This window comes from Xanthobacter autotrophicus ATCC 700552 (assembly GCF_043194565.1).
Taxonomy (GTDB): Bacteria; Pseudomonadota; Alphaproteobacteria; order Rhizobiales; family Xanthobacteraceae; genus Xanthobacter; species Xanthobacter autotrophicus_F.
In genome coordinates, this window is the sequence record NZ_JBAFVS010000001.1 from 110,712 (window position 1) to 335,038 (window position 224,327).

Below are 224,327 nucleotides of genomic sequence, written 5' to 3' on the forward strand. Positions count from 1 at the left end.
GGCATGGCGAATACCGGGCAGTGCCGCAAGCGAGGCGGCCTCGATCTTCATGACGCGCACCTCATCACACCCGTTCCTCGGTCGAATCGAACGCGGGCGGCAGCCCGATTTCAGGATGGGCGAGGACGAGCACCTTGAACAGACGCCCCATCTCCCCTGCCCCGCCCCCCGCCAGCCGGCGCGCCGCCGCCTCCACGCCGGCGCGGATCTCCTGCGGCGCATCGCGCTTCAGCCGCTCGGCGCGCGGGCCGAGGCCCAGGCGGGCGAGGAACGCCCCCTGCTCCAGCGGCCCGAAGGCGCGCAGCCCCGCCGCGCGGCCGATGCGGGCGAGGGCGGAAAAATCCACATGGGCGGTGAGGTCCGCCGCCCCCGGCGCGGCCAAAGGATCGGCGAAGCGATGCTGCTCCAGCGCCTGGAAGGTGTCGCCATAGCCGCCGGCATGGCCATAGTCGATGATGAGGGCCGCCCCGCCCTGCGCCTTCAGCAGCGCCGAAAGCGCCCGCGCCGGGCCGCTCTCCATATGCTCCAGCACCGCCCCTTCGGCGGGCGGCAGCAGATGGGCGGCGAAGGCGGGAGCCGCCCGCGACGGGGCGGGATCAAGGCCGAGCACGAGATGGCCTTCGTCATCAAGGCCGACGCGCCGCTCGTGCCAGTGCCCGGAACGCCAGACATATTGGTCGATGGGCAGGGCGTCGAAGAACTCGTTGGCGAGGACGAGCGCCGGGCCGTCCGGCACGTCCTCGATGCGGTCATGCCAGGCCACATCGGCGGCACCGGCGAGCGTGCGCGCCTGCGCCGCGCGCAGCACCGGGCTCGTCTCCACCAGATGGATGCGCGCCGCCGCGCCGAAATCCGGCATCAGGCGGGCTGCGCGCAGGGCGTCCGCCATCAGCGTGCCCCGGCCGGGACCAAGCTCCACGAGACGGAAGGCGGCGGGCGATCCCATCTGCTGCCATTGGGCCACCGCCCACAGGCCCAGCAATTCCCCGAACATCTGGCTGATCTCGGGGGCGGTGGTGAAATCGCCCCGCGCGCCGAGGGGATCGCGCGTCATGTAATAGCCGTGGCGCGGATGGCCGAGGCACAGCGCCATGTAGCGGCTCAGCGGCATGGGGCCATCGGCGGCGATGAGGGCGCGGATCTCCTCGGAAAGGGGCGTGGTCACGCGGCCGGCTTGCGCTTCAGGGCGTAGAGGAGAAGGCCGGCGCCGGCGAGAACCAGCGGCACCGACAGCCACATGCCCATGGTGGTGCCGAAGGCGAGGTAGCCGAGCTGCACGTCCGGCTCGCGGAAGAATTCGCCGATGATGCGGGAGATGCCGTAGCCCATGCCGAAGATGCCGGCCGCCACCCCCGGCCGCTTCAGCCCGCCGAGGCGCACCACCACAAGCATCACCGCGAACAGCACGATGCCTTCCAGCGCCGCCTCGTAGAGCTGGCTCGGATGGCGCGGCACCGGGCCGCCATGGGGGAAGACGATGGCCCACGGCACGTCGGCCGGCCGGCCCCACAGCTCGCCGTTGATGAAATTGGCGAGGCGGCCGAAAAACAACCCGATGGGCGCCACCACGCCCGCCACGTCCAGCAGCGACATGACCCTGATGCCGCGCGCGCGGGCGAACAGGACGAGGGCGACCAGCGTGCCGGCAAGCCCGCCGTGGAAGGACATGCCGCCCTTCCACACCGCCACGATGTCCTGCGGGTTGGCGGCGAAATAGGCCGGATTGTAGAACAGCACGTAGCCGAGGCGCCCGCCGAGGATGACGCCGAGGGTCGCCCAGAACAGGGCGTCGTCGAGGTCCTGCGGCGTCATGGGCGAGGTGCCGCCCCAAAGGGCGGGGCGGGCCACCATGGCCCGCGCCAGCAGCCAGCCGATGACGAGGCCGGCGATATAGGCAAGGGCATACCAGCGGATGGCCAGCGGGCCGAGCTGGACCAGGACCGGGTCTATGGCCGGGAAAGGCAAGGCGAAGGTCGGCATCTGATCCCCGGAATGCGGTCCGCGGCGGGCGCCGTCATGTGCCGCGCCGGCGCGTGCCCCGTCAAGCCGGCCCGAGGGTCGGGCCGGCCTGGCCGAACCCAAGGGCCGCAAGCGGCGAAAAGACGGCGGTTGCCGCGCTCCGGGGTGCGACGCCACGGCGCACCCCTGCTGCGAACTTGCTCCGCACTTGCACGCGCGCGCTCACCTCGCCATGTTCAGCGCCGGGCGCGACGCGCGCGAGGAGGCATTCATGACCCAGACCACCGGCCGCATTTTCGACGAGATGGCGCGTCTCGTGAACGACGCCGCAGGGGTCGCCCAGGGCGTGCGCCGCGAGGCCGAGACCGCCATGAAGGCCCAGATGGAGCGCTTCCTGCGCGACATGGACCTCGTGAAGCGCGAGGAGTTCGACGCGGTGAAGGACCTCGCCGCCGCCGCCCGCGCCGAGAGCGAAGCCCTCGCTGCCCGCGTGCTGCGGCTGGAGGCCGCCCTTCTGGCCCACACCCACCCCACGCCCGCCGGCCACAGCGGCCCCCCCGCCCCGGCCGATTCCACGGTATCGGGAAACCCGGCCTGACCGGCGGCGATACGTCTCGGCCTACCGCACCGCAAAAAAGCCGTGGTGTCGGGCCAGACGGGATACAATCTGTCGTAGCGGGGCAATCTTGACCCGCGATATACTGATTTTCGTGGCGATTCGGAGCCGGTTCGTCGTATGTGGCATACGACGGGGCGCAGCCTCGCCAGGAAGCCCATCTTGGGTTATGACCGGTCTCGGGGTATCACCCGTCTCGGGGTATCACCCAAAGTGGGCCTCCGCCCGGCACGCCGCGACGCGCATGCCACGTGGCCTCGTTCGCCAAATGGCCTGACACGCGCCAAGTGCCGCGTTCGACCCTCTCCGCGTTCCTCACACCGCGAGGTCGAGGCCATGTCTCTCATCGACATCGAAGCCGATGCACCGGCGAACCCCGTAGATCTTGTGGAGCAGCTCGCTGCCCTCAACGACTGGTCGTTCGAGCGTTCCGACGAGGACGAGATCACCCTCTCGCTCACCAGCCGCTGGACGGACTGCCACGTCTCGTTCCAATGGATGGACGAGCTGGAGTCCCTGCATATCGCCTGCGCCTTCGACTTCAAGGTGCCCGACGGACGCCGCGCCGAGGTTCTGAAGCTTCTGTCCCTGGTCAACGAGCAGATGTGGCTCGGCCATTTCGACATATGGTCGCAGGAAAACGTCATCATGTTCCGCTACGCGCTGGTGCTGGCGGGCGGTGCCACCGCCTCGGACCGGCAGTGCGCGGCCATCCTGGATGGCGCCCTCGACGCCGTGGAGCGCTATTATCCCGCGTTCCAGTTCGTGGTCTGGGCCGGCAAGACCGCCAAGGAAGCCATGGAAACCGCCCTGTTCGACACGGTGGGCGAAGCCTGATCCGGGGCGAAGCCTGATCCGGGGCGAAGCCTGATCCCGATAGCCGGCGCGGATCACCCGCCGGCTATCGCCTGATCTTACGATACGGAACAAGAAAACCGCTCAGGCACGGAGCATTCCACCCCGCGCATCCCACCCCGCGCGCAAGCCGCGACGGGGGTTTCTGCGTGGGATCACGCACTTTCGGGGTCAATCCGCGTAGGGATTGCCCTTCTCGCGCAGCGTCAGGCGGATCGGCACGCCGGGCAGGTCGAAGGTCTCGCGCAGGCCGTTGACCAGGTAGCGGATATAGCTCTCCGGCACCGCATCGGTGCGCGAGCAGAACAGCACGAAGGACGGCGGCCGCGCCTTGGGCTGGGTCATGTAGCGCAGCTTGATGCGCCGGCCCGACACCGCCGGCGGCGGATGATTGTCGGTCACCTGCTGCAGGAAGCGGTTCAGCGGATTGGTGGCAACGCGCTTGTTCCACACCTTGTGCGTCGCGGAAATGGCGCCCACCAGCTTGTCCAGGCCATGGCCCATGAGCCCCGACACCGGCACGATGGGCACGCCCTTCACCTGCGGCAGCAGCCGGTCCACATCCTCGCGCAGGCGGGTGATGAGCCCGCCGCGGGCCACCAGATCCGCCTTGTTGTAGCCGATGACGAGGGCGCGGCCCTCCCGCGCCACCAGGTCGGCGATGCGCAGGTCCTGTTCCTCGAAGGGGTGGGTGGCATCCACCAGCAGCACCACCACCTCGGCGAATTTCATGGCGCGCAGGGCATCGGCGGCAGACAGCTTCTCCAGCTTGTCCTCAATGCGGGCGCGCTTGCGCAGGCCGGCGGTGTCGAACACTTCCAGCTTGGTGCCGGCATAGCTCACTTCCACCGAGATGGAATCGCGGGTGATGCCGGCTTCCGGGCCGGTCAGAAGCCGGTCCTCGCCCAAAAGGCGGTTGATGAGGGTGGACTTGCCCGCATTGGGTCGGCCCAGCACCGCCACCTTGATGGGACGGCGCGGCGCATCGTCCGCCTCGTCCACGGCCGCGATATCCTCGTCGTCGTCCTCCTCCGGCTCGGGCTTGGTCTGCTCGGGCAGGGCGTCGCAGATGGCGTCGTAGAGGTCGGACAGGCCCTCGCCATGCTCGGCGGAAAACGGCAAAGGCGTGCCGAGGCCGAGGGCGAACGCTTCCAGCCTCCCCGCTTCGCCGCCGCGCCCCTCGCTCTTGTTGGCGAGCAGGATCACCGGCTTGCCGCACTTGCGCACGAGATCGGCGAAGGCCCGATCGGTGGGGGTGAGGCCGATGCGCGCGTCGATCATGAACAGGATGGCGTCGGCATGGCCGATGGCGGCCTCGGTCTGGGCGCGCATGCGGCCTTCGAGGCTGGCGGCATCCGCCTCCTCCAGGCCCGCCGTGTCGACGATGCGGAAGGAGAGGTCGCCGAGGCGCGCGTCCCCTTCCCGCCGGTCGCGGGTGACGCCGGGGCGATCATCCACCAGCGCGAGCTTCTTGCCCACGAGGCGGTTGAAGAGGGTGGACTTGCCGACGTTCGGACGCCCGACGATGGCCAGGGAAAAGGTCATGAAATGGGCTCTTTGGCCAGGCTTGCGAAGGTCCGGCCGGTCAGGTCGAAAGGGGTCAGCGTTGCTGCTGGCCGCCCTGGGGCGGCGGCGGAAGTTGGTCGACGGAAACGTTGGCGTTGCTCGGCTGGCCGAGCGGCGTCCCATAATCCACGCCGGGCACGCCGGTGGGGAACACCGGCTGGCGGGTGCCCGAGAGCGGCTTCTTGGGCTGGTCGAAGGGGTTGAACTTGTCGAGGGCCTCGCACCCGGTGGCGGCGAGCGCCAGGGCGAGGCCCAGCGCCAGCTTGACCGACCTGAAAACGCGACTGTCTTTCGTCATCAGTTGGTCCTCATTGAGTGGCGGCGCCACCGGGAGCGGCAGGCGCGGGCGATCCGGAGTCGGGCGCAGCCGCATCGGCTGCCGGGGCGGCACCGGCGGTGAGCCGGCGGATCAATTCCGCGCGGGACCGCACGCCCGGCGGGGTCTCGCTGTCGGTGGTGATGTCGGTGGCCGTCTTGTTGGCAGCGGCGATATCGCCGGCCTTCAGCTCCGCCAGCGCCAGCGCCTCGCGGGCGGAATGGCGCAGCGGCCCGGTGCCGGCGGCGATGGCGCCCACCCGCTGCTTCACGTCGGCGAGGCTGGCCGAATCCACCAGAATCAGCGCCGCGCGCAACTGCGCCAGCTCGCGCACCAGGGACGGCAGGCCGGCATCGGCGGCGATGGCATCGAAGGCGGCGACGCCCGCCGCCTTGTCCCGCGCGGCGGCGGCGGCCGCGCCCCGGAACAGGGCCAGCGTGCGGTAGCCGGCCGGGCCGTCCTTGGCGATGGCGCCAAAGGCTGCTTCCGCCTCCGGCAGCTTGCCTTCGTCAAACAGGCCCACGGCGGACTGGAAGGCGGTGCTCGCCGTCACCGCCTGCTGGTGCCGCCAATATTGGTATCCGCTCCACCCGCCCGCGCCCACGATCACCAGCACGATGGCGGCAATGAAGAGCCCGCCGAAGCGGTCCCACAGCTTGCGCAGGCGCTCGCGCCGGAGGTCTTCCTCGATCTCGTGAAAAATATCGGTCATGGGGGTCCGCGACTTGCGATGGGCCGGCGCACCGGCAAAAGGGCGCGTAAAGTACCCATGCGGCTTCATCGTGGCAAACGCGGCGATTTAAGGGCCTTCATGCCGGCCAATGCGGCGGGCGACACCTGAAGCGGTATAAGATGCCGGTGCCCCGGTCGGGAATCGGGGAGCGAAGATCGGAACCATGGCCGAGACACCAGCCGCGCGCGCTCAGGCGCCGGCCGCCCAGTCGTTCGAATATCGCCTGCAGCGCACCCCCGTGGGCGTGGTCCTGCTCGATGCCGACCTCACCATCCGCTCGGTGAACCCGGTGGCCATGCGCCTGTTGGCCCCGCCGGGGCAGAAACTGGCGGGCGTGGATATCCTCTCCCTCCACCCGGACGAGGCGCGGGAGAAGGTCGCCTTTCTCATCGACCGGGCGCGCACCTCGGCCGATGGCACGTCATCGCTCGTGGTGACCACGGCCATGGGTAGCCTCATTGCCAAGGTCAGCCGGCTGGAGACCATGCCCGGCGGTCCCGTCGAGGGCTTCTGCATGATGATCCACGCCCTGGCCGAAGCCCCGGTGATGGGCCGGGCGAAGGCGGACGATGCCGACGTTGAGGTGGAGGGCCTCGCCGTGGCCGGCGAAGCGGCCATGAAGGCCCTGTGCCCGCTCATGAAGCTGCCGCTGGTGCAGGGCAAGGGTGACCTCATCAGCCTCATCGATGTCAACGAGGTGGTGTGCCTGGTGGCCCAGGGCCATTATGCCGAGGCCCGCACCCTCGCGTTCTCGGCCTTCTGCCCGCGCCCGCTGGCGGATCTTGAGCGCCGGCTCGATCCGGCGCTGTTCGTGCGCGTGCACCGCCGCTACCTGGTCAACATCCGCCATGTGCGCGCCGCCACCCGCGAGGATGGCGCCTGGCATCTGGTGATGGCCGACACCGCCCAGACCCGCGTGCCGGTGAGCCGCGGCAAGGTAGAGGCGATCCGCCGCCTCCTCGCCGTCTGAAAGCACGCCCGATCCGGCGGCGCACGCTGTTCGTGCAGCCGGGATGCCGTTCGTGCAGGACCCTCCCCCCTCGCGCCTTGTCGATTGAAGCGCGCCCGGCCGGCCGCGCACCGTCCCCTCAAGACGCCGTCCGGCGTGTTGAACAAGGGGACACAGATGGACCAGCCCACCGCCGGCTTTCCGGCCCTGCATTTCGAACTCGACCAGCCCGACCGTTACCTGACGTTCCAGGGCATCGATTTCGAGGGCAACATGCGCCGCGTGCTGGCGCACCTTTACCGCTATATCGACGATCCGGCCCACGGCAACGCCTTCTGGGACCGCTTCAAGGCGCGCCTTCAGGCGGCGGAAGCGGGGGCTGCCACCATCTGCGACAAGCTGCTGCTGCTCCATTCCCACGTCTACTACATGGTCGACCTGTTCGAGGAGCAGGAGGACGAAATCGCCCTCGCCGACCTCAAGACGCTGGAAGAGGAGTGCTTCTGAAGGGGGCCGAGCCTCAGCCGTCCTGCTGCGGCGTCCCGGCCGAAAAGCCCGCCCGCTTGAGCCGCACGATGGCAAGGTCCAGGGCCGAGAGGAAGGCCGAGCGGTCGCGCGCGGCGAACGGCTTCGGCCCGCCGGTGACGGCACCGGCCGAGCGCAGATCCTCCATGAGGTTGCGGGTGGCGAGCGCCATGCCGATGGAATCGCGGGTGAAGGGCCGCCCGTTGGGCGCGATCACGTCGGCCCCGGCGGCGACGCAGCGGGCGGCCAGCGGCACGTCCGTGGTCACCACCACGTCGCCGCGGACGGCGCGGTCGGCGATGAAGTCGTCGGCGGCGTCCGGCCCCGCCGGCACGGTCACCCGCTCCACCAGCGGATGGCGCGGCACCGCGATGGGGGTGTTGGCGACCACGAAGACCTTGAGGGCGTGGCGGAAGGCGACCTTGTAGGCCTCCTCCTTCACCGGGCAGGCGTCGGCGTCGATATAGAGGGCGATGGGCGCGTCACGCATGCGTCAAGCCGCCGGCTCGCCTGCGGCGGAGCCGTCCCGGCGACCCTCAGCCGAGGCCCGCCGCTTGCGCCACGGAATGGCGAGATAGGCCATATCGTCCAGCATGCCGAGCAGCTTGGCGCCGGTCGCAAGCTCCCGGTCGAGGGCGGCCATGGTGCGCGCAAGGCCCGGGTCCTCGTCGTCCAGCCACACGTCGAGCACGCGGACGAACAGCACCGCAAGCCCCTTCGCCCGCAGGCTGCCGGCAAGGCCGGTGCAGTCGATGCCCGCCTGCGCCAGCATCCAGCGCTGGGAGCCTTCCGACAGGCGCAGCAGTTGCAGCGCCAGCAGCGGATCGCGCCGGGCGGACCGGCGCAGCGAGCGCACCGCTTCCTTGTGCGGGTCCAGCGCGTCGAGCCGGCGCATCAGCACCTCGAACAGGCGCTCCTTGGGCCCCTCCCCCGCGAAATCCTCCGCATCCGGGCCGCCTTCCGCCAACACATGCCGGTCGGTGGAGCGGAAGAAGGCGGCGAGCAGATCCTGGGTCGAGGCGAAGGAGGCCCGCATCTCGGCGAGCGAGACGCCGCAACGCTCCGCCACGTCGCCGAGGGCGATGCGCGCGAACGGCCGCTCGGCCAGAAGGGCGAGGAAGCTGCGCAGGCAGGCGTCGCGGGTGGTCTCGGAGGTCATGTCTTCTCCTCGCGCAATCGGGATCGGCGCGCCTCAGCCCGCCAATTCTTTGCCCCTTCTGGTGGCGGCGGCAACCGCTTCCACCATCAACGGGCCGAAACCGGCGGTCTCGTTCATCAGAACCGCAAGGGCCGCCGCGGTGGTCCCGCCGGGGGAGGTGACGTTCTGGCGCAGGGTGGCGGCGGGAAGCTCCGACTGGTCCATGAGCGCGCCGGCCCCCGCCACGGTGGCGCGGGCGATGCGGGCGGCCAGCTCCGGCGGCAGGCCGGCGGCGGCACCCGCCTGCGCCATCACTTCCGCCAGCAGGAAGGCATAGGCGGGACCGGAGCCGGAGACCGCGGTGGCGGCATCCATGAGCGCCTCGTCCTCGATCCATTCCACCATGCCGATGGCGCCGAGCAAGGCGGCGGCGAGATCGCGCTGGGCGGCGGACACGTTGGGCCCGGGCACGCAGACGCTCACCCCCCGCCCGATGGCGGCCGGGGTGTTGGGGATGGAGCGGACGATGGCGGCGCCCTCACCGAAGATGGCGGCCATGAAGGCCAGCGTCCGCCCGGCCATGATGGAGACCACCAGCGTCCCCTCCCCCACCAGCGGCGCCAGGGGCGGCAGCGCATCGGGCGCCACCTGCGGCTTCACCGCCAGCAACAGCACGGACGGCGTGGGGATGTCCGCCGGGGCGGGATTGACGGCGACACCCCGCGCGGCCAGCGCCGCAGCGGCATCCACCGGCAGGTTCGGATCGAGGACCACGGCCTTGCCGGCGGGCAGGCCCAGCTTCAGCCAGCCTTCCAGCATGGCCCCGCCCATCTTGCCGGCGCCCAGCAGAACCACGGGACCGGACAGGGAATTCAGCACGCTCTCGCTCATGTCCGCCTCGTTGGACAGGCGCGCCGCATCCCGGACGCGCCCTGATATGTGCCAGCCTTATAGCCCCGGAACGCCGATGGCGTGAACCGCGCCGGCGGCCTCACCCCGCAAGCTGCGCGATCACCGCATTGAGCACCGGGAAGCCGGCCGGCGTCACCCTCAGCCGGTCGCCGCTCCGGGCCACGAACCCCGCCGCGACCAGGGCCGCGATATGCGCCTCATCCACCCGGCCGCCGAGGCGGGCGTGGCGGGCAAGGTCCACCCCCTCCTTCAGGCGCAGACCCATGAGCAGCATCTCGTCCGCCTGCTCCGGCGCCGACAGGGCCTCGTCGGAGACGATGGCGTGCCCCGCCGCCTCGACCCGCGCCAGCCATTCTTCCGGCGCGCGCTCGGTGAAGAGGGCGCGGCGGGTGCCGTCCACCACCAGCCGGCCGTGGGCGCCGGCACCGATGCCGGCATAGGTGCCATAGCGCCAATAGATCAGATTGTGCCGCGCCTCCGCGCCCGGACGGGCGTGGTTGGAGACCTCGTAGGCGGGAAGGCCGGCCTCCGCGGTCACCTCCTGCGTCACGTCCCACAGGGCGCGGGAGAGGTCGTCGTCGGGCAGGATCAGCTTGCCGGCGCCATACAGCCGCTCGAACGGCGTGCCGGGCTCGATGGTGAGCTGGTAGAGCGAGAGATGCTCGCAGCCCTCGGCCAGGGCACGCTTCAGCTCCGCCGCCCAGTCCTCGGGGGTCTGGCGCGGGCGGGCATAGATGAGATCGAAGGAGACGCGCTTGAAGGCCCGGCGCGCGATGGCCACCGCCGCCAGCGCCTCGGCCACGGAATGCATGCGGCCGAGGCCTTGCAGGTCCTTGTCGTCCAGCGCCTGCACGCCGAGGGACACCCGGTTCACCCCCGCCGCGCCGTAACCGGCGAAGCGCTCCGCCTCCACCGAGGTGGGGTTGGCCTCCAGCGTCACCTCGGCATCAGAGGTCAGCGGCCAGGCGGTGTTGATGGCCTCCAGGATGGCTGCCACCGTGGCCGGCGCCATGAGGGAGGGCGTGCCGCCGCCGAAGAACACGGTCTGCGCCTGCTTCGGACCGGACAGGTCCCGCATGTGCGCGATCTCGCGGCGGAAGGCGGCGATGAAGCGCGCTTCGTCCGGCGGGGCGTGCCGCACATGGCTGTTGAAGTCGCAATAGGGACACTTGGCCTTGCAGAACGGCCAATGGACATAGACGCCGAAGCCGGCGGAGTCGGGCGCGGCATGGGGCGAGATTTGGGGCGCCGCGTCCGGGAGCACGGGCGGAGTGGGGGCGGCGGCGATCATGCTCATGTCTGTGCTCCGCGCCTTCAACGCGTCCTCTCGTGCCCCGGCCGACTGCAGCGCAGCGGAAGGAGAGCCGGGGTCCAGCGCAAAAATCCGCCGAAGGCGCTTCCGAATCCCGGCCGCCGGGACACCCGATTGCCTGCTGCGCAGGACTCTTGCGCTGGATCCCGGCTCGGCGCTCCGGCTGCGCCGTCGCTGGGCCGGGAAACGAATGGCGTTCGCGTGCGCCAAGCGTCCCGCTCACCCCTCCAGGCACGCCTGAGAAAGCTTCAGGAAGGCCCGCGCCCGGTGGGACAGGCCGAAGCCCTTGGGCGGCATGGCGTGCTTCTCGTCCGCCGTCATCTCCGCGAAGGTCTTGGGATAGTCCTCGGGGACGAACATGGGATCGTAGCCGAAGCCCTTGGCGCCGCGCGGCGGCCACACCAAGGTGCCCTCCACCACCCCCTCGAACTCCTCCACATGGCCATCGGGCCACGCCAGGCACAAGGCGGAGACGAAGCGGGCGCGGCGCTGATCGGGGGCGGTGGCGCCCACCTTCTGAAGCTCGGCCTCGACCGTCTCCATGGCCATCTCGAAATCCCGGTCCGGCCCCGCCCAGCGGGCGGTGTGGATGCCCGGCGCGCCGCCCAGCGCATCGATGACGAGGCCCGAATCGTCGGCGAAGGCCGGCAATTGGGCCGCCTGCGCCGCCGCCTGCGCCTTCAGCCGGGCGTTGCCGGAGAAGGTCTGTTCGGTCTCCTCCGGCTCGCTGAGGCCCAGCTCCCCGGCCGAGACCGCCTCCACCCCGTGCGGCGCGAGCAGCATGCGCATCTCGATCAGCTTGCCGGGATTGTGGGTGGCCACCACCAGCCGGCCCTTGAGAATCCGATGGTCCATCAGCCCACCGCCAGCTTCTGCAGCCCCACCAGCTTCTCCACGCCGGAGCGGGCGAGCGACAAAAGGCCCAGCAGCTCGTCCTGCGAGAACGGGGTCTTTTCCGCCGTGCCCTGGATCTCGACGATGCCGCCGGTGCCGGTCATGACGAAATTGGCGTCGGTCTCGGCCACCGAATCCTCGGCATAGTCGAGGTCGAGCACCGGCGTGCCGTTGTAGATGCCGCAGGACACCGCCGCCACATGGTCCTTCAGCGGGATTTCCTTGACCATGGAGCGCTGGCGCATCCAGCTCAGGCAGTCGTAAAGCGCGATCCAGGCGCCGGTGATGGCGGCGGTGCGGGTGCCGCCGTCGGCCTGCAGCACGTCGCAGTCGAGGGTGATCTGCTTCTCGCCCAGGGCGACCAGGTCGGTGACCGAGCGCATGGAGCGGCCGATGAGGCGCTGGATTTCCTGGGTGCGGCCGGACTGCTTGCCGGTGGTGGATTCCCGCCGCGTGCGATCGTGGGTGGCGCGGGGCAGCATGGAATATTCCGCCGTCACCCAGCCGCGGCCCTGGCCCTTCAGCCATGGCGGCAGGCGCTCCTCCAGCGTGGCGGAGACGAGCACATGGGTTTCGCCGAACTTCACGAGGCAGGAGCCTTCCGCGTGGCGCATCACGCCCCGTTCAAAGGAGACCGCGCGCATCTCGTCGGCGGCGCGCTTGCTGGGGCGCATGGGACTTACCTCTTGTCTGGTCATCGGGCGCCCCTTTTAGAGCATTTTCGAGCGAAGTGGAGACCGGTTCGCGTGAAGGACATGCGGCGGACGCCAGAGAGCGAACGGCGGCCGTGACCGGGGGCCGTTCTTGCGCGGGACGGCGCGAGGGACGCAAAGCCGCGCCCGATGCGTGACGGCGCTTGTGCGGGGGGGCTTTCATGGACACATAATGAAAGCCCACGGCCGCCCGGCCCAGTGGAAGGCATGACCCAAGGAAGGCGTGACACAAGTGGCGCTCGATCCGTTCCAGCCCCTGTCAACCGGCGGCCTCGCGCAGATCGACCAGCGCGCGCGGGAGATCTTCCGCCAGATTGTGGAAAGTTACCTCGCCACCGGCGAGCCGGTGGGCTCGCGCAATCTCTCGCGCCTCATCCCCATGACCCTGTCGCCGGCCTCGGTGCGCAACGTGATGGCGGACCTGGAGACGGCGGGCCTCATCTATGCCCCCCACACCAGCGCCGGACGCCTGCCCACCGAGCGCGGCCTGCGCTTCTTCGTGGACGCGCTGATGGAAATCGGCGACGTGAGCGAGCGCGACCGCACCAATATCGAGACCCAGGTGATGACCGCCGCCAAGACCACCACGGTGGAAGGCGTGCTGCAGGAAGCCTCCGCCATGCTCTCGGGCCTCGCCCGCGGCGCCGGCGTGGTGACCGCCACCAAGACCGATCCGCGCCTCAAGCATGTGGAATTCGTGCCGCTGGAGCCGGGCCGCGCCCTCGTCATCCTCGTCTCCGAGGACGGGCAGGTGGAAAACCGCGTCCTGCCCCTGCCGCCGGGCCTGCCCACCTCCGCCCTCACCGAGGCCACCAATTTCCTCAACGCCCGCATCCGCGGCCGCACCCTGGGCGACGCCCGGGCCGAGATGGAAAATCTGCTCGCCGAGCTGCGGCTCGACCTCGACGCCCTCACGGCGCGGGTGGTGGAAGACGGCCTCGCCTCCTGGTCCGGCGAGGAGCCGGGCGACCGCAAGCTCATCGTGCGCGGGCAGGCCAAGCTGCTGGAGGACCTTCACGCGCTGGAGGACCTGGAGCGCATCCGCCTGCTGTTCGACGACCTGGAGACCAAGCGCGAGGTGGTGGACCTCTTGGGCCGCGCCGAGGAGGCGCAGGCACTGCGCATCTTCATCGGCTCGGAGAACCGCCTGTTCTCGCTGTCCGGCTCCTCCACCATCGTGGCGCCCTATCGCGACGGTCAGGGGCGGGTGGTGGGCGTGCTCGGCGTCATCGGCCCGACCCGGCTCAATTACGGGCGCATCGTGCCCATGGTGGATTTCACCGCCCGGCTGGTCAGCCGCGTGCTCGGCGCTCCGGGGGTGGACGCCGCCTGAGCGGATCGCCCCGCACCGACGAAACTTCGGGGCAGATCCGCGCCGGCGCGCGCGCCGTCTTGATTTTTGGCGCCAAGGCCCCGATATCCGCGTTGACATTTGGCCTTTGCCCCTGCGGGGGCGAACATTCATGGCAGGGGAAGAAACCGGATGAGCGAGCAGAAGCGCGCGCCCGAGACCGGCGGCGACGCAAGCGAAAACGGTGTGAACACGGGCGTCAACGAGGCCACCGCCGAAGCGGAAGCCCTCGCCACCGCCGACCAGGAGATCGCCGGCGACCTCGCCGGGGAAAAGCTGCTCCTGGAAGCCGAGATCGCGAGCCTGAAGGACAAGTTCCTGCGCGCCTTCGCGGAGGCCGAGAACATCCGCCGCCGCGCCGAGAAGGAAGTGGCGGACGCCAAGACCTACGGCATCGCCTCCTTCGCCCGCGACGTGCTGAACGTGGCCGACGACCTCGCCCGCGCCCTCGGCACGGTGGACGAGGAGGCCAAGGCCACGGCGGACGGTGCGGTGAAGGGCCTGCTGGAGGGTCTGGAACTGACCGAGCGCGGCCTCGTCAAGGCGCTGGAAAAGCACGGCATCCGCAAGATCGAGCCCAAGGGCCAGAAGTTCGACCCCAATTTGCACCAGGCCATGTTCGAGGTTCCCGACCCGAGCGTGCCGTCGGGCACGGTGGTGCAGGTGGTGCAGTCCGGCTACGTCATCGGTGAGCGGGTGTTGCGCCCGGCCATGGTGGGTGTGGCCCGCGGTGGGCCGAAGGCCGAGGCGGCCGCGTCCCAGGCTTCGGACAAGGACAAGGAGGCCGGGGCGGCCTGACGCCCCTGGCATTCGGAGACTTTCCCGGTCACATCAAGTCCCGGGAAATGCTCTATCCATCGGGTGGATCGCACGTTCCTCCCGCAAGGCCGCTCCCGCTTCGCGCGAGAGTGCGTCACGCGCTGGAGGCGATCGCCGGGCCACGCAGGGTCGTTTCCCCGGACGGCCCGCCGGACAGCAGGTCCGACAAGGCTTCGGCGATGGCACGGCTGGTATAGGGCTTGGCGACACGCGGCGCGTCGGCGAACTCTGCCGGCATGCGCACGCTGCCGGTGTAGCCGGAGCAGAAGATGAAGGGGATGCCCCGGTCTGCCAGGATCGATGCGGCCGGATAGACCGCCTCCCCCGCCAGATTGACGTCGAGGATGGCGGCATCAACCTTTTCATGGGCGGCGGCGGCCTTGGCACCGGACAGGCTCGAGATCGGACCCACCACGGTGCAGCCCAGCGACCTCAGATTGTCTTCCAGCCCTAAGGCCACAAGGAACTCGTCTTCCACGACGAGAACCCGCTTTCCCGTAAAGATCATAGCGATACGCCCTGACTGACAGCTATTTCCGCGTCAACGGATGGACTTCGCAAAAAGTTCCATCCGTTCCGCAAGATGCCGCGGCCGCGAAGCGGCCCCGCAGGGATGGCGGGACGGGCAACAGGACGGACAACAGGACGGACTTGCGCCCGTCCCGGGTCCTCCTCCCGTCAGTCCTTGGCCCGCTCCACATAGGAGGCGTCGGCGGTCATGATCACCACGCGGGTCCCCGCGGAGACGTGCGGCGGCACCATGGTGCGCACGCCGTTGGAGAGCTTGGCCGGCTTGTAGGAGGACGAGGCGGTCTGGCCCTTCACGGTGGGCTCGGTGTCCACGATCTCCAGCGTCACGCGCGCCGGCAGCTCGATGGCGATGGGAACGCCGTTATGGGTGGAGAGCATGCATTCCATGCCTTCCTGCAGATACACCGCCGAGTCGCCCATAACGTCCTTGGTCACGATCACCTGGTCGAAATTCTCAGGGTTCATGAAGGTATAGCCGTCCGAATCCTCGTAGAGGAAGGTATGCGGGCGGTCCTCCACGAAGGCGCGCTCCACCTGCTCGGTGGTGCGGTAGCGCTCGGAGATCTTCACCCCGTCGGAGATGCGGCGCATGTCGAGCTGGGTGACCGGCGTGCCCTTGCCGGGATGAATATTTTCAGCGGTGAGCACCACATAGAGCTTGTCGTCGATATCGACCACATTGCCTTTGCGCAGAGAGCTGGCGATGACCTTGACCACGTCGCGTGTTCCTTGAACTTTGTGCGGCGGCGTGCCGCTCCTGATCTATCGGCGCGCAACATAGCGATCTTGGCGCACAAAACCAGTCTCGTGCCCGCCTTTCTGCCTCCGGCACCCTGCCGCAACAAGGATTTCGCGCCCCATGGCGGTATCATCGCCCGCCCAGAGCCCCAGCCCGAGCCCATGGTGGAGCCCGTCGGTCCATGCCGACCGGCGCCCGTTCCTTCTGGCCCGCGGGCGCATGATGGCGGCGATCCGCGCCCGCCTTGCCACCGAAGGCTTCGTCGAGGTGGAGACGCCGGCGCTCCAGCTCTCCCCCGGCAACGAGGCGCACCTGCACGCCTTCGCAACCGATCTCATCGGCCCGGATGGCACGCGGCGGCCGCTCTATCTGCGCACCTCGCCGGAATTTGCCGCCAAGAAGCTGCTGGCCGCCGGGGAAGAGAAGATTTTCGAGTTCGCCCGCGTGTTCCGCAACCGGGAGCGGGGCATGGCCCACCACCCCGAGTTCACGCTGCTGGAATGGTACCGCGCCGGCGCGCCCTATACCCGGCTCATGGACGATTGCGCGGTCCTGCTCGCCTGTGCCGCGCAGGCCGGCGGGGTGTCGACCTTCGCCTGGCGGGGGCACGCGTGCGATCCCTTCGCCGCGCCGGAGCGCCTGACGCTGGAAGCCGCCTTCGAGCGTCATGCCGGCATGGCGCTTGCCGCCGTGCTCCCCACTCCCGGCGCGCCGCCAGATCCGAGGCCCTTCGCCGAGATGGTGGCGGCGCACGGCATCCGCACCGCGCCGGATGACACCTGGGCGGACATCTTCTCGCGGGTGCTGGTGGAAAAGATCGAGCCGCAGCTCGGCATGGGCCGACCCACCGTGCTGTGCGACTATCCGGTGAGCGAGGCGGCGCTGGCCCGGCCCAAGCCGGAGGACCCGCGCTTCGCCGAGCGGTTCGAGCTTTATGCCTGCGGGCTGGAGCTCGCCAATGCCTTCGGCGAGCTCACCGACGCCGACGAGCAGCGCCGGCGCTTCGAGGAGGAGATGGACGAGAAGCAGCGGCTCTATGGCGAGCGCTATCCCATCGATGCCGATTTCCTGGCGGCTTTGGCCGTGATGCCGGCCGCGAGCGGCTGCGCCCTGGGCTTCGACCGCCTCGCGGTGCTGGCCAGCGGCGCCCGCCGCATCGAGGACGTACTGTGGGCGCCGGTCGGCTGATCGGAAACCTGAAGCCGCTCGGGTTCAGGTGATCTCGAACAGGGTCGAGAAGCCGGAAATGTCGAACACTTCCCGGATCTGCGGCTGCAGCGAGGACAAGGTGAGCTTGCGCTTGGCGGTGCGCATGGCCTTGCCCGCCACCAGCAGCGCCCTCAGGCCGGAGGACGAGACATAGTCCACGCCGGCGAGGTTGACGAGGAGGCCGCCATCCGTGGTGGTCACCACTTCCATGAGGCTTGCCTCGAACGGCTTGGCGTTGGGCGTATCCAGCCGTCCCGCCACCTTCAGCACCACGTCGGACCCGAGCTGCTCACGTTCGATGTGCATCGGCCACTTCTCGCTTGGGCGCCTCGCCGGAGGCCGCGTTGACCTCGGGATTAGCCTCATTCGCAGGAGCACGCAACGCCACTGCGCTGCGGCGCACCAGCCAGACGCCGCGTTCGAACAGGCTGGTGGCGAGCAGCAGCTGGCGTGCGTCCTCCCCCGTGCCCAGCGCGGAGGCGGCAAGCTGGCGCCGGATGCGGCTCAGCAGGTCGCTGCGATCCCCCGCGAGGGTGATGATGAAGTCGAGATCTTCCGTATCGCCATCGGTGGCATCGGCCAGGGACAGGATGATGGTGCGCAGGGATTCGGAGAGGTTGAAGCCGAGGGGCGGCAGGTCGGGAAAGCCCTCCACCACCTCGGTGAAGGCGTGCAGCGTGTCCTGCAGGGTGCGCACGGTCTCCACCAGCGCCTGCAGGTGCAAGGCGGTCTGCAGGCTGCCTCTCGGCACGCCGCGGGCGATGAGGTCGGACAGGAACTGGTCGATGGCGACGCCGATGGCGTTGGCGCCCCGCCACAGGGCCAGGCGCTCCGCCGGCCCGCTCTGGTCCTGCTGGTCAAGGTCCGGCAGCAGCGTGGGCAAAAGCTTGACCAGCCGCATGATTTCCTGCTCGGCCAGATCCAGGGCGGTGGCGAAGTCGCCGAGCGCCCGCTCGTGGATGAAACGCGGCTTCGACGCGCCGTCCTCCGTGGTCGGCGGGCTCAGCCGCGCGGCGATGGCCTCGGTCACCCCCCGGGCGAGGGAGACCGGCACCGCACCCGCCACCTGCAAGGCCAGGAACAGCAGGGACAGGGAGGCCGACGCCTTGCCGCCGCCCATCTGCGAAAGCATCGCCACCGGATCCACCCCCAGCCATGCGGCCACCGGAAACACCGCGCCGACGAGGAGGCAGCCCACCGCCTTCACCAGCACGTGCACGTAGCACAGCTGCCGTCCGGTGCCCTCCAGCTCGCCGGCTGTCAGCACGGCGGAGATCCCCGAGCCGAGATTGGCACCCATCACGATGACGATGGAATCGTCGAGGCCGAGCACCTGCGACTGCATCAGCGCCACCACCAGGATGGTGGGCGTGGAGGAGGACTGGCTGACGGCGGCGGCGATGAGCCCCAGAAGGAAGCCGACCCAGGGCGAGATGCCGTGGTCGAGCAACGTGGCGAGGGCGCTCACATCGAGTGCGCGCGGCCCCTGCTTGATGTAGTCGAGCCCCAGCAGAACCAGGGCCAGGCCGAGGGCGACGCCCATCCATTCCTTGAAGGCCGGTCGGCGGTCGAGCTTGAACTGGAAGCCGAACCCCACCATCGCCACCAGGTAGAGCACCAGCAGGCGGAAATCGATGGCGGCCACGAAGACGAGGGCGGCGGTGCCCACATTGCCGCCGGCCACGATGGGAATGGCATCACGGGTGGCGAGCACCCCGCCGCGCACCAGATTGCCGCTGATGACCGCCACCGCGTTGGACGACTGGGTCGCCGCCCCGGCCAAAGTGCCGCACAGCAGCCCCGCAAACGGCGAGCGCGTGGCGGTGCGCAGCAGGTTCCGCACCCGCCGGCCCGTGGCCTGCTGCAGGTGCGTCGACATGATCTTCAATCCGACGAAGAGCAGCCCAAGCCCGGCGAGAATTTGCGCAATGATCGCCATGGCTGCTCCGCAGCGCCCTCCGTCAATATGGATGGATAGCCGGCAAGTTTAGCGCGGATCTGTATCATTATGACGACAGGAGAACGACGCCAGTCCGGTGCCACGTTGCCGCGGGCGGCCCGTCGCGGGGCCTGCGGCAAGGCCGCCCGGCCTTGCCCCCCGTTCGGGAACGGGACTCATACCGTCGGCCTCGGTCTTCGAGCGATGCCGGGCGGGTGTCGCTCAAGCGCCCCGCGGGCTTGACCCACGGCCCATGACGGGCTCACGGCTCATGAGTAAAGCTCACCGGCCGTTGGTATCACTCCGGCTTGCGGGCGATCAGGGTCAGGTGGTTTTCCTCACCCTCGCGGGCATAGGCGAGGGTTTCGAGGAAGTTGCGCATGAGCTGGACGCCGTGCCCGCCGATCTTGGCATCCTCGATGGAGGCCGGCACCTCCGGCTCGGCGATGGTGGTGGGATCGAACGGCATGCCGTTGTCGATCAGGCACACCGCCACCCGCCCTTCCGGCAGGCGATAGCACTCGATGCGGATGAGGGGGACGGCGGCACTGCCCTGGAAGCCGTAGGAAACCACATTGGTCAGCGCCTCTTCCAGCGACAGCTCAAGGGCGAATCGGGTGGCCGGCGACCAGCCCTCGTCTTCGGCCAGGGCGCCGAGCCATCCGGTCGCCTTGGTGATGTCGTCGATGCGCGCGTCCACATGGAGGGAGGAGATCAGGCTCTCGGCGGCCGGCAGGGACGTCGGCGGGAACGGGCGCGGGGAGGTGGGCGCGGGCATGGGCGTCCCGTCAGGTGCCACTGGAGGAGCCCGCCGCGGCGAGCGCTTCGTCCCGCGTGGCGTGGATAGCCACCAGCTGGTGCACGCCGGTTGCAATCAGCACCTTCTCCACCTGCGGGTCGCAGGCGCACAGGTGCATGCTGCCGCCTTTCCGCCGCAGCCCCTTGGCACCCGTGAGCAGCAGGCGGATACCGATGGAGGCCATGAACGGCGTGCGGGACAGATCCACCAGCACCACATTGGCCGCGTCGCAGGCGGCCTTGAACTGCGGCTCCACCTGGGCGGCACCGGAAATGTCGAGACGCCCGTCAAGGCTGACGAGGACGAGGCCAGGTGCGAGCGGCTGACTCTCCATCTTCATGCGCGCGTGTCTCTCACGGTCGAGGGCCAGCCGATCCGACCACAAGGTGGCCCGCCGGCTGCGACAGTTTAGTGAAAACGGTGGGAAGCGGAAACACCGGCGTCGGCCTCGAACGTCACCCCCACGGACACCTGCCCTCGGACACCTGCCCTCGGACGTCACGCCTTCCTTGGCGGTGCGAACAGAACGCCGGCGGCGCCGCAGTCCAGCCGGCTGCGCTCGTAGCCGTGCCAGCCTTCGGCGAACAGCGTCTTCTGCCGGGCCATGTCGAGGGGATCCACCAGCACCGCTTCCGCCGGGTCATAGGTGCTGCCGTCGCGCACCAGCACATAGCGGGCATAGCCGCCGAAGAAGAGCTGGATGTCGTGGATGGGAAAGCCCTCCGCGAGCAGGCTCGACCAGCTTGGCGTATTCACCGGCGCCGCGGTGGAGAACAGCACCATGTCGGGCGGGGCGGCCTTGACCCGCGCCGCGATCAGCACCCGCTGGAGCCCCCGCCCGCGATAGGCCGGGTGCACGGAGGCGCCGGCGAGCCGGCCCACCTTGGTCTCCGCCGGCAGGCCGAGCAGGCGGTGCGGCCCGTCCTTGGGGGTATGGTCGTGCTGGAGAATGCCGTAGGCGACCAGCAGGGCGCCATCATGGAGCCCGACGATCCAGCCGCGCCCGTCGAGGATGCCCTCGAAATACGAGCGGTTCTCCGGCTTCACCACCTCCGGCCGCACCAGCGGGCCGATGGCCAGGTGGTGGAGCGCATCGACCGCGTCGATGTCGTCCGGGCCAAGCGCGCGTGAGGTGAGCGGTTCGGTCAGTGCGAACTCGCGCAGGGCGTTCATCAGGTGATCACTTCCGCATAGTTGAGCATCGCGATGGGCGGATACACCCCGAGCTGCTTGGCAATGTTCATGTTGATGATGAGCGCGAAGCGCCGCAGCGTCTCTATGGGAATATCCCGAGGGGGTACCCGCTGCACCAGGATCTCCACCGCCTTCGAGGCGGCCAGCTGGCCCACCGAATAGTACCGGCTCACCAGGCCCACGAGGCCCAGCCCCTCGCGCAGGAAGAATTCGGTGGCGCCGAAGGTGGGAAGACCTGCGGCGAGCGCCGCCGGCCCCACCCGGTCGAAGATGGTGGCAAGAAAGGTATCCGCGGGCAGATAGAGCCAATCGGCACCCTGCGCCTTCAGGTTGCGGACAAAGTCCTCCACCCCGTCGCCGGTGGGGCGGTTGCCCACCATGGTGAGGGGCTGGGCGATGATGGTGGCGTCGATGCCGGCGACGAAGGCCTTCATCTCATCGATGATGGCCACCGAGTTGCGCTCGTTCGGCGAGTAGATGACGCCCACCTTGCGGAACGGCTTGTAGCTCTGCATGGCGCGCATCTGCACGTCGGTGGGCACCACATGCACCGCGCCGGTGACGTTGCGTCCGGACGAGGTCAGCGACGGCGCGATCTTCACCTGCACCGGCGCCGCCACCAGCGCGAACACCACGGGGATGTCGTGCACATAGGGCGAATCCGGCGGAGCGTCGTAGGGGCCGGCGACCGCCAGGGTGTTGGGCGTGCCGTAGGTATAGATGAGGTCCGGCTTGAAGGTGGGCAGTACCTCCGCGAGGATCGGCTTCACCCGGCCCGCATCGCGCTCCACGTCGCGGGTGAGGAATTCCACCTTGATCTCGTTGGCGGCGAAATAGTCCCGGAAGCCGCGCTCCACGTCGGTATCGCCGCGGAAGGTGAGCATCAGGATGCGGAGGGGCCGAGCCGGCGCCGCGGCGGGCGCGGGAGACGTCTGCCCGTTGGCGGCCGGCGGCTGGCCATGGGCGCCCGGCAGGCGGCCGGCGAGCCCCACGGCGCCGGCGCCGAGGCCCAGGGCAAGGAGGGAGCGGCGATCCATCAGGCGGAGCTTCCTTCCGATGCGGCCGCGGACGAGGCGCGGCGGGGATGATGCGCGGTTCTCAGCCCCGATAGCGCAAACAGGGCCGCTCCGGCTACTACCACGGTGCCAATAAGCGTGGTCGCGGCCGCAAATCCGATGGTGGCCATGAGAAAACCGGCGCTGGCGGGGCCGGCGGCGTTGCCGCTGCGCTCCACCAGCCGGAACAGGCCAAGAACGCCGGCCGCCCGGCCGCCGCCGAGGGACGAGGCCGTGTCGGCCACCAGCGCCGACTGGGAGGCGATGGACAGGGCCTGCCCGTAACCCAGCGCTACCAGCGCCACCACGATGAAAGCGATGGATGGATGGAGCACCATGGCCATGGCGCCGAGCCCCGATACCAGCCCGCCGGCCACCACGAAGCCGCCGCGGGCGTCGAACCGGTCGGCCATGGCGGCGAAGAACGGCACGGCGAGCACCATGATGATGGGATAGATCATCTGGAACCGGCCGATGGCGGCGGAGGTGTAGCCGAGGCGCTGCAACTCCAGCGGCACCAGCAGGAAGCACAAGGCGGCAAACAGGAACTTGGCGGGGAAGGCGCAACCGAACAGCAGCGCCATCAGCCCCGGCGCCCGTGCGGCGCCCTTCAGGTCGGCAAGGCCCACGCCCGCCGCCGCGCCCACGCGCCGAACCGTCTTCGGCAGGGTCAGCAGCGCCACCACGAGGGCGACGAGGGCGAGGCCGGCGGAGGCCATGAAGGCTGAGGGCGCGCCCAGCCGGTCGGCGATGACGCCGCCGATGGGCGGCCCGCACAGGCTGGCGACCATGATGGCCCGCACGAACACGGCAAGCGCCGCGCCGCGCGCCGCCCCCGCGGAAAAGTCCACCACATGCCCCTGCGACGAGACGAAGACGAGGGCATAGCCCACCGCGGTGGCGACGCGGGCGGCCACGAACAGGCCATAGGAGGGGCTGACCGCCGAAAGCGCGTAGCCCGTGGCCGCCAGCAGGGCGCCGATGACGAATCCCGGGCGCCGGCCGAGCCGTTCGGAGATCCCCGCGAACGGCACCTGGCACAGGGCCACCACGGCCATGAAGGCGACGATGGGCAGGCTCGCCGCGAAATCCGGCGAGAACGCTCCGCTGCCGGCGATGGTCTGGGCGAATCGCGGCAGGAACGGCCGTGTCAGCTCCTCCGCCAGCATGAACAGGAACAGGGCGGGACGTACCGCGATGGCGTCCTCGCTCTCCGCCGCCTGGACCCGGCCGAGGCCGGTCCGGGTTTCGAGATCCTCAAGGCGCGCGATTGCCGCAGCGTCGCCCCGCGCTTCCGCCGCCCCCCGGATTTCCGCATGGCGCTCGGCAAGGGCGCTCATCTGGCGGTCGATGGGCCCCACCAGGGTGCCCGCGGCCCCGGGGTTGCCCTCGTGCCGCGCCAGCACGCCCCGCCCCAGAGCCTTCAGCCGCCGCTCCACCGCCATCAGCGCGCCGATGCCGCGCGAGCCCACCACCAGGGCCACCAGTTCCAGAGCCACCAGCAGGGAGACGATGCCGATGAAGGCCACGTCCACCAGCACCGCGCCCACCTGGGCGGTGACCGCCGTCGGGTCCACCAGGATCAGCACGTCGCCGAGTTGCCGCCCGGAGGCGTCCACCACCGCAATGCGGGCCTGCGGTGCGCCGGCGAAGCCCGACGCGTCGCCCGCGCGGGCGAGGTCCGCGCCCGACGCCGAGACGAGGCTGATCTGGGCGAACTCCGGATTGGCGGCCCGCAGGTTCTCGAAATAGTCGCTCACCCCCACCAGTCGGTCGAAGGGGACGCCGACGGTGCCGGCGCGCCCCAGGAGGTCGGCCGCAGACCGGGCGACGGTGTTGGCCTTGGCCAGGATTTCGGGAGCGATGGTGCGCTGCGCCGCCCGCTCGGCCCCCCAGCCGATGAAGGCGAGGGCCGAGCACAGAATCAGCACGATGGCGACCGTGATGCCGCCGCGCAGCCCGATCATGCCCGCCTCCGCGACCGGGCTGGCCCCGGCGGGGATTTGCCGGCCGCCTCCCGGTGGACGCTCTCGGCCGCGGCGAGGGCGGCCCGCGCGGCCGGTGGCCATGCGAGCGGATCGGCGGCACGCCGCACCGCCCGGCGCAGCAGGGCGGCCAGAAGCAGCCCGATAACGATGGTGGCGACGCCCGCCCCGGTCAGCGCCGGCAGGGCGATCAGCTTGAGGTCGTTGCCGAGCGCGGCCGCGCCCGCTGCGAGGATGTGGGGATCATATCGCACCACCACGCGCCCGATGACCTCATTGAGATCGTTGCGCACCGGCCGGGTCAGGCCGCGCCCGCCGTCCTGCGCCTCCGCGATGCCGACGCGCGCCGGATCGCTGGAGAACAGCACGATGCCGCGCTCGTCGGCCAGATCCATGGAGCGGATCGCAGGCTCGACCCGCGCTTCCCGATCGAGCAGGCTGGTCAGGGTGCTCTGCGCCGGCAAGGCGATGCCCAGGGATGCCGCCTGCTCGGCCACGTCGGCGACCCGCACGGCGGCGATGCCGAATCGCGCCTCGATGACCGAGCGGTGGGCGTTGAGCAGGGTGACATAGGAGAAGTAGGCGCCGAACGCCACGCATGCCGCCGCGATCAGTGCGAACACCGCGATCAGCCCGAGCGTGGTCCGCGCCATGTGTTGGATCCGCGTGTCTCTGGTCCGCGTCGTGTGGCCCGCGTGGCATGGCCAACGAACCGCAACTTACGGCAAAGGCGACCTTCTCGCCTGCCGGCAAGCCCTTTCATGCCACGAAAAGGGACCTGAGATTGAAGGTTTTTTTGGTCGCAGATGAGTTTTTTGTCTGGTTTGGCTTGAAGCTGGCGGTTAACGTCCGGCCAACCCTTCCACCGAAGCTCACTGCATGACTTTCGTAAGCCGGCTCATCCTGGTCGCTGTCCTTTCCGTGAGCGCCGCGGTGATCGCAGTGGCGGCCATCGCCTTCACGGCGAGCGACAAGGTGGGCGAGGAGATCGAGCGCGCCCGCGTCGCCAACCTGCTCGGCACCCTGCGCGCCTCCACCGAGGCGAACCTCTCTATCGGCCTGCTGCTGGACCAGATTTCCCTGCTGCAGCCGCGCATCGAGCGCGAGAAGGCAAGCGATCCCTCCATCCTCGCCATCGACATCTTCAACGCCGCCGGCCGGGCCATCTATTCCACGGATCGCAGCGTCATCGGCGAGGAGGTGGCCCCGGACTGGGTCCGCCGCCTGTCCATCGACGAGGTGTGGACCGCGGCGGAGCGCGGCGACACGGTGTTCGGCAGCCGATTCGAGAACGACCTCGGTGTCGCCGGCGGCATATCGGTGACCGTCTCGAACGAGGCGCGCACCTCCCGCGCCGACCGGCTCGGCCTCGATCTGATCTCCCGCACCGCGGTCCTGATCCTTGCCGCGGCCGTGGCCGCGATCCTGGCCGCCGTGGTTTTCGCCTATGTCATGACCCGGCCTTTCGACCGGGTCGCCCGCATCCTCGGCGGGGACGGCGCCACGTCGAACGACGACGGCGTCCTCTCCCAGCTTGCCGATGAAACGGTGAAGAGCTGGCGCGACGCGGAAGCCCGTGTCGATCGCGGCCTCGGGCAGCTGGGAGCGCTCGATGATGCGGCATGAGCTTCCGGAGGGGGGACGCGCCCGCCTGCTGACCGGCCTGTTCGCCCTGCTCGTCACCTTCATCCTGGGTTCCGCCGCCGCGGCCCTGCTCATCAACGGCTACCGCGCCCGGGTCGAGGAGAGCGCCCGGCGCGACGCCCTCGTCATCGGCACCTCGGTGGCACGCACCCTGGCGCAGCAGTTCGAGAAGGCCGCGCGCTTCGGCATCCCGCTGAAGCTGCTGCCAGGGGTTGAGATTCATCTCTCCGAAACCCTGGCGCGCACGCCCGGCCTGACCCAGATCGTGCTGCGCGGCGCCGACGGACGCGAGATCCGCAGCGCCATCGGCGAGCATCCCGGTGCCGATTCGGTGTCCGCGCCGGTGATGGTGGACGGCAATACGGTGGCCTCGGTGGAGGTGACCACCAATCCGGCGGCCCTCGCCACCTCGTTCGCCGACATCGGCGTCAAGGCGGCGGTGGTGGTGGCGGTGTGCGCAGCCCTCGCGGCCCTTGCCGCCGGCCTGCTGGTGGGCGGCGCCCTGGAGCGCAACCGCTCCCGGCTCACCGTGGGCCTGCTCGGGGCGGTGGAGGGCGCATACGGCACCTCCGACGACCCGCTGCGCTACAGCCGCCGGTCCGGGCCCCATGGCGCGGTGGGCCGTGCGCTGCGGGCGCTGGAGCGGGGCAACCGGCGGGTCGCCGACCGCCGCGCCGTGTTCGAGGCCTATGCGGAGGAATTGCTGGCCGTGGATTTCGACGGGGGGCTGCGGCCGGACGTGGAACGGGTGCGCCGCGAGGTGCTGGCCGCGCCCGGCGCGGCTGAGAAGGAACGAGGCGCCTGATGCTGCTGCGCACCCGCATCACGCTCATCGTCGCCACCGGCTTCGCCGTCCTCATGCTGGGGATCTGGGGCGCCACCCTGCTGCGCGACCGCGTGGCCGAGGCCCAGGAGGCCGAACTCGCCATCGAGGGCCAGACCGTGCTCTGGCGCGAGATCGTCGCCTTCCAGACCGCGAACCTCGCCCGCATCATCGAGCGCGTGGACAGTTCCGCCGCCTTCCGCATCGCCCTCGGCTTCTCCGACCGGCCCGGCGTTTCCGCCGCGCTCCAGGAGCTGGGCATCAACATTGCCGACGATGCCACCTATTTCGAAGTGGTGAGCGCCGACCGGGAAGTGGTGTTCAGCGACGGCGGCTCCGCCAACCGCTACATCCTCGACGCCGGCAGCCTCGACCGGGCGCTCAAGGGCGAGGTTCTCTCCGGCCTCAGGCAGGTGAGCGCCAACCAGGTCATCGTGCTGACCACCCGCACGGTGGAATTGCCCGGCAAGGGCACCGCCGTCCTGGTGCTCGGGCGCGACGCCGCCCTCGGCATGGAGCGCTTCGCCCGCGGCCTCAGCGCCACCACCACCCTCGTCACCCTGCGGGGCCGCGTGGTGGCCAGCACCGATTTCCGCCTGTGGGAACGGGCCAAGCTCGCCATCACACCCCGCCGCCCCACCTCCGAGCGCGTGATGCTGGACGGGCGCAACTACAACGTCACCAGCATCCCGATTTCCGACATCAGCGCCAGCACCGTGGGCGCGCTGGTCAGCTTCGAGGACACCACCGAGACCGTCCAGGCGACCGCCTTCATCCGCCAGTCGGCGGTGGCCGGCGCCATCGGCCTCGTTCTGATCGGCGTCATCGGGCTCAATGTCTTCCTCTGGTACAGTTTCCGCCCGCTGGAATCGGCCATCGACGTGCTGCAGGCGCTGGCGCGGGGCGATACCTCCGTCACCGTCGGCCACGTGGGCAATGACGAGATCGGCCGCATCGCCTCCGCGGTGCTCGCCCTGCGCGGCAATGTGCAGGCCCTGGCCGAGACCCGGCGCCAGCGCGAGCGCGTGCGCCGCCGGCAGGAGGTGGTCATCTCCGCCGAGCTGCAGGCCCTGGCCGACGCCATCGATCCTACCGACCGCGAGGAGGTTCTCGCATTGCTCGCCAGGGGCTCCGAAGGCGAGCAGGACGACGAACTGCGGCGCGTCGCCCGCGTGCTCCACGATTTGTCGCGGCGCATCGTGGAGCAGCACACCCGGCTGTCCTCCATGGTGGTGGAGCTGCGCGAAGCCCTCATCACCAAGACCAAGCTTGCCGGCCTGCAGCAGGAGCTGGAGATCGCCCGGCAGGTGCAGCTCGCCATCCTGCCCAAGGAATTCCCGCCGGACGCCCGCGTCGCCATCCACGGCCAGATGACCCCGGCCCGCGAGGTGGGCGGCGACTTCTACGACTACTTCATGATCGACGACACCACGCTGGGCTTCGTGGTGGCGGACGTCTCCGGCAAGGGCGTGCCGGCGGCGCTGTTCATGGCCATCGCCCGCACCCTGCTGCGCTCCACCGCCTTGTTCGAGCGCTCGCCGGCCAGCTCCATCCGCCGCCTCAACGACCTGCTCGCGGTGGAGAACGAGCAGATGCTGTTCGTCACCGTGCTCTATGGCGTGATCGACCTGTCGTCCGGGCGCGTCACCTATGTGAATGCCGGCCACAACCTGCCCTACCGCATCACCCGCGCGGGCGAGGTCTCCACCATGCCCTCCACCGGCGGCATGGCGGTGGCGGTGCTGGAGGGCTTCGTCTACGTGGAGCACGAACTCCATCTGCAGCCCGGCGACACGCTTTTCTTCTACACCGATGGCGTCACCGAGGCATTCGACGTGGACGAGCGGCCCTATGGCGAGGAGCGGCTGGAAGACCTGCTCAAGAGCGGCGCGGCGGACTGGTCGGTGCCCGAATTGTCGGAGCGTGTGCTCGCCTCGGTCCATGTCTTCGAGCGCGGCGCGCCGCAGGCCGACGACATCACCTGCCTGACGCTGCGGTATTTCGGCGGGCATGGACCGCGCCGCACCAGATGAAATGGCAACTGACGCAGCTTCCGCTGCGTCGCGCCGGATTTAGCGGTCAGATTGCTTCAACCCGACCGACGCTTACTCTATCTCTGATTTCGAGGGCGATTCACCGCGCAAATTGGTTCAATTTGCCCGGATCGCGCTCCAGGACCCATCCCAATGGCAGGGGAAAACCCCGCCGCAGAACCAGACGAGGGGAGACGCAGCAACCGGTGCAAGCGCCGGGTGGGACGGCATCATGCCGGCCCCGGGAGGAGTGTCGACCGTGACCATGAACGCGCGAACGGCCGAATGGCCGGCCGGGGAAGTCTCCACCATCGGCGCGGTGGGCGTCGCCCATTTCTGCAGCCACCTGCTCCAGCTCGCCCTTGCCCCGCTCTTCCTGATGATGCGCGCCGACCTCGGCGTCTCCTTCTTCGCCCTGGGCGCGGTGCTCTCCGTCTTCTATCTGTTCTCCGGGGTCGGCCAGGTGACGGCCGGCATCCTCGTGGACCGCTTCGGCGCCCATCGCCTGCTGCTCGGCGGCGTGCTGCTGCAGGGTACGGCCACGGCGGCCATGGGCCTTGCGCCTCATTACGTGGTCCTGCTGCCGCTGGCGGCCCTCGCGGGTCTCGGCAATTCGGTCTACCACCCGGCCGACCTCTCCATTCTCAGCCACAAGGTGGCGCCGGCCCGGCTGGGGCGCGCCTTCGCCGCCCATGTGATCGCCGGCAGCATCGGCTTCGCCCTCTCCCCCCTGGTCTCCGCCGCCATCGCCGAGGCCCATGGCTGGCGGACGGCGCTGGGCGCCATGGGGCTGGGCGTGGTGGTGCTCGGCCTGGTGCTGTTCGCCTGTCGCAAGGCCCTCAAGGTCGAACCCGCGCACGCAGCCGCCCATGACGCGCCCCACGACACGCCCCATGACAGGCCCGATGGCACGCCCCCCGGAGCCAAGGCCGCGCACGGCCCCGCCCCCACCTTCTTCCAGGTGCTGGCCACGCCGGTGGTGCTGATGGCCTTCCTCTATTTCGTGCTCACCTCCATCTCGCTCACGGGCATCCAGAGCTTCTCCATCGTCGCCCTGAAGGAGGGCTTCGGCGCCAGCGTGGCGCTGGCGACGCTGGCGGTCACGCTCTACCAGTGCGGCAATGCGGCCGGCGTCGCCCTTGGCGGGGCGGTGGCGGACCGCACCGCCAAACATCACATCATCGCCATGGGCGGGCTCGCCGTCGCCTGCGCGCTGGCGCTACTGGCGGCGGTGCTGGTGGTGCCGCCGGAGGCGACGGTGGGCCTGGTGGCGCTGGTGGGCTTCGCCATGGGCATGACGACGCCCTCGCGCGACGTGCTGGTGCGCAGCGCCGCGCCGGCGGGGGCGACCGGCAAGGTGTTCGGGGTGGTCTATTCGGGCTACGACATCGGCGCGCTTCTGGGGCCGCTGATGTTCGGCCTCATGCTCGACCACCATTTGCCGCGCCTGGTGTTCGTGGGCGCGGCGATCCCCCTCGGCCTTGCGGTGATGACCGCCTTCGCGGTGCGCCGCCGGCCCGCGTGAGGGGCAATGCGGGGTCTTGGACCAAAGGCCGGTGAGGGTGACTCACTCGCCTTTGGTCAAGCCCGCGCGGCGCTTGAGCGAAACCCACTTGGCATCGGTCGAAGACCGAGGCCGATGGTCTATTGCCCCAGCAGCACCTTGCCGGGATTGGCGAGGCCCTTGGGATCGATGGCGGCCTTGATGGCCGCCATCAGCTCCAGCGCCACCGGGTCCTTGTAGAGGGTCAGTTCCTCGCGCTTGAGCAAGCCGATGCCGTGCTCCGCCGAGATCGAGCCGCCAAGCCCCGCCACGATATCGTGGACGATGCGGTTGAACGCCTCCCAGCAGGCAAGATAGGCCGCCTTGTCCATGCCCACCGGCTGGCTCAGGTTGAAGTGGATGTTGCCGTCGCCCATGTGGCCGAAGGCGCACACCCGCAGCCCCGGCATGTGGGCCGCGCAGGCGCGGGAGGCCTCGGCGATGAAGCGCGGCACCAGCGACACCGGCACCGACACGTCGTGCTTGATGGAGCCGCCCTCGAACTTCTGCGCGTCGGAGAGGGATTCCCGCAGCTTCCACAGGGCCTCGGCCTGGGCCTCGCTGGCGGCGATCACCGCGTCCTCGATCTCCCCCGCCTCAAAGGCCTCGCCGAACACCTCCAGCGCCAAGGCGGAGAGGTCGTCGTCGCGGCGGGTGGAGGTCAGTTCGGCCAACACATACCAGCCATGGTCGCCGGCGAGCGCCCTTGTGGTGCCGGGCATATGCTTCAGCACCGTCTCCATGCCGAAGCGCGGCAGGATCTCGAAGCCGGTGAGCGCGTCGCCGGCCACGTTGCGCAGGCGCTGGAACAGCCTGAGGGCGGCCTCGGGGCTTGCAACGCCGGTCAGGGTGGTGGTGCGGGCGCGCGGCGCCGGATAAAGCCGCAGCACGGCGGCGGTGATGATGCCCAGCGTGCCTTCCGCGCCGATGAACAGGTCTTTCAGGTCGTAGCCGGTATTGTCCTTGCGCAGGCGGCTGAGGCCGTTCCAGACCCGCCCGTCCGGCAGCACCACTTCCAGCCCGAAGGTCAGCTCCCGCATGTTGCCGTAGCGCAGCACGGCGGTGCCGCCGGCATTGGTGGAGAGGGTACCGCCGATGCGGCAGCTGCCCTCCGAGGCGATGGAGAGCGGGAACAGGCAGCCCGCCGCCGCCGCCGCCTGCTGCACCTGGTGCAGCGTGCAGCCGGCCTCGGCCACCACGGTGAGGTCGCTGGGATCAAGATCGCGGATGCGGCTCATGCGCCGGAGCGAGAGCAGCAATCCGCCGAACGGCACCTGCCCGCCCACGAGCCCCGTATTGCCGCCTTGCGGCACCACGGGAACCCCGGCCTCGGCGCACGCAGCGACGATGAAGGACACCTCGTCCGTGCTCGCCGGCTCCACCATGGCGGGGGTGGTGCCGCGAAACAGGCCGCGGCCCTCCACCAGCCAGGGGGCAAGCTCCGCCGCATCGGTGACCACGCGGGCGGAACCGATGCGCGCGGCGATGCGCTCCAGCAGCCCGGCAAGGCGGGCGGCATCGAGAAGGACGGGGTCCGGGGCTTGGCTCGACATGGCCGGGAGGGTGCCGCACCGCTCCCGGCTCCGCAAGGGTGGGCTTGAAGGGCGGGGTTAGGGTCCTTGAGCGGCCGTCCTCCCCTCTCCCCTTGCGGGAGAGGGGTTGGGGGTGAGGGGTCGGCGGCGAGAGAAGGCGGCTATTGGCTCAAAGGGCCACGCCACACCCCTCACCCCGGCCCTCTCCCGCAAGGGGAGAGGGAGAGGTCCCCCCTCGACCTCCTCAGGCGGCGGCCTTCAGCCCCACGTCGGGCAGTTCGGGGCGGCTGGACAGAGCGATCGCCATCAGCTCTTCCACCTCGGCCCGCTCCCGGTCCAGCAGCGGCAGGCGCGGCGGGCGGGTGAGGAAGGTGCCACGGCCCATGATGTGCTCGCACAGCTTGATGCACTGGACGAGATCGGGGCGCGCATCAAGGTGCAGCAGCGGCATGAACCACTCGTAGAGCGTCATGGCTTCCGCATAGCGGCCGGCGCGGGCGAGGCGGAACAGGGTCTCGCCCTCGCGCGGGAAGGCGTTGGACATGCCCGACACCCAGCCCTGGGCGCCCATGGCGATGCTCTCCACCACCACGTCGTCGAGGCCGGCGAACATGATGAAGCGGTCGCCCACCTTGTTGCGCAGGTCGATGAAGCGCCGGGTGTCGCCCGAGCTTTCCTTGAAGCAGACGATGGTCTCGCAATCCACCAGGGTCGCGACCACGTCCGGGGTCACGTCGTTCTTGTAGACCGGCGGGTTGTTGTAGATCATCACCGGCAGGTCGGTGGCCTTGGAGACGGTGCGGAAATGGGCCGCCGTCTCGAATGGCTTGGAGGAATAGACCAGCGCCGGCATGAGCATGATGCCGTCCACGCCCACCCTGGCGGCTTCCTTCGCCGTGGCGATGGCGAAATCGCTGGTGAATTCGGCGATGCCGCAGATCACCGGCACCCGGCCGGCGGCCACCGACTTGCCGGCCTCCATCACCTGGATCTTCTCCGCGGTGGTGAGCGAGCAATTCTCGCCCACGGTGCCGCACACGATCATGCCGGACACGCCGTCGCGGATCAGGCCTTCCATCACCTTGGCGGTGGCATCGATATCGAGCGAATAGTCGTCGCGGAACTGGGTGGTCACGGCCGGGAAGACGCCTTCCCAGCTGATTGCCGGCTTCATCTCATGTCATCCTTGTGTCGATACGGGGAGCGGACAGGGCAAAGCCCCGCCCGCGTGCGGGTTTCCGGGATCAGAGGGCGGCGCCGGCCTTGCGCAGGTCGGCGAGGATCGGGGCCTTGGGCAGCCAGATCTTGTCGTATTCGGTGATGATCTTTTCGCGGTCGGTCACTTCCGCCACCTTGATCGGGATCGCCGCCTTGAACTTCTCCAGCAGCACCGGCTCGTTCACCACGGTCTCGTCCACCTGGAGATCGAGCGCGCTCTTGGTGAGCTTGGTGATGAGCGCCTTGTCGGCGGGCGAGAGGGTCTGCCACACCCGGCCCGAGACCAGCGCGATGACCGGCATGAAGATGGCGTCCATCTTCAGCATGGTCTTCGACACCTTGTCGAAGCGCTGGTTCCAGGAGAAATCGAGGTCGGCCTCCAGGCCATCCACCTGGCCGTTGGACATGGCGTCGAACACCGCCGGGGTGGGGATCGGTGTCGGGGCGGCGCCGAGCAGCTGGTAGAAATCGCGATAGGCCGGCGTCGTATTGATGCGCAGCTTCATGCCGTTGAGATCCTTGATGCCGGTGATGGGCTTCGCGGAGAACACGACGCGCATGGTGGTGATGCCCCAGGCGAGGCCCACCGTTCCGGTTTCCTTGGGCAGCACGTCGAGCAGGCTCATGGCCACGGGGGTGCGCACCAGCTTGCCGGCCTTGGCGGTGGAATCCACCACCCACGGAGCGTTGATGGCGGCGATGGCCGGCACCCGCGAGCCGAGTTCCGCGGTCATGATCCAGCCCATGTCGAGGGCGCCGGTCTGCATCTGCTGCAGCATGGCCGCCTCGTTGCCGAGCTGGCCCGAGGGGAAGACGGTGATGGAGAGCCGGCCCTTGGTCTCCTCCTTCAGCATGGCGCCCACCTTGTCGGCGGCCACGTTCCAGGGATGGCCCACCGGGGTGATGATGCCGAGGCGGAATTCCTTCGCCTCCTGGGCCCGCACCACGCTCGGCGCGGCGAGGGGAAGAACGGCACCGGCGGCTGCGGCGCTCATGAGGAAGTGACGACGGGACAGGGGCATGACGGGACGTGACATGGCAAGGCTCCGGGCAGGTTGCGTTTGTTATTTGACGAGGGCGGTCGACAGCCACGGCACCAGCGACAGCAGCACCAGCAGCGCGCAGGCGGCGAAGAAGAACGGCAGGGTGACGTAGAACATCCGCCCCACCTTCGCCCCGGTTACTGCCGAGGCCACGAAGAAGCACAGGCCGACCGGTGGCGAGAGGAAGCCGAGGACCAGGTTGATCACCACCACCACGCCGAAATGCACGGGGTCGATGCCGTAGACGAGGGTCGCCACCGGCAGCAGGATCGGCACCGTCATGATGAGGCCCGGCGCGCCGTCGATGACCGTGCCGATGACCAGCAGGATGACGTTGACCAGCAGCATGAAGGTGATGGGATCGTGGGCCACGGTCTGCACCCAGACGGCCACCGCCTGCGGGACCTTGCCGTAGACCAGCACCCAGGAGAACACCGCCGCCACCGCCACCAGGAACAGGATGACGGAAGAATAGAGCCCGGCCTTCAGCAGCATCTGCGGCAGCTGGGAGAAGGACAGCTCGCGGGTCCAGTAGCGGCCGATGAGCAGCGCCGCCAGCGCCCCCACCGCCGCCGCCTCGGTGGCATTGGCAAGGCCGGTCAGGATCGAGCCGACGATGACGATGGGGATGAGCAGGGTGGGAATGGCGTTCAGCACGATGTCCACCCGCTGGCGCCAGGTCATGGCCTCGCCGCGCGGGTAATCGTAGAAGAAGCCCATGATGTAGACGCAGACGCAGAACAGCCCCGTCAGCAGCACGCCGGGGATGATGCCGGCGATGAGCATGTCGCTGACCGACACCTGCGCCAGCACCGAATAGACCACGAACATGATGGACGGCGGGATGATGGGCCCCAGCATGCCCGCATAGGCGGTGAGGCCGGCGGCGAAGGTCTTGTCGTAGCCCTTCTTCTCCATCTCCGGCACCAGGATCTGCGCCATGATGGCGACCTGCGCCGTGGCCGAGCCGAGGATGGACGACACCAGCATGTTGGCGATGAGGTTCACATAAGCGAGCCCGCCCTTCAGCCGGCCCACCACCGCCATGGCCATGTCGATGAGCCGGCGGGTGATGCCGCCGCCGTTCATGATCTCGCCGATCAGCACGAACAGGGGGATGGCGATGAGGCCGTAGCTGTCCACGCCGCCGAACAGCTGGGTGGGAAAGGTCTGCAGCAGCAGCGGATTGCCGGTGGCGAGGATGAACGCCACGCCGGACAGGGCAAGGCACAGGCTGATGGGCACGCCCACCATCATGGTGATGAGGAATGCGGCGGTGGTCAGCATCAGCTTGCCGCCTCCGCATGGGCCATGGGGAAGCCGCGATAGACGCGGCGCGGCGTGAGCTCGAGGTCTTCCAGCAGGTTGGCGAGGCCGTGGATGGTGAGCGACACCGCAAACAGGGGAATGATGAGGCTCACCATCCAGGTCGGCCAGTTGAGTGTCTGGGTGTGCTCTGTATAAAGGAAGTTGAAAGTCTCACCCGCGAAAGCCTTGGCGTTGAAGCCTGCGGCGGCGATGCCGATGGGGTCCATCCAGATCCAGCACATGTAGGACAGGATCAGGCCGAACAGCATGGTGAATGCCGTGGCAATGACCCGCGCCACCTTCACCCCCGTGGGCGGCAGGCGCTCGGTCAGGAGCCCCACCGTAAAGTCGAGGCGCAGGCGCGTCATGGCCGAGGCACCGATGAAGCTCAGCCAGACCACGGCATAGATGGCGGATTCGTCGATCCAGTAGATCGGCGTGCCCATGTAGCGGGTCACCACATTCAGCAGGATGAGGACGCTGACCAGCCCCATCAGGCCGATCACCGCCGCCCGCTCGAAGGCGAGGAGGCCGGACGAGAGGGCGAGCACAAGGCCGCACGGCCCCGCTCCCGCAGCGCCTGTCTTGTTCGCGTGGGTCATGTTTATCGCTCTGGAAGGCGGACCCTTGTGGGTCTCGATTTGGTGCTTTCAATCTCAATGTAGATTTTATACATTCGACGCGTCAATACCCCGCCAACGCTTTTTGCTGTAGCTCAGACCCCATGAATTCCGGTAGCCCGACCGTCGCCCAGAAGGGCCTCAAGCACCGCACGCTCTCGGCGGCGATCCTTGACCAGTTGCGCCAGTCGATCCTCGACGGCACCCATCCCGCCGGCACCCAGCTGCGGCAGGATGCGCTGGCGGATGCCTATGGCGTCAGCCGCATTCCGGTGCGCGAGGCGCTGTTCCAGCTGGAGGCCGAGGGGCTGGTGCGCATGGTGCCGCAGAAGGGCGCCATCGTCTCCGACCTGTCGGTGGAGGAGATCAACGACGTGTTCGAGCTCAGGCGGATCATGGAGCCGCGCCTGCTGGAACGCGCCATCCCGCTGTTCACCGAGGCGGATTTCACCAAGCTCGACGCCATCCACGCCCGCTTCACCGCCGCCACCAAGGCCCACGACGTGAGCCAGTGGGGCATTCTCAACGCCGATTTCCACATGGCGCTCTACGATCGTGCAGCCCTGCCCCGCACCCGGCAGATCGTCGCCGCCTTGCTCCAGACCTCGGACCGCTACACCCGTCTCCAGCTCTCCACCACGGAAGCCATGGACCGGGCCAAGAGCGAGCACGCCCAGCTCATTGCCTTGTGCCGGTCCGGCGCCGTGGCCGACGCCAGCTCTTTCCTGGACGGCCATATCGGCAAGGTGCACGCCGACCTGCTGCGGGTGATCGAGCAGCGGGCGGCCCGCGCCAGGGCGGGCGATGGCACGCATCAAGGACCGAGCGACGGCACGGCAGACGGGGCCGGCGCGGACGACGCCCCGCGCGGGCCGCGATCCCGGTCCTTGGCAAAGGGCGAGGTCCTGCGCTAGAGCACGCGCCGGTCAGATTGCATCGCAATCCGATCGGATAACGCGTTCTCGTTTCTTAGAGGTAGAGCACGCGCCGGTCAGCCTGCATCGCAGCCTGACCGGATAACGCGTTCTCTTGTCTGGTATCGAGAGCCGAGACCTGTCCGTTCCGGAGACTTCATGGCCGACCGCATCCTCGTCGCCCGCATCGGCGCCCCCCATGGCGTGAAGGGCGAGGTGCGCCTCTTCGTCTTCACCGAAGATCCCGGCGCCGTGCTGGACTATGATCCGCTCACCGACGCCACCGGCAAGACGCGCTTCCGCATCGCCGCCTTGCGCGCCGCCAAGGACCATTTCGTCGCCCGCATCGAGGGCGTCGCCGACCGCACCGCGGCCGAGGCGCTGACCAATGTGGACCTCTTCGTCTCCCGCGCGGCCCTGCCGCCGCCGGACGACGCGGACACCTTCTACCACGCCGACCTCATCGGCCTGGACGTGATGGACGAGACCGGCGCGCTGATCGGAAAGGTGGTGGCGCTGCAGGATTTCGGCGCCGGCGACATTCTGGAATATGCCCCGCTGCTGCCCGCCACCAAGGCCAAGACGCTGATGGTGCCGTTCTCCACCGACGCGGTGCCGGTGGTGGACCTGCCCGGCCGGCGCGTGGTCATCGCCGAAGCCTTCGTGGAACGCCGCCCGGCCGAGCCGGAAGCCGGCGAGGACACCGGGGGCGAGTGAGCGGGGCTTGAGGGGCCGGGCGCCGTCGCTCCCTCTCCCGCTTGCGAGACCTCTGCGCAAGTCACCCATGGTCGGTGGCGGAAGCCGGTTCCCCCTCTCCCCTTGCGGGAGAGGGCCGGGGTGAGGGGTGTGGTGCGTCTCTGAGCAGACAGGCGTTTTCTGGTGGCGCCGCCCCCTCACCCCCAACCCCTCTCCCGCAAGGGGAGAGGGGAGAACAGCCGCTCAAGGACCTTTCACAGAGCTCTCGCTTGCGGGCGAGGGGTCTCTACCGTACCCAGCCGCAAGAGCCGGATTCCGCCTCACCCGGTTTGACTTGAGCGCGCCCCTCCCCCATCACGGCGCCATGACGTCCCCGACCTTCCGCGCCAGCATCCTCACCCTTTATCCGGAGATGTTTCCCGGCCCCCTCGGCCATGCCCTGGCCGGCCGGGCGCTGGAGAAGGGGCTGTGGGCGCTGGAGGCGGTGCAGATCCGCGACCATGCCCTCGACAAGCACCGCTCCGTGGACGACACCCCCGCCGGTGGCGGCCCCGGCATGGTCATGCGCGCCGACGTGCTGGCCCGCGCCATCGATGCCGTCGCCCCGCCCGAGGATCCCCGGCCGCGCCTGCTCATGACCCCGCGCGGCACCCCCCTCACCCAAGCGCGGGTGCGCGCCCTGGCGGAAGGTCCCGGTGCGGTGATCCTGTGCGGGCGGTTCGAGGGGGTGGACGAGCGCATCGTCGCGGCGCGCAACCTTGAGGAAATCTGCGTCGGCGACGTGGTGCTCTCCGGCGGCGAGGCGGCGGCGCTGCTGCTGCTCGATGCCTGCGTGCGGCTCATTCCCGGCGTCATGGGCAAGGCGGAAAGCGGCACCGAGGAGAGCTTTTCCGCCGGCCTGCTGGAATATCCCCAATATACCCGCCCGCAACTGTTCGAGGGCGAGCCCATCCCCGAGGTGCTGACCTCAGGCGACCATGCCCGCGTCGCCCGCTGGCGCCATGCCCAATCCCTTGCCGTCACCCGCGCGCGGCGGCCGGACCTTCTTGCTCCCCCGCTCCCGCATGACGGGAGCATGAAGGAAAGGGAATGACACGGCCCTATTTCTCGGCTATGGAGCCCGCGTCCCCTTAACTTAAAACGACACAACGTGGCACCGGGGCGTTTTGCCGAACCGGTGGCTGCAAAAAGGTTGGCGACATGAACATCATCCAGACGCTCGAAGCCGAGCAGGCGGCGAAGCTCGCCGAAAAGCGTGCCATCCCGGACTTCCAGCCCGGCGATACCATTATCGTGAACGTGAAGGTGGTCGAAGGCGAGCGCTCGCGCGTGCAGGCCTATGAAGGCGTGTGCATCGCGCGCTCCGGCGGCGGCATCAACGAGAGCTTCACGGTCCGCAAGATCTCCTACGGCGAGGGCGTGGAACGCGTGTTCCCGGTCTATGCGCCGCTGATCGATTCCATCAAGGTGGTCCGCCGCGGCAAGGTGCGCCGCGCCAAGCTCTATTACCTGCGCGATCGCCGCGGCAAGTCGGCCCGCATCGCCGAGCGCCAGGACCGCACCGCCGACGGCAAGATCAAGAAGGGCGGCAAGTCCGCTCCGACGGCTCCCGCCGCCGCCGAGTGAGAGCAGCCTCAAGGCCGGCAACCGCCGCCTGAAGCCCTTCGTATTCAACGCCTCCGGGACCGCCCGGGGGCGTTTTTCGTTTCGAGCCGCCCTCGCTCAGGGCGTCGGCGCGTCGTCCCTCAGGCGCGCGAACAGCCCGTCCGGATCGGCATCGAAGGCGCGGCGGATCTCGGCCAGCGCAGTCTCGCCGCCGCGATAGCTGGCGCCGCCCACATGCAGCCAGGCATCCAGCAGCATCTTCGGCTCGCTCCAACCCGTCGCGTTTTCGCTCCCATCGGGAGACGGCACCCGCACCGAGCGCGCGTGGGGCCAGGCGAAGCCCGACACATCCAGCTTGCGGAACAGCGCGTGCCAGTTGCGCCCGCCGGTGTCGGTGCCCAATAGCCGGTCGGGGCCGAAATCCAGGGGCTTGGCCACCAGGCTGCCGTCGTAGACGGAGAATCCCGGCCACAAATACCAGGCCTTCACCCGGCTGCTCCAGCGCTGCAGCCCGTAGACCGGCTGGCGCGCCACCAAAGCCGAAAGGTCAGTGGGTTTCAGCAGCACCAGATCATGGTCGAGCAGGGCGAACACGCGCGGCTTCACCTTGCGCAGCACGTTGTGGAACACCCAGTTGGCGGCGGCAGCGTGGGAGCGCGCGGTGCGCACCCGCACGAACGGGGCCGGCGGCAAAGCGAGGTAGTAAAGCCCCTTGTCCGCCGCGATGGCGGCAAGCGCCCGCCGCGCCTCCGGCTCGGTGGAATTGTCGCAGACGAGCAGCGGTGTGCCGGGGGCGAAGCGCGCCATGGAATCGGCCAGAAGCGCCACCGCCTCGGGCACGTTGTAGGCGATGGTCAGGGCGAGGGCGCCGTCGCGGCGGCGGCTCAGCGCCTCCACCACCTCGGCCTGTCCTTCGGCCGGACGGCTGCGGTAGAGACGATCCATCAGCGCATAGCGCGCATGGTTGAGCCAGTGCAGGCCCGGCAGCGCAGCCACCATGCCGGACAGGCCGGCGGCCCGCTTGTGCCCTTCAGACCCGCTCATGTGGCTGCTCCCGATGCGGTGGTGGCGTCCGCGCCCGCGCGCAATTGGCCGAGGAGGCCGTCCGGGTCCGCCGCGAAGGCCCGCGCCACGGTGTCGAAGGCCCGTCCGCGCGTGCCGTGGCCGGCGCCGCCGGCGTGCAGCCATCCGTCCACGAGCAGGTGGTCCTCCCCCGTCCCCGTGCCGGGATCGGCGACGAACACGGTGCGGGTCTCGGCGAAGGCCAGGGCGGTCCTGTCGAGGCGGCGGTAGAGGACGGTCCAGTTCTGCCCGCCGGTGTCGAGGGTCAGCGGGGTGTCGGTGCCGAAGTCCAGCGGCAGGCCCTTCACCGCCGCATAATTGAACACGCTGAAGCCCGGCCACAGGTACCAGGCCCCGTTGCCCTCGCCATGGCGCGCCATGCCGTAGCAGGGCTGGGCGGCGACGCGGGTGGGCAGGTTGTCGGCCGCAAGCGGGATCAGGTCATGGTCGAGCAGGGCCACCACCGGCGGCGCCACCTTGCGCACCAGATTGGCCCAGATCCAGTTCAGCGCCACCGCATGGGAGCGCGAGCCGTTGCGCCCGCCGCGATAGGGCGAGGGCGGCAGCGGGCAATAGGCGAGGTCCCGCTCCGCGCAGAACGCCGCGATGGCGGCGCGGGCGGCGGGATCGGTGGAATTGTCGCACACCACCAGCGGCGTATGGGGCAGAAAGCGGCCCATGGCCTCGGCCAGCAGGGCGATGGCCTCCGGCATGTTGAAGGCGACGGTGAAGGCCAGGGCGGGGGCGCCCTGCGCCTTCAGCCGCGCCACCAGCGCCGCCTGTCCGGGCGCCGGCCGGCGGGCATAGATGCGGTCCACCAGAAGGTTGCGCGCGCGCCGCAGGCGATGGGCCAGCGGGGCGGCGCCCAGCCAGTCCTTCAGCGAATAATCGGCGAGATCGCGCATGGGGCGGCTCAGGACTGGGACGGCGCCGTCAGGCGGCGCAGAACGGGGGCGGGGTCCGAAGGCGCGGGCGCACGGCGGGCGATGGCGTAAAGCACCACTTCGCCCCGCCCGTCCGCCCGAGGGAAGGTGCCGATGGCGCGGAAGCGATCCGGAAAGGCCGCGACCGTCGCCTGCGCCACCCGGCTGGCCGGCGCCGCCCCAGTCTCGCGCGCCTCCACGGCAAGGGCGGCCGCGCCGAGGGTGTCGAGGGTGGCCAGAAGCGCTTCGGGGGTGGCGGCGGGAAGACGGCCTTGATCCACCACGAAGCTGCGGCGGGCCCGGTCGCGCTGGGCACGGTCGCGCTGGGCCATGGCCGCTCCCAGCGCCGCCGCGCCCCGCGCATCGCCGGCGACGACGATCACCGGGGGCACCGCCTCGCGGGCGAGGAAGGCTTCCGCCGCCGCATCCATGCCGATGGCGCCCTTGCGCACCTGCTGAAGCAGGCCCGGCATGGCGGCGAGCAACAGCATGAGCGCCACCGCCAGTTCCCGGATGGTGCCCCAGCCCGAAACCAGCAAACCAAGCAACCGCATGGCTCCGAATGCCGCCAGCATGGCCACCGGCGCTAAAAGTACGGTCGCATCCAGCGCCACGCCCCGCCCCGCCCCAAGCCAGAAGGCGAGGGCAAAGGCCGGCACCAGGGCCGCCACCGGCGCCAACGCCGCAGGGTCCACCGCCTCCTCGTCCCGCCGCCAGCCCTCCCAGATGGTGAAGACGAGACCCGCCGCCGCGCAGGCCAGCATCAGGGTTCCGAACACGGCGCGCAGCGTCTGCCAGACGAAAGCCGGCCCCTCGGCGTTCACCACGGGGGGCAGCCGGCCGGCGGCGAGGGCCACCGCCAGCGCCAGCAGCGCGAGGGCCGCGAGCGGCACGAGCACACGCGCCCGCCGCATCAGATCGAGCCGCCCGGCCATGAGCGCCGCCAGCGGCGGCAGCAGCAGGACCGCCGCCCCCGCCGGGGCCATCAGCACGCTCACCGCCCCGGCGGCGGCGAACAGGGCGGCGGAGGCCGGGGTTCCCCGCCGCATATGGCGGCCGAAGGCCAGGGCGGACAACAGCGCGACCAGCGCCAGCGGCAGGTCGAGGCCGACCACCAGGGTCGCCTCCCGCAGCAGCGGCAAGGCGGCGAGCACGAAGCCCACCGCCACCGCCGGCAGCACGCCCGCCGCCCGCGCCGTGGCCCAGCCCGCGCAAACCACCAGCACCGCGGCCAGCAGCGCCGGCAGCAGCAGCGCCGCCGGCGTGGTGGGCGTCAGCAGCGCCAGCCAGCCGCCCGCCAGCACATGGAACAGGGTGAGCCGGGCGAGCGGCAGCGCCTGCGGGGCATGCAGGCCATAATCGGCGGCGAAGGCGCCGGGGGCGGGAAAGCCGGCGGCGGCATGGTCCGCCACCATGAGGGCGGTGACGAAATGGCGCGCCTCGTCGGGATCGGTGGCGCCAAGCTCCGCCACATAGGCGCCCGCCCCCAGTTGCTGGGCGACGACGACGGCGGTGGCGAGCAGCACCACGATGAGGAAGATGAGGCCGCGCAACGCGACGGTGCTCTTTCGCTTCTCGCCCGCCTCCACGTTCACGATCCCCTCCACACTCCGACGCGCGGCGCGACGCCGCATTCGCCCGCGTTCTAGAGCGCGATTGCGGCCAGGTCCACGCCGACAGCGTCCGGGAAGGCTTGACCTTGCCGGTCCCGGCGGGTGAGGTGAGGTGCGGTCGCCTCCCGGCGGCCCTGCCAATGCCCCGGATCCCCATGGCGAACGACCTGAGCTTAAGGATCGTGATCGTGGACGAAAGCCCCGTCCGCTCCGCCATTCTGGAGGAAGGCCTGAAGGAGGCCGGCTTCCACAACGTGCTGCGCATCACCGGGCGCACCAATCTCCTGGAGCGCATCTACGCCATCGACCCGGACGTGATCCTCATCGACCTCGAGGACCCCTCGCGCGACACCATCGAGCAGATGTTCCAGGTGAGCCGCGAGGTGAAGCGCCCCATCGCCATGTTCGTGGACCAGACCGACAGCAAGACCATTGAGGACGCCATCGAGGCCGGCGTCGCCTCCTATGTGGTGGACGGGCTGCGCAAGGACCGGGTGAAGCCGATCCTGGAGACCACCATCTCCCGTTTCCGCGCCTTTGCCCGGCTCAAGGCGGAGCTGGAGGAGGCAAAAAGCCAGCTGGAGGAGCGCAAGGTGGTGGACCGCGCCAAGATGATCCTCATGAAGATGAAGGGCATCGACGAGGAAACCGCCTACGGCCTTTTGCGCCGCACCGCCATGAACGAGAAGAAGCGCATCGCCGACATCGCCCAGTCCATCATCACCGCCGCGGAGCTTTTGCGATGAGACGGCTCGCCATGGGGTTCATCCCCCTCACCGACGCGGCGGTGCTGATCGCCGCCGCCGAGCGCGGCTTCGCCATGGCGGAGGGCATCGAGATCGAGCTGCACAGGGAGGTGTCCTGGGCCAACATCCGCGACAAGGTGAATGTGGGCCTCCTGGACGGCGCCCACATGCTGGGGCCGCTGGCCATCGCCTCATCGCTGGGCCTCGGCCATGTGCGGGTGCCGCTGGTGGTGCCGTTCGCGCTCAATCTCAACGGCAGCGCCATCACCATCGACAAGCACCTCTACGCCGCCATGGGCGAGGTGGGGGAAGACCTTGCAACCGCCACCGGCGCGGCGCAGGCCCTGGGCAAGGTGGTGCGCCAGCGCAAGGCCGAGGGCCGCGACCCGCTCACCTTCGCCTCGGTCTATGCCTTCTCCACACACACCTATCTGCTGCGCCACTTCCTGACCGGCGGCGGCATCGACCCGGACCGGGACGTGCGGTTCGTGGTGGTGCCGCCCCCGTTCATGGCCGAGAGCCTGCGCGGCGGGCTCATCCACGGCTTCTGCGTGGGCTCGCCGTGGAATTCGGTGGCGGTGGACGCGGACGTGGGGCGCATCGCGGTGCTGGGGTCCGAGATCTTCGGCTGGGTGCCGGAAAAGGTACTGGGGGTGCACGCCCGCTTCGCCAATGCCGAGCCCGAGCTTCTGCACCGCCTCGTGCGGGCGCTCCATGCCGCCGCCCGCTGGTGCGAGGATGCAGCCAACCACGACGATCTCGCCCGCCTCCTGGGCGAGCCCCGCCATCTCAACCTGCCCGCCGACGTGCTGAAGCGCACCCTGGACGGGCGCCTGCATTCGGCGCCCGGCGGCCGGCTGCGCGCCCATCCCGACTTTCTGGTGCTCAACCGCGACGGCGCCAACCGGCCCGAGCGCGAGCATGCCCTATGGATGTATGCCCAGATCGTCGCCGCCGGCCAGGGCGAGTTCGCCGCCGACGCCGCGCGGGAAGCCATGAGCGTCTACCGTCCGGACATCTTCGACGAGGCGGCGGGCCCGGTGCCGGTGAAGCATCCGGAGCCCGATTGCGTAGCCACCCAGTTCGGCGCCGTGTTCGACGCGCGGGCGTTCCTGGGGGGTGGGGGCTAGTGCTTAGCGTCGGATCCGATGGTGTAAATATATTGAATTTATTATGATTTAAAAATAACTCCGATTTAATCAGGAGCAAATGATGTTACGACGCTCACTCGTGGTAATATTATTTATGATATCAGCTTTCATTATCTATTTAATCGCCAGTTTGTACGTCAGACGAGACAAACTGATTAACGACACCCATTGGCCAACCTTCAAGGCGTCTTCACCGATGCTTCCGCCCGACAACGGAGCGGATTTTAAAGAGGTGTCTTTTGGTGACACCATCTATCACCTCCCTGTAAAAGAATACCGTATCTGGGTGCAACAATATAATAAAACTCGAGATCACGCCGCATTTGGGTTCAGCACAATTTTACCTGACCTGTCACCTGCAACAAGCGATCCCGACGAAGTGGCAACCTGGGGCAAGGGAAAAGGATGGCGCAAAGAAATGAGCATTCTAGTCGAATACGGCTGGAATTTTATTTCACAAGAAGAAGCCATTGAAAATTCTTTTAATGATTCAAAAAGAATGAAAAAATTACAAGATGACAATGAAAATGACGGTAAAGAAGTAAGCCGTTTTATATACTTAGATAAAAATATATATACGGAACTGCAAAATGGGTGCAGGCGGTACGATGGGCACTCGATCGCGGCCGACATCATTCAGATCTGCGGCCAAGGTGAAACATTGACTGTCATTGAATGCGCCTTAGGGACCCCAAAACACCGACTGCCATCACCCTCCTGCAAGGTAATGTTTAATCTGACCGATAAAACACAAGTGACATACTCATATGGGTATAACTATTTTGACCTTGCGCCAGATATTCATAAAAAGCTCGTCGCTTTGCTGAACTCCTTTCGCAAGGTCCCTGCCCCTGCCAGAGACCAAACCGGACAACAACCTGCTCACAACTAAATGTTTTATCCCGAGATCTCACGCCACGACGTCGACACCGAAATCGACAGGCAGGCCGTCCACCACGGTCGGAGAGCCCCACCTCAGAACGACCGCGCCGCTTACGGACGCGTCCAAGGCATCCATCTCACGACGCCGGATGTCGGCAACTCCGCAGCCGCCTATCCAAGAGACCAACAAGCCGAACGCCTTGACGCCCACCGCAGCGCACAAATTCGATGCAACTGCATAGCACCCATGCGCAGACGAAAGGCACCGCTCGATACTGCCCGATTTTTCGCCACGTCATAAATAGCGTAATTTCAAGGACATGACCCTTTTGCCCCAGTTGGCCCGCCGCTTGCATTGATAACACCAAGCGTGGTCAACGACGATCGCGCCCCCCAAAAATTCGTCCCAATGACGGGACCCGCAGCAAAGCCGCTGACACCGATGGCCTTACGGCCGGTCGTGATGTCCTGCGGCTTTTTTTGTTTCGGGTCCCCTCTGCGCCGTCCGCGATCCAGAGGAACCAAGAATGAGCGACGCTTCGAAGACCAAGTCTTCCCCGACTTCTCCCGCGACGTCTCCCAAGACCGCGTCCGAAGGCGTGTCCCGCCGTACGCTGCTGAAGGGCTCGGCCGCGGCGCTGGGCACCGCCGCCTTGTTCGAGGCGGTGCGCATGGGCTTCCCCGGCGGCGTGCCTTCCGCTTACGCGGCCGCGCCGGAAACCACCAAGGCGATCCTGGGCTATATCGCCCTCATCGATGCCTCGCCTCTGGTCATCGCCAAGGAGAAGGGCTTCTTCGCCAAGCACGGCGTGCCGGACGTGGAAGTCAACAAGCAGGCCTCCTGGGGCGCCACCCGCGATAATCTTGTGCTTGGCGGCGAGAAGAACGGCATCGACGGCGCCCACATCCTCTCGCCCATGCCCTACCTGATCTCCGCCGGCAAGGTGACGCAGAACAACGTGCCCACCCCCATGGTCATCCTGGCGCGCCTCAATCTCGACGCGCAGGCCATCTCGGTGGCCAACGAATACAAGGATCTGAAGGTCACCACCGACGCCAGCGCGCTGAAGACCGCCTTCGCCAAGAAGAGGGCCGACGGCAAGGAAGTCAAAGTCGCCATGACCTTCCCCGGTGGCACCCACGATCTGTGGCTGCGCTACTGGCTGGCGAGCGCCGGCATCGACCCGGACAAGGATGTCTCCACCATCGTGGTGCCGCCGCCGCAGATGGTGGCCAACATGAAGGTGGGCACCATGGATGCCTTCTGCGTGGGCGAGCCGTGGAACGAGCAGCTGGTGAACCAGGGCATCGGCTTCACCGCCTGCACCACCGGCGAGATCTGGAAGAACCACCCCGAGAAGGCGCTCGGCATGCGCGCCGACTTCGTGGAGAAGAACCCCAACACCACGCTGGCCATCCTGAAGGCGGTGATGGAAGCCCAGCAATGGTGCGACAAGATGGAGAACAAGCAGGAGCTGGCCGAGATCGTCGGCAAGCGCCAGTGGTTCAACGTTCCCGTCGCCGACATCATCGGCCGCCTGAAGGGCGACATCAATTACGGCAACGGCCGGGTTGAGAAGGGCACCGACCTCTACATGAAGTTCTGGAAGGACTATGCGTCCTATCCCTTCAAGAGCCACGACGCCTGGTTCATCACCGAGGACATCCGCTGGGGCAAGTTCGAGCCCACCACTGACATCAACGCCCTCGTCGCCAAGGTGAACCGCGAGGACATCTGGCGCGAGGCCGCCAAGGAACTGGGCGTGGCCGCCGCGGATATTCCCGCCGGCACTTCGCGCGGCAAGGAAACCTTCTTCGACGGCAAGGTCTTCGATCCCGCCGATCCGCACGCCTACCTCAAGAGCCTCGGCATCAAGCGCGTCGAGGCCTGAGGCCGGACACGCCGCGCCCCCTCTCCCGCCCGAACTCGGCGGTTGCCGAGTTCGGGCGGGAGAGCCGAAGCCGGAACCATCCGGCTTCGTGCGGGGGAGGGTCGGGGAGGGGGCAGCCCCTCTTCGTCCCCGAGCACCGGTGAGGGCGGATGCGCCGCAGCCCCCTCCCTGCCCTCCCCCGCAAGCGGGAGAGGGTGTCCGCCCCAAACATACGACACGCCCCGAACCGGAGCCCTGCCCCATGTCCGTCACCGCATTGAAAGAGCAGCCCAAAGAGGGCCGGCGCTCCGGGAGCGCCGCCGTGGTCCGCCTTTCCGCCCCCGCCACCCCTCGCCCCTCGCCCTGGCCCGGCTATGCCCGGAGCCTCGCCGTCAACGTCCTCCCGCCGCTGGTGATGACGCTGCTGCTCGGCCTGCTCTGGGAGCTTCTGTGCTCCGGCCCCGGCGCCACCCTGCCGCCGCCGAGCCGCATCTGGGCAGATTCAAAGGACCTGATCCTCGATCCCTTCTTCGTCGCCGGCCCGCAGGATATCGGCCTCGGCTGGCGCGTGCTGGTCTCGCTGCAGCGCGTGGCGGTGGGCTTCGGCCTCGCGGCGGTGGTGGGCATCCTGGTCGGCGCGGTGATCGGCCAGTCGGTGTGGGCCATGCGCGGCCTCGACCCCATCTTCCAGGTGCTGCGCACGGTGCCGCCGCTGGCCTGGCTGCCCATCGCGCTGGCCGCGTTCCGCGACAGCAATCCCTCGGCCATCTTCGTGATCTTCATCACCGCCATCTGGCCGGTGATCATCAATACGGCGGTGGGCATCCGCAATATTCCGCAGGATTACCGCAACGTGGCGCTGGTGCTGCGGCTGAACCCCATCGAATTCTTCTGGAAGATCATGCTGCCGTCGGCGGCGCCCTACATCTTCACCGGGCTGCGCATCGGCATCGGCCTGTCGTGGCTCGCCATCGTGGCCGCTGAAATGCTCACCGGCGGCGTCGGCATCGGCTTCTTCATCTGGGATGCGTGGAACTCCTCCCGCCTGCCCGACATCATCGTGGCCCTCGTCTACATCGGCGTGGTCGGCTTCGTGCTCGACCGCCTCGTGGCCGGCGTCGGCTCCTTCGTCACCCGCGGCACCAGCGCTGCCTGATCGCACTTTCGAGGAGCATCCCATGCCCGCCTATCTCGAGCTCAGCCAGATCGGAAAGAGCTTCACCCGCGGCGCCGCCACCACGGAAGTGCTGCGCGACGTCACCCTCGACATCGCCAAGGGCGAGTATCTCTCCATCATCGGCCATTCCGGCTGCGGCAAGTCCACCCTGCTCAACATCGTCGCCGGCCTCACCCCCGCCACCACCGGCGGCGTGATCCTCGACGGCAAGGAGGTGAACGCCCCCGGCCCGGATCGCGCGGTGGTGTTCCAGAACCATTCGCTGCTGCCGTGGCTCACGGTCTATGACAACGTCCGCCTCGCCGTGGACAAGGTGTTCTCCGGCACCCGCTCGCGCGCCGAGCGGCACGACTGGACCATCCACAACCTCGACCTGGTGCAGATGGGCCACGCCAAGGACAAGCGCCCCTCGGAAGTCTCCGGCGGCATGAAGCAGCGCGTGGGCATCGCCCGGGCGCTGGCCATGGAGCCCAAGGTGCTGCTGCTGGACGAGCCGTTCGGCGCGCTGGACGCCCTCACCCGCGCCCACCTGCAGGACAGCGTCATGCAGATCCATGCCAGCCTCGGCAACACCATCCTCATGATCACCCACGACGTGGACGAGGCGGTGCTGCTCTCCGACCGCATCGTGATGATGACCAATGGCCCCTCCGCCCGCATCGGCGAGGTGCTGGAGGTGAAGCTGGAGCGGCCGCGCAAGCGGCTCGAGCTGGTCACCAACGCCACCTACCTCAAGGCCCGCGAGGCGGTGCTGAAATTCCTCCACGAGCGCCATCGCTACGTGGAAGCCGCCTGAGCCTGCTTTGGGAGCGGGCCGAGAACGCCCGCTCCCCTCATCTTTTTCAAAGCCGGAGAGATTGCCATGACACCGACCCAGATTGACCTGGTCCAGGACAGCTTCGCCAAGGTGGCGCCCATCGCCGATACGGCGGCGGGCCTGTTCTACGGCCGCCTGTTCGAGATCGCGCCCGAGGTGAAGCCCCTGTTCAAGGGCGACATGACCACCCAGGGCCAGAAGCTGATGGCCACCCTCGGCGTGGTGGTCGCCGGCCTGAAGGACCTGCCGCGCATCGTGCCCGCCGCGCAGAACCTCGCCCGCAAGCATGTGGGCTACGGCGTCAAGACCGAGCATTACGCGGTGGTGGGCTCGGCCCTGCTGTGGACGCTGGAGCAGGGCCTTGGCGAGGCCTTCACCCCCGAGGTGAAGACGGCCTGGGCCGACGCCTACGGCCTGCTTTCCTCCGTCATGATCGCGGCCGCCGAAACCCCCGAGTCCATCGCCTGAGGACAACGACATGAGCGAGCCCCTCCTCATCATCGGCAACGGCATGGCGGCGGCGAAGCTCTGCGAGGAGCTGAGCCAGCGCGCGCTGGGCCGCCATGCGGTCGCGGTGATCGGGGCGGAGCCGCACCTCGCCTACAACCGGGTGCTGCTCTCGGAGGTGCTCGCCGGCCACATGACCGCCGCGGACGCGCAGATGAAGCCCGCCTCATGGTGGCGCGACCGGGGCGTGACCCTGCAATACGGCACCCCCGCCGCCGCCATCGACCGCGCCTCACGCGAGGTGGTGCTGGCCGACGGGCGCCGCCTGCCCTATGCGCGCCTCGTGCTTGCCACCGGCTCGCATCCCATCCGCCTGCCGCTCAAGGGCATGGACCTTAACGGCGTCCACACCTTCCGCGACCTGAAGGACGTGGCGGCGCTGCTGGCCGCCGCCGCCGTGCCCGGCACAAGGGCGGTGGTGATCGGCGGCGGGCTGCTGGGCCTCGAAGCCGCCGTGGGCCTCGCCGGGGCGGGGGTGAAAACCGCCCTCGTCCATCTCATGGACCGGCTGATGGAGCGCCAGCTCGATCCCGCCGCCGCCGGCTTTCTCAGGCGGGCGGTGGAAGCCAAGGGCGTCGAGGTGCTGCTTCAGGCCGCCAGCGACGCCATCGAGGGCGACGATCAGGGCCGCGTCACCGGCCTCAGGCTGAAAGATGGGCGGGTGGTGGCGGCCGACCTCGTGGTGGTGGCCTGCGGCGTCATCCCCAATGCGGACCTTGCCCGCGCGGCGGGGCTGGAGGTGAAGCGCGGCATCGTGGTGGACGACACCCTTTCCACCTCGGATCCCGCCATCTGCGCCCTCGGCGAATGCGCCGAGCATCGCGGCATCGCCTATGGCCTCGTGGCCCCGGCCTATGAGCAGGCCCGCGTGCTCGCCCGCCGCCTCGCGGGGCAGGACGCGCGCTACGACGGCTCGGTGGTGGCCACCAATCTGAAGGTTTCGGGCGTTCCCGTCTTCTCGGCGGGGGACGTCACCGGCGGGGAGGGCACGGAAGACATCGTGCTCACCGACCGGGGGCTGGGCGTTTATCGCCGGCTCATCGTGAAGGACGGCCTGCTCGCGGGCGCCGTGCTGTTCGGCGATACAGCGGACGGCCTGTTCTATCTCGACCTCATCACACAACGCACCCCCATCACCGCCATGCGCGCCGATCTCGCCTTCGGGCGGGACGCCATCGCCGCGGCGGCCTGAGGAGAGACACCATGGGCGGCGATTTTTCCATCGACCAGAAGCGTTATCTGGAAGGCTTCGTCTCCGGCGCCAAGGCCGTGCAGATCACCCGCGGCGCTGTGCCTGCGGGCGCGCCCGCCGCTGCCGCCGAGCCCACCGGCCCGGATGCGGCGAGCCTGAAGGCCATGGCCCGCTTCGAGGCGGAGGGCAAGAAGCTCACGCCCGAAGAGAAGGGCAAGCGCGAGGAACTGGGCCTCGATGCCTACGGCCGCATGAAGACGGCCGCCCACGAGGGCACCTTCCCCAAGGGTCCGGACGTGTTCCGCTGGAAGTTCCACGGCCTGTTCCACGTGGCGCCGGCGCAGGACAGCTTCATGTGCCGCATGCGCATTCCCAACGGCATCCTCACCCACTGGCAGTTCCGTGGCGTCGCCGACATCGCGGCCGCCCACGGCGGCAACTACACCGATGTGACCACGCGGGCCAATTTGCAGATCCGCGAGATCCCGGCCACCGACGGCATCGCCGTGCTGGAAAAGCTGGTGGACCTCGGCCTCACCGCCAGGGGCGCGGGGGCGGACAATATCCGCAACGTAACCGGCACCCCCACCGCCGGCATCGATACCCAGGAACTGCTCGATACCCGCCCGCTGGCGAAGGAGTGGCACCACTACATCCTCAACAGCCGCGACATGTACGGCCTGCCGCGCAAGTTCAACGTGGCGTTTGACGGCGCCGGCACCATCGGCGCGCTGGAGGACACCAACGACATCGGCTTCCAGGCGGTGGAGGTGAAGGACGGGTTCGCCGTCGCGCCGGGCGTGTGGCTGCGCCTCGCGCTGGGCGGCATCACCGGCCACAAGGATTTTGCCCGCGACACCGGCATCGTGGTGCGCCCGGAGGAGGCGACCGACGTGGCGGCCGCCATCGTGCGCGCCTTCATCGACACCGGCGACCGCACCGACCGCAAGAAGGCGCGGCTGAAATACGTGCTCGACGCCATGGGCTTCGACGGCTTCCTGGCGCTGGTGGAGAAGAAACTCGGCCGCCCCTTCACCCGCCTGCCGGCCGAGGCGGTGGCGCCCCGCGCGGAGGCCGACCGCCTCGCCCATCTCGGCGTCCATGCCCAGAAGCAGCCGGGGCTGAATTACATCGGCGTCGGCCTGCCGGTGGGCCGCATGAGCGTGGAGCAGATGCACGGCCTTGCCGACATCGCCCAGCGCATGGGCGACGGCGATATCCGCCTCACCGTCTGGCAGAATCTGCTGATCTCCGGCGTCGCCGACGCGGACGTGGCGCAGGCCTGCACCGCCATCGCCGCGCTGGGCCTCTCCACCCAGGCGACGCCGCTCCAGGCCGGCCTTGTGGCCTGCACCGGATCGAAAGGCTGCCGCTTCGCCGCCGCCGACACCAAGGGCACCGCGCGCGCCATCCTCGCCCATTGCGAGGAGCGGGTGGCGCTGGACGGGCCGGTGAACATCCATGTCACCGGCTGCCACAACAGCTGCGCCCAGCATTATATCGGCGATATCGGCCTCATCGGCGCGCGGGTGGCCATCAATGACGATGGCGACACGGTGGACGGCTATCACCTCCTCGTCGGCGGCGGCTTCGGCACGGACGCCGCCATCGCCCGCGAGCTGTATCGCGACGTGAAGGCCGAGGACGCCCCGGTGGTGGTGGAACGCCTGCTGAAGAGCTGGCTCGCCCACCGCAACGCCGGCGAGCCCTTCTCCCATTTCACCCGCCGGCTGGACCCCGACGCGCTGAAGGCGCTGGCGGAAGCGGCATGAGGACGGCGGCATGAGGACGATTGTCCGCTGCGCGGAAGTCGAGCGCCGGGTCCCGGCTCGCATTCCGCTGACGCTCCATGCGTCCGGGACACAAGGACGGCTTCGTGTCCCGGCCGACTGCAACGCAGCGCAGCGCAGTGGAAGGAGAGCCGGGACCCAGCGCAACGACTACGCGCCGCAGGCGCGACCCCTGACATCCGCACGCAAAGAAGCACAGCCATGAGCCTCCAGACCCGCATTCCCATCGTGCCCGTCCTGCCCGACAGCGCGCCCTTCACCGGCGAGCAGCGGGCGTGGCTGAACGGCTTCTTCGCCGCCATCCTCTCGGCCGATCAGGTGAGCGCCCCCACCGCCCTCTCGGCGGGCGACGCGGCGGCGCTGATGCCCGACATGCCTGCCCCGGCGGCGGACGATGGCGCCGACGATGGCGCGCCCTGGCACGACCCCGCCATGCCGCTCACCGAGCGCATGGCGCTGGCACAGGGCAAGGCCCTACCCCGGCGCATGATGGCGGCCATGGCCCAGCAGGATTGCGGCCAGTGCGGCTATGTGTGCGAGACCTACGCCAAGGCGTTGGCCGACGGCGCCGAAAGCAAGCTCAACCTCTGCGCCCCCGGCGGCAAGGAGACCCTGCGCATGCTGAAGCAGCTGGCGGAGGAGACCGCCGCCGCCCCGGCCTCTGCCCCGGCCGCCGCCCCCGCGCCTGCCGCCGTCTCCTACGACCACACGCCCCATGCCCCGGCGCCGCTGGGCACCCGCGAGAATCCCGGCGAGGTCACCTTCCTCGGCCGCACCCGCCTCAACAAGGACGGCTCCGAGAAGGAGACCTGGCACATCGAGTTCGATCTTGCCGGCTCGGGTATCGACTATGTGGCGGGCGACAGCTTCGGCGTGTTCCCGGTGAACGATCCGGACCTGGTGGCGGCGGTGCTCGGCGCGCTCCACGCCCCGCCGGACTTCCCCATCGCCGACAAGACCCTCGGCGAGGTGCTCTCCCGCGAGGTGTGCCTGAAATCGGCCCCCGACGCCCTCTTCACCCTCATCTCCTACATCACCGGCGGTGAGCGCAAGGCCAAGGCCCGGGCGCTCGCCTCCGGCGAGGATCCGGACGGCGATGCCGCCATTCTCGACGTGCTGGCGGCGCTGGAGAAATTCCCCGGTATCCGGCCCGATCCGGAAGCTTTGGTGGAGTGCCTGGAGCCGCTCCAGCCGCGGCTTTATTCCATCTCCTCCAGCCCCACGGCCACCCCCGGCAAGCTCACCCTGACGGTGGATGCGGTGCGCTACGACCTGACCGGGCGCACAAGGCTCGGCGTCGCCTCCACCTTCCTCGGCTCCCGCATCGCGCCGGGCACGCGCATGAAGGCCTATATCCAGAAGGCGCACGGCTTCGCCTTGCCGGACGACCTCGCGCGGGACGTGATCATGGTGGGTCCGGGCACCGGCATCGCCCCGTTCCGCTCCTTCCTGCACGAGCGGCTGGCCGCCAAGGCGCCGGGGCGCAACTGGCTGTTCTTCGGCCACCAGAAGCGCGACACCGACTTCTTCTACGAGGACGAGCTGAGCGGCCTCCAGGCCTGCGGCACCCTCACCCGGCTCGACACCGCGTGGTCGCGGGACGGCGCCGGCAAGGTCTATGTGCAGGACAAGATCCGCGCGGCGGGACCCGAATTGTGGGCGTGGCTCCAGGCCGGCGCGCACTTCTACATCTGCGGCGATGCCAAGCGCATGGCCAAGGACGTGGAAGCGGCCATGGCCGCCGTCGCGGTGGAGCATGGCGGCCTCTCGGCAGAGGCGGCGGCCCGCTTCGTGGCCGACCTGAAGACCGCCGGCCGCTACCAGGCCGACGTCTACTGACCCCGAACAGCCTCAGGCAGGATCGGCCCCCCATGAACGCGCCTCTCGCCTCGCCCCCGAGCGTGAAGACCACCTGCCCCTATTGCGGCGTCGGCTGCGGGGTGAAGGCGACGCCGGACGGCATCGGCGCCGCCCTGGTGGAGGGCGATGCCGCCCACCCGGCCAATCTCGGCCGCCTGTGCTCCAAGGGCGCGGCGCTGGGGGAGACCGTGGGGCTCGACACCCGCCTGCTCCATCCCCTGGTGCGCGGGGCGGACGGGGCGCTCGCCCGCGCCTCGTGGGACGCGGCACTCGACCGCGTCGCGGACGGGCTGAAGGCGGTGCGGGACGCGCACGGGCCAGGGGCGATCGCCTTCTATCTCTCCGGCCAGCTTTTGACCGAGGATTATTACGCCGCCAACAAGCTGGCGAAGGGCTTCCTCGGCACGTCGCATGTGGATACCAATTCGCGCCTGTGCATGTCCTCCTCCGTGGCCGGGCACAAACGCGGCTTCGGCTCGGACACGGTGCCGGGCTCCTATGAGGATTTGGAGGCGGCGGACCTCATCGTGCTGGTGGGCTCCAACACCGCCTGGTGCCATCCGGTGCTGTTCCGCCGCATGGAGGCGGCGCGCACGGCGCGGGGCACCAAATTCGTCGTCATCGATCCGCGCCGCACCGAGACGGCGGCGGAAGCCGACCTGCACTTGCCCCTCGCCCAGGGCACCGATGCGCTGCTCTTTTCCGGCCTGCTCGCCCATCTGGCCCAAAGCCCGGCCTTCGATGCGACGTATGTGCGCGACCACACCACCGGCTTCGACACAGCGCTCGCCCAAGCCCGCGCCGTGACGCCGGATGCCGAGACGACCGCCCGCGCCTGCGGCCTCGCGGTGGAGGACGTGGAACGCTTCTTCGCCTTGTTCACGGACACCGCCCGCACGGTGACCTGCTATTCGCAGGGGGTGAACCAATCGGTGGTGGGCACCGACAAGGTCAACGCCATCCTCAACTGCCATTTCGCCACCGGCCGCATGGGCCGCGAGGGCATGGGGCCGTTTTCCCTCACCGGCCAGCCCAATGCCATGGGTGGGCGCGAGGTGGGCGGGCTCGCCAACCAGCTCGCCGCCCACATGGGCTTCGCCCCGGAGGAGGTGGACCTTGTGCGCCGCTTCTGGGACGCGCCCCATATGGCCACAAGCGAGGGCCACAAGGCGGTGGACCTGTTCGCCGCCATCGGCCGGGGCGAGATCAAGGCCCTGTGGGTCATGGGCACCAACCCGGCCGTGAGCCTGCCCGAGGCGGACGGCGTGCGCGCGGCGCTCAAGGGCCTCGACCTGTTCGTGCTGTCGGAGAATGTAGCCGACACCGACACCGCCTCATGCCATCCCCACGTGATGCTGCCCGCCGCCGCCTGGGGCGAGAAGGACGGCACCGTCACCAATTCCGAGCGGCGCATCTCGCGCCAGCGGCCCTTCCTGGCCCCGCCCGGCGCGGTGAAACCCAATTGGTGGGCGCTGGCGCAGGTGGCGACGCGCCTCGGCTTCGGCGCGGCCTTCGCGTGGCGCGGGCCGGCGGACATCTTCCGCGAGCATGCCGCCCTCTCCGGCTTCGAGAATGCCGGCACCCGCGATTTCGACATCTCCGCCTTCGCCGAGCTGTCGGATGCCGCCTACCAGGATTTCGCCCCGGTGCAGTGGCCGGCCCCGCCGGGTCGGCCACAGGGCACCCAAAGGCTGTTCGCGGACGGCGGCTATTTCACCGCCGACCGGCGCGCCCGCTTCGTGGCGCCGGCCCCGATCGAGGCAGCGCGGGCGAACGACGCCTTCCCGTTCCTGCTCAACACCGGCCGCATCCGCGACCAGTGGCACACCATGACCCGCACCGGCCTGTCGCCCCGGCTGGGCTCGCACATCCTGGCGCCCTTCGTCGCCGTGCATCCGGACGATGCCGCCCCCCTCGGCCTCACCGACGGCGCGCTGGCGCGGGTGTCGAGTGCCCATGGCGCAGCGGTGCTGGAAGTGCGGATCGACGCCGGCCAGCGGCACGGCACCCTGTTCGCGCCCATCCACTGGAGCGGGGCGACCTCTTCCCACGGACGGGTGGGGCCGCTGGTCCACGCCGTCACGGACCCCCATTCCGGCCAGCCTGACCTGAAGGCGACGCCGGCCACCCTCGCGCCCTATGCCGCGCCGTTCGAGGGCTTCGTCCTGTCGCGGCGCCGGCTTCAGCTGCCGCAGGGCCTGTGGTGGGCGCGGGCGGCGCTGGAGGGCGGCTTCGGCTGGCGCATGGCGGGCGGCCTCGGGCCGAACGACTGGGCACAGTGGGTGAAGGCCGAGGGCCCCGCGGATGTGGCGGAACTGGTGGACGGCCCCTCCGGCCTCTACCGGGCCGCCGCCTTCGACGCGGACGGGCGGCTGGATTTCGCGGTGTTCGTGGGCACGGCGGGCCGGCGCGTGGCGTGGGACGCGCTCAAGGGCCTGCTGGGCGAGGACACCGTGTCCACCGCCGACCGGCGCACCCTGCTGGCGGGGCGGCGGGCGGGAGCGGCGGCCGCATGCGGGCCGCTGGTGTGCGCCTGCTTCGGCGTGCCGCGCGATGCCATCGTGGGCGCCATCCGCGCCGGTGCGCACGATACGGCCATGGTGGGGGAAAAGCTCAAGGCCGGCACGAATTGCGGCTCGTGCCTGCCCGAGATCCGCCGCCTCCTGACGGAGACGACGGTATCGGCCTGAGGGGCGGGAGGTCCCGCCCCTGGAAGGAAGCCCTCAAGCCAACGGCCCCGGTCTTTGACCGGCGCCGCGCGGGCTTGTTCCAACGTCCAATGAGACAGGCTCACCGGCCGTTGGAATCAGCCTTCCTTGCCTTCGGCCTTGGCCCGCTCGATGCCTTCGAGGATGAGCTTGTGCGCTTCGGCGGCATCGCCCCAGCGCAGGATCTTCACCCACTTGTTGGGCTCCAGGTCCTTGTAGTGCTCGAAGAAGTGCTCGATCTGCTTGAGCGTGATGTCCGGCAGGTCGGAATGGTTGGTGACCTTGTCGTAGCGCTTGGTGAGCTTGGAGGAGGGAACGGCGATGATCTTCTCATCGACGCCGGCCTCGTCCTCCATCAGCAGGACGCCCACGGGGCGCACGCTGATCACGGCGCCGGCGATGATGGCGCGGGTATTCGCCACCAGAACGTCGCAGGGATCGCCATCACCGGACAAGGTGTGCGGAATGAAACCATAGTTTCCAGGATACCGCATGGCGGTATAAAGGAAGCGATCGACGAAGAGCGTGCCGGCAGCCTTGTCGAGTTCGTATTTGATAGGCTCGCCGCCGATGGGCACCTCGATCACGACATTGACATCGTGGGGCGGGTTCTTGCCGATCGGGATCGCATCGATGCGCATGATACACTCGCTGGATAGCTACGGTCCACGCGGGCGGTTGCCCGTGCGGAGGTTACCGCTGCCAAGCGAAGGCGATCTTGTCCAGCGTTTTCGAGCCGAACTGCTCCGTCGAGGATGCGACCGGTTGCCCCCCTAAGGCCCGATAGAAGCCCACCGCATTCTCGTTTTCGGCGAGCGCCCACACCACCAAACCATCGAGCCGCGCAAGACTTAGGTCCCGGCGGGCCGCCGAAAACAGGCGCTGGCCGAAACCGAGGCCCTGATACAAAGGTTGTAGGTAGATTTCATAGATCTCGCCGCCGTAGGGCAGGCTCTTGGCGCGGTTGCCACCGTAATTCACATAGCCGGCGAGGTCGTCGCCCACCAGCAGCACGGAGAGCCGGCTACCGCGCCGGATCGCGGCGTCCCACCAGCGCGGGCCGCGCCGCTCCACCATGCGTTCAAGCTCGACGCCGGGGATGAGGCCACGGTAGGCCGTGCGCCAAGCCGCGTCGTGCACCGCCGCGATCGCCTTGGCGTCGGCCGGCTTGGACCTGCGGATTTCTATGAGGCCCGTGCTCATGACGTGATGGAAGCATTCCCCGCGCCCAGCTTCAAGGGGCAATGGCGCGCAGGGGCGGGATCGCCCGGCGGTCCGGGCATGGGGGCGGCGGGGCGGGCTTGGTCGCCGAGGCCCCCTCCCATCTAGACCGCCCCCTCCCCCAAGCCGCCGCGGCTCCCTCTCCCGCTTGCGGGGGAGGGGTGGGGTGGGGGCTCGAGCACCGGGGCAGGACACCGGCGGGCGGGGCATGGCGGAAACCGTCCGCCCCCACCGAGGGGCGTGCAATCCCGCCCGATCCCGCCTAAATGGGAAAGGCCGGGCGCGCTGCGCGCTGCCCGCAGACGCAAGGGAGCAAGGCGCCCACCCATGATCCGCTTCCTGTTCCGCTTCATCGGATTCTGGCTCGTGGCCGGCGGCTTTGTCGCCCTCATCGTCGACGGCACGCGCTCGATTGCGGCCTCCGCGCTGGTGTTCACCTCCACCGGCGATGCCTGGTTCGCCCTCTCGCCCGGCACGCTGGAGCAGGCGGAACGGTCGGGCCGCACCGGCCTGCCGCTGGTCTGGAACTCCGCCATCCTGCCGCTCTTGTCCCTGCCGGCCTTCCTGCTGCTGGTGGTGGCGGGGCTGATCCTGCTCGGCCTCGGCCGGGTGCGCGAGCGCTCGCGCTTCGAGGTTTCACGGTAAAGCGCCCCTCGCGGAAACGGCAGGGAGGTCCCATATTGGGGCTCAGGCCCGGCTTGCCGCCGGTGCTTTCCTTCAAGCCCCATTCGCGCGCGACGGGTCCGATGCCCGGCGCGACGCCCCGAGGAGCCCGCCATGTTCTGGCTGAAGAAATCCCTCGACCTGCCCACCAAGGCCGATGCCCTGCCCGGCCGCGGCACCCCCGTCCCCACCGCCGAGACGCATCACGTCAACGGCCACGCCCTCAAGGGCCCCTACCCCGCCGGGTTCGAGACCGCCGTGTTCGCCCTCGGCTGCTTCTGGGGCGCCGAGCGCAAGTTCTGGCAGACACCCGGCGTGTGGGTGACCGCGGTGGGCTATGTGGCCGGCCACACCGAGAACCCCACCTACGAGGAAGTGTGCTCCGGCCGCACCGGGCACACCGAGGCGGTGCTGGTGGTCTATGATCCCAAGGCCGTGACCTATGACGAGCTGGTGCGGCTGTTCTTCGAATCCCACGACCCCACCCAGGGCATGCGCCAGGGCAACGACGTAGGCACGCAGTACCGCTCCGGCCTCTATGTGACCGACCCGGCCCAGCGGGTGGCGGCGGAAGCGGCCAAGGCCGCCTACGAGCCGGCGCTGAAGGCCAAGGGCTTCGGCCCCATCACCACGCAGATCGCCGAGCTCGGCCCGTTCTATTTCGCGGAAGGCTACCACCAGCAGTATCTGGCCAAGAATCCCGACGGCTATTGCGGCCTCGGCGGAACCGGCGTCTCCTGCCCCATCGGCACCGGGGTGGCGGCGCAGTAGCCTTCGGCCCGGAGCGGGTCTCATCTCGGTCCAACGGGCGCGGCACAGGCTGCGCCCGTCTTCGTTTCGGCCCCCTGTTGCAAAGGCGGGCGCCGCGCGGTTCATTGGGGACCCATCCCCTTGTCGTGCCCAGGCTCGCCCGTCCTTGCCCGCTGCTCCCTCCCGCACCCTTCTCGCCCGTGGCCGCGCCCTCGCGCTCGGCCCGCGCACCCTCGTCATGGGCATCCTGAACGTGACGCCCGATTCCTTTTCCGACGGCGGCGCCAGCGCTGCCCCGGACACCGCCCTCGCCAATGCCCGGCGGCTGGTGACCGAGGGCGCGGACCTGCTGGACGTGGGCGGCGAATCGACGCGTCCGGGCCATACCCCGGTGGAGGCGGAGGACGAATGGGCGCGCATCGCCCCGGTCATCGCCCCGCTCGCCGCCGAAACCGGCGTGCCCATCTCCGTGGACACCTACAAGGCCTCCGTCGCCCGGCGGGCGCTGGAGGCGGGGGCGGTGATCGTCAACGACGTGTGGGGGTTTTCGCGCGACCCGGACATGGCGAAGGTGGTGGCGGACCACGACGCCGCCGCCGTGGTGATGCACAACCGAACCGAAGTCGATGAAACCCTCGACATCGTCGCCGATATGCTGGACTTCTTCGAGAAAGCTCTCGATACGGCCGACCGGGCCGGCGTGAAGCGCGAGCGCCTCGTGCTCGATCCCGGCATCGGCTTCGGCAAGACCTTCCCGCAGAACCTGTCCGCCATCCGCCGCCTCGGCGAACTGCGCGTGCTGGGCCTGCCTATCCTGCTCGGCGCATCGCGCAAGTCATTGATTGGAAAGGTGATCGAGACCGTGCCGGCGGAGCGCCTGCCAGGCACGATCGCCTCCAACGTCATCGCCATCATGGCCGGGGTGGAGATCATCCGGGTGCACGACGTGGCCGCCCATGTGCAGGCGGCGCGCGTCGCCGAGGCCATCCGGGACGCCTCGTGAGCCGCCGCACCGCCTATCTGTGCCTGGGCTCCAACGTGGGCGACCGGGCCGCCACCATGGGGCTGGCGCTGGGTGTGCTGGCGCGTGCCGGGCTCACCATCGGCGCCCGCTCCTCGCTTTATGAGACGCCGCCGTGGGGGCCGATCCCGCAGGGGCCGTATCTCAACCAGGTGGTTGAAATTCAAAGCCCGGTGTCGCCCCGCAGCCTGCTGTTCCTGGCTCTGCTGGTGGAGCGGATGCTGGGCCGCGACCGGCCCCACGAGGTGCGCTTCGGTCCCCGGCGCATCGACATCGACATCCTGTTGTTCGCGGATGAAATGATCGCCGAGCCGGACCTGGACATCCCCCATCCGCGCCTGCTGGAGCGGGCCTTCGCTTTGGTGCCGCTGACCGAGATCGCCCCTGAGATCATGGTCGCAGGCGTGCGCGCGGCCGATGCGCTGGCCCCGCTCGACCAGAGCGGCATCGTAAAGGTCGTAGCCGACTGAAAACGCACGGAAAAACCCCGCGCCGGGTGGCGCGGGGCGGTTTGGAAAGGTTCGCGATCACATGGTCCGGATGTTGGTGGACCAGGTATCCACCTGGCGCTTCACCTCATCCTTGGCATAGCCGTAGCGCTCCTGCAGCTTGCCTTCGAGAATTTCGCGATTGCCGTTGATTTCGGCCATGTCGTCGTCGGTGAGCTTGCCCCACTGCGCCTTGAGATTGCCGGTCATCTGCTTCCAGTTGCCTTCAATGCGATCCCAGTTCATGCGTTCGTCCTCCATTGGAGTGGAATTATGCTGGAAGAACGTTCACGCTGACACACAGGTTCCGGATTAAAACTGCTTCGGAACGGGGGAACCAAATATGACGGCACGGCACGAGGACGACGAAAAGCTTGCGCAGGGCGTCGCCAAAGGTGAGCGGGCGGCGCTGGCGCGGGCCATCACCCTCGTGGAATCCCGCCGCACCGACCATCGCCGGCGGGCGCAGGTGCTTTTGCAATCCCTGCTGCCGCGCACCGGCGGCGCCTTCCGGGTGGGCATCACCGGCGTGCCGGGGGTGGGCAAGTCCACCACCATCGACGCGCTCGGAACCTACCTGACCCAGCAGGGCCACAGAGTGGCGGTGCTGGCGGTGGACCCCTCCTCCACCCGCACCGGCGGCTCCATCCTGGGCGACAAGACCCGCATGTCGCGCCTTGCGGTGGATCGCAACGCCTTCATCCGCCCCTCCCCCTCCAGCGGCACCCTCGGTGGCATCGCGGCCAAGACGCGGGAAACCATGCTGCTGTGCGAGGCCGCCGGCTTCGACGTGGTGCTGGTGGAAACCGTGGGTGTGGGCCAGTCCGAGACCGCGGTGGCCGATCTCACCGACACCTTCCTCGTGCTGATGCTGCCGGGCGCCGGCGACGAATTGCAGGGCATCAAGAAAGGCGTGCTGGAGCTGGCCGACATCGTGGCCGTAAACAAGGCGGATGGCGACAACATCACCCGCGCCCGTGCCGCGGCCAGCGAATATCGCACGGCCCTGCATCTGCTCGGCGCCCGCCTGCCCCACTGGTCGCCGCCGGTGCTGACCTATTCGGCGCTCACCGGGGCCGGCATCCCCGAGGTCTGGGAGCAGGTGCAACTGCATCGGAGCAAGTGCGAGGCGGCGGGCACCTTCGCCGCCACCCGCCGGGCCCAACAGGTGCGCTGGATGTGGACCCTGCTCAACGAGCGCCTCGCCGAGCGGGTCACCCACGACCCGGCGGTGAAGGCCCGCCTGCCCGCGCTGGAGCAGGAGGTGGCTGCCGGAACGCTGGCCCCGGCGCTGGCGGCGGCGGAGATTGCCGGCCTCATCGGGTTGTGAGCGCGCACCATGGCGCGCCCGCTCCGCATTCTGGTGACGGCATTCGGGCCGTTCCCGGGCGTGCCGCTGAACCCCTCGCAGCGCGCCGCCATCGACCTTTTGCGGTTGAGGCGCCCGGCCGTGTCCGATGTGGAGATCACGCTGGAGATCCTGCCCACGCGCTGGGATGTGCTGCCCCGCCTCGACGCGCTGTTGAAGCGGCACCGGTTTGACGCCGTGCTGCTGCTTGGCGTCGCCGCCCGGCGCCGGCAGGTTTGCCTCGAAACCCGGGCGGTGAATGCGGTCCGCGATTTCCCGGATGCGGCGGGACGGCATCCGCCGGGGCGACGCATCCTCTCCCAAGGGCTGGAGGCCCTTGCCTCCACCGCCCCGGCGCGGGCGTGGGTGGCGAGCCTGCGGCGGGCGGGCATCACCACCTCGGCTTCTCGCGACGCCGGCCGTTATCTGTGCAACGCCGCCTATTTCCACGCGCTCGGCGCGGCCCACGGGCAGGCGCGGGGAAAAGACGTGGCACCGCCCGTGCTCTTCGTTCACCTGCCCGGACGCTCGGGCGTCCCGCGCGGCGCCTCCCGCACGGGTCTCGCCCGGGCGCTGTCCGGCCTGCTTGTCGCGCTCGTCGCGCAAGCGCGGCGGCGCAATGCCTGCGGCCCCGGTCTTCCCCCCTCGGCGAGGGAGCCTCGCCCGGACACGGCGCCAGCTTGACCCAGTGCCGTCGAGCAAGCGGCCCCGTATGCGAGCCAGGTTCAGGCCCGCTGAATTTCGATCCGGTCGCGTCCGCGCTTCTTGGCCCGATACAGGGCCTCGTCGGCCTGCCGCATGGCCGAGGCGATATCCACCCCGCACACCGACTTCACCGCGCAAATGCCCATGCTCACCGTGAGCCGGTTGAGATCGGGATGCACCTGAGCCCACGGCTCCATGCGCACCGACCGGCGGATGCCCTGGCCGATGGCAAGCGCCTCCTCCGCCGTGGCATTGGGCAGGAGGATGGCGAATTCTTCTCCACCGTGCCGGGCGGCGAGGTCGTCGGGACGGGTCACGGAGCTGCGCACGGCGGCAGCGATGCGCCGCAAACAATCGTCGCCGGCGGCATGGCCGAACCGGTCGTTGATGGCCTTGAAATGGTCGAGGTCGATGATGATGACCGCCACCGGCGTGCCTGCCACGCCGCAGGCCTGCCAGGCGGCACCGATCGCCTTTTCGAACCCGCGCCGGTTGGCGAGGCCGGTGAGCACATCGGTGGCGGCGATGGCGGACAATTCGGCCAGGGCCCGTTCCAGCGCAGCTTGCTGGCGCTTCAGCTCGGTGATGTCGGAGTGGGTGAAATAGCCGATGCCGGAGGCCGTGCGCCGGGCGATGACGCGGCGCCAGCGCCCGCCCGGCAGCAAGACCTCGAACGGCGCGCCGGCGAAATTGAGGCTGTCCTGCACGAACCCATCGGACCAGCGTTCCGGTTGATCGACCTTGGCCCAGGCATCCCGCACCACATTCTGGAGCGTGGCGCCGATGATCGAGTGACCCTCGGGCACATCGTAAAGAATGCGGAACTCGTCATTGGTGGCGATGATGCGGTCGTTCTGGTCGAGCACCATAGCGCCATCGGCGATATGGTTGAGCAGGTCGATGGGAAAGACATCCCAGCTGCCGGGTGGCAGCTCCTGCTGCTCCTCGCGCAGGTGCTGCCAGATGCGCAGGCGCATGCCCTCCGGCGTCGGCAGGGAGGCGACGCGCAGGTGGCGGCCCAGGTGGGTGAAGACGAAGGGACGCGACTGCGCCCTGTGGCGGGCAATGCCCTCCTCCACATAGCGATCGAGGTGCCGGCGCTCCTCCCCGTCGAGCCGGCTATCATAGAAACGGCGCAGATTTTCCCGGTAGGGCTCGCCGCGATGCACATGGCCGGCATGCTCGGGGAAAAACCGCAGGAAGCTGTCGTTCCACACCAATGTGCGATCGTCCGCATCGAACAGGCACAATGCGATGTCGATGGAATCGAGCAGACCGCCCATGAAATCGTACGTTTTGAGATTTGGCACCCAACCCGCCTGTTCGTCGCCTCACCATCCCAGGACACGTTCGAAGGACACGTTCGAAGGACACGCTCGAAAGGACACGCCCGAAGGACACGCTCGGACCCACGGTAAAGCCGCTCGCGCCAACGTACTCGGGTGGCATGCGCGTGCAACTCGCCGTTTGGCTGTACATTCGCCGGGCGGGGCCGCTTCAGCTTTCTTCCGGCAAACTCCAGCCGTATAGGCAGGGACGCCGCGCGCCAGCGAAAGTTTCGCCGTGACCATCTACCTGCCCATTGCCGAGCTTCCGATCGCCATCTTCACCGTCTTCGCAATGGGGCTGGCGGTGGGGTTCATCTCCGGCATGTTCGGCGTCGGCGGCGGCTTCCTGATGACGCCGCTCCTCATCTTCACCGGCGTGCCTCCGGCGGTGGCGGTGGCGAGCGTGTCGCCCTACATGGCAGCGTCCTCGTTCTCCGGCGCGCTGTCCTACTGGCGCAAGGGCATGATGGACCTGACCCTCGCCGGCGTGCTGCTGACCGGGGGCCTCGCCGGGACGGTGGCCGGCGTGCTCCTGTTCCTGTGGCTGCGGAAGATCGGCCAGGTGGACCTTGCCATCCGCATGTCCTACACGCTGCTGCTCGGCGCCATCGGCTCGCTCATGCTGGTGGAGAGCCTGAAGGCCATGGCGCGGATGCGGCGCGGCCTGCCGCCCACGGTGCGCCGCCCCGGCACCCGGGCCTGGTTCATGCGGCTGCCGCTGAAGATGCGCTTCCGCCGCTCGCGCATCTATGTCTCGGCGCTGCCGGTGATCGGCATCGGCTTCGTCATCGGGCTGCTGGGCGCGGTGCTCGGCGTGGGCGGTGGCTTCATCCTGGTTCCCGCGCTCATCTATCTGCTGCGGGTGCCGACCCAGACTTCAGTCGGCACCTCGCTGGTGCTCACGCTGGTCACCATGGCGGCGGCGACCGTGCTCCACGCCGAGGCCAACGGCACCGTGGATGCGGTGCTCGCCTTCGTGCTGATGGTCGGCGGCACCATGGGCGCCCAGTTCGGCGCGCGCACCGGGCAGACCTTGAAGGCGGAGCACCTGCGCTTCCTGCTCGGCATTCTGGTGCTGTCGGTGGCGGTGCGCGTCGCCGTCGATCTCGTCAGCCGGCCCGCCGATACTTTTGCCGTTACCCAGGAGGCGCAGCCGTGAAGGAACGGAGTGGCGCAGCCGTGAAGGAAGGGGTGGGCGCAGCCGTGAAGGAACGGAGTGGCGCAGCCGTCAGGGCGCTGGGGATCGGCGCAGCGCTTCTCGTCCTCCTGATCGCGCTTGCGGCGATGCCGGCGCGGGCGGGCGGGCTGGTGGTGTCCGTCTCGCAACCCCAGGTTCGGATCACGTCGAGCTTCACCGGCGCAGACCTGGTGGTCTTCGGCGTGGCCGAGGCCCAGGATGGCGATGACGGCCCCATCGACGTGGTGGTGACCGTGCGCGGCCCTGGCGAACGCTTCACCACCTGGCGCAAGTCCCGCGTGCTCGGCCTGTGGGTCAATTCGGACAGCCGCACCTTCGTGGAGGCACCGGCGTTCCTCGCCGTTCTCTCCAGCCGCCCCACCGACCAGATGGCCAGCCCGGAAACCCTGCGGGTGGAGCAGATCGGCCTCAATTACAACATCCTCGTCCAGCGCGTCGGACCCGACTTCGCCGATGTGGTGCCGAGCGACCCGTTCCGCACCGCCTTCCTGCGCATCCAGGCCGCCCAGGACGTCTATCGCGAAGATCCCCGCGGCGTCGTATTCCTTGCGCCACGCGTGTTTCGCGCGGAGGTCGGCATTCCGGGAACCGCGCCCCTCGGACGCTATAGCGTGGCGGTCAAGGTTTTCCGGAACGGTTCCATTGTGGCCACGGCACTGGCCAGCTTCGATGTGAACAAAACGGGGTTTGAGCAAAAGATCGCAGAATTTTCCCTAAGGGACGGTTGGTTGTACGGTCTCGTGGTTGCATTGGGCAGTCTCGCGGTGGGCTTTATGGGCAACCTGCTGTTCCGCCGGGACTGAAGATCGCTCAGGAGCGCGGGAGCGCGCCGGGCGCTACAACCATTCATTTAGCGAGATGTGCGGACGCGGTTACCGACGTGATGCTTTGTTGCCCGTCGTCTCACTTTTTTCTTGAAACTGCTTTTTTCCGCGGTCACACAAGAGTGAGCGTCACATCACGAATGAGCTACCTCCACCTGATGGGCAGGACCGGGCTGGCCCGATGTGACTTCGGACCATCAAGCTTCGGGTGCCAAGCCCTGACCGGCGCCCGTAGGGGACGGGGTGGCGCTTCATGCGCCGCCCCGGAACCCCGCCTCCTCCCCGGTTCGATCCACCCGCGCTGTCGGCTCGGCCTTACGGATCGTCTGCGCCGAAAGTCGGCCTCGGTGCCGACGGATCGAGGCAAAGGGCAACTTCCCTCCGGGTGCCGTTCCGCTTAGACACGACAGGACAGGGCCGGCCGAGCCTCTGTCGGGGGCAGGTCAAGCCGGCTTCGAGCAATGCGGCTTCGAATGAGCCTGGGGGAGGGACGCGTGGCTGGCAGCATCGCCATTTCCGTCGAGGGCGGCATCGCCCGCCTTGTGCTGACCAATCCGGAGCGGCGCAACGCCATTTCCAGCACCATGTGGCGGGGCCTCATCGCGTTCGCGCAGGACGCCGCCCATCGCAGCGATATCCGCGTTGCCGTGCTGCGCGGCGAGGGCGACCTCGCCTTTTCCGGTGGCGCCGACATCTCCGATTTCGACACCGCCCGCTCCGATGCATCCGGCGCACAGAGCTATGACGACCTGGTGGAGCAGGCCTGCTCCGCCATCGAGAGCCTCGCCTGTCCCACCATCGCGCTGATCAAGGGCGCGTGCGTGGGCGCCGGCGCGGCGCTGGCGGCGAGCTGCGACATGCGGATCGCGGCGGACGACGCCTTTTTCGCCATTCCCGCCGCCCGCCTGGGCCTTGGATACGATCCGCGCGGCATGGCGCGGGCGCTACGGGTGTTCGGCAGCCAGGGCGCGCGGCACCTGTTCTTCACCGCCGAGCGGCTGACGGCGGCCCGCGCCCATGCCATCGGCGCCGTGGACGTGCTCGTTCCCGCCGCCGAGGCGGAAGCCGCCGCCGAACGGACGCTCCACCGCATCGCGGAAAATGCGCCGCTGACATTGAAGGCCGCCAAGCTCGCCATCCGCGCCGCCGAGACGGGGGCGCAGGCGCTGCTGGGCGAGGCCCGCCGCGCCACCGCCGCCGCAAATGCCAGCGCGGATTACCGCGAAGGCCGCCTCGCCTTCGCCGAGAAACGCGCGCCCCGCTTCTCCGGCAGCTGAGGACGGCGGCAGGCAACGGGCGTCAGGCGTCCTTTGCCGCAATCCTTCCGGCTGTTTGCCCCGGGCGCTATTTTCCTTGGGCGCTATTTTCCTTGGGCTTTCAGGCGCTTGTTGCAGGCACTCCAGAACTGGGGCCATTTCTGGCCGGCGGGCACCTTCCCGGCCTCCTTCGCGGCGCGCCACTCCGCCCCACAGGTTGTCTGGCGCTGGTGCACGGCGGTCTGGGCGGGGGTGGTCGCCTTGGGGGCTGCGGGCTTTGGGGCAGCCGTGTTGGGGGCAGCCGTGTTGGGGCCAGCCGGCTTCGTGGCCGTGGGCGCCGCAGTCGTGGGCGCGGCCGTCGCCGGCTTTGCGGCCGGGGCGGTCTGGGTCGGCGGCGTTGCGGTGGCCTGGGCGAGGGCGGCAAATGCCGTTGGCAGCGTTGCGGCAAGGGCAACGCAGAAGTGGGCAATGCAGAAGAACGCGATGCGCAAGGACATTGCGCGGCCTCCAGAGGTGCTGCGCCGGGACGCGCAGTCTGTTCGACGTGAAATCGGAATCGGCTTCACCTCAAGGATGTAGCACGCCGAGCGCGGCGGAACAGCGGCATCGGGGCGGGGTCGTGTCTCCGTTTGAAAAAGAAGCGCCGTCGGCCCCCTCTCCCGCTTGCGGGGGAGGGCTGGGGAGGGGGCGGGACTGCGCATCGGCACCGACGGCGCCAAGGAAAGCCACCTGTTGCCCCCTCCCTGCCCTCTCCCTGCCCTCTCGAAGCAGCAGAACTTCAAACTGAGACACCACCTGGGACCGATCCGCGGCAAGGGCGTTGGACAGAAGCGCATGGCGCGGCTATATGGTCCGCCGCCGTGTTGGGGCGTAGCCAAGTGGTAAGGCAGGGGATTTTGATTCCCCCATCCCCTGGTTCGAATCCAGGCGCCCCAGCCAATGCGACATAGTCATATCTATCGATGACGCATCGGCATCCTAGACACAGCCGATTGTCGCTCACTCTTAGATCTGAGGCGCATCAAGGTACTAACCCGTGTGAATAAGGTGCTCGATGGCGCGCACAGCCTCGCAGGACAAGGTGCGCTTTGCGATTGAGGGGCCGCATGGTCGCTACTCAACTGCATGGGTCGCTTGGGGCCATGAGGGCACGGTCTACGTCGCGGGGCGGAGCATCAGTGGATTTTTGAAGGTTAGCCTCCATCCCGAGGGCGGATATCGATTCGGCTTCACGCGGGAGTTTCATGAGCTGCCCGACAAGCCCATACGGGTTTCAGGACCACGCAGCTTAGTGGCGTGGCCAAGACCAGTTACGGGCCCGAACGAGATTAGGCAGATTGCCTCCATCTGCTTCCCGGTCCAGCACCTCCACTCTTCCGCACCCGTTTCGACCGCCAAGAAGCCGTACGTCGTACTCCAGGCAAGCACCGCCGACGGAGCGGCCTTCGTGGGATTTTTCCTGTCTCGAGTCTCCCCGGTGGCTGTTGAATCCGCCTTCAAGCAGGTGGGCAAAGTTCCCATCGGACAGTGGCACTTGGCAGACGGGCACGCCATCGCTATGGCGGTTTGGGAGGCTCCCTTCGACCCGAGTGCCATCGACGATTTGTCAGGGAAAGGAACGGGCTTTTTCCGGCTTTTGTCGGCGGACCAGGACCTGAATAGTCGGGAGGTATCAAAAAACCTCACTTTTTTGGCATGCAACGAACCGTCCGCCGATATCCCACTTCAGCTCATCGAAGTCGGTGGGCTTTCGATCGACGTCTCGAAGTAAAATTTCCCCGAAGCTCTCGGCACCCAAGCCATCTGCGGACCCGGCAGCAGGAACGGCGGCGGACGGCGCAGGACCTTGCCGACGCACGCTGGTATAACCCCCCAATGCCCCGCCCCTACCATAACGGCACGCCCTCGGACCATTTCGACGGGACGCGCTTCTTCAACCCGGATCACCCCTCCACCGACAAGACCGCGCGCGACCTCATGCGCTGGCGCAAGATGCGCACGGACCGCGGCGCGTGGCCGGCCGTGCCGGCCCTGCCCACGGCCACCGACACGCCGCCGGCAGAGGTCACGTCCGGCATCCGGGTGAGCATGGTGGGGCATGCGAGCGTGCTGATTCAGGTGGCGGGCCTCAACATCCTCACCGATCCGGTGTGGTCGGAGCGCGCCAGCCCCCTGCCCTTCCTCGGGCCGAAGCGGTTCAACCCGCCGGGCATCGCGTTCGAGGCGCTGCCGCGGATCCATGCCATCCTGCTCAGCCACAACCACTACGACCATCTCGACCTGCCCACCCTCGGCCGGCTCTGGCGGACGCACCGCCCGCGCATGGTGGCGCCCCTCGGTAACGAGGTCGTCATCCGCCGCAAGCTGCCGGACCTGCCGGTGGCCACCGGCGACTGGGGGGATCGCTTCGCGTTGAGCGCGGACGTGGACGCGGTCATCCACCCCGCCAACCACTGGTCGGCGCGCGGCCTCAAGGATCGCCGCTTCGCCCTGTGGGGCGGGTTCGTGCTGGCAACGCCTTCGGGCGTGATCTATTTCGCCGGCGATACGGGCTATGGCACGGGCGAGATCTTCCGCGCGGTACGCCACGCCTTCGGGCCGCCGCGCCTCGCCTTCATCCCCATCGGCGCCTACGAGCCGCGCTGGTTCATGGCGCCCCAGCACACCAATCCCCACGAGGCCGTGCGCATCCTGGAGGACACCGGCGCGGAACAGGGCCTCGGCATCCACTGGGGCACCTTCCGCCTCACCGACGAGGCGCAGGACGCGCCGAAGCACGCCCTCGCCGCGGCGCTGCACGCGACCGGCATCGCGCAGGAGCGCTTCCTGCCGTTCCATCCCGGCGAGGTGTGGCGAACACCCGCCTGAAGCGCCAGCCGACGCGCTTCAGGCCAGCGCCGCCTCCAGCCGGTCGGCGATGGTTTTCAGCACCTTCACGCGGGCGAAGTGCTTGTCCTCCGCCTCCACCAGCGTCCACGGCGCCTCGCGGGTGGCGGTGCGGTCCACCATTTCGGTCACCGCCGCCTCGTAGAGCGGCCATTTCTCGCGGTTGCGCCAATCTTCGGGGGTCAGCTTGAAGCGCTTGTAGGCGATGGTCTCGCGCTCCTCGAAGCGGCGGGCCTGTTCATCCTGGCTGATGGCGAGCCAGAACTTCACCACCACATAGCCGGCGCGGGTGAGCTGGGCCTCGAAATCGTTGATCTCCCCATAGGCCCGGCCCCAGTCGTCGGGACCGCACAGGCCCTCGACCCGCTCCACCAGCACGCGCCCGTACCAGGACCGGTCGAAGATCGCGGTACGCCCGTGGGCGGGAATATGCCGCCAGAAGCGCCACAGATAGGGCCGTGCCCGCTCCTCGTCGGTGGGCGCGGCGATGGGATGGACCCGGAAGCGCCTGGGGTCCAGCGCCCGGCGCAGACGCATGATGGTGGAACTCTTGCCGGCCGCGTCCGAGCCCTCGAACGCGATCACCAGCCCCGAACGGGCGAAGGCCGGCCCGTTGGTGAGGCGGGTGATGCGGCTCTGGGCCTGCGCCAGTTCGCGGTCATACTCCGCCTCCGGCAGGCTGCGCGACATGTCGAGGGTGGAGAGGATGGAGAAAGGCGGCAGCAGCCCCGGCACATGCATGGGGTTGGGCGGCAGGGGCAGCGGCGCGGGTTCCGGCTCCGATGCCATGGCGCGCAGCTTCTCCAGCAGCAGGCTGCCCACCATGGCGTCGCAATATTCCCCGTCCGCGGCCGGCACCACATGCCAGGGGGCGATGTCCGTGGAGGTGGCGCGGGCCGCGTCCTCGGACGCCCGATGCAGCCGCTTGCGGGCGTCGGCGCCCTCGATCTCGGCCCATTCACGCACCACGGGGCGCTGGTAATCGCCCTTGGTGAGAGCCTTGAGCCGGTTCCGCGCTTCCTCGGCGTCGAGATAGAGCCAGATTTTCAGGACGCTCACGCCCTCGGCGTGGAGCATGCTCTCGAAACGCTCGATCTCGTCGAGGGCGGCCATGAAATCGGCCCGCCCCATGGTGCCGAGCGCCCGCTTGCACAGCGGCGCGTGGTACCAGGAGCCGAGCATGACGCCGATCTGGCCGAACGCCGGCAGCTCGCGCCAGTATTTCCACATGGGCGGCCGGTCTTCCTCGGCGCAGGGCGTCTCGAAGGTGAGCGTCTGCACCTTGCGCACGTCGAGCCAGCTGTAGAGCCGGTTCAGGACGGCGCCCTTGCCGGCACCGTCGGGACCGTGGATGAGCACGATCAGGCTGCGCCGCTTCGCCTCGATGAGCGCGAACTGGGCGTTGAGCAGGTCTTCGCGCAGGCTGGGCTCCAGCGCCTTGAAGGCGGCCTTGTCCAGCCGATGCTCAAACGTGGCCGATTCGAACATGCCGCCCTCCCTAAACGCTGGAAGGGCAGCGTGGCCGACACCTCAGGCGGACGCAACCTTCTGCACCCCGGAGGACGGCACCTTCACCAGCGCCTCGCCGTCGAGCACCACCTCGCCCTTCACGCTGCAAACGCACGACAGCCGCGCGCGATACCGCTCGGGGATCAGCTCCACCACCTTCACCTCCACGTCCACGGTGTCGTCGATGCGCACCGGGGCGCGGAAGTTGAGGGTCTGGGAAATGTAGATGGCGCCAGGCCCCGGCAGGCGGGTGCCGAGCACCGCGGAAATCAGGCTCGCGGTATAGAGGCCGTGAGCGATGCGGCCGCCGAAGGGGGTCTTCGCGGCGAAATGCTGGGAGAGGTGGATGGGGTTGCGGTCGCCCGTCAGCTCGGCGAAACCGACGATGTCCGAGGACGACACCGTCTTGGACATGCGCTCGATGCGGCCAAGGGTGAGGTCTTCGAAATAGAGGTTCTGCAACTCGAGAAACATGGGCGCGCTTCCTTGTCCTTTTTCGGGCGCGGACTTTAGAGCCCCCCGGCGCCCGTGAAAAGTCGCCCAAAAGGGTGAGGTGGATCGCGCCTTCTCCTTCCGCACGGTCAGAGCGTGGACACCGCCCTCAGCCGAAGGCGGCAAAGCCGAGCACCACCGGGTCGGTCACCTTGCGGCCGACGCGGCGGAAGACGCCGCCGCCGTCGCGCACCCCATCCTGATTGGTGTTGCCCTCGATGGTCACCAGCTTGCCGTTGATGTTGTCGGCGACGATGCCGGCATGGCCGGTGCTGCCGGACAGGCCGAGGAAAAAGACCATCCCCGGCGTCACCAGCGAGGGATCCACCTGCGCCTCCCGCGCCGTCACCACGCGCACGCCGGAGGTGCGGGCGCACGTTTCCTTCCAGGCGGTGCGCACATGGCCGCTGCGCGGCACCCGGTTGGCGACGCCCAGGTCCGCCGCCGCCTGCGCGAAGCACCAGTAGACGAACGACATGCACCAGGGATTACCCCGGCCAAGGCCGACGCTGCCGAGGAAGGCCTCCACCTGCCGCCCGCAATTGCTGTTGGGCGGAACTTCCCTGACGCCGATCTGGTCCGCCGCCACATCGAGGACCGCCGTGGCCAGGGTGCGCTCCGCCTTCTTGATGGCGATGCGCGGCTTCACCCATTCGCTCTCGATGGACAGGGGACCAAACAGCGCGCCCCAGGTCATGGGGCCGACGATGCCGTCGATCTCCAGCGGCGCGCCGTCGAGGTCCACGGAGCGCGCCTGAAAGAGCTGGACCGCGTATTTCGTGGGGGTATCGAAGACGCCGGTGGGCGCTCCCGGCGAGGCCCCCATCTCGGCGAGGCGCTTCTGCAGGCGGCCGACGGAGACCTTGTCGCCGGCCTTCTCCATCAGGTACTTGCCGGGGAAGCGGGGAGGATTGTCCGGAAACTCCAGCACGCTGCCGTCGGCGGGAAGAAATGGCGTGGGCTTGGCCACGTCATCGCTTTCGGGCGGCGCCTGGAAGCCGAGGCGCTCGGCCACCGCCGCCTCGTCCGCGAGGGCGGACAGCAGGGTCATGCCGCCGCACTGCTGGCTCACCGCATCGGGGGAGAACAGGCCGTCGCGGATGAACTTGCCGCGCGTATAGACGTTGCTGAAGCCCCAGAGATAGGGGCTTTTGACGAACGGAAAGCGGGTGCGATAACCGAAGCCGTTGTAGCGCTCCAGCGCATAGGCGATGCCGGGGACGGTCCACTTCGTCCATCGGTCGAGCCCGTCGTAAGCCAGGGCATCGATGGCGCTTTCGACCCAGCTGTAGGCGCCGCCGCCGGCGGGGGCCTTCTCCGGCCGCCCGGCCGGCACATGGACCGTGCGCGCCGTCAGCGGATCGCCATTGTGCAGGTGCGCCGAGAAGGCCATGTCGGCCTCCAGGTTGTGGATGATCGCCACCACAAACCAGGGCACGGAGGTCGCTGCCTCCACCGTCTCATACTGCTTGCGGTTGGCGGGGCGCAGGACGCGGTCGGCGACACGCTGGACCTCGTCGCGGCGCTCGGGCCGGATGACGAGGGACGCGAACAGGCCGGCATATTCGGCGGCGAGCTGCTCGTCCAAGATGGGCTTTGCCATGGATCGCCTCCTGAAGAGCCCAGGTTGCAACCCATGGATGATGCGCCCGCCCGCGCTGGCCGGACATCCCCTAAACGCAGTAGGGCGCGAGTGCTCGGCCGAATGCCCAAAGGAAGTGGTTCGGGCCCCGCGCCGGCAGGATCGACGGCCGATATCCCGGCCGTGGCGATCAGTCCGCCTGTTCGCGCTGCTTCTTCATGAGCGCTTCCAGTTCCTCGTCCTTCGCCTTGGGCAGGACGAGGTTGGTCCGCACCAGAAGGTCGCCGTGACCGCCGCTTGCCGCGGGCAGGCCCTTGCCGCGCAGGCGGAAGGTGCGCCCGCCGGAGGTCCAGGCGGGAATGGCAAGCTCCACCGCCCCCTTGAGGGTGGGCACCCGCACCTTGGCCCCCAGCACCGCATCGGCGAGGTCCACGTCCAGATTCTGGCGCAGGTCGTCGCCGTCGCGCTCGAAGATCGGATGGGGCGCGTAGGAGATGGTGACGTAGGCATCCCCCGGCGGTCCGCCCATGGCGCTCGGCTCGCCCTGCCCCTTCAGGCGCATGCGGTGCCCCTCGCGGGTGCCGACGGCGATCTTGATGTCGATCTGCTTGCCGTTGGGCAGGCCGACGCGCTTGGATGCCCCCTCCGTCGCCTCCTCGAAGGAGACCGGAAGGGTGATCTCCATATCCGCGCCGGGCTGGGGCGCAAAGCCGCCGCCGGCGGAGCGGCGCTGGCGGCCGAAGCCGAAAATGTCGCCCATGTCTTCAAAGCCACCGCCGCCGCCACGCGCGGAGGAGCGTCGCGCGCCCTCGGGGCCGAAGGAGAAGCTTTCGAAAATCGTGTCGCCGTCGTAGCCGGAAAAGCCGCCGGGACCGCGCCGCTGTCCGCCGCCGCGAAATCCGGTGAACTCGGGGGCTTTCGGCTTGCCCTCGGCGTCGATCTCGCCGCGGTCGTACTGGGCGCGCTTCTCCTTGTCCTCAAGGATTTCGTGCGCTGTATTCAGTTCCGCAAAACGGTCCTGGGCCTTGGGGTCGGACGCATTGGCATCGGGATGCAGCTTCTTCGCAAGCTTGCGATAGGCGCGCTTGATCTCGGCCTCGTCGGCAGTCTTGGAGACGCCGAGGACGTCGTAAGGATCACGCATGGGTCAATCACCTCGCCGGCCGGCTTTCCCTAAGCCTAGAGGGCGATTCACCGAGCAAATGAGTCAATCTGCCCGGATCGCGCTCTAAGCGGCCAGCCGCACCCTAGGATGTGGTTCGCGGCGTAAAAAATGCAACGCCCGCGCTGCCGACCGGCGCTTTTTTCGCACCTAAGCCTTGCCTCAGGCCTGCCCGAGCACCCGGACCTGCGACAGGACCGTGCCGCCGCGGGCCTTGCAGACCTCGCCCTGGATCCAGCGGTCGGTGGCCTTGCCGTCCACCAGCGAGATCATGAAGTCGCGGCAGCCGCCGGCGCGGGCCGGCCCGACCGGCGTCGCCGTGCCGCGGGAGCCGGTCTCCGGATTGTCCCACGGGATGGAAACGTCCTTCTGGCGCGCGGCGAGCGCCTGGTCGAGGGCGATCTTGGCCTGAACCCAGTCGCTGGCCGAAACCCCGGTGGGGGCGTGGCCGTCCGGCACCGGGAGGGAGGCCGGCGTCGCCCGGATGGAGCCGGTGACGATGGCATCATCCGGCGACACGTTGACGGTCGAGCAGCCGCCGAGGCCCGCGGCGACGAGCCCCGCGGCCGCCATGCGACAGAGCGCTTCGCGCCGACGGATCGCGCTTCTATATAAGGAACGGCAGCCGGCCATGGGGACGGCACGCGAGAGGCGAGGCACAAGGGGCTCCCACATGACTTCGAGCACCGGCATGGAAGCCCACAACCCCTTAACATCCGGTGATTTTACGGAGGTCTCCGAACCGTTCCGGCTGTTTGCCGCATGGCTCGCCGAGGCCGAGAAGAGCGAGCCCAACGATCCCAACGCCATGACGCTCGCCACGGTGGATCCCGACGGCCTGCCGGACGCCCGCATGGTGCTGCTGAAGGGGCTCGACGCCCGCGGCTTCGTCTTCTTCACCAACACCGAGAGCGCCAAGGGCCGCGAGCTGGCGCAAACCCCCAAGGCCGCCCTGGTTTTCCACTGGAAATCCCTGCGCCGGCAGGTGCGGGTGCGCGGGCCGGTGGAACAGGTGAGCGCGGAGGAGGCCGACGCCTATTTCGCCACCCGCCCCCGCCTGTCGCAGATCGGCGCCTGGGCCTCGAGCCAGTCGCGTCCGCTGGAGGGCCGCTTCGCACTGGAGGCGGCGGTGGCATCTGCAACCGCGAGATACGCCCTCGGCACCGTGCCGCGCCCGCCGCACTGGACCGGCTTCCGCGTGCTGCCGGTGGCCCTCGAATTCTGGCACGATCGCCCGTTCCGGCTGCACGACCGGGTGGTGTTCCGCCGCGAGGGGGAAGGCGCGGACTGGTCCAGGACGCGGCTGTTCCCCTGAGGCATCCCTGTCCTTGGCACCCTGTCCCCGGCACCCTTTCCTTGACGTTGCGGCGCGAGGGTGCTGCATGTCGGGCCGACATGCTTCAGCCCTGAACGCCGGCCCGGGACCCTTGTCATGACCGCCGAACCCGAAGCCACGCCCCGCATCATGCTCCTCACCGGGGCCTCGCGCGGCATCGGCCATGCCACGGTGAAGCGCTTTTCCGCCGCCGGCTGGCGCGTCATCTCCTGCTCGCGCCACGCGTTTCCGGAAAAATGCCCGTGGGGCGCCGGGCCGGAGGACCACATCCAGGTGGACCTTTCCAGCCCCGCCAGCACCAAGGACGCCATCGCCGAGGTGCAGCGCCGCCTGCCGGACGGCCGGCTCGACGCCCTCGTCAACAATGCCGCCATCTCCCCCAAGGGCGAGGGCGGCTCAAGGCTCGGCACCCTGGACACCGACCTTGAAACCTGGGTGGACGTGTTCCAGGTGAATTTCTTCGCCCCCATCATGCTGGCGCGGGGGCTATCGGCACAGCTGGAGAAGGCGCAGGGCTCGGTGGTGAACGTCACCTCCATCGCCGGCTCGCGGGTGCATCCCTTCGCGGGAGCGGCCTATGCCACCTCCAAAGCGGCGCTGGCCTCGCTGACGCGGGAGATGGCCTCCGACTTCGGGCGGCGCGGCATCCGCGTCAACTCCATCGCGCCGGGGGAGATCGACACCGCCATTCTCTCGCCGGGTACCGACAAAATCGTCGAGCAGATCCCCATGCAGCGGCTCGGCACGCCGGACGAGGTGGCCAAGATCATCTACGTGCTGTGCACCGATACCTCGTCCTACCTCAACGGGGCGGAGATCCACATCAACGGCGGCCAGCATGTGTGAGGCCGGCGCGCCGGCTTGACCCTAAAGCGCTGCGCGGGCCTGGTCTCACAGCCAGCGGCGCCACTTGAAGAAGACGTAGGGCAGGATGCCCGAGATCACCATGGCGACGAGCGCCACGGGATAGCCGTAGCGCGATGCCAGTTCCGGCATGTGCTCGAAATTCATGCCGTAGATGGACGCGATCAGCGTCGGCGGCATCAGCACCACCGAGAGCACGGCGAAAATCTTGATGATGTTGTTCTGCTCAAGACTGACGAGGCCGATGGTGGCATCGAGCAGGAACTGCAGCTTGTCGCCCATGAAGGCCGCATAGTCCGAGAGGCCCGCCACATCCCGGCTCATGGACTTGACCGACGCCCTGGCATCCTTGCTCACCACGACCCCTTCGGTCTCCGTGCCGAGGAAGGACAAAAGCCGCTGCAGCGAGGCCAGACTCTCCCGGGCGTAGGAGACCAGGCCCTCCTTGCGGCCCACATGGGACAGGATGGCGCGATAGCGCTGGTTGGCGTTTTCCCGGCTCTGGTCGCGCTCGAAGATGCGCTTGGAGATGCGTTCCACGTCGGCGCCGATCTGCTCCAGCACGTCGGCGGCGCGGTCCACGATTGCTTCGAGCAGGTCGATGAGGATGATCTCGCCGGTAACGGCAGAGGGGCAGGACTTGGCCAGGCGCCCGGCCACCGAGGGAAAGGCGCGGGGCTCGCCGTAGCGCACCGTAATCAGGCGGCCCTTGGTCACGATGAAGCTGACCTCCAGCATGACCGGCGTCGGCGTGTCGGCCCCGCACAGGAGCGAGGCCGTCATGTATCGCGCATCACCTTCTATATAGAGGCGGCTCGACTGCTCGATCTCGCCCATCTCTTCGCGCGTGGGCACGGAAATGCCGGCGAAGGCTTCGGCCAGAATATCGTCGGCTTCAGTCGGCGAGATCAGGTCGAGCCAGACCGTCTCGGCCGGTATCGGCCCTTCGGCGACGGGGAAGCCCTTCAGGCCCCCATCGCTGAACACATAGGCGTTGAGCATGCGGCAAGTCCCCGGATTGCCCGGCTGTTGTAGCCCCGGCGGGACACCGAAGGAAATGCCGCCGTGGCCCGGCCCCCGCGCCGGCCCCCGCGGCGATCACGCGCCCTCAAGCTGCGAGAAAGTCGATGTCCTTGAGGGTGACCACGCGGTTCGGCTCACCAGCGGCCTTGACCTCGGCGATGCGCTTCTCGCTCGCCTGATGGGCGGCCGCGGCAACGGCCGAAATCCCGATTTCCCGCCACTGCTGGTTCTGCGCCATACGCTTCAGATCCGATTCCACCCGGGTGCTGAGCCCCTGCGACGGCTGTCCGGTAGACATGTCCTACTCCTGTACGGTGCGACTTTTGACGTTGCGGCACCTTCGCGTGACCCTTTGAGAAATGGCGTTCGACTGCGTCAAAACTGTGCAACCGATGCGACTTCTCCGAGGTCATACGAGGAGTACGCGCCCAATTCCTTGAGAAACTCCAAAGGGCGGTGACGAAACGGCAGGCTGTGCGGCATTTCTGCAACGCTTTCGCATAAGCGGGCGCGGGTGCGCGCAGAACTCTTCAAGCATGGCGGACATTGGGTTAATTCAATCAGAGCGGGATCGATTCCTCCTTGCGCGGCAAGGCAGAGTAGAACGAGGCGAACATGAATTGGCGGCTGGTCGGAGCACTGCTGGCGGGTTTGATGCTCAGCGGCTGCGTGTCGGGAACTTACGCACCGGCACCTGAAGCGGCGATGACGGCGCGGGACAGGCAGCTTCTCGCGAACAAGCCTTATCCCAATGTGAAGCCGAGCGGCGATTTCGCCCGGCATGTGGTCGAGTATCCGACGACCAAGAAGCCGGGCACCATAGTCATCGATACGCCGAACAAGTTCCTTTACTATGTTGAAGGCGGTGGTAAGGCGATCCGATACGGTGTGACCGTGGGTGAGGAAAGCCTCGCGTTCCGCGGCCAGGCGAAAGTGGGCCGCAAGGCGGAATGGCCGAGCTGGACCCCCACGCCGGAAATTCACCAGCGCATCGCCGGGCTTCCGTCCTATGTTGGTCCCGGCCCGCACAATCCCATGGGTGCGCGCGCCCTGTACCTGTACCAGGGCAACCAGGACACGCTGTTCCGCATCCACGGCACCAACCAGCCCGAATATATCGGGCAGGCCATCTCCTCCGGCTGCATCCGCATGCTGAACGAGGACGTGATCGACCTCTACAACCGCGTGCCCACGGGCTCGGAAGTGGTGGTGCTCTGATCGCCGCCTGACCGGTTAAAGTCATGGTTTGACAAGGGGCGCGGTTCATCCGCGCCCCTTTGCATTTCTGCACTCCCAAACCAGACGCCTCTTGTTGCCGCCTCTCGTACTGGCCCCGACTTTTTCTTGGCCCCGACTTTTTCTTGGCCCCGCCTCTCGTCTTGGCCCCGCCTCTCGTCTTGGCCCCGCCTCTCGTCTTGGCCCTATGCGAAGCGGGGTCCGCGCACGCGCCGCGCGAGCTGTCCCAACGGCCCATGGGCCAACCTCCTGCGCCGTTGGGCTCATTTCCCGTCCGCTTTCCCGCCGGCTCCGTCGGGTTCGGCATCCGTCGCCGGATCGCCCGGTGCGGAACCGCTGGCAGGAGCCGGGGCGGGCGCGGTGTCCTTCGGCTTCGGCTTGTCCTTCCTGGCCACCACCGTGCCCGCATCGAGGTTCCAGCGGCACAGCCGGAAGCCCATCCGGCGCTGGGCGAGGTCCACATGGATATGGTCCTCGTGATAGCCGTCCGATCCGGGGCCGAGCACGGTGGTGAAGCGACGGCAGGCGCTGTCCTTCATGGCCGCGCGCAGGCGCGGCGGCAGACCACCTTTCTCCACCTTCACGACACGGGCGTCGGCGAGTTCGAAGCCGCCCACGTCCAGGGCATTGCCAAGGCCGTGCTCGCTCATGCGCGCGCCGGACACGCGATTGCGCGGGCGGCAGTCATAGGACGCCGCCACCGTGACGGCCGTCACCTGCGATCCCAGCGCGGCAATGGCCGGGGCCAGATCCTCCCGCAGCCAGCCGGCGACCGCGGCGGCCACCTCGCAGCGGATCACGGCGGCCGGCTTGAAGGCGACGAGGCGGCCATCCGGGAGGCGCACGGCGGACAGGCGCACCGCCTGCGCGAGACCACAGCTGCCTCCGGGCGCCAGATGCGCACCCAGGGGGGCATCCAAAGTCGCGACCATGGTTCCGTCCTCGATCAGGGCTGCGCACGCCGCCGGCATCTCCCGGGCCGCGCCCGCAGGCGCTGCTTCCGTACCGGATGCGCCCTCGCCGGCCGGAGCGGACGCATCCGGGCGGGTGGGCGGCAACGGGATCGTGCCGGGCGCAACCGGCGGTCCCGGGTCCATGCCCAGATCCACGCCTGGATCCGCGCTCAGATCCGTGCCCTCCTGTGGGCCGACCGTTCGGGCGGCGAGCCGGGGCGCAGGGGCCGGCTGCTGCGCGTCCTCCTCGGCATCCAGCTCGGCCGGCCGCGCCGGCGGCAGCGGCGCCGCGCGCAGGGGCGGACGCCGCACGGCGGTGGGCGCCGGCACCGCCACGACGAGCCCCGGCGGCTTCTTCGGCGGCAGCGGAGCGGTCGCCCCGAGGGCCGGTCCACTCGCAACTCCGATCGACGCGACCAGAAGGCAGGATACCCCGGAGCAGGCGCCGATCAGCCTGCGCCACCACCTGATCGGGTAACGCGTTCTCCTTGTCGAAACCCGAGGGCGATCGACCGAGCAAATTGAGCCCATCTGCCCCGATCGTGATCTCAACCGGGCGATCCGCAACCAGCCGGTTCGGGCAGGATCCGACGCGGTGGCGGCCGGCGGGGCGGAAAGGCGGACGCCGGGCGGCGCAGATCGTCGCAACTGCATGATGCGTGATAGTAGAGAAGCTGGACCGCCCGGTCGATACGGCCCGGCCGGTCCCTTTTCCTCCCCGGCGCGCCGTTGGCCGCCTCGTCCGGATAGGCCCATGCGCGATGTTTCCGCCCTGCTCTTCGACAAGGACGGCACCCTCGTCCATTTCGACCGCACCTGGGGCCCGGCCTGCGGCGCGGCCATGCGCGCGCTGGCGGGGGACGATGCCGCCGCGCTGGCGCGCCTTCAGACGGTAAGCCACTATCTGCCGGCAGAAGAGCGCTTCCTGCACACCTCTCCCCTCGTCTCGGGGTCATCGGCCCATTATGGGCCGCTGTGGGCGCAAGCCCTCGGCCGGCCGGCGACGGCGGACTTTCTCGCCGAGATCGACCACCTGTTCGCCCGCGAGGGCCTTGCCTTCCTCACCCCCATCGGCCGGCCGCAGGCGACGCTGAGCCACCTCAGGAGCGCTGGCTTCAGCCTCGGCATCGTTACCAATGATGCCGAGGACAGCGCCCGCCGGCAGGCCGAGGCCCTCGGCATCCTGCCGCTGCTGGCGGCGGTACACGGCTATGATTCCGGCTTCGGCTCCAAGCCCGGGCCGGGCATGGTCGTGGCCTTCGGCACCCGTTTCGGCCTGGCGCCGCACACCATGGCCGTGATCGGCGACAGCGCCCACGACCTTGCCGCTGCCCGCGGGGCCGGTGCCCGTTTCATCGCCGTGCGCTCGGGTCCTGCCCCCATCGACGACCTCTTGCCCGAGGCCGACCTGGTGGTGGACACCATCGACGACCTGCCCCGGATTCTGATCCTGGAGCCCTCTTCCCCAGCGCAGGAAAACGCTGTTTAACCAGACCATCGCCCGCGAGCGGACGGATGGAATGATCAGACGCAGGCTTTATACGGAAGAGCGCTTCTCCCCGCTGGCGCAGTGGAGCTTCCGGCTCGCCTTGTTCTCCCTGCCGGTGGTGGCGCTGGCGGCGCTTTTGTACCGCACCGGCTTCCTCGATTTCCAGCCGGCGCTGGTGACCCTCGCCACCGGGCTCGGCCTTGCCGCGATCGCCGGCGTGCTCGGCACCATCGCGTTCTTCATCACCTGGGAAACCGGCTGGCTGGGCATCGGCCGGGCCATGGCGGCGGTGGGCATCGCGGTGCTGGTGCTGTCCGGCCCCGCCGCCGTGCTGGCGCGGGGCATGATGCTGCCGCCCCTTACCGACATAACCACCGACGCGGCCGATCCGCCGCGCTTCCGCTCCCTCGCCCTCGCCTTTCCGCGTGACGCCAACACCCTGGCCTATGGCGGCATCGACAATGCGGCGGCGCAGCGCATGGCCTATCCCGGCATCAAGCCCGTGGATCTCACCGCGACGCCGGAAGAGGCCTTCAACACCGTGCTCGCCCTGGTGCAGAAGCGCCACTGGACCATCCTGGACGCCGTTCCGCCCCGCGGCACGCGGCGCGACGGGCAGATCGAGGCGGTGGCGGTTTCACCCATCATGGGCTTCCGCTCCAACGTCTCCATCCGCATCCGCCCCACGGCGAAGGGCGCACGGGTGGACGTGCGCTCCGCCTCCCGCTACGGCACCCATGACCTGGGAACCAATTCCGAGCGCGTGGAGGCCTTGATGGCCGACCTCGCCGCCGAGCGCCGCCACCGCTGAGGGCAGCCGGCTCAGGAGGTCCGGCTCAGGAGGTCTGGCTCAGGAGGTCTCAGGGGCGCCGTAGTCCCCACCGGTCCCATCGGGCTTGGCGGCGAGCAGCGCCATGGCGGCGGTCGCCGCCTCGTCCGGCAGCGGTGCCATGAGGTCCGGATCGTCGTTGCGGACCGCATTGACGCGGGTGGAGACCGGCCACAGGTCGAGGTCCGCGCCCGGAAGGGCGCGCATGAGGTCGCGCGGGTCCTCCGCCTCCAGGAAGGCGGCGATGTCCGATTCGGGCAGAATCACCGGCATACGCTCATGGAGGGGGCGGAGCATCGGATCGGCCGAGGTGGTCAGGATGGTGAAGGTGCGCAGCCACTGGCCCGTGGCCGGATCCTTCCAGCCCTCCCACAATCCCGCGAGCGCCATGGGCCGGCCGTCGGCGCGGCGGATGAAGAAGGGTTGTCGCTGCCCGGGCGCCGGCGCCCACTCGTAAAAGCCGTCCGCCGGCACGATGCAGCGGCGCCGGGCGCGCCACGCAGAGCGGAAAGAAAGCTTTTCGGGCGCGGTCTCGGAGCGGGCGTTGATGAGCCGGGCGCCACCCGACGGGTCCTTGGCGAAGGACGGCACCAGCCCCCACCGGAGCAGGGAGAGGTGGCGCACGCCCGTCTGCGGATGACGGCGGACCACCATGAGATCCTGCGTCGGTGCCGCATTCCAGCGCGGCGGCGCATTGGGCAACGCCGCCAGCGCCGGGTCCACATCGAACACCTCGCCGATGCGCGCTGGCGGCATCTGCTGGACAAACCGGCCGCACATCAGGCGCTGGTCCCGGTTCGGCCGGCGTCAGGCCGCACGCCGGAATCGCCCGGTGATGGCCGCAACCGGGCCATCGGTCGCCACGCGGCCGCTCGACACCAGATGCTCCAGGTGCGCCAGTACGGTGAGGGATGCCGCGCCCACCAGGCGCGGATCAAGCCCGATATAGATGCCGCGCACCAGATCGGGGATGGTCTCCACCTCCCGGTCGAGGGCGCGCAGGATCGCCGCCTCACGGGCCAGGCGATGGGCCAGATAGGTGCGCACGAAGTCGGGCGCATCGGTGACCGGGCCGCCGTGGCCGGGGAGATAGATGCGCTCCTCCCGCCGCCCGAGCATTTCGAGGGAGCGGATATAGTCGCCCATGGAGCCGTCCGGCGGCGCGACAATGGAGGTGGCCCAGCCCATCACATGGTCGCCGGAAAACAGCAGGTCGTCTTCCCTCAGGGCGAAGGCGAGGTGGTTGGCGCAATGTCCAGGGGTCAACAGGGCCGTCAGGGTCCAGCCCGGACCCGCGACCGTGTCGCCCTCCCCCAGCCTGATATCAGGGGAGAAGTCGGTGTCGGCACTGGCATCGAGCGGATTGACCTCGCCGATGGCAAGGGGGCGGGCGGCACGATGGGGCCCCTCCCCCAGCGTCACCGCTCCGGTTGCCGCCACCACCGCGCGCGCGGCGGGAGAGTGGTCGCGATGGGTGTGGGTCACGAAGACATGCGTCACCGTCTCGTGGCGCACGGCGTCCAGCAGAGCCGCGATATGGGCGGGATCATCCGGACCGGGATCAAGGATCGCCACCTGCCCGCGGCCGATGATGTAGCTGCAGGTGCCGGTGAAGGTGAAGGGGGAGGGATTGGGCGCCACGATCCGGCGCACCAGGGGGGACACCTCATCCACCCGGCCGGGTGGCGCGTCGAACGCGCGGTTGAAAGCGATGTCCTCACTCATGATCCAAGCCTCACGACGTCGAGCGGAAGGTCTCAGGCCTTCTGGAGCGGATGCGATCGGGGTTCAATCCACCTGATCGGAGAATCCGCCCGGAAACTCAAGAGGTATGGATACGCGCATGCCCCGAACGCCCTTCGGGGGCGGGCTGCACCGCCCGTGGCAGCGAAAGCAGAGGGTCGCCGAGGCGCGCCACCAGCGGCAAACAATAAAAAAGCCCGCTGCCGAAGCAGCGGGCTTTCCCGACGAAGCGAAGCTTCGATCAGAACTTGTAGTTCACGCCGGCCTTGAGGGTGTGGAACTTGGTGTCCACGGAGCCGGTGACCAGATAGTCGCTGTAGTAGCCAGTGGCGTAGCTGTAGTCGGTGCTACCGAGATCGACGTACAGATATTCGGTCTTGAACGTCCAGTTGTTGGTGATGGCATACTCGACACCACCGCCGACGGTCCAACCCCAGTTCGTCGAGGAAGCGGAAGCACCCCAGGCGTAGCCGTCAGATTCAAACGCGCTGTAAGACAGCTTGGTCTTGCCGTAGGCCGCACCACCGGTGATGTAGGGCAGGAACCGGTCGAAGGCGTAGCCGAGGCGAGCACGGATGGTGCCGAAGTAGTCAACCGAGGCGCCGTAGTTGGAGCCGTAGGTGTACGGGTGCAGGACGTCGGTCTCGTTGTAGCTGTACTTGCCCTCGATGCCCGACCACTGCAGATCGGTCTCGACGCCGATCACGACGTTGTTGGCGAACTGGTAGTTGTAGCCGATCTGACCACCGGCAAAGAAGCCGGAAGAGTTGATCGAGTTGGAATAGGCGTAGTGGACGGATTCGTAGTACGGGTCGAACTCGGCCTCGTCGAAGGTGAACTTGTCACCGCCGTAGCCGGCGTTGGCGCCGATGTAGAAACCGGTCCAGGAGAACACCGGCACGACGGCGACCGCCTTGACGGGATACTTCGTCGCCAGGTCAGCAGCCATGGCCGGAGCCGAAAGCGCCGCCAGCGCGACAGTGGCGAGAAGGAACTTCTTCATGACCAACCCCCTTGTTGGGTGTTACGCAAATTCGTTGTCGTCACAGACGTAAGACACGAGACGCTTCGTCCAGTGGCACCTATCTAGCAGAGGCCCGCACGGAATGCCGTTACATTCCTGCCACACTGGACCCAAATCAGCACAACCAATCGCCGGAATCATATTGGGTTACCGCCTTTTAGCTGCCATTGCAGAACTTCCGCGCCGCCAAGCCGCCGGTCCCATGCTCAAACGGTAAAAAGAACGTAAACACAGTGCCTTCAGCCCCCATTCAGGTACGCGCCGCGAAACTGCGATTCGAGCTGGGACGATCCCCAAGGAGGAGTCTTGCCATGCAACTTATCCGAGTCTCGCGCAGGTTGGCCCTGCCACTCATCACGGCCCTGGCCGCAAGCCCGATCCAGGCCCAGGCGCGGCCCGATTCCCTCACCCTGTCCTGCCAAGAGGCCGCCGCCCTGGTGAATGCGAGCGGAGCCATCGTGCTCGGCACCGGCCCCAACATCTACGACCGCTATGTCCGGGAGATTCGCTTCTGTTCGGGCGCCGAGCAGCTCAAGGCGGAGTGGGTGAAGACGCGGGACAACCCGCAGTGCTTCATCGGCTATACGTGCTACGTGCCGAGCCGCGACAACAACCTGGGCCGGTGAGGCCCCGCTGCGGGAATCGCTCCGCAGGGTGTCGCGCCATGGCTCGGGCGCCCTTGAGGATCGGCCCGGCCCGCACCACGTAGAGGGGCAGCCCGACGGACGGTCCAACGGAAGGGTCGATGATGAAAAGAGTGTCCCTCGCCCTCGGCACCTTCGCATTGCTGGCCGGTCCCGGGCTGCTCACAGGCGTCGCGCTTTTGGCCGGCACCGGGCGGGCGCTCGCGCAGACCCCGAGCATCACCATGACGTGCGCCGAGGCGGCCGCGCTCATCACCACGCGTGGGTCGGCCGTGCTGGCCACCTCCCGCACGCTCTACGATCGCTATGTGCGCGACCGGAGCTTCTGCCTCTACGACCAGGACACAAGGCCGGAATGGGTGCCGACGAAGGACAATCCCCAGTGCTTCATCGGCTATAGCTGCTTCGAGCCGTTCCGCGGCGGCAGCCTCTCACGCTGAGCGCCACCGGGGCATCGGCCCCGGCAGCTTCAGGAATGCCGGGTCCGGCGATGCCGGATCAGGCGATGCCAAATCAGGCGATGCCGCGCGCCTTCAGCACGTCCTCGATCTCCTCGAGCACGCCGGCGTCGTCGATGGTGGCGGGAACCGACCATTCGTCGTGATCGGCGATCTTCTTCATGGTGCCGCGCAGGATCTTGCCCGAGCGCGTCTTGGGCAGGCGGTTCACCGTCACCGCGAGCTTGAACGCAGCCACCGGGCCGATGCGGTCGCGCACGAGGCCCACCAGTTCCTTCTCGATCACGTCGGGGGCGCGGCGCTCGCCGGCCTTGAGCACCACGAAGCCGCAGGGCACCTCGCCCTTCAGCTCGTCCTTGACGCCGATGACCGCGCATTCGGCCACGTCCGGATGGGAGGCCAGCACCTCCTCCATGCCGCCGGTGGACAGGCGATGGCCGGCAACATTGATGATGTCGTCGGTACGGCCCATGACGAAGACATAGCCGTCGTCGTCGAGGAAGCCGGCGTCGGAGGTCTTGTAGAAGCCCGGGAAGTCGGCGAGGTAACCCTCGGCGAAGCGGTCGTCCTGCTGCCACAGGGTCGGCAGGCAGCCGGGCGGCAGCGGAAGCTTCACCACGATGGACCCCATGGTGCCCGCCGGCACCGGCTTGGCGGCCTCGTCCACGATGGCGATGTCATAGCCCGGCATGGGCACAGTGGGCGAGCCGAGCTTGGTGGGCAACAGGCCGAGGCCCACCGGATTGGCGGCGATGGCCCAGCCGGTCTCGGTCTGCCACCAATGGTCCACCACCGGCACCTTCAGCTGCTGCTGCGCCCAGATCACCGTATCGGGATCGGCGCGCTCGCCGGCCAGGAACAGGGTGCGGAAATGGGAGAGGTCGCGGCCCTGCTTCAGGAGGCCGTCGGGGTCCTCCTTCTTGATGGCGCGCAGGGCGGTGGGCGCGGTGAACAGGGCCACCACCTTGTGCTCCTCGATCACCCGCCAGAAGGCGCCGGGGTCCGGCGTGCCCACCGGCTTGCCCTCATAGACGAGGGTGGTCGCGCCGTGGATCAGCGGCCCGTAGACGATGTAGGAATGGCCCACCACCCAGCCGATGTCGGAGGCGGTCCAGAACACCTCGCCCGGCGCGATGCCGTAGAGGTTCTTCATGCTCCAGTCGAGGGCCACCATGTAGCCGCCGATGTCGCGCACGACGCCCTTCGGCTTACCGGTCGTCCCGGAGGTGTAGAGGATGTAGAGCGGATCGGTGGCCGCCATGTCCGCGCAGGGCGCGTGCTTGCCGGCATCGGCCGCCGCCGCGCAGGTCGCGGCCCAGTCGAGGTCGCGGCCCTCGGTCAGGGCGCCCGGCCCCTCGGGACGCTGGAGCACGAGGCAGCGCTCCGGCTTCACCGCCGACATGGAGATGGCAAGGTCGAGCAGCGGCTTGTAGGCCACCACGCGGTTGGGCTCGATGCCGCAGGAGGCGGCGAGGATCACCTTCGGCTCGGCGTCCTCGATGCGGGTGGCCAGCTCCTTTGCCGCGAACCCGCCGAACACCACCGAATGAATGGCGCCGATGCGGGCGCAGGCGAGCATGGCGGCGATGGCCTCGGGCACCATGGGCATGTAGACCAGCACCCGGTCGCCCTTGCCGACGCCGAGGTCCTGCAGCACCGCACCCAGCGTGCTCACCTCTTTCAGCATCTCGCCATAGGTCAGGGTGCGCTTGGCGCCGGTGACGGGGCTGTCGTAGATCAGCGCCGCCTGGTCGCCACGGCCGGCCGCCACGTGGCGGTCGAGGGCGTTGTGGCAGATATTGCCCACGGCATCCGGGAACCAGCGGCCATAGACGCCGGCCTCGGGGTCGAAGATCTTCTCCGGCGCCCTGGACCACTCCAGGGATTTCGCCGCCGCACCCCAGAAGGCGGAAGGATCCGCACGCCAGCTGGCATAGGTTTCAGCGTATCCGCTCGTTCCGACCTCGGACATGGACGCCTCCCATTCGACCCTCTTGTTGGTGGAGGTTACTGCCGGTCGCCTATCCACGACGCAAGTTCGCACAAATGCGTAAGACCTTGGTCGGGAAAGATCTTGAACCGCCCCACGAAGGCGGTTCAATAAATTGACCAGATCGGCGGCGCGGGACGCTCAGGACTGAGCCGCACCCGGCGGTGAGACTTTCGTCGCGCTTTGGCGAGATTGCGCCTGATTGCCCGCCTCGGCTACGGTCGCGACCCGAATACGACCCGAATTCCGGCGCGCCCACAAGGCCGCGCCCCAGAAGCGTGCACCAAGGGGGGACCGATGGCCGGCGGCATCTATGACCTGCATCTCGACCGCAATCCCGCGAACTTCCAGCCGCTGACGCCGCTCGGCTTCCTGGAGCGGGCCGCCAGCGTGTTCCCGGACCACACGGCCATCATCCACGGCGCACTACGCCGCAATTATCGCGATTTCTACGCCCGCAGCCGGCGGCTCGCCTCGGCCCTCGCCAAGCTCGGCGTGGGCAAGGGCGACACCGTCGCGGTGATGCTGCCCAACGCCCCGGCCATGCTGGAGGCGCACTACGGCGTGCCCATGACGGGCGCGATCCTGAACTCCCTCAACACCCGCCTCGACGCCGCCATCCTCGCCTTCACCCTCGACCACGGGGAGGCCAAGGTGCTCATCACCGACCGGGAATTCTCCCCGGTGATGAAGGCGGCGCTGGCCATGGCGAGCAAGAAGCCCGTGGTCATCGACTATGACGACCCGGAATTCACCGGCCAGGGCGAGCGCGTCGGGACCATCGAATACGAGGACTTCCTCGCCACCGGCGACGCCGACTTCGCCTGGAAGATGCCGGACGACGAGTGGGACTCCATCGCCCTCAACTATACCTCGGGCACCACCGGCGATCCCAAGGGCGTGGTCTACCACCATCGCGGCGCGCACCTGCTCGCGGTGGGCAACGTGGTCACCTGCAGCCTCGGCAAGCATCCGGTCTATCTGTGGACGCTGCCCATGTTCCACTGCAACGGCTGGTGCTTCCCCTGGTCCATCACGCTGGCGGCCGGCACCCATGTGTGCCTGCGGCAGGTGCGCGCCAAGCCCATCTTCGATGCCATCGCCGACCACAAGGTGACGCACATGTGCGGCGCCCCCATCGTCATGTCCACCCTGCTCAACACGCCGGAAGCGGACAAGCGGGCCCTGCCCCACAAGGTGGAGTTCATCACCGCCGCCGCCCCGCCGCCGGAGGCGGTGCTTGCCGCCATGCAGGAGGCGGGCTTCAACGTGGTCCATGTCTACGGCCTCACCGAGGTCTACGGCCCCTCCGTGGTCAACGAGTGGCATGCCGAATGGGACGCCCTGCCCGCCGGCGAGCGCGCCATGAAGAAGTCGCGCCAGGGCGTGCGCTACGGCGCGCTCGAAGCCCTCGACGTGCTGGATCCCGACACCATGGTCCCGGTGCCCGCCGACGGCGAGACCCTGGGCGAGGTCATGTTCCGCGGCAACGTGGTGATGAAGGGCTACCTCAAGAATCCCACGGCCACCGACGCCGCCTTCGCCGGCGGCTGGTTCCATTCCGGCGACCTCGGGGTGAAGCATCCCGATGGCTACATCCAGCTCAAGGACCGCTCCAAGGACATCATCATCTCGGGCGGCGAGAATATCTCGTCCATCGAGGTGGAGGACGCCCTCTACAAGCACCCGGCGGTGAGCGCGGCGGCGGTGGTGGCCAAGCCCGACGAGAAGTGGGGCGAGACGCCGGTCGCCTTCGTGGAACTGCGCGAGGGCGCGAGCGCGACGGCGGAGGAGCTGATCGCCCATTGCCGGACCCATCTGGCGGCTTATAAGTGCCCGCGCCACATCGTCTTCGAGGAGATCCCGAAGACGTCGACCGGCAAGATCCAGAAGTTCCGGCTGCGCGAGATGGCCAAGGAGGTCTGAGTGGACGTGAAGGACGCGAACGGCGCCATCCTGAAGGATGGCGACAACGTCACCCTCATCAAGGACCTCAAGGTGAAGGGCACGTCCGTCACCTTGAAGCGGGGCACGCTGGTGAAGGGCATCCGCCTCACCGAAGACCCGGAGGAGATCGACTGCAAGGTCGACAAGGTGAAGGGCCTGGTGCTGCGCACGGAGTTCGTGAAGAAGGCCTGAGCCCGCCTCAGCCCAGGATCGCATCCGGCGTGAGGCCGATCTCGGCCAGGGAGCGCTCCGCCGGGCGCTTCCAGCCGGTGGCGCCTTGTGCGCAGGCGTCTTCGAAAGCGTCGGACAGGGCGAACGGGTCGGAGGCCTTCAGCGCCGCGATCAGGGCCTGCGCCTGCAGCAGATCCTTGGCGCGCTTGGCGGTGTCGCCGCCGCGCTTCTGGGCGATGATGAGCTTGTGAACGGCAAAGCGCGCGGGTTGTGGAATACGCACGCCGATGCCGGAACGGTAAAGCACCGCGGCCTCCATGGGATCCTCGATCAGCCAGTCGAGGTGCTGGAGCGGCGCCGCGCCTGCCGCCAGCGCCGGAAGCGGCATCGGGTTGGGGTCGCTGCGGCGGCGCTGCGGCGTCAACAGGTCGACCACGAAGCCGGACGCGGAGCGAAAATGGGAGGGCGGCGCCGTGCGGTCGAGCCCCGGCAGCGGCCGGAAGGTGGGGTCGGCCCGCTTCAGGATGGTCTCCAGCGTCTCGCCCGCCTCGACGGCGCTGATGGCGAGGCTTGCGGTGGCAAGGTCTGCGTCTTGTGTCGTCATAGCAGAGGCGGGCAGCATATGACCCACCGGGGCGGAATAGCATTGATAGGCCGCTGTCCCGACCACCACCGCCTGCCGAAGCAATCCTGCGTCCTCAAGGGCGTCGAGGACCTGCGCGAGGGCGGTGATGGGCGATGGAATGCCGGCCCGGCGCAGCGTTGAAACCAGGGTGCTGCGCGCACGCGCGGCGTCATTTTCCTGCTCGATCAACAGAGCGCGATCAATGGCTGCCAGATCGCCGTCCCGGCCGATGAACAGATCCCGCCGGGTCGCACCAACGGGGCGCTTGGCATAGATATAGCGGACACCCTTGATCTCGCGCATATACAGCGAGGCTGACCGCTCGACCACGGCATGGACCTGCTGCACCAGATCCGCATAGAGCGTCCGGAGCGGCAGGGGAATGGGCTTCAGCGTTACAGACATTTTTCCAGATCCTGTCTGTAACGCTACAGGTTACAGACAGATTGATCAATCCTGTCTGTAACGCCGCGCCTGCTCGCCACTGCCTCGTGCACTCTTCCCCTTCGGCACCTTTCCAATCGTTCATGCGGCGGCCATGGTGCGGTCATGCGGCAGCCGGCAAAGCTGCGCGCGCTTCGTGTCATGTGAGGTCCGTCGTGCGCGCGTTATTCACCCTCATCGGCGACATCCGCCGCCTCGCCTTGCCCTATTTCAGGAGCGAGGAGCGGTGGACCGCCATCGGCCTGCTCGCCGCCGTCATCGCCCTCGAACTGGCCTGGGTGTTCGCCACCGTGCTGCTCAACGAGTGGAACGTGGCCTTCTACAACGCCATCCAGGACAAGGACTTCCCGGCGTTCAAGACGCAGATCCTGGTCTTCTGCGGCCTCGCCGCCGGCGCCATCGTGGTGGCGGTGTATCAGGTCTACCTCAAGCAGGGACTGGAGATCCGCTGGCGGCGCTGGCTCACCAAGCGCTATCTCGACGCCTGGCTCTCCGACGACGTGCACTACCGCCTGCGCCTGTCGGGCGATGCCGCCGACAATCCGGACCAGCGCATCGCCGAGGACGTGCAGATGTTCGTCAACCGCACCATTGCGGTGGGCGTGGGGCTGCTGGGCACCATCGTCTCGCTGTTCTCCTTCAGCATCATCCTGTGGAACCTCTCCGGTCCGCTGGGGCTGAAGCTGTTCGGACACGAGATCAATATTCCCGGCTATTTGTTCTTCGCGGCGCTGATCTATGCGGCGGTGGGCACGCTCGTCGCCCATGTCATCGGCCGCCCGCTGGTGAAGCTCAATTTCGACCAGCAGCGTTACGAGGCCGATTTCCGCGTCGATCTGGTGCGGGTGCGCGAGAACGGCGAGCAGATCGCCCTGCTTGATGGCGCACCGGCGGAAGACCGCAAGCTCGACGGCCGCTTCTCCCGCATCTTCGGCAATTTCGTCGATCTCATGAAGGCGCAGAAGCGCCTCACCTGGTTCACCGCCGGCTACAACCAGATCTCCACCATCTTCCCATACGTGGTGGTGGCCCCCGCCTACTTCGCCGGCCAGATCCAGCTCGGGCAATTGATGCAGACGGCCAGCGCCTTTTCCTCGGTGCAGGGCTCCTTTTCCTTCTTCATCTCCAGCTATGTCACTTTGGCCGAGTGGACCTCGGTGGTCCACCGGCTCACCGGCTTCGAGGCGGCCATCGCCAAGGCCCGCACCGGCGCAACCGTGCCGGCCTTCGGCACGACGCGCGCGGCCGGCGCCCACGGCCTCACCCTGCGCGACCTCGACGTGCGCCTGCCCGGCGGCGGCCCCCTCATCCGCACCGGGGAGATCACCATCGGCCGCGGCGAGCGGGTGCTGATCACCGGCCCGTCCGGCGCCGGCAAGACCACGCTGCTGCGTGCCATCGCCGGCATCTGGCCGTTCGGATCGGGCACGGTGCACCGGGCCGAGGAGCATCGCCTGCTGGTGCTGCCGCAGAAGCCCTATGTGCCCGTGGGCCGGCTGGACGTCGCTCTCACCTATCCGCGGCCGGTGGACATGGTGCCGAAGGAACACCTCGCCGAGATCCTCACCGCGGTGGGCCTGCCCGCCCTCATCGGTCGGCTGGAGGAGGAGGCCCTGTGGCCGCACGAACTGTCGCTGGGCGAACAGCAGCGCCTCGCCATCGCCCGCGCGCTGCTCGACGCCCCCGACGTGCTGCTGCTGGACGAGGCCACCTCGGCGCTCGACGAGCCGTCCGAGGCGGCGCTCTATGCCCTGCTGAATGAAAGGCTGCCGCACGCCACCTTCATTTCCATCGGCCACCGTTCCACCCTCGCCGACCTGCACGACCGGGTGCTGCACCTTTCTGGCGAGGAAGCGCCGCGCACGCTGAGGCCGGCCACCGCCCCGAGTTTCCAGCCGACCTGATGCCAGCGGCCGATGAGTGACGCTCATCGGCCGCTGATATGAGACAGGGGGCGGCTTGCTCCGCCGGGCCCGCGTCCGGTAAGCGTAGGGGGGCACTTGCGCCCCCTCTCTGGCCGCCGAGGTCCTTGCGTGACGCCACCCGTGCCTGCCGCCCCCCGCCGGACGCCGCGCGACGCCGTCTATTATGTCCTCGCCACCGGGGCCGGCCTCGTGGTCGGCGCCGTAGGTGCGTATTTCCACATGGTCGTGGACGGGCTGTCCCGTTGGCCGGACCTCGTGCGCTCCCACCTCGACGGCCCCTTGCTCTATCTCGCCATGTCCGCGGTGGCGGCGGTGATGGCGGCGGCGGCGGTGGCCCTGGTGCGCGCTTTCGCGCCCGAGGCGGCGGGGTCGGGCGTGCAGGAAATCGAGGGCGCCCTGGAGGGCCTGCGGCCCGTGCGCTGGAAAAGGGTGCTGCCGGTGAAGTTCGTGGGCGGCGCGCTGGCCCTGGGCTCGGGCCTCGTGGCCGGGCGGGAAGGGCCGACCATCCACATGGGCGCGGCCATCACCAAGGCCCTGTCGGACGCGGTCGGCCTCGGCACACGGGACACGCGCGGCCTGCTGGCCGCCGGCGCCGCGGCAGGGCTCGCGGCGGCCTTCAACGCGCCGCTGGCCGCCATCCTGTTCGTGATCGAGGAGACGCGGCGCCAGTTTCCCTATGGCCTGCGCACCTATAGCGCCGTCATCCTGTGCTCGGTGGCGAGCGCGGTGATGGCTGAAGCCATCGGCGGCACGGCCCCCGACATGAAGCTCGCCGTGCCGGATATGCCGCTCCTGCTTTTGCCCGCCTTCCTGGTCCTGGGCGCGGTGCTGGGGGCGGTGGGCGTCGTCTTCAACCGGGCGCTGGTCGCCTCGCTGGATGGCGCGCGGGCGCTGGCGCTTTCCGTCTCACCCTATCTGTTGCCGGTGCTGGTGGGAGCGGCAGTGGGACCGCTCATCCTGCTGCGGCCGGAAGCAACCTTCGGCGGCGAGACCCTGGCCGTGTCCCTGCCCGGCCTCGGCCTGCCGGCGCTGACGCTGGCGGGCATCGTCGTCGTCCGCTTCGTCATGACCATGGCAAGCTATTCAACAGGAATTCCAGGCGGAATCTTCGCCCCGATCCTGGCGATGGCGACCGCCGTGGGGGTGCTGTTCGCGACCCTGCTGGCGCTGGTGGTGCCACTGCCGACCGATGCGGTGGCGGCGTTCGGGATCGCCGCCATGGGCGGGCTGTTCTCGGCAACCGTGCGGGCGCCGCTGGTGGGCATGGTGCTGGTGGCTGAACTGACCGGCACCTATGGCCTGCTCATTCCCGTGATCCTGACCTGCGTCACCTCCAACCTCGTGGCCGAGGCGCTGGGCGGCAAGCCCATCTACGAAGTGCTGCTCGACCGCACCCTGCGCCTCGCGGGAACCCCGCGGGCCGAAGCTCCGCCGGCCAGCGACGCGTTGGGCGGCTGGGACGAGCGGGAACGCCTCACCAAGGCCTCTCCCAACGGCCCCGGTCTTTGACCCGTCCCGGGAGGGAGGCATCCAGCCTCGCAAGGCTCAGGCGCCGGCCATGGCGCCCCGCCGCAGCCGGTCGGCCTCAGGTCCCGGCGGCGCGCCAGCCGTCGGCCGTGCACACGAAGACCGCGGGCGGCCGATCGCTTTCCACCGCATAGGCGAAGCCGGCGGGCGCGAACATCGTCCCGGCGCCCACCAGCAGGCGCCGCTCCCCGCGCAGGAAGGGCGCCGGGCGGCCGGCCGCAACCAGCTTCACCGTGCGCGGGTCGCCGGCGAGGCCCTCGCCGGTGGCCTTGAGCACCGCTTCCTTGCCGCACCACACGGCGAGGGCCGCGGCGGCGCGAGCCTCCTTCGGCAGCGCGCGCCAGGCCGCCTGATCGGCGGGATCGAACATGTCGCGGGCAATATCCGTCCACACATCGAGCGGGCGCGGGTCCTCCACGTCGACGCCGATGCGCCCGCCGCGCGCAACGCCCACCGCCACCGCCCCGCCGGAATGGGCGACATTGAAATCCAGATCGCGAGGACCCCCGCCCGCCCCCGCGAGATGGGGCCGACCGTTCACCCCGCGCGTCACCGGCACGGCGGAGGGCGCACATCCCAGCACGGCGCCAAGCATCAGGCGGGCAAGCTGCCAGGCGGCGCGGCGGACGGCGCGGTCCTCCGCCTTCAGGACGCGGGCGATGCGCGCCTCCTCTGCCTCGGGCAGAGCGAAATCGAAGCCGGGCCGCGCGGCAAGGTCCGCCGCCCGCGCCAGCACCACAAGACTGTCACCGGTGTCGAGGGTCGGCACCGGCAGGCCGGCAACCTCCGAAAACGTTTTCAATCCTGTGCGCAACGGGGCAAGGAGGTGCGCATCCAAGGGCGGGGCCGATCCTGCTCAGACCACCGCCGCGCGGGCGGTACGCCAGGCGGGGATGACCTTGCCGAGCAGGGCGAGCAGCCGCGCTTCCTGGTCGCGCACGAAGAAATGGCCGCCGGGCCACAATTCCACCGCCAGCGGGCCGGAGATCAGCTCGCTCCAGGCATGGAGGGTCTCGGGCGGCGTCGCCGCATCTTCCGAGCCGCCGAGGATGACGGCCGGCACCGGCAGCGCCGGCCCGGGCTTGAAGGCGTAGGTGTCCACCATGCGGAAGTCGGCGCGCACGGCGGGCAGGGTCATGGCCAGCAGGTCCGGCTGGGCCAGCACCTCCTTGGAGGTGCCGCCGATGGCGGTCAGCTCAGCCACCAGTTCCGCGTCGGTCATGGTGTGGCGCGCGCGCGGCGGGCCATCAAGGTGCGGCGCGGCACGACCCGACAGCACCAGCCCGGCGACGCTCAACCCCTGCCGGGCGAGGGATCGCGCCACCTCGAAGGCGAGCAGCGCGCCCATGGAATGGCCGTAGAGCACCAGCGGCACGGTGCGGTGCGCCAGCGTGTCGGCGATGTCGTCCGCCAGCACCGCGATATCGGTGGCGAAGGGCGCGCCGTAGCGGGTGCCGCGCCCCGGAAGCTCCGGACTATCCACGGTGGCGATACCGGAGAGCGTGACCTTCCAGGGCCGGAACAGTGCCGCCGAGGCGCCGGCATGGGGCAGGCAGACCAATCGCATGGCTCAAGCCCTCCCCGTGCCGGGGGTGCGGTGCATCACAGTGATGTGTCTGATCGTGTCCATAGCGTGCCCCTCACACAGAGATAAGCGTGAAAGGCGAGCCCGCTCAAGGCCTTTTGCTGCATTGCGGAAGGATTTGGCGCCAAAAGGGCAGCGAGCGTTACCTAGGTGCCGCCCTACCACTGATCGCGGCTCAGGCCGGCGCGTGGACCGAGCGCGTGGTGGTGATCTGGAGTTCCTTGATCACCCGGTAGATGGGATCGGCCGAGGGCCGGATCAGCCCCTGGGACGGCGAGCCCAGTTCCAGGATGATGAACACGCAGCCGGCGATGGCAGTGGCCCCCAGCAGCAGGAAGGCGATGACGGTGGCATTGCGGGGCGCGAACAGGCCGAAGCTTGCGAACAGAAGCGACAGCCACGCCACCAGCATCTCCAGGAACGGCGCGGGCATCACCATCCGGGACTTCTCCACCAGCGTCCAGCGGGCATCGGTCATGTTCTCGATGAGGCTGGTGGCGCGAGCCTGGATGCTGCGCTCGCGATCAGTCTTCGGCTCCAGCCGCAGCACGGCATCGGCGATGGATTCCAGCTCGTGGAGGGTGGTGATGCCCACGTCGTCAGCCTCCGAGCTGACCCTGGAAATCTCGTCCGCCTTGTTGCGGGCATAGGTGCCGAGGGCGTCGCGGATGTCCGCCGTCTCCGGCCCGTAGCGCAGCAGCGCGCGGTTCAGCTTGATGATGTCGCTGGCGAGGGTCTCGATGGCCGCGGTGCGGGCGCTGAAGGAGGCCGAGGCACTGTTCACCATCAGCCCCAGCACCAGGGCCGCCAGCGTGCCCACCACCGCCATGGCTACGGAGACGGCCGATCCCGTCTCCCCGCTCAGGTGATGCTCCGGCAGCTTGGGCGCAAGCCACAGGCCGACCAGTGCGCCGCCGCAGATGGCGACGAGGGCGAGGAAGCTCGCGAAAATGGAACTCATGGGGATCGGCTTCCTGACGTGTCACCTGCCGCACCCACGCGCGGGTTGGCCGCCCTTATAGGGGGCTCAGGCCCGAAAGCGGAACCCCATCTCCTGCGAAGCTTGGCCCGCCGCGCCATGCCGCGGCGACCGGGCTGCGCGAAACCCCGCCGTGCCGCCCGCCACGGAGCCGCCGGCCCTGCCTGGCAGGCCGGCAGGTCTCACCCCGCGCAGGCGACCGCCGCCAGCCGCTCCCGCCACAGCACCACGCCGGCCTTGTCGGGGTGGAGCCCATCCATGGTGGGGGACGTGGGCGGCGCGGTCACCACGCGCGCGCCGGTCTCCCGCGCCAGCGCGCGGATGGCGGCGTTCTGGCCGGCGATGAAGTCCCGGTCGTGCACCGGCAGGTAGCCCGGATGGCTGAGGTCCACCGGATTGATCTCCACCAGCACCAGCACGCTCTTGGGGAAATAGCCCAGCAGGGTGCGATACTTGGCGCTCCAGGTCGCGATGTCCATGTGCCCGGTGCGGGCGTCGTTGACGCCGATGGCCACCACCAATTGCCCGGGCGTCGCCAGCCGGGCGAACATGGGCGCGCGGGCCAGCAGGTCGTCGATCTGGTCGCCCGGGATGCCGGCATTCACCACCCGGGCCCCGCACAAATGGGAGGGTGCGGACTGGAAGGTGATGCTGTCGCCGATGGCCAGCACCGGCGCGCCGGTGACCAGGGCCGCGCGGTAGGTCTTCCAGACAATGCGCGTATGCAGGGGAATCCAGTGCCACAGCACCAGGCCAAGGCCGACGATGCCGCCCACCGCCAGAGCCCGCATGAGCAGGCGGCGCAGCCGCGCGCGATCCACCCTGCGCTTGGTGGGGGCAGCGGCGGGGGCAGCGGCGGAAGGGGCGGTGGGTCGGTTCATAACGGCTCGCCTTTCAAGATCACAAAGCAAATGCTGTGCCGCCCAATATTCGGTGTTGCCCGCACTGTGATTTCCCGGATCGAAATTCACTTCATTTGAAATGCTCTATATTATTACGCTCACCCAACTTCTTCACGGGAACCGGGTTTCACTTCACTCGAAACAGCTTTAGTCGCGCGCCAGCGCCGCCACCGGGTCGAGCCGAGCGGCGTTGCGCGCCGGCAGATAGCCGAAGGCAACCCCGATCAGGCTCGCGCACACCACGGCGGCGACGATGGATGCGGCGGAATAGACCAGCTGGAAATTGGAGCCCGTCAGCGCGAACAGCGCGCCGAAGCCGAGCGCCAGAGCGATGCCGGCGATGCCGCCCACGAGGCAGACCAGCACCGCCTCGATGAGGAATTGCTGGAGAATGTCGGCCTGTCGCGCCCCCACCGCCATGCGCACGCCGATCTCGCCGACCCGCTCGGACACCGACACCAGCATGATATTCATGACCCCGATGCCGCCCACCAGCAGCGAGATGACGGCGATGGCCGCGATCAGCGCCGTCATGGTCTGGGTGGTGGCGGTGATGGTCTTGCGGATGTCGTCGGTGTTGAGGATGAAGAAGTCCTTCGAGCCATGGCGTTGGGTGAGGAAGCGTGTCACCTGCTGCTCGGCGAGGGCCACGTCGGTGTCGTCGGCCACCCGCACGGTGATGGAGCGCAGCGACGAACTGCCGAGAAAGCGCGCCTGCACCGTGGTGTAGGGCAGATAGATGGAAAGGTTCTGGCTGCCGCCGAACCCGCCCTGCTGCGGGGCGGTGACGCCCACCACGCGGCAGAACACGCTGCCCACCAGCATCACCTGCCCGATCGGGTCCATATCCTTGAACAGGGCGTTGCGGGTGTTCGCGTCGATCACCGCATCGAGGGCGAGGGCACGCTCGCGGTCGCGGTCGAAGAACCGGCCCTGCGCGAGCTTGGTGCCGCGGGCGGCGAAATAGCCCTGCCCCACCCCGTTCACCAGCGCGTTGGCCTCGATGGCGCCGAACCGGACCGTGCTCTGGGTGGAGACGGTGGGCGTCACCGCCGCCACGTAGGGCTGGCGGGCCAGCGCATCGGCGTCGGCCACCACCAGGGTGGTGATGCGGCCGGAGCGGGTATCGCCGAAGCTGCGGCCGGCGAAGATTTCCAGCGTATTGGTGCCGAGGCCCGAGATATCGGCGAGCACCCGCTGGCGCGAGCCCTCCCCCAGCGCCACCACGCACACCACCGAGGCGATGCCGATGATGATGCCCAGCATGGTGAGGAAGGTGCGCAGCCGGTGGGCGGCCATGGCGAGGAGCGCCATGCGCAATGCCTCCTTCAGGCGCCCGGCATAGGCGGTGGCGCGCGCGGCGCGGGAAGATGGCGCCTGGACCGACCCCCGCGTCGATTCAGGCGCCCGCTCGGGCGATGGACGCCCGAAGCGATCGGAACGGGAAGCCCTCGCGGCACCGGCGCGGGCGACCTCCCGCCGCCGACCGTCCTGGCTGGGACGGTCGGCGACGATCTCGCCGTCGCAAATCTCGATGATGCGCTGCGCCCGTTCGGCCACGCTCATGTCGTGGGTGACGATGATGATGGTGCGGCCCTCAGCATGAAGCTCGTCGAGGATGCGCAGCACCTCCGCCCCGCTCTTGCTGTCCAGCGCGCCGGTGGGCTCGTCGGCGAGGATCACCTGGGCGCCGTTCATCAGGGCGCGGGCGATGGAGACCCGCTGCTGCTGGCCGCCGGAGAGCTGGCCGGGCCGGTGGGTGGTGCGATCCGCCATGCCGAGCCGCGCCAGAAGGGCGTGCGCCCGTGTCCGCCGCGCCTCGGCCTCGGCTCCGGCATAGACGGCCGGGATCTCCACATTGCCCAGCGCGGTCAATTCCGAGAGCAGGTGATAACGCTGGAAGATGAAGCCGAAATGCTCCCGGCGCAGCGCCGCCAGCGCATCCGCATCGAGGTCGGAGGTCTCCTGCCCGGCGATGCGATAATGCCCCGAGGTCGGCCGGTCGAGGCAGCCGAGGATGTTCATGAGGGTGGACTTGCCGGAGCCCGAGGCCCCCACGATGGCCACCATCTCGCCAGCGGCGATGGAAAGGGTGATGTCCCGCAGCACCGTGATGGTGCCCTCCCCGGCCGGATAGGCGCGGCTGAGGCCGGACAGCTCGATGAGGGGCGCCATCTCGTTTCCCATGGCTAGAACCCCCCCATGGGCGGGCCGGGCATGCGCGAGGCGGTGGCCGCGCCCTGCAGCTTCTCGCCGGTCACCACGCGCTCGCCGTCCTTGAGCCCGGACCGGATCTCGGCGGTGATCTTGTCGTTGAGCCCCACCACCACCCGGCGCCGCTCCAGCGTGCCGTCCGTCCCCATGACGCGCACGCTGTCGCCGGAGCCGTCGCGCTCCAGCGCGGTGGCCGGCACGGTGAGCACGCCCTTCGCCTCGCCGAGGACGATGTGCACCTCCGCCGTCATATAGGTGCGCAGCCGCCCCTCCGGGTTCGGCACGTTGAACAGGCCCATGTAGTAGATGGCCGAGGACGACGTGCTGGACGACGAGGACGACGAGGACGACGAGGACGACGACGTGCTCGTGGTGGTGAAGCTGCTGTCGGTCTTGATGGATTCCGGCGCCGGCTCGATGAACTCGAGCTTGCCCTCGTAGCGGCGGTCCGGCGCGCCGAGGATGGTGAACCACAGGGGCATGCCCGGGGCCACCTTCACGATGTCGGCTTCGGAGATTTCCGCCCGCACCGTCATCACGTCGAGGGCGCCGAGGATGACGATGGTGGGCGCCGACTGGGTGGCGTTCACCGTCTGCCCCTCCTGGGCCACCAGGGCGAGCACGGTGCCGTCGATGGGGGCGGTGATGCGGGTGTAGCCGAGGTTGGCGCGGGCCGTCTCCACCGCGATGGCGGCCTCCACGATCTGCGCTTCCAGCGCCGCGAGCTGGGCGCGGGTCACCTTCACGTCCGCCTCGGCGGTCTCGAAATCGGCCTGCGACACCGCCTTCTGCGCCACCATGGTGCGCTGGCGGGCGAGGGTCAGCTCGTTGAGGGCGAGGGTTGCCTCCTTCTCCGCCTTCTGGGCGCGGACATTGGCGAGCCCCGCCTCGGCGGTCCCCAGCGCGTTGTTCTGGGTGACGGAATCGATCTCGGCCACGAGGTCGCCCGCCTTCACCTTCTGCCCCAGCCGCACCTTCACCGAGGTGATGCGGCCGGAGGCCTGCGCGCCCACCGCCACCAGCTTTTCCGGCTTCAGGGTGCCGCTGGCGAGCACGGTCTCGGCCACGTCGCCGCGAGTGACGGCGGCGGTCATCAGCGCGCTGCCGGGATCGGGCGCGGTGAAGCGGGAATAGCCATAGGCCGCGGCGGCGAGCAGCACCGCGAGCGCGCCCCAGCGCCACAGCCGGCGCGGCGGGCGCGCGGGCAGCTTGGGCGCAGGGGCAGGATGGGTGTCGGCCTGCGCCGGGTCGAAAGGGGAAAGCGCGTTCATGCCGGCCGTCTCACTGGATCGCCGGCGCCGGCAGGCGCGCGAAATGGGGGCCGGTGTTCTGGTCGACGACGACCGGGGTCGCGGTATCCACCGCCCCGTCCCAGCCGCCGCCCAGCGCCTTATTGAGGGCCACATAATAGGTCGCCGTGGCGACCCGGCTCTCGATCAGCGCGGTCTCGGCCGCATAGAGCGAGCGCTCGGCGGTGAGCACGTCGAGGAAGCTCGACGACCCGGCCGTATAGAGCGCATGGGACAGCCGCGCCGCCTCGCGATAGGACGCGGCGGAGGCAGCGAGCCGGCCGGCCTTGAGGCGCTGCTTGCCGAGGGAGACCGCGGCATTCTCCACATCCTCCAGCGCGGTGAGCACTGCGGCGCGATAGGCGAGGAACGACTGGTCGCGCTCCGCCTCGGCGAGTTCCACCGCCGCCTTCAGCTGCCCGCCGGTGAAGATCGGCACCGTCAGCGTCGGTCCGAACGACCAGCTGATGGAGGAGCCGCGCGCCAGGTCCCCCACCTGCGTGCCGGTGGTGTTGAGCGTGCCGGCAAGGCTGATGGCGGGATAGCGGTTGGCCTCCGCCTGCCCCACCAGCGCCGTGGACTGGCCGAGCCGGCGCTCGGCGGCGCGCACGTCCGGGCGGCGGGTGAGCACCTGCGCGGGAATGCCCTTGGGCACCGGCAGGCGCGGCGCAGGAACGGCGCGCACGCGCGCCAGCCGCCCTGCAAGCGCCGCCGGCTCCCGCCCGATGAGCACGGACAGGCGATGGACGCTCTGGGCAAAGGCGGCTTCAAGCTCGGGAATGTCGGCCTCGGTGCTCGCCGCCTGCCCGGCGGCATTGGCCGCGTCCAAAGCGGAGGCGCCGCCGGCGTCGAGCTTGCGCTTCGTCAGCGCGGCGGTCTCACGCTGGGCGCTCGCGGTGCGGCGGGCGAGCGCGATGCGCGCCTGATAGCCCCGGGCGTCGACATAATTGGTGGCCACGTCGCCCACGAGGGTGACGAGGGCGGCGTCGAGGTCGTCCACGGCGGCATCCGAGCCATAGGCGGCAGCCTCCACGCCGCGCCGGTTGGCGCCGAACAGGTCGAGCTCCCAGCTGGCGTCGAGCCCGGCCTGATACTGGGTGTAGGTGCTGGCCACCGTCACGTCGCCGTCAGAGCCCACGTTGCCGCCGTTGTCGCCACGGGTGTAGGAGGCGTTGCCGGTGACCTGCGGGAACAGGGCGCCCACCTGCTGGCGATAGGTGGCGCGGGCGGCGCGCACCTTGGCCTTGGCGGTCGCCACGTCGAGATTGCCGGCCACCGCCTCCTCCATCAGCCCATCGAGCACGCTGTCGCCGAGCCGCCGCCACCAGCGCTGCAGCAGGGGCGCAGCCTCGGCCGTCGCGCCGCGCCCGCTGCCCCAGTGGTCGGGCATGGAAAGCAGCAGCGTCTCGTAGTCGGGTCCCACCGCGCAGCCGGACAGGGCCAGCGCCACCAGGACCACGGTCGCCAACCGCGCCAACACCCGATGCCTCATGGACGGCACGCCGGAGCAATCCGACGCGCAGAGCGAGGGGCGGGAGGGGAGGAGGGGGCGGACCGGTTCATGCCGCCAGTGTCACGGTCGAGATGACCGCAATAGGACCCCGGCGCATCGTTTGTTTGCCAGCCCGTATCCGAATGTTTCCGCAGCGGCGGGACCCGCGCGACGAAAAAGCCCGACCGGGCCGTGAACGTTTCGCCCGCCCAGGTGTTGAGGCCAAGGTCGAGCGTGGAACCCTGCCGGTCCCGGTCAACAGCCGGGACCGTTGCCAGGGACGCGCCTCGGCCACCCGGGGCCAAAGTCGGAGCCGAGCGGCCCGGCGCCGCGCCCCGATAACCTGAGGAGACCAACATGGCGATCATCCGCACCGGCTCGGCCCAGTGGAGCGGCGGCATCAAGGACGGCAAGGGCGCGATCTCCACCGAGAGCGGCGCGCTTTCCGCCTATCCCTACGGCTTCGCCAGCCGCTTCGAGGGGCAGAAGGGCTCCAATCCCGAGGAGCTTCTGGGCGCGGCCCACGCCGCCTGCTTCACCATGGCGCTCTCGCTCATCCTCGGCGAGGCGGGCCTCACCGCCACCGACCTTCAAACCTCCGCCAAGGTGTCGCTGGAGAAGATGGAGGCGGGCTACGAGATCACCGCCGTGGACCTCACGCTGGTGGGCACCGTTCCCGGCGCCACGCCGGAGCAGTTCGCGGAGCTGGCCGGCAAGGCCAAGGCCAACTGCCCCCTGTCCAAGGTGATCCGCGCCGCCATCAGCCTCGACGCCACACTGAAGGGCTGAGGGTCAGCGCCGCTTCGGCCTCACGCCGCCGATTTCTCCCAGTCGGCGGCGTGGGGCACCGCGTCGGCGATCATGCGGTAGGAGGCGAGGCGCTTTTGGTGATCGAACACGTCGGAGACGATCATCACCTCGTCCACCCCCGTCTCGGCCACGAATGCGTCGATGCCGGCGCGCACGGTCTGCGGGCTGCCCACCACGGAGCGGGAGAGGAAGCGGGCGGCCTGCGCCTTCTCCATGGGGGACCAATAGGTCTCGATATCGTCGATGGGCGGCTGGCTGAGGCCGCGGGCACCGCGGAAAATGTCCGCCACCGACATCTGCTGCGTGGTGGCGAGGTGGCGCGCCTCCTCATCCGTCTCGGCGGCGATCACGTTGAGGCCGGCCATGGCATAGGGCCGGGCGAGCTGCGCCGAGGGCTGGAAGCGGGCGCGATACAGCTCCAGCGCCGGGATCAGGTCCGCCGGCGCGAAATGGGAGGCGAAGGCATAGGGCAGGCCCAATGCTGCCGCCAGCTGCGCGCCATAGGTGCTCGATCCCAGGATCCACAGGGGCACGTTGGTGCCGGTGGCGGGCACCGCGAACAGGGACTGGCCCGGCCCGGCCTCGGCCAGATAGGCCTGAAGCTCGATCACGTCATTGGGGAAATGGTCGGAATTGGTCAGCGAGCGCCGCAGCGCCCGCATGGTGTTCTGATCGGTGCCCGGCGCCCGGCCAAGGCCGAGATCGATGCGGCCGGGGAACAGCTGCGCCAGGGTGCCGAACTGCTCGGCGATGATCATGGGCGCGTGGTTGGGCAGCATGATGCCCCCCGCCCCTACCCTTATGTGGCGGGAGCCGGCGGCCACATGGGCGATGACCACCGAGGTGGCGGCGCTGGCGATGCCCTGCATGTTGTGGTGCTCGGCCACCCAGAAGCGGCGATAGCCCCACCCTTCCGCGTGGGCCGCCAGATCGCGGGCATTGTCGAGGGCGTCGCGGGGGCCGGACCCCTGCCGCACCCGCACCAGATCGAGAATGGAAAGCTGCACCATGAGACCCTGCCTCCACCGCGCTGCCGCCGCATCCGGCGCCAGACTTCAGGACGGAGAACGCGTTGCCCGGCCCGCCCCGCACGCGCGCCGGCGCGTGCTCCAGCGGATCGCCCCGCCCTTCAGATAGGAACGCCGGCCGCGCGGTAAAAGGCTGCCCGCGCCTCAATCGTCCGAACCCGAAAACAACGCGGCATCCGCGTGGAACAGCGCGACGAGGAAATCCCGCACCGCGCGCACCGCGCCGTCGTCGGCGCTCAGGCGATTGGTGAGGAGGAACAGCTCGCGCGTCGGCGGCAGCGGCGCCAGAGGCACGCTCACCAAAGTGTCCTCCCCCGCCCCGATGAAGTGGGGCAGCAGGGCGATGCCATGGCCGGCCCGGACGGCGATGGCCTGGGTGGACTGGGTATTGGCGCGCACCGCCAGCCGCGCCCGGGGGAAATGCCGGGCGCGGAACGCCGCCTCCGGCAGATGGGCATTGGCCTCGTCGAAGCCGACGAAGACCGGCGCCGCGCCGGCCGCGATCCGGCCGCGCCAGTCCGGCGTGCCGTAATAGCCGAAGGCCAGGGTGGCGAGGCGCAGGGCGATCACGTCCGCATCCTTGGGGACGCCGAGGCGCAGGGCGATGTCGGCCTCGCGACGGGCAAGGCTCGCCAGCCGCCGCTCGGACACGATCTCCAGGTCGATGGCGGGATGACGCTGGGTGAGGGCCGCAAGGCGCGGCACCAGATAGAGGTCGGCGAGGCTCGGCGTGGTGGCGATGCGCACCAGCCCGCCCAGCGGCCGCGGCTCCTGCGCGCGCAGCAGGCGGCGGGCGGCCTTCTCCATGGCGTCGGCCGCCTCCAGCGCGCGGGTGCCGGCCGGGGTCAGGCCATAGCCGTCCGGCCGGCGCTCGAACAGCTTCTCCCCCAGCGCCTGCTCCATGGCGGCGACGCGCCGGGCCACGGTGGCATGATTGACACCCAGCGCCCGCGCCGTGGCCGACAGGCTGCCGTGCCGCGCGAGCGCCGCGAAGAAGCGGGCGTCCTCCCAGTCCAGTGCTGTGCGATTTCGATCAGCCATTGGGCGATAATAGCGGATTTTCGCGGAGCTCGTAGGGCGGCAGTCTCCGCGCGAAACAGGAGCCCCCCATGACCAGCCCGTCCGGCGACCTCACCCTCACCCTGATCGGCGGCCCCACCGTGCTGATCGAGACCTGTGGCCTGCGCCTCATCACCGATCCCACCTTCGACCCGCCCCGCCTCTACCAGACCGCCCCTGTCCACTTCGAGAAGACCGTCGGCCCCGCCATCGAGGCCGAAGGGGTGCTGCCGCTGGACGCGGTGCTGCTGAGCCACGACCAGCACCTCGACAATCTCGACCATTCCGGCCGCGCGCTGCTGCCCAGGGCGGGCGCGGTCTTCACCACGCCGGCCGGCGCCACGCGGCTGGGCGGGGATAACATCCTCGCCCTCGCCCCGTTCGAGACGACCACGCTCGACCTGCCGGGCAAGGGAGCGGGCAACGGACCGGGCCGGCTGTTCATCACCGCCGCCCCGGCCCGCCACGGCCCGCCGGGGATCGAGCCCCTTTCCGGCGATGTGGTGGGCTTCCTCCTCGGACGCGACGCGCCGGGGGACCTTCTCTATGTCACCGGCGACACGGTGTTCTACGAGGGCGTGGCCGAGGTGGCGCGGCGATTCTCGCCCCGGGTGGTCATCGTCTTCGCCGGCTCGGCCGAGCCGCGCGGCCGCTTCCACATGACCATGGACGCCAACGACGCCCTGGAAACCGCCCACGCCTTCCCCAAGGCCACCCTGGTCGCCGCCCACACCGACGGCTGGGTGCATTTCAAGGAAAGCGCCGTGGAACTGGCCGCCGCCTTCGCCACCCTCGGCATCGCCGATCGGCTCGTGACGCTGGAGCCGGGCCGTCCACGGGCGTTCGCGGCGTGAGGAGGGGCGCGCGCCTTCCCTAGAGGCAATAGGAACTGCGTCATATCCTGTTGCATTCAAAGGCGTATGCAGGTCGTGACCCCGGCAGAATCGGCGCCGGACGCAGGGAGAGACGGCATGCACCGGGAAAACCACCTCATCGCCCGCATCGGCTGGCTGCGGGCGGCGGTCCTCGGCGCCAATGACGGCATCATCTCCACGGCGAGCCTCGTGATCGGCGTCGCCGCCGCCTCTGCCTCGGCCAGCGAACCTTTGGTGGCCGGCGCCGCCGGCCTCGTGGCGGGCGCCATGTCCATGGCGGCGGGGGAATATGTCTCGGTCAGCTCGCAGGCCGATACCGAGGCGGCGGACATGGCCCGCGAGCGCAAGGAGCTGGCCGAGCAGCCGCGCGCGGAACTCGCGGAACTGGCCAAAATCTATGTGGAGCGCGGCGTCGAGAAGGCGCTCGCCCTCAAGGTGGCCCAGCAGATGATGGCAAAGGATGCCTTCGCCGCCCACGCCCGCGACGAGCTGGGCCTGAGCGAACACATGGTGGCGCGGCCGATCCAGGCGGCGCTCACCTCCGCCGGCACCTTCGCCGCCGGCGCCGCCCTGCCGCTGGTGCTCACCGCCATGGCGCCGCAAGGCGCGATCCCGCTGGTGGTGGCGGGCGGCTCGCTCATCTGCCTTGCCGTGCTCGGCGCCGTGGGCGCCCGCATCGGCGGGGCCGGACTGCTGACGCCCACGGTGCGCGTCACCTTCTGGGGGGCCTTCGCCATGGCCGTCACCGCCGCCATCGGCGCCCTCATCGGCCACGCGGTCTGACGCCGACGAGGCTCGTGCAGGCGCGGGCTCGTGCAGGCGCCGCGTGGGCTTTCACCGGTTCCGGTCTTCGACCGCCGCCGCGCCGGCCGTTTGGCGCAATCGCCGTTTGCAGCCTTGCATCTGGCCGGCGAAGCGCCGCCTTCGCATTGGCGCAGTTCGTGCTTATATCCCCGCATCACCATGAAGATCCAAGAGCTGACCCGCGAACTGATCGAATCCGGGGGCATCGACGCCATCGCGGCACGGGATGCCCCGGCCCTGCGCGTGCTCACCGACGAAGAGCGCGCCGCCTCGCTGCGCGCTACCCTGGATGCGCGCCCGGATGGCGACGCCTGGCTGTTCGCCTATGGCTCGCTGATCTGGAACCCCACCGTGCACGCGCAGGAAAACCGCACCGCCCGCATCGAGGGCTGGCACCGGGCCTTCTGCCTCACCACCCTGATCGGGCGCGGCACCACCGACAACCCGGGCCTGACGCTGGGCCTCGACGAGGGCGGCGCCTGCCACGGTGTCGCCTTACGCATCGACGAGGCGATCCTGGAGCGCGAGCTGTCCATCCTGTGGCGGCGGGAGATGCTGTCGGGCGCCTATGTTCCGCGCTGGCTGGACGTTTTCGATGCAGATGGCGCGCGCTTCGGCTGCGCCATCTCCTTCACCATCGATCGCAGCAGCTGCCAATATGCGGGCGGGCTGGCCCGCACCGAAATCATCCACCGGCTGGCCCATGCCTGCGGTGCCATCGGCTCGGCAGCGGACTATCTGTTCCAGACCTGCGCCGGGCTGCGGTCCCTCGGCATCCCCGACCCCGAGCTGGAGGCGCTGGCCGAGGAGGTCGCCGCCGCCCTCGGCGAGAGGTCGGCGCGGGAGGGCTGAGGCCGTCCCGCCGGTTTGGGTTGCCCCCGGCCTCGCAGCAGAGCGATGGGCAGCGGCTCGCCGGAAAGGTGCGCCACCAGATTGGCCCAACACGAGCGAGGTTCGCCATGGCCTGGCGGATCCCGCCGGTGGCGCCGGCCCTGTGGGGCGTGAGCACCACCTTGGGAAAGGCCTGTGGGGCGTGAGCACCATGTCGGGGAGGCCGAAGAAGCGGTCCGGCGCCCGGAAATCGAACACCGCCGAAATGATGCGAACGACGGCAACGAATAGAGCCGGCTTCACCCGAGCCCCCGCCCGCTACCGCGCAGCGCGGGGCATGCCCGGTTGGTTTTAATACCAATGGCGGATCGTTGAGTTGTTTCACCCGAAAGTATAAGATTGCCGTGGCTTTGGAAAAACCAGTCCTGAGCTGCTCGAACGCACCTGCAATACGCAGAAAACGCAGCTTAAACCGCTGATTTGAAGCGATTCTTCACCCCGGAAGCGGCCTTGTGCGGTGCGGGAGCCTGCCGCAGGAGTATCGCCGAAAGTACGGTATCTCCCCAACTAGCGCCGGGCGCGCCGCTGGTCCAGATTGCAGGCGCGGCGTGTGGCTCGTCCAAGCCCGACGTCATCCACGATAACAATCAGGTCCGCGGAACAGCCGTGGACCGCTAAGGGAGGGGCTCCGATGGACGCATCTCTGGCCGCGCGCATTGCGGCCGACCCCAATTACCAGAAGCTGAAGGCGACGCGCTCGCGCTTCGGCTGGACACTCACTTTTGCGATGCTGGTCGTTTATTACGGCTTCATCCTGCTTATTGCCTTCAATAAAGGCTTTCTCGCCACGCGCATCGGCTCGGGCGTGATGACATGGGGTATTCCCATCGGCTTCGGCGTGATCGTCTTCACGATCCTCATCACTGCCGTCTACGTCCGGCGCGCGAACAGCGAGTTCGACGATCTCTCCGAGAAGATCAAGCAGCAGGTGCTCAAGTGATGTCGACGCACGCTTTCATCGGCAAGGCGTCGCGCCTTGCGGGCCTCGCCGCCCTCGCGCTTGCCGCACTGGCACCCACGGCGGCCTTCGCGGCCGAGGCCATCGGCGCCTCGGAGAAGCAGGCCACCAACTGGACCGCGATCGCCATGTTCGCGATCTTCGTGGTCGGCACCCTCTTCATCACCAAGTGGGCGGCATCGAAGACCAAGTCGGCGGCCGACTTCTACACCGCCGGCGGCGGCATCACCGGCTTCCAGAACGGCCTCGCCATCGCCGGCGACTACATGTCCGCGGCCTCGTTCCTCGGCATTTCCGCGGCGGTGATGATCTCCGGCTTCGACGGCCTGATCTACTCCATCGGCTTCCTCGTGGGCTGGCCCATCCTCACCTTCCTGATGGCGGAGCGCCTGCGCAACCTCGGCAAGTTCACCTTCGCCGACGTGGCCGCCTTCCGCTTCGCCCAGACCCCGGTGCGCGTGTTCGCGGCGTCCGGCACGCTGGTGGTGGTGGCCTTCTATCTCATCGCCCAGATGGTGGGCGCCGGCCAGCTCATCAAGCTGCTGTTCGGCCTCGACTACTGGATCGCGGTGGTGATCGTCGGCGCGCTGATGATGGTCTACGTGCTGTTCGGCGGCATGACCGCCACCACCTGGGTGCAGATCATCAAGGCCTGCCTGCTGCTCGGCGGCGCCACCTTCATGGCGCTCATGGTGCTGTGGCGCTACGGCTTCAGCCCCGAGAACATGTTCGCGGCGGCGGTCGCCGTGAAGACGCAGATCGCCACCGCCAAGGGCGCGGCCCCGGCGGCGGCGGAGGTGGCGGGACAGTCCATCATGGGGCCGGGCACCTTCATCAAGGACCCGATCTCGGCCATCTCCTTCGGCATGGCGCTCATGTTCGGCACCGCCGGCCTGCCCCATATCCTGATGCGCTTCTTCACCGTGCCCAGCGCCAAGGAAGCGCGCAAGTCGGTGATGTGGGCCACCGGGTGGATCGGCTACTTCTATCTGCTCACCTTCATCATCGGCTTCGGCGCCATCACCTTCGTCCTCACCAATCCCGGCTTCCTCGACGCCAAGGGCGCTCTGGTGGGCGGCAACAACATGGCGGCGGTGCATCTGGCCCAGGCGGTCGGCGGCAACATCTTCCTCGGCTTCATCTCGGCGGTGGCGTTCGCGACCATCCTCGCGGTGGTGGCGGGCCTCACCCTGTCGGGGGCCTCGGCGGTGTCGCACGACCTCTATTCCACGGTGCTGAAGAAGGGTAAGGCCGACAGCGCGGCGGAACTCAAGGTCTCGCGCATCACCACCATCTGCCTCGGCATCCTGGCGGTGCTGCTGGGCATCGCCTTCGAGAAGCAGAACATCGCCTTCATGGTGTCCCTGGCCTTCGCGGTGGCGGCCTCGGCCAACTTCCCGGTGCTGTTCATGTCGGTGCTGTGGAAGGATTGCACCACCCGCGGCGCGGTGATCGGCGGCTTCCTCGGGCTCGCCTCCTCGGTGATCCTCACCATCCTGTCGCCGTCGGTGTGGGAAGCCACCCTGGGCAACCCGGTTGGCTCGGCGCCGTTCCCCTATACCTCGCCGGCGCTGTTCTCCATGACGTTCGGCTTCGTCGGCATCTGGCTGTTCTCGATCCTCGACAACAGCCCGCGGGCGAAGCTCGACCGGGCCGGCTTCCCGGCCCAGCAGGTGCGGTCCGAAACCGGCATCGGGGCATCGGAAGCCTCGGGTCACTGACCTGATATCTGCGGCCCATGAGCCTGGCTCATGGGCCGCAGATACAAGCCCGGGCCGCAGGCACAAGCCGGCGCCCGCGCGAGTTCCTCCCGGCACCGCAAACCAGGACAGCCGGATCAACACCCCCCGGTTCGGATGCGGAGCAGGTCCGGTGGACCCGGCAGGACCGGTTCATCCGCCTCTCAAGCCAAGCGACGCAGGCGACGCGAAGAGCCCCGCTTGCCGGTCGCTTCGGACACACTCCGCCCCCCAGCCCGCCCGGAACCGGGCGGGTTTCGACGTTGAAACCACCGGCCCCGGCCTCCGACCCGAGCCGGGAGAGTCTCGCTCAGGCGCCGCGCGGGCTAAGATCAATGTCCCAGGATTCAGGCCGACCAGCCGTTGATACAAGCCGGGAGCGCCGCGAGTTCATCTCGCTGATGACCTCGCGGGTGCGCGACGTGTTCCTGCGCAAGCCGTTCTACGTGGACGGGGCCATGGACCTCGTCAGCCTCTGCCGCGCCCTGTCCGAGCGCGGGCTCAGCGAAGCTTTGGTGCGCGACGGCGGCCGCATCGGCATCTTCACCACCACCGACCTGCGCGACGCGCTGCTGGGCGAGACCCCGCCCGCCCGCCTGCCGGTGCGGGAGGTGGCAACCTTCGACCCCTGGTCCGTCAGCCCCGACGCCGAGCTGTTCGAAGCCCTCATCCTCATGCTGCGCCACCGCATCCATCGGGTGCTGGTGCGCGAGGGGACGGATGAAGCCGGCATCGTCGGCGTGCTCGGCCAGCTCGACCTCATGGCCTTCGTCGCCAACCACTCCCATCTCATCGCCCTGGAGGCCGAGCAGGCCACCAGCCTCGACGAGTTGAAGGCCGCCGCGCGCCAGATCGACAGCCTCGTCGGCGTGCTCGATGCCGACGGCGTGCGGGTGGAGGTGATCGCGGCGCTGGTGGGCGAACTGAACCGGCAGGTGTTCCGCCGGCTGTGGGAGATGCTGGCTCCGGACGCGCTTCGCGCCAACTCCTGCCTCATCGTCATGGGCTCGGAGGGGCGCGGCGAGCAGATCATCAAGACCGACCAGGACAACGCCCTGCTTTTGGCCGACGGCTTCGCCTGCGACGACCTCGACGACATCACCGCGCGTTTCACCGCGGCGCTGATCGATTTCGGCTATCCGCCCTGCCCCGGCGGCATCATGCTGAGCCGGCCCCTGTGGTGCCAGAACGTGTCCGCCTTCAAGGACACGCTGCGGCAGTGGATCCACGGCGGCGATCGCGAGGGGCCCATGAATCTCGCCATCTTCCTCGATGCCGCCCCGGTGGCGGGGGACGCCGCGCTGCTGAAGGCGGCGCGCGACCACGTGGACTTCCTGATGATGAACGACGCCGGCTATTTCGCCCGCTTCGCCCAGGCGGTGGAGCGGTTCGGCGAGGGCGGCGGCTGGTGGACGCGCCTGCCCGGCCTCACCGGGCGTGCGGCCGCCGAGATCGACATCAAGAAGCTGGGCATCTTCCCGCTGGTCCACGGCACCCGCGCCCTGGCGCTGGAACATCGCATTCCCGCGCTGGGCACCGCCGACCGGCTTCAGGCGCTGGTGGCCACCGGCCACATGGAGGCGAGCTTCGCCCGCGACCTCACCGACGCGCTGCGCCTGCTCATCTCGCTCAAGCTCGCCAACAACCTGCGCCAGATGGCGGACGGCCGCCCCCCCGGCAATGCCATCCGCCTCACCGATCTTGGCACGCTGGAACGCCAGGCGCTGAAGGAGGCCCTCGCCATCGTGCGAGGCTTCAAGCAATGGCTGTCCCGGCACTACCGGTTCGACGCCCTGTGACCCCGGGCGACCAGACCCCGGGCGACCCGAATACGGGCGACCCGTCCCCACCCCCGCCGGCGCCTCCTGCGGCCGCGGAAGCGCACGCCCCCCCGGAGCGCGGCCCGCGCCCGCAGATCCTGCTGGCGCTGTTCGGCGTCGGCGTCCTCGCCTTCAACTTCCCGCTGCTCATGGTGTGGGACGCGGATGTGAGCGTGCTGGGCCTGCCGCTCCTGCCGGTGGCCCTGTTCGCCATCTGGGCGGGGCTGATCGCCGCCCTCGCGGTGGCGAGCGAGCGCCGGCCCAAGGCCGCGTCCCCGATCTGGCCCCCGACACTGCCCCTGCGAGAAGGGCCGCAGCGGCCCCCCGCGCAGCACTTTCCGGCGCAGCACCCCCCGATGGAGGCGCCATGATCTCCGCGCCCGTGGTGGTGGGCGCGGCGGTGTTCTACCTCGCGCTCCTGTTCGCCGTCGCCGCCTTCGCCGACCGGCGCGCGCGAGAAGGCCGCTCGATCATCGGCAACGCGTGGATCTATGCCCTGTCGCTGGCGGTCTACTGCACCGCCTGGACCTATTTCGGCAGCGTCGGGCGTGCCGCCGCGACGGGCGTGTGGTTCCTGCCCATCTATCTTGGGCCCATGCTCGCCATGCTGCTGGCGTGGGTCGTGGTGCGCAAGATGATCCGCATCGCCCACACCTACCGCATCACCTCCATCGCCGATTTCATCGCCAGCCGCTACGGCAAGAGCCCGCTGGTGGCGGCGCTGGTCACGCTCATCACCGTGGTGGGCATCGTTCCCTATATCGCGCTGCAGCTCAAAGCGGTGTCCTCCGGCTACGTGCTGCTCACCGGGACCGCGGGCGGCGGGGCGAGCGTGGCCTGGTGGCAAGACGGCACGCTTTTGGTGACGCTGGCGCTGGCCCTCTTCACCATCCTGTTCGGCACCCGCCACCTCGACAGCGCCGAGCGGCACGAGGGCATGGTGGCGGCGGTGGCGTTCGAATCCCTCGTCAAGCTGGTGGCCTTCCTCGCCGTGGGCCTATTCGTCACCTACGGCCTGTTCGACGGCATGGCCGACATCTGGGCGCGGGCCAAGGCGGTGCCCGAGCTTTCATCCCTGCTGCGCCTCGGCGGCGAAGGCGGTGCCGGCGCCTTCGGCTATGCCCAGTGGTTCACGCTGACGCTGCTCTCCATGCTGTCGGTGCTGCTGTTGCCGCGCCAGTTCCAGATGATGGTGGTGGAATGCGTGAACGAACGGCACCTGAAGCGCGCCGCCTGGGTGTTTCCGGCCTATCTCCTCGTCATCAACATCTTCGTGCTGCCGCTGGCGCTGGGCGGCATGCTGCTGTTCGGCCAGCATGGCGCGGACCCGGAAACCTTCGTGCTCTCCCTGCCGCTGGCGAACGGGGCCACGGGGCTGGCGCTGTTCGCCTATGTGGGCGGGCTCTCCGCCGCCACCGGCATGCTGATCGTGGAGACCATCGCCGTCTCCACCATGGTCTGCAACGATCTCGTCATGCCGGCCCTGCTGCGGCTCAAGACTTTCGGCGCGCGCGCCGGCGGCGACCTCACGGCGCTCATCCTCAACATCCGCCGCGCCGCCATCCTCGTTATCCTGCTTCTGGGCTACCTCTATTTCCAGGTGGCGGGGGAGGCCTATGCGCTGGTCTCCATCGGCCTCATCAGCTTTGCCGCCGTGGCCCAGTTCGCCCCCGCCCTGTTCGGCGGCATGTACTGGCGCGAGGCCACCCGCGCCGGGGCGCTGGGGGGCCTCGCCGGCGGCTTCCTGGTGTGGGCCTACACCCTAATGCTGCCCTCGGTGGCGAAATCGGGATGGATCGACGACGCTTTCCTCACCCACGGCCCGTTCGGGATCACCGCCCTCGCCCCGGAACGCCTGTTCGGCCTCGCCGGCCTCGACAACCTCTCCCACGCCCTGTTCTGGAGCCTCACCGTCAACGTCGCCCTCTATGTGGGCCTGTCCCTGTGGCGCGCACCCTCGGGGCGGGAGGCGAGCCAGGCGCTGCTGTTCGTGGACGTGTTCGCCCGCGGCCAGGCCACGGGAACCGCCGGCGCGGCCGACCCGGTGTTCTGGCGCGGGCGCGCCCGGCCGGCCGACCTGATGGCGCTGGCGAGCCGCCTGCTCGGCCCCGACGCCGCGCGCCAGATCTTCGCCGAGCACGCCCACGAGAGCGGCGTCGCCGTGGGCACCGACCTCACCGCCGACGCCCGCCTCGTGGACAAGGTGGAGCGGCGCCTGGCCGGCGTGGTGGGCAGCGCCTCGGCGCGGGTGCTGGTGGCGGCGGTGGCGGAGGAAGAGCCGCTCAGCCCCGCCGACGTCATGGAAATCCTGAACGAGGCCTCGCAATTGCGCGTATATGCGCTGGCGCTGGAGGAGAAATCCCGCTCGCTGGAGATCGCCTCGGCCGAATTGTCCGCCGCCAACGCCCAGCTACGCACCCTGGACGAGCTGAAGGACGACTTCGTCTCCTCCGTCACCCACGAATTGCGCACCCCGCTCACCGCCATCCGCGCCCTGTCCGAGCTGATGCTGGACGCCCCCGACATGGAGGAGCCCCAGCGCCAGGAGTTCCTCGCCATCATCGTGGGCGAGAGCGAGCGGCTGGGCCGGCTGGTCAATCAGGTGCTGGACATGGCCAAGCTGGAATCCGGCCATGGCGAATGGCACAGCGCCGACGTGGACATGCGCCGCCTCGTCCGCGACGCCGTCACCGCCACCACCGAGCTGGCGCGCGGCCGGGGCGCCGAAATCCTGTTCGAGGCCCCGGAGGCGGTGCCGACCCTGCGCGCCGACCCGGACCGGCTGACGCAGGTGATGCTGAACCTCATCTCCAATGCGGTTAAGTTCGTCCCGGCCGAAAACGGGCGCATCATCGTCAGCCTTGAGGTGGACGGTGACGGCCTCACCGTTCGGGTGAAAGACAATGGACCGGGGGTACCCGAGGGCGAGCGCGACACCATATTCGAGAAGTTCCGTCAGGGTGGCGACGCCCTGACCCGCCCCCCCGGCACCGGGCTGGGGCTTCCGATCAGCCGCCGGATCGTGGATCATTTCGGCGGCAGGATGTGGCTGGAGAACCAAGACGGCAGCGGGGCGTGCTTCGCGTTCCGACTGCCCTTCCAGCCAGATGCCGGTGCGGAGGGGCCTGGCCCTGCCGCATCCGAACCCGCAGGCACGGTGGAAACCGCGGCCGGCGGCAACAAGAGGGAGGAAACGCCATGATTCCAGAATCCAGCCCTGCCCCGAGCATCGGCGCCGTCGCCTGCACCAAGGTGCTCATCGCCGACGACGAGCCCAATATCGTCGTCTCGCTGGAATTCATGATGAAGCGCGAAGGCTTCGACGTGCTGGTGGCCCGTGACGGCCGTCAGGCGCTGGACGCCATCCGCCGCGAGCATCCGCGCCTCGTTTTGCTGGACGCCACCATGCCCGGCATGTCCGGCTTCGACGTGTGCGAGGCGGTGCGGGCCGATGCCGACGTGCGCTCCACCTGCATCGTCATGCTCACCGCCAAGGGCCGCGAGACCGACATGGCGCGCGGCGTGGGGGCGGGGGCGGACGCCTATGTCACCAAGCCCTTCTCCACCCGCGATCTGGTGCAGCAGGTGAAGGACATGCTGGCCAAGGATACGGCCGCGCGGGAATTGGCCACGGCCAGCGCAGCGGCGGGCGAAATGCCGAAGGACCTGCCGGCATGAGCTTCGACCGGCGCCTGGCGCTGATTGTCCTGGCGCCGGGCGCACTTCTTGGCCTCTGGCTGCTCGGCGGCGCCGGCCTGCTTTTCTCGACGCTGGACCCCGCCGACCGGACGGCCATCGCCGATGCCATCGCCCCCCTCGTCGACAGCCACGGCATGCTGCTGGTGCTGTGGTGGTTCGTGGCCGCCCTCGGTGCCGGGGTGCTCGCCCAGCGCCTTTATGCCACCTATGGGGAGGCCCCGGCCCGCCTCGCCGACGCCACCCGGGTGCTGGCCGGCGACGCCGCCGCCCCGCCGCTGCCCCCGCAGGCCGGCGCCGGCATGGGCGCGCTGGCCGAGGCCATCAACGCCCTCGCCGGCCAGCGCCGCGCCCTTGAGGACGACATGGCCCGCCTCGTGGCCGACGCCAGCCGCGACGTGGCGCTCCAGCGCGACCAGCTCGCCGCTTTGATGGCGGAGCTGGAGCAATCGGTGGTGGTGCTCAATCTCGAAGGGCGGATCCTGCTCTACAATGCCCGGGCGCGCGCCCTCTTCCGCCATCTGTCGCAGGCGCCGGGGGGCGTGGCGGGCGCCGAGCTGATCGGCCTCGGCCGGTCCATCCATGCGGTCATCGACCGCGCCCTCATCGATCATGCGCGGGAGGGCATCGCCCGGCGCATCGCCCGCGGCGACGCGCGCGCCTCGGCGCGCTTCGTGACCACGACCCCCCTCGGCCACCTCATCCAGGTGTCGCTCGCCCCGGTGCGCGCGGCGGCGGACGACAAGGGCGACGTTACCGGCTTCGTGCTGCTGCTCGACGACATCACCGACGAATACGAGGCCCGCTCGCGGCAGGACAGCCGCTGGCTCGACCTCTCGGAAGCGAGCCGGGCATCCTTCGCCAGCATGCAGGCCGCCCTCGACATGCTGGACTATCCGGATCTGGAGCCCGCCGACCGGGAGCGCTTCCAGGCCGTGGTGCGCGACGAGGTGGGCGCCATGAGCCACCGCCTCACCACGCTGGCCGCCGACGCCTCCCACGACATGAAGACCCGCTGGCCGCTGCAGGACATGCTGGGCGCCGACCTTGCCGCCGCCGCCGCGCAGCGCATCGCGGCCGAGACCGGGCAGGAGGTGGACACCAGCGCGGTGGACGCCGACATCTGGCTGAGCGTGGACAGCTTCGCCCTGATCCAGGCCCTCGCCTTCCTCGCCGCCCGGCTGACGGAGGCGCTGGAGGTTCCCAGGCTCGCCCTGCGCCTGGCGCCGGCCGGCGGCCGCGCCCATCTCGACCTGGTGTTCCGGGGCCCAGCTCCCGGCCTCGACCTCGCCGGCTGGCAGACCCGCCCCATGCAGAGCGGGGATGCCCCCTCCCCCCTCACGGTGCGGGACGTGGTGGAGCGGCACGGCGGCGAGCTGTGGCTGGAGCATGCCCGCGACGGCTCGGGCGCGCTGTTCCGCTTCCTGCTGCCGGTGGCCGCCGGCACGACGCCGCAGGTGCCCGCTCCCGGCGAAAGCCGCCCGGCCTATTACGACTTCGACCTGTTCGCCGCGAGCGCGCAGAGCCGCGAGAGCGACGAGCGGCCGCTGGGCGAGATCGCCTATACGGTGTTCGACACCGAGACCACCGGCCTTGACCCCGCCGGCGGCGACGAGATCCTCCAGATCGGCGCCACCCGCATCGTCAACGGCCGGCTGCTCGGCAGCGAATGCTTCGACCAGCTGGTGGACCCCGGACGCTCCATCCCGGAGGCCGGTATCGCGGTGCACGGCATCCGCCCGGAGATGGTGCGCGGCAAGCCGACCCTGCTGCGGGTGCTGCCCGCCTTCCACGCCTTCGCCGCCGACACCGTGCTGGTGGGCCACAATGTGGCCTTCGACATGCGCTTTTTGACCCTCAAGGAGAACGCCAGCGGCGTGCGCTTCGACCAGCCGGTGCTCGACACCCTGCTGCTCGCCGCCATCGTCCATCCGGGGGAAGAGAGCCACGGCCTGGAAGCCATGGCGGCGCGCCTCGGCGTCGCCGTCTCGGGCCGCCATACGGCGCTGGGCGACGCGCTGGCCACCGCCGAGATCTTCCTGAAGCTGCTGCCGCTGCTGCGCGCACGCGGCATCCTTACCCTGGGGCAGGCCCGCGCGGCGGCGCAGACCTCCTATTACGCCCGCCTGCGCTACTGATCGCTTTCTCGCCGGATCAGGTGCGCAGGCCGGGGGCCTCCTGGCCGGTGCGGGCCACATATTCCGTATAGCCGCCACCATATTGGTGGATGCCGTCGGGGGTCAGTTCCAGCACCCGGTTGGACAAGGCGGCGAGGAAATGCCGGTCGTGCGAGACGAACAGCATGGTGCCCTCATAATCCGCCAGAGCGGCGATCAGCATTTCCTTGGTGGCGATGTCGAGATGGTTGGTGGGCTCGTCCAGCACCAGGAAGTTGGGCGGGTCGTAGAGCATCCGCGCCATGGCGAGGCGGGCCTTCTCGCCGCCCGACAGCACCCGGCAGCGCTTCTCGGCATCGTCGCCGGAGAAGCCGAAGCAGCCGGCGAGCGCCCGCAAGGCGCCCTGCCCGGCCTGGGGAAATGAATCTTCCAAAGTCTCGAATACGGTGCGCTCGCCCTCCAGCACCTCCATGGCGTGCTGGGCGAAATAGGCCATCTTCACGCTGCCACCCACCGCCACCGTGCCGGCGTCCGGCGCCGTGGTGCCGGTCACCAGCTTCAGCAGGGTGGACTTGCCGGCGCCGTTCACGCCCATGACGCACCAGCGCTCGCGGCGGCGCACATGGAAATCCAGCCCCTCGTAGATGGTGCGGCTGCCGTAGCTCTTGTGCACGCCCTTCAGGCTCGCCACGTCCTCGCCGGAGCGCGGCGCGGGCTGGAACTCGAACGACACGCTCTCGCGGCGGCGGGGCGGCTCCACCCGGTCGATCTTGTCCAGCTTCTTGACCCGGCTCTGCACCTGCGCGGCGTGGGAGGCGCGGGCCTTGAACCGCTCGATGAACTGGATTTCCTTGGCCAGCATGGCCTGCTGGCGCTCGAACTGGGCCTGCTGCTGCTTCTCGTTCAGCGCCCGCTGCTGGGCGTAGAATTCATAGTCGCCCGAATAGGTGGTGAGCGCGCCGGCGTCGATCTCCACGATCTTGGTGACGATGCGGTTCATGAAGGCACGGTCGTGAGAGGTCATCATCAGCGCGCCGTCGAAGCCCTTCAGGAAGGCCTCGAGCCAGATCAGGCTCTCGATGTCCAGATGGTTGGACGGCTCGTCCAGCAGCATCACGTCCGGGCGCATGAGCAGGATGCGGGCCAGCGCCACCCGCATCTTCCAGCCGCCGGAGAGCTTGCCCACGTCGCCGTCCATCATCTCCTGGCTGAAGCCGAGCCCGGCCAGCACCTCGGCGGCGCGGCCCTCCAGCGCGTAGCCGCCCAGTTCCTCGAACCGGCCCTGCACCTCGCCGTAGCGCTCGATGATGGCGTCCATCTCGTCGGCGCGCTCGGGATCGGCCATGGCCGTCTCCAGCTCCTTCAGCTCGGCGGCGACGACGCTCACCGGGCCGGCGCCGTCCATCACCTCGGCCAGAGCGCTGCGGCCTTCCATCTCGCCCACGTCCTGGCTGAAATAGCCGATGGTGATGCCGCGATCGACGCTCACCTGCCCCTCGTCCGGGGGTTCCTCGCCGGTGATCATGCGGAACAGCGTGGTCTTGCCGGCGCCGTTGGGGCCGACGAGGCCGATCTTCTCGCCCTTCAGCAGCGCCGCCGAGGCTTCGATGAAGACGATCTGCTTGCCGTTCTGCTTGCCGATATTGTCGAGGCGTATCATGCGCGGGGATCTCGGGGAGATAAGAAGCTTGAGCGCGCAAATAGGCCATCGGGCGCCCGCGGGAAAGGGCGCGCCGGCCACGCCCGCCGGCCGAAACGCCCTTGCCGTGCCGGCGCGCCGCCCGCCAACGCAGACAGCGCCTAAGAGCAACATATTGAGAATGCACAAGAAACTGTGAATGAGGCGACCCTGGGGAAGGCCGGCATTCGCCTCAGGTCACGAGGTCGCGGCAAGGCCGTGCGGCAGGGACCCGGATCGCTCCGGGGTCCCCAAATCGGGCACGGCCCCGCTGCCGGCCAGGGGCAGGCTGAAGATGGCGGTGAGCCCGCCCCCCCTGTTGGCGAGGGTCACGTCGCCGCCGTGGCGGCGTGCCACCGTGCGGACGATGGCAAGGCCCAGGCCATGGCCGCCGGTCTCCCGGCAGCGGGAACTCTCCAGCCGGAAGAAGGGGGCGAACACCTGCTCCTTCAGCTCCTCTGCAATGCCCGGCCCGTCATCCTCCACCACGATCAGGGCGGCATCGCCGCTGCGCTCCACCCGCACCCGCGCCCGCTCGCCATAGCGCACCGCATTTTCCACCAGGTTGCGGCAGGCGCGGCGCACCGCATCCGGCCGGCAGCGGCAGCCGACCTTGGGGGAGTCCTCGAACGTGACGTCCCAGCCGATCTCGGCGAGGTCGTCGCACAGGCTTTCCACCAGGGCGGACAGCTCCACCGTGCGGGTCGCCTCGGCGGTGGCGTCGGCGCGCACGAAGGCAAGGCTGGCTTCCGTCATGCCCTGCAGCTCGGCGATGGTGCCGAGCATCTTCTCGCGCAGGTCGTCGTCGGCAACGAACTCGGCCCGCAGGCGCAGGGAGGTGAGCGGCGTGCGCAGATCGTGGCCGAGGGCCGCGAGCATGCGGGTGCGATCATCCACGAACCGCGTCAGGCGTTCCTGCATGCGGTTGAAGGCAATGGCCGTCACGTCGTCCGGGCCGCTCTCGGGCAGGGGATCGATCTTCTCACCCCGGCCAAGCGCCTCCGCCGCGTGCGCCAGCCGCCGCAGCGGCCGCGTGATACCCTGCGCGGCCACCACCGCGAGTATGCAGAAGAAGACGCCCGCAAGGGCGAGGAAGGTGACCGAGCGGGTGGTCCAGAACCCCTCGGGGCCGGGCTTCACGAATACCGCATTGAGCCACGAACCGTCGGACAATTGCGTGGCGATGCCCATGCCGCTGGCGCCATCCAGATAGATGAACCGGGCCAGGTTGGGCAGCGGCCAGACCTCCTGCGACAGCCCCATCCACTCCGGCGAGCCGCCGGCGTGCGGCTCCTTCGGCGGCTGGGACGCCTGCGAGGCATCCTCGCCCGCCCCGCCATGACCGGGAAAGTAGACGCGCGGCAACGGCCGGCGCAGTTCGCTCCAGGCGGCGCTGCGCCATTCAGCCGGCGGCTTCGGCGCTGCCGGCGAGATCCAGTAGCGCGTGAGTGTGGTGGCGCTGGCGCGCAAAATGTCGCCCTGCAGGGACGGTGGCGTGGCTTCCAGCACCCGCACCAGCGCGGCGCAGCGGCTCAGCATCTCGCCCTTGGCCACCTTGCGCATGGACTGGCCGTGCTGGTCCCACGAGATCGAGAACGCCACCACCTGCGACAGGGCGAGAATGACCAGGGTGAAGCAGATGAAGCGCGCGGCGAGGCTGCGCCGGAACAGGCGGATCATGAGCGTTCCACCTCCGCTGCAAGGCTGTAGCCGCCGCCCCAGTGGGTCTTGATGAGGGCGGGCACCTTGGGATCGGCCTCGATCTTCTTGCGCAGCCGACTGACCTGGTTGTCGATGCTGCGATCGAACGGATCGGCGCTGCGCCCCGCCGTGAGGTCGAGCAACTGGTCGCGGCTCAGCACGATGCCGGGATGGTCGAGGAAGGCGCACAGGAGCCGAAACTCGGCAGTGCTGAGCGGCACGGCCACGTCGTCCTCGGCCATCAGTTCGCGGCGACCCACGTCCAGCTTCCAGCGGTCGAAGCGCAAGGTCTTCGCCGTGATATGCCCCTTCTGCGGCGGCAGGCTGTGGACACGGCGCAGCACCGCCTTGATGCGCGCCAGCAGCTCGCGTGGGCTGAAGGGCTTGGTGAGGTAGTCGTCGGCGCCGATCTCGAGGCCGACGATGCGGTCGGTCTCCTCCGCCATGGCGGTGAGGAGGATCACCGGCAACTCGGTGGTGCTGCGCAGGAAGCGGCACAGGGACAGCCCGTCCTCGCCCGGCATCATCACGTCCAGCACCACGAGATCGGGCGCGGCCCCGCGCTCCAGCTGCCGCCTGAGCGCCGCCGCGCTGTCCGCGAGGCTGGTGCGATAGCCGTGCTGGGTCAGGTACTTGCCGACGAGATCGCGGATGTCGCGGTGGTCGTCCACGATCGCGATATGGGGTGCGCTGTCCATTCCTGCTGCTCCTTCAAGGACCATAGGCCGGGCGCGCGCATTGCCCACTGCAAAAGTGTACCAGACTGTAACCGTTCACGGATTTGGGATCACAGGCGGCCATCTGGCGCGCGGGAGGGGCGCTTTCGCCTTTGCCCGCGCCCGTTTCGCGCTCCACCGCCGCCTGTGCCGAAACCCTGGCCGGGGTGGCGGAAGCCGCCCATCGACCGGCCCCGCGGGGCGCAAGTGTACCGGCCTGTGTCGTGGACGCCGGACGCGACATTTGACGACGATCGGGGCGGTTTGCGGAGACAGTTCTGCGACAGGCGCCCCCTAGGGTCTGGGCATCGGGCAGCACGCCCGTGCTTCGGCAGCACGCCTGCCTCGACAGATTGCGATCACATAAGGAAACAATCCATGCGTCATCTGCTCATCGCCGCCGTTTCGGCGCTCGCTCTCACCTCCACCGCCCTCGTGTCTACCGCCCTCGTCTCCACCGCCGCCGTGGCGCAGGAGAACGGCCAGAACACCGCGCGGGAGACGCCCCGCGCCTATGCCCCCGCCACCCACCAGGACAGCAAGGCCACCCAGCCCTTCAACGTCTTCTCCGGACAGAAGGACCAGCAGACCATCACCGAGCAGGACCGCCTGTTCCTGGAGCAGGGTGACCGCGGCCTCGGCAACGGCTGAGGCCCGGCCCGGTGGGGGCGGTCGCATCCGAGGCCGCCCTCAGAGCCGGATCCGGCTCCAAGCTTAAGACGAGAGAATCAGACGGGTACGCCCCGCGGATGGACTGCTTCCGGCCACGTGCCGCATCGAGGCAAGCCATCTGCGGGGTGTGCCCGTTTTACATGACGGTGCGGACCACGATCCGCACTTTCGCGGACGTGAAATCCGGCGCCGCCGCCCTGCAGGTTCATCGCCACGGGGGCGACCTGCATCTGGCCCGCGTGACGCATCCTCCCAAGGCAACCTTCCCCGTCCCGCTTCCCAAGTCCGGCCGCGCGGACCAACATGGGTGCCCACCGGATCAGGACGGGATGTGTGGGGATGTCGAAGACGCGGGCGACCAAGATGCTGGAGCAGGCGAAGATCGCCTTCACCGTCCACAGCTACGATTATGACCCCGACGCGGACCGCATCGGCATCCAGGCCGCCGAGGCCCTGGGGGAGACGCCGGCGCGCGTGCTGAAGACGCTGATGGCGCTGGTGGACGGCAAGGCGGTCTGCGTGATCGTGCCGTCAGACCACGAGGTCTCCATGAAGAAGCTGGCCGCCGCATTCGGCGGCAAGTCGGCCCAGATGATGAAGCCGGCCGACGCCGAGCGCATGAGCGGCTACAAGGTGGGCGGCATCAGCCCCTTCGGACAGATGAAGACGGTGCCCACCGCCATGGAAGAGCAGGCGGTGCACCACGACGCGGTCTTCATCAATGGCGGCCAGCGCGGGCTTCAGGTGCGCCTCAACCCGCGCGCAGCGGCCACACTGCTCAATGCCGCCGTGGTGGCGCTGGTGGCGTGAACGGCCGCGGACCACGGCCGCGGACCACGACCGACCCAGGCGAGGCTCGGTGACGTGATGGCGCGTACGGCCTAGTTCGGCTTCCCATGACCGGCGACGCGCATTGACCCGGGGCAGGGGATATGCGTTCCTTCGCGCCCGATACTGGTCCAAAACCTGCCGATGGCGGCTTCTACTACAACTCGGCAGGAAGACCGGTGAGAAGCATGGGCTACCTCTATTTCCAGAGGAAACAAAACATGGCGCGCATCTTCGCCCTGGCTTTGACGGCCGGCCTCGCCGTGCTCGCCGCCGCCCTGCCTGCCAGCGCCCAGAAAATCAACGGCACGCCCGGCGCGGCGGATTCCACCATCGTGATCGACGGCAGCCAGATCCCGACCCCGCCGCAGACGTTCGATGGCGTGATCAAGGAGCTGGCGCAGGACTCCAAGCCGTTCTGGCCGGCGCGGATCGTGCCCCCCGCGGACGCCCCCAACGTGCTGCTCATCATGACGGACGACGTGGGTTTCGGCGCGCCCTCCACCTTCGGCGGCGTCATCCCCACGCCCAACCTCGACCGCATCGCCAACGATGGGCTGCGCTATACCAATTTCCACTCCACAGCGCTGTGCTCGCCCACCCGCGCCGCGCTGATCACCGGGCGCAACCACCATTCCGTCGGCTTCGGCGTGGTGTCTGAGATGGCCACGGGCTATCCGGGCTACAACAGCATGATCACCGACGACAAGGCCACCATCGGCAAGATCCTGAAGGACAACGGCTATCGCACCTCGTGGTTCGGCAAGAACCACAACACGCCGGCCTTCCAGGCCATCTCCACCGGCCCGTTCGACCAGTGGCCCACGGGCATGGGGTTTGAGTATTTCTACGGCTTCATGGGCGGCGACACCAGCCAGTGGCAGCCGGACAACCTGGCCCGCAACACCACCTATATCTATCCTTTCCTGGGCAATCCCTCGTTCAACCTGACCACGGCCATGGCGGACGAGGCCATCGCCTACATGAACAAGATCAACACCCTGACGCCGGAGCAGCCGTTCTTTGTCTATTACGTGCCCGGCGGCACCCACGCCCCGCACCATCCGACCCCCGAATGGGTCGAGAAGGCGACGCAGCTGCACCTGTTCGACAAGGGCTGGAACGCGCTGCGCGACCAGATCTTCGCAAACCAGAAGAAGCTCGGCGTCATTCCCCAGAACGCCAGGATGACGCCGTGGCCGGATGACCTTCTGAAGCGCTGGGACAAGCTCACCGACGACGAACAGAAGATGTTCAAGCGTCAGGTGGATGTCTACGCCGCCTTCCTGATGTATACCGACCACGAGATCGGCCGCGTCATCCAGGCGGTCGAGGACATGGGCAAGCTCGACAACACGCTGATCATCTATATCAGCGGCGACAACGGCTCCAGCGCCGAAGGCACGCTCATCGGCACCCCCAACGAAGTCGCCATGTTCAACGGCATCGACGTGCCGGTCGCGGACCAGCTGAAGTATTTCTACGACGTCTGGGGCACGGACAAGACCTACAACCACATGGCGGTGGGCTGGACCTGGGCGTTTTCCACCCCCTTCTCCTGGACCAAGCAGGTGGCCTCCCATTTCGGCGGCACCAAGCAGGGCGTGGCCATCTCCTGGCCCAAGGCGATCAAGGACAAGGGCAGCATCCGCACCCAGTTCCACCATGTGATCGACATCGTGCCCACCATCCTGGAGGCCAGCGGCATCAAGGCCCCCGACACGGTGGACGGCGTCAGGCAGGCCCCCATCGAAGGGGTCAGCATGGCCTATACCTTCGACAAGGCCAACGCGGCCGCCCCCTCCACCCACAAGACCCAATATTTCGAGATGATGGGCGACCATGCCATCTATCACGACGGCTGGATGCTGAGCAGCAAGGTGATGCGTCCGCCGTGGGAGGTCCAGGCCGGGGCCGGGCTCGATCCGTCCAAGTATCCGTGGGAACTCTACAATCTCGCGGACGACTGGACGCAGTATGAGGATGTCTCGGCCAAGCATCCCGACAGGGTGAAGGCGATGGCGGACCTGTTCTGGTCCGAGGCCCGGAAGTATCAGGTGCTCCCCCTCGACTCCACCGTCGCGACGCGGCTCGTGACGCCGCGCCCGAGCATCACGGCGGGGCGCAACGTCTTCACCTGGACCGCTCCACTTATCGGCACGCCCAATGGCGACGCGCCGTCGGTGCTCAACACCTCCTACAGCTTCACGGCGGATGTGGTGGTGCCCGAGGGCGGCGGCGACGGCATGCTCATCACCCAGGGCGGCCGGTTCGCCGGCTACGGCTTTTACCTGCTCAAGGGCAAGCCGACCTTCACCTGGAATCTCGTGGGCTTGAAGCGGGTGAAATGGCAGGGCACGGAGCCGCTGGCGCCGGGCAAGCACACCCTGGTGTTCAACTTCAAGTATGACGGCCTCGGCATGGGGACGCTGGCCTTCGGCTCCGGCAGCGGCCTCGGCCAGGGTGGCACCGGGACGCTGAGCGTGGACGGCAAGGTGGTGGCGACAGCGTCCATGCCCCACACCATCCCGCTCATCCTCGCCTGGGACGAGAACCTGGACGTGGGCTCCGACACCGGCACCCCGGTGGACGATGCGGATTATCAGGTGCCGTTCGCCTTCACCGGCAAGGTCGGCAAGATCACGCTAGCCATCGACCAGCCGAAGCTCACACCGGAGGATATCGCCAAGCTGCGCGACGCGGCGGCGAAGGCCAGCGACGGCCCCTCCAAATAGGGGGGCGCGAGCGCCTATCCCCCGCTCCGGACCCGGCATCCTTCGGCGCGCAGGGGGGTGCGTTCCGGACGATACGTGCAAATGATCAAAGCCCCGGTGAGGCCCGCTCGCCGGGGTCAGCCCGGTTCCGGTTGTGCCGAACCGGGCTTGAGATCCGCCACTGGAGAACCCCAGGCTGGCGGAGCGAAACCCTCTCGGCACCCGAATGGACCGGGGCGGTTGGTATGACACCTGTGGTGAGTTGCCGACCCTGCCATGCTTGAAAGGAAGCCAAGATCATGACCCCGACCCTGCCATTCCCCCCGAGGCCCACGCGCCGCTGGACCAGATCCCTCGCCGCTGCGGCGTTGCTCCTCACCAGCAGCGCCGCACTGGCGCAGGATGCGGCCAGGCCCCAGCACGTACCGCTGCAGAAGGCCATCGGCGTGCCCCACGCCGATCGCCCGATCCCCTCGCTCGCCGTGATCAACGCCGCCGGCGCCAAGCTTGAGGGCAGCAAGCTGACCCTCACCGGCGTCTCCACCAACACCATCGTCTTCGCCGACCGCCCGGTGCGCGCCGCCGGCCACGAGACGATCCAGCAGTTCCTGATGCAGTGGGATGTGGGCAAGGACAGCTTCGCCGTCGATCCGCCCAATGCCACCGTCTCGGTCCTGGGCGCCAAGCCCGGCGAGGTGTCCGACGTGGTGGTCACGCTGAAGACGCCGAAGCTGGAGGGCACCACCCTCACCTTCGACGTGGCGGTTCTGGAAGGCACCCTGACCCCCGGCGGTCCGGTGGCGCTCTTCATCGACGCCTGGGCGGTGCGCGGCCCCTATGGCGGCGGCGCGGTGCATGTGGGCGGCTACGGCTATCACGGCGGCGGCTATTACCATGCGCCGGTCTATCATGGCGCCTGGTACGGCCATCCCTACTATCCGGCGGGCGCGGCCGTGGCGGGCGCCGCCGTGGGCCTTGCCGCCGGCGCCGCGATCGGTGCTGCAGCGGCGGCGCCGCCGCCTCCTGCCTACTATTGCGGCTATTACCCCTACCCCCCCTGCTGACCACGGGCGGCGTCCGCTGCCAAAGGGCGGGCGCCGTTCTTCAGGCAATGCCGCACGACATGGGGACAACAGGCGTGCCTGGGGCGGCCGAGGACTGACGACACGAGGGGGACATATGACGCAGCGTCGCACCGAAACCGCCGCTCCAGCGGGGACGCATCGACAGCCCGTCCATGCCATGCGGCCGCGCCGGCGCGCGCGCGCCACGGCGATGGCCTGTTGCCTTGCCCTGCCGGCCGCAACCCTGTCGTTCGGGCTCGGCGCTTTGAGCCCGCCCGTCCGCGCCGCCGACCTCGCCACCAGCCCGGCCATCGCCCCATCGCCGTTCGCGCCTCCGCCCGCCTCGAAATGGCAGTTCGAGGCGGTGCTCTACGGCTGGGCCACGGGCATCAACGGCAACCTCGGCATCCGCGACCTGCCCGCCTTTCCGGTGGACGCCTCGTTCGCCGACATCCTGTCCCATTTCGACGGCGCGGCGATGGGCAGCTTCCTCGCCAAGAAGGACGACTGGACGCTGTTCGCCGACCTGGTCTGGTCCCAGCTCACCGCCAGCAAGTCGCTCGACGATGGCCGGGGCACGCAGTTCGGGCTTTCGCAGCGCCTCTTGATCGTCTCCGGCGCCGCCGGCTATCGCCTGCCCATCGGCGGGCCGGGCTTCGACCTCAGCGCCACGGCGGGCTTCCGCTACCAGCGGTTGACCGCCGACACCACCCTGTCCTCCTTCGGCGGCATCATCTCCCTGGCCGAAACCGACGTGAAGGACTGGCTGGATCCGGTGTTCGGCCTCGCCCTGCAATATCGCATCACCGAGAAGTGGTTCCTCAACGCCCTCGCCGACGTGGGCGGCTTCGGCCTCGCGTCCAGTTCCAAACTGACGTCGCAAGGGCTGGTCTCGGTGGGCTACAACTGGACCGAGACATGGTCCACCGCCATCGGGTATCGCGCGCTGTATACGGACTACGAATCGGCGACCGGCCCCCGCTCGAACTTCCGCTACGCGACGACGCTTCACGGCCCCTTCATGAGCATCGCCTACCACTTCTGAGCGGCACGCCGCCTTCTGCGGGCAGGGGTCGCGCGAGGCGGTGGGCTCCGGCGGACTGTATTAATAAATCAATAAGATTTATTAATTGACGAAGCGCGCGTCCTAGTTCATCATTCTGCGAGAATAAGACGATCCGGCGCGCAATGGCGGGCGCCGCCGGACCGCCCGCCAAGGCGCCGAACGGGGTCGACGGATTTCATGCAGCGCAGCCCCCTCCACGACGATCCCGGCCCGGTCCACGCCTCGCACGGGCGCGGCACGAACCAGACCGGCGTGCGCCTCTACAACGAGCGGTTGATCCTCTCCCTCATCCGCCGCCACGGCCGCCTGACCAAGGTGGATATCGCCCGCCTCACCGGCCTGTCGCTGCAGACCACCACGGTGGTCATGAACCGCCTGGAGGCCGACGGCCTGCTGCGCGCCGGTGAGCGCCAGCGCGGGCGCATCGGCCAGCCGGCGGTGCCCTATTCGCTCAATCCCGATGGCGCCTATGGCCTCGGCATGGTGGTGGGCCGGCGCGCCTGCGAGCTGGTGCTGATGGACTTCGTCGCGGGCGTGCGCCGGCGCGAGCGCCTGACCTATCCCTATCCCCTGCCCGACCAGCTCATCGGCTTCGCCGGCCGCACCTTTCCCGGCCTGATCGCGACGCTTCCAACCCCCGCCCAGGCGCGCATCTGCGGCACCGGCATCGCCATGCCGTTCGAGCTGTGGAACTGGGAGGAAGTTCTGGAGGCCCCGAAGGACGCCCTCGCCGGGTGGCGCGACTTCGACATGGCGGCCGAGATTTCCCGCATCGCCCCCGGCCCGGTGCGGGTGCTGAACGACGCCACCGCCGCCTGCGCCGCGGAGCTAACCTTCGGCGGCGGCTCGGCCTATCGCGACTTTGCCTATTTCTACATCGCCACCTTCATCGGCGGCGGCATCGTGCTCAACGGCAGCCTGTTTCCCGGCCGCAGCGGCAATGCCGGCGCCTTCGGCTCCATGCCGGTGGTGGCCCGCAGCCGCACAGGGGACGCAGAGGGCGGCGCAGGGGGCGGCGCGGGCGTCCAGCAGCTCATCCGCTCGGCCTCGCTCTACCGGCTGGAGCGCCAGCTCGGCGCCATCGGCATCGAGGGCTCCCAGCTGTGGGAACAGCCGGACGACTGGACCCGCTTCGCCGCGCCCGTGGAGGCCTGGATCGAGGAGGCCGCCGAGGGCCTCGCCCAGGCCATCGCGTCCTGCCTCGCCGTGGTGGATTTCGAAGCCATCGTCATCGACGGCGCCTTCCCGGCGGCGGTGCGGGACCGGCTGGTGAAGCGCACCGCCGCCGCCTTCGCCCGGCTTGACCGGCAGGGCCTGACCGAGACCCGCATCGTCGGCGGCACCATGGGCCGCGCCGCGCGCGCCATCGGCGGGGCGGCCCTGCCCCTGCTCGACACCTTCGGCCGCGACCTCGACGTTCTGTTCAAGGACTGACCATGCTCAAAGGCATCGACCCGTTGCTGGGTCCCGATCTGCTGGCCACCCTGCGCGCCATGGGCCACGGCGACGAGATCGCCATCGTGGACGCCAATTATCCGGCGCAGGCCCATGCCCGGCGCCTGGTGCGCATGGACGGGCACGACGCCCCGCGCCTGGTGGATGCCGTGCTCTCCGTGATGCCGCTGGATGCCGACGTGCCCGAGGCCGCCTTCCGCCCCTGCGCCTTCGGCGACTGCGCGCGCACGGAAAGCGTCTTCTCGGAGTTCGAGAGCGCCATCGCCGCCCGCGAGCCCGGCTTCAGCCTCGTGCCCATCGCCGGCGCGGGATTCTACGAGCGGGTGCGCGCGGCCTATGCCATCGTCGCCAGCGGCGAGCGCCGGCTCTACGGCAACATCATCCTGCGCAAGGGCGTGATCCGGCCGGAAGGGGACGCGGCATGATCCTGGTCTGCGGCGAAGCCCTCGTCGACCTGCTGGTGGGCGCCCCCGAGGGCAACGAGATGCCCGCGCGCGCGGTGGCCGGCGGCTCCCCCTTCAACGTGGCGGTGGGGCTGGCCCGGCTCGGCGCGCCCACCGCCTTCTTCGGCGGCATCTCCCGCGACCGCTTCGGCACCCACCTCGTGGACGTGCTGGCCCGCGAGGGCGTGGACCCGCGCTTCGTCGTGCGTTCCGACTGCCTCTCCACCATCTCCGTGGTGGCCACCCAGGCCGACGGCCAGCCGGTCTATTCCTTCCACGGCGCCGGCGCGGCCGACCGCATGCTCACGCCCGACCGCCTGCCCCCCGCCCTGCCGGACGAGGTGCGCGCCCTGACCTTCGGCTCCTACACCCTGGTGGTGGAGCCGGTGGCCTCCACCTATGCGGCCCTGGCCGAGCGGGAAGCGGGGCGGCGCGTCATCAGCATCGATCCCAACCTGCGGCCGGGGGTGGTGGGCGACCTCACCCGCTGGGCGCAGACGACGGAGCGCTTCTTCCGCACCGCGGACATCGTCAAGGCCAGCGACGAGGACATCCACATCGCCTTCGGCGGGCGCATGGGCCTTGCCGATGCGGCCCGCCTGTTCCTCACCCTCGGCGCCAAGCTGGTGGTGATCACCCGCGGGGAAAAGGGCGCCACCGCCTTCTCCCGCGCCGGCGAGGTCAGCGTACCGGGCCGCTCGGTCATCGTGCGCGACACGGTGGGCGCCGGCGACACCTTCCACGCCGCCCTGCTCGCCGGCCTCCATCGCACCGGCCGGCTCGAAGGCGCCGCCATCGCCGCCCTCGACACCGAGGCCATGGGCGAATTGGTGGCCTATGGCACGGCCGCCGCCGCCATCACCTGCTCGCGCGCCGGCGCGGACCTGCCCACCGCCGCCGAAGTGGATGCCAGTCTCCCCCTCGCCATGGCGAGCTGAGGGGGCCGGGACGGCTTTCAAGCGGTGGTCCAGGAGACGAGGCGCGGATGCCCGGCTCAAGGCCGGGCATGCAAAACGCGGGGTCGCCATCCCCGGCCCTGGGCCGGGGATGGGACACGCGCCGGGCAACGCCCGCAGCTCCGCATCACCCCGACAGCAAGACGCCCGGACCATGGCACGCAGGCCGTGATCCGGGCGTTTGTTTCCGCGCTCGCGCCCTGACCTGCCCGCCCCGCGCGGGACGGCCCCGGCGGGGCGGAATGCAGCACGCCGTTGCAGCCTCAGGCCGCCATGTCCTGCGGCGCGCGGGCGCCGGTCATCAGCGCCACGGCGTCCGACATAGTGCAGGCCGCGGGCTGGACCACGGTGAGCCGCCGCCCCAGCCGGTGGATGTGGATGCGGTCCGCGATCTCGAACACATGGGGCATGTTGTGGCTGATGAGCACCACGGCGATGCCGCGCCGGCGCACGTCGAGGATCAGCTCCAGCACCCGGCGGGATTCCTTCACGCCCAGCGCGGCGGTGGGCTCGTCGAGGATCACGACCCGCGAGCCGAAGGCGGTGGCGCGGGCCACGGCGATGCCCTGCCGCTGGCCGCCCGAGAGCGTCTCCACCGGCTGGTTGATGGATTGCACCGTCATCAGCCCCAGCTCGGTGAGCTTCTCGCGGGCCATGCGCTGCATCCGCTTGCGGTCGAGCATGCGGAACACCGAGCCAAGCACCCCCGGCTTGCGCAACTCGCGGCCGAGGAAAAGGTTGTCGGCGATGGACAGGCCCGGCGCCAGCGCCAGCGACTGGTAGACGGTCTCGATACCCGCCGCCTGCGCGTCGAGGGGCGAGCGGAAATGCACCGGCTTGCCGTCGAAGCGGATCTCGCCCTCGTCCGGCACCAGCGCGCCGGAGAGCGCGCGGATCAGGGAGGACTTGCCGGCGCCGTTGTCGCCGATCACCGCCAGGATCTCCCCGGGATAAAGGTCGAAATCGGCCTGGTCGAGGGCCGTCACCCGACCGTAGCGCTTGACGAGGCCGCGCGCCTCGATGAGGGGCCGGCGCACGCCGGTGTCCGTCGAGAGAGAGGCGGTGTTCATGCCGACACCTTCCGGATCCACTGGTCGAGGGTGACCGCGACGATGATGAGGCTGCCCACGGCGAATTCCTGCCACAGCACGTCCACCCCCGACAAGGCGAGGCCGGAGCGCGAGACGCCGACGATGAGCGCGCCGATGAGGGTGCCGATGATGGAGCCGCGCCCGCCGAACAGGCTGGCCCCGCCGATCACCACCGCGGTGATGCTGTCGAGGTTGGTGGTCTGCCCCGCCTGCGGGCTGATGGAGCCGATGCGGCCGATGAGCGCCCAGGCCCCGAGCGCGCAGATGACGCCCGCCGCCACATAGACGCAGAACAGCACCTTGTCGGTGCGGATGCCGGCGAGGCGCGCCGCGTCCGGATCATCGCCCACCGCATAGATGTGGCGGCCCAGCGCGGTGCGGTTGAGCACGTACCAGACGATGGCCACCAGCCCCAGCATGAAGAAGGTGCCGTAGGTGAGCCGGGCGCCCAAAAGGTCCACCGGCGTGCCGAGCCACTGCAGGAAGGGCGCGACCTTCGCCACGTCCTGCGCGCGGATGGTCTGGGCGCCGGAATACCAGAGGTTCAGCGAGAAGAAGATGGACCAGGTGCCCAGCGTCACGATGAAGGGCGGCAGCTTCAGCCGCACCACCAGCAAGCCGTTGAACGCCCCGCAGGCCGCGCCCGCGGCGAGCCCGGCGCCGAAGGCCACCGGCACCGGCAGGCCCATGGCGATGGCCAGCTTGCCCATGATGACCGAGCACAGCACCATCACCGCGCCCACCGACAGGTCGATGCCGGCGGTGAGCACGATGAGCGTCTGCGCCACCCCGATGATGCAGATGATGGTCACCTGCTGGAGGATCAGCGACAGGTTGAAGGCCGAGTAGAAGCGCGGCCCCACGATCGCCGAGAACACCGCCACCCCGAGCGCCAGCACGATGGCGGGCACCGCGGTCGGGTTGGCATGCAGGAAATGCTGCAGCATCTGGAGCGGGGACCTGGCGTGGACCTCGAATTCCGCCACCCGCGTGTCCTGTTGGCTCAGGACGGTCTCGAACGCCTGCATCCCGCGTTTCTCCCCACTCGTGTCTGTCATTGCAGATCCCTCCGCGGCCGTTCCGGCCGGCGCACGCGTGCTATCGTTGGCGCCGCTCAGCCCCAGCACTTCTTCAGGGCGGCATCGGTGCCGATGGAGGACAGTCCCGGCACCGGCCGGTCGGTGACCAGCTCGACGCCGGTATTGACGAAGTCCTTCCCGTCGGTCGGCGTGGGCCTGGTGCCGTCGGTCGCGTATTTCAGCACCGCCTCGACGCCCATCTGGGCCATGACGAGGGGGAATTGCATGGCGGTGGCGGCGATGACGCCGTCCTGCACGTTGCGCACGCCGGGGCAGCCGCCGTCCACGGCCACCACCAGCACGTCCTTGTCGCGGCCGATGGAGCGCAGCGCCTCATAGGCGCCGGCGGCGGCGGGCTCGTTGATGGCGTAGACCACGGATACGGAGGGATCGCGCTGGAGCAGGTTCTCCATGGCCCGGCGCCCGCCCTCCTCGTTGCCGAGGGTGACGTCGTGGCCGACGATGCGGCTGTCCTTCTCGTCGCCGATGACGGCCGGGTCGGCCACGTTCACGCCGAAGCCGGACAGGAAGCCCTGGTCGCGGTCCACATCCACGGAGATCTGGTTCACGTTGAGGTCGAGCAACGCGACCTTCGCCGATTTGGCATTGGTGCCCAAGGTCTTGGCCGCCCATTCGCCGATCATCTTGCCGGCGATGAAATTGTCGGTGGCGAAGGTGGCGTCGGCCGCGCTCGCGGGATCGAGCGGCGTGTCGAGGGCGATCACCAGGATGCCCCTTGCCCGTGCCTGCTCCAGCACCGGCACGATGGCGCGGGAATCCGAAGGGGTAATCAGGATGCCCTTGGCGCCGGCGGCGATCAGGCTCTCCACGGCGGTGACCTGGGCGTCGGTGTCGCCGTCCATCTTGCCGGCGAAGGAGCGCAATTCCATGCCCAGCCGCGTCGCGGCGGCTTCCGCGCCCTCCTTCATCTTGACGAAGAAGGGATTGGTGGAGGTCTTGATGACGATGCCCACGATAGGCTTGTCGGCGGGCTTTTCCGCCGCCCGCGTGGGCGACGTCGCGGCCCAGCCCGCGCCAGCGATAGAAACTGCCATCAGCAGCCGTGGCCAGCTGTGCATCGATACGTCCTCCCAGATGCGCCGGCGCGGTTTCCGCTTGCCGGACGGATGCGTAATCCGCATGGCATCTGAGCGCAGGGCGCATGACGAGTCAATAGATAAATCCATCTGAGTTATTAATAGAAGGTCGAGCAACGGCGCCGCCTCCCGACGTATCGGCAGGGGGAGGAACCGGGGTGAAACGGGGTTGTGAAGCCGAGGGAGCGCGCGGCCGGCGCCTCAGAACCGCGCGGCGACGAGATGGGCGAGGCCGGAGCCGGCGGCGTAGACGGCTTCCCGCGCCAGACGCCAGCGGGCCGGCTTCACCGCGCTTGGCGGCAGCGGCACCTCATCCTCGCGCAGGCGGCCCAGCACCAGGTCCGCCAGCAGGGCGCCGAACACGGTTCCCGGCGCGATGCCCCGCCCGTTGTAGCCGGCCACGGCGACGCCGGTGCGCCCCAGCCGGTGGAAGCGCGGCAGGGCGTCGGCGGTCATGCCGATCATGCCGTGCCAGCCGGCCTCGAAGGCCACCTCGGAGGCCATCTGGCCGAGCTGCGGATAAAGCCGCGCCAGCACCCGCCGGGCATAGGCACGGTGAATGGCCCCGCCGGCGCGGTCGAGGGCGCCGACGCTGCCGAACACCAGCCGGCCCGCCGCATCCATCCGGAACGAGGTGAGAATGGCCTGCGTATCCCACGCCCCCTGCCGACCGGGCAGGATGGTGTCGCGCACCGCCGCCGGCAACGGGGCGGTGGCGAGGTTGAAATAGGGGAGATGCACCTGCTCGCGCCGCAGCACGGCGAACGGCCCGGTGCCATAGGCGTCGGTGGCGGCGATGAGATGATCGGCCTCAAGGCATCCGCCCGGCGTGGTGAGCCGCCAGCCGGAGGCGGTCTCCGCCGCCGCCACCACCGGGCTCGACGGAAAGATCTGCGCCCCCGCGTCGAGGGCCGCTCGCGCCAGCCCCCGCGCATAGGCGAGCGGCTGGAGGGTGCCGGCGCGCAGATCCAGCAACGCGCCGGAAAATGCGCCGCCGCCCACCATGGTCCGGGCCTCATCGGCCTCCAGCAGGCGCACCGGCGCGCCCCGCGCCTGCCACTGGGCGGCGCGGGCTTCGATCTCGGCGCGTCCGGCAGTGCCCACGGCGCAATGCAGCGTGCCCACGGGCGCGGCCTCGCAGGGGATGGCGTGCCGCGCCACCAGATCGAACACCACCTGCGGCGCCGCGCCCAGAAAGCCGATCAGCGCCGCGCCCCGCGCCTCACCGAGAGCGGCGCGGATGGCATCGGGCATCACCCACAGGCCGGCATTGACGAGGCCCACATTGCGCCCCGCCCCGCCGAAGCCCACCTCCGCCGCCTCCAGCACGGTCACCCGCGCCCCCGCCTCGGCAAGGCGCAGCGCCGCCGACAGCCCGGCATATCCGGCTCCCACCACGGCCACGTCGGTCCGGTGGGTCCCTGAGAAGCCCGCGAGAACCGGGGCCGGCGGGGCGGTGAACTCCCACAGGCCGTGGGAGCGGGGAGCGATCGACATCGGGCACCTTTCGCGGAGGCTTGCAGCGGACCCCGGTGGTTCGATCCACGCGCGGGCCGGACCGGTGATTCCCTCGCAAATCGTAGGATAGGGAAGGTTTGGCTGATCCGATGGCCAGATCGTGAGCTCGCAATGCGCTCTTGCAACGCATACGTCCGGGGCCGGGCCGAAACCGGCCCCCTGCTGCACCGCAGGATCACGAAAATTTAAGCCTTGCCCGGTTAAGTCGAAGCACGATTTTGTGTTTTCGGGTCCCCTTTGGTATGAGAGACCCCCAGTTATGGTTTTTCGGAGCTGCGTAATGGCAAGTCCGCGCGTTTATGTTTACCAGTTCGCCTCCGGCGCCCAGTGGGCCGCCGGGGACAGCGTGGAGACCTATCTCCGCCGGCTTCTCGATGTGGATTTCGCCCAGGCGCTCCGTGCGGACCGGCTTGCTGCCGTGACCGCCTTCCTCGACGAAGCCTTCCAGCTCGCCCACACCATCGGCTGGACCGGCGGCGCCCGCGAGCTGCCGCAAATGTTCTCCCTGCCCGGCATGCCGGCGGAAGAGGCCATCCACATGATCGCCTGGGAGCAGGAAGACGGCGTGGCCTACATCGCCTCGCCCTATCCCCTGCCGTGGCTCGACGCCAAGGCGTCGCGCACCACGGATTCCGAGCGCGCCGTGCCGGCCGAGGAGGTTGTTCCCGTGCCGCCTGCCGCCCGCCCCGCGCCGCAGCCCCCGCTGGAGGTGATCTCCGCGCGGGCCGAGGAAGCGGTGGAGGAAGCCCTCGACCCCTTCTCCGAATATGTGCGCCGGGAAGAGGCCGCTCGCCTCACCCGCGAGCCCACCCCGCTCTCCGCCGACGACCGGGACAACGCCCGCCGCTTCTTCTGATCGGCCGGACCACGGTTTTGATGCGCGCCCCCGGGCGCGCATTCGTTTTTTCGGGCGTCGGACGGTGCGGCGATATGGTGCGGCGGTATCATGGGGACGCCCTACGCCTTGCTCCAGCCGCACGCCTTGGCTAGGGAATCGGATGCGCCGGACCATCCCGGCGCATATGCATTCCTCATGGATGAGCTTGAGCTCTTGCCGTCCCGCGCTTTGCGTCGCACCTTCGGCAGGCTGCCCTCCTCAACCGAAACTCGGCCCGGTAGCAGTCCGGGTGCGGAGACCTGACATTGCGGTCGTTGCTCGCTCGCGTCATCGCTCTGCCCGTTGGGGCTTCTTTGGCGTTTCTCGGGGCGTTTTTATTGGCACTTGTCCTGACGCTGCCCGCCGGCCGCGCGCAGGCGATGGAGGCCATCGCCCTGCGCCTCGACGCCAAGGTGGTGGACCTGTTGCCCGCCGTGCAGCGCGAGACCACCGAGGACGGCCGGTTCCAGATTTCCACCGCGCCCGATACGGAAGGCGTGGTCCGGCGCATCGAAGTGCCGACCACCGACGGGCGCAGCCATGGCGACTGGATCGCCTTCGCCCTCACCAACAACACCGACGAGCAGGTGGACCGCCTCATCGTCGCGCCGCACTATCGCATGTCCGGCTCCGGCCTGTTCTGGCCCGATCTCGGCAACCGGCGGATCGTCTCGCTCACGCCGAGCCAGGGCTTCAAGCCGGAGCGGCAGACCGCTCCCGACGCGGACGTGTTCCTGATCACGCTGGACCCGGGCTCCACCGTCACCTTCGTGGCCGAGCTGGGCAGCCCCACCCTGCCGCAGCTCTATCTGTGGGAGCCGGACGCCTACAAGGACCGGGTGAACGCCTTCACCCTCTACCACGGCATCGTCATCGGCATCGCCGGCCTTTTGGCGCTCTTCCTCACCATCCTGTTCGTGGTGAAGGGCTCGGTGATGTTCCCGGCGGCCGCGGCGCTGGCCTGGGCGGTGCTGGGCTATATCGGCCTCGATTTCGCCTTCTGGTCGAAGGTGTTCGGCCTCTCGCCCATCGCCGAGCAGTTCTGGCGCGCATCGGGCGAGGCGATCCTCACCGGCACGCTGCTGGTGTTCCTGTTCGCCTATCTCAACCTCAACCGCTGGCACGTGCGCTACGTGCATGTGGCCGCCGGCTGGCTCGCCTTCCTCGCCGCGCTGGTGGTGGTGGCCCTGCTCGACGCGCCGGTGGCGGCGGGCATCGCCCGCCTGTCGCTGCTGGCGGTGGCGGTGGCCGGGCTCGGCGTCATCATCTGGCTCAGCCAGCACGGTTATGACCGGGCGGTGCTCATCATCCCCACCTGGTCGCTGCTGGTGGTGTGGGTGCTCATGGCCGGGCTCACGGTGGCGGGCTTCGTCACCAACGATCTCGCCGCCCCCGCCCTCTCCGGCGGCCTGGTGCTGATCGTCATGCTCATCGGCTTCACGGTGATGCAGCACGCCTTCGCCGGCATCGGCGGCATCCAGGGCTCCACCTCCGAGCTGGAACGCCGGGCGCTGGCCCTGGCCGGCTCCGGCCTCATCGTGTGGGACTGGGATGTGGACACCGACCGCATCTACACCTCCCCCGAGGCCGAGGAAGCCCTCGGCCTCAAGCGCCATTCGCTGGAGACCGAGGCCGCCGGCTGGCTGGAGGTGCTGCACCCCGCCGACCGCGACCGCTTCCGCGCCACGCTGGACGGCATCATCGACCAGCGCCGCGGCCGCATCGACCAGGATTTCCGCCTGCGCGCCATCGACGGCCACTACCTCACCTTCAACCTGAAGGCCCGCCCGGTGGTGGGCGCCGACGGCGAGGTGGTGCGTTGCGTCGGCACCCTCATGGACGTGACCGGCGAGCGCATCGCCGCCGAGCGCCTGCTCCACGACGCGGTACGCGACAATCTCACCGGCCTGCCCAACCGGGAATTGTTCCTCGACCGGCTCAGCCAATCCCTCACCATGGCCCGCCTCGACGACAAGGTGAAGCCGACGGTGATGGTCATCGACCTCGACCGCTTCAAGCAGGTCAACGTGCAGGTGGGCATGGCGGTGGCCGATTCCATCCTGCTCACGGTGGCCCGCCGCCTGATGCGCCTGTTGAAGCCGCAGGACACGCTGGCGCGCATCTCCGGCGACCAGTTCGGCATGATCCTCATGTCCGAGCGCGACGCCGAGCGCATCACCACCTTCGCCGACACCCTGCGCCGCTCCCTGCGCGCGCCCATCGCCTTCGCCGACCGGGAAGTGTTCGTCACCGCCTCCATCGGGCTGGTGCTGGCAAGCCCCGACCAGACCAAGCGCGACGAGGTGCTGAAGAACGCCGAGCTGGCCATGTATTACGCCAAGCGCATCGGCGGCGACCGCATCGAGGTGTTCCGCCCGGCCATGCGCCAGCAGAAGATCGACCGGGTGGTGATCGAGGGCGAATTGCGCGAGGCCCTCGCCAAGAACCAGATCTCGGTGCGCTACCAGCCCATCGTGCGCCTGGGCGACCGGGCCATCGGCGGGTTCGAGGCCTATATGCGCTGGAACCACCCGCGCCTCGGGGAACTCGCCGCCTCCGAATTCCTGCTGCTGGCGGAAGAGACCGGGCTCATCCTCGACCTCGGCCTGTTCGTGCTCGACGCCGCGGCGCGCCAGCTCGGCCAGTGGCAGCGCGCGCTGCGGGTGGACCCGCCCTTGTTCATGCATGTGAACGTCTCGTCCCGCCAATTGCTGCGGCACGATTTGATCCAGGACCTGAAATCCGTACTCGCCCGCAACGCGGTGGCGCCCGGATCGCTCAAGCTGGAGGTGACCGAGAGCCTGGTGATGGAAAATCCCGAATATGCCGCCGTGGTGCTCGGCCGCATGCGGGAACTGGGCGCGGGCCTGTGCCTCGACGATTTCGGCACCGGCTATTCCGCCCTCTCCTATCTCCAGCGCTTCCCGTTCGACAGCGTGAAGATCGACCCGCGCTTCGTGCGCGACACCGCCAAGGGCGCGGCTCGCGCCGCCCGGCCGGTGATCGTCGGCGCCATGATCGACCTCGCCCACGACCTCGGCATGGACGTGATGGCGGAGGGCCTGGAGAAGGAGACCGAAGCCGGCGAGATGGCGCGCTTCGGCTGCGAATACGGCCAGGGCGTCGTCTTCGGCGAGCCGCTCACCGCCGAGGAATGCCGCACCCTCATCGAGCCGGCGCCGGTGGAGACGCGCAAGAAGCGCTCGACCGCCGCGGAATAGGCGCGCGCTCGGGGACGCTACCGTGTCGACCAGGAACACCGTGGAACCCTCTCCCGCCCGAACTCGGCTGTTGCCGAGTTCGGTTCCCAAGAGCCGAAGCCGGAACCATCCGGTTTCGGAGCGAGGGAGGGCAGGGTGGGGGAAAAGCCTCCGCCAATCCGCCCGCCGATGGTCTGCCCCGGCGCGGCGCCCCCTCCCCACCCCTCCCCCGCAAGCGGGAGAGGGCGTTCGCTGGCGCAGGGTTCACCGGCGGTTGTTTTCAAACTGAGACACGGCCCGGCGTGGGGTCAGTCCGGACTCAGGAGCACCGCCCCGGACCTCGATTTCTGTCAGGCCTTCTGTTCATCCACCTTCGGACGACGCCGACGGCTCCCGCCGGTCGTCCCCTTCGCCCCAGTCTTGACGCCCGTCTTGACGCCCGTCTTGGCACCGCCTTTGGCCCCCCTCGGCCAGCGCACCGGCCAGGCGACGATGTGGTCCACCAGTTCAAACAGGCCGAACGCGTTTTCGCTGCCGGCCACCTTGCCGGCCACCGTTATGCCGGCCGCCGCCACGCTTCCCGCGTCTCCCGACACCAGCGGATGCCAGAACGGCAGGTCCTTGCCTTCGCCCACCAGCCGGTAGGCGCAGGTGGGCGGCAGCCAATTCAGCTCCGCCACGCTCTCGGGGGTCAGGCGCACGCAGTCGGACACGATCTCCGAGCGCCGCTCGTAGTCGGAGCAGCGGCAGGTGTCGGCATCCAGCAGGCGGCAGGCGACATCCGTATAGGCCACCTGGCCGGTGTCCTCGTCCTCCAGCTTAACGAGGCAGCAGCGGCCGCAGCCGTCGCAAAGGCTCTCCCACTCGGATGCGCTCATGGCGGCCAGGGGCTTCGTCCGCCAGAACGGCTGGCCGGACCCATCGGGCGCCGGGGCGTCCGGAGCTGTGATGTCCGGGACGGCGTTGTCCCGGGGGGTGTTGTCCCGGGGGGTGTTTTCGGGGCTGGTCATGGGCGCCCCTCTACCATACCGCACCTTCCGCGTCCGCTCACTCGAACACGAGCATCATTCATAGATCACGGGCATGGATCACGGGCTTGGCCGCACGCCCGCGGCACTCATCCCGCGGAGCATGTGGCCCGCCCCCTATAAGTGCGCTCGAAATCCTTGCCGCCGTCCACGCCGGCCACAAAGAGCCTCAGCTCGTAGCGCCCGGCGAAGGCGGTTTCATCCGCGTCCCGGCTGCGGGTGCGCAGGACCAATTCCAGCGACGCGAACGGCGCCTGCGTCCGCTCCTGATAGAGGTGCAACCTCAGCTCGTTGCCATGGAACCAGTGGTGGGCGAGGGCGGAGCCGTCCATCTCCACCTTGGCGAAGGCGGGCGGGGCATCCTTAGCCGTGGCGTTCAGCTCCGCGCGAAAATTGCTGAAGGAGGCGGCGAGCCCGTGGGAAAACACGGCCTGCGCCTCGAAGGCGATGGCCTTGTCATCGATGCTGCAATTGAGGCTGCCGGTCGCCCCGGCCGGGGACAGGCTGGCCAACGAGAACGCGAGCGGCAGGCTGAGCCGCAGCACGCCCCTGCGCATCCGTGCCCGGAGCGTTCGGGCTGCGAACCCCATGGCCGACACTCCCGTCACGTCACCCGCGCGGCCAATCTAGAGCACGCGCCGATCAGATTGCATCGCAATCTGATCAGATAACGCGTTCTCTTTCCTTAAGTTTAGAGGGCGATTCACCGAGAAAATTGGTTCAATTTGCTCGGATCGCGCTCTAAACCGCGAACCAACGGAAGGGAAACCCGGCTGGACTTCCGGTTCCGACGTCAGGACTTGGGGCCAGCGTGGGTATAATAGTCCGCAAAAGCGAGGACCAGGGCGAAGCCGACGAAGGCGACGACGATACCGGTCACGACGAGAGCAGTCTGCGCAGCCATCTCTTGGACCTCCCGATGGTTTTTCGGAAGGCTAGGCATCCGCCCCGCGCGCGACGTTGATCTGGATCAACCGGCGCCATGTCCCACGGACGAGCCCACCGGCGCGGCATCGTCGGCGAGGATGCGGTCGCGGCCGGCGTGCTTGGCCGCATAGACGAGCTGGTCGGCCCGGTGGAGCAGGTCGGCCAGGTCCTCGCCCGGCCGGCGCTCGGCGATGCCGAAGCTGGCGGTGACGATGGCTCCGGGCGGCAGCATGGCGAAGGGGGTCCGCCGCAGCTCTGCGCGCACCCGCTCGGCGAAGCGGAAGGCACTGCGGGCGCCGGTGCGGGCCAGCAGCACCACGAATTCCTCCCCGCCGCGCCGGGCCGCCACATCCCGCGGCGTCACGGCCCGGGCAACCAGCCCGCCGACAGAGGCGAGCACCATGTCGCCCGTCGCATGGCCGAACGTATCGTTGATGACCTTGAAGCGGTCGATGTCGAAATAGACCAGGCTCAGGGGATGGCTCTCCCGACCGGCCATGAGTTCCCGCGCGCGCTCGTCGAAGCCGCGGCGGTTGGCGAGCCCGGTGAGGGGATCGATGCTGCCCTGCCGCTTCAGCTCGTCCATGGCGTCGGCGGCGATCGCGCCCAGCAACGCCAACGCGACCAGCAGGCCACTGACCAGCAACGAGAAATTGAGCAGCTGCCAGAACGCTGAGCGCGCAAACAGCAGGACGAGGGCGTTCCCGTCGGCGCCCTCCGCACGCATCCGGTCCAGCACGAAGAGCTCGGGCGAGATGGCCATGGTCAACACGGTGCGTCCGAAAAAATGGAGACCGAACAGGAGGAAGACCCAGAACAGGATCCGGTCCACCGTCCGCCGGCCGCTGACCCCGAAGATCTGCACGGCGGCAAACAGGAACATGAAGCCGTAGCCGAAATTCTGCACATAGATCCGGGCGACGAGATTCCGGTCGACATACATGAAGTAATAAAGCAGCCCGAGGATCAACGCCGCCACGGCGGCAAGAACCGGGGCGGCGCCTTTCTTCCCGAACCGCGCCATGACCCCGGCCACGAGGCAGAAGATGCCGAACGTGTAGATCAGGCCAGAGACCATGGCGTTGAGCCCGATGTCCGCCGGGACGTGGAGCAATTGGGAAAGCGCGGCGAAGGAATAGGCGCAGAACGCCACCGCAAAGAGCAGGACATGGCGCCGCTCGCGGTGGTGCCGCCAGACCAGGAGAAAGACGCAGGCGACAATGAGCGAGATGGCCGGGCCGGCCAGGAGATAAAGGCGTCCCTCGGACATTGTTTGCCTTCAGACGCCCGCACGCGGAACGCCTCCTTTAGCGCCTGGACCACCGCACCGCATCGGCGCCTCACGCCTCTGCATTGCAACCTGCCACAACGCAACTTGAATGAGGCAGGGCGCCAAAAGTCAAGTCCCAGGGCGCGCCCCGATCAGCCTGCGAGGCACGCCGATCGCACACCCCGTTCCGGTCTCAAGACCTTTCGCAAGCGTCGCGGTCCAGCTTGGGGGCTGCGCGCATCCGGCCTATCTTTTGTAGGCCCACAGGCGCAGCTCGTGCTTGAGACGCCGGAAATCGTAAAAGGTGAAGGTCAGGAAGAGGGTGGCGACCAAGGCGAGCACCAGCGAGACACCGCTGGACCAGCCGAGCGCCGACGCCGAAAAATCATAGACGAAATAAGCGACAAGCGCCGTGACCACCGCCGCCGCGCCGAAAAACAGCCGGGTATCGAGCCGAGCAATCAGGATGCCGACGCCAACCCAGATCACCACGGCGAGCAGGATCGCCCAGCCGATCCCCAGGCCGAACTGGCGCGCCACGAAATGCCCGCCCGCGCCGCACAGCACCACCGAGGCGACCAGAAGCAGCAGCCCGGCCCGCAGGCGCAGGATGGAGGGGGAGGACGCCCTTCTGGACGGTGTCGGATCGGGCGAGGGGACGCTGGACGGCGGGGGCACATTGGCCATGGCGGAAACCCTTGATGATATGAAGCCGGCCCGGCCGCGCGCCCCGCACGGGGAACATTCAGGCCGCGCCGGCGCTTGTGCCGGTCTGGAGGATGCCACGATGCGGCGGATGCGGGTCGTACTCAATGCCAAAGCCGGGACCATCCACGACATGGGGCCCGAGCGGGTGCGCGCCATCGTGGAAGAGGCCCTGACGCGGCCCGGGACGGATGTGGACGTGGTGGTGGCCGACGGCGAGGCCATCGCCCGCGCCATCGCCACCGCCGAGCGCGACGGCTACGACACCGTGGTGGTGGGCGCCGGCGACGGCACGGTCTCCCGTGCCGCATCGGTGTTCGCCAATACCGAGGTCACCCTCGGCGTGCTGCCGCTGGGCACCATGAACATGCTCGCCTACGACATCGGCCTGCCGCGCGACCTGGCGGGCGCCCTCGACGCCCTGCAGGCGGCGCGGCCCATGCGGGTGGACGTGGGCCTGCTGAACGGGCGGGCCTTCCACGGGGTCTCGGGGGTGGGCTTCTTCAGCCAGATGGCGCTGGCCCGCGAGCAGCTGCGCGCCCAGCGCGGCCGGGTGCTGGGATGGTTCATGGCCCTCGGCAAGGCGCTGGTGCGGTCCGGCCGCATGTCCATCGAGGTGGAGGTGGCGGGGGTCCGCGAGCCCATCGAGGCCTATGCGGCGCTGGTGACCGTGAACGCCTTCGACGCCCCCGGCTGGCACCGCTCGCGGCTCGACGGCGGGCTGCTGGAGGTGCTGGTGGCGGAAGACCGCGGCACCCTGGCGCGGCTGAAGACCGGCGCGGAGGTGCTGGTGAATGCCTGGCGCGACAAGCCGGGCATCCATGCCTTCCAGGCGCGGCGCGTCACCATCCATGCCCGGCGCAACCGCGCCTGGGTGGCGACGGACGGGGAAGTCACGCGGGAAAACCTGCCCCTGCGCTACGCAATCGCCCCTGGCGCGCTCAAGCTGCTGGTGCCGCCCGCCGCCATCCAGTGGCGCGAGCACGATGCCCAGGCCGTGACCTGACATGCGGGCTGCTGGCCTGCTCAGTTCGATCCGTCGTCGTTGCTCTCGTCGCAGGTGTAGCCGACGAAGCAGCGTGGATTGTCCGACGTGGCGATCCACGCGGGCGTGGTCACCTGGTCCCCGGCGCAGAAGCGCTCGTCGCGCACATAGCGCTGGGCATTGCCGTTGCCGGTGGGAATCAGGATGAGGCCCTGGGTGCGCACCACCTGGGCGACGCCGCCGCAGGTGGAGGGCGGAACGGGAATGGCCATCATGCCTTCGGGCGGCGGGGTGTTCTGGCCGTAGATGGCGGTGCCATCCAGCGGCACGGGCAGGCCCTGCGCGCCGAGATCCGGCGGCGGCGCCAGGGGATCGCCGCGCTGGGCGAGGGCGGAAAAGGACAGGCCGACGATCGCAATCGCCAGCATGGCGCGGCCAAACATCCCGGCGTGATTTCCGCGCATGACGATTCCCTTCGCATTGGTGCCGCTGGAACCGGCTCTATCCCACCTTGCGGGAGCGAGCAAAGCGAGAAGTCGCCGGACCGGGAACGGGACTGGAAGGGAAGCCGGCGCAGCGCTCCGGCGCGGAACCGGAAACGGAAACGGAAACGGCTTGTACCCGCTATCCCCAGATCCAGCCCGCTGTGGAAAAATACAGCGGAGCTGATTTCGGAACAAACAAAGAACTTACTGTGCGCCGGACCCCGGACTTGGTAAGAAAGTGACCCATCCAGCGGAATCCCGGCGCCATGCTCGACCTTCCCAACAAGGGCGATCTCGAACCGTCCTATCGTCAGGCCCCGCACAATCTGGAGGCGGAGCAGGCGCTGCTGGGGGCGATCCTCGTCAACAACGAGGCGTTCTACCGGGTCTCCGACTTCCTCGAACCGCATCATTTCTACGAGCCCATCCACGCCCGCGTATTCGAGCTGGCGAGCGCGCTGGTGCGTGCCGGCAAGCTCGCCACGCCGGTGACGCTGAAGACCTTCCTGCCCTCGGACCTCGACGTGGCGGGGCTGACCGGGCCGCAATATCTCGCCCGCCTCGCGGCGGAGGCGACCACCATCATCAATTCCGAGGATTACGGGCGCACCATCTACGACCTGTCGGTGCGGCGCGACCTGATCCGAATCGGCGAGGAGATCGTCAACGAGGCGTTCGACGCCCCGGTGGACGCCACCCCGCAGGACCAGATCGAGCAGGCGGAAAAGCGGCTCTACGAGATCGCCGAGACCGGCCGCTACGACGGCGGCTTCCAGCGCTTCGGCGAGGCGCTGCGCGAGGCGGTGGACATGGCCTCCAAGGCCTTCCAGCGCGACGGCCACCTCTCCGGCATCGCCACCGCGCTGGACGACCTCGACCACCAGATGGGCGGGCTGCAGCCCTCCGACCTCGTCATCCTTGCCGGCCGCCCGGCCATGGGCAAGACCGCGCTCGCCACCAACATCGCCTTCAACATCGCCGCCGCCTATCGCGGCGAGACCCGGCCCGACGGCTCCATCGAGACCGTGTCGGGGGGCATCGTCGGCTTCTTCTCGCTGGAAATGTCGGCCGAGCAGCTCGCCACCCGTATCCTCGCCGAGCAGGCCGAGATCGCCTCCTACAAGATCCGCCGCGGCGACATCTCCGAGAGCGAATTCTCCAAGCTCGCCGCCGCCGCCCAGACCATGCAGACCATCCCGCTCTATATCGACGATACCGGCGGCCTCTCCATCGCCCAATTGGTGGCCCGGGCGCGGCGGCTGAAGCGCCAGCGCGGGCTCGATTTCATGGTGGTGGACTATCTCCAGCTGTTGTCGGGCTCCGCCAAAAACGCATCCCAGAACCGCGTCCAGGAGGTGACCGAGATCACCACCGGCCTGAAGGCCTTGGCGAAAGAGCTGCAAGTGCCCATCATGGCCCTGTCGCAGCTGTCCCGTCAGGTGGAATCGCGAGACGACAAGAGGCCGCAATTGTCGGACCTGCGCGAATCCGGCTCCATCGAGCAGGACGCCGACGTGGTCATGTTTGTGTTCCGGGAGGAATATTACCTTAAGAACAAGGAGCCGAAGGCCGGCACAGAGGAGTGGTTCAAGTGGGAGATCGAGATGAAGGCGGCCGAGAACACGGCCGAGGTCATCATCGGAAAGCAGCGCCACGGCCCCACGGGGACGGTGAAGGTGCATTTCGAGCCCCAGTTCACCCGCTTCTCCAACCTGGCGCGGGAGGATCACCTGCCGGAGCGCCACTGAGCGCGCCTTCCCCCGAGGAGGCGGCCGCCCAGGCCGCGGCGGATGAGACCGCCGAGCGGGAGGCGCGGGAAGCCGGCGCCATCCTCACCGTGGATCTCGACGCCATCGCCGACAACTGGCGCACGCTGGCGGCGCTGTCCGCCCCGGCCGAATGCGCCGCCGTGGTCAAGGCCAACGCCTATGGTCTCGGCATCGACAAGGTCGCCCCCGCCCTGTGGCGGGCCGGCGCACGCAATTTCTTCGTCGCCCATTTCAAGGAAGCGGTGGCCCTGCGCGCGCTGCTGCCCGAGGCCATCATCTATGTGTTGAACGGCCTTTTGCCGGACTGCGCCGGCGATTATGCCGCAGCCAACCTGCGCCCGGTGCTGGGATCGGCCCCGGAAATCTCCGACTGGAGCGATTATTGCCGCGACAACGGCGCCAAGCTGCCCGCCGCTATCCATGTGGATACGGGCATGCACCGGCTCGGCCTGTCGCTGGAAGAGGCGGTGCAGCTGTCCGGCACCTTCCGGCTGCTCGGCTTCACGCCCAGCCTGATCATGAGCCACCTCGCCTGCGCCGACACGCCGGGGCATGTGCTCACCGCCCGCCAGCGCATGGTGTTCGCCGATGTGGTGCGGCGCTTCCCCGGCATTCCCGCGTCGCTGGCCAATTCGGCGGGCACCCTGCTCGGCCGCGACTTCCGGTTCGAGCTGGTGCGGCCGGGCATCTTCCTCTACGGCGGCGTCGCCATAAACGGGGTCCCGCCCCTGCGGTCCGTGGTGCGGCTGGAGGTGAAGGTGGTGCAGGTCTCGTCCGCCCCGGCCGGCGAGACGGTGGGCTATGGCGCCGCCCAGCGCCTGAAGCGGCCGAGCCGGCTCGCCACCGTCTCCATCGGCTATGCGGACGGCCTGTTCCGCGCCGGCGGCTCCACCGACGCCACCAAGGGGGTGGAGGCCATCCTCCACGGCCAGCGCTGCCACCTGGTGGGCCGCGTCTCCATGGATCTGGCCACCCTCGACATCACCGACCTGCCGGAAGGCGTGGTGCAGCGGGGCGACACCGCGGTCTTCCTCGGCGACGGCATCAGCGTGGACGACCTCGCCGTCCGCTCCGGCACCATCGGCTACGAGGTGCTCACCTCGCTGGGCGCCCGCTACGCCCGGCACTACGTGGGCGGGTGAAGGGCCATCTGGACCATATGTTCCTATTTTGTGCTCTAATGGATGAGCGCAGGGAGATTCGCTCCGCAATCTGATCGGTGCGTGCTCCAGCGGAACGGGATCATGGCCAAGCGCGACACGTCCTTCATCTGCCAATCCTGCGGCGCGGCCTATACCCGCTGGCAGGGCAAGTGCGAGGCCTGCGGCGCCTGGAACACCCTCGCCGAGGAAGTGGCCGTCGTCGCCAGCGTGCCCGCCGCCCAGCGCTCCGGCCGCAAGGGGCGCGCGGTGGTACTGGAATCCCTTCAGGGCACCGCGAAGCCCGCGCCCCGCATGGTCTGCGGCATCGGCGAGCTGGACCGGGTGGCCGGCGGCGGCTTCGTGCCCGGCTCGGTGCTGCTCATCGGCGGCGACCCCGGCATCGGCAAGTCCACCCTGCTGGTGCAGGCCTCGGCGGCACTGGCGGCGAGCGGGCAGCGCGTCGTCTACGTCTCCGGCGAGGAGGCGGTGGACCAGGTGCGCATGCGCGCCCAGCGCCTCGGGCTGGAGCAGGCGCCGGTGAGCCTTGCCGCCGAAACCAACGCCGAGAACATCATCGCCACCCTCGCCGGCGGCCCGCCTGTTCACATGGTCGTGATCGATTCCATCCAGACCATGTGGTCCGACAGCGTGGAGAGCGCCCCCGGCACGGTGACACAGGTGCGCACCTCGGCCCAATTGCTGGTGCGCTACGCCAAGCAGACCGGGGCCTGCGTGATCCTGGTGGGCCACGTCACCAAGGACGGCCAGATCGCCGGCCCCCGGGTGGTGGAGCACATGGTGGACGCAGTGTTCTCCTTCGAGGGCGACGGCGGGCACCAGTTCCGCATCCTGCGCGCCCAGAAGAACCGCTTCGGCCCCACCGACGAGATCGGCGTGTTCGAGATGACCGGGCGCGGCCTCTCCGAGGTGGCGAACCCCTCCGAACTGTTCCTCTCCAATCGCGACGCCGGCGCGCCGGGCACCGCCGTGTTCGCCGGCATGGAGGGCACCCGGCCGGTGCTGGTGGAGATCCAGGCGCTGGTGGCGCCCTCCTCGCTGGGCACCCCGCGCCGCGCGGTGGTGGGCTGGGACCCTAACCGCCTCTCCATGGTGCTCGCCGTGCTGGATGCCCGCTGCGGGGTGCGGCTCGGCGGGCATGATGTCTATCTCAACGTGGCCGGAGGCCTGAGGATCGGCGAGCCGGCGGCGGACCTTGCGGTGGCGGCGGCCCTGGTCTCCTCCCTCACCGGCGCACCCCTGCCGGCGGACGCGGTCTATTTCGGCGAGGCGAGCCTCACCGGGGCGGTGCGGCAGGTGGCGCAGGCCGCGGCGCGGCTGAAGGAAGCGGCGAAGCTGGGCTTCGCCCGCGCCGTGCTGCCCTCCGGCGGGCTCGACGGGGTGGACGCGCAGGTGTCGCTGCAGCCTGTCGGCTCGCTGGCGGAGCTGGTGGCGGCCATCGCGGCCTGCGCCCCCCGCCGGCCTGTTATGCGGGATTCGCAGGGCGCAGCCCCGCGGGAGGCCCGGCCCCGGGCCGTGGAACACGCCGAATGGGCCGAGGATGAGAGCTGATCACGCAAGCCACGACGCAGGAAGGTGACGCGGGCCGGCGCGCAAGCTATATGAGCCGCGCGGCGGGCTCCCACCAGGCAACCACCTGGACGGCATGCCGCGCGCATGCGCGCGTCGCGGTGCGCGGATGACGGAACACTGCGCCGATGCCTGTGACTTTGCTCGACATCATCGTTCTGACGGTCATGCTGATTTCGGGGCTGCTGGCCATGGTCCGCGGCTTCCTGCGCGAGGTCTTCTCCATCCTCTCATGGGTGGTTGCGGCCGGCGTCACCCTGTATTTCCACAAGCAACTGCTGCCGATCGTGAAGCAATACATTGCCCAGGATACGGCGGCTCTTGCCGTCACCGTGGCGGTGCTGTTCCTCGGCACGCTTCTTCTCGCGACGATCATCACGGCGCGCATTTCGGATTTGGTGCTCGACAGCCGAATCGGCGCGCTGGACCGCACCCTCGGCTTCATGTTCGGGCTGGCGCGCGGCCTGCTCCTCATGGTGATCGCCATGCTCTTCTTCAACTGGCTGGTGCCGCCGGAGAAGCTGCCGCCGTGGGTCGCCAACGCAAAATCGCTTCCCGCCATCAAGAGCGCGGGGGAGTGGCTTAAGGCGCAGTTGCCGGATGACCCTGAAAACACCATCTTGAACAAGTTGAAGAAGCCGCCCGCCGGAGAGGAGGGCGACACGCCCGCCGCCCCGGCCGCCCCGACGGGGGGGCCGCGTACCGATTTGGGGGGCACCACACGACCAGCCGGCTCGGCTGACGCATCGGCGGCGGGGATTAAATCCTACCGTTCAACGGAGCGTCAGGGCCTCGACCAGCTCGTCGCCAGCACGCGCGGCGCCGGCTTGTGAGCCGCCCGAGCGGAGGTGCATGATGGATTGCGACAGTGACGCCCCGATGAATGCGGGCGATCGACCCCTTTCCGACGATGGCCATCCCCGGCTGGCCGGGCTGAGCCCGGCCGAACAGGCGGATCTCGACCTGAACGGCGATCGCCTCCGCGAGGAATGCGGCGTCTTCGGCATCTACAATCACCCGGAGGCGGCGGCCATCACCGCCATCGGCCTGCACGCGCTCCAGCATCGCGGGCAGGAGGCGGCCGGCATCGTCTCCTATGACGGCAAGCGCTTCCATTCGGAGCGGCGCCTCGGCCTTGTGGGCGACGCCTTCTCCGACGCCAGCGTCATCGAGCGCCTGCCCGGCGACATGGCGGTGGGCCATGTGCGCTACTCCACCACCGGCGAGACCCTGCTGCGCAACGTGCAGCCCCTGTTCGCCGAGCTTGATGCCGGCGGCTTCGCCGTGGGCCACAACGGCAACCTCACCAACGGCCTCACCCTGCGCAAGCAACTGGTGCGGGACGGGGCCATCACCCAGTCCACCACCGACACCGAAGCCATCCTCCATCTGGTGGCGCGCTCCAAGAAGCCGCGCTTCATCGACCGCTTCACCGACGCCCTGCGCGCGCTGGAGGGGGCCTATTCGCTGGTGGCCCTCACCAACAAGAAGCTGATCGGCGCCCGCGATCCCCTCGGCATCCGACCGCTGGTGCTGGGCATGCTGGACGGCTCACCCATCCTCGCCTCCGAGACCTGCGCCCTCGACATCATCGGCGCGCGCCATGTGCGCGACGTGGAGAACGGCGAGGTCATCGTGATCGACGAGGACGGCCTGCAGTCCTTCAAGCCGTTCCCGGAGATGGCGCCGCGCCCCTGCATCTTCGAGTACATCTATTTCGCCCGGCCCGATTCCGTGGTGGGCGGGCTTTCGGTCTACCAGGTGCGCAAGAAGATGGGCCGCGTGCTGGCGGAGGAAAGCCCCGCCCATGCCGACGTCATCGTGCCGGTGCCGGATTCCGGCGTGCCGGCGGCCATCGGCTTCTCCCAGGCCTCGGGCATTCCCTACGAGCTGGGCATCATCCGCAACCACTATGTGGGACGCACCTTCATCCAGCCCACCCAGTCCATCCGCGACCAGGGCGTGCGCATGAAGCATTCCGCCAACCGCTCGGTGGTGGAAGGCCGGTCCATCGTGCTGGTGGACGACAGCCTGGTGCGCGGCACCACCTCGGTGAAGATCGTGCAGATGATGCGCGATGCCGGCGCCAAGGAGGTGCATTTCCGCATCGCCTCCCCGCCCATCACCCATCCCGACTATTACGGCATCGACACCCCGGACCGCGACAAGCTGCTCGCCGCCACCCACGACCTGGAAGGCATGCGGCGCTATATCGGCGCGGATTCGCTGGCCTTCCTCTCGGTGGACGGCGTCTACCGCGCCATGGGCCATGAGGGCCGCGACCCGGTGAAGCCGCAATTCACCGACCATTGCTTCACCGGCGACTATCCCACCCCGCTCACCGACCGGGCGGGGGCCGTGGGCCAGCAGCAGCTCTCGCTTCTCGCCGAGGCGAGCTGAAACACGCCGCCTGAGAGCCTTCTCCCGCGTGCGGGGAGGGTGACCCCTCCCCTTCAGTCCACGGAAGCCGCATGACCGCCGACCGGCCCCTTGCCGACAAGATCGCCCTCGTCACCGGCGCCACGCGCGGCATCGGCGCCGCCACCGCCATCGAACTGGCACGGGCCGGTGCCCATGTGATCTGCGTCGGCCGCTCGGACAGCGGGCTTCAGGACATGGACGACAACATCCGCGCCGTGGGCGGCACCGCCACCCTGGTGCCCCTGGACCTGAAGGATTTTGAGGCCATCGACCGGCTCGGCGGCGCGCTCTACGAGCGCTACGGGCGGCTGGACGTGTTCGTGGCCAATGCCGGCGTGCTCGGCCCGCTGTCGCCGCTCGGCCATGTCTATCCCAAGGACTGGGACAACATCGTCGCGGTGAACCTCACCGCCAACTGGCGCTGCGTGCGCTCCTTCGACCCGCTGCTGAAGCTGTCGCCGGCCGGGCGCGTGGTGATGATCTCCTCCGGCGCCGCCCACAAGGCGCGAGCCTATTGGGGGCCTTACGCCCTCACCAAGGCGGGGCTGGAAGTGCTTGCCCGCACCTGGGCGGCGGAAAGCGTCTCCGGCAATCTCAAGGTCAATCTGTTCAACCCCGGCCCCATCCGCACCCTGATGCGGGCCAAGGCGTTTCCGGGCGAGGACCCCATGACCCTCCCCGCCCCCGAGGAAGCCGCCGCCGCCATCCTGCCCCTGTGCCTGCCCAGCTTCATGGAAACCGGCAAGCTCTACGACTTCCCGCAGGGCAAGCTCTTGAGCTTCCAGATGCCGGTGTGAAGTAGCGCTCGCTCCCGGCCCGGCGCGCCAAGCCGAGCCATGCGGACCGGAGCAGACGACAGTTGCGAATTGTACCTTTTTAGGTACAATTCAATCATGCGCACCACCTCCTACAGCGAGCTTCGCCGCAACCTTGCCGCCACGCTGGACAGCGTGACGGAGGATCATGCCCCCGTGCTCATCACGCGGGAGCGGGGCAAGCCCGCGGCCGTACTCATGTCGCTGGAGGATTTCGCGTCTTATGAGGAGACGCGCTATCTGCTGCGCAACCCGCGCAATGCGGACCGTCTCATGGAAGCGGTCACCGATCTCGACGCGGGCAAGGGGACCGAGCGCGAGCTGGGAGCGTTTTCGAGCGAAGCGGACACCGGCTCGCGTGAAGAAAACGCGTCAAAACAAGATTCTAGAGCGATTGCCGCGAGCAAACGCGAGCGGAAGGCGCGCTAGCGGGTGAAGCTCGTCTTCCATGAACGCGCATGGGAGGACTACCTGCATTGGCAGGCGAGTGATCCCAAGCTGCTGGAACGCCTGAACGCGCTGATCCGGGAAGCAAGCCGCACCCCCTTCTCCGGCACCGGCAAGCCCGAGCCGCTGCGCGGCCCGTTGGCGGGCTGGTGGTCGCGGCGCCTCACCCAGGAACACCGGCTGGTCTATCGCGCGGAGGGCGACCAGATCCTCATCGCCCAATGCCGGTATCATTATTGATGACCAACGGCCCTCAGGCCGTCGCCAGTTCCCCGGCCAGGGCCTTGCGGATCAGCTCCCGCGTCTCGGCCACGCCGTAGATCTCCACGAACGAGCCGAAGCGCGGGCCGCGACCAAGGCCCAGCAGCACCTGGTAGAGGGTGTTGAACCACTCGATGGACACGCCCGGCCGCTCCGGCGTCGCCCCCTTCGCCTTCAGGTCCTGATAGCGCGGGATGGGGCGGGCCACGTCATAGAGCGCGTTCTGGATGTCGTCCGCCGTGGCCCCGGCGGGCAGGGCCGCCAGCGCCGCGTCGAGGGTGGCCAGCGCCGCCTGCTCGACTTCGTCGGGCGCCCGGAACACCTTGTTGGGCTTGACGAAATCGTGGAAGTACTTGACCGCGTAGCCGACCAGCTCGGCAAGCTTGGGATGGGTCTCGCCCGACACCCCCGGCACATGGCGGTTGAGGAAGCCCCACAGCACGCTCTCATCCTCGGTATTGGAGGCGGAGGCGAGATTCAGCAGCATGGTGAAGGACACCGGCATCTCCACCTTGGGCGGCTCGCCCCCGTGGATGTGCCACACCGGGTTGCCCAGGCGCAGCTTCAGGTCCTGCTCCTCATACTTGCCGAGGAAGCCGAAGTAGTCGTCCACGTTGCGCGGGATGACATCGAAGAACAATCGCTTGCCCGAGCGCGGCGACTGGAACATGAACAGGCTGAGGCTCTCCGGCGAGGCGTATTTCAGCCAGTCCTCGATGGACAGGCCATTGCCCTTGGACTTGGAGATCTTCTGCCCCTTCTCGTCGAGGAACAGCTCGTAATTGAAGCCCTCCGGCGGCTCGCCGCCGAGCGCCTTGGCGATCTGGCTGGAGAGCTTGACGGAATCGATGAGGTCCTTGCCCGCCATCTCATAATCGACGCCCAGCGCCACCCAGCGCATGGCCCAATCGGGCTTCCATTGCAGCTTGCAGCCGCCGCCGGTGACCGGGACGGTGACCTTTTCCTTGGTGTCCGGGTCCTCATAGGTGACGGTGCCGTGCTTCACGTGGTGCTCGAGGATCGGCACCTGGAGCACCCGCCCGGTGCGCGGGCAAAGCGGCAGGAACGGCGAATAGGACGCCGCCCGCTCCTCGCGCAGGGAGGGCAGCATCACATTCATCACCTTCTCGTAGTGATGCAGCACCTTCAGCAGCGTGGCGTCGAACCGGCCGGACAGGTAGCAGTCGGTGGCCGACATGAATTCATACTGGAAGCCGAAGGCGTCGAGGAAGGCGCGCAGGCGGGCGTTGTTGTGCTCGCCGAAGCTGTCATGGGTGCCGAAGGGATCGGGCACCTTGGTCAGCGGCAGGCCCAGCGCCTTCTGCAGCATCTCCTTGTTGGGGACGTTGTCCGGCACCTTGCGCAGGCCGTCCATGTCGTCGGAGAAGGCGACGAGGCGGGTCTTCACCTTGTCTTCGGTGAGCACGCGGAAGGCGTGGCGCACCATGGTGGTGCGCGCCACCTCGCCGAAGGTGCCGATGTGCGGCAGGCCCGAGGGGCCGTAGCCGGTCTCGAACAGCACCTCGTCCGATCCGCGTTCCTTGGGGTGGCGCTTCAGCCGTTCCACCAGCTTGCGCGCTTCCTCGAACGGCCAGGCCGTGGCGGTCTCGGCCACGCGCTTCAGCTCACCGGCAAGGTCGGCCGAAGCGGCAGAGGCGGACGAGGCAGAGGCGTCGGGCGGGACGGCGGACGAGGCGGCGGACATGGCAGGCTCCAAAAAAGGAGCGCGAACTTAGGAATGTCGGCGGGTGGCGTCAACGCGCCCCGTGCCCCTCAATAGAAGCCGACGGGGAACCAGCGCAGATACAGGTCCGTATAGACACCCTTTTCCCAGATGCGCTGCAGGGCGAAGTCCATGGCATGGCGCAGGGTGTCGTTGCCCTCCTTCACCGCCACGGAGAAGCCGTCGCCGAAGAAGCGGCTCTCGGTGAAGGGGCCGCCGATGAAGCGGCAGCAATTGGCGCTGTCGACGCCGTTGAGCCACAAGGCGAGCGTGATCCCGTCGCCGAACAGGAGGTCCACCTGGCCCCCTTTCAGCGCCGCCTGCGCCGCCTTCAGGTCCGGAAAGGGGCGAATGGCGGCTTCGTTGAAGAAGGAACGCAGATAGGCCTCGTGGGCGGTGCGGCTCACCACCGCCACCTTCTTGGCGGCCACGGTCTCCGGCGTGGCGGCACTCAGGGTCTCCTGGCTCTTGCCCACGAAGCGCGCCGGCGTGCCCAGATAGCGCTCGGAGAAATCCAGCGCGGTGCGGGACTGGGGCGTGGCGGTGAGCCCGGCGATGGCCGCGTCCGCCCGCCCCTGCTCGACGCTGTCCGCCAGCGTGTCGAAGGCCGCGGCCTGGAGCACGCAGGTCACCCCCAGTTCGGCGCAGATGGCGCGGGCGAGATCCACGTTGAAGCCGTAAAGGGCGCCGTCGGCATTCAGGAAATTGAACGGCGGATAGTCGTCGGTGGTGAGGAAGCGCAATTCCTTGGGCAGGCGCGCCGCGTCGGGCCGCTCCAGCCGGCGCTCCACGTTCCAGAAGTTGGGCACCGAAACGCCACCGCCTGTGGCGCCGCTCACCTGTCCGCTGCGGGTCTGGCCCCACATGGGGGACGGCCCCGGCGGCTGCTGGGCCTGCGCACCCCAAGGCAAGGACGCCAGCGCGAGCACGGCCACCACGAGCACCGCGAAAAGGCGCACGGCGAAAAGGCGCCGTCCCGGGCCGCCGCCCGCGACCACGGCCCGCAGGCGGGCGATGAGGACTGGTAGAGCCATGTGGGCGCGTTTACCTTAGGGTTGCACTCGAAGGGGCGCCGCATGGTGGGGGATGCGCGGTCCGTCGGCAAGGGGTGGGCCGGACGGCGGGCCGAGGAGCGAGATGGACCGGAAACCAGCGCCGTGCACGGCCCGTGTGCGACGTCCGCCTTGCCTGTGGCCACCCCGCGTCGACCCGCCGAGACACTTCCCGCCGAGCTGAGGCCGTTCATCGGTCATCTGCCCCACGCGGATCTTCAGGCCGCTGCCCGCCGCGCCCGCCGGCTCGGCGTCGGCGCCGACGAGGTGCTCGTCGCCCAGGGCATGGTGGACGACGCGGAGGCGACGGGCCTGCTCGCCGCCCATCTTGGTCTCGCCGTCGCCGCGACCGATGATGCGGCCACCCCGCACGATGCTCCAACCGCCGAGGCCGTATTGCGCACCGGCGTGCGCATCGAGGCGCCGGACGGTGCGCGCCCGCGCTTCACCCTCGCCGCGCGGGGGCGAGACGTGCGGCGCCTGGTCCGGGCGCTGCGGCGCGATCCGGGCCTGGCGGGGCGGATGCGCCTTGCCGTGCCGGGGGCGTTCCGGCGCGCGGTCATGGCCGCCGCCGGCCCCACCTTGGCCGAGGCTGCCGTGGCCCGGCTCCCGGCCCGCGACCCGCTGAAATCCGCCGCGACCCTCGACCCCAAGCGGGTGCTCGGGCGCATCGCCCTGGTGGTGGGCCTGCCCCTCGCGCTGCTGCTGGCGCTGGCGCCGGAACAGGGCGTGCTTGCGGTGCAGGCGCTGCTGTCGCTGGTGTTCCTCGGCTGGGTCTCCCTGCGCCTTGCCAGCTGCGCCTATGATCCGCCCGCCGACCCGCCGCCGACGCTGGATGACCGGCAATTGCCGGTCTATTCCCTCCTGGTGCCGCTCTATCGGGAGGCTTTGAGCGTACCGCATCTGGTCGCCGCCCTCGGGGCGCTCGACTATCCGCCCGAAAAGCTGGACATCAAGCTGGTGGTGGAAGCCGACGACGACGCAACCCGCGCCGCCATCGCCGCCCTCGGCCTGCCGCCGCAGATGGAAGAAGTGCCGGTGCCGGCCATCGGCCCGCGCACAAAGCCCAAGGCGCTGGCGGTGGCCCTCGCCGCGGCACGGGGCAGCTTTGTCGCCATCTATGACGCCGAGGACCTGCCGGAGCCGGACCAGTTGCGCCGGGCGCTGGAGGCCTTCCGGCAGGGCGGGCGGAACGTCGCCTGCGTGCAGGCCCGGCTTGCCGTCGATAATGGCGACGACAGCTGGATCGCCGCCTCCTTCGCCGCCGAATATGCTGCCCAGTTCGACGTGCTGCTGCCCATGCTGAGCGCGCTGGGCCTGCCCATCCTGCTGGGGGGCACCTCCAACCATTTCCGCCGCCGGGTGCTGGATGAGGTGGGCGGCTGGGACCCCTTCAACGTCACCGAGGACGCGGACCTCGGCATCCGCCTCGCCCGCGCCGGCTGGCAGACGCGGGTGATCGCCTCCACCACCTTCGAGGAAGCGCCGGTAACGGCTCGCGCCTGGCTCGGCCAGCGCACCCGCTGGCTCAAGGGCTGGGCACAGACCCTGCTGGTGCATCTGCGCCAGCCGCAGGCGCTGATGGCGGATCTCGGCGTCGGCCCCGCGCTGGCGCTGCTGTTGCTCGCCGCCGGCCCGTTCGCGGCGGCGCTGGTCCACCCGTTCTGCGTCGCCCTGCTGCTGGCGGACCTGCTGCGCGGGGTCATCGGCCTGCCGCGCGACTCGCTGGCCGAGGCGCTGACCTCCGCCCTCACCTTCACCACACTGTTCGCCGGCTATGCCGGCACCGCCGCCATCACCTATGTGGGGCTGCGGCGGCGCTCCCGCATGCCGGGGCTCAAGGTGGTGCTCGGCATCCCATTGTACTGGCTGCTGCTGTCGGCGGCGGCGTGGCGGGCGCTGTTCGAACTGCTGCGCCGGCCCCACCACTGGCAGAAGACCGAGCACGGCGTCGCCCGCCACCGCGTGGCCCAGGCCGCCGCGCTGCGCCACTCCGACGTCACAGGTAGCGCTTCAGCTCCGCCGCCGCCTCGGCCGGCGGCCGCTTGGAATTGAACGGGGCGACGAAGGTGCCGGACTTGTCCATGAGATAGACCACCGCCGTGTGGTCCATGGTGTAGTCCCCGTCCGTCAGCGGCACCTTGCGGGAATAGACGCGATATTCCTTCTTGATGGCATCCACCGCCTCGGGCGAGCCGGTGAGGCCGCGGATCTGCGGCGCGAAGCTCGACAGGTAGGATTTCAGCGCCTCCGGCGTGTCCCGCTCGGGGTCGACCGTCACGAAGAAGACCTGTGCCTTGCCGGCGTCCGGGCCGAGGGCGGTGAGGATCTCCGACATCTCGAACAGGGCGGTGGGGCACACGTCCGGGCAATGGGTGAAGCCGAAGAAGATCAGGCTGGGCTTGCCCTTGAGCGCGGCTTGGGTGACCTCCGCGCCGGTCTGGTCCACCAGGCGGAACGGCCCGCCCACCGCGGCGGTGCCGGTGCTCGTCACCCGGGGGGCCGGTCCGCCCACCAGCAGGGTGACGGCGGTGACCATGACGAGGGCGCCGGCCGCGAAGGCGGAGAACAGCGCGATGATCTTGGTGCGTTGCGACAGCTTGATCTGCGACATGGGCTGGCGATCTCGGGCTTTGCGTCTGGTCCGGGACAGGGCGGCGCGCACGTCGCGCGGGCGTCCCAGGCGATGATGGGGGGTCACAGGCAGGCGGCGATGCCCGCGCTCATGATATCGAAGAAGACGGTGGCGCCATGGCGCGCCCACAGCAGGCAGGCCGCCGCGAACAGCGCACCGGCCGTGACCACGCTGCCGGCCACGGCGAGCCGGACAGCCAGCCCCGACCGGCCGGAGTGCGACCCGCCAAGGTCCGACCGGCCCGCGGAGCCGGCGGCGCGGTCGCCCGTCTGGCGGTGGAGGCTGAGGGCCATGGCTGGTCAAAATCCCGGTGGCGGTCCCGCGCCGGCCTCAGGCCGGGAGCGTCGCGCAGGATAGCGTGGGCGGCACGCCAAATCCAATGGCAGCGGCTCACCGCTGCGTGACAGGGCGCCGCGCCGCTTCCCGTGCCGGCACCGCGCGCCGGGGGACCGCTCTCCCCGCGCTCTTGTTCCGGGCGGCCCCCTCGGGCATCGTGCGCGCCTTTGCCGGGCTTGGCCTGCGCAGATTGTTCCTGAGGACCTTGAGATGTCGCCCTCCCCCCGCCCCCTCCAGTCCGGCGACCATGTGTTCCTGGTGGACGGCTCGTCCTTCGTGTTCCGCGCCTATTTCCAGTCCATCAACCAGGACCGGAAGTACAATTTCCGCTCCGACCGGCTGCCCACCGGGGCGGTGCGGCTGTTCTGCACCAAGCTGTTGCAGTTCGTGCGCGACGGGGCGGTGGGCATCAAGCCGACCCACCTCGCCATCATCTTCGACAAGTCGGAGGATAGTTTCCGCAAGGAGCTGTATCCCGACTACAAGGCCAACCGCTCCGAGCCGCCGGAAGAACTCATCCCCCAGTTCCCGCTCATGCGCGAGGCGGTGCGCGCCTTCGGCCTGATCCCGGTGGAGCAGGCGCGTTACGAGGCGGACGACCTCATCGCCACCTATGCCGACCAGGCGGTGAAGGCGGGGGCGGACGTGCTCATCGTCTCCGCCGACAAGGATTTGATGCAGATGGTCGGCCCCAAGGTCGCTATGTACGACCCCGCCTCCGGCGAGAGCGGCGGGCGCGGGGCGCGGCCGGAGCGGCGCATCGGGGTGGGCGAGGTGCTGGAATATTTCGGCGTGCCACCGGAGAAGGTGACGGACGTGCAGGCGCTGGCGGGCGACTCGACCGACAACGTGCCGGGCGTGCCGGGCATCGGCATCAAGACCGCCGCCCAGCTCATCGGCGAATATGGCGACCTTGAAACCCTGCTGGCCCGCGCCGGCGAGATCAAGCAGCCCAAGCGGCGGGAATCCCTGCTCACCAATGCCGGGGCGGCGCGCATCTCCAAGACGCTGGTGACGCTGGTGCGCGACGTGGCCGTCGAAGTCCCCCTGGAAGACCTGGTGCTGGAGGCGCCCGACGCCAAGCGCCTCATCGCCTTCCTGAAGGCCATGGAATTCACCACCATCACCCGCCGCGTGGCCGAGGCCTATGGCGTGGAGGCCGCCGAGGTGGAGGCGGACGCCCGGCTTGCCCCCGCCGGCCTGTTCTCCCCCGCCGCCCCCTCCTCGGCCGAGGAGACGGACGGCGAAGCGCCGGCCGCCGGCGGTGAAGCCCCCGCCCCCTCGGCCGTGGCCCAGGCCATGGATGGCACCCTCACGCCGGCCGACCTCGCCCATGCCCGCGCCACCGCCGCCCGCGCCACCCCGGTGGACCGCACGGCCTACCGCACCATCCTCGACCTCGACGAGCTGAAGGCATGGTGCGCCAAGGCGCAGGACCAGGGCCTCGTCGCCTTCGACACCGAGACCAATTCCCTCGCCCCCATGCAGGCCGACCTCGTGGGCGTCTCGCTGGCGCTCTCGCCCAACGAGGCCTGCTACATCCCGCTTGCCCACACCGGGGCGGGCGACGGCCTGTTCAGCGAAGGGCAGTTGCCCGGCCAGATCCCGGTCCGCGACGCCATCGCCGCCCTCAAGGGCGTGCTGGAGGATGCCGGCACCCTGAAGGTCGGGCACAATGTGAAGTACGACCAGCTGGTGCTGGCCCGCCACGGCATCGATGTTTCCCCCTTCGACTGCACCATGTGCATGTCCTACGCGCTGGATGCGGGCAAGAACGGCCATGGCATGGATGAATTGTCCGTGCTGCATCTGGGCCACCAGCCCATCGCCTTTTCCGAGGTGACCGGCAAGGGCAAGGCGCGGGTGACCTTCGACAAGGTGGCGCTGGAGCCCGCCACCCACTACGCCGCCGAGGATGCGGACGTGACGCTGCGCCTGTGGCAGGTGCTCAAACCCCGCCTTGCGGCCGAGGGCCGGACCACCGTCTACGAGACCCTGGAGCGCCCGCTCATCGCCGTGCTGGCGCGCATGGAGAGCCACGGCATCTCCATCGACAAGGCCATGCTGGCGCGCCTGTCGTCCGAGTTCGCGCAGGGCGCCGCGCGCATCGAGGACGAGATCGCGGAGCTGGCTGGCGAGCGGCTGAACGTGGGCAGTCCCAAGCAGATGGGCGACATCCTGTTCGGCAAGATGGGCCTGCCCGGCGGCACCAAGACCGCCACCGGCATGTGGTCCACCAAGGCCACCGCCCTGGAGGAACTGGCCGAGGCCGGTCACAAGCTGCCGCAGAAGATCCTGGAGTGGCGCCAGCTCTCCAAGCTGCGCTCCACCTATACGGACGCCCTGCCCCATTTCGTGAATCCGCAGACCAGGCGCGTCCACACCTCCTACGCGCTGGCCGCCACCACCACCGGGCGGCTGTCCTCCTCCGACCCCAATTTGCAGAACATCCCCATCCGCACCGAGGAGGGCCGGCGCATCCGCCGCGCCTTCGTGGCGGAAGAGGGCAATTTGCTGGTGTCGGCGGACTATTCGCAGATCGAGCTGCGGCTGCTCGCGGAGATCGCCGAGATCCCGGCCCTGCGCACCGCCTTCACCGAAGGGCTGGACATCCACGCCATGACCGCGTCCGAGATGTTCAACGTGCCGGTGAAGGACATGCCGGCCGAGGTGCGCCGGCGGGCCAAGGCCATCAATTTCGGCATCATCTACGGCATCTCCGCCTTCGGCCTCGCCAACCAGCTGGGCATTCCGCGGGAGGAGGCGGGGCAATACATCAAGCGCTATTTCGAGCGTTTCCCCAGCATCCGCGACTATATGGAGGCGACCAAGACCTTCTGTCGTGAGCACGGCTATGTGGAGACCCTGTTCGGCCGGCGCTGCCACTATCCCGAGATCGCGGCGAAGAACCCCTCCATCCGCGCCTTCAACGAGCGCGCGGCCATCAATGCGCGCCTCCAGGGCACGGCGGCGGACATCATCCGCCGCGCCATGATCCGCATGGAGCCGGCGCTGGCTGGGGCGAAACTCTCCGCCCGCATGCTGCTGCAGGTGCATGACGAACTGGTGTTCGAGGTGCCCGAGGGCGAGGCGCAGGCCACCATCTCCGTGGTGCGCGAGGCCATGGAAACCGCCTGTGCCCCCGCCGTCACCCTCGCCGTGCCGCTGAAGGTGGACGCGCGGGCGGCGAAGAACTGGGAAGAGGCGCACTGATGGGGCTCTCGCGTCCCGGCCGACTGCAGCGAAGCGGAAGGAGAGCCGGGACCCAGCGCAAGACGTCCGCGCAGCGGGCAAATTCCGGGGATCGCCGGATTGGAGCGCCGGATTATGGAAGCGCCTTTGGCGGTCGCTTGCGGCGGTCTCTTGCGCTTAGCTCCCCAACCGTCGTCGCCCTCCGGCTTGACCGGAGGGCCCATGCTCCGGCCGGGCATCGCGCCCGGCGGCGGAATGGATGCCCCGGTCAAGCCGGAGCATGACGGCCCTTGGGCCATCCACGACCGATGGGCCGGCGACGTTCCCCCGGTTGACTTCCCCCGGTTGACTTGGCCGCCCCTGAAGCTGCTAAAGACCTTCTCCCTGCTTCCCCCTCAAAAAGGACCATCCCATGAGCATCGACAGGCTCGACAAGGGCCGCCGCATGAGCGAAGCCGTGATCCACGGCAACACCGTCTATCTCGCCGGCCAGGTGGCCGAGGGGCCGGACGTGGAAAGCCAGACCAAGGCCGTCCTCGCCTCCATCGACGCCCTTCTGGCCCGCGCCGGCACCGACAAGTCGCGCCTCCTTACCGCCACCATCTGGCTGTCGGACATCGCCAATTTCGCCGGCATGAACAGTGTGTGGGACGCCTGGGTCGACCAGGACAACCCGCCGGCCCGCGCCACCAGCGAGGGCAAGCTCGCCGCCCCCAAGTTCCTCGTGGAAATTATCGTCGTCGCCGCCCGCGGCTGAGCTTCCGCCTTCCACACGCTCCGGCGGCGCCCCTCGCCGCCGGAGCGCCGCTGCCGCGTTGATCGCCGGCCCGGCACGCCTTACGTTGAAGATCCAACAGGTTCGGGAGCACTTTTCCCCATGGCCGCCACCGGCCCCGACAAACCCACGCCCCGCGCCCCGCGCCAGGCCGGACATGCGCGCATGGAGGCCATCGCGCGCCTGCCGGTGTTCTTCGGCCTGGAGGGCCGGCGCGTGCTGGTGGCGGGCGGCGGCGAGCCGGCGGCCTGGAAGGCGGAACTGCTCTCCGCCGCCGGGGCGCGGGTGGAGGTGATCGCCCCCCATGTCTGCGAGGACCTGTGGCGGCTGGCCGGCGCGCCGCCCCGCGGGCCCATCCTGATCCATGTGCGCGACTGGCATGCCGACGACATCCCCGGCGCCGCCCTCGCGGTGGCCGGCTTTGACGACGAGGCGGACGCCCGGCGCTTCGTGACCGCCGCCCGCGAAGCCGGCGTGCCGGTGAACGCCATCGACAAGCCGGCCCTCTCCGACTTCACCTTCGGCGCCATCGTGAACCGCTCGCCGCTGGTGGTGGGCATCTCCACCGATGGCGCCGCCCCGGTCTTCGGGCAGGCGGTGCGGGCCAAGATCGAGGCGCTTTTGCCCTCGGGCTTCAAGGCCTGGGCGCTGGCCGCGAAGACGTGGCGGCAGGCGGTCACCGCGCGCGGTCTCTCCCACCATGCCCGCCGCGCCTTCTGGGAGCGCTTCGCCGCAACGGCGCTCGCCGAGCCCAACCGGGCGCCGGAGGACACCGACCGCGCCGCCCTGTTCGCCGCCATCGAGGCGGAGGCCTCCGTCCCCCATGGCGGCTCGGTGGTGCTGGTGGGCGCGGGGCCGGGCGATCCGGAACTCCTGACGCTCAAGGCGGTGCGGGCGCTGCAATCGGCGGACGTGGTGCTCTATGACGACCTCGTCTCCGGCGCGATCCTCGATTTCGCCCGGCGCGAGGCCAAGAAGATGCTGGTGGGCAAGACCGGCTACGGCCCCTCCTGCAAGCAGGACGACATCAATGCCCTGATGGTGGACCTCGCCCGGGAAGGCCGCCGCGTGGTGCGCCTGAAGGGCGGCGAGCCCATGATCTTCGGCCGCGCGGGGGAAGAGATCGCCCATTGCCGCGCGGCGGGGGTGCCGGTGGAGGTGATCCCCGGCATCTCGGCGCCGCAGGGGGCGGCGAGCCGGCTGGTTACCTCCCTGACCCACCGCGACCATGCCCGGCGGCTGCAATTCGTCACCGCCCATGCCCGCGACGGCAAGCTGCCCAAGGACCTCGACTTCAACGCGCTGGCCGACAAGGCGGCGACGACGGTGGTCTACATGCCCCGGCGCACCCTGCCGGACCTGGTGCGCAACCTGATGGCCGCGGGCATCGATCCGGCGACGCCGGCGGTGGCCATGTTCTCGGTGACGCGGCCGGAGGAGAAGGTGATCCTCGCCACCGTCGCGACGCTCACGGAAGAGGTGGCCCGCGCCGCCGAGGCCGGTGCCGAAGGCCCCTGCCTCATCCTCTACGGCCACGCGCTGGCCGAAGTGGCGGTGGAAGCCCTGCCCCGGATCGCCCAGGCTATCGCCAACGGCGGCTGACGGGCGAACCCCGACGCCAACCCGCACGACCCCTTCAGGAACACGTCCCACACACGCCCGTCATCCCCCGGCTTGACCGGGGCATCCACGCCGCCGGGGCCGGGCAAGCGGCCCCATGGATCCCCCGGTCAAGCCGGGGGATGACGGTGATTGGGCGGCAGGGCGTGATGAGGAGGCGGATACGCTCCGCGAGCGGCGGACCGAAGCCCCCTCACATATTCGGATAGTTCGGCCCGCCGCCGCCCTCGGGGGCGGTCCAGGTGATGTTCTGGTTGGGGTCCTTGATGTCGCACGTCTTGCAGTGCACGCAGTTCTGGGCGTTGATCTGGAAGCGCGGCGCATCTGCCCCCTCCTCGATCCACTCATAGACGCCGGCCGGGCAGTAGCGGTTGGACGGGCCGGCATAGATGTCGTGCTCCGACGCCTTCTGCAAAGCCATATCCTTCACCACCAGGTGCACCTGCTGGTTCTCCTCGTGGTTAGTGTTCGACAGGAACACCGAGGACAGCTTGTCGAAGGTCAAAACGCCGTCGGGCCGGGGATAGGTGATCTTCTTGCAGTCCTTGGCCGGCTTCAGGGAGGCGGCGTCGGTCTTGCCGTGCTTCAGGGTGCCGAACAATGAGAAGCCCAGCGTGTTGGTCCACATGTCCAGCGCGCCGAGCGGAATGCCGATGAAGGTGCCGAGCTTCGACCACAGCGGCTTCACATTGCGCACCTTCTTCAGGTCCGCGCCGATGGCGGACGAGCGCCACGCCGCCTCATAGCTCGACAGCTCGTCATGGCCGCGATCCTGCGCGAGGGCGTCGGCGAGGTGGTCGGCGGCCAGCATCCCGGAGAGCACCGCATTGTGGCTGCCCTTGATGCGCGGCACGTTCACGAAGCCCGCCGCGCAGCCCACCAGCACGCCGCCGGGGAACGACAGCTTCGGCACGCTCTGGTAGCCACCTTCCGACAGCGCCCGCGCGCCATAGGCGATGCGCTTGCCGCCCTGGAAGGTATCGCGGAAGAAGGGGTGGGTCTTGAAGCGCTGGAACTCGTCGAAGGGCGACAGATACGGGTTCTGGTAGTTGAGGTGGACCACGAAGCCCACCATCACCTGCTCGTCCTCCATGTGATAGAGGAAGGCGCCGCCGCCGGTCTTGCCGTCCAGCGGCCAGCCGAAGCCGTGCTGCACCAGGCCGGGCCTGTGCTTCTCCGGCTTCACCTTCCACAGCTCCTTCAGGCCGATGCCGAATTTCGGCACGTCGCGGCCGGCGTCGAGGCCATATTTGGCGATGAGTTGCTTGGTGAGGTGGCCGCGCGCGCCCTCGGCGAACACGGTGTAGCGGCCGCGCAATTCCATGCCGCGGGTGAACTCGCCCTTGGGCACGCCGTTCTTGTCCACGCCCATGTCGCCGGTGGCGATGCCGGCCACGGCGCCCTTCTCGTCAAACAGGATCTCGTCGGCGGCAAAGCCGGGATAGATCTCCACCCCCAGCGCCTCGGCCTTCTGCGCGAGGTAGCGGCAGACATTGCCCAGCGAGCCGACATAATTGCCGTGGTTGTTCATCAGCGGCGGCATGGCGAAATTGGGCAGGCGGATGCCGCCGGCCGGGCCGAGCAGGTAGAAATGATCGTCGTTGACCTGCACGGAGAGCGGCGCATCCGCCTCCGCGCGCCAGCCGGGCAGGAGCGCGTCGAGGCCGACGGGATCGATGACCGCGCCGGAGAGGATATGGGCGCCCACCTCGGAGCCCTTTTCCACCACCACCACCGAGATGTCGGACCCGCGCTCGGCCGCCTGCTGCTTCAGGCGTATGGCGGTGGCAAGGCCGGCAGGCCCGGCGCCAACCACCACCACGTCATAATCCATGCCTTCGCGTTCAGGCAGTTCCGCCGCGCTCATGCCTCAAGCTCCCCTGTCTTTCGTTCCTTGCTTGGACTTCTTCCACGGTTGCAGCGCAATGACAATTGCGTCGATGCCGTAAGCGGAAATCTATTGCCCTAAAGGAGCATAAGTTGACCTGGTTATGAAGGCTGGGTTTCCGCAATAGACGGCCCGCTCCACCCCCGCCGACTGCAGCGGGAGCGCCCCGCCCACTGGAGACCGCCGCAGGCATCCGGCTTGGGGCTTCTGAGCCCGGGCGCACCGATGATCGCGGCGGCTCGGGCCTGAGGGCTGGAGACCGCCGCGCCGATCAGATAGCGATGCAATCTGATCGGCGCGTGCTCTAGAATAGTCCCATGAGCCCCACGCCTCTCGCCGACCTTGCCGACATCCTCGCCTTCTACGTGGAGGCGGGCGTGGATGTGACCGTGGGCGAAGCCCCGGTGGACCGTTTCGCCGAAAGCGCGGCGGAGCAGGCCAAAGGACGAGCAGGGGCGCGGTCAACGCCGGAGACCGCGACACCAGCGTCCCGCATCGGCGCGCCCGGGCCGGACCCATCCCCCCTCGTCCCGAACCGCCCGGCCGCCCCGACCGCCTTCAGACAGTCGGTTCCCTCTCGCGCCAACGCCCTGTCGGCTCCGCCCGCCGGCGCCTCCGCGCTGGTCACCCAGCCGCCGGACGAGGCGGTGATGTCGGCGCGGGAAGCCGCCCGCAATGCCGAGAGCCTCGACGCCCTGCGCGCCATCCTCGACGGTTTCGAGGGCTGCGCCCTGAAGCGCACGGCGAGCCGGCTGGTGTTCGCCGACGGCAACCCCAAGGCGAAAGTGATGTTCGTGGGCGAGGCGCCAGGCCGCGACGAGGACCAGCAGGGCCTGCCCTTCGTGGGCCGCTCGGGGCGGCTGCTGGACCTGATGATGGCGGCCATCGGCCTCGACCGCACCAGCGCCTATATCGCCAACGTCATCCCCTGGCGCCCGCCGGGCAACCGTACCCCGACGCCGCAGGAAACGGCGGTGTGCCTGCCCTTCATCAAGCGCCAGATCGAATTGGCGGACCCGGATATCCTGGTGTGCCTCGGCGGCCCGTCGGCACAGGCGCTGCTTGCCACCACCGAGGGCATCACCCGGCTGCGCGGGCGGTTCATGGACTATGAGAACGGCACGGAGAGCGGCACGCGGACCATCCGCGCCATCGCTACCTTCCATCCGGCCTATCTGCTGCGCACGCCGCTGGGCAAGCGCCTCGCCTGGCGCGACATGCTGGCGGTGGAAGCGGCGCTGAAGGGCGCCTGAACGGCTTCAGGCGCCGTTGCCCAGCTCCGCGTCGACGAGGGCCGGGCCGCCCACGCCAGAGCCGACCAAATCAGGGCCGCCCAGGGGCGCGCTCACCAAGGCGGAGTTGCGGTAGCGCGGGTCGTCGGTGACTTCTTCGCCCACCCAGTCGGGCAGCGCGACCGGCTCGTCCGGACCGGTGAGTTCCACCTCGGCCACGACGAGGCCATCGTTCTCGCCGTCGAACACGTCGACGGTCCAAAGCTTGCCGGCATGCTCCAGAAAATAGCGCGTCTTCTCGATGAGCGGCCGCACGCACAAGGTCTCCAGCATGACCTCGGCGTCGCGCAGCGGAATGGGATATTCGAACTCGGCGCGGCTGATACCCTGGGTCTTGCCCTTCACCGTGACGAAGGCCTCCGCATCCGCAATGCGGATGCGCACGGTGGCGCCGGAGCCGGAGCACAGATAGCCCTGCCGGATGGCGCTGGCCCGCGCACCCGCGCGCCAGCTACGGGATTTGACGAGAAATTTGCGTTCGATTTCGACAGGCATCTGCTGCTTGACCCAATCGTTAGCAGCTTAACTCCATTTCGCGCCGGGACGTCCAGAGCAGGGATGGTCCCATGACACCAACGGGTTCAAGAAAACGATTTCGGCCCCTCCCCTGCGTCAGAAAGTTGCAGCAGAGGTATGGGCACCGGAATGGCTGGCGCGACCGGAGGTTACCCGACCGCGCCAGGATCAGCTCAGGCGTGCACCTTGCCGCCGTGCGCCTTCTTCTCGTGCGCCTTCGCATCCTGGCGCTTCCCCTCGTGACCCTTGGACACCCGGACCGCAGGGGTATCCGTGTCGGCGTCGTGGCGGGAGGGCGGGCTGTCGGCACCGATGGTGGTGATGCGCATGATGTTGGTGGTGCCGGGCTTCGCGAACGGAACGCCGGCGGTGATGGCCAGCCGGTCCCCCGGCTTGCCCAGGCCATGTTCCACCGCGGTGCGCACGGCGGTGTCCACCATGTCGCCGAAGGAGTGGATATCCTCCTTCATGTGCACGGCGTGGACCCCATAGGACAGCGCGAGGCGCCGCGCGGTCTCCATGGACGGGGTGAGGCCGAGGATCGGGATGGCCGGGCGCTCGCGCGCGGCCCGCAATCCCGTGGTCCCGGACAGGGTGAAGGCCACCAGCGCCGAGGCATCCACCGCGATGGCCGCCTGGTAGGTGGCCTTGGTGACCGCGTCGCCGATGGTCTTGCCCCATTCCGCCTGGGTGGCGTCCAGCACGTGGCGGTAGCCGGGATCGCACTCCACATGGCGGATGATGTCGTTCATGAAGGTGACGGCCTCCACCGGGAACTGGCCGGCCGCCGTCTCCGCCGAGAGCATCACACAGTCGGCGCCCTCATAGACGGCGGTGGCCACGTCCGACACCTCGGCGCGGGTGGGCACCGGGGCGGTGATCATGGATTCCAGCATCTGGGTGGCGACGATGACGGGGCGGCCATATTTGCGCGCCTCGGCGATCATGCGCTTCTGCAGCGCCGGCACCTCGGCCAGCGACATTTCCACGCCGAGGTCGCCGCGGGCCACCATGATGGAGTCGGAGAGTTCCACCAGCTCGGTGAGATATTCCACCGCCGACGGCTTCTCCATCTTCAGCATCACCGCCGCGCGGTCCTTGATGAGGGCGCGGGCCTCGTGGATGTCCTCCGGCCGCTGGACGAAGGAGAGGGCGATCCACTCCACCCCCGCCTCGCAGGCAAATTCCAGGTCGAGGCGGTCCTTGTCGGTGAGCGGCGACAGGGGCAGCACCACGTCCGGGATATTGAAGCCCTTGTTGTTGGAGAGCTTGGTGCCCGCCACCACCTGGGCCTCCAGGAAGCCATCGCCCTTCTTGATCACCTTGAGCCGCACCTTGCCGTCGTCGCACAGCACGGTGGAGCCCACGTTCAGCGCGGCCAGGATATCGGGATGGGGGATCGGCACGCGGGTCTCGTCGCCGAGCCGGTCCACGTCGGCATCGAAGTGCAGGATGTCGCCGGCCTTGAGGGCGATGGCGCCGTCCTTGAAGCGGCCGATGCGCAGCTTGGGCCCCTGCATGTCGGCGATGACGCCGATGGGCCGGTTCATCTCCTTTTCCAGCCGGCGGATGCGGTCCAGCACCACCCCGTGGTCGGCCTGGGTGCCGTGGCTGAAATTGAGCCGGAACACATCCACACCGGCGAGAAACAGCTCCTTCAGCTTCTCCTCGCTGTTGGAGGCCGGGCCGACGGTGGCGACGATCTTGGTGGACCGCTGACGCTTCAGGGGCTGCTGGCGCTTCGTGGGCATGGCGTTTTCCTCCGGCTCCCGCGTTTGATCACGCTTTGGTTGTGCGTCGTGTCGAGTCGAACGTCTCTAGGGGCATCATGCCTGCCCTTCATGTACGCATAAAGTCGCATAAGCGGCAGCAGGGCTGACGGATGGGGACAGCGCGGCGGGAGGCCGGCGCGGCCCGACCCTGCCCTCCCCCGCACGGGGGAGGGAACACGTTCAACGAAGGCGGGGCGAACCCCGCCCCGCTCTCAGGCGATCTCGTGGTTCGCCATCAGCTCCAGCGCCTTGACCATGGCGGAGTGATCCCACTTGGAGCCGCCGTGGGCGGCGCAGGCGTTGAACAGCTCCTGGCAGGTGGCGGTGTTGGGCAGGCTCACGCCCAGGGCCTTGGCGCTCTGGAGGGCGAGGTTGAGGTCCTTCTGGTGCAGCTCGATGCGGAAGCCCGGATCGAAGGTGCGCTTCACCATGCGGTCGCCGTGCACTTCGAGGATCTTGGAGGAGGCGAAACCGCCCATCAGCGCCTGCCGCACCTTGGCCGGGTCGGCGCCGGCCTTGGAGGCGAACAGCAGCGCCTCGCCCACCGCCTCGATGGTCAGCGCCACGATGATCTGGTTCGCGACCTTGGTGGTCTGGCCGTCGCCGTTGCCGCCCACGAGGGTGATGTTCTTGCCCATCTTCTCGAACAGGGGCTGCACCTTGGCGAATGCGCCTTCCGGCCCGCCCACCATGATGGTGAGGGAGGCGGCCTTGGCGCCCACCTCGCCGCCGGAGACCGGGGCGTCGAGATAGTCGCAGCCGAGCGCGTTGATCTTCTGCGCGAAGCCCTTGGTGGCCACCGGCGAGATGGAGCTCATGTCCACCACGATCTTGCCCGCGGACAGGCCTTCGGCAACGCCGCCCGTGCCGAACAGGGCCTCTTCCACATGCGGGGTATCGGGCACCATGGTGATGATGATGTCGGCGGCCTTGGCCACGTCGGCAGAGGAGGCGCAGGTGGTGGCGCCCTTGGCCGTCAGTTCCGCGGGGATGCGGAAGACGTCATAGACGAACAGGGTGTGGCCGGCGTCGATGAGGTGTCCCGCCATGGGGGAACCCATGATGCCGAGGCCGATGAATCCGACGTTCATGTGCGTTTCTCCTGAAGAGTGTTTTGGTCGAAAGACTATCGTCTCGAACGAACCGTCATGGCCGGGCTTGTCCCGGCCACCCACGCCGTGCCGCCTGCGCACTGCGATGAATGTCGCTCTTGGCCGCGGGGCGTGGATGCCCGGCACAAGGCCGGGCATGACGCCACACTGCCGGATGGCAGATCACCCCTTGTAGGGCGCGAACCAGCCGATGCCCTCGTCGGTGGTGGTCTTGGGCTTGTATTCGCAGCCGATCCAGCCGTCATAGCCGGTATCGTCGATGGCCTTGAACAGGAACGGATAGTTGATCTCGCCCGTGCCCGGCTCGCCGCGGCCCGGATTGTCGGCCAGCTGGATGTGCTTGATGCGGGCGATGTTGGTGCGGATGGTGGGGGTGAGGTCCCCCTCCATGATCTGCATGTGATAGATGTCGTACTGAAAGAAGACGTCGTCCGCACCGACTTCGTCCAGCACGGCCAGCGTCTGCTTTGTATTGTGCAGGTGGAAGCCGGGGATGTCGCGGGTGTTGATGGCCTCGACGACGAAGGGAATGCCCGCCTTGTTCAGCTCGGCGGCGGCGAACTTCAGGTTCTTCACCAGGGTCTCGTGGACGGTCTCGGCGGGAACATCCTTCGGGGTCAGGCCCACGAGGCAGTTCAGGGCCTTGGTGCCGAGGGTCTTGGCATAGTCGATGCCCTTGCCCACGCCGTCCTGGAACTCGCCTTCACGGCCCGGCAGGCAGGCGATGCCGCGCTCGCCCGCCGCCCAGTCGCCGGCCGGCAGATTGTGCAGCACCTGGGTGAGCTTGTAGGTGGCCAGCTTGTCCGCCAGCGCATCCTTCTCGTAAGCGTAGGGGAAGAGATACTCGACCCCGGTGAAGCCGGCCGCAGCCGCCTTTTCGAAGCGGTCGAGGAAGTCGATCTCGTTCCACAGCATGGTGAGGTTGGCGCAGAACTTGGGCATGGTCTCTCCGCGGGCTGAGCCTTGGGTTTGTCACACCGCTGCGCCCCGGTCTTCCGGGGCATCCGCGGCTTATGGAAGGGAGCGAGGGGCGGCAAAGGGCACCCCCCGGAGAAGCCGGGGGGTGCCGCATGTGCGGGAGGTGACGTGCGGGGCTTACTCCGCCGGCTCCAGGGCGCGGACCTGATCCAGCGGCACGTCGAGGATTTCCTCGAACTCGTTGACCGCGTTGATCTCCAGCCCCATGGCGATGTTGGTGACGCGCTCCAGGATGAACTCCACCACCACCGGCACCTGATGCTCGTCCATGAGCTTCTGGGCGTTGGCGAAGGCGTCCTTGAACTCGTTCGGGGTGCGCACGCGGATGGCCTTGCAGCCGAGGCCCTCGGCCACCGCCACATGGTCCACGCCGTAGGCGCCGGCCTCCTCCGAATTGATGTTGTCGAAGGCGAGGCTCACCTCGAAGTCCATGTTGAAGCCGCGCTGGGCCTGCCGGATGAGGCCCAGATAGGAGTTGTTCACCACCACGTGCAGGTAGGGCAGCTTGTGCTGGGCGCCCACCGCCAGCTCTTCCACCATGAACTGGAAGTCGTAGTCGCCCGAGAGCGCCACGATCTTGGCGTCGGGCCGCGCGGCGCGCACGCCGAGGGCCGCCGGCAAGGTCCAGCCCAGCGGGCCGGCCTGGCCGCAATTGATCCAGTGGCGCGGATTGTAGACGTGCAGGAACTGCGCGCCGGCGATCTGCGACAGGCCGATGGTGGACACATAGGTGACGTCGCGGCCCAGCGCCTCGTTCATCTCCTCATAGACCCGCTGGGGCTTCAGCGGCACGGAGTCGAAGTGCGACTTGCGCAGCATGGTCTGCTTGCGCTCCAGGCATTCGCCGGCCCACGCCGACCAGTCCGGCAGCTTGCCGGCGGCCTTCAGGGCCTTGGCGGCGGCGACGAACAGTTCCAGCGCCGCCTTCGCATCGGAGACGATGCCGAAGTCCGGCCCGAACACGCGGCCGATCTGGGTCGGCTCGATGTCCACATGGATGAACTTGCGTCCTTCCGTATAGACCTCCACCGAGCCGGTGTGGCGGTTGGCCCAGCGATTGCCGATGCCGACCACGAAGTCGGACGCCAGCATGTTGGCATTGCCGTAGCGGTGCGAGGTCTGCAGGCCGCACATGCCGGCCATCAGCGGATGGTCGTCGGGGATGGTGCCCCAGCCCATGAGGGTGGGGATGACCGGGATGCCGGTCAGCTCGGCGAACTCCACCAGGAGATCGGAGGCATCCGCATTGATGACGCCGCCGCCGGAGACGATGAGCGGGCGCTTGGCGCCGACGATCATCTCCATGGCCTTGTCGATCTGCGCCTGCGTGGCCGCCGGCTTGTAGACCGGGAGGCTGGCGTAGGTCTCCTCGTCGAACTCGATCTCGGCCATCTGCACGTCGATGGGCAGGTCGATGAGCACCGGGCCGGGGCGGCCGGAGCGCATGACGTGGAACGCCTGCTGGAACACCATGGGGACGAGGGCGGGCTCGCGCACGGTCACCGCCCACTTGGTGACGGGCTTGGCGATGGATTCGATGTCCACCGCCTGGAAGTCTTCCTTGTACAGGCGGGCGCGGGGCGCCTGGCCGGTGATGCACAGGATCGGGATGGAATCCGCCGAGGCGGAATAGAGGCCGGTGATCATATCGGTGCCGGCAGGGCCGGAGGTGCCGATGCACACGCCGATGTTGCCGGCCACCGCGCGGGTGTAGCCCTCGGCCATGTGGGAGGCGCCTTCCACATGGCGCGCCAGCACGTGGCGGATGGAGCCCCGCGCCTTCATGGCGGAATAGAGCGGGTTGATGGCGGCGCCCGGCACGCCGAAGGCGCAGCTAATGCCTTCCTTCTCAAGCACTCGGACGGCGGCATCGACAGCACGCATGCGGGCCATGGCACTTCCTCCCATTGGTCTTCTTGACTTGCATTCTGAATACGCCCCGGCCGTCTTCGCTTCTATGGGAAGAAACGGCATGACATTGATGCCCTAAGAGAAACAATCATGCGCACCGCCGTCATTCTCGCGGTCCGGTTGCAGTGCTAGCCTGCCCTGCGGGACGGAAGGCGGGAGGCGGAAATGAACAGGCCGGCACGCATTCGGGGCATGGTTTGGCGGGGCATGCTCGCGCTGGGCATGGCGGGCGCCGTACCGGTGTTCGCCCCGGCGGCGCAGGCGCAGGCCCTGGGCGAATTGTCGTGCCGGGCGCTGTGGTATCAGCGCAATGCCGTCTATGCGGAGCGCGGCTATTGCTTCAAGACCGCGGACGCCGTCGCCACCTTCGGCGAGCGCTGCTTTCCGCCCTACGGCCAGCTCACCCCCTCGCAGCAGCGCTTCGTGGACGAGGTGAAGATGTGGGAAGCCCGCAAGGGCTGCCGCTGAGGGGCGGCCGCCGAGCGGAATTTGCTGCGAACGGATCGCATTCACCGCCGACATGCTATAGGTGGTGCGCCTGCCCTGCGGACGCGCCCCTGACCGGACGCCGCCCCTTCCAACTCCCGCAAGACGCCAATGACCGACATCGCCACGCGCGTCTACAACCACACCTGGAAGATCGACCCCATCGTGCGCTCCGTGCTCGACACGGACTTCTACAAGCTGCTGATGGGCCAGACGATCTTCAACCGCCACCGGGCGACGCGCGTCACCTTCGGCATCCATAACCGCTCCACCCATGTCCGGCTGGCCGAGATCATCGATGTGGGCGCCCTGCGCGAGCAGCTCGACCATGTGCGCTCCCTCAGGCTCACGCGGGGCGAGAGCACATGGCTGCGGGGCAACATGTTCTACGGCAAGAGGCAGATGTTCTCGCCCGACTATGTGGCGTGGCTGGAGGGCTTCCGCTTCCCCGCCTATCACCTGGAAAAGCGGGACGGGCAGTATGAGCTGACCTTCGAGGGGCCGTGGGTCGAAACCACCATGTGGGAGATCCCGGCCCTCGCCATCATCAACGAGCTGCGCTCGCGCGCGGTGCTGAAGGACATGGGCAAGTTCGAGCTGCAGATCCTCTATGCCCGGGCGATGGCGCGGGTGTGGGAGAAGGTGCAGTTCCTCAAGACGCTGGCCCCCATCAACATCGCCGATTTCGGCACCCGCCGCCGCCACGGCTTCCTGTGGCAGGACTGGTGCGTGCAGGCCCTCATCGAAGGGCTGGGCGAGGGCTTCCTCGGCACCTCCAATTGCGTCATCGCCATGCGGCGGGAGGTGGAGGCCACCGGCACCAACGCCCACGAGCTGCCCATGGTCTATGCGGCGCTGGCCCGCAACGAAGAGGAGCTGCGCTGGGCGCCCTACCAGGTGCTCGCCGACTGGCAGGAGGATTATGACGGCAACCTGCGCGTCATCCTGCCCGACACCTACGGCACCAGCGGCTTCCTCGCCCACGCCCCCGACTGGGTGGCGCACTGGACCGGCATCCGCATCGACAGCAAGGACCCGGTGGAGGGCGGCGAGGAGGCCATCGCCTGGTGGAAGGCACGGGGACAGGACCCGCAGGACAAGCTCGCCATCTTCTCCGACGCCCTCGATGCCGAGGAGGTGGCGCGGATCCACAAGGCTTTCTCGGGACGGGTGCGGCTCGGCTTCGGCTGGGGCACGCTGCTCACCAACGACTTCCGGGGCCTTGCCCCGAACGGCGCGCTCGATCCCATCTCCATCGTCTGCAAGGTGGTCTCGGCCAACGGCCGCCCGGCGGTGAAGCTCTCCGACAATCCCACCAAGGCCATGGGGCCGGCCGACGAGATCGAACGCTACAAGCGGGTGTTCGAGGTGGGCGAGCAGGTGGCCCGCCGCGCCCTGGTCTAAGGGGCTGCGCGCCGGCCCGCCGGTTCAGTTCCGGAGCGCGGCCGTCCCGTCCACCGCGGCCGGAAACGGCAGGTCCGTGACCAGCCGCGCGCTCGGCTTGTCCTGGGCGAAGATCGTATCGAGATCGAGGGTCAGGAAGGTCGCCCGGTGGGCGTAATCTGCGATCATCATCCGGTTGTGGGTGAGATCCTTGATGGCCACCCACTGGGTGTAGTCCGAGACGACCGCCTCGCCGTCCTTGCTCTGGGCGACGCCCAGCGGAATGTCCACGGTGTTCAGGATGTGGCCGATGGCGGCGGTGGCGGCGGCGGCGTCCTTCGGCTGGGCCATGGCATGGCGCATGAAGGCCGCCCGCACGAAGCGCGAGGGCGGGGTGAAGTCGCCCGGCAGCCCCGTGGCGCCACCGCCCTGGCCGATGGCCGTGACGTTGGCCGTGCCGAACCGGCGGTCGTTGACGCCCATGGTGGAGAGGTTGAGATAGTTGCGCAGGTTCAGGAGGTGCCAGCCGTAGGGCGGCGAGTTGGTGAGGACGCTCGCCACATTGTCGTGGATCTGCAGTTCTCCGCCGACATATTCCACGATGATGCTGGCGCCCGAGCGGTCGGTGAAGACCATGTGGATGGTGGGCGGCGTCGGCCCGCTCGGCAGCGAGGCATCGGCCCAGACCTTGGTCTTCGCCAAAGCGGCACGCACCTCGGCCACGGTGCCGTGCATCCCGAGCGCCCAGGCGCCGAAGCCGAGGATGGAGACGTAGGACGTGTCTGCCTTGGTGACCGTCTGGTAGGTGGTGAAGCCGGGCAGGAAATTGCCGCTCATGCCGAGGCCGGCCGCGTTCTGTCCCTCGATGATGGCGCCGCCGGGAATGACCTCGGCGCTGATGCCCACGGCGGAATAGAGGGTCGCCACCTTCTTCTCAGGCAAGCCGAGGTCGGCCGGGGCGGTCAGCGTCAGGGGCGTGCCCTTGGGGATGCTCTTGAGCGTCCATTTCATGTCGAACGCCCATTCCATGGTGCGGCCGGCGATTACGGTCTTGTCGGCCGCCACCACGTTCACCGCCGTGCAGGCCAAGGCGAGACCGGCGTTCTGGATGGGAAGGAATGCTGCAAGTGCAACTGCCAGGATGCGTTTCAAGGAAGCGTCCTCCATCTTGTGTGCGGATCGTATCAGTCTCGCCGCCTGCGCTTAGACTTGGCGCTGGAATGCCTGATTTCCGATGAACGCGCCTTGATCCGGCGGGGCGCCCTCAAGCCGCCTGTACGTCCGCGGGCGCCGCGGGCGAGGGCGCTCCGCCCACGTGATTCAGCTGACGTGATTCAGCTTTAAATGCATCGAACCTGTAGTATAATGAATTTATATACAGTTTTTCAATGTTTATTGGAGACGACCATGGCGACGCTGCGACTCGGCGATGTGGTGCCGGATTTCGAGGCCGTGACCACCGAAGGCCCCATCAAGTTTCATGAGTGGCTCGGCGACAGCTGGGGCATCCTGTTTTCCCACCCCAAGAACTTCACCCCCGTCTGCACCACCGAGCTCGGCCAGGCGTCCCACCTGAAGCCCGAGTTCGACAAGCGCGGCGTGAAGCTGCTCGGCCTGTCGGTGGATGCCATCGACAACCACCCGGCCTGGGTCGGCGACATCAAGGACGCCACCGGCGCCACCTTGAACTTCCCGCTGATCGCGGATGCGGACAAGAAGGTCTCCGACCTCTACGACCTCATCCACCCCAACGCCAACGACACCCTCACCGTGCGCTCGGTGTTCGTCATCGGGCCCGACAAGAAGCTGAAGCTGTCCCTGACCTATCCGGCCTCCACCGGCCGCAACTTCGCCGAGATCCTGCGGGTGGTGGACAGCCTCCAGCTCACCGCCAAGCACTCGGTGGCGACCCCGGTGGACTGGAAGCACGGCGAGGACGTGATCATCGTCCCCTCCCTCTCCGACGAGGCGGCGAAGGAGAAGTTCCCGGACGGCTGGAAGACCGTGAAGCCCTATCTGCGCGTGGTGCGCCAGCCGGGCGCGTGAGGCTTCGGCCCCACCGCTGTTTGCCGCGGGGATTTCCCTGGGTGATTTCCCTGGGGGATTTCCCGCGGCCAGTCTTCCGGCCGGCTCCCCGCCGGCCGGTTTCGTTTCAGGCGACCCGTTCAGGCCGACATGATGTAGTCGCGCAGCTGGGCGCTCTCGCGCTCCATCTCCTCCACGCGGAATTTCACCACGTCGCCGATGGAGATGATGCCCACCAGCTTGTCGCCCGACACCACGGGCACATGGCGGAAGCGGCCCCGTGTCATGCGCTCCATGATCACGGGAATGGTCTCGTCGGGCGTGCAGGTCACCACCGCGCGGGTCATCACGCCCGACAGCGGCTCGGCGAGCACGCCGACCCCCTGCTCGCCGATCAGGCGCACCACGTCGCGCTCGGAAATGATGCCTTCCACGCTCATGGCGTCGTCAACCACGACGATAGCACCGATGCGGCGCCCGGCAAGGCGCGCCACGGCATCCCCCACGGTCGCGTCCGGACCGATGGTGCAGATGTCGTTGCCCTTGCGGCTGAGGATGACGCTCACGGTCATAGGCGTTGGCTCCCTTCTCGTCCTTCCAGGGACCGGCTCCGCTTTGGCCGGCCTTCTCTGGCGTATGGTTTGGAAGAGCGATGATCCCTCGCAATGCGCTGCGACGCAAGCGCACACTAAAGTCGGATACGCTCGGATTGAAGAAAGCGAAGTCGCCCCCTCTCCCGTGTACGGGGAGGGCTGGGGAGGGGGCAAGGCGGCGGGGGGCGCCGGCGTTCAGGCCGGCTGGCGCCGCGGGACCGGATCGAACAATGGGAACAGCAGCAGCCCGGCGACGAAGCCGCCCACATGGGCCTGCCAGGCGATCTGCGCCCCATCCGCCCCCGGCAGCGAAACCCCGACGGCGAACAGCAGGTTGAGGACAAAGAAGGCCGCCACGAACACCAGCACCCGGCGATCGCGGAAACTCTCCAGGAGCGAGCCGGCGGGCTGATGATCAGCAAAGAGCGTGCGCCGCCCCGACAAGGCTCCGCCAGGGGCAAAGGCGAAGCGCACCGCCGCCGCCATGGCGCCGGACACCGAGGCCGACGCGCCGATGAGCGGCACCAGGGCATCGGGATAGCTCAGGTAATGCGCCAGCGCTCCCCCCGCCGCCGTCACCGCGAAAAAGGCGACGAACCGCGCCGAGCCGAAGCGCCGCGCCACCGGCGTTCCGAAGGCCAGGAGCCAGACCAGATTGACGATCACGTGCATCCAGTTGGCGTGCAGGAAGGCGTAGCTCGCCGGCGTCCACAGCTTCGGACCAAAGCCACCCGGCAGGTAGAACAGGGTGTCGGGCAGGCCGTAGCGGGCGGGGACGAAGGCGAAATAGAGCAGGACCTCAAGGTCCGCCTCGTCCGACAGCACGATCACGCGCAGCGCGTGGATGAGCACCAGCGCCAGCGCCAGCACGGCGACCGCGCCAGGCACATTGAAGACGGGCTGCCGATCCGGCACGCCGGGGAAGGAAGGACCTCGGGTCACGCCTTGCACATAGGGACCCGGCCCCGCCGCGGCAAGTAAAATGCGGCGTGTCAAAAAAGCCGGCGGAGCCCCGCCCCCGTCGTGACCAATGGCGCGGCCAGTCCCGACCTGGCACACGGGGCTAGGGCGTTTTCGAGCGAAGTGGATACCGGTTCGCGTAAAGAAAATGCGTGAACTCAATAACCTAGAGCATTTCCACGATTCAGTGAAACGGGGAAATGCTCTAGGGCGGCCGGGCTCCGGAAGGCGCGCGGCCTCTAACTCAAGGAAAGAGCACCCGCCGATCGGCGGGTGCTCCAGGGGCCATGCTACTCGGCCGGAGCGGGGTGCTGGGGCGGCTCGGCCTTGGCCTCGCGGCGCGCGCCGAGGCCGGCGAGCCACCGGGCGAAGACGTAGAAGGTGGGCGTGAAGATCAGGCCGAACAGCGTCACCCCGATCATGCCGGCGAACACCGCCGTACCCAGCGCCTGCCGCAGCTCGGCGCCGGCACCCGCGGCCCACACCAGCGGCACCACGCCGAGGATAAAGGCCAGCGACGTCATGATGATGGGCCGAAGCCTGAGCCGCGACGCCTCCACCGCCGCCTCGCGCCGGCCATGGCCCTGGTCCTCCAGCTGCTTGGCGAACTCGACGATGAGGATGGCGTTCTTGGCGGCAAGGCCGATGAGCACGATGAAGCCCACCTGGGTCAGGATATTGTTGTCCTGCCCCCGCAGGATCACGCCGATGAGCGCCGCCACCAGGCACATGGGCACGATGAGGATGACCGCCAGAGGCAGGGTCAGGCTCTCATACTGGGCCGCCAGCACCAGGAACACGAACACCACGCCCAGCGCGAAGGCGAAGATGGCGGTGTTGCCGGCCTTCTGCTGCTGGTAGGCCAGCGCCGTCCATTCATAGGAGAAGCCCTGCGGCAGCACCTTCGCTGCCAGGTCCTGCATGATCTGGATGGCCTGGCCCTGGGAATAGCCGGGGGCCGGCGAGCCGTCCAGCTCCGCCGCGGGATAGAGATTGTAGCGCGGCACCCGGTAGGGACCGGAAATGTCGCGCACGGTGGTGAAGGAGCCGAGCGGCACCGTCTCCCCGCCCGCGGCGCGCACCCTTATGGAGAGCACGTCCTTGGGATCGAGCCGGAACGGCGCGTCGGCCTGGGCCTGTACCCGGAAGGTGCGGCCGAACAGGTTGAAGTCGTTGACGTAGGACGAGCCGATATAGGTCTGCAGTGCCGCGAACAGGTCGGCGATGTTCACCCGCAGCAGCTGCGCCTTCTGCCGGTCGATGTCGAGGAAGAGCTGGGGTGTGGAGGTCTCGAACAACGAATAGACCTGCATCAGCCCCGGCGTCTGCGCAGCGGCGCCCATCATGGCGTAGGTGGCGTTGCGCAGGGCGAGGAGGCCCGAGCCGGAGCGGTCCTCGATCATCATGCGGAAGCCGCCGGCATTGCCGATGCCCTGCACCGGCGGCGGCTGCACCACGATCATCTGGGCTTCCTGGATGCTCGCCATCTTGCCGAACAGCACCTTCTGCACCGCCGACGCCGTCTGCTCGGGATGGCCCTCCCGCTCGGGGAAGGGCTTCAGGATCACGAACATGGCGCCGGCGTTGGGTGCATTGGTGAAGGTGGCGCCCGAGAAGCCGGCGATGTTGATGACGCGGCTGACGCCCGGCGTGCCGAGCACGAGGTCGCCGGCCTGCTTCATCACCGTCTCGGTGCGCTGCATGGAGGCGCCGGGCGGCAGCTGGGCGGCGATGATGAGATAGCCGCGGTCCTGCTGCGGGATGAAGCCCTGGGGCGTGGTGGTGAACAGATAGCCGCCGAAGGCGACGATGCCCGCATAGACGATGAGCACCAGCGCCACCACGCGCACGAGCCGCGCCGTCAGATAGGCATAGCCGTTGCCGAGCCCCTCGAAGGCCCGGTTGAAGAGGCCGAAGAAGCCCACCACCGGCCGGGCGTACCAGGCCGGCTTCTCATGGGCCGGGCGATGCGGCTTCAGCAGCAGCGCGCACATGGCGGGCGACAGGGTCAAAGACACCAGCAGCGAAATCAGCGTGGAGCCGGCGATGGTGAGGGCGAACTGGCGATAGAATTCGCCGGACAGGCCGGTGATGAAGGCGGTGGGCACGAACACCGCGGTCAGCACCAGCGAAATGGCCACCAGCGCCCCGCCCACCTCGTCCATGGTCTTGTAGGCGGCATCGCGCGGGGAGAGCCCGGCCTCGATGTTGCGCTCCACATTCTCCACCACCACGATGGCGTCATCCACCACGATGCCGATGGCCAGCACCAGGCCGAACAGGGACAGGTTGTTCAGCGAGAAGCCGAACAGGCCCATGACGAAGAAGGTGCCGATGAGCGAGATCGGGATGGCGAGGATGGGGATGATCGCCGCCCGCCAGGTCTGCAGGAACAGGATCACCACCAGCACCACCAGCACGATGGCCTCGCCGATGGTGTGCACCACCGCGTCCACCGACTGCTGGATGAACTGGGTGGGGTTGTAGTAGATGCCGTACTTTAGCCCCTCGGGGAAAGACTTGCCGATGCGCGCCATCTCCGCGACCACCGCATTGCCGGTGGCGAGCGCATTGGAGCCGGGGCGCTGGAACACGCCGAGCTGGATCGAGATGTCCTTGTCGAGGAACGAGGTCGAGGCATAGTCCTGGGCCGCGATCTCCACCCGGCCCACGTCCTTCAGCCGCACCAGTGCCTGGTCGGTCTGCTTGATGACGATGTCGGAGAAGGCCCGCGCGTCCGTAAGGCGCCCGAGGGTGCGCACCGCGATCTGGAAGGCGCGCTGCTGCGGCACCGGCGGCGCATTGAGCACGCCGGAGGCCACCTGCACGTTCTGCGCCTTGAGCGCGGCCACCACGTCCGTGGTGGTGAGGTTGAGCTGGGACAGCCGGTCCGGATCAAGCCAGATCTGCATCGCGTATTCGCGCGAGCCGAACACGGTGATGGAGCCCACGCCGTCGATGCGCGAGAGCACGTCCTTGATCTCGATATTGGCGAAGTTCGAGATGAAGAGCGGATCGCGCGAGCCGTCAGGCGAATACAGGCTCACCACCAGCATCAGGTCGGGCGAGGACTTGGCGGTGACCACGCCCACCTGCTGCACTTCGCTCGGCAGGCGCGGCTGGGCGATGGCGACGCGGTTCTGCACCTGGACCTGGGCGATATCGAGGTTGGTGCCGATGTCGAAGGTGACGGAAATGGAGAAGCGGCCGTCCGCCGTCGAGTTGGACGACATGTAGAGCATGCGCTCCACGCCGTTGATCTGCTGCTCGATGGGCGCGACCACCGTCTCGGCGACGATCTCCGCCGAGGCGCCGGGATATTGGCCGGTCACCGTGATCACCGGCGGGGCGATGTCCGGATACTGGGCCACGGGCAGGCGCAGGTAGGTCACCGCGCCGAGGATCATGACGACGGCGGACACCACCGAGGCGAAGATGGGCCGGTCGATGAAGAAGTGTGAGAAGCGCATCTTCTCACCTCACTTCGCGGTCGTGGCGGCGGGGGCGGCTGCGGGCGGCGGGCTGGCCTCCGCCATCTGCGGGTTGACGGTGATGCCGGGCCGCACGCGCATCAGGCCGTTGACCACCACCTTGTCGTCCGCCGAGAGGCCCGAGCGGATCACCCGCATGTCGCCCGCCAGCGGCCCCAGGGTGACCACCTTCTGCAGCACCTTGTTCTCCGGCCCGATCACATAGACGAACTTGTTCACCTGCTCGGTGCCGATGGCCGAATCCGGCACGGCGAGCGACTGGTAGGGCGCGGAGGAATCCAGCCGGATGCGGGCGAACATGCCGGGGCGGAACAGGCCGTTCTTGTTCTCGAACACGGCACGGCCACGGATGGTGCCGGTTTCCCGGTCGATGACGTTGTTCAGGAAGTCGAGCTTGCCCGGGTGGGTAAAGTCCTTGTCGTCGATCAGCTTGAGGGCGACCGGGTCGCCAGCGACGTCCGCCCCGCCCTTGCGGCGCAGGATGCGCAGCAGCGAAGCCTCGTCGATGGTGAACTCAAAGCGGATGGGATCGATGGAGACGATCACCGCCAGAAGGGTCGGCGTCGCGCCGGAGCCCGCCGCCACATAATTGCCCACCGACACCCGCCGGTCGCCGATGCGGCCGGACACCGGGGCGCGCACCTCGGTGAAGGTGAGGTCGAGCTGGGCCGAATGGACAGCGGCCTGCTGCGACAGCACCGTGGCGGCGGCGGCGCGCGCGGCCTGGGTGCGCTGGTCGAAGGCCTGCTTGGAGATGGCGTTGGAGGTGCGGTCCTCCAGCAGCGTCCTGGCGCGGTCGAGGTCGGCCTTGGTGAAGTCGAGATTGGCGTTGGCCTGGTCGAGATTGGCCTTGGCCTGATCGAGGGCAATCAGATAGGGGCGCTGGTCGATGGTGAAGAGCAGGTCGCCTTCCTTCACCATCTGGCCGTCGGTGAAATGGATCTTGTCCAGATAGCCGGCGACGCGGGCGCGCACGTTCACCTCGTCGATGGCGACGAAGCGGCCCACATATTCGTCCTGGTCGGTGACGGTCTTGGTCTGCGGCGTAGCCACCGTCACCTGGGGCGGCGGCGGCGCGCCCTGCTGCTGGGCGGACGGCTGCCCGCATGCGGCGAGCGGGAGGGCAAACGCAACAAGAAGGACCCAAAGGCGCGGGGCAAGCGTCATGGCAATCCGGCTCCTCGACGGACACATGTCCGCGGACGAAGAAGGGGAGAAGGTTCGGCACCTCCCGCAACCGACGAGCCGAAACCGGAAGACGGCGCATCCGATAGCACACGCTGCCGCAATGCAAAACGGTTCATAGCGGCACAGGCCACGATTGTCGGCCGTCAAGTCCCGGCCGCGGAGGCGGCGCGCCGCCCGGTTGCAACAGCGGAAAAAATGCTGTCAGGGCAATAGGATGGCATGCTCAAGGCCAGCCGAAGACTTCGGCCGGGGATCAGCCGATGGCAAATCACTTCCCCGCGAGCCGGCCGGATTGGCGTCATTTTGATACCATCAATCCCGGCATATCGACAGGCCGGGCGACCCCGAGGGCGGGGCGCCGGGGCAGGATAGCGAGGCACGATGCCGGGGCAAGATATCGGCACGATGCCGACGCGGGGCGGCGATCCGTCCCGGGCCGCGAGATGCCTTTTGGAATCGCCCCCCTTCCCCGTCAACAACCAGAGGGTGTAATCTTCCCTTGGGGATGATGCCGGCCACACGCCGGAACATGGGAGGGGATTGCGAATGAAACTGTCCGCATGGATATTCACGCCGGCACTGCTGCTGCTGGCCACACCGGGGGCGCTCGCACAGGGCACCCAGTCCATCGACCAGATCCGCGCCGCCTGCCAGGCGGAGAACCCGCCCGGGAGGCAGGCGGACCGCTCGACCCTCATCTCGCGCTGCATCGAGCGCAAGAAGCAGGAAGCGGCGGCCCAGAAGAAATAGCGGCTGACGGGCGGCTCCGGGGGCGACTCCGCGCGCCTCAGCCGCCGATCCGGCCCTTCAGCTTGAACGGTGCCATGCCCGCGCGGGCCAGCTCGTCCGCGCGCTCGTTTTCCGCGTGGCCGGCATGGCCCTTCACCCAGTGCCAGCGCAGGGTGTGCCGCTTCAACGCCTCGTCGAGGCGTTCCCACAGGTCCTGGTTCTTCACCGGCTTCTTGTCGGCGGTGCGCCAGCCGTTGCGCTTCCAGCCGTGCATCCACTTGGTGACGCCGTCCTTCAGATAGGCGCTGTCGGTGTGCAGATCCACCGTGCACGGCTCCTTCAGCGCCTCCAGCGCGGAGATGGCGCCCATCAGTTCCATGCGGTTGTTGGTGGTGAGAAGCTCGCCGCCGCTCAGTTCCTTCTCGTGGGCACCAAAGCGCAGGATCGCGCCCCAGCCGCCGGGGCCGGGATTGCCCGAGCAGGCCCCGTCCGTGAACACCGCCACCTCTTTCATGCCGCCAGACCGTAATCCTGCGCGCTGTCCACCGCCTGGTGGAAGCGCAGCTTCTTGAGATATTCCAGCGGGTCCTTGGGACGCACCAGCGCGCCCTCGGGCACGTTCAGCCAGTCCACGAGGCGGGTGAGCAGGAAGCGCAGCGCGGCGCCACGGGCAAGGCGCGGCAGGGCCGCCTTCTCCGCATCCGACAGGGGCCGCACCGCCGCGTAGCCGGACAGCAGCGCCCGCCCCTTGGTGACGTTGTAGGACCCGTCCGGCTCGAAGCACCAGGCGTTGAGGCACACCGCCACGTCATAGGCGAGGAAATCGGTGCAGGCGAAGTAGAAGTCGATGATGCCCGAGAGCTTTTCGTCGAGGAAGAAGGCATTGTCGGGGAACAGGTCCGCATGGATGACGCCCGACGGCAGGCCCTGCGGCCAGCTTGCCTCCAGCGTTGCCAGCTCGCCCTGGATGGCGGCGGCAAGGCCCGGCGCGACGCCGTCCGCCTGCCCATGCGCCGCCTCGAACAAAGGCCGCCAGCCGGCGACGGAAAGGTTGTTGGCCCGCACCATGGCGAAGTCCGCGCCGGCCAGATGCAGCTGGGCCAGGCCCCGCCCCAGCTCGGCGCAATGCTCCGCAGTGGGCCGGCGCACCGACACGCCGGGCAGGAAGGTGACCATGGCCGCCGGCCGTCCTGCCACCTCCGCAAGCACCGCCCCCGAGCGCTGCGCCACCGGCTGCGGGCAGGACAGGCCGCGCGCCGCCAGATGCTCCATGAGGCCGATGAAGAAGGGCAGGTCGTCCCGGTTCACCCGCTTTTCATAGAGGGTGAGGATGTAGCTGCCGCGCGTGGTCTGGACCAGGAAATTGGAGTTTTCGACCCCTTCCGCGATGCCGTGGAAAGAGGTGAGCGTGCCCATGTCGTAGCCGGACAGGAAGGTTTCAAGCTCTGCCGGAGAAACGTCCGTATAGACCGCCACGATCTACTCCGCCGCATCCGGCCGCAGGGCGCGCGGCAGGGGGAAGAACACGTCCTCCTCCGTTGAAGTCACGATCTCGACGCTCACGGCGAAGCGTTCGGCGAAGGCATCGATGATTTCCTCCACCAGCACCTCGGGAGCCGAGGCGCCGGCGGTGACGCCGAGGCTGGCGATGCTGGAAAACACCGTCCAGTCGATCTCGGCCGCCCGCTGCACCAGCACGGCGCGGGCGCAGCCGGCGCGCTCGGCGGCCTCCCGCAGGCGCTGGGAATTGGAGGAATTGGGCGCGCCCACCACCACCAGCGCATCGACCCTGGGCGCAATGGCCTTTACCGCTTCCTGCCGGTTGGTGGTGGCGTAGCAGATGTCTTCCTTGTGCGGCTCGCTCAGCGTCGGGAAGCGCGCGCGCAGGATGGCGATCATCTGCGCCGTGTCGTCCAGCGACAGGGTGGTCTGGGTCACATAGGCGAGGTTTTCCGGATCGCGCGGCATCACCGTGCGCGCGTCCTCGGCGGTCTCGATCAGGGTGAAGGCGCCGTCCGGCAGTTGGCCGATGGTGCCCACCACCTCGGGATGGCCCTCATGGCCGATCAGCAGGATGTGCCGGCCCTTGCGGAAATGCACCTGCGCCTCGCGGTGCACCTTGGTGACCAGCGGGCAGGTGGCATCGATGGCGAACAGCTTGCGGGAACTCGCTTCGTCCGGCACCGATTTCGGCACGCCGTGGGCGGAGAAGATCACCGGCGCGGCGGTGTCCGGCACCTCGTCCAGTTCCTCCACGAAGACGGCGCCCTTCCGCTTCAGGTCTTCCACCACGTATTTGTTGTGCACGATCTCGTGGCGCACATAGACCGGCGCGCCATAGAGCTTCAGCGCCTGTTCCACCGCGTCGATGGCCCGCACCACGCCGGCGCAGAAGCCGCGCGGCGCGGCAAGGAGGATCTTGAGCGGCGGCTTTGCAGCGGCATCCGGCGCTGCGGCGGGGTCCATGGCAGGCTCGATCGAGGGCATCGGGCGAATTGGCGGTCTTGCGGGGCGCCTGTCAAGCCGACGCAACGGCGCGCGGCCGATTTCAGGCGGCCGTTGCGGCACCGCCCGATTTCCGGCCCTCCCGCGCACGGCAATTGCAACTTGCTCCGGGCACGCTTATGTTGTCTCGATCCCGGATAAAGCGATGAGTTCCGCGGTCCGCCCCAGGGGAGGGGTGGCCTTGCGAACCCGCATATGCCGATGCCCTCAAATACCGACGCCTGCAAAGACCCTGGCGTCACCGACCGAACAAGCCCGTGGACCGCAGCGTCCGACGACCAACAAGCCGCAAGAGGCCGCCATGTCGAACATACCTTTGATGCCCAAGGCCACCGCCGTCTGGCTCGTGGACAATACCGCCCTGACGTTCGAGCAGATCGGCGACTTCTGCAAGCTGCATCCCCTTGAGGTGAAGGGCATCGCTGACGGCGAGGTGGCGCAGGGCATCAAGGGCCTCGACCCCATCTCCACCGGCCAGCTCTCCCGCGACGAGATCACCGTCGCCGAGAACAACCCCGACCGCCGGCTCAAGCTGCTGGAATCCAAGGTGCGCCTGCCGGAGCAGAAGAAGCGCCGCGGCCCCCGCTACACCCCGGTCTCGCGCCGCCACGACCGGCCCAACGCCATCCTCTGGCTGCTGCGCAACCATGCCGAGCTGAAGGACGCCCAGATCATACGCCTGGTGGGTACCACCAAATCCACCATCCAGTCCATCAAGGAGCGGACCCACTGGAATTCGGCCCAGCTCTCGCCCATGGACCCGGTGACGCTCGGCCTGTGCAGCCAGATCGACCTTGACCTCGAAGTCCAGCGCGCCGCCAAGGACCGCCCCGCCACCGCCCACGAGGACCGTGGCGCGACCCTGCTGCCGGCGGATATCACCACCGGGCACGACGACCACGAGGAAGCCCCCAAGGGCCGCGAATCCCTCGACCTGGAGACCGTGTTCGCCAAGCTCGGCGGCTCCAAGAAGAACGAGGACGACGACGACGACGAGGATTGATCCCGGATCGGTCCTCCAAAAACGAAAAGCCCTCTTCCGGTGGAAGAGGGCTTTTTGTTTTCGCAGGCTGGACGATGGACACCATCCGGCGTCCCTACGGTCCAGCCCTCAATGGGCCATCAGCACCGGCACGGTCATGGTGGCGAGGATCTCGCGGGTCACGCCGCCCAGCACCAGCTCGCGGATGCGGGAATGGCCGTAGCCGCCCATCACCACGAAATCGGCGCCCTGGTCCGCCACCTCGTTGAGGATGGCCGCCGCGATGGGCTCGCCGGAGGTCACCGGCAGCTTGCGCACCCTGGCGTTGAGGCCATGGCGGGCAAGATGGCGCACCACGTCGGCGCCCACGGTGTCTTCTTCGTCCCGGTGCGACACCACACGGAAGACCTCCACCTCCTTGGTGCGGTGGAGCAGCGGCAGCGCCTCGGCCAGCGCCCGGGCGGCGGGCCGGCTGCCGTCCCACGCCACCACGGCGCGCTCGGCGCTGAACGGCTTGGTCTGCACATAAGGCACGATGAGCACTGCGCGGCCCGATTCCATCAGCACCGTCTCGGCGATCACCTCTTCCGGGCCGGGCCGGTCCGGATCGGGCTGGGCCACCACCGTGAGGTCGAACAGCCGCGCCATCTCGGCGAAGCCGTTGGCGGCGACGCCCAGGGAGGCGGACAGGCTGCGCACCTCGTGGGCGACCCCGGCGGCACTGGCGGCGGCGATGAAGCGCGCCGATGCCTTCTCGGCGGCGGACTGGTTTTCCAGCACCTGCGCCTCGATGAAGTCGGTGGGAAGGGCGCCCATGTAGAAGGGCGGCACGTCGATCTCATAGGCAACCGACAGGCCGGTGAGATGGGCACCGAAGCTTGAAGCGAGGCTCGCCGCAAAATCGCAGGCGCGATCCGTCTCGACCCCTTGGGCGAGATTGACCAGAATGTCGCGAATCATCACACAAGGCCCCCGTTCGGCCGTTTGAACGACGCGACCTTACCCTAAACTCGCCCAAAGTCTCGGGCCTTGATATGCCGCAAGCGCGACCGCTTCTCGCGATCGGCCGCAGCCAAAATGACGACGCGGCCGCCTTGGGGGAAGACGGCCGCGCCAATGGCACGATCAATGGGGGGAATGATCGCGCTGTCCTGTCAACGCGGGGGACATGCGCGGGTTCCGCAGCCTCCGAGAAAATTTCTGCTCCCTTTCGGGGCGGAGGCGGCTAGATGAGTTTGCAGTCTTTGCGCGTGCCGGGCGGAAGTAGCATGACACCTGACCTCAGCATCGTCGTCCCGCTCTACAACGAGGTCGAAGGGCTCCCCTTCTTCCATGCCGACCTGAGCGCCGCCGCCACCGCGGAAGCGCGCGCGCGTGGCCTCAAAATGGAAATCGTCTATGTGGACGACGGCAGCCGCGACGGCAGCGCAACGCTGGCCGCCGGCCTTCCCATGCTCGGCATCGACGTGCAGGTGGTGGCGCTGTCGCGCAATTTCGGCAAGGAGGCCGCCCTCATGGCCGGCCTCGACCATGCCCGCGGCGACGCGGTGATGTTCATGGACGGCGACGGCCAGCATCCGCCGGAGATGATCCCCACGTTCCTGCGCCTGTGGAAGGATGAAGGCTACGACGTGGCCTATGCGGTGAAGGCCGACCGCTCGGACGAGGCGGCGAGCCGGCGCCTGTTCGTGCGCGCCTTCTACAAGCTTTTGAACTTCGGCGCCGCCACCCCCATCCCCGAGGATGCGGCCGACTTCCGCATCCTGTCTCCGCGCGCCGCCGCCGCCTTGCGGCGCATGCCGGAGCGCAACCGCTTCTTCAAGGGCCTGTCGAGCTGGATCGGCTTCCGCCAGATCGCGGTGCCGTACCGGCCGGCGCCGCGCGCCCATGGCTCCACCTCCTGGAGCTTCCTGCGCCTGCTGGGCCTGTCCATGGAGGCCTTGACCTCGTTCTCGCCGGCACCGCTGCGCCTCGCCGCTGCGTTCGGCGCCGTGCTGGCCGGCCTCGCCCTGTTCTACGGTAGCTGGATCGTGGTGGAGCGCCTCGTCTGGGGCATCCCGCTACCGGGCTATCCCTCCCTCGTCGTGGGCCTGATGGTGATCGGCGGCACGCAGCTGCTGGTGATGGGGCTGATGGGCGAGTACATCGCCCGCATCCTCTCCGAGATCAAGGCGCGCCCGGTCTATTACGTGGCCGACCATGTGCTCAACCGCGCCCCCGCCGAGGCCACAGGCCATCCCCTGAGCGGACAGCCCATCGCGGGGCAGCCCTTCGCCGGGCCGGGCCACCCGTCGGCGCTGGCATCGAGGGCCGAGCCGTGAAGCGCCTGGTCCTGTGCGCCGACGACTACGCCATCGCGCCCGGCGTATCGGAGGCCATCCGCCGGCTGATCACGGCGCGCCGGATCAACGCCACCTCGGTGATGACCGTGTTCGACGGCCTCACCGAAGAGGCCCAGACGCTCACGGCCGCGGCCGAGGCGCGGGATGTGAGCATCGGCCTGCATGTGACCCTCACCGGCACCTTCCCCCCGCTCACCTGGGGCATGGCCGGGGCGAACGGGCACTTCCCTGCCCTGTCCCAGGTGGTGCTCGCGGCCCTGTCGCGGCGGCTCGATTCAAAGGCGGTGGAGGCCGAGGTGGAAGCGCAGTTCCAGTCTTTCCTGGATGCCTTCGGCCGGCCGCCGGACCATGTGGACGGCCACCAGCATGTCCATGTGCTGCCGGTGGTGCGCAAGGCGGTCCTGGCCGCCACCGCCCGCTTTGCCCCCCGCGCCTGGCTGCGCGACGTGACCCCGGCCAAGGCGGCGCTCCACGGCTTCGATGCGAAGGGCCGGCTCATCGGCGCCTTTGCCCGCGGGTTCGCGCGGGATGCAGCGCCCTTCGGCCTTGCCACCAATCGCGGCTTCGGCGGCGCCTATGATTTTTCCGCCGACCACGATTTCGCGACCCTGCTCACCCACGTCCTGAAGGGCGTGCCCGATGGTGGGCTGGTGATGGTGCATCCCGGCCGGGTGGATGATCCGCTCACCGCGCGCGATCCCCTGACCCAGCAGCGCGAGGTGGAATTTGCCGTGCTCCACGGGGAAGCCATGCGCGGCATCCTTGACGCCGCCGATGTGAGCCTCGCCCTGCCGGAGGCGCTGCGGAACAGAGCTGCGGCGTGAGCACCGGGGCCTGAACGAAAAAGGCTCCCCGCAGCGCGGAGAAGCCTTCATCGTCAGAACCGAGAGGGGCAGGCCTCAGGCGAGGCCCACCTCGAACTTGGCCGCCGTCTTGGCCTTCACCTCGTCGAGGGTGACGCCCGGGGCCAGTTCCTTCAGCACCAGCGTGCCGCCGCGCTTGGTGAACGCGAACACCGCCAGGTCCGTGATCACGAAGTCGGTGACGTTGGTGCCGGTGAGCGGCAGGGTGCACTTCTCCACCAGCTTGGGCGCGCCGGACTTCTCCACATGCTCCATGAGCACGATCACTTCCTTGGCGCCGGCGACGAGGTCCATGGCGCCGCCCATGCCCTTCACCATCTTGCCGGGCACCATCCAGTTGGCGATGTCGCCGGTTTCGGACACCTGCATGGAGCCGAGGATGGACAGGTCCATGTGGCCGCCGCGGATCATGGCGAACGAATCGGAGCTGGAGAAATAGGAGGTGTCGGGCACCTCGGTCACGGTCTGCTTGCCGGCATTGATGAGGTCGGGGTCCTCCTCGCCCTCATAGGGGAAGGGGCCGATGCCCAGCATGCCGTTCTCGCTCTGGAAGCTCACCGTCATGCCGGGGGGCAGCGCGTTGGCGACCAGGGTGGGGATGCCGATGCCGAGGTTGACGTAGAAGCCATCGCGGATCTGCTGGGCGGCGCGGGCCGCCATCTCGTCACGGGTCCAGGCCATCTCACTTCACCTCTTCGCGCTTGCGGGTGGTCACCTTCTCGATGCGCTTCTCGGCGCCCGTGCTGACGACGATGCGGTCCACATAGATGCCGGGGGTGTGGATGGTGTCCGCGTCGAGCGCGCCGATCTCCACCAGTTCCTCCACCTCGGCGATGGTCACCTTGCCGGCGGTGGCCATCATCGGATTGAAGTTCCGGGCGGTCTTGCGATAGACGAGATTGCCTTCCTTGTCGGCCTTCCACGCCTTGATGATGGAGAGGTCGGCCACAAGGCCCGTCTCCAGCACATAATGCTCGCCGTTGAACTCGCGGGTGGGCTTGCCCTCGGCGATGATCGTGCCGTAGCCGGTCTTGGTGTAGAAGCCGGGAATGCCCGCGCCGCCGGCGCGGATGCGCTCGGCCAGCGTGCCCTGCGGGTTGAATTCCAGCTCCAGCTCGCCGGCCAGATACAGCTTCTCGAACAGCTTGTTCTCGCCCACGTAGGACGACAGCATCTTCTTGATCTGGCCGTTGGCGAGGAGGATGCCGAGGCCGAAATCGTCCACGCCGCAATTGTTGGACACGCAGGTGAGGTTTTTCGCGCCGAGGTCGCGGATGGCGGCGATGAGGTTCTCGGGGATGCCGCAGAGACCGAAACCGCCGGCCATGATCATCATGCCGTCGGCGAGGACGCCCTCCAGGGCACTTTTCGCGTCCGGGTACACCTTGTGTCGCATCGTTTCCTCCTCGGCGCTGGCGCCTCGATGACCTTAAGAGGCCGGTCCCTCAAGCGGAAGCGGGACCAGGCGGAATGGCGCGCCGCCGCGCCGTCACAGGGATGAGACGAGGTGGCCGCCATCGACCACCAGCGTCGTCCCGGTCACGTAGCGGGCGGCGTCGGAACACAGGAACAGGAGCGGACCCTCCAGATCGTCGAGGGTGCCGAGGCGGCGTGAGGGAATGCGCTTCACCAGCGCCTGGCCCGCCGGGCTCGCGAAGAACTCCCGGTTGAGGTCGGTTTCCACATAGCCGGGGCACAGGGCGTTGGCCTGGATGGAATAACGCGCCCATTCCAGCGCCATGGACTTGGTCAGCTGCACCAAAGCCGCCTTGGAAGCCGCATAGGCCGCCACCTGCCCGGCGATGCGTAGGCCAAGAATGGACGCCACATTGACGATACGGCCGCCGCGCCCCGCTTTCGCCATGGCGCGCGCGGCTTCCCGGCCCACCAGGAAGCCACCCTTCAGATTGGTGTCGAGGATGCGGTCCCACCCCTCGGCGGTCTCGTCCAGGAGCGGCGTGGTGCCGGTGACGCCTGCATTGTTGACAAGGATGTCGAGGCCGCCGAACGCCGCCACCACCTCGGCCACCGCCGCTGTGGCCGAAGCCTCGTCGCTCACGTCGAGGGCGATGGGCAGTGCGGTGCCGCCGGCGGCCTCGATACGGGCGCACAATGCGGCACAGGCGTCACGTCGGCGCGCCGCCACGGCCACGCGTGCTCCGGCGGCGGCCAGCCGCTCGGCGAAAAAGGCCCCGAGACCTCCGGACGCACCCGTCACCAAGGCGGAGCGACCGTCGAGCGAAACACGAAAATCCATGGAATGCGTCTCTGGATCGTTTCTCTCACCAGCGCAGGGACCGTTGGCCGGCTCTTCAGGAGGGCGCCCCTGTTTCATAGACGTGGCCCGCGGCGGGACGCAAGGGCCACCGCCCGTCGCGACGCATCCGTGTGGGGCTCAGCGCACATCCCCGGATACCGGGATGCGGAATACACAACTAAAGATTGAATTTATTATTTAAGCAATCATAGGATGCCGCTCCACTTGACGCTGGGAGGGGGTCATGGGCTTCACCATCAACACACGCCATCGACTGGAACAGGACGGCCGCGCGGTCGAACGCATCGCTTCGCCGGCGGCGCACACCGGCGGTACGTTCGGTCAGACGCCGCACATCCTCATCATGCATTTCACCTACGGCGCCTCGGCCCGCTCCAGCGCCTCCTGGTTCCAGGATCCGGACAACAGGTCCAAATCCTCCGCCCATGTGGTCGTCGACCGCGACGGCGCGGTGATCCAGTGCGTGGACTTCGACACCGCCGCCAACCATGCCGGCCAATCGAGCTGGGGCGGGCTGACCTCGTTCAACAACAAGTCGTTCGGCATCGAGCTTGCCAACTGGGGCTATCTGAAGCCCGGTCCCGGCGGGAGCTGGACCTCCTATACCAACGTGCCCATCGCCAGCCCCTTCCTCGCCGCCCACAAGAACGGCAATCCCTATCGTCCATCAGACGCGCCCATCGGCTGGGAGCCCTATTCCCCCGAGCAGATGGCGACGGCGGTGGCCATCGCCCGGGCGCTCGCGGCCAAATACGGCGTGGACACCATCCTCGGGCATGACGACATCGCCCGCGGCCGCAAGTGGGACCCCGGCCCGGCCTTCGACATGGCGCGGTTCCGCAACCAGGTGCTGGGCGACCGCGCCATTGACGGGCCGAACACCTTGACGGTGCGCTCGCCCACCGGCCTCAACCTTCGGCAGGGTGCGGGCACGGAGTTCGCGATGATCGAACAGCTCGCCGACGGCACGCAGGTGGCACCCATCGAGCAACGTGGCAATTGGCTGTTCGTGAACGTGCTCGACGAGGAAGGCGTGGCGCAGAAATCCGGCTGGGTCCACGGCGCGTTCCTCGCCTGAAGGCGGAACCCGAGTGACGGCTGGGCGCGGTCAGTCCTGCGCCCAGCGGTCCGCCGCCGCGTCGTCGCTGGCCTTGGCCTCGACCCATCCGCCAGCTTCAGCGCCGTCCGCCCGCTCCTCCTTCTTCCAGAAGGGGGCGCTGGTCTTCAGCCAGTCCATGAGGAACTCGGCCGCAGCGAAGGCCGCCGCCCGATGCGCCGAGGCGGTGGCGACGAAGACGATGGGGTCGCCCGGCACCAGCCGCCCGTGCCGGTGCACCACGATGGCGCCCAAAAGCGGCCAGCGCGCGCGGGCCTCGGCCAGGTGGCGCTCGATCTCCTCTTCCGCCATGCCGGGATAATGCTCCAGCGTGAGCGCTGCGAGCCCTGTCCCGCCCGCCCCGGCATCGGCCCGGCACAGGCCGGTGAAGGTGACGATGCCGCCCACGTCGGTGCGCCCCTGCGCGAGGCGCGCCACCTCGGCCGCCGCATCGAACGGCGCGTCCTGGATGCGGACGGAAAACACCGCTCAGCCTCCGGTCATGGGCGGGAAGAAGGCCACTTCCCGCACCCCGGCGAGCGAGGCATCCGGCTTGACGTGGCGCCGGTCGAGGGCGGCGCGTACCACCGCCGCATTCTCGAAGGCGTAGGCATGGGCCTCGTCGCGGCCGGCGAGCCAGCGGGCGAGATCGGCCACGGTGGCCACCTCGGCGGGCGGCGCCACCTCTTCCTCCGCCAGCCCGACGCGCTCGCGCAGCCAGGCGAAATACAGGATTTTCACCGCTCGTCCTCCACCAGATGGCGGGCGCCGGCCCGGAAATAATCATAGCCGGTGTAGAGCGTGAGCACGGCAGCGACCCACAGCAGGGTCAGCCCCACCAGGTTCACCCCCGGCAGCACGCTTTCCCCCGCCGGCCCGGTGATCAGCACGCCCACGGCCACAAGCTGGAGCGTGGTCTTCCACTTGGCGAGGCGGGACACCGGCACCGAGACCCTAAGCTCGGCCAGGAACTCGCGCAGGCCGGAGACCAGGATCTCCCGGCACAGGATGACGATGGCCGCCCACAGGGACCAGCCGCGGATGGTACCGTCGGAGGCGAACATCAGAAGGCAGGTGGACACCAGCAGCTTGTCGGCGATGGGGTCCAGCATCCGCCCGATGGCCGATTGCTGCGACCAGGCGCGGGCGAGATAGCCGTCGAAGAAATCCGTGACCGCCGCGGCGATGTAGAGCGCGAGCGCCACCCAGCGCAGCCACAGCCCGCCGGCCAGGATGTCCGACCAGAACAGGCAGGCCGCCACCAGCGGCACCGCCACGCAGCGCGAATAGGTGAGGATATTGGGCAGCGACAGGGCGTGGCTCCGCCCGCCCTGTTCGGGCGCGGACGAGGTGGGGGAACGGGTCGCTGCCTCTACCATCGGGTCTCTTCGTCGGTCGGATGCCGCCTCTGTGTCCGCGCCCCAAGGGAGGCGGACGGCTTCTATTTAGGCTGCGCGGGCGGCCGGCGGAAGCCTCCGCGCAAAACGAGCGGATTGATTGGGCTCACCCGGGCGGCCGTTCGTGAAAATAATCATACACCGCCTTGGCGGTCGCGGCATTGATGCCGGCCACCTGCTCCAGATCGGCCAGCGATGCCCGCTCGATGGCCTTCAGGGTGCCGAAATGGCGCAGCAGCGCGCGCTTGCGGGTGGGCCCGACGCCGGCGATGGCCTGGAGCCCGGCTTCCGTAATGTCCTTCTTCCTCCGCGCGCGGTGGGAGCCGATGGCGAAGCGGTGGGCCTCGTCGCGCAGGCGCTGGATGAAATAGAGCACCGGATCGCGCGGCTCCATGCGGAACGGCGTGCGGCCGGGCAGGAAGAATTGCTCGCGCCCGGCCTCGCGGTCGAGGCCCTTGGCGATGCCCACCAGCGGCACGTCGGTGATGCCCAGTTCGTCCAGCACCGTGCGCGCCGCATTGAGCTGGCCCAGGCCGCCGTCGATGAGCACGAGGTCCGGCCACGGCGAGGCTTCGGTGGCGTCGGGGAGCGCGTCCGCCTCTTCCGGAGCGTCGCCGGACACCTCGGGAGGAAGCTCCTCGACCAACGGGTTCGCCACGACGTCCCCGCCCCGCGCGGGAGCGGGCTGAGGCAAGGGCGCGGTGGTGGCGGGCAACGCAGCTTCGGCCTCCCCCTCCCCTGCCCCCTCTTCCGCCCCCTCGCGCGGCGCCTCCTTCAGCAGCCGCGAGAAGCGGCGGCGCAGCACCTCGCGCATCATGCCGAAATCGTCGCCAGGCACGATGTCCGCCGACTTGATGTTGAACTTGCGATATTGGGATTTGCGGAAGCCTTCCGGCCCCGCCACGATCATGCCGCCCACCGCATTGGTGCCCATGATGTGGGAATTGTCATAGACCTCGATGCGCCGCGGCGGAGCCTTGAGGCCAAAGGTGGCGGCCACCCCCTCCAGCAGCTTGGTCTGGGTGGCGCTCTCCGCCAGCGTGCGGGCCAGGGCCTCGCGGGCGTTCTGGAGCGCGTGGTCCACGAGGTCGCGCTTCTCGCCGCGCTGGGGCGCCGCGATCTCGATCCGATGCCCGGTCTTTTCCGAAAGGGCCTCGGCCAGAAGCCCCTGCTCCTCCACCTTGTGGGACAACAGGATGAGGCGCGGGCAGGGCTTGTCCTCGTAGAACTGCCCGAGGAAGGCGCCCAACACCTCGGCTTCCGACAGCGAACGGTCGGCGCGGGGGTAATAGGCGCGATTGCCCCAGTTCTGGCCGGTGCGGAAGAAAAACACCTCCACGCAGGTGGCACCGCCCTGCTGGTGGCAGGCGAACACGTCCGCCTCCTCCACCCCGCGCGGGTTGATGCCCTGCGAGCCCTGCACGGCCGAGAGCGCGGCGAGGCGATCGCGCAGGCGCGCGGCGCGCTCGAACTCCAGCTCCTGGGACGCCGCCTCCATCTCCAGCGCCAGCTCTTCCTTGATGGCGCGGGAGCGGCCGGACAGGAAGGCGCGGGCCTCGCGCACCAGCTGGGCGTAATCGGCGGGGCTCACCTCGCCGGTGCAGGGGCCGGCGCAGCGCTTGATCTGGTGGAGGAGGCACGGCCGGGTGCGGTTCTCGTAATAGCTGTCGGAGCACGAACGCAGCAGGAAGGCCCGCTCCAGCGCATTGATGGTGCGGTCCACCGCCCACACGCTGGCGAACGGCCCGTAATAATCCCCCGGCCGGTTGCGCGCGCCGCGATGCTTGGTGATCTGCGGCGCTTCGTGATCGGCGGTGATGAGGATGTAGGGGAACGACTTGTCATCCCGCAGCAGCACGTTGAAGCGCGGCTTCAGCTGCTTGACGAGATTGGCCTCCAGCAGCAGCGCTTCCGGCTCCGTGCGGGTGGAGACGAACTCCATGGAGGCGGTGGCGGCGATCATCCGCGCGATGCGGTTGGTGTGGCCCACCGGTCGCGTATAGCTCAGCACCCGCTTCCTGATGCTCTTGGCCTTGCCCACATAGAGCACGGAATTGTCCGCCGCGATCATGCGATAGACGCCCGGCCCCGCAGGCGCATGCTTGACCGCGCGGATGATGGCGTCGCGCCCGCTGGCAAGGCTTTCCGCGCCGGGCGGCGGCGCCTCGGTGGCGTCGAGGATGAGAAGGCCCGCCTCGTCCGCCGCCTCCATCTCGTCCGATTCGGGCGCAAGGGCGGCCTGATCGTCGCGGGCGAAGGCGACCTCGGGCGGGTCGATGGGGCGTCTGCCGGTCATGGAGCCTATGTAGTGCGCCCGGCCGCCGGAGGGAATCTCCCCCCGAGCCATGGGCGTTAAGACACGCTCAACCACGCCGCCAACGCCTGACCTACCCTGGTGGTGGACAACGCGCCGCGATCCATATTTTTTCGTTTTAAATCATGGCCTTACGAAATTAACAGCCCGTTAGGCATGCGCGCGGCGGGCCTCTTGGAGACAGGATTGGGCAAGGTTCGTCTGCAAGGGTGCGTCGACTGCCGGGGCGAAAAGGCCGGCAGGACCCCTGGAGGACAGTTCATGCGTTCCCGTCTGCTTGCTTCCGCCACGCTTCTGGCGGGCGTCGTGCTCGCCGCTCCGGCGGTCGCAGCCGACCTTTCCGGTCGCTATCCCGCGCCCTACGTGCAGCCCGTCGCGGCCTTCACCTGGACCGGCTTCTACATCGGCGCCAATGCCGGCTACGGCTGGGGCTCCACCGTGAACAGCGATCCGGGCGGCTTCATCGGCGGCTTCCAGGCCGGCTACAATTTCCAGTTCGCCAGCCCGTTCGTGCTGGGCCTCGAAACCGACTTCAACTTCTCCGGCCTGTCCGCCGGAGGGTACAGCCTGGACTATCTCGGCACCGTGCGGGCGCGCCTCGGCTGGTCGTTCGACCGCGTGCTGGTCTACGGCACCGGCGGCTTCGCCTACGGCCAGAGCAGCCTTGATGTGCTCGGCCTCTCCTCCAGTTCCACCCAGACCGGATGGACCATCGGCGCCGGCGCTGAAGTCGCCTTCGACCGCAACTGGAGCGCGCGCGCTGAGTATCTTTACGTAGACCTTGGCAGTGCAACCTATCCGACAGTCATCGGCCCCGTGGAAAGCGGCATCAACGCCAATATTCTACGGGCAGGCGTGAATTATCGCTTCTGAAAGCAAGGCATGACCCAAGGGCAAAGATTGAGGCGAAACCTTGCCACCGTCTCATGTTTGCCGCTTTTACCAAAGGTCACGCCACAAAGCTGAACAAGTGCTAGGACTTTGCCACATCTCCGCCCGGTTTGATTTGGGGGGTGTGGCCCGTTCGCTACAGACGACCGCATCACCTGGCTGTATGACGTAACCACTCGTCGGCGAGGCCCCCGGGCTGGACCGATTGACCAACAAAGGTATCGATCATGTTGAAGCGTGCACTCCTGGGCGCCACCGCCCTCGCCCTCCTCGCCGGCTCTGCGTCCGCGGCGGATCTCGCCACCCGCTATCCCGTGAAGGCGGCGCCCATCCCGGTGCAGACTTTCTCCTGGACCGGCTTCTACATCGGCGGCAACGTCGGCTGGGGCTGGGCTGACAACACCTACGACGTCACCCCGTTCGGCTCGCTCGTCGGCTATTCCTACAGCCCCGGCACCAGCAACGGCTTCATCGGCGGCTTCCAGGTCGGCTACAATTACCAGTTCGCCAACAACGTCGTGATCGGCGTCGAGGCCGACCTGGACTGGTCCGACATCGGCAGCTCCACCATCGTGACCGGCGGCCCGTTCACCGGCGGCGAAATCTCGCAGAACATTGACTATTTCGGCACGATCCGCGCCCGCCTCGGCTACGGCATCGACCGCTTCCTGCCCTACATCACCGGCGGCGCGGCCTGGGCGAAGAGCAACTTCTCCGACTTCTACGGCTACAGCTACAACAACACCAAGTGGGGTTGGAGCGCTGGTGCCGGCGTCGAGTACGCCATCACCAACAACTGGACGGTCAAGGCCGAGTATCTCTATCTCGGCTTCGAGAAGAGCAGCACCAACGACTTCTTCGGCGACACCTATTCCGTCGGCTCGAACCTCAGCACCGCCAAGCTGGGCGTGAACTACAAGTTCTGATCCCGCGCCAGCGCGAGACGTTTCGTGACGTGAAGGGGCTCCCGGCCATGCCGGGAGCCCTTTTCATTTTGGCCAACCCGCACCGGCGGACGCACGCATTCGTGAATGCGAATCGGCCCCCGCCACCGCTTTGCCGCCAAGCCGCCCTTGCCTCGCCCGCGCAACGGGCCAAGTTGAAAGTGGAAACACGCGGGAGCGGAGACGCGGGAGCGCGGCCATGGGACGGAAAGTCTTCGGCGAATCGGGCAACGCCCCTTGGGGTGCGCGTATTGCCATGCCCGGATTTGCCCTGCCCGCACTCGTCCTGCTCGCGCTTGCGGCGGCGTTGTCGGCCGGACCCGCCGCGGCGGCCGATCTGGGACGCCCGATGCCCCCATCGATTCCTGCGGCGGTTCCTGCCCCGGTGTTTTCGTGGACCGGCTTTTATATCGGCGCCAATGCCGGCTATGGCTGGGGCTCGGGCCAGGATGCCCTCGGCGTTGCCGGCGTCGACCCCAAGGGGTGGTTCGGCGGCGGCCAGGTCGGCTACAATTACCAGTTCGGCAACAATGTCGTGGCCGGCATCGAGGCGGACATTCAGGGCGGCGACATCAGCGGCCATGCGGCCGGCCCCCTCGGAGGCCAGCTTGGCGTACTCGGCCTGTCCAGCACCCTCGATACATTCGGCACGGTGCGCGGCCGGCTCGGCTATGCCTTCGGCCCGATCCTGCCGTATGTCACCGGCGGCTTTGCCTGGGGCAACAATTCCATCGACTATCTGGGCGCCAGCCAGTCGCAGACCCACACCGGCTGGACCGCGGGCGCCGGCATCGAATATGCGCTCACCGACCACTGGACTGCGAAGACCGAATATCTCTACACGGATCTCGGCTCCAAGTTCTACGACACAATCGGCGCCAGCGCCGGCGTGACCTCGCAGACCGCCAAAATCGGCATCAACTACAAGTTCTGATCAGGCGCGGGCTGGTCGGGTTGTTCAGATCACGTTGTTCAGATCACGAGGCATCGACCCTGAGCGGGATCGGCTTCTCCTCGCCCCGCTCGTCGCGCACGGCGAAGTGGTAGGCGCCGTGGCTGTCGCGCGTCACCTCGTAGGTGAGGCGGCCGACCACGCGATTGTCCTTGTCAAAGGTCAGGACGCGCGGGCGCAGCGTCACGATCTCCCCTTCCGTCACATAGACCGAATTGCAGATGATGACCTCGTCGCCCGGCTGGCAGGTGCGGGCGGCGGCGCCGTTGAGCACGCAGCAGCGCGAGCCACGCTCGCCGAGGATGACATAGGTGGAGATGCGCGCACCGGAATTGCGGTTCCAGATCTCGACGAATTCGAGCGGCAGGATCCCCGCCTGCTCGCAATGCTCGGGATCAAGCGTGATGGAGCCGTGATAATTGAGGTCGGCCCCCGTCACGGTGAGCCCGTGCAGCTTGCCGGCGACGATCTTGCGCATGTTCTGCCGTCCTCCCCTCCAGATCGGTCCAACCCACCTTGCGCCAATGATCCGGCCGCGGGTGGTGCTGCGTTGTCTTGACGCGACCCAGGTTCCATCGCGCTTGAAGACCCGTGCGAAAAGCGCGCTGTGATAAGCCCTGCGGCCCGCCGAGGGAAGAGGCGCGCCATGCGCCGGCGCGACATGCCGGTAACACGGCGATGCAATTCTTGAACGTGGCGGGAGCGTGGATTTGACGCCGCTCCTCGCCTTTTAAACGATGATCGTGCTAGAGCCCGCATTCGTTGAATGATGGATGAGGGCTGAAATGGCTCATACGGCAGCGCCCGGCACGGAGCGCGCCCAGAAGCGCCCGGCCGACACCGAGCGGGTGCGCATCGGCGTCACGGGTATCGGCATCATGGGCTCCAACCACGCCCGCGTGCTGTCCCAGCTTCCCGGCGTGGAACTCGTCGCCGTGGCCGATCCGGACCAGGAGCAGGCGCAGCGCGTCGCCAACTTCCTCGGCTGCCGGGCGGTGGGCGACCATCGCGCCCTGCTTGACCTCGGCCTCGACGCCGTGGTGGTGGCCGCGCCGACCCATCTGCACCACCCCATCGCCCTCGACGTGATCGCCGCCGGCTGCTCGGTGCTGGTGGAAAAGCCCGTCGCCTCCACGGTGGAGGAAGGCCGCGAGATCGTCGCCGCCGCCCGCGACAAGGGCGTGACGCTGATGGTCGGCCATGTGGAGCGCTTCAATCCCGCCGTCCGGGCGGTGAAGGACGCCATCCGCGACGAGAACCTGCTCTCCATCGCCATCACCCGCGTGGGGCCGTTCCCGCCGCGCATGTCCAACGTGGGCGTGGTGATCGACCTTGCCGTGCACGACATCGACCTCATCCGCTGGTTCACCGGCTCGGATATCCTTGAGGTGCAGCCGCAGACCTCGGCCGCCATCGCCGAGCGGGAGGACATCGCCCTCCTGCAGTTCCGCACCACCTCGGGGGTGCTCGCCCACATCAACACCAACTGGCTGACGCCCTTCAAGGCGCGCACGGTGCATGTGGCGACCCGCAAGAAGTACGTGATCGGCGATCTCCTGACCCGCCAGGTGACCGAGCATTTCGACTACCGGCCGGACGGCTCCTATTCCACCCGCCACCTGCCGGTGGCCTATGCCGAGCCGCTGCGCGCGGAGCTGGAGAACTTCATCTCCGCCGTGCGCACCGGCCGCGCGCCGGAAGTGACCGGCGAGGAAGGCGTATCGAGCCTGGAAATCGCCATCTCCTGCCTGCCCGGCTCGGCCGCCGCCAAGGCTGCGCCCGAGACCGCGCTATCCGAGACCACGGCCGAGAAGCGCCGCGCCCTGGGCTGAACCCCAGCGTGCGGGCCGGGGCGGCCACGGCGGCCTCCGGAGCCGCGCGCTTCGCACCGGCACGCGTCAGACCCACGCGTCAGACCAGGGGCCGTGAGCCTGTCTCATCGGCCCTTGTCCCAGCCCGCGCGACGCCCGGTCGAAGCTCGGGCCGTTGCAGAGCGCCCCGCCGCACCTGCGCCATTCCGCCCGCCCGACGGGTACCTGACAGGGATCATCCATGACGTCTCCCGCGACGGCCCAGACCACCACGGCTCCCAGCACGACTCAGAATGCCCCCATCCCCTTCATCGACCTTGCCGCCCAGCGTGCGCGCATCGGCGCCCGCATCGACGAGAAGGTGCTGGACGTGCTCGCCTCCTGCCGGTTCGTGAACGGGCCGGAAGTGGGCGCCTTCGAAGCGCAGCTCGCCGCCTTCGCCGGCGCCAAGCATGCCGTCTCGTGCTCCAGCGGCACCGATGCGCTGGCGCTGCTGCTGATGGCCTGGGGCGTAAAGGCGGGCGACGCGGTGTTCTGCCCGGCCTTCACCTTCTGCGCCACCGCCGAGGTGGTGCCCTATGTGGGCGCGACCCCGGTGTTCGTGGACGTGAAGGCAGACACCTTCAACATGGACCCGGACAGCCTGGAACTGGCCATCGCGGTGGCCATCGAGCAGGGGCTGACCCCGCGCGTGGTGATCCCGGTGGACCTGTTCGGCCAGCCGGCGGACTATGACGCCATCCTGCCCATCGCGCAGAAGCACGGCCTGAAGGTGCTGTGCGACACGGCCCAGGGCTTCGGCGGCACCTGGAACAACAAGCGCACCGGCTCCATCGGCGATGCCACCGCCACCTCCTTCTTCCCGGCCAAGCCGCTCGGCTGCTACGGCGACGGCGGCGCCATCCTCACCGACGACGCGGAGCTGGTCGCCGTGCTCAAGAGCCTGCGCGAGCACGGCCAGGGCGTGGACAAATACCAGAACGTGCGCATCGGCATGACGGGCCGCCTCGACACCATCCAGGCGGCGGTGCTGATCGAGAAGCTCGCCATCTTCGAGGAGGAGATCGCGGCGCGCGACCGGGTGGCGCGCCGCTACAACGAACTGCTCAAGGATGTCGCCACCGTGCCGGCGGTGGACCAGCGCGCCACCTCGGTGTGGGCGCAATACACCATCCGCCTCGCCCCCGGCGTGCGCGACGGCCTTGCCGACAGGCTGAGGGCGCAGGGCGTGCCCACGGCGGTCTACTACCGCCTGCCCATGCACCTGCAGCCGGCCTACAAGCACTATCCCTCCGCCGGCGCCATCCTGCCCGTGTGCGAGACCCTGGCGGAGGAGGTCATCTCCCTGCCCATGCACGCTTATCTCGACGAGACCACGCAGGACCGCATCGTCGCGGCGGTGAAGCAGGCCCTCGCCGAGGGGTGAGTAGGCCGCGGCGGAGGCTCAACGCCCCGCCGGCAGCGGACGCTGGACGAGGTCGAAGACCTCGCCGGCGTTGGCAATGCCGAGAAATTTGAGCCCCTCTTTCTCTGGTCCGAACAGGATCGTGCCCTGCTCCCGATTCCCATCGAGAGTGACCGCGCCGATGTGCGCGCGGTCCAGCGCGACAAAACGGCCTTTGCCTCGCTCGTTCCACATGAGCACGCGACGGTCCGTTACTGCGTAGAAGGTCAGCTTCCTCGACCAGGCATCATAGAAATATCGTCCCACCAGCATGTAGACGGCGATGATGATGAAGGGGGCTGCGACAAGATTGAATAATGCCGGACCATCGGACGGCAGGCTGAACAGCCCGAATGCGGGTATGCCGCCCCAGAGCAAGAAAAAGAAAGTTGTATAGATATCCCCGCGCGTGAAGACGATGCCTTGCTTCGGCTGGCCAGCCCATAAGATCCGCTCACCGGGGAGAAGCTGACCGGTAAGGCGCATCTCCGCTTCAAACAACGCCATCGCCTTCTGCCTCCGCCCGCGAGGCGACTGCGCCGCCCGATCTCAACCTGCGAAGGCATACAACAAACGCAACCCTGGCGGGAACGCAAACGGCGGGACGTTTGGTCGCCCCGCCGTTTCGTCCTGTCATACCGGTGGCCAGCAATCAGCCCTAGCCTTCACTTGCCGCGCTTGAAGCTGTTCCAGGTCTTGGTGATGACCCGCTGCACCGCCGGCTCGTTGGTGGTGACGATGAACAGCCGCTCGAACGTGTCCTTGTCCGGGTAGATGGACGGATTGTTCAGGATGTCCTTGTCGATGAACTTCTGCGATTCCAGGTTGCCGTTGGCATAGGAGATGAAGTTCGTATTCTTCGCCGCCACTTCCGGCCGCATCATGTAGTTGATGAAGACAAGGGCGTTGTCTACGTTCTTCGCATCCTTGGGGATGGCGAAGTTGTCGAACCACATGAGCGCGCCCTCCTTCGGGATCACGTAGCTCACGTTCACCAACTGCCTCTTGGTCTTCTTCGCGGCCTCTTCGGCGCGGGTCTTGGCCTGGAAAATGTCACCCGACCAGCCCAGGGCCAGACAGATGTCGCCGCGCGCCAGGGCATTGATATAGCCCGAAGAATCAAACTTCTTGATATAGGGGCGAACCTTCATCAGAAGCTCGCCAGCCTTGGCGATGTCGTCCGGGTTCTTGGAATTGGGATCGATCCCCAGATACTTCATGGCGGAGGGGATCACCTCCTCCGGGCCGTCCAGGAAATAGACGCCGCAATCCTTCAGCTTGGAAAGAATTTCCGGCTTGAACACGATGTCCCATGTATTCATGGGAATGTCGCCGAGCCGTTCCTTCACCTTGTCCACGTTGAAGCCGATGCCGGTGGTGCCCCACATGTAGTTGACGGCGTGGGCATTGTCCGGATCGTAGACGGCGAGGCGCTTGGTCACCTCCGGCCAGGCATATTGCAGGTTCGGGATCTTCGACTTGTCGAGGGTCAGGAAGATGCCCGCCTTGATCTGGCGCTGGAGGAAGGAGCCGGTGGGCACGACCACGTCGTAGCCGGTCTTGCCCGCGAGCAGCTTCGTCTCCAGCACCTCGTTGCTGTCGAAGACGTCATAGCGGACCTTGATGCCGGTTTCCTTGGTGAAGTCCTCCAGCACCGTCGGATCGATATAGTCCGACCAGTTGAAGATGTTGATGACCTTGTCCTGGGCCGAAGCCGCGCCGGTCAGGCTCAGCGTGGCCAGTAGAACTGCCGCTACGAAATGACGACGCATCCGCCGTTCTCCTCTGGAAAGGGGGGTTGTTTTCCTTCGCCCCATGAGGCCAAGGCTATGGTGTCGCGACGGGGTCCTCAACAGGAAACGCGGGGCTTCACAGATAGGTTTCGTACTCCAATGGCAGAATGACCCTGCGGAAGGCGCCAAGCTCCTCCCGCTTCATCGCCGCATAGATGCGCCGGTAATCCACACCAAAATTTCGGGCGATAAAGTCCGAGGCGGCAAAGCGTGCCACCGCTACCTCCATGTCGGGGGACAGGCGCTCGCCTTCATGCTCGTAGGCGTTGCCTTCCAGCGGCGGCGGCGGCTCGATGCCCTGCTCCAGGCCTTCCAGCATGCCGGCGAGGATGGCGGCGAGCACGAGGTGAGGGTGGGCCTCCGCCCCGGCGATGCGGTGCTCCAGCCGGCGGGCGTGGCGCGGCCCGTTGGGCACGCGCACCGCCACCAGGCGGTTGTCGAAGCCCCAGCTCGCCGATGTCGGCGCGTAGCTGCCCGGCACCAGGCGGCGATAGCCGTTGAAGCTCGGCACGAAGATCAGCGTCGCGTCGGCCATGCTGGCGAGCAGGCCCCCCGCCGCGTGGCGCAGGGCTTCGTCTCCCACGCCGCCCTCGCGGGCAAACAGGTTGCCGCCGGCCTGCTCCATCAGGCTCACATGGACGTGCATGCCGTTGCCGGCAAAATCCGCCAGCGGCTTGGCCATGAAGCTGGCCTTCAGCCCGTGCCGGCGCGCCACGCCGTCGATCAGCCGGCGCAGCAGCACCGCGTCGTCGGCGGCGCCGAGCGCATCCACCCGGTGGTAGAGATTGACCTCGAATTGCCCCGGCGCCGCCTCCGAGATCACGGTATCGGCGGGCAGCCCCTGCACCACGCAGGCGGCGCGCATGTCGTGCAGCACCTCGGCGAAGGCGTCGAGGTCGGACATGGCATACATGTTCTGCCGCGCCTGCCCGGTGGCCCGGAACACCGGCTCGGGCGGCGCGCCCGGCACGTCGGACGGCTTCAGCAGGTAGAATTCCAGCTCGAAGGCGACGCAGGGGATGAGCCCGCGCGCGGCGAAGCGGTCCACCACGGCGGCGAGCTGCTGGCGCGGATCGAGCTTCCACGGCCTGCCGCGGGCCGAGCCGTCCGGCTCGTGCATGGTGATGAGCACCTGCGCGGTGGGGCGCAGCGCCCAGGGCACCGGCTTCAGCGTGCCGGGCACCGGCCAGCACAGGCCATCCTTGTCCCCGGTCTCCATATGGATTTCGGTGGCCTCCACCTCGCAGCCCCAGATGTCGAGGCCGAAGATGGAGAGCGGGATCGCCACCCCGTCCTTCCAGATCTTGCCGAGGGAATGGCCCGGAATCCACTTGCCCCGCAGCACCGCCGAGGTGTCGGGCAGGAGAACCTCCACCACGTCCGGCGCGCCGAAGGCCGTCAGATAATCCGCCACCTCGTCCGTGACCCCGGGGGCCGCGGCATCGTCGGGTCGACGGTCTGGAACCTGGACCTGCATGACACTCCATTCGAAAAAACGTCGTTTCCCTGTGCATCCAAGCGCGAAGCGCGGGAACCTTCAAGCGCGACGATGATTATGCACCTGCAGCGGCACTGCGCGAGCCGGGGAAGAAGCCATGGGGCGCAGCCATGCGGTGCCTGTAACGGAACGGAACGTGACCAGCAGATGAGGACGACGGCGAGCCCCCCGCGAGGGTCATTCTCATCGCCGCACCGCGAGGAAGCACAGGGCGGCCCCGAACGTTCAGGAGGGGATTCACCATGGCGCTGGTGATGCCAGCCGCACCCGCAGCCCCTGCTCCCGCAGCCCCTGCACCCGCACCCCCTGCATCGGCCGGCCGGCTGAGCCTTCCCGGCCCGACGCTGCTGCTGGTCCTCGGCTTTGCGGTGCTCGCTTCCATCAGCGCCCTCTCCATCACGCTGGTGTACCGCGCGCAGGACGACGCCGACAACGTGACCCACACGTTGCGCGTGATGAACGCGATTTCACAGTTGCAGATCATGATTCGGCGGGCAGAAAGCGCCGAACGGGGGTTTCTCATCACCGGCGGCGACGGCTTCCTGCGGTTTTACGAGGAGTCCAGGGCCCGCGCCCTGCCGACCCTCGACGAGATCGGCAAGCTGACGCAGGACAACCCGGTCCAGCAGGCCCGCGTCGCGGAGGCACGGCCACTCCTGCAAATCCGGTTCGAGGCCTTCGAGCGCGCCATCGCCCTGCGCCGCAGCGGCGATGTGGACGGCGCCCAAGCGGACCTGAAGTCCGACCGCACCGAGGGCGCCATGACCCGCCTCGGCACCATGCTCGTCGACATGAAGGCGGCGGAGACGCAATTGCTCGACAGCCGGGCCGCGGCGTCGCGGCACAGCGCCGCCTGGCTCACCGCGGTGAGCGCCGGCGGCTTTGCCGTGGTGCTGGCCCTCGGCGGCCTCGCGCTCGCTCTCAACCGGCGCAACATCGCCGCCCTTGAGGCCGCGCAGAAGGAGCTGGAGACCGTCAATGCCGGCCTGGAGCAGCGGGTGGCCGCGCGCACCGCCGATCTCAAGGAAGCCAACGACGAGATTCAGAGCTTCGCCTACATCGTCAGCCACGACTTGCGCTCGCCTTTGGTGAACATCATGGGCTTCACCAGCGAGATCGAGACCATGCGCACCGAGCTGTTCCAGCGGCTTGCCCGACTGCGCGAGACCGCGGGCGACGCACCGGACGCGGACGCCGAGATGGCCGCCGATTTCGAGGAGGCGCTGGGCTTCATCAAGACCTCCATCACCCGCATGGACCGCCTGATCAATGCCATCCTCGCCCTGTCGCGGGAGGGGCGAAAGGAGTTCATGCCCGTGGACGTGGACGTGGGGGAACTGATCGCCGGCATCGCCGGCTCCATGGCCCACCAGACCCACGAGGCGGGGGCGCAAATACGGGCGGCGCGGCTGCCCGTGATCCATTCCGACCGCCTGGCGCTGGAGCAGGTCTTCACCAACCTCCTCGACAACGCCCTGAAATACCAGCGCGAGGGGGTGCCCGGCCTGATCGAGGTGAGCGCGGTGGACACGCCCGGCTTCGTCACCTTCATCGTCAAGGACAACGGCCGCGGCATCGATTCCAGGGATCGCGGCCGGGTGTTCGAGCTGTTCCGCCGCTCCGGCCGGCAGGACCGGCCGGGCGAAGGCATCGGCCTTGCCCATGTGCGGGCGCTGGTGCGACGCATGGGCGGACTGATTTCACTGGATTCCACCCTCGGCGAAGGCTCGACCTTCAAGGTCACGCTGCCGCGCCGCCTGCCCACCGACAACGGACCCAAGGACACATGACCGAACACGTCACCATCGTGATGATCGAGGACGACGAGGGCCACGCGCGCCTCATCGAAAAGAACATCCGCCGCGCCGGGGTGCGCAACGACATCCTGCCCTTCACCGACGGCACCAGTGCGGTCAACTTCCTGTTCGGCGCGGACGGCAGCGGGCGCGATCATATGGGCCGGGCCCTGCTGGTGCTCCTCGACCTCAACCTGCCGGACATGACCGGCGTGGAGATCCTCGCCCGCATCAAGCAGAACGAGCACCTCAAGCGCTCGCCCGTGGTGGTGCTCACCACCACCGACGACAAGGTGGAAATCCAGCGCTGCTATGATCTCGGTGCCAACGTCTATGTGACCAAGCCGGTCAATTACGAGAATTTCGCCAACGCCATCCGCCAGCTCGGGCTGTTCTTCTCCGTCATCCAGGTTCCGGAGACCGACTGATGGACGGCTCCGTCCCCGACCCCTCCGCCCCACTCCAGGACGGGACATCCGCGCCGCCGGCCCCGCTGCGCGTCCTCTATGTGGACGACGACCCGGCGCTGGGGCGCCTCGTGCAGCGCCAGCTCGCGCGGCTCGGGTTCGAGGTGGTGCTGGCCGGCTCCGGAGAGGAGGGGCTGGCGCTGGTGGCGGCGGAGCGCTTCGACGTGGTGGCGCTTGACCACTACATGCCGGGCCAGGACGGCATCACCACCCTACGCGCCATCCGCGCCCTCGATCGTCCCCCGCCGGTGGTCTATGTCACCGGCGCCCAGGACGGCCGCCTCGCGGTGGCGGCGCTGAAGGCCGGGGCCGCCGACTATGTGGTGAAGGAGGTGCAGGCCGATTTCATCGAACTCTTGCGCGCCGCCTTCGTGGCGGCGGTGGAGCAGGTGCGCATGCGCCGCGCCCATGAGGCGGCGGAGGCCGAGATCCGCGCCGCCCGCGACCGCTTCGAGGCGCTGGCCGCCGAACGCGCCCTGCTGCTGCGCGAGATGAACCACCGGGTGGGCAACTCACTTCAGATCATCGTGTCGCTGCTGAACGTGCAGGCCAGCGCCACCGAGGACGGGCGGGTGAAGGAGGCGCTGAACGCCGCCCGCAACCGCGTCTCGGCCGTGGCCCAGGTGCATCGCCGGCTCTATACCTCCGACCAGATCGCCACCGTCGCCCTCGACCAATATATCGGCTCGCTGCTGGACGACCTGCAGGTCTCCGCCCACCGGGACCATGGCGGCATCACCATCACCCTCGATGCGGACCCCATCCATATCGATCCGGATCGCGCCGTGGCGGTGGGCATCATCGCCACGGAACTGGTGATCAACGCCATGAAATACGCCTATCCCGGTGGCCAAGGCGCGGTGCGGGTGGCGCTGAAGCGGCAGGGCGAGCGCATCGACTTCGCGGTGGAGGATGACGGGGCCGGAATGGGGGCCCAAATGGGGGCGGGCAAGGCGGCGCCGAAGGCCGCGGAGAGCGGCGCCGGCCCGTCCACCGGGCTCGGCACCCGCATCGTGCGGGCCATGTCCACCAAGCTCGGCTGCGAGCCCACCCTGGATGCACGGGCGACCGGCACCTGCGTGCGGCTCACCTTCCGCCTCGCCGAGCACGGGTGAGGGCACCGCTAGAGCATTTCCCCATTTCACTGAATCGGGGAAATGCTCTAGGTCATTGAGTTTACGCGTTTTCTTTACGCGAACCGGTATCCACTTCGCTCGAAAACGCTCTAGGCGGTGCTCTCACCCCTTGCCCAGATGCGCGCGGCTCAGATGCGCGGGACGATGATGAGCCGTTCCACCGGCTTGTCGCCGAGGAGGTGGGAGGTGACGATCTCGTCGATGTCCTCCGGGGATTTCGGCGTGTACCAGATGCCCTGCGGATAGACGACCATGATGGGACCCGCCTGGCAGAAGCTGAGGCAGCCCGAGGAGGTCATGGCGATATCGCGCCGGCCGGAGGCCTCAAGCTTCTTGCCCAGCCGCTCCCACAGGGGCGCCGCGCCATTGGCCCCGCACGAGCCCCGCGGATGCTGCGGCGGCCGCTGCGTGAAGCAGCAGAACACGTGGTACGTGTAGACCTGCGGGATATCGAGGACTTCGCTTTCGGCAGCTTCAGACATGACGGCTCACGACTCAGTGGGGCTGGTCTGGAGCCATTCAAAATACGTGCCGGAGTCGTGGACGCCTTAAAAATCCGTGTACTGCCAATATATTGGCATGAACCAACCCTACCGTCGGGTGGGTGTGCGCGCCGGCCAAAGCAGACAAGGGCGGGAAAGCGACACAGAAGGGTTCTCACCCACTCCTCCCTGGCAAGCGGGAGAGGGGTGCGGCCGGCGCCCCCCCAATCGTCACCGTCCGGCTTGACCGGAGGGTCTGTCGCGCCACTGTGCACTCCCCCCCGTCGTGTTGTCCCGGTCGGGCCATGGGCCGTCCGGTCAAGCCGGACGGCGACGGTGCTCTATCGTCTTAAGGCGCGCGCCCCTCATGCGGAAAGATCACCGGGTGGCCCGCCGCACCCCGCGACAGGGACACCGCCCAGCTCCGCTCACTCTGCTCCGCTCACTCTGCTCCGCTCATTTGGCGGTGAAGAGCGAATCCAGCTTGGCGCCGGAGGCGAAGTGCTCGGCCTGGAGCTTCTGCCAGCTGCCGAACACATCCTCCACCTTCACCAGGCGCACCGGCGGGAACTGGCCCTTGAACGCCTCCACCACCTTGGGATCCACCACCCGGTGGAAGGCCTTGGCGGCAATGGTCTGCCCGGCGGGGGAATACAGGAATTCAAGATAGGCCGTGGCCGTGGCCCGCGAGCCGCGCTTGTCCACCACCTTGTCCACCACCGCCACCGGGAACTCGGCGAGCAGGCTCACGGAGGGCACCACCGTCTCCAGCTTGCGGTCGGGATAGAGGCCCTCGATGGTCCGCGTCTCGGCCTCGAAGGTCACCAGCACGTCGCCGGTGTCGCGCTCCACGAAGGTGGTGGTGGCGGCGCGGCCGCCGGTGTCGAACACCGGCACGTTGGCCAGCAGCTTCTTCACGAAGGCGTCGGCCTTGGCGGTGTCGCCCTTGAACTGCTCCAGCGCGAAGGCATAGGCGGCCAGATAGGTATAGCGGGCATTGCCCGAGGTCTTCGGGTTGGGGAAGATGACCTTCACGTCGTCGCGCACCAGGTCCGACCAGTCCTTGATGCCCTTGGGGTTGCCGGCGCGCACCAGGAAGGCGGGGAAGGAATAATAGGGCGAGGCGGCGTTGGGGAATTTCGCCTGCCAGTCCTTGGCCACGAAGCCGGCCTTGGCCAGCGTGTCCACGTCGATCACCTGATTGAAGGTGACCACGTCCGCCTCCAGCCCCTCAAGGATGGCCCGAGCCTGGCGCGAAGAGCCGGCATGGCTCTGGTTCACAGTCAGCTCCTGGCCGGTCTTGCCCTTCCAGTACGGGACGAACTCGGCGTTCACCGCGGTGAACAGCTCGCGGGAGATGTCATAGGAGACGTTCAGCAGCGTGTTCGGCCCCTGCTGGGCCGGACCCTGCTGTGCCGGACCCTGCTGGGCAAAGGCCGGCAGGGTGCCGAGGGGCGCCACGGCGGCGCTGGCGAGCGCGAGAGCAAGAACGGCGCGGCGGGTGATCATGAAGCTTCTCCCATCCACATTTCACATTTGATGAAATGTGTAATTCACATGCATCATTGTTAGCATGTGAAATTAAGGATGTGAACCGCCCCCGCGGCAGGTCGGTTCCGCTGTGGATCGAGAGGCAGAGGGGCGGCGCCACCAAGGCCGGCGCCGCCCTTGCCCATCACAGCCCGAGCTGCGCCATGCCTGCCTCGGGATAGCGCGTGCCGGCCACCGCCTCGGGGGCGAACAGGGCGTCGAGGCTGGCGATCTCGTCCGCGGTCAGGCGGATGGCGGTCGCCGCCGCGTTCTCCTGCAGATATGTGAGGCGCCGGGTGCCGGGGATGGGAACCACATGCTCCTGCTTGCCGAGGATCCAGGCCAAAGCGATCTGGGCGCTGGTGGCGCCCTTGCCTGCCGCGACATCCTTCAGCGCTCCGGTGAGCTTGAGATTCTGCGCCAGCGCCGCGCCGGCGAAGCGGGGATTGGCGCGGCGGAAATCGTCCGGCGCAAGGCTGTCGAGGCTGGTCATCGCGCCGGTCAGGAAGGAGCGCCCCAGCGGGCTGTAGGCGACGAAGGCGATGCCCATGTCGCGGCAGGCATCCAGCATTTCCGTCTCCGGATCGCGGCTCCAGAGCGAATATTCGATCTGCACTGCGCTGATGGGATGCACCGTATGGGCGCGCCGCAGCGTCTCCACCGAGCATTCCGAGAGCCCGAGGAAGCGCACCTTGCCCGCCTCCACGAGGCCCTTCATGGCCCCCACCGTCTCCTCGATGGGCGTGTTGGGGTCCACGCGGTGCTGGTAATAAAGATCGATGGTGTCGATGCCGAGCCGCCCGAGGCTGGCGTCGCAGGCGGTGCGCACATAGTCGGGCGTACCGCTGATGCCGAGGCGCTCGCCGTTCGGCCCGCGCACGTTGCCGAACTTGGTGGCGAGGATCACCCTGTCGCGCCGGCCCTTGAGGAAGCGCCCGAGCAGCCGCTCATTGTGACCGACGCCGTACATGTCGGCGGTATCGAAGAAATTTATGCCCAGATCGAGGGCGGCTGCTAGGGTTGCCAGCGATTGTTCGTCGTCGCTGGGTCCGTAGAATTCGGACATGCCCATGCAGCCGAGGCCGATGGCGGACACGGAAAGACCCGAGCGACCGAGGGGGCGGTGGTCCATGGGGGACCTCATGATCATGAGAGGGATTGCAAACGGCGCGACATGGGTCGGCCATATGAGTAAACTATACCGTACCGTTTACTTTTGTCAATGACCCGCCAGCCTGTCCCGCCCATGACTTCACGACCGCCGACGCCCCCTGCCCCCGCTGTTCCCCCGCCGCAGGCTGCCGCGACCAAGCCGCGCCGCGACACGCGCCGGGACACCAGCGGCACCACAGCCCGCATCCGTGCGGCGGCCCGAAGCCTGTTCCTGGAAAAGGGCTATGAGGGCACCTCCATGGACGCGGTCGCCGCTGCCGCACCGGTGTCCAAGCGCACGCTCTACCAGCACTTTCCCGGCAAGGCCGATCTGTTCGGCGCGGTGATCGACGAGGCGTGGTCCCACTTCACCCGGGCGCCGATCATTCCCACCGAAGCCAATGGCGATCCGCGCGCCGTGCTGCGCGCCTATGTGGGCCGGCTGACGGAACACTGGGCGCGGCCCGACGTGATCCCCCTCCTGCGCCTTGTCATCGCCGAGGCACCGCGCTTTCCCGAGCTGTCGCAGGCCTATTTCGCCGCGGGCAAGGAGCCTGCGGTGAAGGGGCTCGCCGCCTATCTCGCCGCCCTCATCGCCGAGGGCCGGCTGCGGGCGGGGCGCGATCCGCAGCTTATGGCGGCGCAGTTTCTCGGCGCCATCAAGGAGCCCCTGTTCTGGCCCCGCGTGCTCGGCGTGCCGGTGGCGTTCGATGCGGCGGAAGCGGTGGAACGGGCCATCGACGGGGTGCTGGAAGCGATTTAGGCACCGATATACCGTCATCCCAGCCCTTCCCTTGCCCCTTCACCCTCCGGCTGCTAAGAGCCGCGCCATCCGCGGACCCCGCGGCATCCCACCAGCAACAGACAGGACGGTCCCCCATGGCGATCGAGCGCACCTTCTCGATCATCAAGCCCGACGCCACGCGTCGGAACCTCACCGGCGCCGTGAATGCCGTCATCGAAACGGCCGGCCTGCGGATCGTCGCCCAGAAGCGCATCCTGATGACCAAGGCACAGGCCGAGACCTTCTATGCCGTGCACAGCGCGCGGCCCTTCTTCGGCGACCTCGTGTCCTTCATGACCTCCGGTCCGGTGGTGGTGCAGGTGCTCGAAGCCGAGAACGCCGTCGCCGCCTATCGCGAAGTGATGGGCGCCACCAACCCGGCCAATGCGGCCGAGGGCACCATCCGCAAGCTGTTCGCCGAGTCCATCGAGGCCAATTCGGCCCACGGCTCCGACAGCGTCGAGAACGCCGCGGTGGAAATCGCCCAGTTCTTCGCCGGCAACGAAATCGTCGGTTGAGCGGACAGCCCGGCGATGCGTCAGCATCTTCGGGACCCCGCCTGAAGCGGGAACAGGTTCGGATGCCGCAGCGCGCCAACGAATGATGCGCCGCGGCATCCGGTTTTCCTTGAGACCAGACCCAAGGGCAGGTTAGCGTAGCGTCAAAATCCATAATACGGCGCACAAGACGCAGAATACCACCCGCAGAACGCGGGGGAACCAAACGCCCGGGGTGGGAACATGAAGCTGGCTTCACCAGTGCTGTGGCGCGCACCGCCGCAGATCCTACGGATCAACGCAATCCGAAGCGGCGGCCCGGACCGGAGGCGAGACCGGGGCGAGACCGGGGACCGAGAAACCGGGGTCCTGCGCGGCCCCTTTTTCTTGACCCCCCAATGACGTAACGTCACTGAACAATTCGCCTCGACTTCCGCCTGGGAATAAGACACGCACGCCAGTTGCGTGGTGCGTGGTGGTCTACTGCGCAGCATGGAGTGAACGATGGATTTCACAGCACCCACCTTCTGGGTCTCGCTTCTGCAGATCATCTGGATCGATCTGCTGCTCTCCGGCGACAACGCGGTCGTCATTGCGCTGGCCTGCCGGTCGCTGCCGCCCGCGCAGCGCAAGTGGGGCATCCTTCTGGGTGCAGGCGCGGCCGTGGCGCTGCGCATCCTGTTCGCCCTCGCCGTCACCGTGCTGCTTGGCATTCCGTTCCTGAAGGTGGTGGGCGGCCTGCTGCTGTTCTGGATCGCCATCAAGCTGGTCACCGATAATGACGGCGACAGCCACGAGGTGGCGGCGTCCGACAGCCTGTGGAAGGCGGTGCGCACCATCGCCATCGCCGACGCGGTCATGAGCCTCGACAATGTGGTGGCCATCGCCGCCGCCGCGCGCGGGCACTGGGAATTGTTCGTGTTCGGCCTGTTGCTGACCATTCCGCTCATCGTCTTCGGCTCGCAGCTGCTGCTGCGGCTGCTCACCCGCTTCCCCATCCTCATCTGGGCTGGCGCGGCGCTGCTCGGCTGGATCGCCGGCGAGATGCTGGTGGGTGACGTGACGGCCCTCAACGCCCTCCAGCAGGTCGACCCCTCGCTGGTGAAGGTGGATGACCACGGCATGCATCCGGCAGCGCTGCCCCATTATGTGGCAAGCGTCATCGGCGCCATCGTGGTGGTGGCGACCGGTTACATCCTGCGCAACCGGGCGCGGGCACGGGCCACGGCGGAAGCCGGGCACGGCGCCTGACGCCGACGCCAAGCCAGGCCAGGCCAGGCCGGCTTGAAATGGGGGGCGACGGCAAACGTCGCCCCCTTTATTCTGCGGCCATGAACGTGCATGCCCCGAACACGTCGCGCGCCACCGACCGTCCCGTCGCGACCCGCGCCTCCGTCTGCCCCCATGACTGCCCCTCCACCTGCTCCCTGGAGGTGGAGGTGATGCCGGACGGCCGCATCGGCCGCGTGCGCGGAGCCAAGGCCCAGACCTACACCGCCGGGATCATCTGCGCGAAGGTGGCCCGTTATGCGGAGCGGGCCAACCACGCGGACCGCCTCACCCATCCCCTGATGCGCACCGGCCCGAAAGGCTCGGGCCAGTTCACCCGCATCTCGTGGGACGAGGCCCTCGACCGCATCGCCGAAGGCCTGCTGGAGGCGGAGCGCGCGCACGGCGCCCAATCGGTCTGGCCCTATTATTATGCCGGCACCATGGGCCTGGTGATGCGCGACGGCATCAACCGGCTGACCCACGCCAAGGGCTATTCGCGCTTCTTCGCCACCATCTGCGTGAACCCGGCCTGGAGCGGCTACATGGCGGGGGCCGGGCGCATCTCCGGCGCCGACCCGCGCGAGATGGCGGCCTCCGACCTCATCACCCTGTGGGGCACCAATGCGGTCGCAACCCAGGTGAACGTGATGACCCACGCCATGCGCGCCCGCAAGGAGCGCGGGGCCAAGGTGGCGGTGGTGGATGTCTATCGCACGCCCACCCTGGAGCAGGCGGACATTCCCCTCCTCATCCGCCCCGGCACCGACGGGGCGCTGGCCTGCGCGGTCATGCACGTCCTGTTCCGCGACGGCCATGCCGACCGCGCCTATCTCGACCGCTACGCGCGCGACACCCCCGCGCTGGAAGAGCACCTGAAGACCCGCACGCCGGAGTGGGCCGCCGCCATCTGCGGACTGGCGGTGGACGAGATCGAGGCCTATGCGCGCCTCGTCGGCACCACGCCCCGCGCCTTCTTCCGCATCGGCTACGGCTTCTCCCGCTCCCGCAACGGGGCGGTGAACATGCATGCGGTGGCCTCCATCCCGGTGGTGGCGGGCTCATGGCAGCACGAGGGCGGCGGGGCGTTGCATTCCCTGTCGGGCACCTATGGCTGGCGCAAGAAGATGATCGAGGGGCTGGACCAGCTCGATCCCCGCGCCCGCCAGCTCGACCAGTCCCGCATCGGCCCCATCCTGATGGGGGAAGAGGACGCGCTGGCCGGCGGCGGCCCGGTGAAGGCCTTGTTCATCCAGAACACCAACCCGGTGGCCATCGCCCCGGAACAGGACAAGGTGCGGGCGGGCTTCCTGCGCGAGGACCTGTTCGTGGCCGTGCACGAGCAGTTCATGACCGATACGGCGCAGATGGCGGACATCGTGCTGCCCGCCACCATGTTCACCGAGCATGACGACCTCTACCAGGCCGGCGGGCACCCCCACATCCAGCTCGGGCCGAAGCTGGTGGAGCCGCCGGGCGAATGCCGCTCCAACCATGAGGTGATCGCCGCTTTGGCCCGGCACGTGGGGGCGGAGCACCCCGGCTTCGCCTTGAGCCCGCGCGAGCTCATCGACTGGACCCTGCGCGAGAGCGGCCGCGCGCCCATCGCCGAGCTGGAGACGGCACGCTTCATCGAGGTGGCGCAGAGCTTCGAGGACGCGCATTTCCTCACCGGCTTCGGCCACCGCGACAAGCGCTTCCACTTCGCCGTGGACTGGGCCAACCTCGGCTTTCCGGCCCCGGCCAAGTTCGGCCCGGTGGCGGACATGCCAGCCCTGCCCGACCATTGGGCGGTGATCGAGGAGGCGACCGCCGAGCACCCGTTCCGCCTCGTGACCGCGCCGGCGCGCAACTTCCTCAACTCCTCCTTCTCCGAGACGCCCACCTCCGTGGCGCGGGAGGGCGAGCCCTCGCTCCTGATCCATCCGGAGGACGCGGCGGCGCTGAAGGTGACGGAGGGCGACCACGTGGCGGTGGAGAACCCGCGCGGGCGGGTGGTGCTGAAGGCGCGCCTGTTCGACGGCGTGCTGCGGGGCGTGGTGGTGTCGGAGCAGATCCAGCCGGCGCGCGCCCATCGCGAGGGCCGCGGCATCAACACCCTGACGGGCGCGGATCCGGTGGCCCCGGTGGGCGGGGCGGCGTTCCACGACAACCGGGTGCGGGTGGAGAAAATCTGAGGACGGCGGGCGGACCGGGACGCCCTGGCCTGACCCCCGTTCACCCCCGCCCCAACCCCGTCGTGCTCCGGCCTGACCGGAGCACCCATCTGCGACCGGACGCGACGCAGCCCATGGCGGCATGGACCCTCCGGTCAAACCGGAGGGCGACGAAGGCGGGTGTGCGAGCAAGGGGGGCGAGGGGGCCCCGCCCCGTTACACCGCCGGCACCACCAGCGGCTTCAGCCCGCCCTTGGCGCCCGCGATCGCCACCCGCTCGTCGGCCACGCTCAGCCGGCCGGCGGCGAGCAGTTCCAGGCCCTTGGGGTAGATGATGTGTTCCTGCTCCAGCACCCGGTCGGCGAGCACGTCCGGCGTGTCGTCGGGCTCGATGGGCACTACCGCCTGCAGGATGATCGGCCCCTCGTCCATCTCCGCGCGCACGAAATGCACGGTGCAGCCATGCACCCGCACCCCCGCCTCAAGCGCCCGTTCGTGGGTGTGCAGGCCCTTGAAGCTCGGCAGCAGCGAGGGGTGCACGTTGATCATGCGGTTGCGCCAGCGCTCCACCAGCCACGGGGTGAGCAGGCGCATGAAGCCGGCGAGGCAGACGATCTCGATGCCCTCGGCCTTCAGGTGCGCATCCAGCGCCGCGTCGAAGGCGAGGCGGTCGGAATAGCCCTTGTGGGAGAGCACCAGGGTGGGGACGCCATGGTCCTTGGCAAAATCCAGCCCGGCCGCATCGGCACGGTTGGAGAGCACCAAAGCGATCTCGGCGGGGAAATCCTCCTGCTCGGCCGCGCGCACCAGCGCGGCCATGTTGGAGCCCCGGCCGGAAATGAGGACGGCGGTGCGACGCGGCGCGTCGCTTGACCCTGCGCTCACGACGTAAACCCGAAGTCGGTCGCGCCCTCGTAGGCCACATGAGGCGCGCCCTCGCCGGGCTCGATGACGCCGAGGCGGATGACGCATTCGCCGGCATCGGCGAACGCATCGGCAACCCGCTCATCGTCCTCCGCCGGCACCACCACGGCCATGCCGATGCCGCAGTTGAAGGCGCGCAGCATCTCCTCCGGCGCCACGGCGCCCACGGTGGCCAGCCAGCGGAACACCGGCGGCACCATGAGGTTGGTAAGGTCGATGCGGGCGAGCGTGCCCTTGGGCAGCACCCGCGGCAAATTCTCGGTGATGCCGCCGCCGGTGATGTGGGCCAGCGCCTTCACCGCGCCGGTGGAACGGATGACCGACAACACGCTCTTCACATAGAGCCGGGTGGGGGTGAGCAGCGCCGCACCCAGCGTCTGGCCAGCCTCGAACGGCGCCGGATCGGACCAGGCGAGGCCGGAGCGCTCGACCACGCGACGCACCAGCGAATAGCCGTTGGAATGCACCCCGGCGGAGGCGAGGCCCAGGATCACGTCGCCCGGCCCCACGTCCTTGCGGGGCAAGAGGTCGCCCCGCTCCACCGCGCCGAGGGAGAAGCCGGCAAGGTCGTAGTCGCCATCCTTGTACATGCCCGGCATCTCGGCGGTCTCGCCGCCGATGAGGGCGCAGCCGGCGGCCTTGCAGGCGCGCGCGATGCCGGCGACGATATGGGCGCCCACCTCCGGCGCGAGCCGGCCGGTGGCGAAATAGTCGAGGAACAGCAGCGGCTCGGCGCCCTGCACCACCAGATCGTTCACGCACATGGCCACAAGGTCGATGCCGATGGTGTCGTGCACACCGGTATCGATGGCGATCTTGAGCTTGGTGCCCACCCCGTCCGTGGTGGCGATGAGCAGCGGGTCGGCAAAGCCGGCCGCCTTCAGGTCGAACACCCCGCCGAATCCACCGATGTCCGCGTCGGCGCCGGGGCGCGCCGTGGCCTTCACCAGCGGCTTGATGAGATCGACCAGACGGTTGCCCGCGTCGATGTCCACGCCCGCGTCGCGGTAGGAAAGTCCGTCCTGAGCCATGAGGTCCTCGTATCTGGCGCGGGGCTTAGCTTT

208 protein-coding genes and 1 tRNA gene (1 of these 209 only partly in view) are annotated in these 224,327 nt (G+C 68.6%); 105 read left to right on the forward strand and 104 right to left on the reverse strand.

Annotated features, from left to right (window positions below; genetic code table 11):
- The 3 genes in view from pgeF to lgt are tightly spaced (at most 13 nt apart) and all read right to left on the reverse strand, a layout consistent with a single transcriptional unit that may run on beyond the window.
- On the reverse strand, positions 1-51 hold the start of the coding sequence (gene pgeF / locus V5F48_RS00540) for a peptidoglycan editing factor PgeF (RefSeq protein ID WP_394039008.1). Its footprint begins 717 nt before the window's first position; only the first 51 of its 768 coding nucleotides appear in the window; its start codon is at positions 49-51; the stop codon falls past the left edge of the window.
- Positions 52-64: 13 nt separating this feature from the next.
- Positions 65-1,165: a class I SAM-dependent methyltransferase gene (locus V5F48_RS00545; protein ID WP_394039010.1), complete on the reverse strand. Its 1,101-nt coding sequence runs from the start codon at positions 1,163-1,165 to the stop codon at positions 65-67.
- Positions 1,162-1,980: a prolipoprotein diacylglyceryl transferase gene (gene lgt / locus V5F48_RS00550; RefSeq protein ID WP_394039012.1), complete on the reverse strand. Its 819-nt coding sequence runs from the start codon at positions 1,978-1,980 to the stop codon at positions 1,162-1,164. Before lgt ends, V5F48_RS00545 begins: the two co-directional genes overlap by 4 nt.
- Before the next feature lie 250 nt (positions 1,981-2,230).
- Here lgt and V5F48_RS00555 point away from each other — a divergent pair, with 250 nt between their 5' ends.
- Positions 2,231-2,557 carry an accessory factor UbiK family protein gene (locus tag V5F48_RS00555; RefSeq protein ID WP_394039014.1) on the forward strand — a complete coding sequence of 109 codons (327 nt, stop codon included), beginning with the start codon at positions 2,231-2,233 and terminating at the stop codon, positions 2,555-2,557.
- 354 nt (positions 2,558-2,911) lie between these two features.
- The gene (locus tag V5F48_RS00560) at positions 2,912-3,412 is read left to right on the forward strand and encodes a type III secretion system chaperone family protein (protein ID WP_394039016.1); all 501 of its coding nucleotides are present in this window, start codon (positions 2,912-2,914) and stop codon (positions 3,410-3,412) included.
- A gap of 189 nt (positions 3,413-3,601) precedes the next feature.
- On the opposite strand, the gene der is transcribed toward V5F48_RS00560, so the two are convergent.
- From der to V5F48_RS00575, 3 genes are read right to left on the reverse strand one after another with little or no spacing between them, the layout of a single operon-like run.
- On the reverse strand, positions 3,602-4,975 hold the full coding sequence (gene der / locus V5F48_RS00565; protein ID WP_394039018.1) for a ribosome biogenesis GTPase Der: 1,374 nt from the start codon (positions 4,973-4,975) through the stop codon (positions 3,602-3,604).
- Between the two features lie 55 nt (positions 4,976-5,030).
- Positions 5,031-5,294 (reverse strand): hypothetical protein, encoded by a 264-nt coding sequence (locus tag V5F48_RS00570; protein ID WP_394039020.1) that lies wholly within the window; start codon positions 5,292-5,294, stop codon positions 5,031-5,033.
- A gap of 10 nt (positions 5,295-5,304) precedes the next feature.
- Positions 5,305-6,024 (reverse strand): tetratricopeptide repeat protein, encoded by a 720-nt coding sequence (locus tag V5F48_RS00575; protein ID WP_394039022.1) that lies wholly within the window; start codon positions 6,022-6,024, stop codon positions 5,305-5,307.
- Between the two features lie 184 nt (positions 6,025-6,208).
- Between V5F48_RS00575 and V5F48_RS00580 the strand changes: the two genes are divergently transcribed.
- Both V5F48_RS00580 and cowN read left to right on the forward strand, forming a co-directional pair.
- Positions 6,209-7,015 carry a LytTR family transcriptional regulator DNA-binding domain-containing protein gene (locus V5F48_RS00580; protein WP_394039024.1) on the forward strand — a complete coding sequence of 269 codons (807 nt, stop codon included), beginning with the start codon at positions 6,209-6,211 and terminating at the stop codon, positions 7,013-7,015.
- A 156-nt stretch (positions 7,016-7,171) separates the two neighbouring features.
- Complete coding sequence (gene cowN, locus V5F48_RS00585; protein ID WP_394039026.1) at positions 7,172-7,501, forward strand: N(2)-fixation sustaining protein CowN; 330 nt, start codon at positions 7,172-7,174, stop codon at positions 7,499-7,501.
- Positions 7,502-7,514: 13 nt separating this feature from the next.
- On the opposite strand, the gene V5F48_RS00590 is transcribed toward cowN, so the two are convergent.
- The 6 genes from V5F48_RS00590 to rph form a co-directional block, all read right to left on the reverse strand.
- Positions 7,515-8,009, reverse strand: coding sequence for a YaiI/YqxD family protein (locus tag V5F48_RS00590; protein ID WP_394039028.1), 495 nt, complete (start codon positions 8,007-8,009; stop codon positions 7,515-7,517).
- A gap of 3 nt (positions 8,010-8,012) precedes the next feature.
- Entirely contained in the window at positions 8,013-8,678 is a 666-nt protein-coding gene (locus tag V5F48_RS00595) for a TetR/AcrR family transcriptional regulator (protein ID WP_394039030.1), read from the reverse strand.
- Between the two features lie 33 nt (positions 8,679-8,711).
- Complete coding sequence (gene proC, locus V5F48_RS00600; protein WP_394039032.1) at positions 8,712-9,548, reverse strand: pyrroline-5-carboxylate reductase; 837 nt, start codon at positions 9,546-9,548, stop codon at positions 8,712-8,714.
- A 100-nt stretch (positions 9,549-9,648) separates the two neighbouring features.
- The gene (gene hemW, locus V5F48_RS00605; RefSeq protein WP_394039034.1) at positions 9,649-10,866 is read right to left on the reverse strand and encodes a radical SAM family heme chaperone HemW; all 1,218 of its coding nucleotides are present in this window, start codon (positions 10,864-10,866) and stop codon (positions 9,649-9,651) included.
- 234 nt (positions 10,867-11,100) lie between these two features.
- Entirely contained in the window at positions 11,101-11,736 is a 636-nt protein-coding gene (gene rdgB, locus V5F48_RS00610) for an RdgB/HAM1 family non-canonical purine NTP pyrophosphatase (protein ID WP_394039036.1), read from the reverse strand.
- Complete coding sequence (gene rph / locus V5F48_RS00615; RefSeq protein ID WP_394039038.1) at positions 11,736-12,449, reverse strand: ribonuclease PH; 714 nt, start codon at positions 12,447-12,449, stop codon at positions 11,736-11,738. Before rph ends, rdgB begins: the two co-directional genes overlap by 1 nt.
- 271 nt (positions 12,450-12,720) lie before the next feature.
- Between rph and hrcA the strand changes: the two genes are divergently transcribed.
- Both hrcA and grpE read left to right on the forward strand, forming a co-directional pair.
- Positions 12,721-13,821, forward strand: coding sequence for a heat-inducible transcriptional repressor HrcA (gene hrcA / locus V5F48_RS00620; RefSeq protein ID WP_394039490.1), 1,101 nt, complete (start codon positions 12,721-12,723; stop codon positions 13,819-13,821).
- A 150-nt stretch (positions 13,822-13,971) separates the two neighbouring features.
- The gene (grpE, locus tag V5F48_RS00625; RefSeq protein WP_394039040.1) at positions 13,972-14,637 is read left to right on the forward strand and encodes a nucleotide exchange factor GrpE; all 666 of its coding nucleotides are present in this window, start codon (positions 13,972-13,974) and stop codon (positions 14,635-14,637) included.
- Positions 14,638-14,752: 115 nt separating this feature from the next.
- On the opposite strand, the gene V5F48_RS00630 is transcribed toward grpE, so the two are convergent.
- Positions 14,753-15,166, reverse strand: coding sequence for a response regulator (locus tag V5F48_RS00630; RefSeq protein ID WP_394039042.1), 414 nt, complete (start codon positions 15,164-15,166; stop codon positions 14,753-14,755).
- Positions 15,167-15,336: 170 nt separating this feature from the next.
- Positions 15,337-15,906, reverse strand: coding sequence for an elongation factor P (gene efp, locus V5F48_RS00635; RefSeq protein ID WP_149576591.1), 570 nt, complete (start codon positions 15,904-15,906; stop codon positions 15,337-15,339).
- A gap of 142 nt (positions 15,907-16,048) precedes the next feature.
- Here efp and epmA point away from each other — a divergent pair, with 142 nt between their 5' ends.
- Positions 16,049-17,116, forward strand: coding sequence for an EF-P lysine aminoacylase EpmA (gene epmA / locus V5F48_RS00640; protein ID WP_394039044.1), 1,068 nt, complete (start codon positions 16,049-16,051; stop codon positions 17,114-17,116).
- 24 nt (positions 17,117-17,140) lie between these two features.
- Here the strand turns inward: epmA and V5F48_RS00645 are convergent, their stop codons facing one another.
- The 8 genes from V5F48_RS00645 to V5F48_RS00680 form a co-directional block, all read right to left on the reverse strand.
- A complete protein-coding gene (locus tag V5F48_RS00645; protein WP_394039046.1) occupies positions 17,141-17,443 on the reverse strand; it encodes an STAS domain-containing protein in 303 nt (100 codons plus the stop codon).
- Positions 17,427-19,076, reverse strand: a complete 1,650-nt coding sequence (locus V5F48_RS00650; RefSeq protein WP_394039048.1) for a Na/Pi cotransporter family protein — start codon at positions 19,074-19,076, stop codon at positions 17,427-17,429. Before V5F48_RS00650 ends, V5F48_RS00645 begins: the two co-directional genes overlap by 17 nt.
- 298 nt (positions 19,077-19,374) lie before the next feature.
- Positions 19,375-19,854: an ATP-binding protein gene (locus V5F48_RS00655; protein WP_394039050.1), complete on the reverse strand. Its 480-nt coding sequence runs from the start codon at positions 19,852-19,854 to the stop codon at positions 19,375-19,377.
- A 10-nt stretch (positions 19,855-19,864) separates the two neighbouring features.
- Complete coding sequence (locus V5F48_RS00660; RefSeq protein WP_394039052.1) at positions 19,865-20,215, reverse strand: STAS domain-containing protein; 351 nt, start codon at positions 20,213-20,215, stop codon at positions 19,865-19,867.
- A gap of 158 nt (positions 20,216-20,373) precedes the next feature.
- Positions 20,374-21,048 (reverse strand): GNAT family N-acetyltransferase, encoded by a 675-nt coding sequence (locus V5F48_RS00665; protein ID WP_394039054.1) that lies wholly within the window; start codon positions 21,046-21,048, stop codon positions 20,374-20,376.
- The gene (locus tag V5F48_RS00670; RefSeq protein ID WP_394039056.1) at positions 21,048-22,106 is read right to left on the reverse strand and encodes an ABC transporter substrate-binding protein; all 1,059 of its coding nucleotides are present in this window, start codon (positions 22,104-22,106) and stop codon (positions 21,048-21,050) included. The genes V5F48_RS00665 and V5F48_RS00670 overlap by 1 nt, the downstream gene beginning before the upstream one ends.
- Positions 22,106-24,091, reverse strand: a complete 1,986-nt coding sequence (locus tag V5F48_RS00675; protein ID WP_394039058.1) for an MFS transporter — start codon at positions 24,089-24,091, stop codon at positions 22,106-22,108. The genes V5F48_RS00670 and V5F48_RS00675 overlap by 1 nt, the downstream gene beginning before the upstream one ends.
- Positions 24,088-24,762, reverse strand: a complete 675-nt coding sequence (locus V5F48_RS00680; RefSeq protein WP_394039060.1) for a hypothetical protein — start codon at positions 24,760-24,762, stop codon at positions 24,088-24,090. Before V5F48_RS00680 ends, V5F48_RS00675 begins: the two co-directional genes overlap by 4 nt.
- A gap of 47 nt (positions 24,763-24,809) precedes the next feature.
- Between V5F48_RS00680 and V5F48_RS00685 the strand changes: the two genes are divergently transcribed.
- From V5F48_RS00685 to V5F48_RS00705, 5 genes are all read left to right on the forward strand, one after another.
- Positions 24,810-24,992 (forward strand): hypothetical protein, encoded by a 183-nt coding sequence (locus V5F48_RS00685; protein WP_394039062.1) that lies wholly within the window; start codon positions 24,810-24,812, stop codon positions 24,990-24,992.
- Entirely contained in the window at positions 24,989-25,735 is a 747-nt protein-coding gene (locus V5F48_RS00690) for a hypothetical protein (RefSeq protein ID WP_394039064.1), read from the forward strand. Before V5F48_RS00685 ends, V5F48_RS00690 begins: the two co-directional genes overlap by 4 nt.
- Positions 25,722-26,558, forward strand: a complete 837-nt coding sequence (locus V5F48_RS00695) for a hypothetical protein (RefSeq protein WP_394039066.1) — start codon at positions 25,722-25,724, stop codon at positions 26,556-26,558. Before V5F48_RS00690 ends, V5F48_RS00695 begins: the two co-directional genes overlap by 14 nt.
- Positions 26,558-28,609, forward strand: coding sequence for a PP2C family protein-serine/threonine phosphatase (locus tag V5F48_RS00700; RefSeq protein ID WP_394039068.1), 2,052 nt, complete (start codon positions 26,558-26,560; stop codon positions 28,607-28,609). The genes V5F48_RS00695 and V5F48_RS00700 overlap by 1 nt, the downstream gene beginning before the upstream one ends.
- Positions 28,610-28,874: 265 nt before the next feature.
- On the forward strand, positions 28,875-30,134 hold the full coding sequence (locus V5F48_RS00705) for an MFS transporter (RefSeq protein WP_394039070.1): 1,260 nt from the start codon (positions 28,875-28,877) through the stop codon (positions 30,132-30,134).
- A gap of 119 nt (positions 30,135-30,253) precedes the next feature.
- Here the strand turns inward: V5F48_RS00705 and V5F48_RS00710 are convergent, their stop codons facing one another.
- The 5 genes from V5F48_RS00710 to V5F48_RS00730 all read right to left on the reverse strand — a co-directional run bounded on the left by V5F48_RS00710 (position 30,254) and on the right by V5F48_RS00730 (position 35,855).
- Positions 30,254-31,705, reverse strand: a complete 1,452-nt coding sequence (locus V5F48_RS00710) for an FAD-binding oxidoreductase (RefSeq protein ID WP_394039072.1) — start codon at positions 31,703-31,705, stop codon at positions 30,254-30,256.
- A gap of 223 nt (positions 31,706-31,928) precedes the next feature.
- On the reverse strand, positions 31,929-32,858 hold the full coding sequence (locus V5F48_RS00715) for a dihydrodipicolinate synthase family protein (protein WP_394039074.1): 930 nt from the start codon (positions 32,856-32,858) through the stop codon (positions 31,929-31,931).
- A gap of 70 nt (positions 32,859-32,928) precedes the next feature.
- Complete coding sequence (locus tag V5F48_RS00720) at positions 32,929-33,924, reverse strand: TRAP transporter substrate-binding protein (protein ID WP_394039492.1); 996 nt, start codon at positions 33,922-33,924, stop codon at positions 32,929-32,931.
- 42 nt (positions 33,925-33,966) lie between these two features.
- Complete coding sequence (locus V5F48_RS00725; protein WP_394039075.1) at positions 33,967-35,232, reverse strand: TRAP transporter large permease; 1,266 nt, start codon at positions 35,230-35,232, stop codon at positions 33,967-33,969.
- Positions 35,232-35,855: a TRAP transporter small permease gene (locus V5F48_RS00730; protein ID WP_394039077.1), complete on the reverse strand. Its 624-nt coding sequence runs from the start codon at positions 35,853-35,855 to the stop codon at positions 35,232-35,234. Before V5F48_RS00730 ends, V5F48_RS00725 begins: the two co-directional genes overlap by 1 nt.
- A 122-nt stretch (positions 35,856-35,977) precedes the next feature.
- Between V5F48_RS00730 and V5F48_RS00735 the strand changes: the two genes are divergently transcribed.
- The 4 genes from V5F48_RS00735 (at position 35,978) to rplS (ending at position 39,109) form a co-directional block, all read left to right on the forward strand.
- Entirely contained in the window at positions 35,978-36,787 is an 810-nt protein-coding gene (locus tag V5F48_RS00735) for a GntR family transcriptional regulator (RefSeq protein ID WP_394039079.1), read from the forward strand.
- A 159-nt stretch (positions 36,788-36,946) separates the two neighbouring features.
- Positions 36,947-37,504: a ribosome maturation factor RimM gene (gene rimM / locus V5F48_RS00740; RefSeq protein ID WP_394039082.1), complete on the forward strand. Its 558-nt coding sequence runs from the start codon at positions 36,947-36,949 to the stop codon at positions 37,502-37,504.
- A gap of 343 nt (positions 37,505-37,847) precedes the next feature.
- Positions 37,848-38,576: a tRNA (guanosine(37)-N1)-methyltransferase TrmD gene (gene trmD, locus V5F48_RS00745; RefSeq protein ID WP_394039084.1), complete on the forward strand. Its 729-nt coding sequence runs from the start codon at positions 37,848-37,850 to the stop codon at positions 38,574-38,576.
- A 107-nt stretch (positions 38,577-38,683) separates the two neighbouring features.
- Positions 38,684-39,109 (forward strand): 50S ribosomal protein L19, encoded by a 426-nt coding sequence (gene rplS, locus V5F48_RS00750; RefSeq protein ID WP_394039086.1) that lies wholly within the window; start codon positions 38,684-38,686, stop codon positions 39,107-39,109.
- A 96-nt stretch (positions 39,110-39,205) separates the two neighbouring features.
- Here rplS and V5F48_RS00755 read toward each other — a convergent pair whose 3' ends face one another.
- Genes V5F48_RS00755 through V5F48_RS00765 form a run of 3 tightly spaced genes read right to left on the reverse strand, consistent with a single transcriptional unit; the run spans position 39,206 to position 42,668 of the window.
- Positions 39,206-40,132 carry a hypothetical protein gene (locus tag V5F48_RS00755; protein WP_394039088.1) on the reverse strand — a complete coding sequence of 309 codons (927 nt, stop codon included), beginning with the start codon at positions 40,130-40,132 and terminating at the stop codon, positions 39,206-39,208.
- Entirely contained in the window at positions 40,129-41,055 is a 927-nt protein-coding gene (locus V5F48_RS00760) for a hypothetical protein (protein WP_394039090.1), read from the reverse strand. The genes V5F48_RS00755 and V5F48_RS00760 overlap by 4 nt, the downstream gene beginning before the upstream one ends.
- Before the next feature lie 8 nt (positions 41,056-41,063).
- Complete coding sequence (locus tag V5F48_RS00765; RefSeq protein ID WP_394039092.1) at positions 41,064-42,668, reverse strand: hypothetical protein; 1,605 nt, start codon at positions 42,666-42,668, stop codon at positions 41,064-41,066.
- A 173-nt stretch (positions 42,669-42,841) separates the two neighbouring features.
- Here V5F48_RS00765 and V5F48_RS00770 point away from each other — a divergent pair, with 173 nt between their 5' ends.
- From V5F48_RS00770 to V5F48_RS00820, 11 genes are all read left to right on the forward strand, one after another.
- Entirely contained in the window at positions 42,842-43,432 is a 591-nt protein-coding gene (locus V5F48_RS00770) for an ANTAR domain-containing response regulator (RefSeq protein ID WP_394039094.1), read from the forward strand.
- 11 nt (positions 43,433-43,443) lie between these two features.
- Positions 43,444-44,562, forward strand: coding sequence for a CmpA/NrtA family ABC transporter substrate-binding protein (locus V5F48_RS00775; protein ID WP_394039096.1), 1,119 nt, complete (start codon positions 43,444-43,446; stop codon positions 44,560-44,562).
- An 82-nt stretch (positions 44,563-44,644) separates the two neighbouring features.
- A complete protein-coding gene (locus V5F48_RS00780) occupies positions 44,645-45,475 on the forward strand; it encodes a hypothetical protein (RefSeq protein WP_394039098.1) in 831 nt (276 codons plus the stop codon).
- Between the two features lie 517 nt (positions 45,476-45,992).
- The gene (locus V5F48_RS00785) at positions 45,993-47,357 is read left to right on the forward strand and encodes a CmpA/NrtA family ABC transporter substrate-binding protein (protein ID WP_394039100.1); all 1,365 of its coding nucleotides are present in this window, start codon (positions 45,993-45,995) and stop codon (positions 47,355-47,357) included.
- A gap of 241 nt (positions 47,358-47,598) precedes the next feature.
- Entirely contained in the window at positions 47,599-48,492 is an 894-nt protein-coding gene (gene ntrB / locus V5F48_RS00790; protein ID WP_394039102.1) for a nitrate ABC transporter permease, read from the forward strand.
- Positions 48,493-48,514: 22 nt separating this feature from the next.
- The gene (locus V5F48_RS00795; protein ID WP_394039104.1) at positions 48,515-49,309 is read left to right on the forward strand and encodes an ABC transporter ATP-binding protein; all 795 of its coding nucleotides are present in this window, start codon (positions 48,515-48,517) and stop codon (positions 49,307-49,309) included.
- A gap of 66 nt (positions 49,310-49,375) precedes the next feature.
- The gene (locus tag V5F48_RS00800) at positions 49,376-49,798 is read left to right on the forward strand and encodes a globin family protein (protein WP_394039106.1); all 423 of its coding nucleotides are present in this window, start codon (positions 49,376-49,378) and stop codon (positions 49,796-49,798) included.
- Positions 49,799-49,808: 10 nt separating this feature from the next.
- Entirely contained in the window at positions 49,809-51,029 is a 1,221-nt protein-coding gene (locus V5F48_RS00805; RefSeq protein WP_394039108.1) for an NAD(P)/FAD-dependent oxidoreductase, read from the forward strand.
- An 11-nt stretch (positions 51,030-51,040) separates the two neighbouring features.
- Positions 51,041-52,801 (forward strand): NirA family protein, encoded by a 1,761-nt coding sequence (locus tag V5F48_RS00810; protein WP_394039110.1) that lies wholly within the window; start codon positions 51,041-51,043, stop codon positions 52,799-52,801.
- A 219-nt stretch (positions 52,802-53,020) separates the two neighbouring features.
- Entirely contained in the window at positions 53,021-54,658 is a 1,638-nt protein-coding gene (locus V5F48_RS00815; RefSeq protein WP_394039112.1) for a sulfite reductase subunit alpha, read from the forward strand.
- Between the two features lie 32 nt (positions 54,659-54,690).
- The gene (locus V5F48_RS00820) at positions 54,691-57,369 is read left to right on the forward strand and encodes a nitrate reductase (protein ID WP_394039114.1); all 2,679 of its coding nucleotides are present in this window, start codon (positions 54,691-54,693) and stop codon (positions 57,367-57,369) included.
- A gap of 116 nt (positions 57,370-57,485) precedes the next feature.
- Here V5F48_RS00820 and ppa read toward each other — a convergent pair whose 3' ends face one another.
- The gene (gene ppa / locus V5F48_RS00825; protein ID WP_394039116.1) at positions 57,486-58,028 is read right to left on the reverse strand and encodes an inorganic diphosphatase; all 543 of its coding nucleotides are present in this window, start codon (positions 58,026-58,028) and stop codon (positions 57,486-57,488) included.
- Positions 58,029-58,080: 52 nt separating this feature from the next.
- Entirely contained in the window at positions 58,081-58,590 is a 510-nt protein-coding gene (locus V5F48_RS00830; RefSeq protein WP_394039118.1) for a GNAT family N-acetyltransferase, read from the reverse strand.
- Positions 58,591-58,935: 345 nt separating this feature from the next.
- Here V5F48_RS00830 and V5F48_RS00835 point away from each other — a divergent pair, with 345 nt between their 5' ends.
- The 4 genes from V5F48_RS00835 to folK all read left to right on the forward strand — a co-directional run bounded on the left by V5F48_RS00835 (position 58,936) and on the right by folK (position 61,512).
- The gene (locus tag V5F48_RS00835) at positions 58,936-59,253 is read left to right on the forward strand and encodes a hypothetical protein (protein ID WP_394039120.1); all 318 of its coding nucleotides are present in this window, start codon (positions 58,936-58,938) and stop codon (positions 59,251-59,253) included.
- A 132-nt stretch (positions 59,254-59,385) separates the two neighbouring features.
- On the forward strand, positions 59,386-60,042 hold the full coding sequence (gene msrA / locus V5F48_RS00840; RefSeq protein ID WP_394039122.1) for a peptide-methionine (S)-S-oxide reductase MsrA: 657 nt from the start codon (positions 59,386-59,388) through the stop codon (positions 60,040-60,042).
- Positions 60,043-60,187: 145 nt separating this feature from the next.
- The gene (gene folP / locus V5F48_RS00845; protein ID WP_394039124.1) at positions 60,188-61,024 is read left to right on the forward strand and encodes a dihydropteroate synthase; all 837 of its coding nucleotides are present in this window, start codon (positions 60,188-60,190) and stop codon (positions 61,022-61,024) included.
- Positions 61,021-61,512: a 2-amino-4-hydroxy-6-hydroxymethyldihydropteridine diphosphokinase gene (folK, locus tag V5F48_RS00850; protein WP_394039126.1), complete on the forward strand. Its 492-nt coding sequence runs from the start codon at positions 61,021-61,023 to the stop codon at positions 61,510-61,512. The genes folP and folK overlap by 4 nt, the downstream gene beginning before the upstream one ends.
- Before the next feature lie 57 nt (positions 61,513-61,569).
- Here the strand turns inward: folK and V5F48_RS00855 are convergent, their stop codons facing one another.
- Positions 61,570-61,776 carry a CsbD family protein gene (locus V5F48_RS00855; RefSeq protein WP_282888695.1) on the reverse strand — a complete coding sequence of 69 codons (207 nt, stop codon included), beginning with the start codon at positions 61,774-61,776 and terminating at the stop codon, positions 61,570-61,572.
- Positions 61,777-61,873: 97 nt separating this feature from the next.
- Between V5F48_RS00855 and meaB the strand changes: the two genes are divergently transcribed.
- Together meaB and V5F48_RS00865 are read left to right on the forward strand one after the other, a co-directional pair.
- The gene (meaB, locus tag V5F48_RS00860; protein ID WP_394039129.1) at positions 61,874-62,860 is read left to right on the forward strand and encodes a methylmalonyl Co-A mutase-associated GTPase MeaB; all 987 of its coding nucleotides are present in this window, start codon (positions 61,874-61,876) and stop codon (positions 62,858-62,860) included.
- Positions 62,861-62,869: 9 nt separating this feature from the next.
- Complete coding sequence (locus tag V5F48_RS00865) at positions 62,870-63,562, forward strand: pyroglutamyl-peptidase I (protein WP_394039131.1); 693 nt, start codon at positions 62,870-62,872, stop codon at positions 63,560-63,562.
- A 41-nt stretch (positions 63,563-63,603) separates the two neighbouring features.
- On the opposite strand, the gene V5F48_RS00870 is transcribed toward V5F48_RS00865, so the two are convergent.
- A complete protein-coding gene (locus V5F48_RS00870; protein WP_394039133.1) occupies positions 63,604-64,866 on the reverse strand; it encodes a sensor domain-containing diguanylate cyclase in 1,263 nt (420 codons plus the stop codon).
- 280 nt (positions 64,867-65,146) lie between these two features.
- On the opposite strand from V5F48_RS00870, the gene V5F48_RS00875 reads away from it, so the two are divergent.
- The 3 genes from V5F48_RS00875 to V5F48_RS00885 all read left to right on the forward strand — a co-directional run bounded on the left by V5F48_RS00875 (position 65,147) and on the right by V5F48_RS00885 (position 68,210).
- Complete coding sequence (locus V5F48_RS00875) at positions 65,147-66,070, forward strand: sulfite exporter TauE/SafE family protein (RefSeq protein ID WP_394039135.1); 924 nt, start codon at positions 65,147-65,149, stop codon at positions 66,068-66,070.
- Positions 66,071-66,090: 20 nt separating this feature from the next.
- A complete protein-coding gene (locus V5F48_RS00880) occupies positions 66,091-66,912 on the forward strand; it encodes a TIGR02186 family protein (RefSeq protein WP_394039137.1) in 822 nt (273 codons plus the stop codon).
- Between the two features lie 515 nt (positions 66,913-67,427).
- Positions 67,428-68,210, forward strand: coding sequence for an enoyl-CoA hydratase-related protein (locus V5F48_RS00885; protein WP_394039139.1), 783 nt, complete (start codon positions 67,428-67,430; stop codon positions 68,208-68,210).
- An 83-nt stretch (positions 68,211-68,293) separates the two neighbouring features.
- Here V5F48_RS00885 and V5F48_RS00890 read toward each other — a convergent pair whose 3' ends face one another.
- Positions 68,294-68,686 carry a hypothetical protein gene (locus V5F48_RS00890; protein ID WP_394039141.1) on the reverse strand — a complete coding sequence of 131 codons (393 nt, stop codon included), beginning with the start codon at positions 68,684-68,686 and terminating at the stop codon, positions 68,294-68,296.
- Between the two features lie 367 nt (positions 68,687-69,053).
- Between V5F48_RS00890 and V5F48_RS00895 the strand changes: the two genes are divergently transcribed.
- The 3 genes from V5F48_RS00895 (at position 69,054) to V5F48_RS00905 (ending at position 71,057) form a co-directional block, all read left to right on the forward strand.
- A tRNA-Gln gene (locus tag V5F48_RS00895) sits at positions 69,054-69,128 on the forward strand.
- 115 nt (positions 69,129-69,243) lie between these two features.
- The gene (locus tag V5F48_RS00900; protein WP_394039143.1) at positions 69,244-69,960 is read left to right on the forward strand and encodes a hypothetical protein; all 717 of its coding nucleotides are present in this window, start codon (positions 69,244-69,246) and stop codon (positions 69,958-69,960) included.
- A 104-nt stretch (positions 69,961-70,064) separates the two neighbouring features.
- The gene (locus tag V5F48_RS00905; RefSeq protein WP_394039145.1) at positions 70,065-71,057 is read left to right on the forward strand and encodes an MBL fold metallo-hydrolase; all 993 of its coding nucleotides are present in this window, start codon (positions 70,065-70,067) and stop codon (positions 71,055-71,057) included.
- An 18-nt stretch (positions 71,058-71,075) separates the two neighbouring features.
- On the opposite strand, the gene pap is transcribed toward V5F48_RS00905, so the two are convergent.
- From pap to V5F48_RS00930, 5 genes are all read right to left on the reverse strand, one after another.
- Positions 71,076-72,563, reverse strand: a complete 1,488-nt coding sequence (pap, locus tag V5F48_RS00910; RefSeq protein ID WP_394039147.1) for a polyphosphate:AMP phosphotransferase — start codon at positions 72,561-72,563, stop codon at positions 71,076-71,078.
- A 42-nt stretch (positions 72,564-72,605) separates the two neighbouring features.
- Positions 72,606-73,058 carry a MaoC family dehydratase gene (locus V5F48_RS00915; protein ID WP_282639745.1) on the reverse strand — a complete coding sequence of 151 codons (453 nt, stop codon included), beginning with the start codon at positions 73,056-73,058 and terminating at the stop codon, positions 72,606-72,608.
- A gap of 127 nt (positions 73,059-73,185) precedes the next feature.
- Complete coding sequence (locus tag V5F48_RS00920; RefSeq protein WP_394039150.1) at positions 73,186-74,679, reverse strand: peptidoglycan-binding protein; 1,494 nt, start codon at positions 74,677-74,679, stop codon at positions 73,186-73,188.
- Positions 74,680-74,848: 169 nt separating this feature from the next.
- Entirely contained in the window at positions 74,849-75,802 is a 954-nt protein-coding gene (locus tag V5F48_RS00925; protein WP_394039152.1) for a DnaJ C-terminal domain-containing protein, read from the reverse strand.
- A 180-nt stretch (positions 75,803-75,982) separates the two neighbouring features.
- Positions 75,983-76,393 (reverse strand): RT0821/Lpp0805 family surface protein, encoded by a 411-nt coding sequence (locus V5F48_RS00930; RefSeq protein WP_394039154.1) that lies wholly within the window; start codon positions 76,391-76,393, stop codon positions 75,983-75,985.
- 100 nt (positions 76,394-76,493) lie between these two features.
- On the opposite strand from V5F48_RS00930, the gene pdxH reads away from it, so the two are divergent.
- Positions 76,494-77,135, forward strand: a complete 642-nt coding sequence (gene pdxH, locus V5F48_RS00935) for a pyridoxamine 5'-phosphate oxidase (protein WP_394039156.1) — start codon at positions 76,494-76,496, stop codon at positions 77,133-77,135.
- A gap of 117 nt (positions 77,136-77,252) precedes the next feature.
- The gene (locus V5F48_RS00940) at positions 77,253-78,002 is read left to right on the forward strand and encodes an SDR family NAD(P)-dependent oxidoreductase (RefSeq protein ID WP_394039158.1); all 750 of its coding nucleotides are present in this window, start codon (positions 77,253-77,255) and stop codon (positions 78,000-78,002) included.
- A gap of 45 nt (positions 78,003-78,047) precedes the next feature.
- Here the strand turns inward: V5F48_RS00940 and V5F48_RS00945 are convergent, their stop codons facing one another.
- Together V5F48_RS00945 and V5F48_RS00950 are read right to left on the reverse strand one after the other, a co-directional pair.
- The gene (locus V5F48_RS00945) at positions 78,048-79,022 is read right to left on the reverse strand and encodes a magnesium transporter CorA family protein (protein WP_394039160.1); all 975 of its coding nucleotides are present in this window, start codon (positions 79,020-79,022) and stop codon (positions 78,048-78,050) included.
- A gap of 106 nt (positions 79,023-79,128) precedes the next feature.
- The gene (locus V5F48_RS00950) at positions 79,129-79,341 is read right to left on the reverse strand and encodes a hypothetical protein (RefSeq protein ID WP_394039162.1); all 213 of its coding nucleotides are present in this window, start codon (positions 79,339-79,341) and stop codon (positions 79,129-79,131) included.
- 317 nt (positions 79,342-79,658) lie between these two features.
- Between V5F48_RS00950 and V5F48_RS00955 the strand changes: the two genes are divergently transcribed.
- Positions 79,659-80,261, forward strand: coding sequence for a L,D-transpeptidase (locus tag V5F48_RS00955; protein ID WP_394039164.1), 603 nt, complete (start codon positions 79,659-79,661; stop codon positions 80,259-80,261).
- A 281-nt stretch (positions 80,262-80,542) separates the two neighbouring features.
- Here V5F48_RS00955 and V5F48_RS00960 read toward each other — a convergent pair whose 3' ends face one another.
- Positions 80,543-81,568, reverse strand: a complete 1,026-nt coding sequence (locus V5F48_RS00960; RefSeq protein WP_394039166.1) for an extensin-like domain-containing protein — start codon at positions 81,566-81,568, stop codon at positions 80,543-80,545.
- A 418-nt stretch (positions 81,569-81,986) separates the two neighbouring features.
- Between V5F48_RS00960 and V5F48_RS00965 the strand changes: the two genes are divergently transcribed.
- Together V5F48_RS00965 and V5F48_RS00970 are read left to right on the forward strand one after the other, a co-directional pair.
- Positions 81,987-82,721, forward strand: a complete 735-nt coding sequence (locus V5F48_RS00965; protein WP_394039168.1) for an HAD family hydrolase — start codon at positions 81,987-81,989, stop codon at positions 82,719-82,721.
- A gap of 31 nt (positions 82,722-82,752) precedes the next feature.
- A complete protein-coding gene (locus V5F48_RS00970; RefSeq protein ID WP_394039170.1) occupies positions 82,753-83,532 on the forward strand; it encodes a DUF1499 domain-containing protein in 780 nt (259 codons plus the stop codon).
- 39 nt (positions 83,533-83,571) lie between these two features.
- Here V5F48_RS00970 and V5F48_RS00975 read toward each other — a convergent pair whose 3' ends face one another.
- The 3 genes from V5F48_RS00975 to V5F48_RS00985 all read right to left on the reverse strand — a co-directional run bounded on the left by V5F48_RS00975 (position 83,572) and on the right by V5F48_RS00985 (position 86,296).
- A complete protein-coding gene (locus tag V5F48_RS00975; RefSeq protein ID WP_394039172.1) occupies positions 83,572-84,330 on the reverse strand; it encodes an SOS response-associated peptidase in 759 nt (252 codons plus the stop codon).
- Between the two features lie 27 nt (positions 84,331-84,357).
- Positions 84,358-85,275, reverse strand: a complete 918-nt coding sequence (locus V5F48_RS00980; protein ID WP_394039174.1) for an MBL fold metallo-hydrolase — start codon at positions 85,273-85,275, stop codon at positions 84,358-84,360.
- Positions 85,276-85,534: 259 nt separating this feature from the next.
- On the reverse strand, positions 85,535-86,296 hold the full coding sequence (locus V5F48_RS00985) for an outer membrane protein (RefSeq protein WP_394039176.1): 762 nt from the start codon (positions 86,294-86,296) through the stop codon (positions 85,535-85,537).
- Positions 86,297-86,628: 332 nt separating this feature from the next.
- On the opposite strand from V5F48_RS00985, the gene V5F48_RS00990 reads away from it, so the two are divergent.
- Together V5F48_RS00990 and V5F48_RS00995 are read left to right on the forward strand one after the other, a co-directional pair.
- Positions 86,629-86,943, forward strand: coding sequence for a hypothetical protein (locus V5F48_RS00990; protein ID WP_394039178.1), 315 nt, complete (start codon positions 86,629-86,631; stop codon positions 86,941-86,943).
- A gap of 119 nt (positions 86,944-87,062) precedes the next feature.
- Positions 87,063-87,401, forward strand: a complete 339-nt coding sequence (locus V5F48_RS00995) for a hypothetical protein (RefSeq protein WP_394039180.1) — start codon at positions 87,063-87,065, stop codon at positions 87,399-87,401.
- Positions 87,402-87,474: 73 nt separating this feature from the next.
- On the opposite strand, the gene V5F48_RS01000 is transcribed toward V5F48_RS00995, so the two are convergent.
- Positions 87,475-89,391 (reverse strand): propionyl-CoA synthetase, encoded by a 1,917-nt coding sequence (locus tag V5F48_RS01000; RefSeq protein WP_394039182.1) that lies wholly within the window; start codon positions 89,389-89,391, stop codon positions 87,475-87,477.
- A 315-nt stretch (positions 89,392-89,706) separates the two neighbouring features.
- Here V5F48_RS01000 and V5F48_RS01005 point away from each other — a divergent pair, with 315 nt between their 5' ends.
- Together V5F48_RS01005 and V5F48_RS01010 are read left to right on the forward strand one after the other, a co-directional pair.
- Entirely contained in the window at positions 89,707-91,335 is a 1,629-nt protein-coding gene (locus tag V5F48_RS01005) for an acyl-CoA synthetase (RefSeq protein WP_394039184.1), read from the forward strand.
- Entirely contained in the window at positions 91,336-91,548 is a 213-nt protein-coding gene (locus V5F48_RS01010) for an alkylphosphonate utilization protein (protein WP_394039186.1), read from the forward strand.
- 7 nt (positions 91,549-91,555) lie between these two features.
- Here the strand turns inward: V5F48_RS01010 and V5F48_RS01015 are convergent, their stop codons facing one another.
- Positions 91,556-92,557: a GSU2403 family nucleotidyltransferase fold protein gene (locus V5F48_RS01015; RefSeq protein WP_394039188.1), complete on the reverse strand. Its 1,002-nt coding sequence runs from the start codon at positions 92,555-92,557 to the stop codon at positions 91,556-91,558.
- Between the two features lie 194 nt (positions 92,558-92,751).
- Here V5F48_RS01015 and V5F48_RS01020 point away from each other — a divergent pair, with 194 nt between their 5' ends.
- Positions 92,752-94,500, forward strand: coding sequence for an ABC transporter ATP-binding protein/permease (locus V5F48_RS01020; protein ID WP_394039190.1), 1,749 nt, complete (start codon positions 92,752-92,754; stop codon positions 94,498-94,500).
- Between the two features lie 129 nt (positions 94,501-94,629).
- Positions 94,630-96,030: a H(+)/Cl(-) exchange transporter ClcA gene (clcA, locus tag V5F48_RS01025; RefSeq protein WP_394039192.1), complete on the forward strand. Its 1,401-nt coding sequence runs from the start codon at positions 94,630-94,632 to the stop codon at positions 96,028-96,030.
- A gap of 76 nt (positions 96,031-96,106) precedes the next feature.
- Here clcA and V5F48_RS01030 read toward each other — a convergent pair whose 3' ends face one another.
- From V5F48_RS01030 to V5F48_RS01060, 7 genes are all read right to left on the reverse strand, one after another.
- On the reverse strand, positions 96,107-96,850 hold the full coding sequence (locus V5F48_RS01030; RefSeq protein ID WP_394039194.1) for a 4'-phosphopantetheinyl transferase family protein: 744 nt from the start codon (positions 96,848-96,850) through the stop codon (positions 96,107-96,109).
- A 54-nt stretch (positions 96,851-96,904) separates the two neighbouring features.
- Positions 96,905-97,615 carry a thioesterase II family protein gene (locus V5F48_RS01035; protein ID WP_394039196.1) on the reverse strand — a complete coding sequence of 237 codons (711 nt, stop codon included), beginning with the start codon at positions 97,613-97,615 and terminating at the stop codon, positions 96,905-96,907.
- Positions 97,616-97,808: 193 nt separating this feature from the next.
- On the reverse strand, positions 97,809-98,594 hold the full coding sequence (locus tag V5F48_RS01040; protein WP_394039198.1) for a bestrophin-like domain: 786 nt from the start codon (positions 98,592-98,594) through the stop codon (positions 97,809-97,811).
- A 200-nt stretch (positions 98,595-98,794) separates the two neighbouring features.
- A complete protein-coding gene (locus V5F48_RS01045; RefSeq protein ID WP_394039200.1) occupies positions 98,795-99,493 on the reverse strand; it encodes an SGNH/GDSL hydrolase family protein in 699 nt (232 codons plus the stop codon).
- 168 nt (positions 99,494-99,661) lie between these two features.
- The gene (locus V5F48_RS01050; protein ID WP_394039202.1) at positions 99,662-101,689 is read right to left on the reverse strand and encodes a MacB family efflux pump subunit; all 2,028 of its coding nucleotides are present in this window, start codon (positions 101,687-101,689) and stop codon (positions 99,662-99,664) included.
- Positions 101,690-101,703: 14 nt separating this feature from the next.
- Positions 101,704-102,999 carry an efflux RND transporter periplasmic adaptor subunit gene (locus V5F48_RS01055; protein ID WP_394039204.1) on the reverse strand — a complete coding sequence of 432 codons (1,296 nt, stop codon included), beginning with the start codon at positions 102,997-102,999 and terminating at the stop codon, positions 101,704-101,706.
- 10 nt (positions 103,000-103,009) lie between these two features.
- Positions 103,010-104,509 (reverse strand): efflux transporter outer membrane subunit, encoded by a 1,500-nt coding sequence (locus tag V5F48_RS01060; RefSeq protein ID WP_394039206.1) that lies wholly within the window; start codon positions 104,507-104,509, stop codon positions 103,010-103,012.
- Positions 104,510-104,866: 357 nt separating this feature from the next.
- Here V5F48_RS01060 and V5F48_RS01065 point away from each other — a divergent pair, with 357 nt between their 5' ends.
- On the forward strand, positions 104,867-105,298 hold the full coding sequence (locus V5F48_RS01065; protein WP_394039208.1) for an OsmC family protein: 432 nt from the start codon (positions 104,867-104,869) through the stop codon (positions 105,296-105,298).
- Between the two features lie 20 nt (positions 105,299-105,318).
- Here V5F48_RS01065 and V5F48_RS01070 read toward each other — a convergent pair whose 3' ends face one another.
- On the reverse strand, positions 105,319-106,329 hold the full coding sequence (locus tag V5F48_RS01070) for an LLM class flavin-dependent oxidoreductase (protein ID WP_394039210.1): 1,011 nt from the start codon (positions 106,327-106,329) through the stop codon (positions 105,319-105,321).
- A 162-nt stretch (positions 106,330-106,491) separates the two neighbouring features.
- Positions 106,492-107,388 (reverse strand): LysR family transcriptional regulator, encoded by an 897-nt coding sequence (locus tag V5F48_RS01075; protein WP_394039212.1) that lies wholly within the window; start codon positions 107,386-107,388, stop codon positions 106,492-106,494.
- Between the two features lie 68 nt (positions 107,389-107,456).
- Here V5F48_RS01075 and V5F48_RS01080 point away from each other — a divergent pair, with 68 nt between their 5' ends.
- The 10 genes from V5F48_RS01080 to V5F48_RS01125 all read left to right on the forward strand — a co-directional run bounded on the left by V5F48_RS01080 (position 107,457) and on the right by V5F48_RS01125 (position 120,327).
- Positions 107,457-108,260: an MBL fold metallo-hydrolase gene (locus V5F48_RS01080; protein ID WP_394039214.1), complete on the forward strand. Its 804-nt coding sequence runs from the start codon at positions 107,457-107,459 to the stop codon at positions 108,258-108,260.
- 117 nt (positions 108,261-108,377) lie between these two features.
- A complete protein-coding gene (locus tag V5F48_RS01085; RefSeq protein WP_394039216.1) occupies positions 108,378-109,064 on the forward strand; it encodes a VIT1/CCC1 transporter family protein in 687 nt (228 codons plus the stop codon).
- A gap of 180 nt (positions 109,065-109,244) precedes the next feature.
- Entirely contained in the window at positions 109,245-109,937 is a 693-nt protein-coding gene (locus tag V5F48_RS01090; RefSeq protein ID WP_394039218.1) for a gamma-glutamylcyclotransferase, read from the forward strand.
- Between the two features lie 670 nt (positions 109,938-110,607).
- A complete protein-coding gene (locus V5F48_RS01095) occupies positions 110,608-110,916 on the forward strand; it encodes a DUF485 domain-containing protein (RefSeq protein WP_394039220.1) in 309 nt (102 codons plus the stop codon).
- The gene (locus V5F48_RS01100; RefSeq protein ID WP_394039222.1) at positions 110,916-112,655 is read left to right on the forward strand and encodes a cation acetate symporter; all 1,740 of its coding nucleotides are present in this window, start codon (positions 110,916-110,918) and stop codon (positions 112,653-112,655) included. The genes V5F48_RS01095 and V5F48_RS01100 overlap by 1 nt, the downstream gene beginning before the upstream one ends.
- A 353-nt stretch (positions 112,656-113,008) precedes the next feature.
- On the forward strand, positions 113,009-114,472 hold the full coding sequence (locus V5F48_RS01105) for a putative nucleotidyltransferase substrate binding domain-containing protein (RefSeq protein WP_394039224.1): 1,464 nt from the start codon (positions 113,009-113,011) through the stop codon (positions 114,470-114,472).
- A complete protein-coding gene (locus V5F48_RS01110; RefSeq protein ID WP_394039226.1) occupies positions 114,469-114,864 on the forward strand; it encodes a hypothetical protein in 396 nt (131 codons plus the stop codon). The genes V5F48_RS01105 and V5F48_RS01110 overlap by 4 nt, the downstream gene beginning before the upstream one ends.
- Positions 114,861-117,695: an ATP-binding protein gene (locus V5F48_RS01115; RefSeq protein ID WP_394039228.1), complete on the forward strand. Its 2,835-nt coding sequence runs from the start codon at positions 114,861-114,863 to the stop codon at positions 117,693-117,695. Before V5F48_RS01110 ends, V5F48_RS01115 begins: the two co-directional genes overlap by 4 nt.
- Positions 117,692-118,171 carry a response regulator transcription factor gene (locus tag V5F48_RS01120; RefSeq protein WP_394039230.1) on the forward strand — a complete coding sequence of 160 codons (480 nt, stop codon included), beginning with the start codon at positions 117,692-117,694 and terminating at the stop codon, positions 118,169-118,171. Before V5F48_RS01115 ends, V5F48_RS01120 begins: the two co-directional genes overlap by 4 nt.
- Positions 118,168-120,327: a 3'-5' exonuclease gene (locus tag V5F48_RS01125; RefSeq protein ID WP_394039232.1), complete on the forward strand. Its 2,160-nt coding sequence runs from the start codon at positions 118,168-118,170 to the stop codon at positions 120,325-120,327. The genes V5F48_RS01120 and V5F48_RS01125 overlap by 4 nt, the downstream gene beginning before the upstream one ends.
- A 16-nt stretch (positions 120,328-120,343) precedes the next feature.
- Here V5F48_RS01125 and V5F48_RS01130 read toward each other — a convergent pair whose 3' ends face one another.
- From V5F48_RS01130 to V5F48_RS01140, 3 genes are all read right to left on the reverse strand, one after another.
- Positions 120,344-121,966: an ABC-F family ATP-binding cassette domain-containing protein gene (locus tag V5F48_RS01130; RefSeq protein WP_394039234.1), complete on the reverse strand. Its 1,623-nt coding sequence runs from the start codon at positions 121,964-121,966 to the stop codon at positions 120,344-120,346.
- Between the two features lie 216 nt (positions 121,967-122,182).
- Positions 122,183-123,664: an ATP-binding protein gene (locus V5F48_RS01135; RefSeq protein ID WP_394039236.1), complete on the reverse strand. Its 1,482-nt coding sequence runs from the start codon at positions 123,662-123,664 to the stop codon at positions 122,183-122,185.
- The gene (locus V5F48_RS01140) at positions 123,661-124,383 is read right to left on the reverse strand and encodes a response regulator (RefSeq protein WP_394039238.1); all 723 of its coding nucleotides are present in this window, start codon (positions 124,381-124,383) and stop codon (positions 123,661-123,663) included. The genes V5F48_RS01135 and V5F48_RS01140 overlap by 4 nt, the downstream gene beginning before the upstream one ends.
- Positions 124,384-124,779: 396 nt before the next feature.
- Here V5F48_RS01140 and V5F48_RS01145 point away from each other — a divergent pair, with 396 nt between their 5' ends.
- The 8 genes from V5F48_RS01145 (at position 124,780) to V5F48_RS01180 (ending at position 133,581) form a co-directional block, all read left to right on the forward strand.
- Positions 124,780-125,052 (forward strand): hypothetical protein, encoded by a 273-nt coding sequence (locus V5F48_RS01145; RefSeq protein ID WP_394039240.1) that lies wholly within the window; start codon positions 124,780-124,782, stop codon positions 125,050-125,052.
- Positions 125,053-125,412: 360 nt separating this feature from the next.
- A complete protein-coding gene (gene ybaK, locus V5F48_RS01150) occupies positions 125,413-125,883 on the forward strand; it encodes a Cys-tRNA(Pro) deacylase (RefSeq protein WP_394039242.1) in 471 nt (156 codons plus the stop codon).
- Between the two features lie 239 nt (positions 125,884-126,122).
- Positions 126,123-128,636 (forward strand): arylsulfatase, encoded by a 2,514-nt coding sequence (locus V5F48_RS01155; RefSeq protein WP_394039244.1) that lies wholly within the window; start codon positions 126,123-126,125, stop codon positions 128,634-128,636.
- A 278-nt stretch (positions 128,637-128,914) separates the two neighbouring features.
- Entirely contained in the window at positions 128,915-129,679 is a 765-nt protein-coding gene (locus V5F48_RS01160) for a hypothetical protein (protein ID WP_394039246.1), read from the forward strand.
- Between the two features lie 115 nt (positions 129,680-129,794).
- A complete protein-coding gene (locus tag V5F48_RS01165; RefSeq protein WP_394039248.1) occupies positions 129,795-130,724 on the forward strand; it encodes a hypothetical protein in 930 nt (309 codons plus the stop codon).
- Positions 130,725-130,922: 198 nt separating this feature from the next.
- Positions 130,923-132,179, forward strand: a complete 1,257-nt coding sequence (locus V5F48_RS01170; RefSeq protein WP_394039250.1) for an ROK family transcriptional regulator — start codon at positions 130,923-130,925, stop codon at positions 132,177-132,179.
- Positions 132,180-132,181: 2 nt separating this feature from the next.
- Positions 132,182-132,625: an RbsD/FucU family protein gene (locus tag V5F48_RS01175; protein WP_394039251.1), complete on the forward strand. Its 444-nt coding sequence runs from the start codon at positions 132,182-132,184 to the stop codon at positions 132,623-132,625.
- Complete coding sequence (locus V5F48_RS01180; RefSeq protein ID WP_394039253.1) at positions 132,622-133,581, forward strand: carbohydrate kinase family protein; 960 nt, start codon at positions 132,622-132,624, stop codon at positions 133,579-133,581. The genes V5F48_RS01175 and V5F48_RS01180 overlap by 4 nt, the downstream gene beginning before the upstream one ends.
- 281 nt (positions 133,582-133,862) lie before the next feature.
- On the opposite strand, the gene V5F48_RS01185 is transcribed toward V5F48_RS01180, so the two are convergent.
- The 4 genes from V5F48_RS01185 to V5F48_RS01200 all read right to left on the reverse strand — a co-directional run bounded on the left by V5F48_RS01185 (position 133,863) and on the right by V5F48_RS01200 (position 138,363).
- Positions 133,863-134,669: an ATP-binding cassette domain-containing protein gene (locus V5F48_RS01185; RefSeq protein WP_394039255.1), complete on the reverse strand. Its 807-nt coding sequence runs from the start codon at positions 134,667-134,669 to the stop codon at positions 133,863-133,865.
- The gene (locus tag V5F48_RS01190) at positions 134,666-135,748 is read right to left on the reverse strand and encodes an ABC transporter permease (protein WP_394039257.1); all 1,083 of its coding nucleotides are present in this window, start codon (positions 135,746-135,748) and stop codon (positions 134,666-134,668) included. Before V5F48_RS01190 ends, V5F48_RS01185 begins: the two co-directional genes overlap by 4 nt.
- 56 nt (positions 135,749-135,804) lie before the next feature.
- Positions 135,805-136,848 carry a sugar ABC transporter substrate-binding protein gene (locus tag V5F48_RS01195; protein ID WP_394039259.1) on the reverse strand — a complete coding sequence of 348 codons (1,044 nt, stop codon included), beginning with the start codon at positions 136,846-136,848 and terminating at the stop codon, positions 135,805-135,807.
- 219 nt (positions 136,849-137,067) lie between these two features.
- Positions 137,068-138,363 (reverse strand): NAD(P)/FAD-dependent oxidoreductase, encoded by a 1,296-nt coding sequence (locus V5F48_RS01200; RefSeq protein WP_394039261.1) that lies wholly within the window; start codon positions 138,361-138,363, stop codon positions 137,068-137,070.
- Between the two features lie 301 nt (positions 138,364-138,664).
- On the opposite strand from V5F48_RS01200, the gene V5F48_RS01205 reads away from it, so the two are divergent.
- Both V5F48_RS01205 and V5F48_RS01210 read left to right on the forward strand, forming a co-directional pair.
- The gene (locus V5F48_RS01205) at positions 138,665-139,240 is read left to right on the forward strand and encodes a hypothetical protein (RefSeq protein WP_394039263.1); all 576 of its coding nucleotides are present in this window, start codon (positions 138,665-138,667) and stop codon (positions 139,238-139,240) included.
- Between the two features lie 401 nt (positions 139,241-139,641).
- Complete coding sequence (locus V5F48_RS01210; protein WP_394039494.1) at positions 139,642-142,482, forward strand: EAL domain-containing protein; 2,841 nt, start codon at positions 139,642-139,644, stop codon at positions 142,480-142,482.
- 329 nt (positions 142,483-142,811) lie between these two features.
- Here V5F48_RS01210 and V5F48_RS01215 read toward each other — a convergent pair whose 3' ends face one another.
- The 4 genes from V5F48_RS01215 to V5F48_RS01230 form a co-directional block, all read right to left on the reverse strand.
- Positions 142,812-143,471 (reverse strand): YcgN family cysteine cluster protein, encoded by a 660-nt coding sequence (locus V5F48_RS01215; RefSeq protein ID WP_394039265.1) that lies wholly within the window; start codon positions 143,469-143,471, stop codon positions 142,812-142,814.
- 107 nt (positions 143,472-143,578) lie between these two features.
- Positions 143,579-144,079: a hypothetical protein gene (locus V5F48_RS01220; protein ID WP_394039267.1), complete on the reverse strand. Its 501-nt coding sequence runs from the start codon at positions 144,077-144,079 to the stop codon at positions 143,579-143,581.
- 380 nt (positions 144,080-144,459) lie between these two features.
- The gene (locus V5F48_RS01225; protein WP_394039269.1) at positions 144,460-145,686 is read right to left on the reverse strand and encodes a GGDEF domain-containing protein; all 1,227 of its coding nucleotides are present in this window, start codon (positions 145,684-145,686) and stop codon (positions 144,460-144,462) included.
- Positions 145,687-145,932: 246 nt separating this feature from the next.
- Positions 145,933-146,373, reverse strand: a complete 441-nt coding sequence (locus V5F48_RS01230) for a hypothetical protein (RefSeq protein WP_394039271.1) — start codon at positions 146,371-146,373, stop codon at positions 145,933-145,935.
- A gap of 109 nt (positions 146,374-146,482) precedes the next feature.
- Between V5F48_RS01230 and V5F48_RS01235 the strand changes: the two genes are divergently transcribed.
- The gene (locus V5F48_RS01235) at positions 146,483-147,397 is read left to right on the forward strand and encodes a diacylglycerol/lipid kinase family protein (protein WP_394039273.1); all 915 of its coding nucleotides are present in this window, start codon (positions 146,483-146,485) and stop codon (positions 147,395-147,397) included.
- A gap of 20 nt (positions 147,398-147,417) precedes the next feature.
- Here the strand turns inward: V5F48_RS01235 and V5F48_RS01240 are convergent, their stop codons facing one another.
- Positions 147,418-147,804, reverse strand: a complete 387-nt coding sequence (locus tag V5F48_RS01240) for a hypothetical protein (protein ID WP_394039275.1) — start codon at positions 147,802-147,804, stop codon at positions 147,418-147,420.
- A 323-nt stretch (positions 147,805-148,127) separates the two neighbouring features.
- Between V5F48_RS01240 and V5F48_RS01245 the strand changes: the two genes are divergently transcribed.
- The 8 genes from V5F48_RS01245 (at position 148,128) to V5F48_RS01280 (ending at position 156,282) form a co-directional block, all read left to right on the forward strand.
- Positions 148,128-149,609: a replicative DNA helicase gene (locus V5F48_RS01245; RefSeq protein ID WP_394039277.1), complete on the forward strand. Its 1,482-nt coding sequence runs from the start codon at positions 148,128-148,130 to the stop codon at positions 149,607-149,609.
- Between the two features lie 89 nt (positions 149,610-149,698).
- Positions 149,699-150,772 carry an alanine racemase gene (gene alr, locus V5F48_RS01250; protein ID WP_394039279.1) on the forward strand — a complete coding sequence of 358 codons (1,074 nt, stop codon included), beginning with the start codon at positions 149,699-149,701 and terminating at the stop codon, positions 150,770-150,772.
- Positions 150,773-150,874: 102 nt separating this feature from the next.
- On the forward strand, positions 150,875-152,341 hold the full coding sequence (gene radA / locus V5F48_RS01255) for a DNA repair protein RadA (protein ID WP_394039281.1): 1,467 nt from the start codon (positions 150,875-150,877) through the stop codon (positions 152,339-152,341).
- Between the two features lie 146 nt (positions 152,342-152,487).
- Complete coding sequence (locus V5F48_RS01260) at positions 152,488-153,192, forward strand: CvpA family protein (protein ID WP_394039283.1); 705 nt, start codon at positions 152,488-152,490, stop codon at positions 153,190-153,192.
- A 22-nt stretch (positions 153,193-153,214) separates the two neighbouring features.
- Entirely contained in the window at positions 153,215-154,759 is a 1,545-nt protein-coding gene (gene purF / locus V5F48_RS01265) for an amidophosphoribosyltransferase (protein WP_394039285.1), read from the forward strand.
- 71 nt (positions 154,760-154,830) lie between these two features.
- On the forward strand, positions 154,831-155,577 hold the full coding sequence (locus V5F48_RS01270) for an SDR family NAD(P)-dependent oxidoreductase (protein WP_394039287.1): 747 nt from the start codon (positions 154,831-154,833) through the stop codon (positions 155,575-155,577).
- A gap of 96 nt (positions 155,578-155,673) precedes the next feature.
- Positions 155,674-156,024, forward strand: coding sequence for a type II toxin-antitoxin system Phd/YefM family antitoxin (locus V5F48_RS01275; RefSeq protein ID WP_394039289.1), 351 nt, complete (start codon positions 155,674-155,676; stop codon positions 156,022-156,024).
- A 3-nt stretch (positions 156,025-156,027) separates the two neighbouring features.
- Positions 156,028-156,282: a Txe/YoeB family addiction module toxin gene (locus tag V5F48_RS01280; RefSeq protein ID WP_394039290.1), complete on the forward strand. Its 255-nt coding sequence runs from the start codon at positions 156,028-156,030 to the stop codon at positions 156,280-156,282.
- A gap of 13 nt (positions 156,283-156,295) precedes the next feature.
- Here the strand turns inward: V5F48_RS01280 and V5F48_RS01285 are convergent, their stop codons facing one another.
- Positions 156,296-158,008 (reverse strand): lysine--tRNA ligase, encoded by a 1,713-nt coding sequence (locus V5F48_RS01285; protein ID WP_394039292.1) that lies wholly within the window; start codon positions 158,006-158,008, stop codon positions 156,296-156,298.
- A gap of 68 nt (positions 158,009-158,076) precedes the next feature.
- Positions 158,077-159,060 carry a transporter substrate-binding domain-containing protein gene (locus V5F48_RS01290; protein ID WP_394039294.1) on the reverse strand — a complete coding sequence of 328 codons (984 nt, stop codon included), beginning with the start codon at positions 159,058-159,060 and terminating at the stop codon, positions 158,077-158,079.
- Positions 159,061-159,216: 156 nt separating this feature from the next.
- Here V5F48_RS01290 and V5F48_RS01295 point away from each other — a divergent pair, with 156 nt between their 5' ends.
- Positions 159,217-161,133 (forward strand): glycosyltransferase, encoded by a 1,917-nt coding sequence (locus tag V5F48_RS01295; RefSeq protein ID WP_394039495.1) that lies wholly within the window; start codon positions 159,217-159,219, stop codon positions 161,131-161,133.
- Here the strand turns inward: V5F48_RS01295 and V5F48_RS01300 are convergent.
- Together V5F48_RS01300 and V5F48_RS01305 are read right to left on the reverse strand one after the other, a co-directional pair.
- Positions 161,078-161,692: an SCO family protein gene (locus tag V5F48_RS01300; protein WP_394039296.1), complete on the reverse strand. Its 615-nt coding sequence runs from the start codon at positions 161,690-161,692 to the stop codon at positions 161,078-161,080. The two genes, V5F48_RS01295 and V5F48_RS01300, sit on opposite strands and share 56 nt — an antisense overlap.
- 83 nt (positions 161,693-161,775) lie before the next feature.
- Positions 161,776-162,006 carry a hypothetical protein gene (locus tag V5F48_RS01305; protein WP_394039298.1) on the reverse strand — a complete coding sequence of 77 codons (231 nt, stop codon included), beginning with the start codon at positions 162,004-162,006 and terminating at the stop codon, positions 161,776-161,778.
- 253 nt (positions 162,007-162,259) lie between these two features.
- Here V5F48_RS01305 and polA point away from each other — a divergent pair, with 253 nt between their 5' ends.
- The 3 genes from polA (at position 162,260) to cysG (ending at position 167,618) form a co-directional block, all read left to right on the forward strand.
- Positions 162,260-165,262, forward strand: a complete 3,003-nt coding sequence (gene polA, locus V5F48_RS01310; protein WP_394039300.1) for a DNA polymerase I — start codon at positions 162,260-162,262, stop codon at positions 165,260-165,262.
- Positions 165,263-165,653: 391 nt separating this feature from the next.
- On the forward strand, positions 165,654-165,998 hold the full coding sequence (locus tag V5F48_RS01315) for a RidA family protein (RefSeq protein ID WP_394039302.1): 345 nt from the start codon (positions 165,654-165,656) through the stop codon (positions 165,996-165,998).
- A 120-nt stretch (positions 165,999-166,118) separates the two neighbouring features.
- On the forward strand, positions 166,119-167,618 hold the full coding sequence (cysG, locus tag V5F48_RS01320) for a siroheme synthase CysG (RefSeq protein ID WP_394039304.1): 1,500 nt from the start codon (positions 166,119-166,121) through the stop codon (positions 167,616-167,618).
- 211 nt (positions 167,619-167,829) lie between these two features.
- Here the strand turns inward: cysG and V5F48_RS01325 are convergent, their stop codons facing one another.
- A complete protein-coding gene (locus tag V5F48_RS01325) occupies positions 167,830-169,503 on the reverse strand; it encodes an electron transfer flavoprotein-ubiquinone oxidoreductase (RefSeq protein ID WP_394039306.1) in 1,674 nt (557 codons plus the stop codon).
- Between the two features lie 338 nt (positions 169,504-169,841).
- Here V5F48_RS01325 and V5F48_RS01330 point away from each other — a divergent pair, with 338 nt between their 5' ends.
- The gene (locus V5F48_RS01330) at positions 169,842-170,777 is read left to right on the forward strand and encodes a uracil-DNA glycosylase (RefSeq protein ID WP_394039308.1); all 936 of its coding nucleotides are present in this window, start codon (positions 169,842-169,844) and stop codon (positions 170,775-170,777) included.
- A 6-nt stretch (positions 170,778-170,783) separates the two neighbouring features.
- Here the strand turns inward: V5F48_RS01330 and V5F48_RS01335 are convergent, their stop codons facing one another.
- The 5 genes from V5F48_RS01335 to gcl all read right to left on the reverse strand — a co-directional run bounded on the left by V5F48_RS01335 (position 170,784) and on the right by gcl (position 177,087).
- The gene (locus tag V5F48_RS01335) at positions 170,784-171,311 is read right to left on the reverse strand and encodes a CYTH domain-containing protein (protein ID WP_394039310.1); all 528 of its coding nucleotides are present in this window, start codon (positions 171,309-171,311) and stop codon (positions 170,784-170,786) included.
- Between the two features lie 194 nt (positions 171,312-171,505).
- On the reverse strand, positions 171,506-173,083 hold the full coding sequence (pyk, locus tag V5F48_RS01340; protein ID WP_394039312.1) for a pyruvate kinase: 1,578 nt from the start codon (positions 173,081-173,083) through the stop codon (positions 171,506-171,508).
- 233 nt (positions 173,084-173,316) lie between these two features.
- Positions 173,317-174,195 (reverse strand): 2-hydroxy-3-oxopropionate reductase, encoded by an 879-nt coding sequence (glxR, locus tag V5F48_RS01345; protein ID WP_394039314.1) that lies wholly within the window; start codon positions 174,193-174,195, stop codon positions 173,317-173,319.
- A gap of 183 nt (positions 174,196-174,378) precedes the next feature.
- Positions 174,379-175,158: a hydroxypyruvate isomerase gene (gene hyi, locus V5F48_RS01350; protein ID WP_394039316.1), complete on the reverse strand. Its 780-nt coding sequence runs from the start codon at positions 175,156-175,158 to the stop codon at positions 174,379-174,381.
- Between the two features lie 153 nt (positions 175,159-175,311).
- Entirely contained in the window at positions 175,312-177,087 is a 1,776-nt protein-coding gene (gcl, locus tag V5F48_RS01355) for a glyoxylate carboligase (RefSeq protein WP_394039318.1), read from the reverse strand.
- 183 nt (positions 177,088-177,270) lie between these two features.
- Here gcl and V5F48_RS01360 point away from each other — a divergent pair, with 183 nt between their 5' ends.
- Together V5F48_RS01360 and pncB are read left to right on the forward strand one after the other, a co-directional pair.
- On the forward strand, positions 177,271-177,573 hold the full coding sequence (locus V5F48_RS01360) for a YARHG domain-containing protein (protein ID WP_394039320.1): 303 nt from the start codon (positions 177,271-177,273) through the stop codon (positions 177,571-177,573).
- Between the two features lie 129 nt (positions 177,574-177,702).
- A complete protein-coding gene (gene pncB, locus V5F48_RS01365) occupies positions 177,703-178,995 on the forward strand; it encodes a nicotinate phosphoribosyltransferase (protein WP_394039322.1) in 1,293 nt (430 codons plus the stop codon).
- 24 nt (positions 178,996-179,019) lie between these two features.
- Here pncB and V5F48_RS01370 read toward each other — a convergent pair whose 3' ends face one another.
- Positions 179,020-180,126: a choloylglycine hydrolase family protein gene (locus V5F48_RS01370; RefSeq protein ID WP_394039324.1), complete on the reverse strand. Its 1,107-nt coding sequence runs from the start codon at positions 180,124-180,126 to the stop codon at positions 179,020-179,022.
- Between the two features lie 255 nt (positions 180,127-180,381).
- On the opposite strand from V5F48_RS01370, the gene V5F48_RS01375 reads away from it, so the two are divergent.
- Positions 180,382-181,020 (forward strand): peroxiredoxin, encoded by a 639-nt coding sequence (locus V5F48_RS01375; RefSeq protein ID WP_394039326.1) that lies wholly within the window; start codon positions 180,382-180,384, stop codon positions 181,018-181,020.
- Between the two features lie 119 nt (positions 181,021-181,139).
- Here V5F48_RS01375 and V5F48_RS01380 read toward each other — a convergent pair whose 3' ends face one another.
- From V5F48_RS01380 to V5F48_RS01395, 4 genes are all read right to left on the reverse strand, one after another.
- The gene (locus V5F48_RS01380; RefSeq protein WP_394039328.1) at positions 181,140-181,571 is read right to left on the reverse strand and encodes a CBS domain-containing protein; all 432 of its coding nucleotides are present in this window, start codon (positions 181,569-181,571) and stop codon (positions 181,140-181,142) included.
- 216 nt (positions 181,572-181,787) lie between these two features.
- Positions 181,788-182,534 carry a rhomboid family intramembrane serine protease gene (locus tag V5F48_RS01385; RefSeq protein ID WP_394039330.1) on the reverse strand — a complete coding sequence of 249 codons (747 nt, stop codon included), beginning with the start codon at positions 182,532-182,534 and terminating at the stop codon, positions 181,788-181,790.
- A gap of 308 nt (positions 182,535-182,842) precedes the next feature.
- The gene (locus V5F48_RS01390) at positions 182,843-186,022 is read right to left on the reverse strand and encodes an efflux RND transporter permease subunit (RefSeq protein WP_394039332.1); all 3,180 of its coding nucleotides are present in this window, start codon (positions 186,020-186,022) and stop codon (positions 182,843-182,845) included.
- A gap of 9 nt (positions 186,023-186,031) precedes the next feature.
- A complete protein-coding gene (locus V5F48_RS01395; protein WP_394039334.1) occupies positions 186,032-187,210 on the reverse strand; it encodes an efflux RND transporter periplasmic adaptor subunit in 1,179 nt (392 codons plus the stop codon).
- 567 nt (positions 187,211-187,777) lie between these two features.
- On the opposite strand from V5F48_RS01395, the gene V5F48_RS01400 reads away from it, so the two are divergent.
- Positions 187,778-187,981 carry a hypothetical protein gene (locus V5F48_RS01400; protein ID WP_394039336.1) on the forward strand — a complete coding sequence of 68 codons (204 nt, stop codon included), beginning with the start codon at positions 187,778-187,780 and terminating at the stop codon, positions 187,979-187,981.
- A gap of 37 nt (positions 187,982-188,018) precedes the next feature.
- Here the strand turns inward: V5F48_RS01400 and rnhA are convergent, their stop codons facing one another.
- Genes rnhA through ispH form a run of 3 tightly spaced genes read right to left on the reverse strand, consistent with a single transcriptional unit; the run spans position 188,019 to position 190,426 of the window.
- Positions 188,019-188,474, reverse strand: a complete 456-nt coding sequence (gene rnhA / locus V5F48_RS01405) for a ribonuclease HI (RefSeq protein WP_394039338.1) — start codon at positions 188,472-188,474, stop codon at positions 188,019-188,021.
- Positions 188,471-189,436 (reverse strand): homoserine kinase, encoded by a 966-nt coding sequence (locus V5F48_RS01410; RefSeq protein WP_394039340.1) that lies wholly within the window; start codon positions 189,434-189,436, stop codon positions 188,471-188,473. The genes rnhA and V5F48_RS01410 overlap by 4 nt, the downstream gene beginning before the upstream one ends.
- Positions 189,437-189,439: 3 nt before the next feature.
- Complete coding sequence (gene ispH, locus V5F48_RS01415; protein WP_394039342.1) at positions 189,440-190,426, reverse strand: 4-hydroxy-3-methylbut-2-enyl diphosphate reductase; 987 nt, start codon at positions 190,424-190,426, stop codon at positions 189,440-189,442.
- Positions 190,427-190,766: 340 nt separating this feature from the next.
- On the opposite strand from ispH, the gene V5F48_RS01420 reads away from it, so the two are divergent.
- Complete coding sequence (locus tag V5F48_RS01420) at positions 190,767-191,468, forward strand: DUF1013 domain-containing protein (protein WP_394039344.1); 702 nt, start codon at positions 190,767-190,769, stop codon at positions 191,466-191,468.
- Positions 191,469-191,576: 108 nt separating this feature from the next.
- Here the strand turns inward: V5F48_RS01420 and V5F48_RS01425 are convergent, their stop codons facing one another.
- Entirely contained in the window at positions 191,577-192,407 is an 831-nt protein-coding gene (locus V5F48_RS01425; RefSeq protein WP_394039346.1) for a universal stress protein, read from the reverse strand.
- A gap of 308 nt (positions 192,408-192,715) precedes the next feature.
- Between V5F48_RS01425 and V5F48_RS01430 the strand changes: the two genes are divergently transcribed.
- A complete protein-coding gene (locus V5F48_RS01430; protein ID WP_394039348.1) occupies positions 192,716-193,768 on the forward strand; it encodes a glycosyltransferase family 2 protein in 1,053 nt (350 codons plus the stop codon).
- Complete coding sequence (locus V5F48_RS01435) at positions 193,765-194,613, forward strand: ChbG/HpnK family deacetylase (RefSeq protein ID WP_394039350.1); 849 nt, start codon at positions 193,765-193,767, stop codon at positions 194,611-194,613. The genes V5F48_RS01430 and V5F48_RS01435 overlap by 4 nt, the downstream gene beginning before the upstream one ends.
- 75 nt (positions 194,614-194,688) lie before the next feature.
- On the opposite strand, the gene V5F48_RS01440 is transcribed toward V5F48_RS01435, so the two are convergent.
- The 3 genes from V5F48_RS01440 to V5F48_RS01450 form a co-directional block, all read right to left on the reverse strand.
- Positions 194,689-195,333 (reverse strand): CoA transferase subunit B, encoded by a 645-nt coding sequence (locus V5F48_RS01440; protein WP_149576086.1) that lies wholly within the window; start codon positions 195,331-195,333, stop codon positions 194,689-194,691.
- A 1-nt stretch (position 195,334) separates the two neighbouring features.
- Entirely contained in the window at positions 195,335-196,048 is a 714-nt protein-coding gene (locus V5F48_RS01445; RefSeq protein ID WP_394039352.1) for a CoA transferase subunit A, read from the reverse strand.
- Between the two features lie 93 nt (positions 196,049-196,141).
- Complete coding sequence (locus tag V5F48_RS01450) at positions 196,142-196,909, reverse strand: SDR family NAD(P)-dependent oxidoreductase (RefSeq protein ID WP_394039354.1); 768 nt, start codon at positions 196,907-196,909, stop codon at positions 196,142-196,144.
- Positions 196,910-197,153: 244 nt separating this feature from the next.
- Between V5F48_RS01450 and V5F48_RS01455 the strand changes: the two genes are divergently transcribed.
- Complete coding sequence (locus tag V5F48_RS01455) at positions 197,154-198,008, forward strand: N-acetylmuramoyl-L-alanine amidase (RefSeq protein ID WP_394039356.1); 855 nt, start codon at positions 197,154-197,156, stop codon at positions 198,006-198,008.
- A 30-nt stretch (positions 198,009-198,038) separates the two neighbouring features.
- Here the strand turns inward: V5F48_RS01455 and V5F48_RS01460 are convergent, their stop codons facing one another.
- From V5F48_RS01460 to uvrC, 4 genes are all read right to left on the reverse strand, one after another.
- The gene (locus tag V5F48_RS01460) at positions 198,039-198,512 is read right to left on the reverse strand and encodes a molybdenum cofactor biosynthesis protein MoaE (protein ID WP_394039358.1); all 474 of its coding nucleotides are present in this window, start codon (positions 198,510-198,512) and stop codon (positions 198,039-198,041) included.
- 3 nt (positions 198,513-198,515) lie between these two features.
- Positions 198,516-198,767: a molybdopterin converting factor subunit 1 gene (gene moaD, locus V5F48_RS01465; RefSeq protein WP_012114366.1), complete on the reverse strand. Its 252-nt coding sequence runs from the start codon at positions 198,765-198,767 to the stop codon at positions 198,516-198,518.
- Positions 198,764-199,405, reverse strand: a complete 642-nt coding sequence (pgsA, locus tag V5F48_RS01470; protein WP_394039360.1) for a CDP-diacylglycerol--glycerol-3-phosphate 3-phosphatidyltransferase — start codon at positions 199,403-199,405, stop codon at positions 198,764-198,766. Before pgsA ends, moaD begins: the two co-directional genes overlap by 4 nt.
- 124 nt (positions 199,406-199,529) lie before the next feature.
- Positions 199,530-201,719: an excinuclease ABC subunit UvrC gene (uvrC, locus tag V5F48_RS01475; protein ID WP_394039362.1), complete on the reverse strand. Its 2,190-nt coding sequence runs from the start codon at positions 201,717-201,719 to the stop codon at positions 199,530-199,532.
- 279 nt (positions 201,720-201,998) lie between these two features.
- Between uvrC and V5F48_RS01480 the strand changes: the two genes are divergently transcribed.
- The 3 genes from V5F48_RS01480 to V5F48_RS01490 all read left to right on the forward strand — a co-directional run bounded on the left by V5F48_RS01480 (position 201,999) and on the right by V5F48_RS01490 (position 204,506).
- Positions 201,999-202,610 carry an outer membrane protein gene (locus V5F48_RS01480; protein ID WP_394039364.1) on the forward strand — a complete coding sequence of 204 codons (612 nt, stop codon included), beginning with the start codon at positions 201,999-202,001 and terminating at the stop codon, positions 202,608-202,610.
- 245 nt (positions 202,611-202,855) lie between these two features.
- Positions 202,856-203,554: an outer membrane protein gene (locus tag V5F48_RS01485; RefSeq protein WP_394039366.1), complete on the forward strand. Its 699-nt coding sequence runs from the start codon at positions 202,856-202,858 to the stop codon at positions 203,552-203,554.
- A 217-nt stretch (positions 203,555-203,771) separates the two neighbouring features.
- A complete protein-coding gene (locus V5F48_RS01490) occupies positions 203,772-204,506 on the forward strand; it encodes an outer membrane protein (RefSeq protein WP_394039368.1) in 735 nt (244 codons plus the stop codon).
- A 43-nt stretch (positions 204,507-204,549) separates the two neighbouring features.
- Here the strand turns inward: V5F48_RS01490 and panD are convergent, their stop codons facing one another.
- Positions 204,550-205,002, reverse strand: a complete 453-nt coding sequence (gene panD, locus V5F48_RS01495) for an aspartate 1-decarboxylase (protein WP_394039370.1) — start codon at positions 205,000-205,002, stop codon at positions 204,550-204,552.
- A gap of 307 nt (positions 205,003-205,309) precedes the next feature.
- Between panD and V5F48_RS01500 the strand changes: the two genes are divergently transcribed.
- A complete protein-coding gene (locus tag V5F48_RS01500) occupies positions 205,310-206,356 on the forward strand; it encodes a Gfo/Idh/MocA family oxidoreductase (RefSeq protein WP_394039371.1) in 1,047 nt (348 codons plus the stop codon).
- Between the two features lie 220 nt (positions 206,357-206,576).
- A complete protein-coding gene (locus tag V5F48_RS01505; protein ID WP_394039373.1) occupies positions 206,577-207,761 on the forward strand; it encodes a DegT/DnrJ/EryC1/StrS family aminotransferase in 1,185 nt (394 codons plus the stop codon).
- Between the two features lie 18 nt (positions 207,762-207,779).
- On the opposite strand, the gene V5F48_RS01510 is transcribed toward V5F48_RS01505, so the two are convergent.
- From V5F48_RS01510 to V5F48_RS01520, 3 genes are all read right to left on the reverse strand, one after another.
- Positions 207,780-208,286, reverse strand: a complete 507-nt coding sequence (locus V5F48_RS01510; RefSeq protein ID WP_394039375.1) for a hypothetical protein — start codon at positions 208,284-208,286, stop codon at positions 207,780-207,782.
- 158 nt (positions 208,287-208,444) lie between these two features.
- On the reverse strand, positions 208,445-209,551 hold the full coding sequence (locus tag V5F48_RS01515) for a polyamine ABC transporter substrate-binding protein (protein ID WP_394039377.1): 1,107 nt from the start codon (positions 209,549-209,551) through the stop codon (positions 208,445-208,447).
- A gap of 97 nt (positions 209,552-209,648) precedes the next feature.
- Complete coding sequence (locus V5F48_RS01520) at positions 209,649-211,049, reverse strand: glutamine synthetase family protein (protein WP_394039379.1); 1,401 nt, start codon at positions 211,047-211,049, stop codon at positions 209,649-209,651.
- 263 nt (positions 211,050-211,312) lie between these two features.
- Between V5F48_RS01520 and V5F48_RS01525 the strand changes: the two genes are divergently transcribed.
- Genes V5F48_RS01525 through V5F48_RS01535 form a run of 3 tightly spaced genes read left to right on the forward strand, consistent with a single transcriptional unit; the run spans position 211,313 to position 214,448 of the window.
- Positions 211,313-212,860: a sensor histidine kinase gene (locus tag V5F48_RS01525; protein WP_394039381.1), complete on the forward strand. Its 1,548-nt coding sequence runs from the start codon at positions 211,313-211,315 to the stop codon at positions 212,858-212,860.
- Positions 212,857-213,294 (forward strand): response regulator, encoded by a 438-nt coding sequence (locus V5F48_RS01530; RefSeq protein ID WP_394039383.1) that lies wholly within the window; start codon positions 212,857-212,859, stop codon positions 213,292-213,294. Before V5F48_RS01525 ends, V5F48_RS01530 begins: the two co-directional genes overlap by 4 nt.
- Positions 213,294-214,448, forward strand: coding sequence for a response regulator (locus tag V5F48_RS01535; RefSeq protein ID WP_394039385.1), 1,155 nt, complete (start codon positions 213,294-213,296; stop codon positions 214,446-214,448). The genes V5F48_RS01530 and V5F48_RS01535 overlap by 1 nt, the downstream gene beginning before the upstream one ends.
- 149 nt (positions 214,449-214,597) lie before the next feature.
- Here V5F48_RS01535 and V5F48_RS01540 read toward each other — a convergent pair whose 3' ends face one another.
- The 3 genes from V5F48_RS01540 to V5F48_RS01550 form a co-directional block, all read right to left on the reverse strand.
- Positions 214,598-214,951, reverse strand: a complete 354-nt coding sequence (locus tag V5F48_RS01540) for a (2Fe-2S) ferredoxin domain-containing protein (protein ID WP_394039387.1) — start codon at positions 214,949-214,951, stop codon at positions 214,598-214,600.
- A 456-nt stretch (positions 214,952-215,407) separates the two neighbouring features.
- On the reverse strand, positions 215,408-216,460 hold the full coding sequence (locus V5F48_RS01545; protein WP_394039389.1) for a sulfate ABC transporter substrate-binding protein: 1,053 nt from the start codon (positions 216,458-216,460) through the stop codon (positions 215,408-215,410).
- A 166-nt stretch (positions 216,461-216,626) separates the two neighbouring features.
- Positions 216,627-217,613: an aldo/keto reductase gene (locus V5F48_RS01550; RefSeq protein WP_394039391.1), complete on the reverse strand. Its 987-nt coding sequence runs from the start codon at positions 217,611-217,613 to the stop codon at positions 216,627-216,629.
- 114 nt (positions 217,614-217,727) lie between these two features.
- Here V5F48_RS01550 and V5F48_RS01555 point away from each other — a divergent pair, with 114 nt between their 5' ends.
- The 4 genes from V5F48_RS01555 (at position 217,728) to V5F48_RS01570 (ending at position 222,360) form a co-directional block, all read left to right on the forward strand.
- Positions 217,728-218,396 carry a TetR/AcrR family transcriptional regulator gene (locus V5F48_RS01555; RefSeq protein WP_394039392.1) on the forward strand — a complete coding sequence of 223 codons (669 nt, stop codon included), beginning with the start codon at positions 217,728-217,730 and terminating at the stop codon, positions 218,394-218,396.
- 116 nt (positions 218,397-218,512) lie between these two features.
- Positions 218,513-218,935 (forward strand): nucleoside-diphosphate kinase, encoded by a 423-nt coding sequence (gene ndk / locus V5F48_RS01560; protein ID WP_282642245.1) that lies wholly within the window; start codon positions 218,513-218,515, stop codon positions 218,933-218,935.
- Between the two features lie 483 nt (positions 218,936-219,418).
- A complete protein-coding gene (locus tag V5F48_RS01565) occupies positions 219,419-220,165 on the forward strand; it encodes a TerC family protein (RefSeq protein ID WP_394039394.1) in 747 nt (248 codons plus the stop codon).
- Between the two features lie 80 nt (positions 220,166-220,245).
- The gene (locus V5F48_RS01570) at positions 220,246-222,360 is read left to right on the forward strand and encodes a molybdopterin-containing oxidoreductase family protein (RefSeq protein ID WP_394039396.1); all 2,115 of its coding nucleotides are present in this window, start codon (positions 220,246-220,248) and stop codon (positions 222,358-222,360) included.
- Between the two features lie 195 nt (positions 222,361-222,555).
- Here V5F48_RS01570 and purN read toward each other — a convergent pair whose 3' ends face one another.
- Both purN and purM read right to left on the reverse strand, forming a co-directional pair.
- On the reverse strand, positions 222,556-223,224 hold the full coding sequence (gene purN / locus V5F48_RS01575) for a phosphoribosylglycinamide formyltransferase (RefSeq protein ID WP_394039398.1): 669 nt from the start codon (positions 223,222-223,224) through the stop codon (positions 222,556-222,558).
- Positions 223,221-224,294 (reverse strand): phosphoribosylformylglycinamidine cyclo-ligase, encoded by a 1,074-nt coding sequence (gene purM / locus V5F48_RS01580; RefSeq protein WP_394039400.1) that lies wholly within the window; start codon positions 224,292-224,294, stop codon positions 223,221-223,223. The genes purN and purM overlap by 4 nt, the downstream gene beginning before the upstream one ends.
- Positions 224,295-224,327 lie beyond the last annotated feature (33 nt).

What these genes read in the sequence shown, in the direction of transcription:
- lgt (WP_394039012.1), bottom strand. Translation starts at nt 1,980, where the DNA reads ATGCCGACCTTCGCCTTGCCTTTCCCGGCCATAGACCCGGTCCTGGTC.
- V5F48_RS00555 (WP_394039014.1), top strand. Translation starts at nt 2,231, where the DNA reads ATGACCCAGACCACCGGCCGCATTTTCGACGAGATGGCGCGTCTCGTG.
- V5F48_RS00560 (WP_394039016.1), top strand. Translation starts at nt 2,912, where the DNA reads ATGTCTCTCATCGACATCGAAGCCGATGCACCGGCGAACCCCGTAGAT.
- der (WP_394039018.1), bottom strand. Translation starts at nt 4,975, where the DNA reads ATGACCTTTTCCCTGGCCATCGTCGGGCGTCCGAACGTCGGCAAGTCC.
- V5F48_RS00570 (WP_394039020.1), bottom strand. Translation starts at nt 5,294, where the DNA reads ATGACGAAAGACAGTCGCGTTTTCAGGTCGGTCAAGCTGGCGCTGGGC.
- V5F48_RS00575 (WP_394039022.1), bottom strand. Translation starts at nt 6,024, where the DNA reads ATGACCGATATTTTTCACGAGATCGAGGAAGACCTCCGGCGCGAGCGC.
- V5F48_RS00580 (WP_394039024.1), top strand. Translation starts at nt 6,209, where the DNA reads ATGGCCGAGACACCAGCCGCGCGCGCTCAGGCGCCGGCCGCCCAGTCG.
- cowN (WP_394039026.1), top strand. Translation starts at nt 7,172, where the DNA reads ATGGACCAGCCCACCGCCGGCTTTCCGGCCCTGCATTTCGAACTCGAC.
- V5F48_RS00590 (WP_394039028.1), bottom strand. Translation starts at nt 8,009, where the DNA reads ATGCGTGACGCGCCCATCGCCCTCTATATCGACGCCGACGCCTGCCCG.
- V5F48_RS00595 (WP_394039030.1), bottom strand. Translation starts at nt 8,678, where the DNA reads ATGACCTCCGAGACCACCCGCGACGCCTGCCTGCGCAGCTTCCTCGCC.
- proC (WP_394039032.1), bottom strand. Translation starts at nt 9,548, where the DNA reads ATGAGCGAGAGCGTGCTGAATTCCCTGTCCGGTCCCGTGGTTCTGCTG.
- hemW (WP_394039034.1), bottom strand. Translation starts at nt 10,866, where the DNA reads ATGAGCATGATCGCCGCCGCCCCCACTCCGCCCGTGCTCCCGGACGCG.
- rdgB (WP_394039036.1), bottom strand. Translation starts at nt 11,736, where the DNA reads ATGGACCATCGGATTCTCAAGGGCCGGCTGGTGGTGGCCACCCACAAT.
- rph (WP_394039038.1), bottom strand. Translation starts at nt 12,449, where the DNA reads ATGCGCCCCAGCAAGCGCGCCGCCGACGAGATGCGCGCGGTCTCCTTT.
- grpE (WP_394039040.1), top strand. Translation starts at nt 13,972, where the DNA reads ATGAGCGAGCAGAAGCGCGCGCCCGAGACCGGCGGCGACGCAAGCGAA.
- V5F48_RS00630 (WP_394039042.1), bottom strand. Translation starts at nt 15,166, where the DNA reads ATGATCTTTACGGGAAAGCGGGTTCTCGTCGTGGAAGACGAGTTCCTT.
- epmA (WP_394039044.1), top strand. Translation starts at nt 16,049, where the DNA reads ATGGCGGTATCATCGCCCGCCCAGAGCCCCAGCCCGAGCCCATGGTGG.
- V5F48_RS00645 (WP_394039046.1), bottom strand. Translation starts at nt 17,443, where the DNA reads ATGCACATCGAACGTGAGCAGCTCGGGTCCGACGTGGTGCTGAAGGTG.
- V5F48_RS00650 (WP_394039048.1), bottom strand. Translation starts at nt 19,076, where the DNA reads ATGGCGATCATTGCGCAAATTCTCGCCGGGCTTGGGCTGCTCTTCGTC.
- V5F48_RS00655 (WP_394039050.1), bottom strand. Translation starts at nt 19,854, where the DNA reads ATGCCCGCGCCCACCTCCCCGCGCCCGTTCCCGCCGACGTCCCTGCCG.
- V5F48_RS00660 (WP_394039052.1), bottom strand. Translation starts at nt 20,215, where the DNA reads ATGAAGATGGAGAGTCAGCCGCTCGCACCTGGCCTCGTCCTCGTCAGC.
- V5F48_RS00665 (WP_394039054.1), bottom strand. Translation starts at nt 21,048, where the DNA reads ATGAACGCCCTGCGCGAGTTCGCACTGACCGAACCGCTCACCTCACGC.
- V5F48_RS00670 (WP_394039056.1), bottom strand. Translation starts at nt 22,106, where the DNA reads ATGGATCGCCGCTCCCTCCTTGCCCTGGGCCTCGGCGCCGGCGCCGTG.
- V5F48_RS00675 (WP_394039058.1), bottom strand. Translation starts at nt 24,091, where the DNA reads ATGATCGGGCTGCGCGGCGGCATCACGGTCGCCATCGTGCTGATTCTG.
- V5F48_RS00680 (WP_394039060.1), bottom strand. Translation starts at nt 24,762, where the DNA reads ATGGCGCGGACCACGCTCGGGCTGATCGCGGTGTTCGCACTGATCGCG.
- V5F48_RS00685 (WP_394039062.1), top strand. Translation starts at nt 24,810, where the DNA reads ATGGCCAACGAACCGCAACTTACGGCAAAGGCGACCTTCTCGCCTGCC.
- V5F48_RS00690 (WP_394039064.1), top strand. Translation starts at nt 24,989, where the DNA reads ATGACTTTCGTAAGCCGGCTCATCCTGGTCGCTGTCCTTTCCGTGAGC.
- V5F48_RS00695 (WP_394039066.1), top strand. Translation starts at nt 25,722, where the DNA reads ATGATGCGGCATGAGCTTCCGGAGGGGGGACGCGCCCGCCTGCTGACC.
- V5F48_RS00700 (WP_394039068.1), top strand. Translation starts at nt 26,558, where the DNA reads ATGCTGCTGCGCACCCGCATCACGCTCATCGTCGCCACCGGCTTCGCC.
- V5F48_RS00705 (WP_394039070.1), top strand. Translation starts at nt 28,875, where the DNA reads ATGAACGCGCGAACGGCCGAATGGCCGGCCGGGGAAGTCTCCACCATC.
- V5F48_RS00710 (WP_394039072.1), bottom strand. Translation starts at nt 31,705, where the DNA reads ATGTCGAGCCAAGCCCCGGACCCCGTCCTTCTCGATGCCGCCCGCCTT.
- V5F48_RS00715 (WP_394039074.1), bottom strand. Translation starts at nt 32,858, where the DNA reads ATGAAGCCGGCAATCAGCTGGGAAGGCGTCTTCCCGGCCGTGACCACC.
- V5F48_RS00720 (WP_394039492.1), bottom strand. Translation starts at nt 33,924, where the DNA reads ATGCCCCTGTCCCGTCGTCACTTCCTCATGAGCGCCGCAGCCGCCGGT.
- V5F48_RS00725 (WP_394039075.1), bottom strand. Translation starts at nt 35,232, where the DNA reads ATGCTGACCACCGCCGCATTCCTCATCACCATGATGGTGGGCGTGCCC.
- V5F48_RS00730 (WP_394039077.1), bottom strand. Translation starts at nt 35,855, where the DNA reads ATGACCCACGCGAACAAGACAGGCGCTGCGGGAGCGGGGCCGTGCGGC.
- V5F48_RS00735 (WP_394039079.1), top strand. Translation starts at nt 35,978, where the DNA reads ATGAATTCCGGTAGCCCGACCGTCGCCCAGAAGGGCCTCAAGCACCGC.
- rimM (WP_394039082.1), top strand. Translation starts at nt 36,947, where the DNA reads ATGGCCGACCGCATCCTCGTCGCCCGCATCGGCGCCCCCCATGGCGTG.
- trmD (WP_394039084.1), top strand. Translation starts at nt 37,848, where the DNA reads ATGACGTCCCCGACCTTCCGCGCCAGCATCCTCACCCTTTATCCGGAG.
- rplS (WP_394039086.1), top strand. Translation starts at nt 38,684, where the DNA reads ATGAACATCATCCAGACGCTCGAAGCCGAGCAGGCGGCGAAGCTCGCC.
- V5F48_RS00755 (WP_394039088.1), bottom strand. Translation starts at nt 40,132, where the DNA reads ATGAGCGGGTCTGAAGGGCACAAGCGGGCCGCCGGCCTGTCCGGCATG.
- V5F48_RS00760 (WP_394039090.1), bottom strand. Translation starts at nt 41,055, where the DNA reads ATGCGCGATCTCGCCGATTATTCGCTGAAGGACTGGCTGGGCGCCGCC.
- V5F48_RS00770 (WP_394039094.1), top strand. Translation starts at nt 42,842, where the DNA reads ATGGCGAACGACCTGAGCTTAAGGATCGTGATCGTGGACGAAAGCCCC.
- V5F48_RS00775 (WP_394039096.1), top strand. Translation starts at nt 43,444, where the DNA reads ATGGGGTTCATCCCCCTCACCGACGCGGCGGTGCTGATCGCCGCCGCC.
- V5F48_RS00780 (WP_394039098.1), top strand. Translation starts at nt 44,645, where the DNA reads ATGTTACGACGCTCACTCGTGGTAATATTATTTATGATATCAGCTTTC.
- V5F48_RS00785 (WP_394039100.1), top strand. Translation starts at nt 45,993, where the DNA reads ATGAGCGACGCTTCGAAGACCAAGTCTTCCCCGACTTCTCCCGCGACG.
- ntrB (WP_394039102.1), top strand. Translation starts at nt 47,599, where the DNA reads ATGTCCGTCACCGCATTGAAAGAGCAGCCCAAAGAGGGCCGGCGCTCC.
- V5F48_RS00795 (WP_394039104.1), top strand. Translation starts at nt 48,515, where the DNA reads ATGCCCGCCTATCTCGAGCTCAGCCAGATCGGAAAGAGCTTCACCCGC.
- V5F48_RS00800 (WP_394039106.1), top strand. Translation starts at nt 49,376, where the DNA reads ATGACACCGACCCAGATTGACCTGGTCCAGGACAGCTTCGCCAAGGTG.
- V5F48_RS00805 (WP_394039108.1), top strand. Translation starts at nt 49,809, where the DNA reads ATGAGCGAGCCCCTCCTCATCATCGGCAACGGCATGGCGGCGGCGAAG.
- V5F48_RS00810 (WP_394039110.1), top strand. Translation starts at nt 51,041, where the DNA reads ATGGGCGGCGATTTTTCCATCGACCAGAAGCGTTATCTGGAAGGCTTC.
- V5F48_RS00815 (WP_394039112.1), top strand. Translation starts at nt 53,021, where the DNA reads ATGAGCCTCCAGACCCGCATTCCCATCGTGCCCGTCCTGCCCGACAGC.
- V5F48_RS00820 (WP_394039114.1), top strand. Translation starts at nt 54,691, where the DNA reads ATGAACGCGCCTCTCGCCTCGCCCCCGAGCGTGAAGACCACCTGCCCC.
- ppa (WP_394039116.1), bottom strand. Translation starts at nt 58,028, where the DNA reads ATGCGCATCGATGCGATCCCGATCGGCAAGAACCCGCCCCACGATGTC.
- V5F48_RS00830 (WP_394039118.1), bottom strand. Translation starts at nt 58,590, where the DNA reads ATGAGCACGGGCCTCATAGAAATCCGCAGGTCCAAGCCGGCCGACGCC.
- V5F48_RS00835 (WP_394039120.1), top strand. Translation starts at nt 58,936, where the DNA reads ATGATCCGCTTCCTGTTCCGCTTCATCGGATTCTGGCTCGTGGCCGGC.
- msrA (WP_394039122.1), top strand. Translation starts at nt 59,386, where the DNA reads ATGTTCTGGCTGAAGAAATCCCTCGACCTGCCCACCAAGGCCGATGCC.
- V5F48_RS00855 (WP_282888695.1), bottom strand. Translation starts at nt 61,776, where the DNA reads ATGAACTGGGATCGCATTGAAGGCAACTGGAAGCAGATGACCGGCAAT.
- meaB (WP_394039129.1), top strand. Translation starts at nt 61,874, where the DNA reads ATGACGGCACGGCACGAGGACGACGAAAAGCTTGCGCAGGGCGTCGCC.
- V5F48_RS00865 (WP_394039131.1), top strand. Translation starts at nt 62,870, where the DNA reads ATGGCGCGCCCGCTCCGCATTCTGGTGACGGCATTCGGGCCGTTCCCG.
- V5F48_RS00870 (WP_394039133.1), bottom strand. Translation starts at nt 64,866, where the DNA reads ATGGGCGGTCTGCTCGATTCCATCGACATCGCATTGTGCCTGTTCGAT.
- V5F48_RS00890 (WP_394039141.1), bottom strand. Translation starts at nt 68,686, where the DNA reads ATGTCCTTGCGCATCGCGTTCTTCTGCATTGCCCACTTCTGCGTTGCC.
- V5F48_RS00900 (WP_394039143.1), top strand. Translation starts at nt 69,244, where the DNA reads ATGGCGCGCACAGCCTCGCAGGACAAGGTGCGCTTTGCGATTGAGGGG.
- V5F48_RS00905 (WP_394039145.1), top strand. Translation starts at nt 70,065, where the DNA reads ATGCCCCGCCCCTACCATAACGGCACGCCCTCGGACCATTTCGACGGG.
- pap (WP_394039147.1), bottom strand. Translation starts at nt 72,563, where the DNA reads ATGTTCGAATCGGCCACGTTTGAGCATCGGCTGGACAAGGCCGCCTTC.
- V5F48_RS00915 (WP_282639745.1), bottom strand. Translation starts at nt 73,058, where the DNA reads ATGTTTCTCGAGTTGCAGAACCTCTATTTCGAAGACCTCACCCTTGGC.
- V5F48_RS00920 (WP_394039150.1), bottom strand. Translation starts at nt 74,679, where the DNA reads ATGGCAAAGCCCATCTTGGACGAGCAGCTCGCCGCCGAATATGCCGGC.
- V5F48_RS00925 (WP_394039152.1), bottom strand. Translation starts at nt 75,802, where the DNA reads ATGCGTGATCCTTACGACGTCCTCGGCGTCTCCAAGACTGCCGACGAG.
- V5F48_RS00930 (WP_394039154.1), bottom strand. Translation starts at nt 76,393, where the DNA reads ATGGCGGCCGCGGGGCTCGTCGCCGCGGGCCTCGGCGGCTGCTCGACC.
- pdxH (WP_394039156.1), top strand. Translation starts at nt 76,494, where the DNA reads ATGACTTCGAGCACCGGCATGGAAGCCCACAACCCCTTAACATCCGGT.
- V5F48_RS00940 (WP_394039158.1), top strand. Translation starts at nt 77,253, where the DNA reads ATGACCGCCGAACCCGAAGCCACGCCCCGCATCATGCTCCTCACCGGG.
- V5F48_RS00945 (WP_394039160.1), bottom strand. Translation starts at nt 79,022, where the DNA reads ATGCTCAACGCCTATGTGTTCAGCGATGGGGGCCTGAAGGGCTTCCCC.
- V5F48_RS00950 (WP_394039162.1), bottom strand. Translation starts at nt 79,341, where the DNA reads ATGTCTACCGGACAGCCGTCGCAGGGGCTCAGCACCCGGGTGGAATCG.
- V5F48_RS00955 (WP_394039164.1), top strand. Translation starts at nt 79,659, where the DNA reads ATGAATTGGCGGCTGGTCGGAGCACTGCTGGCGGGTTTGATGCTCAGC.
- V5F48_RS00965 (WP_394039168.1), top strand. Translation starts at nt 81,987, where the DNA reads ATGCGCGATGTTTCCGCCCTGCTCTTCGACAAGGACGGCACCCTCGTC.
- V5F48_RS00970 (WP_394039170.1), top strand. Translation starts at nt 82,753, where the DNA reads ATGATCAGACGCAGGCTTTATACGGAAGAGCGCTTCTCCCCGCTGGCG.
- V5F48_RS00975 (WP_394039172.1), bottom strand. Translation starts at nt 84,330, where the DNA reads ATGTGCGGCCGGTTTGTCCAGCAGATGCCGCCAGCGCGCATCGGCGAG.
- V5F48_RS00980 (WP_394039174.1), bottom strand. Translation starts at nt 85,275, where the DNA reads ATGAGTGAGGACATCGCTTTCAACCGCGCGTTCGACGCGCCACCCGGC.
- V5F48_RS00985 (WP_394039176.1), bottom strand. Translation starts at nt 86,296, where the DNA reads ATGAAGAAGTTCCTTCTCGCCACTGTCGCGCTGGCGGCGCTTTCGGCT.
- V5F48_RS00990 (WP_394039178.1), top strand. Translation starts at nt 86,629, where the DNA reads ATGCAACTTATCCGAGTCTCGCGCAGGTTGGCCCTGCCACTCATCACG.
- V5F48_RS00995 (WP_394039180.1), top strand. Translation starts at nt 87,063, where the DNA reads ATGATGAAAAGAGTGTCCCTCGCCCTCGGCACCTTCGCATTGCTGGCC.
- V5F48_RS01000 (WP_394039182.1), bottom strand. Translation starts at nt 89,391, where the DNA reads ATGTCCGAGGTCGGAACGAGCGGATACGCTGAAACCTATGCCAGCTGG.
- V5F48_RS01005 (WP_394039184.1), top strand. Translation starts at nt 89,707, where the DNA reads ATGGCCGGCGGCATCTATGACCTGCATCTCGACCGCAATCCCGCGAAC.
- V5F48_RS01015 (WP_394039188.1), bottom strand. Translation starts at nt 92,557, where the DNA reads ATGTCTGTAACGCTGAAGCCCATTCCCCTGCCGCTCCGGACGCTCTAT.
- V5F48_RS01035 (WP_394039196.1), bottom strand. Translation starts at nt 97,615, where the DNA reads ATGCGATTGGTCTGCCTGCCCCATGCCGGCGCCTCGGCGGCACTGTTC.
- V5F48_RS01040 (WP_394039198.1), bottom strand. Translation starts at nt 98,594, where the DNA reads ATGAGTTCCATTTTCGCGAGCTTCCTCGCCCTCGTCGCCATCTGCGGC.
- V5F48_RS01045 (WP_394039200.1), bottom strand. Translation starts at nt 99,493, where the DNA reads ATGAACCGACCCACCGCCCCTTCCGCCGCTGCCCCCGCCGCTGCCCCC.
- V5F48_RS01050 (WP_394039202.1), bottom strand. Translation starts at nt 101,689, where the DNA reads ATGGCGCCCCTCATCGAGCTGTCCGGCCTCAGCCGCGCCTATCCGGCC.
- V5F48_RS01055 (WP_394039204.1), bottom strand. Translation starts at nt 102,999, where the DNA reads ATGAACGCGCTTTCCCCTTTCGACCCGGCGCAGGCCGACACCCATCCT.
- V5F48_RS01060 (WP_394039206.1), bottom strand. Translation starts at nt 104,509, where the DNA reads ATGAGGCATCGGGTGTTGGCGCGGTTGGCGACCGTGGTCCTGGTGGCG.
- V5F48_RS01065 (WP_394039208.1), top strand. Translation starts at nt 104,867, where the DNA reads ATGGCGATCATCCGCACCGGCTCGGCCCAGTGGAGCGGCGGCATCAAG.
- V5F48_RS01070 (WP_394039210.1), bottom strand. Translation starts at nt 106,329, where the DNA reads ATGGTGCAGCTTTCCATTCTCGATCTGGTGCGGGTGCGGCAGGGGTCC.
- V5F48_RS01075 (WP_394039212.1), bottom strand. Translation starts at nt 107,388, where the DNA reads ATGGCTGATCGAAATCGCACAGCACTGGACTGGGAGGACGCCCGCTTC.
- V5F48_RS01080 (WP_394039214.1), top strand. Translation starts at nt 107,457, where the DNA reads ATGACCAGCCCGTCCGGCGACCTCACCCTCACCCTGATCGGCGGCCCC.
- V5F48_RS01085 (WP_394039216.1), top strand. Translation starts at nt 108,378, where the DNA reads ATGCACCGGGAAAACCACCTCATCGCCCGCATCGGCTGGCTGCGGGCG.
- V5F48_RS01090 (WP_394039218.1), top strand. Translation starts at nt 109,245, where the DNA reads ATGAAGATCCAAGAGCTGACCCGCGAACTGATCGAATCCGGGGGCATC.
- V5F48_RS01095 (WP_394039220.1), top strand. Translation starts at nt 110,608, where the DNA reads ATGGACGCATCTCTGGCCGCGCGCATTGCGGCCGACCCCAATTACCAG.
- V5F48_RS01100 (WP_394039222.1), top strand. Translation starts at nt 110,916, where the DNA reads ATGTCGACGCACGCTTTCATCGGCAAGGCGTCGCGCCTTGCGGGCCTC.
- V5F48_RS01105 (WP_394039224.1), top strand. Translation starts at nt 113,009, where the DNA reads ATGTCCCAGGATTCAGGCCGACCAGCCGTTGATACAAGCCGGGAGCGC.
- V5F48_RS01115 (WP_394039228.1), top strand. Translation starts at nt 114,861, where the DNA reads ATGATCTCCGCGCCCGTGGTGGTGGGCGCGGCGGTGTTCTACCTCGCG.
- V5F48_RS01120 (WP_394039230.1), top strand. Translation starts at nt 117,692, where the DNA reads ATGATTCCAGAATCCAGCCCTGCCCCGAGCATCGGCGCCGTCGCCTGC.
- V5F48_RS01125 (WP_394039232.1), top strand. Translation starts at nt 118,168, where the DNA reads ATGAGCTTCGACCGGCGCCTGGCGCTGATTGTCCTGGCGCCGGGCGCA.
- V5F48_RS01130 (WP_394039234.1), bottom strand. Translation starts at nt 121,966, where the DNA reads ATGATACGCCTCGACAATATCGGCAAGCAGAACGGCAAGCAGATCGTC.
- V5F48_RS01135 (WP_394039236.1), bottom strand. Translation starts at nt 123,664, where the DNA reads ATGATCCGCCTGTTCCGGCGCAGCCTCGCCGCGCGCTTCATCTGCTTC.
- V5F48_RS01140 (WP_394039238.1), bottom strand. Translation starts at nt 124,383, where the DNA reads ATGGACAGCGCACCCCATATCGCGATCGTGGACGACCACCGCGACATC.
- V5F48_RS01145 (WP_394039240.1), top strand. Translation starts at nt 124,780, where the DNA reads ATGCGTCATCTGCTCATCGCCGCCGTTTCGGCGCTCGCTCTCACCTCC.
- ybaK (WP_394039242.1), top strand. Translation starts at nt 125,413, where the DNA reads ATGTCGAAGACGCGGGCGACCAAGATGCTGGAGCAGGCGAAGATCGCC.
- V5F48_RS01155 (WP_394039244.1), top strand. Translation starts at nt 126,123, where the DNA reads ATGGCGCGCATCTTCGCCCTGGCTTTGACGGCCGGCCTCGCCGTGCTC.
- V5F48_RS01160 (WP_394039246.1), top strand. Translation starts at nt 128,915, where the DNA reads ATGACCCCGACCCTGCCATTCCCCCCGAGGCCCACGCGCCGCTGGACC.
- V5F48_RS01165 (WP_394039248.1), top strand. Translation starts at nt 129,795, where the DNA reads ATGACGCAGCGTCGCACCGAAACCGCCGCTCCAGCGGGGACGCATCGA.
- V5F48_RS01170 (WP_394039250.1), top strand. Translation starts at nt 130,923, where the DNA reads ATGCAGCGCAGCCCCCTCCACGACGATCCCGGCCCGGTCCACGCCTCG.
- V5F48_RS01175 (WP_394039251.1), top strand. Translation starts at nt 132,182, where the DNA reads ATGCTCAAAGGCATCGACCCGTTGCTGGGTCCCGATCTGCTGGCCACC.
- V5F48_RS01180 (WP_394039253.1), top strand. Translation starts at nt 132,622, where the DNA reads ATGATCCTGGTCTGCGGCGAAGCCCTCGTCGACCTGCTGGTGGGCGCC.
- V5F48_RS01185 (WP_394039255.1), bottom strand. Translation starts at nt 134,669, where the DNA reads ATGAACACCGCCTCTCTCTCGACGGACACCGGCGTGCGCCGGCCCCTC.
- V5F48_RS01190 (WP_394039257.1), bottom strand. Translation starts at nt 135,748, where the DNA reads ATGACAGACACGAGTGGGGAGAAACGCGGGATGCAGGCGTTCGAGACC.
- V5F48_RS01195 (WP_394039259.1), bottom strand. Translation starts at nt 136,848, where the DNA reads ATGCACAGCTGGCCACGGCTGCTGATGGCAGTTTCTATCGCTGGCGCG.
- V5F48_RS01200 (WP_394039261.1), bottom strand. Translation starts at nt 138,363, where the DNA reads ATGTCGATCGCTCCCCGCTCCCACGGCCTGTGGGAGTTCACCGCCCCG.
- V5F48_RS01205 (WP_394039263.1), top strand. Translation starts at nt 138,665, where the DNA reads ATGGCAAGTCCGCGCGTTTATGTTTACCAGTTCGCCTCCGGCGCCCAG.
- V5F48_RS01210 (WP_394039494.1), top strand. Translation starts at nt 139,642, where the DNA reads ATGGAGGCCATCGCCCTGCGCCTCGACGCCAAGGTGGTGGACCTGTTG.
- V5F48_RS01215 (WP_394039265.1), bottom strand. Translation starts at nt 143,471, where the DNA reads ATGACCAGCCCCGAAAACACCCCCCGGGACAACACCCCCCGGGACAAC.
- V5F48_RS01220 (WP_394039267.1), bottom strand. Translation starts at nt 144,079, where the DNA reads ATGGGGTTCGCAGCCCGAACGCTCCGGGCACGGATGCGCAGGGGCGTG.
- V5F48_RS01225 (WP_394039269.1), bottom strand. Translation starts at nt 145,686, where the DNA reads ATGTCCGAGGGACGCCTTTATCTCCTGGCCGGCCCGGCCATCTCGCTC.
- V5F48_RS01230 (WP_394039271.1), bottom strand. Translation starts at nt 146,373, where the DNA reads ATGGCCAATGTGCCCCCGCCGTCCAGCGTCCCCTCGCCCGATCCGACA.
- V5F48_RS01235 (WP_394039273.1), top strand. Translation starts at nt 146,483, where the DNA reads ATGCGGGTCGTACTCAATGCCAAAGCCGGGACCATCCACGACATGGGG.
- V5F48_RS01240 (WP_394039275.1), bottom strand. Translation starts at nt 147,804, where the DNA reads ATGCTGGCGATTGCGATCGTCGGCCTGTCCTTTTCCGCCCTCGCCCAG.
- V5F48_RS01245 (WP_394039277.1), top strand. Translation starts at nt 148,128, where the DNA reads ATGCTCGACCTTCCCAACAAGGGCGATCTCGAACCGTCCTATCGTCAG.
- radA (WP_394039281.1), top strand. Translation starts at nt 150,875, where the DNA reads ATGGCCAAGCGCGACACGTCCTTCATCTGCCAATCCTGCGGCGCGGCC.
- V5F48_RS01260 (WP_394039283.1), top strand. Translation starts at nt 152,488, where the DNA reads ATGCCTGTGACTTTGCTCGACATCATCGTTCTGACGGTCATGCTGATT.
- purF (WP_394039285.1), top strand. Translation starts at nt 153,215, where the DNA reads ATGGATTGCGACAGTGACGCCCCGATGAATGCGGGCGATCGACCCCTT.
- V5F48_RS01270 (WP_394039287.1), top strand. Translation starts at nt 154,831, where the DNA reads ATGACCGCCGACCGGCCCCTTGCCGACAAGATCGCCCTCGTCACCGGC.
- V5F48_RS01275 (WP_394039289.1), top strand. Translation starts at nt 155,674, where the DNA reads ATGCGCACCACCTCCTACAGCGAGCTTCGCCGCAACCTTGCCGCCACG.
- V5F48_RS01285 (WP_394039292.1), bottom strand. Translation starts at nt 158,008, where the DNA reads ATGTCCGCCGCCTCGTCCGCCGTCCCGCCCGACGCCTCTGCCTCGTCC.
- V5F48_RS01290 (WP_394039294.1), bottom strand. Translation starts at nt 159,060, where the DNA reads ATGGCTCTACCAGTCCTCATCGCCCGCCTGCGGGCCGTGGTCGCGGGC.
- V5F48_RS01300 (WP_394039296.1), bottom strand. Translation starts at nt 161,692, where the DNA reads ATGTCGCAGATCAAGCTGTCGCAACGCACCAAGATCATCGCGCTGTTC.
- V5F48_RS01305 (WP_394039298.1), bottom strand. Translation starts at nt 162,006, where the DNA reads ATGGCCCTCAGCCTCCACCGCCAGACGGGCGACCGCGCCGCCGGCTCC.
- polA (WP_394039300.1), top strand. Translation starts at nt 162,260, where the DNA reads ATGTCGCCCTCCCCCCGCCCCCTCCAGTCCGGCGACCATGTGTTCCTG.
- V5F48_RS01315 (WP_394039302.1), top strand. Translation starts at nt 165,654, where the DNA reads ATGAGCATCGACAGGCTCGACAAGGGCCGCCGCATGAGCGAAGCCGTG.
- cysG (WP_394039304.1), top strand. Translation starts at nt 166,119, where the DNA reads ATGGCCGCCACCGGCCCCGACAAACCCACGCCCCGCGCCCCGCGCCAG.
- V5F48_RS01325 (WP_394039306.1), bottom strand. Translation starts at nt 169,503, where the DNA reads ATGAGCGCGGCGGAACTGCCTGAACGCGAAGGCATGGATTATGACGTG.
- V5F48_RS01330 (WP_394039308.1), top strand. Translation starts at nt 169,842, where the DNA reads ATGAGCCCCACGCCTCTCGCCGACCTTGCCGACATCCTCGCCTTCTAC.
- V5F48_RS01335 (WP_394039310.1), bottom strand. Translation starts at nt 171,311, where the DNA reads ATGCCTGTCGAAATCGAACGCAAATTTCTCGTCAAATCCCGTAGCTGG.
- pyk (WP_394039312.1), bottom strand. Translation starts at nt 173,083, where the DNA reads ATGCCCACGAAGCGCCAGCAGCCCCTGAAGCGTCAGCGGTCCACCAAG.
- glxR (WP_394039314.1), bottom strand. Translation starts at nt 174,195, where the DNA reads ATGAACGTCGGATTCATCGGCCTCGGCATCATGGGTTCCCCCATGGCG.
- hyi (WP_394039316.1), bottom strand. Translation starts at nt 175,158, where the DNA reads ATGCCCAAGTTCTGCGCCAACCTCACCATGCTGTGGAACGAGATCGAC.
- gcl (WP_394039318.1), bottom strand. Translation starts at nt 177,087, where the DNA reads ATGGCCCGCATGCGTGCTGTCGATGCCGCCGTCCGAGTGCTTGAGAAG.
- V5F48_RS01360 (WP_394039320.1), top strand. Translation starts at nt 177,271, where the DNA reads ATGAACAGGCCGGCACGCATTCGGGGCATGGTTTGGCGGGGCATGCTC.
- pncB (WP_394039322.1), top strand. Translation starts at nt 177,703, where the DNA reads ATGACCGACATCGCCACGCGCGTCTACAACCACACCTGGAAGATCGAC.
- V5F48_RS01375 (WP_394039326.1), top strand. Translation starts at nt 180,382, where the DNA reads ATGGCGACGCTGCGACTCGGCGATGTGGTGCCGGATTTCGAGGCCGTG.
- V5F48_RS01380 (WP_394039328.1), bottom strand. Translation starts at nt 181,571, where the DNA reads ATGACCGTGAGCGTCATCCTCAGCCGCAAGGGCAACGACATCTGCACC.
- V5F48_RS01390 (WP_394039332.1), bottom strand. Translation starts at nt 186,022, where the DNA reads ATGCGCTTCTCACACTTCTTCATCGACCGGCCCATCTTCGCCTCGGTG.
- V5F48_RS01395 (WP_394039334.1), bottom strand. Translation starts at nt 187,210, where the DNA reads ATGACGCTTGCCCCGCGCCTTTGGGTCCTTCTTGTTGCGTTTGCCCTC.
- V5F48_RS01400 (WP_394039336.1), top strand. Translation starts at nt 187,778, where the DNA reads ATGAAACTGTCCGCATGGATATTCACGCCGGCACTGCTGCTGCTGGCC.
- rnhA (WP_394039338.1), bottom strand. Translation starts at nt 188,474, where the DNA reads ATGAAAGAGGTGGCGGTGTTCACGGACGGGGCCTGCTCGGGCAATCCC.
- ispH (WP_394039342.1), bottom strand. Translation starts at nt 190,426, where the DNA reads ATGGACCCCGCCGCAGCGCCGGATGCCGCTGCAAAGCCGCCGCTCAAG.
- V5F48_RS01420 (WP_394039344.1), top strand. Translation starts at nt 190,767, where the DNA reads ATGTCGAACATACCTTTGATGCCCAAGGCCACCGCCGTCTGGCTCGTG.
- V5F48_RS01425 (WP_394039346.1), bottom strand. Translation starts at nt 192,407, where the DNA reads ATGATTCGCGACATTCTGGTCAATCTCGCCCAAGGGGTCGAGACGGAT.
- V5F48_RS01430 (WP_394039348.1), top strand. Translation starts at nt 192,716, where the DNA reads ATGACACCTGACCTCAGCATCGTCGTCCCGCTCTACAACGAGGTCGAA.
- V5F48_RS01440 (WP_149576086.1), bottom strand. Translation starts at nt 195,333, where the DNA reads ATGGCCTGGACCCGTGACGAGATGGCGGCCCGCGCCGCCCAGCAGATC.
- V5F48_RS01445 (WP_394039352.1), bottom strand. Translation starts at nt 196,048, where the DNA reads ATGCGACACAAGGTGTACCCGGACGCGAAAAGTGCCCTGGAGGGCGTC.
- V5F48_RS01450 (WP_394039354.1), bottom strand. Translation starts at nt 196,909, where the DNA reads ATGGATTTTCGTGTTTCGCTCGACGGTCGCTCCGCCTTGGTGACGGGT.
- V5F48_RS01455 (WP_394039356.1), top strand. Translation starts at nt 197,154, where the DNA reads ATGGGCTTCACCATCAACACACGCCATCGACTGGAACAGGACGGCCGC.
- pgsA (WP_394039360.1), bottom strand. Translation starts at nt 199,405, where the DNA reads ATGGTAGAGGCAGCGACCCGTTCCCCCACCTCGTCCGCGCCCGAACAG.
- uvrC (WP_394039362.1), bottom strand. Translation starts at nt 201,719, where the DNA reads ATGACCGGCAGACGCCCCATCGACCCGCCCGAGGTCGCCTTCGCCCGC.
- V5F48_RS01480 (WP_394039364.1), top strand. Translation starts at nt 201,999, where the DNA reads ATGCGTTCCCGTCTGCTTGCTTCCGCCACGCTTCTGGCGGGCGTCGTG.
- V5F48_RS01485 (WP_394039366.1), top strand. Translation starts at nt 202,856, where the DNA reads ATGTTGAAGCGTGCACTCCTGGGCGCCACCGCCCTCGCCCTCCTCGCC.
- V5F48_RS01490 (WP_394039368.1), top strand. Translation starts at nt 203,772, where the DNA reads ATGGGACGGAAAGTCTTCGGCGAATCGGGCAACGCCCCTTGGGGTGCG.
- panD (WP_394039370.1), bottom strand. Translation starts at nt 205,002, where the DNA reads ATGCGCAAGATCGTCGCCGGCAAGCTGCACGGGCTCACCGTGACGGGG.
- V5F48_RS01500 (WP_394039371.1), top strand. Translation starts at nt 205,310, where the DNA reads ATGGCTCATACGGCAGCGCCCGGCACGGAGCGCGCCCAGAAGCGCCCG.
- V5F48_RS01505 (WP_394039373.1), top strand. Translation starts at nt 206,577, where the DNA reads ATGACGTCTCCCGCGACGGCCCAGACCACCACGGCTCCCAGCACGACT.
- V5F48_RS01510 (WP_394039375.1), bottom strand. Translation starts at nt 208,286, where the DNA reads ATGGCGTTGTTTGAAGCGGAGATGCGCCTTACCGGTCAGCTTCTCCCC.
- V5F48_RS01515 (WP_394039377.1), bottom strand. Translation starts at nt 209,551, where the DNA reads ATGCGTCGTCATTTCGTAGCGGCAGTTCTACTGGCCACGCTGAGCCTG.
- V5F48_RS01520 (WP_394039379.1), bottom strand. Translation starts at nt 211,049, where the DNA reads ATGCAGGTCCAGGTTCCAGACCGTCGACCCGACGATGCCGCGGCCCCC.
- V5F48_RS01525 (WP_394039381.1), top strand. Translation starts at nt 211,313, where the DNA reads ATGGCGCTGGTGATGCCAGCCGCACCCGCAGCCCCTGCTCCCGCAGCC.
- V5F48_RS01530 (WP_394039383.1), top strand. Translation starts at nt 212,857, where the DNA reads ATGACCGAACACGTCACCATCGTGATGATCGAGGACGACGAGGGCCAC.
- V5F48_RS01535 (WP_394039385.1), top strand. Translation starts at nt 213,294, where the DNA reads ATGGACGGCTCCGTCCCCGACCCCTCCGCCCCACTCCAGGACGGGACA.
- V5F48_RS01540 (WP_394039387.1), bottom strand. Translation starts at nt 214,951, where the DNA reads ATGTCTGAAGCTGCCGAAAGCGAAGTCCTCGATATCCCGCAGGTCTAC.
- V5F48_RS01545 (WP_394039389.1), bottom strand. Translation starts at nt 216,460, where the DNA reads ATGATCACCCGCCGCGCCGTTCTTGCTCTCGCGCTCGCCAGCGCCGCC.
- V5F48_RS01550 (WP_394039391.1), bottom strand. Translation starts at nt 217,613, where the DNA reads ATGGACCACCGCCCCCTCGGTCGCTCGGGTCTTTCCGTGTCCGCCATC.
- V5F48_RS01555 (WP_394039392.1), top strand. Translation starts at nt 217,728, where the DNA reads ATGACTTCACGACCGCCGACGCCCCCTGCCCCCGCTGTTCCCCCGCCG.
- ndk (WP_282642245.1), top strand. Translation starts at nt 218,513, where the DNA reads ATGGCGATCGAGCGCACCTTCTCGATCATCAAGCCCGACGCCACGCGT.
- V5F48_RS01565 (WP_394039394.1), top strand. Translation starts at nt 219,419, where the DNA reads ATGGATTTCACAGCACCCACCTTCTGGGTCTCGCTTCTGCAGATCATC.
- V5F48_RS01570 (WP_394039396.1), top strand. Translation starts at nt 220,246, where the DNA reads ATGAACGTGCATGCCCCGAACACGTCGCGCGCCACCGACCGTCCCGTC.
- purM (WP_394039400.1), bottom strand. Translation starts at nt 224,294, where the DNA reads ATGGCTCAGGACGGACTTTCCTACCGCGACGCGGGCGTGGACATCGAC.